The 230,686-nt window shown below is 44.6% G+C and carries 181 protein-coding genes, 2 pseudogenes and 1 riboswitch (2 of these 184 running past the window's edge); of the genes and pseudogenes, 156 read left to right on the top strand and 27 right to left on the bottom strand.

Annotation, left to right across the window (positions count from 1 at the left end; all coding sequences use genetic code 11):
- The 7 genes from QFZ81_RS23170 to QFZ81_RS23140 all read left to right on the top strand — a co-directional run.
- Positions 1–2,161, top strand: the 3' portion of a protein-coding gene (locus QFZ81_RS23170) for a DUF5107 domain-containing protein (RefSeq protein ID WP_307604939.1). The gene continues 1,205 nt to the left of window position 1, outside the view; the window shows 2,161 of its 3,366 coding nt (coding positions 1,206–3,366); its start codon lies beyond the left edge, outside the window; the stop codon is at positions 2,159–2,161.
- Between the two features lie 117 nt (positions 2,162–2,278).
- Positions 2,279–3,217: an aldose epimerase family protein gene (locus tag QFZ81_RS23165; protein WP_307604936.1), complete on the top strand. Its 939-nt coding sequence runs from the start codon at positions 2,279–2,281 to the stop codon at positions 3,215–3,217.
- 103 nt (positions 3,218–3,320) lie between these two features.
- On the top strand, positions 3,321–4,226 hold the full coding sequence (locus tag QFZ81_RS23160; RefSeq protein ID WP_307441104.1) for an aldo/keto reductase: 906 nt from the start codon (positions 3,321–3,323) through the stop codon (positions 4,224–4,226).
- A 16-nt stretch (positions 4,227–4,242) separates the two neighbouring features.
- Complete coding sequence (locus QFZ81_RS23155) at positions 4,243–5,388, top strand: glycoside hydrolase family 88 protein (RefSeq protein ID WP_307441106.1); 1,146 nt, start codon at positions 4,243–4,245, stop codon at positions 5,386–5,388.
- A gap of 14 nt (positions 5,389–5,402) precedes the next feature.
- Positions 5,403–7,337 carry a DUF8034 domain-containing protein gene (locus QFZ81_RS23150; RefSeq protein ID WP_307604934.1) on the top strand — a complete coding sequence of 645 codons (1,935 nt, stop codon included), beginning with the start codon at positions 5,403–5,405 and terminating at the stop codon, positions 7,335–7,337.
- 29 nt (positions 7,338–7,366) lie between these two features.
- Positions 7,367–8,245, top strand: coding sequence for an amidohydrolase family protein (locus tag QFZ81_RS23145; protein WP_307441108.1), 879 nt, complete (start codon positions 7,367–7,369; stop codon positions 8,243–8,245).
- Entirely contained in the window at positions 8,242–8,913 is a 672-nt protein-coding gene (locus QFZ81_RS23140; protein WP_307604933.1) for a hypothetical protein, read from the top strand. Before QFZ81_RS23145 ends, QFZ81_RS23140 begins: the two co-directional genes overlap by 4 nt.
- Positions 8,914–9,548: 635 nt before the next feature.
- On the opposite strand, the gene QFZ81_RS23135 is transcribed toward QFZ81_RS23140, so the two are convergent.
- Positions 9,549–11,126, bottom strand: coding sequence for a HEAT repeat domain-containing protein (locus tag QFZ81_RS23135; protein WP_307441110.1), 1,578 nt, complete (start codon positions 11,124–11,126; stop codon positions 9,549–9,551).
- 144 nt (positions 11,127–11,270) lie between these two features.
- Between QFZ81_RS23135 and QFZ81_RS23130 the strand changes: the two genes are divergently transcribed.
- On the top strand, positions 11,271–12,143 hold the full coding sequence (locus QFZ81_RS23130) for an AraC family transcriptional regulator (RefSeq protein ID WP_307604931.1): 873 nt from the start codon (positions 11,271–11,273) through the stop codon (positions 12,141–12,143).
- 122 nt (positions 12,144–12,265) lie between these two features.
- Here QFZ81_RS23130 and QFZ81_RS23125 read toward each other — a convergent pair whose 3' ends face one another.
- From QFZ81_RS23125 to QFZ81_RS23115, 3 genes are read right to left on the bottom strand one after another with little or no spacing between them, the layout of a single operon-like run.
- The gene (locus QFZ81_RS23125) at positions 12,266–14,071 is read right to left on the bottom strand and encodes a sensor histidine kinase (RefSeq protein WP_307604929.1); all 1,806 of its coding nucleotides are present in this window, start codon (positions 14,069–14,071) and stop codon (positions 12,266–12,268) included.
- Positions 14,055–14,549: a helix-turn-helix transcriptional regulator gene (locus QFZ81_RS23120; protein ID WP_307604927.1), complete on the bottom strand. Its 495-nt coding sequence runs from the start codon at positions 14,547–14,549 to the stop codon at positions 14,055–14,057. The genes QFZ81_RS23125 and QFZ81_RS23120 overlap by 17 nt, the downstream gene beginning before the upstream one ends.
- Positions 14,530–15,657 (bottom strand): response regulator, encoded by a 1,128-nt coding sequence (locus QFZ81_RS23115; RefSeq protein WP_307604925.1) that lies wholly within the window; start codon positions 15,655–15,657, stop codon positions 14,530–14,532. Before QFZ81_RS23115 ends, QFZ81_RS23120 begins: the two co-directional genes overlap by 20 nt.
- 228 nt (positions 15,658–15,885) lie before the next feature.
- On the opposite strand from QFZ81_RS23115, the gene QFZ81_RS23110 reads away from it, so the two are divergent.
- The 16 genes and pseudogenes from QFZ81_RS23110 (at position 15,886) to solA (ending at position 41,427) form a co-directional block, all read left to right on the top strand.
- Entirely contained in the window at positions 15,886–16,857 is a 972-nt protein-coding gene (locus tag QFZ81_RS23110; RefSeq protein ID WP_307441117.1) for an ABC transporter permease, read from the top strand.
- Positions 16,858–16,893: 36 nt separating this feature from the next.
- Positions 16,894–17,790, top strand: a complete 897-nt coding sequence (locus tag QFZ81_RS23105; protein WP_307604923.1) for a carbohydrate ABC transporter permease — start codon at positions 16,894–16,896, stop codon at positions 17,788–17,790.
- 90 nt (positions 17,791–17,880) lie between these two features.
- Positions 17,881–19,482, top strand: coding sequence for an ABC transporter substrate-binding protein (locus tag QFZ81_RS23100; RefSeq protein WP_307604921.1), 1,602 nt, complete (start codon positions 17,881–17,883; stop codon positions 19,480–19,482).
- Between the two features lie 201 nt (positions 19,483–19,683).
- Complete coding sequence (locus tag QFZ81_RS23095; RefSeq protein WP_307604919.1) at positions 19,684–22,149, top strand: right-handed parallel beta-helix repeat-containing protein; 2,466 nt, start codon at positions 19,684–19,686, stop codon at positions 22,147–22,149.
- A complete protein-coding gene (locus QFZ81_RS23090; RefSeq protein WP_307604917.1) occupies positions 22,116–24,383 on the top strand; it encodes an OmpL47-type beta-barrel domain-containing protein in 2,268 nt (755 codons plus the stop codon). The genes QFZ81_RS23095 and QFZ81_RS23090 overlap by 34 nt, the downstream gene beginning before the upstream one ends.
- Positions 24,384–24,639: 256 nt before the next feature.
- Positions 24,640–27,804, top strand: a complete 3,165-nt coding sequence (locus tag QFZ81_RS23085; protein ID WP_307604915.1) for a right-handed parallel beta-helix repeat-containing protein — start codon at positions 24,640–24,642, stop codon at positions 27,802–27,804.
- A 616-nt stretch (positions 27,805–28,420) separates the two neighbouring features.
- The gene (locus QFZ81_RS23080) at positions 28,421–29,752 is read left to right on the top strand and encodes an MFS transporter (protein ID WP_307604913.1); all 1,332 of its coding nucleotides are present in this window, start codon (positions 28,421–28,423) and stop codon (positions 29,750–29,752) included.
- A 98-nt stretch (positions 29,753–29,850) separates the two neighbouring features.
- Positions 29,851–31,410 carry a histidine ammonia-lyase gene (gene hutH, locus QFZ81_RS23075; RefSeq protein ID WP_307441129.1) on the top strand — a complete coding sequence of 520 codons (1,560 nt, stop codon included), beginning with the start codon at positions 29,851–29,853 and terminating at the stop codon, positions 31,408–31,410.
- A gap of 78 nt (positions 31,411–31,488) precedes the next feature.
- A complete protein-coding gene (locus QFZ81_RS23070; RefSeq protein ID WP_307441130.1) occupies positions 31,489–32,682 on the top strand; it encodes a helix-turn-helix domain-containing protein in 1,194 nt (397 codons plus the stop codon).
- Positions 32,683–32,887: 205 nt separating this feature from the next.
- A complete protein-coding gene (locus QFZ81_RS23065; protein WP_307441131.1) occupies positions 32,888–33,856 on the top strand; it encodes an agmatinase family protein in 969 nt (322 codons plus the stop codon).
- 30 nt (positions 33,857–33,886) lie between these two features.
- Positions 33,887–35,551, top strand: coding sequence for a urocanate hydratase (hutU, locus tag QFZ81_RS23060; RefSeq protein WP_307441132.1), 1,665 nt, complete (start codon positions 33,887–33,889; stop codon positions 35,549–35,551).
- Positions 35,552–35,632: 81 nt separating this feature from the next.
- A pseudogene (hutI, locus tag QFZ81_RS23055) lies at positions 35,633–36,917 on the top strand (imidazolonepropionase).
- 38 nt (positions 36,918–36,955) lie between these two features.
- Positions 36,956–38,236, top strand: coding sequence for a Glu/Leu/Phe/Val family dehydrogenase (locus QFZ81_RS23050; protein ID WP_307441135.1), 1,281 nt, complete (start codon positions 36,956–36,958; stop codon positions 38,234–38,236).
- Positions 38,237–38,275: 39 nt separating this feature from the next.
- A pseudogene (locus tag QFZ81_RS23045) lies at positions 38,276–39,559 on the top strand (NAD(P)-dependent malic enzyme).
- A gap of 87 nt (positions 39,560–39,646) precedes the next feature.
- Positions 39,647–40,270, top strand: a complete 624-nt coding sequence (locus tag QFZ81_RS23040; RefSeq protein ID WP_307441138.1) for a HutD/Ves family protein — start codon at positions 39,647–39,649, stop codon at positions 40,268–40,270.
- Between the two features lie 23 nt (positions 40,271–40,293).
- Positions 40,294–41,427 carry an N-methyl-L-tryptophan oxidase gene (solA, locus tag QFZ81_RS23035; protein ID WP_307441139.1) on the top strand — a complete coding sequence of 378 codons (1,134 nt, stop codon included), beginning with the start codon at positions 40,294–40,296 and terminating at the stop codon, positions 41,425–41,427.
- A 50-nt stretch (positions 41,428–41,477) separates the two neighbouring features.
- Here the strand turns inward: solA and QFZ81_RS23030 are convergent, their stop codons facing one another.
- From QFZ81_RS23030 to QFZ81_RS23020, 3 genes are all read right to left on the bottom strand, one after another.
- Positions 41,478–42,593, bottom strand: a complete 1,116-nt coding sequence (locus tag QFZ81_RS23030) for a GerAB/ArcD/ProY family transporter (RefSeq protein WP_307441140.1) — start codon at positions 42,591–42,593, stop codon at positions 41,478–41,480.
- 245 nt (positions 42,594–42,838) lie between these two features.
- On the bottom strand, positions 42,839–43,996 hold the full coding sequence (locus tag QFZ81_RS23025; protein WP_307441142.1) for a Ger(x)C family spore germination protein: 1,158 nt from the start codon (positions 43,994–43,996) through the stop codon (positions 42,839–42,841).
- Positions 43,983–45,497, bottom strand: a complete 1,515-nt coding sequence (locus QFZ81_RS23020) for a spore germination protein (protein WP_307441143.1) — start codon at positions 45,495–45,497, stop codon at positions 43,983–43,985. Before QFZ81_RS23020 ends, QFZ81_RS23025 begins: the two co-directional genes overlap by 14 nt.
- Before the next feature lie 217 nt (positions 45,498–45,714).
- Between QFZ81_RS23020 and QFZ81_RS23015 the strand changes: the two genes are divergently transcribed.
- From QFZ81_RS23015 to QFZ81_RS22910, 22 genes are all read left to right on the top strand, one after another.
- A complete protein-coding gene (locus QFZ81_RS23015) occupies positions 45,715–47,520 on the top strand; it encodes a sensor histidine kinase (protein ID WP_307604911.1) in 1,806 nt (601 codons plus the stop codon).
- The gene (locus QFZ81_RS23010; RefSeq protein WP_307441145.1) at positions 47,513–49,123 is read left to right on the top strand and encodes a response regulator; all 1,611 of its coding nucleotides are present in this window, start codon (positions 47,513–47,515) and stop codon (positions 49,121–49,123) included. The genes QFZ81_RS23015 and QFZ81_RS23010 overlap by 8 nt, the downstream gene beginning before the upstream one ends.
- A gap of 88 nt (positions 49,124–49,211) precedes the next feature.
- Positions 49,212–50,129, top strand: coding sequence for a carbohydrate ABC transporter permease (locus QFZ81_RS23005; RefSeq protein ID WP_307441147.1), 918 nt, complete (start codon positions 49,212–49,214; stop codon positions 50,127–50,129).
- Positions 50,116–50,973, top strand: a complete 858-nt coding sequence (locus QFZ81_RS23000) for a carbohydrate ABC transporter permease (protein WP_307441149.1) — start codon at positions 50,116–50,118, stop codon at positions 50,971–50,973. Before QFZ81_RS23005 ends, QFZ81_RS23000 begins: the two co-directional genes overlap by 14 nt.
- 112 nt (positions 50,974–51,085) lie before the next feature.
- Positions 51,086–52,423, top strand: coding sequence for an ABC transporter substrate-binding protein (locus QFZ81_RS22995; RefSeq protein WP_307604909.1), 1,338 nt, complete (start codon positions 51,086–51,088; stop codon positions 52,421–52,423).
- 102 nt (positions 52,424–52,525) lie between these two features.
- On the top strand, positions 52,526–54,181 hold the full coding sequence (locus QFZ81_RS22990; protein ID WP_307604907.1) for an MGH1-like glycoside hydrolase domain-containing protein: 1,656 nt from the start codon (positions 52,526–52,528) through the stop codon (positions 54,179–54,181).
- Between the two features lie 6 nt (positions 54,182–54,187).
- Positions 54,188–55,120, top strand: a complete 933-nt coding sequence (locus tag QFZ81_RS22985) for a glycoside hydrolase family 43 protein (protein WP_373463703.1) — start codon at positions 54,188–54,190, stop codon at positions 55,118–55,120.
- 290 nt (positions 55,121–55,410) lie between these two features.
- The gene (locus QFZ81_RS22980; protein WP_307441158.1) at positions 55,411–56,268 is read left to right on the top strand and encodes a MurR/RpiR family transcriptional regulator; all 858 of its coding nucleotides are present in this window, start codon (positions 55,411–55,413) and stop codon (positions 56,266–56,268) included.
- Positions 56,261–57,283 (top strand): serine hydrolase domain-containing protein, encoded by a 1,023-nt coding sequence (locus QFZ81_RS22975; protein ID WP_307604905.1) that lies wholly within the window; start codon positions 56,261–56,263, stop codon positions 57,281–57,283. Before QFZ81_RS22980 ends, QFZ81_RS22975 begins: the two co-directional genes overlap by 8 nt.
- Before the next feature lie 40 nt (positions 57,284–57,323).
- Positions 57,324–58,625, top strand: a complete 1,302-nt coding sequence (locus QFZ81_RS22970) for an ABC transporter substrate-binding protein (RefSeq protein WP_307604904.1) — start codon at positions 57,324–57,326, stop codon at positions 58,623–58,625.
- Positions 58,626–58,653: 28 nt separating this feature from the next.
- The gene (locus QFZ81_RS22965) at positions 58,654–59,580 is read left to right on the top strand and encodes a carbohydrate ABC transporter permease (RefSeq protein WP_307441163.1); all 927 of its coding nucleotides are present in this window, start codon (positions 58,654–58,656) and stop codon (positions 59,578–59,580) included.
- Between the two features lie 123 nt (positions 59,581–59,703).
- Positions 59,704–60,528, top strand: coding sequence for a carbohydrate ABC transporter permease (locus QFZ81_RS22960; protein ID WP_307441164.1), 825 nt, complete (start codon positions 59,704–59,706; stop codon positions 60,526–60,528).
- Between the two features lies 1 nt (position 60,529).
- Entirely contained in the window at positions 60,530–61,549 is a 1,020-nt protein-coding gene (locus QFZ81_RS22955; RefSeq protein WP_307604902.1) for an N-acetylglucosamine kinase, read from the top strand.
- A 39-nt stretch (positions 61,550–61,588) separates the two neighbouring features.
- Positions 61,589–62,500: an N-acetylmuramic acid 6-phosphate etherase gene (gene murQ, locus QFZ81_RS22950; protein ID WP_307604900.1), complete on the top strand. Its 912-nt coding sequence runs from the start codon at positions 61,589–61,591 to the stop codon at positions 62,498–62,500.
- 686 nt (positions 62,501–63,186) lie between these two features.
- A complete protein-coding gene (locus tag QFZ81_RS22945) occupies positions 63,187–65,010 on the top strand; it encodes a sensor histidine kinase (RefSeq protein ID WP_307604898.1) in 1,824 nt (607 codons plus the stop codon).
- Positions 65,000–66,523, top strand: coding sequence for a response regulator transcription factor (locus tag QFZ81_RS22940; protein ID WP_307604895.1), 1,524 nt, complete (start codon positions 65,000–65,002; stop codon positions 66,521–66,523). Before QFZ81_RS22945 ends, QFZ81_RS22940 begins: the two co-directional genes overlap by 11 nt.
- Positions 66,524–66,697: 174 nt before the next feature.
- Complete coding sequence (locus QFZ81_RS22935; protein WP_307604893.1) at positions 66,698–68,167, top strand: ABC transporter substrate-binding protein; 1,470 nt, start codon at positions 66,698–66,700, stop codon at positions 68,165–68,167.
- A 75-nt stretch (positions 68,168–68,242) separates the two neighbouring features.
- The gene (locus tag QFZ81_RS22930; RefSeq protein WP_029199042.1) at positions 68,243–69,181 is read left to right on the top strand and encodes an ABC transporter permease; all 939 of its coding nucleotides are present in this window, start codon (positions 68,243–68,245) and stop codon (positions 69,179–69,181) included.
- 29 nt (positions 69,182–69,210) lie between these two features.
- Positions 69,211–70,128, top strand: coding sequence for a carbohydrate ABC transporter permease (locus QFZ81_RS22925; protein ID WP_307604891.1), 918 nt, complete (start codon positions 69,211–69,213; stop codon positions 70,126–70,128).
- A gap of 46 nt (positions 70,129–70,174) precedes the next feature.
- A complete protein-coding gene (locus QFZ81_RS22920; protein WP_307604889.1) occupies positions 70,175–71,494 on the top strand; it encodes a glycoside hydrolase family 125 protein in 1,320 nt (439 codons plus the stop codon).
- Positions 71,491–74,622 carry a beta-galactosidase gene (locus QFZ81_RS22915; protein WP_307604887.1) on the top strand — a complete coding sequence of 1,044 codons (3,132 nt, stop codon included), beginning with the start codon at positions 71,491–71,493 and terminating at the stop codon, positions 74,620–74,622. Before QFZ81_RS22920 ends, QFZ81_RS22915 begins: the two co-directional genes overlap by 4 nt.
- 3 nt (positions 74,623–74,625) lie before the next feature.
- Positions 74,626–77,355 (top strand): alpha-mannosidase, encoded by a 2,730-nt coding sequence (locus tag QFZ81_RS22910; protein WP_307604885.1) that lies wholly within the window; start codon positions 74,626–74,628, stop codon positions 77,353–77,355.
- 378 nt (positions 77,356–77,733) lie between these two features.
- Here QFZ81_RS22910 and QFZ81_RS22905 read toward each other — a convergent pair whose 3' ends face one another.
- The gene (locus tag QFZ81_RS22905) at positions 77,734–78,342 is read right to left on the bottom strand and encodes a DUF2238 domain-containing protein (RefSeq protein WP_307441178.1); all 609 of its coding nucleotides are present in this window, start codon (positions 78,340–78,342) and stop codon (positions 77,734–77,736) included.
- Between the two features lie 288 nt (positions 78,343–78,630).
- On the opposite strand from QFZ81_RS22905, the gene QFZ81_RS22900 reads away from it, so the two are divergent.
- From QFZ81_RS22900 to QFZ81_RS22875, 6 genes are all read left to right on the top strand, one after another.
- The gene (locus QFZ81_RS22900) at positions 78,631–78,876 is read left to right on the top strand and encodes a hypothetical protein (protein WP_307441180.1); all 246 of its coding nucleotides are present in this window, start codon (positions 78,631–78,633) and stop codon (positions 78,874–78,876) included.
- Positions 78,877–79,082: 206 nt separating this feature from the next.
- A complete protein-coding gene (gene gap, locus QFZ81_RS22895) occupies positions 79,083–80,138 on the top strand; it encodes a type I glyceraldehyde-3-phosphate dehydrogenase (protein ID WP_307441182.1) in 1,056 nt (351 codons plus the stop codon).
- Complete coding sequence (locus tag QFZ81_RS22890; protein ID WP_171689955.1) at positions 80,117–80,293, top strand: GapA-binding peptide SR1P; 177 nt, start codon at positions 80,117–80,119, stop codon at positions 80,291–80,293. The genes gap and QFZ81_RS22890 overlap by 22 nt, the downstream gene beginning before the upstream one ends.
- Entirely contained in the window at positions 80,293–82,974 is a 2,682-nt protein-coding gene (gene ppdK / locus QFZ81_RS22885) for a pyruvate, phosphate dikinase (RefSeq protein WP_307441184.1), read from the top strand. Before QFZ81_RS22890 ends, ppdK begins: the two co-directional genes overlap by 1 nt.
- A gap of 80 nt (positions 82,975–83,054) precedes the next feature.
- Complete coding sequence (locus tag QFZ81_RS22880; RefSeq protein WP_307604883.1) at positions 83,055–83,663, top strand: helix-turn-helix transcriptional regulator; 609 nt, start codon at positions 83,055–83,057, stop codon at positions 83,661–83,663.
- A gap of 13 nt (positions 83,664–83,676) precedes the next feature.
- Positions 83,677–84,477 (top strand): pyruvate, water dikinase regulatory protein, encoded by an 801-nt coding sequence (locus tag QFZ81_RS22875; protein WP_307441186.1) that lies wholly within the window; start codon positions 83,677–83,679, stop codon positions 84,475–84,477.
- Positions 84,478–84,533: 56 nt separating this feature from the next.
- Here QFZ81_RS22875 and QFZ81_RS22870 read toward each other — a convergent pair whose 3' ends face one another.
- Positions 84,534–84,725 carry a hypothetical protein gene (locus QFZ81_RS22870; protein ID WP_307441188.1) on the bottom strand — a complete coding sequence of 64 codons (192 nt, stop codon included), beginning with the start codon at positions 84,723–84,725 and terminating at the stop codon, positions 84,534–84,536.
- 232 nt (positions 84,726–84,957) lie between these two features.
- Between QFZ81_RS22870 and QFZ81_RS22865 the strand changes: the two genes are divergently transcribed.
- The 5 genes from QFZ81_RS22865 to QFZ81_RS22845 all read left to right on the top strand — a co-directional run bounded on the left by QFZ81_RS22865 (position 84,958) and on the right by QFZ81_RS22845 (position 90,160).
- Positions 84,958–86,781 (top strand): assimilatory sulfite reductase (NADPH) flavoprotein subunit, encoded by a 1,824-nt coding sequence (locus QFZ81_RS22865; protein ID WP_307604880.1) that lies wholly within the window; start codon positions 84,958–84,960, stop codon positions 86,779–86,781.
- A 38-nt stretch (positions 86,782–86,819) separates the two neighbouring features.
- On the top strand, positions 86,820–88,541 hold the full coding sequence (gene cysI / locus QFZ81_RS22860; protein ID WP_307441191.1) for an assimilatory sulfite reductase (NADPH) hemoprotein subunit: 1,722 nt from the start codon (positions 86,820–86,822) through the stop codon (positions 88,539–88,541).
- A 252-nt stretch (positions 88,542–88,793) separates the two neighbouring features.
- Positions 88,794–89,123: an ArsR/SmtB family transcription factor gene (locus QFZ81_RS22855; RefSeq protein ID WP_307604878.1), complete on the top strand. Its 330-nt coding sequence runs from the start codon at positions 88,794–88,796 to the stop codon at positions 89,121–89,123.
- An 18-nt stretch (positions 89,124–89,141) separates the two neighbouring features.
- Positions 89,142–89,651, top strand: a complete 510-nt coding sequence (locus QFZ81_RS22850) for an SRPBCC domain-containing protein (protein ID WP_307604875.1) — start codon at positions 89,142–89,144, stop codon at positions 89,649–89,651.
- Between the two features lie 359 nt (positions 89,652–90,010).
- A complete protein-coding gene (locus tag QFZ81_RS22845) occupies positions 90,011–90,160 on the top strand; it encodes an aspartyl-phosphate phosphatase Spo0E family protein (protein WP_307441196.1) in 150 nt (49 codons plus the stop codon).
- Positions 90,161–90,227: 67 nt separating this feature from the next.
- Here the strand turns inward: QFZ81_RS22845 and cydS are convergent, their stop codons facing one another.
- The 7 genes from cydS to QFZ81_RS22815 all read right to left on the bottom strand — a co-directional run bounded on the left by cydS (position 90,228) and on the right by QFZ81_RS22815 (position 98,178).
- Positions 90,228–90,326 (bottom strand): cytochrome bd oxidase small subunit CydS family protein, encoded by a 99-nt coding sequence (gene cydS, locus QFZ81_RS37450; RefSeq protein WP_373463701.1) that lies wholly within the window; start codon positions 90,324–90,326, stop codon positions 90,228–90,230.
- A 5-nt stretch (positions 90,327–90,331) separates the two neighbouring features.
- Positions 90,332–91,363 carry a cytochrome d ubiquinol oxidase subunit II gene (locus QFZ81_RS22840; RefSeq protein WP_307604873.1) on the bottom strand — a complete coding sequence of 344 codons (1,032 nt, stop codon included), beginning with the start codon at positions 91,361–91,363 and terminating at the stop codon, positions 90,332–90,334.
- Positions 91,360–92,703: a cytochrome ubiquinol oxidase subunit I gene (locus QFZ81_RS22835; protein WP_307441199.1), complete on the bottom strand. Its 1,344-nt coding sequence runs from the start codon at positions 92,701–92,703 to the stop codon at positions 91,360–91,362. Before QFZ81_RS22835 ends, QFZ81_RS22840 begins: the two co-directional genes overlap by 4 nt.
- A gap of 384 nt (positions 92,704–93,087) precedes the next feature.
- Positions 93,088–94,464 (bottom strand): MFS transporter, encoded by a 1,377-nt coding sequence (locus QFZ81_RS22830; protein ID WP_307604871.1) that lies wholly within the window; start codon positions 94,462–94,464, stop codon positions 93,088–93,090.
- 59 nt (positions 94,465–94,523) lie between these two features.
- Positions 94,524–95,093: a TetR/AcrR family transcriptional regulator gene (locus QFZ81_RS22825; protein WP_307441203.1), complete on the bottom strand. Its 570-nt coding sequence runs from the start codon at positions 95,091–95,093 to the stop codon at positions 94,524–94,526.
- A 183-nt stretch (positions 95,094–95,276) separates the two neighbouring features.
- Positions 95,277–96,719, bottom strand: a complete 1,443-nt coding sequence (gene pdxR / locus QFZ81_RS22820) for a MocR-like pyridoxine biosynthesis transcription factor PdxR (protein ID WP_307604869.1) — start codon at positions 96,717–96,719, stop codon at positions 95,277–95,279.
- A gap of 226 nt (positions 96,720–96,945) precedes the next feature.
- Positions 96,946–98,178 (bottom strand): cysteine desulfurase, encoded by a 1,233-nt coding sequence (locus QFZ81_RS22815; RefSeq protein WP_307604867.1) that lies wholly within the window; start codon positions 98,176–98,178, stop codon positions 96,946–96,948.
- A 115-nt stretch (positions 98,179–98,293) separates the two neighbouring features.
- Here QFZ81_RS22815 and QFZ81_RS22810 point away from each other — a divergent pair, with 115 nt between their 5' ends.
- The 10 genes from QFZ81_RS22810 to QFZ81_RS22765 all read left to right on the top strand — a co-directional run bounded on the left by QFZ81_RS22810 (position 98,294) and on the right by QFZ81_RS22765 (position 106,959).
- Positions 98,294–99,121 carry a LysR family transcriptional regulator gene (locus QFZ81_RS22810; RefSeq protein WP_307604865.1) on the top strand — a complete coding sequence of 276 codons (828 nt, stop codon included), beginning with the start codon at positions 98,294–98,296 and terminating at the stop codon, positions 99,119–99,121.
- A 139-nt stretch (positions 99,122–99,260) separates the two neighbouring features.
- On the top strand, positions 99,261–99,836 hold the full coding sequence (locus QFZ81_RS22805) for a benzoate/H(+) symporter BenE family transporter (RefSeq protein WP_307604863.1): 576 nt from the start codon (positions 99,261–99,263) through the stop codon (positions 99,834–99,836).
- 206 nt (positions 99,837–100,042) lie between these two features.
- Positions 100,043–100,900: an amino acid ABC transporter substrate-binding protein gene (locus QFZ81_RS22800; RefSeq protein WP_307441209.1), complete on the top strand. Its 858-nt coding sequence runs from the start codon at positions 100,043–100,045 to the stop codon at positions 100,898–100,900.
- A gap of 11 nt (positions 100,901–100,911) precedes the next feature.
- Entirely contained in the window at positions 100,912–101,580 is a 669-nt protein-coding gene (locus QFZ81_RS22795) for an amino acid ABC transporter permease (protein WP_307604861.1), read from the top strand.
- A gap of 10 nt (positions 101,581–101,590) precedes the next feature.
- Entirely contained in the window at positions 101,591–102,343 is a 753-nt protein-coding gene (locus QFZ81_RS22790) for an amino acid ABC transporter ATP-binding protein (RefSeq protein ID WP_307604859.1), read from the top strand.
- A 195-nt stretch (positions 102,344–102,538) separates the two neighbouring features.
- Entirely contained in the window at positions 102,539–103,051 is a 513-nt protein-coding gene (locus QFZ81_RS22785) for a Gfo/Idh/MocA family protein (protein WP_307604857.1), read from the top strand.
- The gene (locus QFZ81_RS22780; protein WP_307604855.1) at positions 103,044–103,613 is read left to right on the top strand and encodes a hypothetical protein; all 570 of its coding nucleotides are present in this window, start codon (positions 103,044–103,046) and stop codon (positions 103,611–103,613) included. The genes QFZ81_RS22785 and QFZ81_RS22780 overlap by 8 nt, the downstream gene beginning before the upstream one ends.
- A 147-nt stretch (positions 103,614–103,760) precedes the next feature.
- Positions 103,761–103,958 (top strand): hypothetical protein, encoded by a 198-nt coding sequence (locus tag QFZ81_RS22775; protein WP_307441213.1) that lies wholly within the window; start codon positions 103,761–103,763, stop codon positions 103,956–103,958.
- A gap of 91 nt (positions 103,959–104,049) precedes the next feature.
- On the top strand, positions 104,050–105,756 hold the full coding sequence (locus QFZ81_RS22770) for a PAS domain S-box protein (protein ID WP_307604853.1): 1,707 nt from the start codon (positions 104,050–104,052) through the stop codon (positions 105,754–105,756).
- Positions 105,757–106,959: a metallophosphoesterase family protein gene (locus QFZ81_RS22765; protein WP_307604851.1), complete on the top strand. Its 1,203-nt coding sequence runs from the start codon at positions 105,757–105,759 to the stop codon at positions 106,957–106,959.
- Positions 106,960–107,295: 336 nt separating this feature from the next.
- Here QFZ81_RS22765 and QFZ81_RS22760 read toward each other — a convergent pair whose 3' ends face one another.
- Positions 107,296–107,757, bottom strand: coding sequence for an Lrp/AsnC family transcriptional regulator (locus QFZ81_RS22760; protein ID WP_307604849.1), 462 nt, complete (start codon positions 107,755–107,757; stop codon positions 107,296–107,298).
- A gap of 171 nt (positions 107,758–107,928) precedes the next feature.
- Here QFZ81_RS22760 and QFZ81_RS22755 point away from each other — a divergent pair, with 171 nt between their 5' ends.
- The 4 genes from QFZ81_RS22755 to QFZ81_RS22740 all read left to right on the top strand — a co-directional run bounded on the left by QFZ81_RS22755 (position 107,929) and on the right by QFZ81_RS22740 (position 113,166).
- Positions 107,929–109,107 (top strand): serine hydrolase domain-containing protein, encoded by a 1,179-nt coding sequence (locus QFZ81_RS22755; protein ID WP_307441219.1) that lies wholly within the window; start codon positions 107,929–107,931, stop codon positions 109,105–109,107.
- Positions 109,104–110,297, top strand: a complete 1,194-nt coding sequence (locus QFZ81_RS22750) for an MFS transporter (RefSeq protein WP_307604847.1) — start codon at positions 109,104–109,106, stop codon at positions 110,295–110,297. The genes QFZ81_RS22755 and QFZ81_RS22750 overlap by 4 nt, the downstream gene beginning before the upstream one ends.
- 226 nt (positions 110,298–110,523) lie before the next feature.
- A complete protein-coding gene (locus QFZ81_RS22745) occupies positions 110,524–111,429 on the top strand; it encodes an AraC family transcriptional regulator (RefSeq protein ID WP_307604845.1) in 906 nt (301 codons plus the stop codon).
- Between the two features lie 87 nt (positions 111,430–111,516).
- The gene (locus tag QFZ81_RS22740) at positions 111,517–113,166 is read left to right on the top strand and encodes an alpha-amylase family glycosyl hydrolase (RefSeq protein WP_307604843.1); all 1,650 of its coding nucleotides are present in this window, start codon (positions 111,517–111,519) and stop codon (positions 113,164–113,166) included.
- Between the two features lie 60 nt (positions 113,167–113,226).
- On the opposite strand, the gene QFZ81_RS22735 is transcribed toward QFZ81_RS22740, so the two are convergent.
- Complete coding sequence (locus QFZ81_RS22735) at positions 113,227–114,231, bottom strand: DUF3231 family protein (RefSeq protein ID WP_307441223.1); 1,005 nt, start codon at positions 114,229–114,231, stop codon at positions 113,227–113,229.
- A gap of 97 nt (positions 114,232–114,328) precedes the next feature.
- Positions 114,329–115,660, bottom strand: a complete 1,332-nt coding sequence (locus tag QFZ81_RS22730; protein WP_307441224.1) for an MFS transporter — start codon at positions 115,658–115,660, stop codon at positions 114,329–114,331.
- A 195-nt stretch (positions 115,661–115,855) separates the two neighbouring features.
- Here QFZ81_RS22730 and QFZ81_RS22725 point away from each other — a divergent pair, with 195 nt between their 5' ends.
- From QFZ81_RS22725 to QFZ81_RS22710, 4 genes are all read left to right on the top strand, one after another.
- Positions 115,856–116,431: a CBO0543 family protein gene (locus QFZ81_RS22725; protein ID WP_307441226.1), complete on the top strand. Its 576-nt coding sequence runs from the start codon at positions 115,856–115,858 to the stop codon at positions 116,429–116,431.
- A gap of 79 nt (positions 116,432–116,510) precedes the next feature.
- Positions 116,511–116,879: a hypothetical protein gene (locus QFZ81_RS22720; RefSeq protein WP_307441228.1), complete on the top strand. Its 369-nt coding sequence runs from the start codon at positions 116,511–116,513 to the stop codon at positions 116,877–116,879.
- Between the two features lie 189 nt (positions 116,880–117,068).
- The gene (locus QFZ81_RS22715) at positions 117,069–117,620 is read left to right on the top strand and encodes a hypothetical protein (protein WP_307604841.1); all 552 of its coding nucleotides are present in this window, start codon (positions 117,069–117,071) and stop codon (positions 117,618–117,620) included.
- Between the two features lie 117 nt (positions 117,621–117,737).
- Positions 117,738–117,884: riboswitch (FMN riboswitch) on the top strand.
- 160 nt (positions 117,885–118,044) lie between these two features.
- Positions 118,045–119,013: a DMT family transporter gene (locus QFZ81_RS22710; protein WP_373463699.1), complete on the top strand. Its 969-nt coding sequence runs from the start codon at positions 118,045–118,047 to the stop codon at positions 119,011–119,013.
- Positions 119,014–119,091: 78 nt separating this feature from the next.
- Here QFZ81_RS22710 and QFZ81_RS22705 read toward each other — a convergent pair whose 3' ends face one another.
- Positions 119,092–119,727 (bottom strand): FMN-dependent NADH-azoreductase, encoded by a 636-nt coding sequence (locus tag QFZ81_RS22705; protein ID WP_307441232.1) that lies wholly within the window; start codon positions 119,725–119,727, stop codon positions 119,092–119,094.
- Positions 119,728–119,955: 228 nt separating this feature from the next.
- Between QFZ81_RS22705 and QFZ81_RS22700 the strand changes: the two genes are divergently transcribed.
- The 11 genes from QFZ81_RS22700 (at position 119,956) to QFZ81_RS22650 (ending at position 129,812) form a co-directional block, all read left to right on the top strand.
- Positions 119,956–120,609, top strand: a complete 654-nt coding sequence (locus QFZ81_RS22700; RefSeq protein ID WP_307604839.1) for a DUF4183 domain-containing protein — start codon at positions 119,956–119,958, stop codon at positions 120,607–120,609.
- Between the two features lie 83 nt (positions 120,610–120,692).
- Positions 120,693–120,977, top strand: coding sequence for a DUF4183 domain-containing protein (locus QFZ81_RS22695; protein ID WP_307441235.1), 285 nt, complete (start codon positions 120,693–120,695; stop codon positions 120,975–120,977).
- Between the two features lie 348 nt (positions 120,978–121,325).
- A complete protein-coding gene (locus QFZ81_RS22690; RefSeq protein ID WP_307441237.1) occupies positions 121,326–122,333 on the top strand; it encodes a LacI family DNA-binding transcriptional regulator in 1,008 nt (335 codons plus the stop codon).
- Between the two features lie 29 nt (positions 122,334–122,362).
- Positions 122,363–123,187, top strand: coding sequence for an ABC transporter permease (locus QFZ81_RS22685; RefSeq protein ID WP_029199106.1), 825 nt, complete (start codon positions 122,363–122,365; stop codon positions 123,185–123,187).
- Between the two features lie 97 nt (positions 123,188–123,284).
- Positions 123,285–124,316, top strand: coding sequence for an ABC transporter ATP-binding protein (locus QFZ81_RS22680; RefSeq protein ID WP_307441240.1), 1,032 nt, complete (start codon positions 123,285–123,287; stop codon positions 124,314–124,316).
- A 25-nt stretch (positions 124,317–124,341) separates the two neighbouring features.
- Entirely contained in the window at positions 124,342–125,520 is a 1,179-nt protein-coding gene (locus QFZ81_RS22675) for an extracellular solute-binding protein (protein WP_307604837.1), read from the top strand.
- Complete coding sequence (locus QFZ81_RS22670) at positions 125,517–126,362, top strand: ABC transporter permease (RefSeq protein ID WP_307441243.1); 846 nt, start codon at positions 125,517–125,519, stop codon at positions 126,360–126,362. Before QFZ81_RS22675 ends, QFZ81_RS22670 begins: the two co-directional genes overlap by 4 nt.
- The gene (locus tag QFZ81_RS22665; RefSeq protein ID WP_307441244.1) at positions 126,359–126,823 is read left to right on the top strand and encodes a hypothetical protein; all 465 of its coding nucleotides are present in this window, start codon (positions 126,359–126,361) and stop codon (positions 126,821–126,823) included. The genes QFZ81_RS22670 and QFZ81_RS22665 overlap by 4 nt, the downstream gene beginning before the upstream one ends.
- A 4-nt stretch (positions 126,824–126,827) precedes the next feature.
- Positions 126,828–127,820 (top strand): CehA/McbA family metallohydrolase, encoded by a 993-nt coding sequence (locus QFZ81_RS22660; protein WP_307441246.1) that lies wholly within the window; start codon positions 126,828–126,830, stop codon positions 127,818–127,820.
- Positions 127,821–127,837: 17 nt separating this feature from the next.
- The gene (locus QFZ81_RS22655; RefSeq protein ID WP_307604835.1) at positions 127,838–128,602 is read left to right on the top strand and encodes a glycerophosphodiester phosphodiesterase; all 765 of its coding nucleotides are present in this window, start codon (positions 127,838–127,840) and stop codon (positions 128,600–128,602) included.
- A gap of 109 nt (positions 128,603–128,711) precedes the next feature.
- Entirely contained in the window at positions 128,712–129,812 is a 1,101-nt protein-coding gene (locus QFZ81_RS22650; protein WP_307604833.1) for an NAD(P)H-dependent flavin oxidoreductase, read from the top strand.
- A 64-nt stretch (positions 129,813–129,876) separates the two neighbouring features.
- Here QFZ81_RS22650 and QFZ81_RS22645 read toward each other — a convergent pair whose 3' ends face one another.
- Positions 129,877–132,237, bottom strand: coding sequence for an immune inhibitor A domain-containing protein (locus QFZ81_RS22645; protein ID WP_307604831.1), 2,361 nt, complete (start codon positions 132,235–132,237; stop codon positions 129,877–129,879).
- 331 nt (positions 132,238–132,568) lie between these two features.
- Between QFZ81_RS22645 and QFZ81_RS22640 the strand changes: the two genes are divergently transcribed.
- From QFZ81_RS22640 to QFZ81_RS22595, 10 genes are all read left to right on the top strand, one after another.
- Complete coding sequence (locus QFZ81_RS22640; RefSeq protein WP_307604829.1) at positions 132,569–134,290, top strand: hypothetical protein; 1,722 nt, start codon at positions 132,569–132,571, stop codon at positions 134,288–134,290.
- A gap of 854 nt (positions 134,291–135,144) precedes the next feature.
- Complete coding sequence (locus QFZ81_RS22635) at positions 135,145–136,497, top strand: ABC transporter substrate-binding protein (RefSeq protein ID WP_307604827.1); 1,353 nt, start codon at positions 135,145–135,147, stop codon at positions 136,495–136,497.
- Positions 136,498–136,605: 108 nt separating this feature from the next.
- Complete coding sequence (locus QFZ81_RS22630) at positions 136,606–137,559, top strand: carbohydrate ABC transporter permease (protein WP_307441257.1); 954 nt, start codon at positions 136,606–136,608, stop codon at positions 137,557–137,559.
- Positions 137,556–138,437: a carbohydrate ABC transporter permease gene (locus tag QFZ81_RS22625; RefSeq protein WP_307441258.1), complete on the top strand. Its 882-nt coding sequence runs from the start codon at positions 137,556–137,558 to the stop codon at positions 138,435–138,437. The genes QFZ81_RS22630 and QFZ81_RS22625 overlap by 4 nt, the downstream gene beginning before the upstream one ends.
- 13 nt (positions 138,438–138,450) lie before the next feature.
- Positions 138,451–141,171 carry an alpha-mannosidase gene (locus QFZ81_RS22620; RefSeq protein ID WP_307604825.1) on the top strand — a complete coding sequence of 907 codons (2,721 nt, stop codon included), beginning with the start codon at positions 138,451–138,453 and terminating at the stop codon, positions 141,169–141,171.
- Positions 141,172–141,192: 21 nt separating this feature from the next.
- Entirely contained in the window at positions 141,193–142,110 is a 918-nt protein-coding gene (locus QFZ81_RS22615; RefSeq protein ID WP_307604823.1) for a class II fructose-bisphosphate aldolase, read from the top strand.
- A 540-nt stretch (positions 142,111–142,650) separates the two neighbouring features.
- On the top strand, positions 142,651–143,376 hold the full coding sequence (locus tag QFZ81_RS22610; protein WP_307604820.1) for an MBL fold metallo-hydrolase: 726 nt from the start codon (positions 142,651–142,653) through the stop codon (positions 143,374–143,376).
- A gap of 35 nt (positions 143,377–143,411) precedes the next feature.
- Positions 143,412–145,847 (top strand): alpha-mannosidase, encoded by a 2,436-nt coding sequence (locus tag QFZ81_RS22605; RefSeq protein WP_307604818.1) that lies wholly within the window; start codon positions 143,412–143,414, stop codon positions 145,845–145,847.
- A gap of 13 nt (positions 145,848–145,860) precedes the next feature.
- Positions 145,861–148,455, top strand: a complete 2,595-nt coding sequence (locus QFZ81_RS22600; RefSeq protein WP_307604816.1) for a glycoside hydrolase family 2 protein — start codon at positions 145,861–145,863, stop codon at positions 148,453–148,455.
- Positions 148,456–148,635: 180 nt separating this feature from the next.
- The gene (locus QFZ81_RS22595; RefSeq protein WP_307604814.1) at positions 148,636–149,442 is read left to right on the top strand and encodes a DeoR/GlpR family DNA-binding transcription regulator; all 807 of its coding nucleotides are present in this window, start codon (positions 148,636–148,638) and stop codon (positions 149,440–149,442) included.
- 204 nt (positions 149,443–149,646) lie between these two features.
- On the opposite strand, the gene QFZ81_RS22590 is transcribed toward QFZ81_RS22595, so the two are convergent.
- The gene (locus QFZ81_RS22590) at positions 149,647–150,078 is read right to left on the bottom strand and encodes an Lrp/AsnC family transcriptional regulator (protein ID WP_307604812.1); all 432 of its coding nucleotides are present in this window, start codon (positions 150,076–150,078) and stop codon (positions 149,647–149,649) included.
- A 125-nt stretch (positions 150,079–150,203) separates the two neighbouring features.
- Here QFZ81_RS22590 and QFZ81_RS22585 point away from each other — a divergent pair, with 125 nt between their 5' ends.
- Positions 150,204–150,950 (top strand): MBL fold metallo-hydrolase, encoded by a 747-nt coding sequence (locus QFZ81_RS22585; protein ID WP_307441272.1) that lies wholly within the window; start codon positions 150,204–150,206, stop codon positions 150,948–150,950.
- 618 nt (positions 150,951–151,568) lie between these two features.
- Here the strand turns inward: QFZ81_RS22585 and QFZ81_RS22580 are convergent.
- Positions 151,569–152,264 carry a metal-dependent hydrolase gene (locus QFZ81_RS22580; RefSeq protein WP_307604810.1) on the bottom strand — a complete coding sequence of 232 codons (696 nt, stop codon included), beginning with the start codon at positions 152,262–152,264 and terminating at the stop codon, positions 151,569–151,571.
- Positions 152,265–152,391: 127 nt separating this feature from the next.
- On the opposite strand from QFZ81_RS22580, the gene QFZ81_RS22575 reads away from it, so the two are divergent.
- The 17 genes from QFZ81_RS22575 to QFZ81_RS22495 all read left to right on the top strand — a co-directional run bounded on the left by QFZ81_RS22575 (position 152,392) and on the right by QFZ81_RS22495 (position 173,779).
- Positions 152,392–153,183 (top strand): PaaX family transcriptional regulator C-terminal domain-containing protein, encoded by a 792-nt coding sequence (locus tag QFZ81_RS22575; RefSeq protein WP_307604808.1) that lies wholly within the window; start codon positions 152,392–152,394, stop codon positions 153,181–153,183.
- 528 nt (positions 153,184–153,711) lie between these two features.
- Positions 153,712–154,710: a LacI family DNA-binding transcriptional regulator gene (locus tag QFZ81_RS22570; RefSeq protein ID WP_307441275.1), complete on the top strand. Its 999-nt coding sequence runs from the start codon at positions 153,712–153,714 to the stop codon at positions 154,708–154,710.
- Between the two features lie 16 nt (positions 154,711–154,726).
- Positions 154,727–155,599, top strand: coding sequence for a carbohydrate ABC transporter permease (locus tag QFZ81_RS22565; protein WP_307441276.1), 873 nt, complete (start codon positions 154,727–154,729; stop codon positions 155,597–155,599).
- Positions 155,600–155,612: 13 nt separating this feature from the next.
- Positions 155,613–156,455, top strand: coding sequence for a carbohydrate ABC transporter permease (locus QFZ81_RS22560; protein WP_307441278.1), 843 nt, complete (start codon positions 155,613–155,615; stop codon positions 156,453–156,455).
- 103 nt (positions 156,456–156,558) lie between these two features.
- Complete coding sequence (locus QFZ81_RS22555) at positions 156,559–157,863, top strand: ABC transporter substrate-binding protein (protein WP_307441280.1); 1,305 nt, start codon at positions 156,559–156,561, stop codon at positions 157,861–157,863.
- A gap of 67 nt (positions 157,864–157,930) precedes the next feature.
- The gene (locus tag QFZ81_RS22550) at positions 157,931–159,196 is read left to right on the top strand and encodes an amidohydrolase family protein (protein ID WP_307441281.1); all 1,266 of its coding nucleotides are present in this window, start codon (positions 157,931–157,933) and stop codon (positions 159,194–159,196) included.
- A gap of 2 nt (positions 159,197–159,198) precedes the next feature.
- The gene (locus tag QFZ81_RS22545) at positions 159,199–161,238 is read left to right on the top strand and encodes an AGE family epimerase/isomerase (protein WP_307441282.1); all 2,040 of its coding nucleotides are present in this window, start codon (positions 159,199–159,201) and stop codon (positions 161,236–161,238) included.
- Positions 161,239–161,344: 106 nt separating this feature from the next.
- Complete coding sequence (locus tag QFZ81_RS22540; RefSeq protein WP_307441284.1) at positions 161,345–162,007, top strand: aspartate/glutamate racemase family protein; 663 nt, start codon at positions 161,345–161,347, stop codon at positions 162,005–162,007.
- A gap of 45 nt (positions 162,008–162,052) precedes the next feature.
- The gene (locus QFZ81_RS22535; RefSeq protein WP_307604805.1) at positions 162,053–162,973 is read left to right on the top strand and encodes a class II fructose-bisphosphate aldolase; all 921 of its coding nucleotides are present in this window, start codon (positions 162,053–162,055) and stop codon (positions 162,971–162,973) included.
- 17 nt (positions 162,974–162,990) lie between these two features.
- Entirely contained in the window at positions 162,991–165,423 is a 2,433-nt protein-coding gene (locus tag QFZ81_RS22530) for an alpha-mannosidase (RefSeq protein ID WP_307441287.1), read from the top strand.
- The gene (locus QFZ81_RS22525; RefSeq protein ID WP_307441290.1) at positions 165,424–166,086 is read left to right on the top strand and encodes a class II aldolase/adducin family protein; all 663 of its coding nucleotides are present in this window, start codon (positions 165,424–165,426) and stop codon (positions 166,084–166,086) included.
- Positions 166,083–167,375 (top strand): four-carbon acid sugar kinase family protein, encoded by a 1,293-nt coding sequence (locus QFZ81_RS22520; protein WP_307604802.1) that lies wholly within the window; start codon positions 166,083–166,085, stop codon positions 167,373–167,375. The genes QFZ81_RS22525 and QFZ81_RS22520 overlap by 4 nt, the downstream gene beginning before the upstream one ends.
- A gap of 24 nt (positions 167,376–167,399) precedes the next feature.
- Positions 167,400–168,032, top strand: coding sequence for a D-sedoheptulose-7-phosphate isomerase (locus tag QFZ81_RS22515; RefSeq protein ID WP_307604800.1), 633 nt, complete (start codon positions 167,400–167,402; stop codon positions 168,030–168,032).
- A complete protein-coding gene (locus QFZ81_RS22510; RefSeq protein ID WP_307441296.1) occupies positions 168,029–169,009 on the top strand; it encodes an ROK family protein in 981 nt (326 codons plus the stop codon). The genes QFZ81_RS22515 and QFZ81_RS22510 overlap by 4 nt, the downstream gene beginning before the upstream one ends.
- Before the next feature lie 11 nt (positions 169,010–169,020).
- Positions 169,021–171,168: a Sip1-related alpha-galactosidase gene (locus QFZ81_RS22505; RefSeq protein ID WP_307604798.1), complete on the top strand. Its 2,148-nt coding sequence runs from the start codon at positions 169,021–169,023 to the stop codon at positions 171,166–171,168.
- A 288-nt stretch (positions 171,169–171,456) separates the two neighbouring features.
- The gene (locus QFZ81_RS22500; RefSeq protein WP_307604796.1) at positions 171,457–172,101 is read left to right on the top strand and encodes a hypothetical protein; all 645 of its coding nucleotides are present in this window, start codon (positions 171,457–171,459) and stop codon (positions 172,099–172,101) included.
- Between the two features lie 166 nt (positions 172,102–172,267).
- Positions 172,268–173,779 carry an FGGY-family carbohydrate kinase gene (locus QFZ81_RS22495; RefSeq protein WP_307604794.1) on the top strand — a complete coding sequence of 504 codons (1,512 nt, stop codon included), beginning with the start codon at positions 172,268–172,270 and terminating at the stop codon, positions 173,777–173,779.
- A 57-nt stretch (positions 173,780–173,836) separates the two neighbouring features.
- Here QFZ81_RS22495 and QFZ81_RS22490 read toward each other — a convergent pair whose 3' ends face one another.
- Genes QFZ81_RS22490 through QFZ81_RS22480 form a run of 3 tightly spaced genes read right to left on the bottom strand, consistent with a single transcriptional unit; the run spans position 173,837 to position 177,600 of the window.
- Positions 173,837–174,964 (bottom strand): GerAB/ArcD/ProY family transporter, encoded by a 1,128-nt coding sequence (locus QFZ81_RS22490; RefSeq protein WP_307604792.1) that lies wholly within the window; start codon positions 174,962–174,964, stop codon positions 173,837–173,839.
- Between the two features lie 32 nt (positions 174,965–174,996).
- Positions 174,997–176,106, bottom strand: a complete 1,110-nt coding sequence (locus QFZ81_RS22485) for a Ger(x)C family spore germination protein (RefSeq protein WP_307604791.1) — start codon at positions 176,104–176,106, stop codon at positions 174,997–174,999.
- 6 nt (positions 176,107–176,112) lie between these two features.
- Positions 176,113–177,600 carry a spore germination protein gene (locus QFZ81_RS22480; protein WP_307604789.1) on the bottom strand — a complete coding sequence of 496 codons (1,488 nt, stop codon included), beginning with the start codon at positions 177,598–177,600 and terminating at the stop codon, positions 176,113–176,115.
- 386 nt (positions 177,601–177,986) lie between these two features.
- Here QFZ81_RS22480 and QFZ81_RS22475 point away from each other — a divergent pair, with 386 nt between their 5' ends.
- The 14 genes from QFZ81_RS22475 to QFZ81_RS22410 all read left to right on the top strand — a co-directional run bounded on the left by QFZ81_RS22475 (position 177,987) and on the right by QFZ81_RS22410 (position 196,775).
- The gene (locus QFZ81_RS22475) at positions 177,987–179,573 is read left to right on the top strand and encodes a type 2 periplasmic-binding domain-containing protein (RefSeq protein WP_307441308.1); all 1,587 of its coding nucleotides are present in this window, start codon (positions 177,987–177,989) and stop codon (positions 179,571–179,573) included.
- Between the two features lie 86 nt (positions 179,574–179,659).
- Entirely contained in the window at positions 179,660–180,619 is a 960-nt protein-coding gene (locus QFZ81_RS22470) for an ABC transporter permease (RefSeq protein WP_307441309.1), read from the top strand.
- A gap of 30 nt (positions 180,620–180,649) precedes the next feature.
- Positions 180,650–181,537, top strand: coding sequence for a carbohydrate ABC transporter permease (locus QFZ81_RS22465; protein ID WP_307604787.1), 888 nt, complete (start codon positions 180,650–180,652; stop codon positions 181,535–181,537).
- Positions 181,538–181,672: 135 nt separating this feature from the next.
- A complete protein-coding gene (locus QFZ81_RS22460) occupies positions 181,673–183,400 on the top strand; it encodes a cache domain-containing sensor histidine kinase (protein WP_307441314.1) in 1,728 nt (575 codons plus the stop codon).
- Between the two features lie 23 nt (positions 183,401–183,423).
- On the top strand, positions 183,424–185,037 hold the full coding sequence (locus tag QFZ81_RS22455) for a response regulator (protein WP_307604785.1): 1,614 nt from the start codon (positions 183,424–183,426) through the stop codon (positions 185,035–185,037).
- A 1,351-nt stretch (positions 185,038–186,388) separates the two neighbouring features.
- Positions 186,389–188,179: a glycoside hydrolase family 2 protein gene (locus tag QFZ81_RS22450; RefSeq protein WP_307604783.1), complete on the top strand. Its 1,791-nt coding sequence runs from the start codon at positions 186,389–186,391 to the stop codon at positions 188,177–188,179.
- Positions 188,149–189,243: a galactose-binding domain-containing protein gene (locus tag QFZ81_RS22445; RefSeq protein ID WP_307604780.1), complete on the top strand. Its 1,095-nt coding sequence runs from the start codon at positions 188,149–188,151 to the stop codon at positions 189,241–189,243. The genes QFZ81_RS22450 and QFZ81_RS22445 overlap by 31 nt, the downstream gene beginning before the upstream one ends.
- Before the next feature lie 326 nt (positions 189,244–189,569).
- Positions 189,570–190,877, top strand: coding sequence for a GTP cyclohydrolase IIa (locus QFZ81_RS22440; protein WP_307604778.1), 1,308 nt, complete (start codon positions 189,570–189,572; stop codon positions 190,875–190,877).
- Positions 190,878–190,999: 122 nt separating this feature from the next.
- On the top strand, positions 191,000–192,016 hold the full coding sequence (locus QFZ81_RS22435) for an NAD-dependent epimerase/dehydratase family protein (protein ID WP_307604776.1): 1,017 nt from the start codon (positions 191,000–191,002) through the stop codon (positions 192,014–192,016).
- A gap of 57 nt (positions 192,017–192,073) precedes the next feature.
- Positions 192,074–193,090: a dihydrodipicolinate synthase family protein gene (locus QFZ81_RS22430; RefSeq protein WP_307604774.1), complete on the top strand. Its 1,017-nt coding sequence runs from the start codon at positions 192,074–192,076 to the stop codon at positions 193,088–193,090.
- 22 nt (positions 193,091–193,112) lie between these two features.
- On the top strand, positions 193,113–194,024 hold the full coding sequence (locus tag QFZ81_RS22425) for a Gfo/Idh/MocA family protein (RefSeq protein ID WP_307604772.1): 912 nt from the start codon (positions 193,113–193,115) through the stop codon (positions 194,022–194,024).
- 23 nt (positions 194,025–194,047) lie between these two features.
- Positions 194,048–195,049: a Gfo/Idh/MocA family protein gene (locus tag QFZ81_RS22420; RefSeq protein WP_307604770.1), complete on the top strand. Its 1,002-nt coding sequence runs from the start codon at positions 194,048–194,050 to the stop codon at positions 195,047–195,049.
- Between the two features lie 350 nt (positions 195,050–195,399).
- Positions 195,400–196,152, top strand: a complete 753-nt coding sequence (locus tag QFZ81_RS22415; RefSeq protein WP_307604768.1) for a carbohydrate binding domain-containing protein — start codon at positions 195,400–195,402, stop codon at positions 196,150–196,152.
- Positions 196,153–196,328: 176 nt separating this feature from the next.
- A complete protein-coding gene (locus QFZ81_RS22410; RefSeq protein WP_307604766.1) occupies positions 196,329–196,775 on the top strand; it encodes a GNAT family N-acetyltransferase in 447 nt (148 codons plus the stop codon).
- Between the two features lie 57 nt (positions 196,776–196,832).
- Here QFZ81_RS22410 and QFZ81_RS22405 read toward each other — a convergent pair whose 3' ends face one another.
- On the bottom strand, positions 196,833–197,612 hold the full coding sequence (locus QFZ81_RS22405) for a helix-turn-helix domain-containing protein (RefSeq protein WP_307441334.1): 780 nt from the start codon (positions 197,610–197,612) through the stop codon (positions 196,833–196,835).
- Positions 197,613–197,763: 151 nt separating this feature from the next.
- Between QFZ81_RS22405 and QFZ81_RS22400 the strand changes: the two genes are divergently transcribed.
- The 28 genes from QFZ81_RS22400 to QFZ81_RS22265 form a co-directional block, all read left to right on the top strand.
- Entirely contained in the window at positions 197,764–198,537 is a 774-nt protein-coding gene (locus QFZ81_RS22400) for a phytanoyl-CoA dioxygenase family protein (RefSeq protein ID WP_307441335.1), read from the top strand.
- Between the two features lie 1,256 nt (positions 198,538–199,793).
- On the top strand, positions 199,794–200,330 hold the full coding sequence (locus QFZ81_RS22395) for a PDDEXK family nuclease (RefSeq protein ID WP_307441336.1): 537 nt from the start codon (positions 199,794–199,796) through the stop codon (positions 200,328–200,330).
- Positions 200,331–200,505: 175 nt separating this feature from the next.
- Positions 200,506–201,288 (top strand): amino acid ABC transporter substrate-binding protein, encoded by a 783-nt coding sequence (locus tag QFZ81_RS22390; protein ID WP_307441337.1) that lies wholly within the window; start codon positions 200,506–200,508, stop codon positions 201,286–201,288.
- 12 nt (positions 201,289–201,300) lie between these two features.
- Positions 201,301–201,981 (top strand): amino acid ABC transporter permease, encoded by a 681-nt coding sequence (locus QFZ81_RS22385; RefSeq protein WP_307441339.1) that lies wholly within the window; start codon positions 201,301–201,303, stop codon positions 201,979–201,981.
- A gap of 11 nt (positions 201,982–201,992) precedes the next feature.
- Positions 201,993–202,745, top strand: coding sequence for an amino acid ABC transporter ATP-binding protein (locus QFZ81_RS22380; RefSeq protein ID WP_307441341.1), 753 nt, complete (start codon positions 201,993–201,995; stop codon positions 202,743–202,745).
- Positions 202,746–202,902: 157 nt separating this feature from the next.
- A complete protein-coding gene (locus QFZ81_RS22375; protein ID WP_307604764.1) occupies positions 202,903–204,543 on the top strand; it encodes a putative bifunctional diguanylate cyclase/phosphodiesterase in 1,641 nt (546 codons plus the stop codon).
- A 537-nt stretch (positions 204,544–205,080) separates the two neighbouring features.
- On the top strand, positions 205,081–206,145 hold the full coding sequence (locus QFZ81_RS22370) for a Gfo/Idh/MocA family protein (RefSeq protein WP_373462615.1): 1,065 nt from the start codon (positions 205,081–205,083) through the stop codon (positions 206,143–206,145).
- 29 nt (positions 206,146–206,174) lie between these two features.
- Positions 206,175–207,035 carry a sugar phosphate isomerase/epimerase family protein gene (locus tag QFZ81_RS22365; protein ID WP_307604763.1) on the top strand — a complete coding sequence of 287 codons (861 nt, stop codon included), beginning with the start codon at positions 206,175–206,177 and terminating at the stop codon, positions 207,033–207,035.
- A gap of 40 nt (positions 207,036–207,075) precedes the next feature.
- Positions 207,076–207,945, top strand: a complete 870-nt coding sequence (locus QFZ81_RS22360; RefSeq protein WP_307441347.1) for a sugar phosphate isomerase/epimerase family protein — start codon at positions 207,076–207,078, stop codon at positions 207,943–207,945.
- Positions 207,946–208,429: 484 nt separating this feature from the next.
- A complete protein-coding gene (locus tag QFZ81_RS22355) occupies positions 208,430–210,091 on the top strand; it encodes a sensor histidine kinase (RefSeq protein ID WP_307441350.1) in 1,662 nt (553 codons plus the stop codon).
- A gap of 8 nt (positions 210,092–210,099) precedes the next feature.
- Positions 210,100–210,759, top strand: a complete 660-nt coding sequence (locus tag QFZ81_RS22350; protein WP_307441352.1) for a response regulator — start codon at positions 210,100–210,102, stop codon at positions 210,757–210,759.
- Between the two features lie 392 nt (positions 210,760–211,151).
- Positions 211,152–211,895, top strand: a complete 744-nt coding sequence (locus QFZ81_RS22345; protein ID WP_307441353.1) for a YveK family protein — start codon at positions 211,152–211,154, stop codon at positions 211,893–211,895.
- On the top strand, positions 211,879–212,514 hold the full coding sequence (locus QFZ81_RS22340) for a CpsD/CapB family tyrosine-protein kinase (protein ID WP_307441354.1): 636 nt from the start codon (positions 211,879–211,881) through the stop codon (positions 212,512–212,514). Before QFZ81_RS22345 ends, QFZ81_RS22340 begins: the two co-directional genes overlap by 17 nt.
- Positions 212,515–212,564: 50 nt before the next feature.
- Positions 212,565–213,503, top strand: a complete 939-nt coding sequence (gene galU / locus QFZ81_RS22335) for a UTP--glucose-1-phosphate uridylyltransferase GalU (protein ID WP_307441355.1) — start codon at positions 212,565–212,567, stop codon at positions 213,501–213,503.
- Positions 213,472–214,188: a sugar transferase gene (locus tag QFZ81_RS22330; protein WP_307441356.1), complete on the top strand. Its 717-nt coding sequence runs from the start codon at positions 213,472–213,474 to the stop codon at positions 214,186–214,188. Before galU ends, QFZ81_RS22330 begins: the two co-directional genes overlap by 32 nt.
- 29 nt (positions 214,189–214,217) lie before the next feature.
- Positions 214,218–215,150 carry a glycosyltransferase gene (locus QFZ81_RS22325; RefSeq protein WP_307441357.1) on the top strand — a complete coding sequence of 311 codons (933 nt, stop codon included), beginning with the start codon at positions 214,218–214,220 and terminating at the stop codon, positions 215,148–215,150.
- Positions 215,151–215,158: 8 nt separating this feature from the next.
- Positions 215,159–216,499 carry an O-antigen ligase family protein gene (locus QFZ81_RS22320; protein ID WP_307441359.1) on the top strand — a complete coding sequence of 447 codons (1,341 nt, stop codon included), beginning with the start codon at positions 215,159–215,161 and terminating at the stop codon, positions 216,497–216,499.
- Positions 216,499–217,284 (top strand): WecB/TagA/CpsF family glycosyltransferase, encoded by a 786-nt coding sequence (locus QFZ81_RS22315; protein ID WP_307441360.1) that lies wholly within the window; start codon positions 216,499–216,501, stop codon positions 217,282–217,284. The genes QFZ81_RS22320 and QFZ81_RS22315 overlap by 1 nt, the downstream gene beginning before the upstream one ends.
- Positions 217,277–218,788, top strand: a complete 1,512-nt coding sequence (locus tag QFZ81_RS22310) for an O-antigen ligase family protein (RefSeq protein WP_307441362.1) — start codon at positions 217,277–217,279, stop codon at positions 218,786–218,788. Before QFZ81_RS22315 ends, QFZ81_RS22310 begins: the two co-directional genes overlap by 8 nt.
- A complete protein-coding gene (locus tag QFZ81_RS22305; protein ID WP_307604760.1) occupies positions 218,730–220,097 on the top strand; it encodes a lipopolysaccharide biosynthesis protein in 1,368 nt (455 codons plus the stop codon). Before QFZ81_RS22310 ends, QFZ81_RS22305 begins: the two co-directional genes overlap by 59 nt.
- A 31-nt stretch (positions 220,098–220,128) precedes the next feature.
- The gene (locus tag QFZ81_RS22300) at positions 220,129–220,965 is read left to right on the top strand and encodes a glycosyltransferase family 2 protein (RefSeq protein ID WP_307441365.1); all 837 of its coding nucleotides are present in this window, start codon (positions 220,129–220,131) and stop codon (positions 220,963–220,965) included.
- Entirely contained in the window at positions 220,949–222,211 is a 1,263-nt protein-coding gene (locus QFZ81_RS22295; RefSeq protein WP_307441367.1) for a glycosyltransferase family 4 protein, read from the top strand. The genes QFZ81_RS22300 and QFZ81_RS22295 overlap by 17 nt, the downstream gene beginning before the upstream one ends.
- Positions 222,180–223,322: a glycosyltransferase family 4 protein gene (locus tag QFZ81_RS22290; protein WP_307441370.1), complete on the top strand. Its 1,143-nt coding sequence runs from the start codon at positions 222,180–222,182 to the stop codon at positions 223,320–223,322. Before QFZ81_RS22295 ends, QFZ81_RS22290 begins: the two co-directional genes overlap by 32 nt.
- A 30-nt stretch (positions 223,323–223,352) precedes the next feature.
- Positions 223,353–224,453, top strand: coding sequence for a glycosyltransferase (locus QFZ81_RS22285; RefSeq protein ID WP_307441371.1), 1,101 nt, complete (start codon positions 223,353–223,355; stop codon positions 224,451–224,453).
- 4 nt (positions 224,454–224,457) lie between these two features.
- Positions 224,458–225,789: a UDP-glucose dehydrogenase family protein gene (locus tag QFZ81_RS22280; RefSeq protein ID WP_307441372.1), complete on the top strand. Its 1,332-nt coding sequence runs from the start codon at positions 224,458–224,460 to the stop codon at positions 225,787–225,789.
- Positions 225,790–225,821: 32 nt separating this feature from the next.
- Positions 225,822–227,192 carry a sugar phosphate nucleotidyltransferase gene (locus tag QFZ81_RS22275; protein WP_307604757.1) on the top strand — a complete coding sequence of 457 codons (1,371 nt, stop codon included), beginning with the start codon at positions 225,822–225,824 and terminating at the stop codon, positions 227,190–227,192.
- A gap of 223 nt (positions 227,193–227,415) precedes the next feature.
- Entirely contained in the window at positions 227,416–228,924 is a 1,509-nt protein-coding gene (locus tag QFZ81_RS22270) for a glycosyl hydrolase (protein WP_307604755.1), read from the top strand.
- Between the two features lie 19 nt (positions 228,925–228,943).
- Positions 228,944–230,686, top strand: the 5' portion of a protein-coding gene (locus QFZ81_RS22265) for a discoidin domain-containing protein (protein WP_307604753.1). 879 nt of this gene lie beyond the right edge of the window; the window shows 1,743 of its 2,622 coding nt (coding positions 1–1,743); its start codon is at positions 228,944–228,946; its stop codon lies off the right edge, out of view.

Here is a 230,686-nt window from a genome sequence, read left to right as displayed (position 1 = left end):
CCGTCAGCGCACCTATTTAAAGGAAAAGCTTGAATTATCACCAGTCTCAACCTATAAATCAGTGATTTTGCTTGATGAAGCAGATAAACCGTATGATTTGTTTGTGCAAGTTTGGGATCATAAAGGCAATTTGCTCGTATCCTATCGTCCAATCAAACCCTCGATTGAGGAGGCGCCAGATGCGGCCAAGCCGCTTCCAGAACCTCAGGAACTGATTTCGAACGAGCAGCTATATTTGGCCGGACTGCACCTGGAACAATACCGCCATGCAACGTTCGAGCCGGACGATTATTATTTGGAGGGGCTCAAGCGCGATCCGAACGATATCCGAATCAATGTCGTGTATGGAACACTGCTGCTCCGCCGCTGTTTGTTCCGCGAGGCCGAAGGACATTTCCGCACAGCGGTGAAGTCGCTTACGTGGCGCAACCCGAATCCATACGACAGCGAAGCCTACTATCAGTTGGGTGTATCTCTGAAAATGCAGAGTCGCCTGGATGAAGCGTTCGCCGCCTTCTATAAAGCAGTCTGGTCTGCAGCTTGGCAGGACAGCGGCTACTTTTCGCTCGCTCAGATCGCCTGCGAAAAAGGAAACTATGAAGAAGCGCTTGAATTGGCTGAGCGTTCGCTCATCCGCAACGCTCATAACTATAAGGCGCGCCATTTGAAAACAGTATTGCTGCGCAAATTAGGATTCAACGAGGACGCGCTCGCTTTTGCCCAAGAAACACTTAAGCTTGATATTGCCGATTTTGCAGCATATAACGAATGCTATCTAGTGAATTTAGCCCAAGGTGATCAAGAAAACGCCAATCGTGTGCTTGGAGAGTTAATACTGCTTATGCGCGGCGATGCTCATAATTACTTGAACCTCGTATCGGACTATGCCGGGAGTGGTTTATATGCCGAGGCGATTGAAGTGCTGAATCGAATCGTTCAGAAGGATAGTACGGATGCATATCCGCTACTGCACTACACACTTGGTTACTTGCATGAGAAAGCGGGCTACCCGGACGTCGCAGCGAAACATCGGCAACACGGAAATGCAGCGGCGCCGGATTACTGCTTCCCGAACAGTTGGTTCGACTTGCTTATTTTGGAAAGTGCCATTGCCTCCAATGACAATGATGATAAAGCGCATTACTATCTTGGTAACTTGCTGTATGACAAAAGACGCTACGAGGACGCAATCTGCCATTGGGAATCTTCCCAGGATATTCACGGCGATTTCGCAACCGTTCACCGTAATTTAGCACTGGCCTATTTCAATAAACGCGGCGACGCTCAGGCGGCGATTGTGTCATTGGAAACAGCGTTTGAATGCCAGCAGAGTGACGCGAGAGTATTTTATGAGCTTGATCAGCTTTACAAAAAGCTGGGTTACTCGCCGGAGAGTCGTTTTGAAAAACTTGAAATGCACATGGCTTTAGTCGTTCAGCGTGACGATCTCTATTTGGAATACGTTACACTGCTCAATTCTCAAGGTAAACACGAGCAGGCTGCAGAGGCTCTGGCTTCTCGGAAGTTTCATCCCTGGGAAGGCGGTGAGGGGAAGGTAACAGGCCAGTACATGTATTCACATGTAGAGTTGGCTAAGCGCGCATTAGATGAAGCTAAGTATGAGCAAGCGCTTGAACTTTTGCATAAAGCACTTCATCTTCCTGAAAACCTCGGTGAAGGAAAGCTTACCGGCGCGCAAGAAAACCAAATCTTTTACTATTTAGGCTGTGCTTTTGAAGGTCTGAACATGAAGGACAACGCGACAGCGTTTTTCGAGAAGGCGTCAATAGGTATGGAGGAGCCTGCCGGTGCGATGTACTACAACGATCAGCCGCCGGATATGATTTTTTATCAAGGCTTGGCATGGTTGAAGCTGCTAAATGAAAAAGAGGCTAAGCGCCGATTCAACAAGCTCATTGACTATTCCGAAAAGCATATTTTTGATCAAGTAAAATTCGATTATTTCGCAGTCTCGCTCCCGGATTTCCTTGTGTTCGAGGATGATCTTAACAAGCGCAACGAAATCCATTGCAATTATATGATGGCACTCGGCTTCATTGGAATCGGCAAGCTTGAACAAGCCAAATTGCAATTGGAAGAAGTGCTTCGTTTAGATAAAATTCATCAAGGGGCAAGTACTCACCTCCGTTTATGCGAGTAAAGCAATTGAAAGTAAGTGAGTCAAGTAATAAATAGGTACGAATTAAGCTGCCAATTCGAAAAATTGGCGCTTTTTCTATTTGCAGGGTTTTAAAAAAGATTGAAATGAGGGATAGACTTGGGAAGTTGGACACAAATCGAAAGTAAAGGCTATTTAACTTGGGTTGGGCAAACAAACAGCATCTCGTTAACCGTGATTCCGAGTCTCGGCAGTAAAGTGGCGTCGCTATTGAATCGAAAGACGAACCGGGAGTGGCTCTGGCGAAGCGGTAAACCGCTGGGAAACACTGGTTTTGGTTCATCCTTTGCTACTGGAGACGAGAGTGGATGGGATGAAATGTTTCCAAGCATTAACAAGTGTTTCTACCCGGAAAAACCATGGCAGAACCAGATGATTCCAGACCATGGGGAAGTATGGTCCACCGAATGGAGCAGTCAGTGTAGGGGAGATGAGCTACATTGCCGAGTGAATGGTGTTCATTTTCCGTATACGTTGGAGAAGGTGTATTCTTTTGCTGCTGAAGATACCTTGCGTATCGATTATAATTTGAAGAATCATTCCTTATCGCCATTTTCCTTTCTTTGGGCAGCACATCCTTTATTTCAAGTCCGAGAAGGTATGATATTGAATGTTCCGAACGACATGATAGAAATTGAGATCTCTTATTCTGAACGGCAACGTCTTGGCGTCTTTCAGGACAGGAAATCTTGGCCTCTCATTCAAACGGAAATCGGTCGTGTAGATCTTAGCATGATCGAACCAGCAGAGGGGAAATATGCGGAAAAATACTATTTTACAAATAAGGTTAAGCATGGCTGGGCACAACTTAGTGATCCTGCGACAGGCGAAGCGGTTACGCTCCGGTTTCCTCCGGAACAAGTGCCTTATCTAGCAATTTGGGCTAATTATGGTGGCTATGGCGGCCATTATCATTTTGCAATCGAGCCTGCGACAGGAAAGATGGATGATCTTGCTCATGCAATACGGCAAAACGAAGCAGCCATTGTCGAAGCTAACGGGGAGTACAGATGGTTTATAGAAGTATCCATAAATTAGTGCAAGAAAACAACAATTCGGTGTATTTCTGCAAAACTTGAAGGAGGCTAATTGAAGTATAATAACAGCATCAGTTAATAGAGACATTGAGGATGTGATCAAAGTGGAGTATACCACATTTGGCAAAACGGGAATTCGAGTTTCGAAGCTTGGACTTGGGGGTGCCCCACTTGGCGGGGATTACGGTCCGGTCACGGATGAGCAAGTAACAGAGGTGATCGATCGCGCTTTGGAACTCGGGATCAACTTTATCGATACAGCACCGTTATATGGAAGAGGAGAAAGCGAACGGCGAATTGGGAAGGCGCTGCAGGGCAAAAGAGAGAAGGTAGTCCTTGCGAGTAAAGCCGTGATGCGCGGTGTGCCGTATACTTACGACAATACGATTCGTTCTGTGGAGGACAGTCTTACACGCCTTGGGACTGATTATCTGGATCTTATCCAAATGCACGAACTTGATCAGACGAACATGGAAATGGGAATGAACGAAACGATTCCCGCCCTTCTCAAGCTGAAGGAGCAGGGTAAGGTTCGAGCCATTGGGGTCAACGCCTTTGATCCATCTTTACTGCTGCCCTTTATTCGGTCAGGACATATTGACTCCGTGCAAACGTTTTGTCGTTATATGCTTATTGACTATTCTGCCATGGATGAGTTGCTGCCGACTGCCCGAGAGCATGGCGTTTCTGTTATTAATGGGAGCGTTCTCGGAATGGGTCTTCTTGCAGATGCTCCAGCGCCATTTATGAAGCAGGATTCGCTCCTGTTTCAAGAAGCGCAGCGTCGAATCCAAGAGTTAGCCTTCCTTCGTAAGTCGGAGCCCAAAGGGTTGATTGAGCCTGCCATGCGGTTTAGCCTATCTAGCCCAGACATTACGGTGACCTTAACGGGAACGACTTCATTACGCTCGTTAGGCCTTAATGCCAGTTATTGCGATGGAGTTGGTTTGCCTCAAGATGAATTGGATCGGCTGCTTTCTTTATTTCCAGGTCAGCCATTAACATGGTAAAAGGGGATGTTGAACAATGTCTAGCGTAGAAGCAATTGTTGGAGCGGATGCATCGCGTGCACCGTGGGTAGAAGAGATTTGGCAACAAATTATAGGCAAAGTAGGACGAATGAGCGAGACCATTGGCGCTGATTTCCCATATATCTCATATAACAGAAAATATAATAGTGAAGAAGCCGATTGGTGGACGAATGGGTTCTGGCCAGGCCTGATGTGGCTGGTTTATCGCGAGTCCAAGGAAGTGGAGCTTAAAGAGACAGCAGATCAGATCGAAGCCTTGATGGACCCTGTACTTACCGACTTTTACCCGCTGCATCATGACGTAGGTTTTATGTGGAGCTTATCTTCCGTGGCGCAGTACAAGCTGCTTGGCAGTGAAATTTCGAAACGGCGTGCAATGACGGCAGCCAGTCATCTTCTTGGGCGTTTTAATGTGAAGGGCCAGTTCATTCGCGCCTGGAACCAGCCGGAGCGGGTTGGTTGGGCTATTATTGACTGCATGATGAATCTGCCGCTGCTTTATTGGGCAAGTGAGGAGTCGGGCGACCCTCGTTTCCGGCATGTGGCAGCTCTTCATGCGGACACGACTTTGCGTGAATTTCTTCGTCCGGATGGCTCGTCACACCATATTGTGTGCTTCGATCCTGAGACTGGAGAGAGACAAGAAGCGCTTGGCGGACAAGGCTATTCACCGGATTCAGCATGGTCTCGCGGAACCGCATGGGCGCTATACGGCATGGCACTTAGCGCTCGCTATACAGGAGATCAACGATATATCGATGCAGCCAAACGTGCCGCGCATTTTTTCCTAGCAAATGTTCCTGACGATGGTTTGCCTCCTTGGGATTTCCGAGCTCCTTGGGAAGAAGGAATGGCTATGGACTCTAGCGCTTCAGCCTGTGCAGCAAGCGGAATGCTGGAGTTGAGTTTGTTGGTACCTAAGGACGAGTCTGAGCTATATCGTAGTGCAGCCGAGAAACTGATTTTTAAATTAAATGAACGATATACGGCTTGGGATGATCCAAACGAGGAAGCAATTCTTAGGATGGGAACTGCCAATCGTCCTAAGAAAACGCACGTTAACGTACCGATGATCTATGGTGACTATTTCTTCGCTGAAGCGGTCTGCAAGCTGCGCGGCGTACATGATACATTCTGGTAGGAGGAATCACACCAATGAGACAAACAAACAGATCCAATTCCACAACCGGTACCATCTATTCGCGTGATTCGTGGACAGCACCAACTTGGGCGCTCATGGAGCGGGAGTTAATAGATACATTGAACGAGGCAGCGGTTGAGTATGTACGTCGCTATACACGGGAAGACGGGACGATCGTTTGGCGAAGCGATTGGCCGGGGATGGACGGATCGGACGATCCATACGAAGCTTTCATGAATTTATCTTTGCTGTATGTGCTGGGAGGGAACGAAGAAATTCAGCGCTTGTCCCGTCTCATGTTTGATGCCATTACTTGGCAATGGACGGAATACGGTCAAATTCATAATGAATTCGATGCTTACTATGACTGGATGCATCATGGCGAAGGCTATTTATATTTCTATTTCCTTGGTTTGTCTGATCCGCAATCGCTGAAGAATCATCAGCGTGCCGTTAAGTTTGCTGAGCTCTACACGGGTAATAATCCAGAGGTGCCAAATTATGATGCGAATCTTAAGTTGATGCGTTCGCCTATTACCGGCAGCAAGGGACCGCGCTTCCAGATGACAGAAGAGGATTGGGTAACACATCGAGGGGTGCTGGACGATTACTTGGCTCCGTTCGAGGATGTTCCTGGTGTGGACTTTGCAAGCGGTAAGTGCAAGTGGTCAGACGATGCCATTTACAGTGAAATTATAAGCAGAATGAATGAGAGGAAAGCGAAGGGAGACGTACCCCTTAATTTGAATGCCACCGGGCTAATGACCAATGCTTACATGTACACGGGCGATGAAACTTATCGCCAGTGGGTTTTGGACTATTTGGACGCCTGGGCAGAGCGGACACAGCGGAACGGGGGGCTTATTCCCGACAACGTTGGATTAAGCGATACCATTGGTGAGTACAACGATGGTAAATGGTGGGGCGGTTACTACGGCTATCGTTGGCCGCATGGATTCATGTCCATTATTGAACCTCTGACGAATGCATGCATGAACGCTGTACTCCTGTCGGGCGATCGAAGTAAGCTGGATTTAGCACGCTCGCAATTGGACCGCAATTGGGAGCTCGGTAAGGAAGTGAATGGGAAGTGGCTTGTTCCGAATAAGCATTTTGACTCGGGTTGGACCGACTATCGTATCCAGGTTCCTACATATCCAATCTATTTATGGTCGGTATCGATGGCTGAGGAAGATGCGGCGCGTGTGGATCGGATTCCCTATGAAGACCACTTCCGATCTATCGATATGCCCACCATTTCTGGCAGAAATGGTGTAACCCGCAAGGAAACAAAGCATTATATTGCTAATACAGTACCATGGTACTTATATATGCGAGGGCAGTTCCCTGACTACCCAGAGCGCATTCTGCAGCAAAATCTAGAGCTAATCTCTATCCAATTAGAGAAGCTTCGATCTCCTGAAGGTGATCCAACCAGCTGGGATTGGGATCATCCCTACAGCATCCATCAGTGGCAGGAATTTTCCCCTGTTTATTTTGAAGGATTGCTGCAAATGATGTTAGGTGCTCCCATGCACATTTCCCACGGAGGACTTCAGCATGCTAGAGTACGCTATTACGATGCGGTCCGTAAGCGTTGTGGTCTTCCTGAGGATGTTAGCGCTTTAGTTGAGGCTATCGGCGACGAGTTTGTTACATTAACGCTTGTGAACCTTTCCGCGTTCGAGGAGCGCGAGCTGATCGTACAAGCGGGCAGCTTCGGTGAACATCAGTTTATTTATATGGAGAGTTTTAATCAAAGTGGTCGGAAAGTTGGAGAGAGAGAGCTCGATGGTAAATGGCTGCCAGTCACCCTTGCATCTGGGGCAGGAATTCAGTTGAAACTGCATATGAAACGCTATGTGAATCAGCCGACCTATGAAACGCCTTGGAGTATGGAAGCGGAAGGTGCGACTGCGAAGCTTATTCGAGGCCGTAACCAAGCATAGCGAGTCATAATGAGGAGAGAATGTAATCCATGACATCTAATCGTCAATCTTCTACTGGAGATGGAGTTTCCTATCTCGACAGCCATGTCCACTTCTGGAAGCTGGAGCGTGGAGATTATCATTGGCTTAAGCCCAGTAATCCGGTTCTGTACCAGAATTATTTGCCATCTGAATTGCTTGCAATTGAGGCTGCTGATGCTGTGCATGGGTTTATCGCCGTACAGGCGGCACCGACAGTAGCTGAGACGGAATTTCTGCTTGAGCTGGCAGGTAAAGATAAGCGAATCCTCGGTGTCGTAGGTTGGCTTAATCCGTTCGCGGATTCATTCGTTGACGACTATAAACGTTTACGTAACAACCAGCAATTCGTTGGGATTAGGTTGGACCGTTCCGTCTTCGAGCCGAGTACAGAAGTTCCGGATCGTTTGCTAGAGCATCTTCGTCTGTTAGAGGAGGATGGTTTTCCAATCGATCTGCTTATCGGTCCGGATAATATGCCAACTGTACTTCAATGTCTTAGGTGCGTACCTCACTTGAAGGCCGTTATTAACCATCTAGGCGGCCCGCCTATTCGTACGGGTGAATTAGAGCTTTGGTCGGCATACATTACCGAGTTTTCTGCATTCCCTAACGTGTATTGCAAATGGTCAGGCATGATCACACCGGCTGGTGGTATGAATCCCCAACTATTAAGACCGTATATTCGTCACACTGCTGAACGATTTGGTCCGAACCGTATCATGTTCGGCAGTGATTGGCCTGTAGCCTTAATGGCGGGCTCATATTACGATGTTGTTCAATTATTCGAGCAGCTGCTGCCTGAGCAGTGGAACGTCAAGGAGCGTGCATGCGTGCGCTTTCACAATGCTAGGGCATTTTATTTTGGGGCGGGGGATATCGAAGCATGATACATAGGCTCCTCTTCTACTCCCAACTTCGCAAAGTAATGGTAAGCGGATTCCAGCAAATTGTTAAAGAAGATGCAAATGCACTGCGTGAAGAATGGGCAGCAATAGGTCTAACGAATGTTTCTGTTTTCTCTTGCGTTCAGTATGTTTGCGTATATGCCGAAGTATTAGGCGGTCCGAATGTTCCAGTCTGGGATTGGCCGATGTCTTTCGACCAATACCTAGAGAGGTGGCCAACTGAACCTAATGATGGCGACAGTTCTAGTGAGACGTTATACAGACTGGCGATCCCAATGATAGACGTTTTTCACGACGGGGTGCTGGAAGACACGGATTCTTGGTACGGCAGCCGGTCAGTCGAGAAGCGAGTTGGCTCAATTGCCAGATTGAAACCGGATATGACATCGAGCTATATCTATTATCATTATCAAAAGCAAGAAGAGTCCCCTGACAGCTTTAATCAAACCTATATGATCGGTTCTTTTGGTAGGTTATTATTTTCCTATCATGAATTACCTGCTAGGGTCAGCACTATAAAACGTCAAGGCTTGTTGACCACGAAGCAGTCTCCGGACAATTGGCACGAGGTCATGTTTCCTCATTTTGAGCCATGGGAAGAAGCCCGGGAAGGGCAGCAGCTGTGGCGTAAAATGGAGCGAATGATGTGATTTTAGCTTGGGGGATGGATAGGGGGCTTTTCCAAAAAGCCCTATTGGGAATATTCAGCCCCCAGTTTGAGAATTTCGAGGGCTGAATGCTACTTCCATTGGATTAAATCCAGTGAAAGTAGGGAATTGACAGCCTGAAAGCTGTTAATATTGGAATATTGAGACTGTCGATTGATTCAATATGTCTCTCACAACTGGTATTCAAATCTCCAAAATTTGATTTTAGAGTCATTCAGCTTCCGTGAGGGCAAATGGGCTATAGTGGCTGCCAATGTTGCATTTTATACAATAATTTCCGCACCCAAAGGCTATTTTGCAACTTGAAGTTGCAGTTTGCTCCAACATTTTGAGCCCTTTTGTTGCGAAATGGCCTGTATAGAACCAAATTGTTGTATATTCTACAACAAAAAAGGGAAAAAGGCGAGATTTAGGTAGCAATTGTTGCACTTAATACAACATCATTCAACGGCGAATAGGGATTCATTCATCAATTCTATTGGAAAATTTCCAATGGAAGTATTTATTTCATGCTGAAACGATTCGAATGTTCCATAATGTCAAAGGGCTGTCCTCAAGTAGATTTTACCTACTTATAGGACAGCCCTGCTTTCATTTTTGAATTAGTAATCGTGTCCTTAAAAAGTACTGACTTTACTTGTATCCGGACACCAGCGGGAAGTGCGGTAATATCGAATCAAGATATCAACAGCTTCGTCCGTTCTCAGATGGGTGAGAGCTTCCGCTGCATAAGCTCTAACGTAACGGTCCTTGCTGTAAAGCGCTTGCTCTAAGGAGTGGACAGCATCTTTCACGTCACCAGTCTTACCTGTGCGCAGCAGTGAAAGTGCCGCAGTATATCCGACCTTATTGGTAATGTATGGCTGATTGCTTACATACGACTTTTTCGAATCCGTATAATTAGATTCTGTAGCATCTTCAGTTTCACAAAGTAGAGAATCCTTTAATACTTTTGCTAATGCCGAAACAACCTGTTCACCAGCATTCTTGAGCATACCTAATGATTCAACCGCATTTCGGCGAACCCATTCGCTCTGATCCTGCAAGCTTGTGATAAGTGAGGGCACAACTTCACCTTCGGAAGATCCTATCATCCCGAGTACGAAAACCGCCAACGCTCTGCGCTTCTCATCCTCATGCTTCATAACACGGAGAAGCTCGGGAATCGCCTCAATGCCAGCACCTTGCAATCCGTATGCGGCCCGTTCCGCTGTCAGGTTCGACCCCTCCGTTATTTGCTTGATCAGCATTTCGATCCCTTGAGTTCCAAGTTGTCCAAGCGCATAGGCTGCATTCAAAGCGGTCGTTTCCACCGGATCGTTTAATAGAAGCGCTAGCGAGGGAGCGCAAGAAGCCGCTTCTGCTCCGATGCATCCCAATTCGTCAGCCGCCCGCCCGCGATCGACCGCACTCTCAGGCTCAAGCTCTTGCCGTAATGCCAACAATCGCTCCTTGGTCGTTGTCGTGCCAACCTGCTTTGCCTTAGGTTCTCCGCGGAGCCAATCCCATACGTCTTGCCATAAATTCATATGGATAGCGGGCGTTCCTGCCGGTACAATCATCTCCCTACTTTGATGATTCCAGCTCGGAAACTCCGGTGCGCTCAATCTGAGAAATTGAAACTTAAGCATATAACGATCTAGTTCTGATACATTTAGCGAAGCTCTATGCCACAAGTCGAAATGCACGAGTACCATAGTACCCGCCCTGCCTGTGGGCAGCAGCGTCTCACATTGGTCGCCGAGAAATTTTTCGTAGTATTGAGTGCCTGGCATGATCGCAGTAGGTCCTAAATCTTCAGTTATATCATGGGTGTAATAGAAAATCATCGCCCACCACGGTCGATGACTGCGCATGGAAGACCAATAGCCGTCTTTGTGCCATTTTCCGCCACCCGGCGTCTGATTTCCCGGTTGGTTGTAATGACAGTGGCGATGTGGATGCATGTAATAGTCTGAACCAAGTACACTGCTTAAGGCTCCCTTGACGATCGACGTATCGAACAGCTGCTGAATGTCCGGAACACGGGGCAGAATGTTGTTGCCGGGGTTGCCTTCATTATGCATAACATGATTGATCTGGTTCATGATGCTCAAATGAAGTTGATGAGGCATGTCGTTCTGAAGTACAAGATATCCTTTGGTAATAAATTGCATCATTTGCTCATCTGTCAACAAATACTTGGTATCTAACATGTTAAATCCTCCTTAGAAATCTTCGTCCTTACTTAGAAATACTACAGTATTCGGTTTATTTTGTATTTGCAAAATCGTCAATTATTTGTACAATCGTCATATCAATTACAATTTAATTTTTTTTGAATAAGGTGGTGATCATGGATGGATTTCGCCGACTTACATCCTTATGTGTACTATGCAACCCGGTACCCATTCTCCAAAGGACAGGCTAGCAACAATCGGATCTGTTATGCCGCCTCCCTATATTTGATCAGTGAGGGAAGAGGTGTCATTCACACCAATGGTCGCACGTATGAAACGGTAGCCGGTTCTCTCGTGTACATACCAGCAGGGCAGCCCCATCATTGGGTTGCCGACAGCCAAGACCCGATGGTCCACATCTGCTGTTATTTCGATTGGTCGTACATAGATCGTCGGGCCGAGTTCACCCACCCGAGCATGATCTGCTATGATGCAGCCACTCTGGTTCCTACCCTGATCGGACCTGCATTTCCTTATTCATTACCCGAGCATGTGAAAGTGGAGAAGCTGCGGCTATGGATGGATTTCTTCGAGAAGTTTTATACCGAAAATCACTATACTAACCAGCGGACGTACGTTCGCAGCCTAAAGGTCCAGAGCAGCTTCCAGCAGTTTATCGAGTTTTTTCTAACTTTTGCCCTGAAAGAAGAGCATATCCCCAATCTCCGCATGTCTAAGCTGCTCGAACGATTGGATCAGGATCTGGTACAAGGCAACCTGCAGCCTTTGGAAATTTATTACAAAGAGTTACGCATAAGTCGGGGTTACTTCTTTGATTTGTTCAAAGATGCAACCGGATTGCCACCAACTCAGTATGTCATCCAATTCAGGATCAATCGGGCGAAGGACGACCTCCTCTTTACGAATCTGAACATCACCGAGATCGCGGACAAGCACGGATTTTCTTCTTTGCATTATTTTTCGAAGCTATTCCGCAAGATAAACGGTCTATCACCTCGGGAGTTCCGAGAAGAGAACAGAGACGGTCTATGAAGAAAGAAGACGAAAAAAAGCACGAGAAGAGCAGCAGCTGTGGCGTAAAATGGAGTGAATAATGTGACAACAGCCGATAATGAGTCATGCGACTCTTTATCGGCTGTTGCCATTTCTGCGACTTACACAATTTCGTGTAGGTCTTTTTTTTCAGGAATAACAATGAACACCGCCGTGCCCCTGTGCAGATTTCTTGTAATGAATACCCCGAATTCATCGCCAAATATTAATTTGATACGTTGGTTTAAGTTTTTTAACCCAATATGCTTTTCCTCTAAATTAACCCCGCTAGCCATGCTTTGTTGAAGCTTCTTAAGCTGAGCGTCAGGCATCCCTATGCCATTATCGGAAACGGTGATCACAATGCCATCCGATGTGCGCAGCCCCGTAATGATAATCTGTCCTGGGTTTCTAGTGGGAATAATTCCGTGCTGGAAAGCATTTTCCAATAAGGGCTGAATGGAAATCTTTAAGATGTGGCAAGTAAGAAGACTTTCTTGGATTTGCCATACAACATCGAATTTGTTCGGATACCTGGCCTGCATGATCTCCACATATTGTTTGGCATGCTGCACTTCATCCCGAATATCGGTTAAAGGATTGTCTGTATCTAGACTGCGGCGTAATAGATCAGAGAGCGCTGTAACCATATGAGACACGGGATTGTGTCCTTTCGTTAACTCGATCGCCAGATATTTAATGGTTTCCAAGGTGTTGTATAAGAAATGTGGTGTAGTCTGATTCTGTAAGGCGATTGTTTGCGCTTTTCGTAAGGAGTGCATACGCAGCTGCAGCTCTTGTTCTAAACCTTTCTTCGCATCAAGGGTTCGGAAGATCGAATTGGTGATCGTTCTTACCTCATTCCATTTGCTCTTCTCGCTGGAGATCATCAAAGGCTCTAGTTTTTCCTGGTCTTCAATCATGGACATAATCTGATTAACTGGTGAGAACGTCTTAATGGAGATCAATAGGGATACAATTAAGACAATGATCGTACCAACGCCAAAAAACACATACAAAAATGCACGGAGATCTTTCATTTTTTGCTCGTAATTGATTAACGGTAATAGCGAAATATAAGTTAGCCCTTTATCCCCTGAGGGGAGCACAGAATGAATGTATTTTTGTCCATGAATGGTTTTAATAGAAGAATGAGGCTCCTTGTTATCTGCAAGAACATCTGCACCATTCAGAAGGTCAATGTCTTGTATATTGGACATGAACTCATTGCGATTAAGGCTGTACAAAACTACGTCGCCGTTGACGATGTACGTATTTTCGAATTGTTCACTTGTTTGATTTAAAAATTTACTAAGCTCTTCGAGATCAATATTTGCTGTAACTGCACCAATTTTATCCTCGTAGAGATAGGCTGGGCGCGTAATGGAGATATAGAACGGATAAGTATCGTTCCGTTTACGAAGATCAAGGTAGGATAAATTACTATCCATTTTTTGATAAACAGAGCTGTACCAGCTCTTGTCATCGAACTCTTCTAAAGAAGAGTTTGATCGATTAGAAAGCATGTAATTATTTTTATCGGAAAAGACATATAGGGAATCTATATACTTAAAGGAACGTGTATACATCGAGATTTTATCGCGAATAGTTTGCATTTTAGCAGGGTTGGAATTGATGAAATCAGATAACATGAATGATCCGACATCATCTTGATAAATCATCTCTAGCGAAACACGGTCCATTTGTTTGAAAATATTATCGATACTATCCTTCACGCGGTAAAGGGAGTTCATATTAATGCTGCTAACCTCAGTTTCAATGGCTTTGTTCATCTGAAGATACATAACGACACTTAACCCTGTGAAAGGAACGATAACCAGCAGGAAAATCAGGATTAAGCTCTTGATAAAGAGACTCTGAAACTTGTACAACCGGACGGCTTGAATTAAATTACGGTTTGTTTTCATGTTCAGCACCTTTGGGAAGCAGGCTTTGTTGACGAATATAATCCTTAGGACTGACGCCTGTCGTTTGTTTAAACAATCGGGTAAAGTACTTGCTATTGAGATAACCTACTTTTTCTGTAATCTCATGAATTTTATATTGGCGAGATTCCAATAATTCAATCGCTTTCTGAATGCGCAATTGGGTTAAATAATCAATATAATTGATTCCCAAGGCTTGTTTGAAAATTCGACTAAAGTAAATGTGATTTAAGAAAACATGATTAGCAACCTCTTCCAGCGATAAATCCCGATGATAGTTAGATAGGATATACTTCTGCGCAGCTTCGACGATCAGCTTTGCATTGGTCTCTTTGGAAGTCATATTGAGAACCATAAGATCGCTAATGTACTGCTTGGCCCACTTACGTATATCCTCCAACTCATTAATCTCAATGACAGCATGGTAATTGTGTGCGGTTTCATGAGGTGCTTTTTCCAACCAAGCCCCGATCAGAGTAATTGCGAAATACCATGGCAAATAGGTCCATAATCAACCGATGAACAAAAGAAACAGGCAAATCACGAAACTCGTCAAGGAATCGATCAAGTAAACTCATCGTTTCTTCCGTTTGACCGTCTGTTACATTCGCTATAAATATCTTGTACTTCTCGAGAAGCTTCTCATATTCCATTGGCTCCAGTCGATCTTTACCACGGGTCTCTTCATAAACCAGCTTCAAGGGTACGCTAAACCGGGCTAATTCAATAAGGCTATCGAATGTCGCTGTCAAGTGATACCGAATCGCGATATCAAAGTTATTTCGAATTTGGGAAATAATTTCATTTAACTCCACATTTAACTGCTCGCGAAGCGCGTCTTGGTTTAATGAATGGTTGGGAAAGGCAATTAGTTTCAGACCATGATAATCATTAAACACAGCTTTATATAGGAAATTGGCGTTCTCAGCATGGAAAATACTTTTTAAAGAATAGATTAGTTTTTCTCGTTTAATGGAAAGCTTCACTGGCTCATACAGCTCCAATTCAAACAAAGCGCAGGGGCAATAGGTTGGATCTAAAGAAAGGGATAACAAGTTTATTCGTTTATGAAGCTCTTCCGAATTCCTCAATGCCCCCATAACCAGGTCTGTATAAAATTGCTCTTTCAATAAAGGAAGAATTTCATGAAAGCGAACAGATTGCTGGTGTTGAATCATATGATTACTTTTCTGTTTGTCCAGCTTTTGTTTCAAGCCTTGGAAGACTTCCGTTATTTCATCATATTTGGTCGGCTTTAACAAGTAATTCTCCACATTATAAGTAATGGCTTGTTGGGCATATTCGAAATCTTTATATCCACTAATGATAATGACACGAATGTGGGGGAATTGCTCGTAAATGTGCTTGGCCAACATGAGACCATTGATTTCGGCCATTCGAATATCGGTTAACACGATGTCAACCTCATGGGTTTGTAAGTAGGCAATGGCTTCTTTCCCATCCTCGAAATCAGCGACGATTTGAAATCCAAGTGATTCCCAATCAAGGAAGTACTTCAGTCCCCTTCGCACAATCTCTTCGTCGTCAACCAGAACTAGCTTGTACATGGAACTCCATCCTCTCGATGTTCTCACCCAATTATAGCTCAAAGCTATAGGATTATTGGAGCCTTTCTTAAGTGGGATAGCATTATTGGTTGAAAAAAGTTACTTTAATTGCTTTTAGTGTCCTCAATTTGTCGAATTACACAACTTTGTATCCGTATCTTTAATTTGGCTACCTATTCAATTATTCCCTTGTTTCGTAAAATTAAATTAAGCAAAGGGGGAAGCAGTATGAGAGAAGTAGTTATTAAAAATCCAGAAAAAACAAAATTGTTCTCTAAGTCTTTTGGAAAAAATTCAATTAAAAGAGCATTTAAAGAGAATATAGCATTATTAGCCCTAACCTTACCGGCTATCCTATATTTCATCATCTTTCACTATACGCCGATGTTTGGTGTCATTCTTGCATTTAAAGACTATAAGTATAGCGAAGGCATACTGGGAAGCCAATGGATCGGGTTTAAAAATTTCGAATACTTCTTTACATCTTTGGATGCTTGGAGAATTACAAGAAATACAGTAAGTTATGGTGCTGTCTTTATCGTATTGGGTAATATAGCAGCCGTCACAATTGCACTCTTACTGTTTGAAGTTCGTGGGAAATTGGCATTGAAATTCTATCAAACCTCGATGATAATGCCGCGCTTTCTATCATGGGTTCTTGTTGGGTATATGACTTATGCGATATTTAGTCCCACATTAGGTTATTTTAATCAATTGCTCGGATTCTTCGGCTTTGAGTCTATAAACGTGTACTCCAATTCTAAGTACTGGCCTTACATTATCGTCTGTGTCGAAATTTGGAAGCATATTGGATTAAGCTCCATCATCTATTACGCAGCCCTAATGAGCGTTGATCCGGAATTGTTTGAAGCTGCTAAAATTGATGGTGCAGGAAAATTGAGACAAATATTCGCTATTTCACTTCCATCGCTTACACCTGTACTTACTATCATTATTATTCTGGCTATTGGTAATATTTTCAGAGGAGATTTTGGCTTATTTTATCAAATACCAAGAGATATCGGCGTGTTGTATCCAACAACGGATGTTATCGACACTTACGTATATCGTGGATTACGTGCAGGAGACTTTGGCATTTCAGCTGCTGTTGGATTATTTCAATCAGTGGTCGGACTTATACTGATCCTCATCAGTAATTGGATAGTAACCAAAGTTAGACCGGAAAATGCTTTATTCTAATTTTGCAAAAAAGAGTAAGAAGGAGGCGGTTGAAGAATGCGTAAGTTCTTCACTACTAATATAGGCAATAAGTTAATTCATTTGTTTTTGATACTATTCAGTTTAGCGTTTATCATTCCCTTTCTTCTAGTCATAGCAGTGTCATTTTCCAATGAGGAAGCGGTGTTGCAGTACGGCTTTAAGTTAATTCCTATAAAGTGGGATCTTACGGCTTATGGTCTAATATTCGGAAAACCTGAGCAAATCCTGTATGCCTACCTAACCACATCTGTTCAGGCAGTAGGAGGCATGGTTTGTGGATTGATTGTCATGTCCACTTGCGCTTATGCGCTGTCACGTAGGAATTTTAAGCTTCGCAGGCCGATTGTCATGTTTATTTTCTTCACTTTGTTATTCGGTGGCGGACTTATTCCAAGCTATATTCTCATAACACAGTATCTTCATATAAATAATACGATTTTAGTGTATATTCTCCCGACTCTTGCCAATGCTTTCTATATCATTATTTTACGTACATTTTTTCAAGGCTTACCAGATGCGCTAATTGAATCGGCCAAAATGGATGGTGCCAGTGAATTCCGAGTCTATTGGCAAATTATTCTTCCGCTGTCTAAACCAGCACTTGCAACCATCGGTTTGTTCGTTCTGCTCGACAGATGGAATGATTGGTTTACTTCCTTAATTTATATTCGCGATGCTAGGCTGTACACGCTGCAGTTTCTGTTGCAAAGAATCTTACTGGAAATAGATTTTCTTAAAAATGCTTATACGTACAACTTGCCTGCTGATATGGATGTAAATCTATATAAGCTGCCTTCTGAAACTCTTCGGTTTGCTATGGCGATCGTCGCGGCAGGACCTCTTCTTATTGTTTTTCCGTTCTTCCAAAAATATTTTTCAAAAGGACTTACGGTTGGTGCAGTAAAAGGATAATTACCTGTTTATACCAGTTTCGGAACTATTGCCTAGTTCCGAAACTGTATAATATAATATTCAAGCAGATTGAAAGGGGAAAAAAGAAAAATGAAAACGCTTAAAAGTGTGTTCAGCAAAACGATTATTCTAAGTATGGCTACAGCGTTAATCTTATCCGCTTGTGGTAAAACAGAATCACCCAAACCAAGCACAAGCACTGATGTAAAAGCTACAGCAACAACGGAAACAGCAAAGCCAGTTACACTGAAGTTTGTAACGATGGGTCCAGGAAAGCAAGCAGATTCTCAAGAAGTTTGGGATGAGTTTAATAAGAAATTGGCAACGTTATTACCTAATACAAAGGTAGAATTCGAAGCAGTACTGAGTACTGAATTTGCTAACAAGTGGAAATTAATGGCAGCATCTTCAGAGCCGATTGACATTGCATGGACAGGCTACTTATTGGATTATCCAGGTGAAGTCAACAAAGGATCTTATGTAGAGTTGGATGCATTAGTTGATAAATACGCGCCTGAAATCAAGAAAGAAGTTCCAGCTTGGGTATTGGATCGCGCTCGCGTTAACGGAAAATTGTATGCGATTCCAGGCTATCAACAAGCTGTAGATAGCCGTCCAACCATGCGTGTACCAAAAGAGTTTATTGATAAAGGATACATTGATCCGAAAGTAGCGCAAGATACCTTCTACAAGTATGGCCCAGTATCCAAGGAGTCATTTGCTGTTATCGAAGGCTACCTGGAGAAATTGAAGGCGAACAACCAATTACGCAAAGGGTTTAGTCCGAATGTACTTTGGTCTATGTATAACCACAATTTTATTACTACATTGCCTAACTATATTTTAACTGGTGATTATAAAGACCCGAAAAGCTTAAAGGTTGTCAATCAGTTCGAAACTGACAAAGAGCAATTGTTTATCAAAACAATGACGGATTGGTATGCCAAAGGTTACATCCGCAAAGATATTTTGAGCTTGCAAAATCAACGTCAAGATGAAGGCAAGCCGGACGGAAACATTGCTTGGTTCCACTCCATGATTGGTAGCATTGAAGATCAATCGAAGGCGGAAAGCACAAGATGGGGATTCCCAGTTCAGGTAATTCCAATGGAAGAGAAGTATGTCATTTCCGCGTTATCTGATGCTACTAACCTTGCCATTAGCAGAACATCCAAAAATCCAGAACGCGCTATGCAGCTTCTTAATTTATTAAATACTGCGAAGGGCAAAGATTTGTATAACCTGCTTGTTTGGGGGATCGAAGGCAAGCATTATAAGAAAATTTCCGACAATAAAATTGAAACAATCGGTTACCAAGGTTCAGGTACTGCGGACGCTAAATATGGCGCATTTAAATATGCTCTAGGGAATACGGCAAATAGTTTCGAAACTCAGGCCGATCCAACCAATTTCACGCAAATTTGGAAGGATACAAATGCTGGCGCAGTCGTTTCTCCATTACTTGGTTTTAAACCTAATCTTGATCCAATTAAAACAGATCTTGCACAGGTTCAGGCAGTTGTTAAAGAGTACGCAGGTGCTCCTTCAGCGCTTATCCTAGAATCAGGAGCAGTTCCTGACTCAGATGCCAAGTATAAGGAATTTATGGACAAAATGAAAAAAGCAGGTTCAGACAAAGTAACAGCTGAACTTCAAAAACAAGTTGATGAATTCTTGAAAACTAAAAAATAATTCGAAGTAAAGTCTTTTAAAGAAAGAAGCCATTGCTTGCTATCAAAACAAGCAATGACTTCTTTTTATATATGTCTATTAAATAAATTATTCCCCCAAATATACTGATTAAATGATGGATATAGGGAATTAAGCACGGCAGGATCGTGATTTTTTTAAGAATATGATAACGCTTACAAAGTGCTAACAGGAGGTAAAACTATGCTTAAGGCAAGTGAAACTAAGACTTACAAGTGGATTGCACTGGTATTAGCGTTGCTAATGATTTGCACACCAGTTTTATCGATACCGTCAAAAACTTTTGCATCGACGGCTACAAACATCTATGTTGATGGTACACACGGAAACGACTCTAACGATGGGAAGTCCGCATTGACAGCTTTTAAGACGATCCAAAAAGCTGCCGATATTGCGGTTTCTGGCGACATAGTCAAAATTATGGCCGGTGTTTACCATGAAACAGTCATACCTAAAAGTGATGGGGTGACGTTTCAGAACTACAATGGTAACAAAGTTACCTTGTCCGGAGGTGATTTGGTCACTGGATGGACGCCCACAGCAACAAATGCTGCCATCTATTCGGCACCTATGGGTTGGGATTACAATAACGGTTATGGCAATATTGTCTATTATACGGATGCCAGTGGGAATACCACATCGTTGAGTCCGGCAAGATGGCCTAACATCCCGGACAGTAAGATGTTTGACAAGACAAAGTACGCAAAATATACATCAAATCCTAGCAGTCCTGTTGCAACAAACGGAGGAGCTAATTTACAATTTAACAGCGTTGCGGTTAGTAGCTCGTACACCGTGCCAACTACAATAGCAAATGATTTGCAAGGGGCTTTGCTTGTTTCCTCGGTAAATAATGGATTCGCGGTATACACCGGAAAGATTACGGGTAACACCGGAAATACCTTGCAGGTTGAGTGGCCTTACACTGCTTCCGGTTACTATCCACAAAGCGGCAATCCAGGTTTTGGTTTTTATATCACTAACTCTTATAATGCATTGATTCATGATGTGGCAAATCCGGTAAGTGACGTACCTACAGCAGTATGGTACAAGGATGTTGAAAACCAAACTTTGTATGTATCTGTACCAGGTGGAGCGGATCCAAATACTGGGACTATTGAGGCGAAGAGCAGAGAGTATGTTTTTAACTTATCCGGTCGTACAGGTATTACCATCAGTGGAATTAATGTACGTGCTGCCGGTATCAACTTTGCGAATTCCAGCTCCAACACATTCAAGGGCGCTACCATTGAAATGGTCGATTCCACTAATCAACCTTTTGCTGCTAATACAACTTTGGGTGGTTTTGTTTCTGGCTTTACATTGGATGGCGACCACAACACTGTTCGCGATTGTGAAATTAAAAATATGTATGGATTTGGGATCATTGTCAAAGGCCATGATAACAATGTGATTAATAATGACATTCACGATTTTAATCGTTATGGACTTTATGCCGACGGTATAAACGTTAATGGCTACAATCATCTGATTAGTCATAACAGTGTGTACAACGGAGGACGTGCTGCCATTGGCGGTTTTTTCAGAAGTTCAATATTCGAGTACAATGACATACATGATTGTATGAAGATTTCCTATGACGGCGGTGTGTTTTACGTCTCAAACAGCGATTTTGGTAGCTCGGAGATCCACCACAATACCGTGCATGATACTGCAGGTGAAGGCATTTATTTCGATAATGTGTCCTTCAATGCCGCGGTTTATAACAACATCGTTTATAACGTTAGCGTGGGTTTCCTAATCAACACCCCCAATGAACGTATGATATTGTTAAATAATACGGTATACAATTGCCCTACTAGTCTTAGCAGCTGGGGTGCTGCCTACGATGGAACAGGCTCTTTCGGAACCACGGTCGTCGGCAATATTTTTGCGGCAAATACTTACAACTCTCAGACCTCAGGTGGCTCCTTTGAACAATTTAATACCATAGGTACTAGTGCAGCTCTTGCTCCTATATTTGTAAATGCTGCTGGCAACAATTTTGCTTTGCAGAACCCGAACAACTACCGTAGTGTTGCGTTACCCGGTGTTACTGACGGATTCACTTCCACTTACCCTGTCATGGGCGCTATTCAGCCCGGAGTGACATGGAAAGCTGGAAGCGACTTAGCCAATGCTGCCAATATCAATCCAACTTTCCAGCTTCATAATATTCCTTACAAGCAATTGCTTGTAAATGGCGGTTTCCCTACTGGTGATATGAGTGGTTGGACTACCACCGGCTCTCCTCAAATCGTAACACAAAACGGATGGGATTTTAGAACCAGCGGTTTAATAAGAGATGGTTCTTATGGTGTTGTCCTGAACGATGGCGATAAGATTTCCCAGACGGTTACAGGGCTGAAACCAAACACCACTTATAACGTTAGTGTTTGGGGTAAGGTAATGGGACAACAGGTTGTGGCAAGCACCATGGATACCGCCGCAAGCACACCTGTTACTAATACGAAATACCGTTCAATGAATAGTTACATCATTCCGGGAACGACGACTACCCTAAAATTCAATCAAATTAATTTTTTGGGTCTCCTGCGCTGTACAACTCAGTGTACTTTGGTACAGTCGCTAATTCCAGTACCGGTACAATTAAAATGTATATTGATAGCCCTACTACGGGTACTCTAGTTGCCACGGACGCAATGAACTTAGACACAGCGCAAAATGGTCAATGGTTCTATAGAAAAAGTATACCGCTTTCTTCGGTAGCAGGGACGCATGACGTTTATTTGGTATTTTCTAACACCAATCCAGCGACGGCTATCACTTGTTATTTCGGTGACTTTACATTATTTAATTCTAACCCTAATCCTGCTACGGACAGCCTTGTATTGGGAGCTAGCGGATTTGATGATAGTGGTACTCCAAAGACATTAAGTAAAAGTACCATAAATGCTGGCAATAACGTTGTCGGTGCAGGAAGTCGTCCTGACAATTTTTCCTTTACAACAGGGCAAAACAGTACCAGTGCTACCATATATGCAACTAAAACAGGTGGCGGCGGATTGAGAGGTTATGTGGATGAGTTTGGTTTGGCAGAGAATACGACCCCTGCTCCTGTTTATCAATCCTTAAACGCATTTGAGGGCTTTGAAAACGGATTGGATAACTGGGTAGCATCAGGAGGTTCTAAATCGACCTCTACAGCAGTTAAGCATTCTGACAGCAACAGCTATATCGTCAATGAAGATGTTGATAACATGACTCAAATTTTCAATACTAGCTATAATAAAGTGGTTACGATGTGGTTTTATGACAATCTCAACAAGACGAACATGCAAACGGCAGCGTTTGTAGATGATGGTGTAACGAATCGGGCGATCATGGTCAATACCCCAACTTCGACAACGAAATATTCATTGCGACTTGGTGGTGCAATTACGGCCACAACCGTAAATAGAAGTCTAGGCTGGCATGAGTTCAAGTGGGACTATACCTCAGGTACGAAACTTGATATGTATATCGATGGCATATTAATAACACCGCAGGCAGGCGTAACTGGTCTGACTAGTTTCAACAAGATAAGGATTGGAGATTTTTGGTCTGGAAATCCGAACACCGTGTATTTTGATGATATCAGTATCAAAGATGCCAATATTAAGCCTGTAGGCGTAAACTCGGAATTGACGACTCCGCAAAATAGTGCTATTAGCGGCACTTTATCTGCAAGCGATGCAAATGGAGATCCGTTGACTTACAGCATCGTAAGCAATGGCACACTAGGAACGGCAGTGATTACGAATCCGTCAACTGGAGCGTTTACGTATACGCCAAACGCTGGTGTGATCGGCACTGATACATTTAGTTTTATCGCAAACGATGGTTTTGTTAATTCAGATGTCGCCACAGTGACAGTTCGCATTTTGGATATTATTCCTCCTGTGACGACGGATGACGGGCAGAGCGGTTGGCATCATGATGCACAAACGATCCTGTTATCGGCAGCGGATGAAGGTAGTGGGGTTGCGAAAACCTTGTACAGCCTAAACGGTAGTCCGTTTGCAGAAGGAAATACAGTTCAAATTGATGAAGAAGGCGTGAATGAGCTCAAATACTATAGCATCGATGCTGCAGGCAATCCGGAACCTGAGAAAACAACAATAATTAAAATCGATAGGAGTGGACCTGTCATTACAGCAGCAGTGACAGCGGCACAACCTGACGGTGAAAACGGGTGGTATGTACACGAGGTGACAGTAAGCATCGCAGCGGAAGATCATTTGTCAGGCGTAGCCAAAACGGAATACAGCGTTGACGGAGGGGCTAACTGGCAAACTTACCAGTCACCGGTAACCATAAATCAAGACGGCAGCTTTAACTTTATGTATCGATCAGTTGACAGCGTGGGGAACATGGAAACAGCACTGAACATCGCGATCAACTTAGATACACATTCGCCGAATATTACCATTTCTTCACCTGCTAATGGCAACAGCTACAGCGATTCTGGTGATCTAACGCTGCAATATAACGTTACCGATGAATTGTCTGGCGTGGATAACAGTAAGACAATCTTTACGCTGGATGGCCAGACTGTGCAAGCGACAACGATTCCACTTTATTCGTTAGCGCTTGGCACACATACGATTACACTAACGTCGGATGACCTGGCTGGGAATACGCAAAGTGTGATGTTGACATTCGAGAACGTCACCAATGTAGATTCCTTAAAAGCATTGGTAACTCGCTTCAGCGGTAACAACTGGATCGATAATGGAGGAATTACCAATAGCTTACTGAAAAAATTGGAAAAAGGTAACTTGAACAGCTTCATAAATGAAGTAGAGGCGCAAAATGGCATTCATATTTCAAATGAAGCGGCAGCCTATTTGCTTAGAGATGCAAATTTTCTGCTAAAATAGTAACTCAATAGCTTTCAGTAGCAGAAGCCTATGGCTTTTGCTTTTTCTAGTTTTTGTTGGTGTCATATTTATTGTCGAGAAAATCAATTTAATGTCCATATCTTTATTTTGTCTCCCTATTCATATAGACCACTGTTTCATAAAATTAAAGATATATATGAAGCGATAGGAGGGAACTTAAGCACGGCTGTATTTGAAACTAAGCAAAAAAGGAATTGCTACTATTTAGTTTGTTAGTAACTAAGGAGGATTGACAATGACATCCACGTTAGTACAAAACTTTCGGCTCAAAAAGAAAGCGGTTACAAGAATGGTGGGATTGGTTAGTTTAATTTGTTTGATCATCTGTTCCTTGTTCGTCGGTTTAGCTCCGATTCAAACAGCACACGCTGCTGTGCAAGATACGTTCTATGTTTCAACAATAGGCAACGACATAACAGGTGACGGATCATCTGGGAACCCTTGGGCAACTATTGAGAAAGCCCGAGATTATATCCGCACAAACAGTCTGAATACGAACATGACGGGCGATATTGTCGTGAACGTAGCTGCAGGGGACTATTATGTCTCCAGTACGATTCAATTCACAGATGCAGATTCCGGTTCAAACGGGTTCAACATCATCTACAAAAATAAAGATGCGGTAGGCAGCGCCCAGTTCATCGGAGGTCAACCTATAACAGGCTGGTCGCAGCATTCAGGCAACATCTATAAAGCCTATGTGGGAACAGGCTGGAGGTTCGACACCCTATACGAGAATGGCACAAGAGCAATAAAAGCACGTTACCCCAATTACACCCCCGATGCTAACTATATCACTGCGAAAGCACCATATCTTTATAGTGAAAATAGCAATTCCTTTACGGTTCTACAGTATAAAGCAGGAGACCTTGATCCAACAGGCTGGGATTTGACAGATGCACAGTTGTTCGTCTGGTCACTTGGTCCTGCTGCATGGTTCACAGACGCGGTTCCAATCAGTTCCATCAACACCTCGACTAGACAAATTTCATTATCTCAATCCACTCGCTATTTGAATAGAGCCAACTCGAGATATGTGATCCAGGGAGCTCTGGCTCTTCTTGATCAGCCCGGTGAGTTCCATCTGGATACGACGTCCGGTTATTTATACTATTGGTCAAAAGACGGATCCATCACGCAGCAAACCATCATCGCACCTAAAGTAAAGAGCATCATTTCCCTTCAAGGCGCTTCGGAAAGCAGTCGTGTTCATCACGTTCAATTGGATGGCCTAAGCTTCCAGGACACCGATTTTACGGACTGGTACAGACATGCTTGGCCACATGACGGCGATTCTGGAGAAGGCCACACGTTTCCGCAGTATGACAGGCAGATGACGATGCCGCAACACCGTACAGGGATGCTGCTATTGCAAAATACCGACCATATCGCGATTACCAACTCGCACTTCTCTAATTCCGGTTATTCGGCTGTATACATGCTGTTTTACAACCAGAATAACACCGTCAGTGGAAACTTAATCGAGCATGCCGGTCATTCGGGCGTTATTCTTGAAGGTAAGTACCCGGGTGAAGGCGATGTAAGCAAAAATAACCTTATAACGAACAATGTCATTCATGATGTAGGTGAATTGGTCGGTAATGGTAGTGGCGTATATTTGATGAACAGCGGAAGTAACGAGGTTTCTTACAGTGAAATCTACAATTCTCCCCGTTATGCAGTTGCCTTTGACACTTATGTGGGCATCGCCACAACAAATATTTATTTAAAAAACAATGTGATGAAATATTTAAAGATTTCTAACACAAATCAAGACAGTGGAGACACGGCTTCCATCTATTCCTGGGGTCGTAGTGCAGCTGCTAACACAGTGAATCAAGTGATCATTGATCATGTGTATGCTCATCCATCCATGCAAGATATTGCCCCGAACGGCATCTTTATGGACAATGAAACTTCAGGTCAAGTATTCAGTAATATTAAAATAAGCAATACCCAGGGAGCGCCTTACCGTTTGAACTCCTCAAGCGGTCATACGCTTACCAATGTAAGCTGGCAAGCAGGATTTAATGATTCTCTAATGGATTATGCGAATATTGGCATTAAAGCAGACTTCCCTTATCCAGTCACACCTGTCGGTTTGACGACTTCATTCTCAGGATCCCAAGTTAACTTGTCCTGGCAAAATGTGATTAATGCCGCGAATTACGATGTATGGCGTTCAACTGTGCAAGGCGGTCCATACACAACGGCTGTGTGTAGCGCAGTAACATCGACCACCTGCAGTGACACAACAGGTACTCCGGGAACCACTTATTATTACGTGGTGAAGTCCAGAACTTCGGCTAGTTTGATCAGTGGGAATTCGAATGAAGCTGCTCAGTTGTACAACGACTTAATCTTTGACGGATTTGAAAGTGGATTAACGAATTGGAATACGAATAAAGGAACAGCGTCTATTAGTACCGCACAAGCTCATGCCGGCAGCTACAGCTATGTTATCAATGAAGACACAGATGTGATTTCGCATTCGTTCAGCACTACCAATAACAAAATCGTATCGCTGTGGGTTTATGATGATGCCAGTGACACGTCCATGCAAACGATGGCCAAGGTGGATAACACTATTTGGAGCGACGGTACGGGGTGGAGAGGTTTAGGCGTGAATACACCAACTTCCACAACCAAATATGTAACACGAGTGGGCGGTACGTATACCGCAACGTCTGTTACTAGATCTACTGGGTGGCATGAACTCAAGTGGGATTACACGTCGGGAACGAAAGTGGATATGTATGTCGATGGCGTACTTGTTTCATCACCTACTGGAGTGACTAACTTCAATCAAATCTCCATGGGTGACTGGTGGTCTAGCAACACAGGTACGGTTTATTTTGACGATATTAGCATCACCAATCCATTTGTTGAAGGGTTTGAAAGTGGTTTTGGAAACTGGTCGAGTGCCAAAGGAACGGGCTCGGCAAGCACAACCCAGGCTCATTCCGGAAGTAATAGCTATGTAATTAATCAAGACGAGGATGTCATATCGCATACCTTTAGTACAAGTGATAATAAAGTCATATCCCTTTGGTTCAATGATGCTGCTGCTGATATGTCCATGCAAACAATGGCCAAAGTGGATAATACGATTTGGAGTGATGGCACGCAGTGGAGGGGTCTAGGAGTCAATACCCCAACATCGACCACCAAATACGTGACGCGTGTTGGCAGCACTTATACGGCGACTTCCGTAACTCGAACAACAGGATGGCATGAATTGAAATGGGACTACACTTCGGGAACGAAAGTAGATATGTTCGTCGATGGCGTACTTGTTTCATCACCTACTGGAGTGACTAATTTCAATCAAATCTCCATGGGTGATTGGTGGTCAGGTAATACAGGAACAGTTTATTTTGATGATGTGAACGTGCAGTAATTCATGCTTTCATCCCGATGAATAAGAGAATAATCTGAATTTGACAATAAAAATAACCATTCAGCTACTGCTGAATGGTTATTTTTATTGTCAAATTGGGTATGCTGAATGAATTATGGCTGCACTTCTTTCAAGCAATATTGTGCTAGTGATCCGAATTATTATCTAGAGCGTAATCCATAATGAGCGATTATAATTTGTTTACAGCAGCGTATCTCAAAGGAATATTTGAAATTTGAAAACGCTTTAAAGTGCTTTGAAACTAAGAAAAGGAATGGAATGTATCACTTTATTAGTAACATTCAAAAATGATCGGATCAATCTGATTCTAAATTGGAAAGCAAAATCGTGCTAGTGTTTGGCAATATTGTTTAGTTTCATCAATCTGTTTTGAAGGTATTCTTATGTTAATAAACTTAACATAGATATTCAATTTGATGATTCGATTCATTTATTGTTAAGTTAATTGACATTGTGGAGGGGGCGCATGGACTCTTAACCTGATAAAATAGCAGGAAAAGATGCAGCATTTATTCATGTTTATAAGAGGTTACTTACCTCCTTGGGACTTAGTCAAGAAATTTAAAATCGATTTTCATAAACGGGGGTTACTGCTATGTCCGTACAACTATCCATGAAACCTTATAAGATTGATGACGCTCCACTCAATAAGTTTCATCTAAAAATTACAGCACTTACGTTTGGATCTAATTTTTCTGATGGGTATGCACTTGGTATTATAGGTATGGCTCTGACTTTGATTGGTCCTCAAATGAACCTTAGCCCGATTTGGAGTGGATTAATAGGGAGTTCAGCGTTGATCGGACTCTTTTTCGGCAGTCTACTTCTCGGGGGATTATCCGACCGTATAGGTAGACAGAAAATCTTCCTTGCCAACTTCGTAGTCATTGCAATAGCATCGTTCTTGCAATTTTTTGTACAAGATCCCACAATTCTTTTCATCTTGCGTATATTGATTGGGTTTGCTCTAGGTGGGGATTATGCAATTGGATCGACTTTTCTTGCTGAGTTCGCACCTAGAAAACATCGAGGTTTTTTACTTTCTTTCTTAAATGTCATGTGGACCGTCGGATATGTCGTATCCAACCTTGTCGGTTATTATCTGCTAAAGACCGGCCCAGATTCCTGGCGGTGGATGCTTGCAAGTGCAGCCATTCCAGCGGTTATCGTCCTCCTGCTTCGGATTGGAACACCTGAATCACCTAGATGGCTCATCAGCAAGGGGCGTGTAGAGGAAGCTAGGGAAATCGTTAAGAAGCACATCGGTCCCCAAGTGGAAATTGAAGAACCAATTTTGGATCCTACAAAAAAAATATACAGCTTTCAAGATCTTTTCAAAAAACAGCTTTGGAAGCGTACGGCATTTGGCGGTCTCTTTTATGTATGTCAAGTGATTCCCTACTTCGCAATTTATACGTTCCTACCGGATATTTTAGCTAAAATGGGATTTGAAGAGACGTTCTTTATGGACACCATCCTGAATCTATTCCTGCTTGTCGGTTCGATCGCCGGTCTGTGGTTGACAGAGAAATATTCACGTAGAAGCTATACGATTAGCACGTTTATAGTTCTTACAGTCTCCTTGCTTGCGCTTACTCTTTTACCAGCAGGTTCACATATCGTGGCAATTTCGATATTTTGCTTATTTACCTTTGTCATGTCAGCCGCTTCAAATCTTACCTTAGTATATCCAGCCGAGCTCTTTCCCACCGAAATCCGGGGTTCTGGTGTTGGTGTTGTTACCGCAATAAGCCGAATCGGTTCGGCAATCGGAACTTTTCTTTTACCGGTAAGTGTTAGTTCTATGGGATTGACCCCATCTATGATTGGTATGAGCGCAGTTCTGCTAATCGGAACAATCGTTTCTATCGCTTGGGCGCCGGAGACGAAATCACTTGCTTTAGATGATTCCAACCATTATCATTAATCAAACTTTACAAGAGATGTCTTTCAGACATCTCTTGTATGCATATTTAACCGACAACTATTGCATAGTAGGTATTGGTTTTAAAGGAGATGTTTTTCATGAAAATTTCTGATGCTCCCATTCATCCCAAAGACATAAATAAAGTGATTCTTGGCGAACATCCGATCTCTATTTCCGAATTTGTAGCAGTGGCCCGTTATGGGGCAAAAGTGTCATTTTCTCAAAGCTATTGCGATCGCGTCAAACAATCCAGACATCTTATCGAGAAGTTTTTAAACGAAAACCGTATCATTTATGGCGTAACGACTGGCTTCGGAAGCAATGTGACAGAGATCATATCAACCGAAGATGCCGAAACCCTGCAGCGCAACATTGTTAGATCGCACGCCGTTTCCGTAGGGGAACCTCTGGAGAAAGAAGTTGTAAGAGCCATTCAACTGATGATTCTCATTCATTTGGGTCATGGTTATTCCGGGGTTCGCTTGGAGCTGCTAGAGCTTGTAGCATCGCTTTTGAATCAAGGAATCACCCCCTTTGCTCCAGGCGATGGATCCGTTGGTTATCTTTCTCCGGAAGCTCATATGGCTTTGGTGCTTATTGGGGAGGGCAAAGCATGGTACAACGAAGAACTCATCTCTGGCAGTGAGGCGCTTGAAAGAGCAGGATTAAAACCGACCACTTTTAGCTGTAAAGAAGGATTGGCCCTGACCAGCGGGACGTCCTCTGTTACTGCAATGGCCATTCTAACCCTATATAATGCTATTCAAGCGGCAAAAACAGCGGATATTGCTGGCGCAATGTCACTTGAAGCTTTGAAAGGAACGATTCACGCCTTCGATCCAAGACTCCATTCCTTAAAAAAACATGAGGAACAGGCTAAGACGGCCCAAAATATAATCCGAATCCTAAAAGGCAGTGAAATTGCCGAAACCTATAAAAACTATCGTTTGCAGGATGCGTTAAGCTTACGATGCATTCCTCAAGTACATGGAGCTTCCAAGAAAAATCTGAAAGATGCTGCCTTTACAATCAATAATGAGCTTAATTCTGTAAGCGATAATCCGGTTATTTATCCCGATGACAATGACGGAATTGCCCTAATGGGTGGCAATTTTGACGGTACCTATGTCGGTATCCAGGCAGATATCATGTGTATAGCTATGGCTAATCTGGCAAAAATAGCTGAGAGAAGAATTGACCGATTAGTGAATTATCACCTAAGTGAACTGCCTAGTTTTTTAGTGAAGAATCCAGGATTAAACAGTGGATATATGATCCCGCAATATACGGCTGTAGGACTGCTAGGAGAGATAAGGATTCTTTCTCATCCAGCCTCCGTAGATAATGTTCCCACTTGTGCCAATCAAGAGGATGTTGTCAGTTTCGCATATGTGGCCTCAAGGAAAGCCTATCAAATTTCGAAGAAACTAACGTATATTTTGGCGATTGAATTGATGACGGCCGTACAAGCTCTTGATTTTCATCGTCCGTTGAATCCTTCTCCGGTTATTGCGGAAGTATATAATCTGATCCGATCGAAAGTGCCGACGGTGGAGGAAGACCGATTTCTCTATCCGGACATCGTAACGATCTATCTTCAAATTCATGAAGGCGACATCGTAAAGGTTGTTGAAGACATGATAGGTGAGATAGAATAAAATAACATGGAAGCAGTTTTCTCTGAAGTTTAGGAGCGAAACGGCTTCCTTTTTTAAAATAGGGGGAGGTGATTAGCAATGAAATTGGATACGGCCCAAGCTGCCTTTTCGCAACTTCTCATTTCCGGGACGTTAATCCATGAAGCGGATTTTGAAGAAATGCGTGAGCGGCTTGGCATCAAACCGCGGCCCCAAGTCGTTATCGTTTTGTCCATAGACCGTTATACCGATTTGGCTTTGGACAAGTCATTGCAATGGAGTATTGAGATCGGGCAGGTGCTGGTGGAAGCCATTTTTGAGAGTATCACCTTGCCATTCCTATGGGTATGGGTAGGAGAAGGCGTACTAGCCGTATTATTGGAACTCCAATCTGTTCAACCCATCGAGCCGTCCTATAAGCAAGTTACGTATGGGATGGTCCGGAAAATTCAAAACTTCGTAGATGCGAAGGACTTTTCCGTTTCAGCCGGGATAGGCACCTATTACGAAGATCCTTACAAGCTTCATCTTTCCTACAGCGAAGCCAAAGAATCATTGATCGACCGTTTCTTTCAAGGAAACCGGATGATTTTTCAATATGAAGGACAAAGAAGCATTCAGGAAGAACGGGCAAAGCCGGTGACCCACGAAGAGAAAATCGAATTGCTGTCACGTGTCCGGATCGGGGATGAAGAAGGCTCGATTGTTTATTTAGTCGAGTTATTAGAAAGTCTTTCCCGATCGTATAAGCATAATATTGATCTATTTAAGTCAGAAGCCTATGATCTAGTACTCTCTTTGTCAAGAATGGTTGTCGATTTGGGCGGTAATGCTTCTGAAATTTTATCTGAAAATGCGAGAATGCTTCAAGACTTGTACAGTACCATTCGATATGACAAATTTGTTAAAAAGCTGTGCGCATACTGGAGGAAGCTAGCCAAGCAAGTATCGGACGATCATGCCTTAGAGGTATCTCCCATTGTTCGATCCGCCATTGTATATATAAGAGAGCATCATCAAGACAAAATGTTATTAAAAGAAATTGCCCAGCATTGTTACTTGAGTACCCATTATTTTGCCCATGTATTTAAAAAAGAAGCGGGTGTAAGCTTTGTCGACTTTCTAAATAAAGTTCGTATTGAGAAGGCTGTTTATTTGTTAGAGAAAACGGAATTAACCATGCAGGAGATTGCCGCGCGAGTCGGTTTTCAGGATGCGAACTATTTTGCAAGGAAATTTAAAATGATTATGGGGTGTAGCCCGACGGACTATCGGTCATCAGCCCAGTGCTAGTGTTATAGCAATAAATTCTTTAAGCCAATCCGCTCAGGGGTTGGCTTTTAAGCGTTTTCATCGGAGTGTTCAGTTCCTGGTTAAACCGTAATATCGTGCTACCTTTCCGCAAATTCGGCTAGATTCAGATGCCGTTTTTTTCAGTATGATGTAGTCATAGAAACAAACAAACTTTGTTTCATCAACCTACAGGAGGGAAGCAGATTTGAGACAAATTGAACTGCTGAATCCGCCAGAATTCGTACGAAACTCCAATTGGCGGGATCGATTCGAGACCAAGGTATCTCAGTGGTTGACCCCTTGGGAAGGCGAGGAAGAAGTCCAAGTCGGTTTCATCGGCGTTCCGCTTTCTAAGACGTCAATCAGTATTTCAGGCGCTTCGATGACACCGAATGCCTTGCGGGAATTATTTGCAAATGTCACGACGTACAGTATCGACCACGGTGTCGATTTGCAGGATTTGCAGGCGCATGATCTTGGTGATATTCAGATGCATGTGACGGATCTGCTGCGCTGTCATGCCAATATCGAACAAGGGCTGAAGAACATTTATGCAGCCATGCCTCATCTGTTCCCGATTATTGCAGGCGGCGATCATTCCATTACGTGCCCCTCTGTGAAAGCCTTTAAGCATCATGTCGGTGGAAAGGTGGGGATCGTTCAGCTTGACTCCCACATGGATGTCCGGAATCTGGAGGATGGAGGTCCTTCCAACGGAACGCCAATCCGCGGGTTGATCGAATCGGGCACGGTTGAAGGCCGCCATATTGCGCAGATCGGACTTCACAGCTTCGCCAATTCAAGAGCGTATCATGAATACGCCTTGACGCAAGGAATTACCCAGTATACGGCGCGTCAGGTAGCCAAAGAAGGAATCGAAGCTTTGGTGGAAAAGGCGCTGGAGGTTGCCGGTGACGGGACGGATGCTATTTATGTAACCGTTGACATGGATGTACTGGATCAAGCATATGCGCCAGGTGTGCCAGCGCTCGTTCCAGCAGGAATGACCTCGTGGCAGTTGTTGGAAGCGGTATTCTTATTAGGACAGCATCCTAAGGTACGAGGCTTTGATATTGTTTGTGTGGATCCCATGCAAGATCCCCGCAGAGCGACGGTCAGGACCGCCTTGCATGTCATCTTGACTTTCTTGACGGGATATATGAAAAGAAACTAATTCGAACACAACATAGAGGAGTGACTATTCATGGAACAAACAGTCAAACGTACGATTCGAGCAGCACACGGAACGAAGCTAACGGCAAAAGGTTGGCAGCAGGAAGCTGTCCTGCGTATGTTGATGAACAATCTGGACCCTGACGTAGCCGAACGTCCGGAAGATCTCGTCGTCTATGGCGGAATCGGCAAGGCTGCGCGGAACTGGGAGTCTTATGACAAGATCGTAGAATGTCTAACGAACCTGGAAGCGGATGAAACGCTGCTTGTACAATCCGGGAAACCGGTTGGCGTATTCAGAACGCATGCGCATGCGCCGCGGGTTCTCATCTCCAACTCGGTCATTGTTCCGGCCTATGCCAACTGGGAGACGTTCCATGAACTCGATAAACAGGGTCTTATGATGTACGGCCAAATGACGGCTGGCAGCTGGATTTATATCGGTACGCAAGGCATTTTGCAAGGAACCTATGAGACTTTCGCTGAGGCAGCTAGGCAGCATTCGGGAGGTACTTTAAGAGGTACCCTGACATTAACGGCAGGACTTGGCGGTATGGGCGGCGCTCAACCTCTGGCTGTAACAATGAACGATGGCGTGGTCATCGGTGTAGACGTAGATCCGACCCGTATTCAACGCAGAATCGACACTCGTTATTGTGATGTCATGGTTTACAATCTGGATGACGCGCTGAAGCTTGCGAACGATGCGAAAGCTGAGGGGAAAGCGCTCGCTATTGGGCTAGTAGGAAACGCTGCAGAGGTTTTCGCAGAATTTGTGAAACGGGGAATTGTACCTGATTTCGTAACCGATCAAACCTCGGCCCACGATCCGCTTAACGGCTATGTGCCGGTCGGTTATTCATTGGAAGCCGCGGCTGACTTGCGTAAAAACGATCCGAAGCAGTATGTGAAGCTATCCAAGAAATCGATGGCTGCCCATGTTCAGGCGATGCTTGATCTTCAAAAATTGGGGTCAACCGTATTTGATTACGGCAACAACATCCGCCAAGTGGCTCTTGATGAAGGAGTTAAGGATGCCTTTAACTTCCCTGGATTTGTTCCGGCTTACATTCGTCCGCTCTTCTGCGAAGGGAAAGGACCGTTCCGTTGGGCGGCATTGTCCGGTAATCCGGAGGATATCTATAAAACCGATGAACTTGCCTTGAAACTGTTCCCAGAAAATGCGCATCTGCGTAAATGGATCGAATTGGCAAGAGAAAAAGTCGCGTTCCAAGGTTTGCCTGCTCGTATTTGCTGGTTGGGGTACGGGGAACGGGCTAAGATGGGGCTGGCTATTAACGAAATGGTGCGCAATGGAGAATTATCCGCGCCGATCGTTATCGGACGTGATCACCTGGATTGCGGTTCCGTGGCTTCGCCTAACCGTGAGACCGAGTCCATGAAGGACGGCAGCGATGTTGTTGGCGACTGGGCCATCTTGAACGCCCTTGTGAATACGGCATCCGGCGCGAGCTGGGTTTCCGTCCATCATGGCGGCGGCGTAGGCATGGGCTACTCCCTGCACGCAGGTATGGTTGTAGTTGCGGACGGTTCCAAAGAAGCGGACGAAAGATTAGCCCGCGTCTTGAACACGGACCCTGGCATGGGCGTCATCCGTCACGCTGATGCCGGGTATGACATTGCCATTGAAACGGCGAAGGAACGCGGCGTTCGCGTACCGATGATGGGCATCTAATTGTTTCTGAATATATAAAAGAATGACTGATAACTCGCAGCAAGCCCGAACGGGCTTGCTGTATTTCGAGGGGGAGAAACGATGGACAACAATCGAATTGACCTGCTGATCCATAACATTGGTACGCTAATTACGATGCAAGGAACTCTGGAAGCGCGCAGAGGCGGTGAAATGTCTGAGGTCGCGGCAGCTCGAATGGGAGCTGTGGCAATCAGAGACGGTATCATTGTTGCAGCGGGGTCGGAAGAAGAAGTTTTGGCTCAAATCGGTGAAATGCCGGTAACACATAAGCACGATGCGGAGGGTAGGCTTGTTACCCCTGGACTTATTGATCCTCATACCCATTTGGTACATGGCGGCTCTCGCGAGAATGAACTAGCCTTAAAGCTGCAAGGCGCTTCCTATTTAGAAATTTTAGCTCAAGGCGGCGGTATTCTCAGCACAGTTCGTTCAACCCGTCAGGCTTCGGAAGAAGAGTTGTACGTAAAGGCTAAAAAAAAGCTTGGATACGATGCTTTCTTATGGGGTTACCACAGCAGAAGCTAAGAGCGGATATGGTCTAACTCTGGAGGATGAGCTTAAGCAGCTCAGGGTTACTCGCAAACTCAATCAGGAACATCCAGTTGATTTGGTGTCTACATTCATGGGTGCTCATATGGTGCCAGAAGAATATAAGGGGCGCTCTCAAGAATTCGTTCAGCTTATCATTGAAGAAATGCTCCCCGAAGTGAAACGTCAGGGACTTGCTGAATTTTGCGATGTGTTTTGCGAGCATGGCGTATTTTCCGTGGAAGAATCGGAGCAAATCCTGCTGGCCGCAAAAGCGATGGGCTTCGGCTTGAAGATCCATGCGGACGAAATTGAGCCGATGGGCGGCGCGCAGCTTGCCGGCAAACTGGGCTGCATCTCTGCCGAACATTTGATTGCAGCATCAGATGAAGGATTGGAAGCGATGCAGCTGGCTGGCGTCATTGCCGTCTGTTTGCCGGCTACTTCTTTTAATTTAAGGCTGAAGCATCACGCCCGTGCGCGTAGGATGATTGAAATAGGACTCCCCGTAGCTTTATCCACGGATTATAATCCGGGAAGTTCGCCAACGGAATCTATGCAGCTCGTTATGACGCTGGCCTGCCTGAATTTAGGGATGACACCGGAGGAAGTTCTTACGGCTGTGACCATCAATGCGGCACACGCGATCGGAAAAGCGGATATAATAGGCAGTTTGGAAGCGGGCAAACAGGCAGATCTGGTTATTTTCAACGCTGATAACTTAGCCTATCTGCCTTATCACTTTGGGATCAACCATGTTCATTCCGTATTCAAGCAAGGAAAAATGGTAGTCTCAGACGGAAAACGGATTCATTAAATGGTTACAGTCTGTACGAAGACTCGAGGGGGATCATCATGGAAGCTCCGACGGAAGTAAAAGAGAAGCCTATGCAAGCGGAAAGCTTGAATGTTTTGAGCAGAACGCAGTTTGTTATCCAAGCTGCTCTCGATAAAATGGGATGCGCGGAATCCTTATACGAATTGCTAAAGGAACCGCTTCGATTGCTAACCGTACGCATTCCTGTGAAAATGGACGACGGGTCCGTGAAGGTATTCACAGGGTACCGTGCGCAGCATAATGATGCGGTCGGACCGACCAAGGGCGGGATTCGCTTCCATCCCGGGGTCACCGAAGATGAAGTAAAGGCTCTTTCCATGTGGATGACCATTAAATGCGGCATTGCCGATCTGCCTTATGGCGGAGGCAAAGGCGGGATCCAGTGCGACCCGCGTACGCTGTCCTTCGGCGAGCTGGAACGGTTAAGCCGTGGTTACGTACGGGCAATCAGCCAGCTTGTCGGGCCGACCAAGGATATTCCAGCGCCGGACGTGTTCACGAATTCACAAATCATGGCGTGGATGATGGATGAATACAGCCGGATCCGGGAATTCGATTCGCCAGGTTTTATTACCGGCAAGCCGCTCGTCTTGGGCGGATCGATTGGAAGAGAATCGTCTACCGCCATGGGCGTGGTGCTTTTGCTTAGAGAAGCAGCTCATGTCGCAGGGATTCCGATTGAGGGCGCGCGAGTCATTATCCAAGGCTTTGGCAATGCAGGCAGCTTTCTTGCTCAGTTCCTTCACGAGGCTGGAGCCAAAGTGGTAGGCATTTCGGATGCTCAAGGGGCTCTTTACGATCCTGAAGGCTTGGACGTGCAGTATTTATTAGATCGACGTGATTCTTTCGGAACGGTGACGAATTTGTTCCCGAATGCCATCTCGAACCAAGAGCTGTTAATCCAAGACTGTGATATCTTAGTACCGGCAGCGATTGAAAACCAGATCACAGAAGAGAATGCGCCCGACATTAAGGCAAAGATTTTGGTGGAAGCGGCCAACGGACCGACGACCTTGAAGGCGACTGAAATTTTGACGGATAAAGGCGTTTTGATCGTTCCAGACGTGCTTGCCAGCTCGGGCGGGGTGATCGTTTCTTACTTTGAATGGGTCCAAAACAATCAAGGATATTATTGGAATGAAGAAGAAGTGAATGAAAAGCTTCAACAAATATTGAAAAAATCGTTTTATAACGTCTATCAGTTATCCTTGCAAAAGCAAGTAGACATGAGATTGGCGGCCTATATCGTTGGTTTAAAGCGAATGGTCGAAGCGATAAAATGGCGTGGGTGGATCTAATCTATGCTCGGATCAAAATGCCTTGGAAGGTGATGAATCATGAACAATTTACGTGAAGATGCTCTTCACATGCATAAAAAGTATACCGGAAAGCTGGAGGTTCTTGCCAAGGTTCCGGTAGGCACTGTCCGTGATTTGAGCCTTGCCTACTCCCCGGGAGTTGCAGAGCCTTGTAAAGAGATTTTTATTGAAAAAGATAAAGTATACGATTATACGATGAAAGGAAACCTGGTTGCCGTCGTTACCAATGGAACGGCTGTGCTCGGTTTAGGAAATATCGGTCCGCATGCGGCTATGCCTGTGATGGAGGGAAAGGCTTTGCTTTTCAAGGTATTTGCCGGTGTCGATGCGATTCCGATCTGTTTAGATACCATGGATAAAGAGAAAGTGATTGAGACGGTCAAGCAGCTTTCACCTTCGTTCGGCGGAATTAATTTTGAAGACATCGCAGCCCCGGATTGTTTTGAAATTGAAGAGAGGTTGAAAAAGGAATGTGCCATTCCTGTTTTCCATGATGATCAGCATGGTACGGCTATTGTCATTGCGGCAGGATTAATCAATGCTCTCCAGTTAGTCGACAAAACGATGGACCAAATTCGTGTGGTTATTAATGGGGCAGGCGCAGCCGGTATAGCGGCCATGAAGCTTTTGGTACATATGGGTGCTAAGGATATCATCGTATGCGATACGAAGGGCATTATTCATGAAGAAAGATAAGAAGGCATGAATCCATTCAAGCAGGAAATCGCACGGATGACGAATAAAGATAAGCTAACAGGTAAGCTCGCCGATGCAGTGAGAGGAGCCGATGTTTTCATTGGTGTTTCTGCAGCAGGGGCTCTTATGAAAGAAATGGTCAGCTCCATGAACCGTGATTCCATCATATTTGCAATGGCTAATCCGGTACCGGAAATTATGCCGGAGGAAGCGAAAGCCGCCGGAGCTGCGATCGTTGGGACGGGTCGCTCTGATTTTCCCAACCAAATCAACAATGTGTTGGCGTTTCCGGGCATTTTTCGCGGCGTACTGGATGTGCGTGCTAGAGAGATTAATGAGGCAATGAAACTAGCCGCTGTATACGCCATTGCCGGTCTGGTTCCAGCGCATAAGTTGAACCGGGATTATGTGATTCCGCATCCGTTTGAACCGATGATTGCTTCCAATGTGGCTGCTGCCGTTGCTCAAGCAGCCATGGATACGGGGTGCGCACGCTTATACATCAATGCGGAAGAGGTTAAGGATAGAACAAAGAAACTGATCCGCAAAAACGATGCGGTAGGTTCGTATTTTTCTTGGTACGCAGACATGACAAAGGAAGAGTAGGCATTGTTTGGACTAGTTATGTGGGACTTGGTATTTCCAGGTCCTTTTTTCCATTCGTTTATGGCATACATTCAAGGAGATGCTTACATGTCTTATTCGATCAAACTCATTAAAAAGCATATGCAAATAACGGCCGCTTGGTCTGGCGGAACGACAACGCAGCTAGCTATATATCCTGAACACGCGGAGTATAATAAGCGGAATTTTTTATGGAGAATCAGCACGGCCAGCATTCAAGATGAGCAGTCTTTGTTTACCTGCCTTCCTGATTTTTGGAGAAAGCTTATGATCATAGAGGGAGAGGTGATTCTAGAATATGAAGGATCACAACAGGTGGGGTTAAAGCCCTACGAGCAGGAGAGCTTCAGCGGAGGATGGGTAACCCGGAGTATGGGGAAGGTAACAGACTTCAATCTCATCACAGCGGCGGGATGCCGGGGAGAATTAGAAGCTTTATTTATCAAAGATGGAACTTCTTTTGAAATCAAATGTCACACGGATGATGTGGAATTTTCACTAGTAACGGAAGCTTTTTATTGTACCGAGGGCCGAGTGAGATTTAATATAAATGAAGATCAGTCTCTTTGGTTAGAGAAAGGCGACTTCTGCGTATTATCATGGAGAGCTTTATTGGATAAGGTGAATGTTAGGATAAGCCATTTTGGCAATGAATCTGCAGCATTTGTCATTCGTGCCCGTATTGTAAGTTGAATTTTTTCGGAGGAAGTGATGGAATGATGAACTATGACGTAATTATTGTTGGCGCAGGTTCGATGGGGATGGCTGCAGGTTACTACTTGACTCTTGCAGGGAAAAACGTTTTGCTGCTGGATTCATTTAACCCTCCGCACGATCGCGGGGCACATCATGGCGATACCCGTATCATCAGGCATGCCTATGGGGAAGGGACGAGCTATGTCCCGTTAGCCCTCAGAGCCCAAAAGCTTTGGTTCGATCTAGAGCGAGAGTCGGGAAGAAAACTGTTCCACCAAACCGGGGTACTAAATGTAGGCACTCGTGATTCAACCTTTATACAACAAGTTGTTTCTAGCTCCGAAGCCTATTCTCTTCCGCTACAAACAGTTGATTCCAGTAACATTCATACCGTATGGCCTGGGATTTCGCTTCCAGAGGGCTACGTGGGCTGCTTCGAATCGGAATCAGGTGTGCTTAAAAGCGAGGAATGTATTCGTGCTTATCGGGAACTGTTGGAACTTCATCACGTTACCATCGTAACGAATACATCTGTACAGGAATTATCTATCGATTCAGCCGGGGTGACGATTCAAACAGCCGATGAAAGTTATAAAGGACACGCCCTAATCGTTACAGCAGGGGCTTGGTCTTCTAAGCTGCTTCCTCTTATGAATATCCATCCACCGCTTGTTACCAAAAGAAAGACGTTTGCTTGGTTTGAAGCGGATGACTTTTTATTCGGTGAGGGACGCTTTCCGGCGTTTACGTTTGAAACCTCCTTGGGACATTATTATGGTTTTCCCAGTATGGGGGGAGCTGGTCTTAAGGTAGGACGTCATGATGGGGGACTTCGGATCAATCCGGATGAAGCCATTTCTGAGTTTGGGGCACTGCAGGAGGATGAAGAAGACTTACGAATGTTTTTAAGCCGGTTTATGCCTCTTGCCAATATGGAATTGCGCAAGGGAAAAACCTGCACGTACACCCTCACTCCCGATGAAAATTTCATTATTGACACGCATCCAGAGTATCCACATATCGCCTTTGCTGCTGGATTTTCTGGACACGGGTTTAAGTTCAGCAGTGTTGTCGGTGAAATTTTATGCCAGTTAATTACGACAGGCAGAAGTGAGCATGACATTTCGTTATTTTCAATGAACCGGTTTAATTAAAAGGATGAGTCTTCGCTAGTTTTGCGCTAGTGAAGGCTCATTTTTAAGCACTATATTCGACTAACCTGATCTTGCATGGTACGCTGCCGCTTTCTTGCCCAAGTTATAATGGCTAACAGGATAGGGATGATTGCGGTTGGGAGGAGTGACGAGAAGGGAAGTATTTTAAAGTTGTATTGGGCTAAATCGCTCATCCTTGTATAACTAATCTGGGCTAAAGCATAGAACAATAATCCAGTTGGTAAAATAAAAGGTTTCGTCTCTTTGATCTTGAAAATTTGTTTGATCACGAGTATAAAAACATAATGAAGCACAATAAGTTCAAATAAAGTGAATATGGTCCAGATCGCGATGATAAGAATTTCTATCCTTTCCATATATTCTCCGAACTTAACTAATTGAATGGTTGTGAAAAAGGGGAACGCAGACAATTTGGTTAAATGTATGCCAAGCGCACCGAACGTCAAATAACTTGCCATTAATAAATAAATGCCTGATAAAACTACTGCTGCTGCTAAATTTACGAATGTTTTTTTTGTGTTTTTCACCCTTGATAGAAGAAAACCGAAAACAACAGCTTTTCCAAATGGAAAACCGAAAGAGAGCACCCCTCCATAAATGATTACGGAAAGTTTGCTTTGTAACATGGGTAGGAAAGGATTAATCTCCACTTCACGCAGAATAAACAAACTAACGATGCAGATACACACAATGAAAAATGGAAGAATTAATTGAACCGTGCGGACTAAAGTACCTAAACCTAAATAAATGGAATAGGAACTAACCAACACGATGAGTATAATTAAGACGTTAGGCGCAGTGTTTGGAAGGATAGCCGTCGTATAGAACCAAGAAATAGCACGATAAGCCAACACACCATTTTCAAGGAAATAGATAAGATAGATGACAAGTGCGAGTTTGGCAAACCATTTCCCCAACAATTTTTCGCACGCCTCCGCCATACTTAATTGAGGATGCTGCGTTTGAACAAAAGTTAAAAGCCATAAGACCCCTATTGAAATTACAATAGCCAGAAGATTTGACATCCACACATCCTGCTTGACCAGCTTCGCTTCGATTAAAAACAAAGTTGAGAATCCGGACAAGAAACTAAAACAGAGAAATCCTAACTGACCATGATTGATTTTTTCCGGATCGGTCATCATTAATCCTCCATTCGAATTTTTAAAATGTTTATCATGTAATCGGAGATTGGACCATAAATAAACTTGCCTAAGGACTCTATGGTTAGTTTGGAAGAACTCATGAAGGGATTTAAATAAACGATAATAACGAGATAAAACAACAGAAGGACAATGGCATCCGTTTTAGCTTGTTGTTTCCATACCCGTATAAATCCCTTGAACCCTAAACAAATAGCAAGTAAGAGGAGCGCGTTATTAAGAAGCATTTACTGGTCACCTATGATTTGGGTCATGCCCAGTTTTTCAATTTTGACATCGACATGAACAGGAATGGACATTGTCGGATATACATGAACCCATTCATTTTTCAACTTTTTCCATTCTTTTGGGTGATGCTGGATGAAATGGTCGGAAATCCCGAGAAGGTCTACTTTCAGATCTTGTTGAAAATGTGTTAAGCAATCATGAATGATTTTCTCCAAATGCTTGGAGGTAACTTGTTCCAGTTGAGCAAATATAACCGGATCGCTGAGTGCAAGATGTTGATTTATTTCACCCAAGGTTGCTTTGAAATTCAACTGAACATCTAATTTAGGCTTGCCCTTGATGAAATCGCTTTGAATTTCTCTTTTTGAGATTCGAAGAAAACAGGTCACTTTCGTGGATTTGTAATCCAAGGTTTCTGTAAATTCATAGTTTTTCCATTTACTTTTCTCAGATAACCAATGGACAACCCGCACTTCATTTCCATCCAGCCAGTCAACGAATTTCCCTTTGTTAATAACAGCTCCGCCATTTAAAAGCAGAGATGATGGAGAAGTATTAGATTTTTGTGACGCAAATATTCTGCCTAAAACAAAGCCCCTGTATGGATTAGTGTAGCGGTCGGCCACTTTATGTATCATCAGACTGTAGCTCTTGCCCCACTCTTTTTCATTTCGGACGATCCCCAGCAGCACATTCGAAGTCAGTTCGCTAATATTGGTTTTTCTTTTCAGTAAATCCTCCGCTTTTCCCTCACTAACAAGTAGGTGACCTGTTATGCGAATTTGACGGTTTCTTGTTAGGAAATCTACGACATCATAAAGGGAATGACGTGCTGCAGCTTCACCTACAATAAAGAATTTATTATGCTGCCATACCAAGGATTTACCTACACGGTTACGCAAATTTCTTGCCGCATCCACTATCGAATCTCCAACTGCACTATCCACCAACTCCGTTGGTTTACCTGTTTTCTCCGTACTTGTCGTTGCGGGTAAAATACAATAGATCGTAAATACATATTTATTACTTTCCTTGTCATAATCAATACCAGTTGCCATAACTAAATCAATATCGCTGATTTCCTTAATATCAGGTGAACAGCCAACTAATAATGAAAGGATTGAACACATAGCCAGGAACCTTTTAACGTTCTTCATACCCCTCGCCTTCAATTCCAAAAATAAATTTCCCCTTCACCTTTGCCGTACGATCTGATTTCTTCTTATACGATGAGTCACTTCGATATCGGGCCGGCAGGAGGATAAATTTCTTAAATGTATTTTTTAAGCTTTCAGAATCGACCGGTTCTAAGAATGGTACTCCACAGAACCGTAAGGAACATAGATGCAAAAGGATTGCGAACAATCCCAGAGAGAGCCCAAAGACACCGGTAGAAGCTGCAAGAAGCATAAGAGGAAACCGTAACATTCGCAAAGCAATGGCTGTACTAAATGATGGAATTGTAAAGGATGCAATTCCAGTCATGGCAACTACGATCACAACTGGACGGGAAACGATTCCCGATTGTACCGCTGCTTCTCCAATGATGAGAGCACCTACGATACTGACAGATTGACCGACAGCGCGAGGCAGCCGCAAGCTGGCTTCACGCAGCACCTCGAACGCCACCTCCATGATGAAAGCCTCGATAAAACTCGGAAAAGGGATCCCCGCTTTGGCAGAAAGGAAGGCCATCATTAGCGGAGTAGGGACCATTTCCAGATGGAACGTAGTCAAGGCGATATATAAGGAAGGCCCAAACAAGGAAGTAAACAGAGTGATCAACCGTATTAAGCGCAAAAAATTAGCAAAATAGAATCTTTCGTAAAGATCTTCACTGGGATGCATCATCTCGAAAAATGAGCTGGGGGCAATTAAAGCGATCGGAGTCCCATCCGTTATGATCACGATTTTCCCTCTGTTCAGGGCGGTAACAATTCGATCGGGGCGTTCCGTATTTAGAATCTGAGGGAAAGGCGAAAACGTACTGTCCTGAATCCATTCCTCTATTTGTGCACTATCTACTAGAATATTCAAGTCTATCGCTTCGAGTTTTCTCTTCAATTTTTCTAATATGGTATGATCAACCTGATTATCGAGATACAAGACGGATACTTTTGTTTGACTTCGTCGTCCAATGATATAGGATTTCGATTTCAAATCCGATGTCTTCAGTCTTCTATAAACCATCCCCAAATTAATTTGCAAATCTTCGGTGAACCCCTCACGTGGCCCACGTACGTTGACTTCAAGCTTTGGTTCGTCTATCGCGCGTGTCTCATATCCGGGCAGCATCATTCCGTATGACTCAGAGCGACCTTCAATAAAAATAACGAAGCCAGCATCCGTAACCATGCTCACGACCGCATCTAAATTCGGCAATAGTCTAACTGCGCCTAGCGAGTATAACGATCCTGTAATCGCCTCATCCACTTGTCCCTTCCAGTAAAGAAGATCTTCCGACATTTTACGGATGATTTGTTGATTCAATATGTTTTCATCAACAAGGATATTTAAGTAAATGATAGACGCTAACGATTGACCGTCATTTTTGGTGATGTTTCTGACAACTAGATATTCATTTTGACTAAAATATTGCAATAATTTCTCAAGATTTTGGGAAACGGAAGTACTGATGGGTTCCTGTTTTAGTTCCATTTTCCAATCCCCTCAAAGTGAAATGATCTTAGGTCAAATCGGAAACATTTCATAATAAAGAAATTATTCACTTTACTTCCTAGAATTATGCAAAAACAATTTGAACAATAACTCCGACACCTCATTGGATGTGTTTTTTTGTTGACAAACCCCAGCTGCTAGGCGTTATATGGATGTAATTAACTAGCGATGGTTGAGCAGACTGAGGGGGTTTACGATGTTCTATTCGCTCAAAAACCGATTGATCGTTTTTTTCGTGGTTTTGTTGTTCGTTTCGTTCGGGACGATGTCCTATCTTTTTTTCACGGAGTCCCGCTCCATTATTCGCTCCTATATCGAGTCGTCAGCCTATGAAAAGATGGACGAATATGGGTCGTTCGTCAATATGGCGCTTGTGCAAATCTACGATGTTTCCTCGATTGTGTTTAATAGCAGCACAACGAATAGTTGGGATACTGCGCTCTCTGATCCGGCTTTGCCCGCAGGCGAGAAGATGCTCGCGAACATTAATTTAAGCAAGTTTTTGACACAGACGACGAACAATTATTCGATTGTATCGTCGGTCACCGTGTATCAGCAAGAGGGGATGTGGATCTCCTCGGATAATCAGATCACCAATGATACATCGTTCAAGAGTGAGCAGTGGTATGATCATTTTAAAACAAGAGGAATCCAATGGGTATCCGCTCATCAAGACCCGGTTGAGGTAAGACGCTCGAAACCATTTGACGTGCTGAGTTTATTGCTTCCTATCGGCACTTTTGAGCCCTCTCAATCCAAAAATATGATGAAAATCAATGTAAAATCCGAATTCTTTCTCGAACCGCTAAGTCGGATTCATCTTGGAGAGAAAGGCACGATATTCCTGTTGGATGGGCAGGGAGATTCTGTTTTAGGCCAACAGGAATATGCTTCCTCCCATCCGGAGGCAGCGAAACAAATGGAGGCAATCCGCGCGAACCATCTCCAGAATGGGGTTGTCTACTTAAAGAATGAGCATGGCACTAAAGACATTCTCGTCTATAAAAAGCTGAAGCTTAATAATTGGCTGCTGGTCGGCATTGTGCCTGAAGCTGATCTATACGGCAAGCTTTACAAGCTTCGAACGAGCATCCTGATCTTCGCATCATTATTGCTTGTTGCAGCCATTGCTACTGCGATATGGCTTTCGCATGGGATTTCCAAACCGCTCTCTCGGCTCGCCTCCGCGATGCGTTATGTGCAGATGGGCGATTTCCACGCCGCAGAGAATCGGATTCCGGCCGAGGCAAGAGTTCGGAATGAAGTCGGCTATGTGACGACAACGTTCAGGAACATGGTGAGTCAGTTAAGACACCATATTACGACGGAATTTGAGCTAAAGCTGCTTAGGCAGCAAGCAGAGTATAAAGCGTTATTGATGCAAATTAATCCTCACTTTCTATTTAACACGTTAGAACTGCTAAGCAGTCTGGCGATGCAGCATCGCACACAAGATACTGTGAGAGTGATTGAATCTCTTGGGAAAATGATGCGCTTCTCTCTAAGAATCAGCGATGATCTGATACCGCTGGAAGAAGAACTGAAATATGTACGTCATTATGTGTCTATCTTGCAAATCCGATTTGCCGAACGACTTCAAATTATTATTGAGGAAGACGAAAATATGCGTCAATGCGTCATACCTAAATTCATTTTGCAGCCTTTAATTGAAAATGCCGTGAAGTACAGCTTTAGGGAACAAGCAGAGGCTAACGTGATTATAAGAGTACGACATGAACATAACCGACTCATCCTTTCCGTTACGGATAACGGTCCCGGGATTCCAGAGGAACTGGCACAGCAACTGAGAACGGAATCGTTAACCTCGCAGTTTGAGCAAATATTGAACAGCCGATCACAGCAGATCGGATTACGCAATGTCTTAGCTAGATGCCAACTTTATTATGGGCCGTTGTTTGCTTTTGAGATCGTTTCCACAAAGGAGCATGGGACCTATATAGCACTTACTTTGCCGCTGCAAGGAGGAACGATAGATGTATAGTGTACTCATCGTTGATGATGAACCCGAAATTCGGCAAGGACTGAGGCTCAAAGTTGACTGGGAAAGCCTCGGGTTGTCTATCGTAGGAGAGGCGGGAAACGGGGCCGAGGCTGTAGCATGGTTGACGAATCATCCAGTTGACATTGTGATTACAGATATGAACATGCCTATGATGGATGGGGTATCCTTTTTGGAAGCATGCCATGAGCACTATCCTTCTTTACGGCTGATCGTCATTACAGGCTATGAAGATTTTCATTATGCCAAGGCAGCTATTCGTCATCAGGCGAGGGATTATTTGCTGAAGCCGGTCACGCAAGATGAACTCAGAGAGGCTATGCTAAAGGTTATCTATGAGCTCGATGCGCAGCGAAACGAGCGCGATCAGCAAGTTATGATGGCGTGGCGGCTTTCGCAATATTATAAAGAAATGAAAGAGCATTTTATCGTTCACCTAGTTAAAGAGGAATTGGCACGGGAAGCAACGATTAAGGAGAAGGCCAAGTTGTTTCAATTGGATACCTGGGAGGAATGCCGTGTTTGTTTCCTTACAGCAGGTTTCATGGAACGCACGGGTGGCGAGGGGCGATTAGAACGTTCGCCGGACAAGCTGCGGCTGCCGTTTGAAATGGTTTGCAGGGAAGTTGCAGAGATCATCCCAGGTCAAATTCAAGTCTTCCGCGATGCGAACTATGCAGGATTAATGCATTTTATAGCTGTGGCGTCCCATACAAACCTAGATCACTTGGTCGATACGCTTCGCATTGCCGTGACCGATCATTTGGGATACCAGCCAGTGATTAGCATTGGCAAGACGGTTATTGGGCTTAATCAGTGGAAGGATGGTTATCTGTCTTCACTATTGGAGTGGAACTTGAAGGGCAATAAAGATTCACAAACCCTGCACAATCTATCAACGCCGGAGGCCGTACTCTCAGAGGAAACGAATAAGGTCATGCAGCGTTATTTGGCTCGTGGCGAGCTTGCTGCTTTCGAACAGGCGATTCACAAAGAATTGAATGAAGCTTTCGCAGCTTCACAAGCCAGATTCGTTAAACTCATTTTTCAGCTGTATCTAATGCTGGACACGCTCGCCTATACGGCCCGCATTGCCTTGGATAACGGCGAACAACTGTGGATTCGTCCCGAGCAAGTATGGGGATTCGATACGGCAGCTAAAGCACAGCAATTTCTATATAACCTGGCACATAAAATTGTCAGCTCGGGCAATGATCCTGTCGGAGATGATTTTTCCATGATACAAGCCGCTGAGCAATTCATTCATGATAACTATATGTACGATATTAATTTGACTATGCTGGCCGAACGTTTTAATTATAATTCTTCGTATTTCTCCGAAATGTTCAAAGCCAAAGCCGGAAAAACGTTCATTCAATACATCACTGATGTGCGTATGGCAAAAGCTGTACAGCTGCTTGAAGAAACGATGCTGAGCTTATGGGATATCGCTGAACTGACAGGCTTTTCGAATGCCAGTTACTTCAGTTCTAAATTTAAACGCATGTATGGGATGCCGCCATCTGATTATCGTCTTCGTCTCACAGTACCTGAAAAAATTGATAATCAAGAGCCGAAGAAATAGCATTCAAAGGAGCACCTATAATCCTTATGATGATCTTACAAGTGATGAGTATTCATCGCTATCGATCACGAAGGAGGAGGGCGCTCTCATGTCATCATTAAGTAAAACCGCCCTTTCGCGGCAAAATCGCACAGCTTATTTATTTTTATTACCTTGGTTAGTTGGTTTTTTCTGCTTAACATTGGGCCCTATGCTGGGGTCGCTGTATCTTTCCTTTACGAAGTTTAATTTATTGAATGCCCCCAGATGGCTAGGACTAGATAATTATGTGCAAATCTTTAACGAAGATGACTCCTTTTATCACTCAATGGGGATAACCTTTCAATATGCCCTATTATCAGTGCCCCTAAGACTTATTTTTGCTTTAATAGTGGCCCTGGCGCTAAATAAAGGGATTCGTGCACTTGGGGTTTATCGGACGGTTTATTACATCCCATCCCTACTTGGGGGTAGCGTTGCGATCGCTATCGTTTGGAGGAAAATATTCGATGGGGATGGATTATTCAATCAATTCCTAAGTTGGTTTGGTATTCAGGGCCCAGCTTGGGTGGCGCACCCTGATTACATCATGTCCACGATCATCACCTTGTCTGTATGGCAGTTTGGATCGGCCATGGTCATCTTTCTGGCAGGACTTAAGCAGGTACCAGCTGATCTTTATGAAGCGTCACAAGTAGATGGAGCAGGGAAAGTACGACAGTTTTTTCAAATTACACTTCCACTGTTATCACCGGTTATTTTTTTCAACCTTGTGATGAGCATTATTAATTCGTTTCAAGTATTTACACCCGGTTATGTCATCGGAGATGGACGTGGAGGACCGGTAAACTCGACTTTATTTTATACCTTGTATTTATATTTGAAAGGGTTTTCCTTTTTCGATATGGGATACGCATCAGCGCTTGCTTGGATTATGCTTGTTGTAATCGGTGTGCTAACGGCGATTGTATTTGTGACATCGAAGTATTGGGTATTCTATGGGGACGGCAAGGATGAAGGGAGATGACCAGATGATTTTGAACACGAATTACACCAAACTGCTGAAGCATCTGTTGATTATCGCCTTTGGCTTGTTGATGCTCTATCCAGTCTTATGGCTGCTTAGCAGTTCCTTTAAGCCGAATCAATTGATTTTCTCAGATACAAGTCTTTGGCCTAAGAAAGTGACGTTTGACAATTATATGAATGGTTGGAAAGGGCTGCAGGGCACAACGTTTGGTCGTTTCTTCCTTAATTCAGCTCACATCTCGGTGCTCTCCGTCCTAGGCAACATTATCACATGCTCCTTTGCCGCCTATGCGTTTGCACGGCTAGAATTTAGATTCAAAAAGTTTTGGTTTAGCCTTATGCTGGTCACCATTATGCTTCCGTACCATGTCACTTTGGTTCCTCAATACATTATTTATAACAAGATTGAATGGATCAACACGTATTTACCGCTAATTGTACCGAAATGGTTAGCACATGATTCGTTCTTCATCTTACTCATGGTTCAGTTCATTCGAGGAATTCCGAAGGAATTGGACGAAAGCGCAACCATTGATGGCTGCGGGCAAGGCCAAATTTATTTTCGCATCATTTTGCCGCTTCTTGTACCAGCTTTAATCACAACCGCTATTTTCACGTTCATCTGGACATGGGACGACTTTTTCTCGCAAATGATTTACCTCAACAATATCAAGCTGTTTACCGTTCAGCTCGGTATTCGCTCGTTATTTGATCCATCGGGAGAATCCGATTGGGGAGCGCTGCTCGCAATGTCCGTTCTTTCGCTAGTTCCGATCATGACGATATTCCTCACTTTCCAGAAGTACTTTCTAGAAGGCATTGCGACTACCGGACTGAAATAACCCGAAAAAATGACGTATCAACACCCGAAGAAATGACATTCTATTGGTTTTCAAAATGGATTACGATCAGGTTGTAAACGGTTCCTAATATTTGTTCAGGGGGAGATTTCATATGAAAAAACGATTTGCGATAATGACACTTGCCATGTTGATGGCCGTTACAACGGCTTGTTCTACAGGGACAGGCACGGGAAACAGCAGCGCTCCAAACGCAACAGCTGCAGGTACAGCTAAAGAAGTAGCAAAGGCAGAACCGGTAGAGCTAAGAATTATGTGGTGGGGTGACCAAAAGCGGGCAGATCGTACCAATGAGGCACTTCGTAAGTTCGAGGAGAAAAACCCGAATATCAAAATTGTCGGTGAATTTGCCCCGAGTTCAGGTTATTTCGATAAGCTAAACACGCAGTTGGCTTCCGGTACTGCGCCAGATGCGTTTTTCCTCGGAGGGAACGTAGTCGATTATGCGAATAAAAACGTGCTGCTTGAACTGGATCCATTCGTGGGGAAAGAGCTTGATTTAAACGATATGGACAAATCGATGATCCAATACGGTACATTCAAAGGAAAGCTGCTTCACGTCTCCGCCGGAGCTAACGCACGTGGTATCGTCGTTAATACGGAGTTGTTCAAAAAAGCAGGCATTCCTGTTCCGCAAGATGGTTGGTCATGGGCAGATTATGGACGAATAAGCAAAGAGATTACAGATAAACTCGGTAAGGATGTATTCGGGACATACAATTTCACGGTTGACGGTATGGATATTTACATGAAACAAAGAGGCAAACAGCTCTACGATATGGATAACGCTAAGCTAGGCTTTGAACAGAAGGATGCGGAAGAGTGGTTCACTTTATGGGATACGATGACAAAAACAGGCGGCGTTGTAACACCAGCTTTGCAAGTATCCAATCCGCCGTCAGATACAAGTAAATCGCTTGTTGTAACCGGTAAAGTGGCTATGAGCTTGCTCGCATCCAATCAACTGGGCGCTCATCAAAACCTGATTCCAGACCAATTGGCACTTGTTCAACTGCCTCGCGGACCAAAAGGGACCGGTGTTGTCTTCGAGTCGAGTCAAGGGTTATCTGGTTATGCGAAAACAAAACATCCAAAGGAAGTTGCGATGCTCATGAACTATTGGATCAATGATCCGGACGCGGCGAAAATTCTTGGTAATGATCGTGGTGTTCCTGTAACTTCCAAAATGCGGGATCTTCTGAAAAAGAATGCCAACCCGGTTGAGCAGGTCATCTATGATTACACAAGCCGCGTTTCGGCAGCGACAAATAAAGAGCCGTTTGCGATCAGTTATAACCCTCCAGGCAATACGGAATATACGAAACTAATTGAGACAACTGTGCAAGAAATTGGCTTTGGTAAAAAAGATGTGAAAAAAGGCGTAGAGGATTTCTATAACGGAACCGTAAAAATTTTCAACAATAACAAATAACGAAAGCCGCTTGTCGGGAGAAATAGGCTGCCAATGGCAGTCTATTTCTTTTCTATTGGATGTCATAGGACGTATTCCTAACTAGAGAGAAGAGGCGGATATATGAAAGAAGCATTGTTGAGTAAGCTGCGAGGGATTCATACGGAGGAGCGGATTGGCACTTTAAAAAAGGAATCCGATAGCCCCGTTCTTGCGGAATGGAACCAATCGGGAGTGAAGTTTGCGGCATCTTCCGATAAATTGGAGGGTGTGTACTACGAAGCTCTGCGTAAACTATTGGACTGTGTCGTACCGACGGGTGGAGAGAAGCCTATATTGCATGAAGGTGGTATTTATCTAGGGTGCTGGTTGGAAAGCACGGGGACGATTAACGCTGAATTGTTATCGCGTTTCATTCCTTCTGTTTCGCAATCCACTTATGAATTGTTTGCTGATTATCAACGTGAAGATGGTCTAATGCCTTATAAACTCACGGAGTCGGGTCCTTCTTACAGACAAATTCAATTAGTGACACCGCTTGCTAGAAGTGTATGGAATCATTATCAGTTGAATGGGCAGGATAAGACGTTTTTACGAAAAATGTATACAGCTATGCAGAAGTATGATGATTGGCTGCATACCTATCGCAATACGCGCGGAACGAATGGGGTGGAAGCCTTTTGCACATTTGATACGGGACATGATTTATCCCCCCGCTTTTGGCATGTTCCGGATACGCCCCATGGTAATGACGCAAGAATTTGTAATCCGGACTCCCCAATCTTGCCATTCGTTGCGCCTGATTTAACGGCCAATGTATACTGTCAGCGACTCTACCTAGCGAGAATTGCGGAAGAACTCGAGGAGAGTGGCGAGCCTTGGCGGGAAAAGGCGGAAATGAGCTTAAACAGCTTGTTCCAGTTTTGTTTTGATGAGACAGATCAGTTCTTTTATGATCTGGATAAAAATGATGAGCATGTTCGTGTACAGTCCGATGTCCTTCTGCGTGTGCTCGCATGTGAAGTGGGTGATCGAGCCTTCTTTGATCAAGCTTTGCACAAATACTTGTTGAATACGCGAAAGTTTTTTGCCAAATATCCATTTACGTCGATCGCTATGGACGATCCGAGATTTGACCCTTTTTCCAGTTATAACAGCTGGGCAGGGCCATCCAATTTCCTTAGCTTGATCCGTGCACCGCATGCATTTGAGCATCATGGAAGGTTTGTAGAACTCACCTATGTGTTATATCCGTTAATGGCTGCATTTCATAAAATGACACGATTCGCTCAAGCGCTAAGTCCATGGACAGGCGAGGAGGGTTTTACGGAGACTTATTCACCGGCGATTTTGTGTATGTTGGACTATGTTGAACGTTTGAGCGGTATCATGCCTAGACCAGAAGATGAACTTTGGTTTACAGGATTGCTTCCTTATGCAATTGATCACGGGGAAGTGATTGCGAATGGGACTGCTTACAGTCGGGTTATAAATGGTGTTACATTTGAGCTGGTTAATACAATGGCTGAATCCGTGGTTTATCGAGACGGTGTGGTCACTCTACAATTTCCAAATGGCTTAAGAGCCGTAACCGACCGTCAAGGAAAATTGAAGTCGTTTATCGGTATGACTGTTCGAACGGTAGAAGGAGTTATCTCGTATGAAGGGCGCGAATGGCATGTTGCTGTGAAAGGAAATGAACGGATCGATTTGGTAAACGGTTTTGAGTTGAAAAAGCGACCAGCTGATTTAGGCGTTATTGCACCAACTTATGGATAGTCAGCAATGAAAGAAAGTGAGGAAATGGCGATGGTTGCAAAAAAAGATTTACAGATTCGCGATCCGTTCGTTCTCCCAGTGGCGGAAGAAGGAAAGTATTATTTATTTGGCAGTACAGATAAGAATATTTGGGGGAAAGGAACTGGCTTTGACGTGTATGTTGGCGACGATTTAGAGCATTGGGAAGGACCCTATCCGGCGTTCAGGCCAGATGCGGATTTCTATGCGGAAAAGAATTTCTGGGCTCCTGAAGTTTACGCATACAAAGATCGCTATTATATGTTTGCGACGTTTAGACGCAAAGACAATCAATTGCTGGGCACCGCGGTGCTGGTAGCGGACCATTTGTTAGGTCCTTTTGTCCCTCATAGCGATGGGCCCGTAACGCCGAAAGATTGGAGCTCACTTGACGGCACGTTGTTTATTGATAAAGAAGACGCGCCGTGGATGGTCTTTTGCCACGAATGGCAGCAAGTCGCCGATGGGGAGATGTGCGCAGTCAGGTTAGCGGAAGATTTGAGTAGCGCTGTAGGTGCTCCTGTCTTACTGTTCCGAGCTTCGGAGGCACCGTGGACGACCTCTTTTATCGCGGAAAAGTATCAAAATCAGGAAAACTATGTGACGGATGGTCCCTATTTGTTTCATGCTTCCAACGGGGAGCTGCTGATGCTTTGGGCTAGCTTTATCGATAATAAATATGCGCTTGGTATTGTGAAATCACGAAATGGCAGCGTTTTGGGCCCTTGGAGTCACGAATCCCAAGCCCTTTATCGGAATGATGGTGGACATGCCATGGTTTTTCGAGCGTTGGATGAACGATTGATGCTTGCCATTCATACACCCAATCAAACGCCACATGAGAGACCCATTTTTCTGGAGATCACGGAAAAGTTTGCTGTGCTCGAGCTTGCGTTGAATCGGATGAATGAGCTGGGTTAGCTCTCGAGCTTTCACAAAACGATAAGGTCACCTTGGCATGCCCTATAATTCGAAAAAAATCTATTCGTCATGTATTCGGAATGATTAACTGATAAAGATAAGATCAAGCCCTCAATCAAATGAGAGGATTTGATCTTTTTTTATTAAAAATAAGTTTGATTGATCTCTATCTAAACCTGATGTAAAATTTGAAATAATATTTCAGAAATATATAGACAAAGTGAAATAAAACTCTATAATAAGGGTATGCAAGTTCAAAGTTACACATGAAACCGTAGAGGGTGACTCCCATGTTAAAAGGTGGATTAGTAAGTATAGAAGCGGCTATGGGGAGCTTAAAGCCCATGGAGCGTAGGGCTGCACAATATATTATGGAACACCCGGAACAGGTAGTCAGCCTTTCCGTGCAGAAGCTGGCAGAGTTTGCTGACGTAAGTGAAGCAACGATTGTAAGACTTTCACGCTCCCTTCACTGTAAAGGATTTCAAGAGTTGAAGCTGAGGATCGCTGGTGATTTATCACAATCGTCGCTGCCTACAGAATCGTACCAAGAAATCCGTACCGACGGATCTATCGTAGATCTCATCAAATCAGTATCCAATAACAATATTGTTTCTATCCAAGATACTTTAACGGTACTATCTCCGGAAAGTGTGGAAAAAGCCATAAATTCACTGAGCAGCGCAAGAAAAGTCGGCGTGTTCGGTGTAGGCGCATCGGCGGTTATCGCGAAGGATTTCATGCAAAAGCTAACGCGTATTAATCGCTGGTGTGAAATTGGTACCGGGTTTGATGCTCAGGCAACCATTGCGGCCAATCTAATTCCCGGTGACGTAGTCTTCGGTATTTCCTATTCAGGCCAAACCGAAGACATGATTCGTGCGTTGGCCGTAGCCAAAAATAACGGTGCCTCAGTCATAACGCTGACCCGGTTCGGAGCCAATCCAGTAGCGGAGCTTGCGGATATACAGTTGTTTATAAGCACCTTAGAGAAGAGTATCCGCAGCGGGGCAATGGCCTCAAGGATTTCCCAACTGAACGTTATCGATATTTTGTACGCGGGAATCGCTGGCCGTCATTATGAGGAAAGCATCAAATCTCTGGAAAAGACGCGACAAGCCGTCATGGCGGGGAAACGCAATGGATAAAGTCGATCGCTTGGTAGAAGGATGGGTGCGCGATGGGCACTTGCCCGGCGCTGTGCTCGACATTACTGTATCGAACCGCTTTCGATTTCAAAAATCATATGGATCATACTCCGACGGGACAAGGGAACATCCGATTCATCTGAACACTATGTTCGACATCGCATCCCTTACGAAGGTAACCGTTACGCTTCCAGCTATTCTCGTTCTGGTGGCCAAAGGGAAGCTATCGCTGGATAGCTCCGTGCAGGCTTACTTGCCTGCATTCCGCCATCCGCAAGTAACACTTCGTCATCTATTGATACATGCGTCCGGGCTGCCGCCGGATTTACCTTATCTTCCGCGCAAAGCAGCCAGGCCTAGCCTAATCGACGAAATTCTGGCGCAAGAGCTTTTATTTCAGCCAGGTAAGGATAAGCTGTATAGTGATCTTGGTATGATCCTCCTTGGGATCATTGTAGAACGTGTGTCTGGGGAGCCGCTGGATCGCTTTGTTAAGCAGCATGTATTCGATCCACTTGTGATGCGGCATACGGTTTTTAACCCTGGCTCCGAACTTCGAGATCGTATTGCCGCAACCGAACAGGTAGATAGAGCATATGTCATCGGCGAAGTTCATGATGAGAAGAGCTTCCACCTCGGCGGTGTTACAGGCAGCGCGGGATTATTCGCAACAGCGGACGACCTAGCACGCTATGCGGCATGGTGGTTGCAGCCGGAACATTGGGATATTGTTCCCCCATCGCTAATGCGAGAAACCACGGCGGCTCCTATACGTGGCCGCGGACTTGGCTGGGAGGTCAAGCATGATCCTACAAACGTCCCGAGCTGCGGAGAAAGCTGGCCTACGGGTAGTTTCGGTCATACAGGTTTTACCGGAACGAGCTTATGGATTGAGCCCGAACAGGGCATCAGCGTCGTATTTCTTACCAATGCGGTTCATTTGGGGCGAAATAACAAGATCCGTGAGCTGCGTCCAATTTTACATGAAACGGTTTTGTCCTCGTATCTATCATGAGGTTAAACATATAAGTAAACATTAAAGGGAGGCTTTCTAAATGAAACGTTTATTCAGTGGGGCATTATTAACTATGGTCGCTGCTTCTTCTATGCTTGTCGCTTGCAGCAGCAATACCGCAACTCCTAGCACGACACCTGGTGGAGCAAGTACGGCACCATCGGCAGCACCTCAGGAAAAAGTGAAGTTGACAATGGGCAGCTGGCGTACTGAAGATGTGGAAGCTTACGCTAAAATCATTGCTGAATTCAAGAAAAGCAACCCGAACATTGATATTGATTTCAAGCCGATTAAAAATACGGAATACAACACAGCCCTTAACACAGGTCTGCAAAGTGGAAATGGCCCTGATATTATTCATCTTCGTCCTTATGCTGCAGGTGCTGTGTTGGCAGATGCCGGTTACTTAGAGCCGTTGACAAGCATCAAAGGAATGGACGTATTCTCGAAGGACACCTTGCTGGCCGCTACAGGAACAGATGGTAAAGTATACGGCGTACCAACAGTATTCAGTTCCACGCAAGTTTTTTATAACAAGAAAATCTTCCAAAAATATAATCTTACAGAGCCTAAAACGTGGGATGAGCTGTTGAAAACGGCTGATACTTTGAAGAAAAATAAAGTAACTCCGTTTGCTTTCGGCTCTAAGGAAGGTTGGATTCTTTCCCTGACTCAAGGAACACTTGCACCTTCCGTTTACGGTACAGATTTCATTAAGAAGATACTTGCTGGCGAAGCGAATTTCAAAAACCCGGAATATGTAAGTTCGATTAAAATGCTCAAAGATATGACCCCGTACTTCCCAGATAACTATGTAGGGATCGGTATGGACGATATGAGAAACATGTTTGTTTCCGAGCAAGCAGCCATGATGGTAATGGGCGATTGGGAATATGCCGTCATGAAGAAAACGAATCCAGATCTACAAATGGATGTGTTCCCAGTTCCTCCGATGAAAGCGGATGGCAAAGCAACGGTTACGACTTGGGTAGACGGCTCTTTTTCAGTGAATGCAAAATCAGCTCATAAGGCGGAAGCTCTGAAATTTATGGAGTTCTTGACAACGAAAGAGTTCGGAGCGCTTGCTGTAAATGAACTTCAAAAACCAAGCACAATCCCAGGTGTGGCGGCAAAAGATCCGCTTGTAGCCAAAATTGCTAAGAATGCAGATACGATATCTACACCTTACGCATCAGTTGTCTATTTCAATGCAGGCAACCCTACGACCAAATCTACTTTAGAAAACGCAATTCAAGGGATGTATTTAAACAAATTGACTCCGGAGCAAGTGACGGAAGAAGTTCAAAAGAGCGCTGATACATGGTTCAAGCCTAAGAAATAAATTAGTTTAAAAAGAGGGGTGGGGGCACATGAATAACTTTGCAAAATCGTCTTGGTGGAAAAAGGGAGCAGTTCATCTGTTCCCGGTTCCTGCCCTCGCTGTTTACATTCTCTTCGTGATCTATCCGATCCTTTCGGCTTTCGGTTACAGTTTTTATGACTGGAAAGGTCACACCCGCGGGGAGTTTGTGGGGCTAGGCAACTTTGTGAGCCTGTTTACGAAAGAACCGTTCAACCATTTATTTTGGAATGCGTTCGGTCATAATCTTTATTATTTTGCTGTTGAAATGGCTGTTCAGAACGTGATTGCGTTCGTACTTGCCTATCTTGTTTACAGCAAACTTAAGGGTTCGAACTTTCTGAAAATGGCTTACTTTTTACCGAGGCTGCTTTCTGTCATCGTTGTAGGCTTTTTGTGGAAACTCATGTTGAACCCGAACAACGGTATTGTCAATGTGCTGCTCAAAAAGATCGGTCTTGTTTCGTGGGCTAAGCCTTGGCTCGGGGATCCGGCTTATGCGTTAACATCAATTACAATAGTCAACAGTTGGTTTGGCGTAGGTTTCTCCATGTTGATATTTCTCGCAGGTTTGCACGCAATTTCGACAGAAGTCATTGAAGCGGCGAGACTGGACGGAGTAAAAGGTTTTCGTCTGATCCGTTCCATTATCCTGCCGATGATGAGTCAGTCATTAATCATTATTACTGTGTTTACCTTTATTCATGCTTTCGAAGCGTTCGAACTCATCTATGCCATGGAAGGTTCACAAGGAGAACCTTACAACTCCACCGATACGCTTGCTGTGTTCTTTTATCGGATTGCGTTTGGCGGCTCATCTGGCGGCGATTCGGTCGCATTAGGCCTAGGCTCGGCACTGGCAGTGGTACTATTTTTCATTATCGCAACCATTTCCGCTTTGTTCCTGTACTTCACTAGGAACCAATCGGCGCAGTGATAATGAGAGACTTTGAACTACGTCCAAAGATCCCAGAGCGGAGAGACTTTGAACTACGTCCAAAGATCCCAGAGCGGAGAGACTTTGAACTACGTCCAAAGATCCCTATATTAGGAGGCACACATGAAAACCAACAAATCCGTTCGGGGGCTCCAATACGCTGCGGCGTACTTGGGTGCACTGGTCAGTTTGTATCCGATCTTTCTGATGCTGACCTCCTCTTTCAAGACGAATATCCAAATTTTGAAAAACCCGATGTCGCTTCCGACTTCTATATCGTTTACGGCATATAGTAAGCTAATCCATCAAATTCCGTTCGGAACTTATTTTTGGAACAGTGTCGTGGTTAGTGTCGTTTCCGTAGCTTTGATCTTGCTGTTTGGCGTTTTGGCGTCATTTTATATCGCAAGATATCCGTTCCGTTGGAATGGTGCGCTGTTCTTCTTTTTCCTCTTAGGCATGATGATTCCAATTAAGCTTGGGATCGTACCCTTGTTCCTATTAATGAAGAAGCTATCCCTTTTGAATAGCGTTTGGTCTCTAGTCAGCGTGTATACGGCGATTGGATTGCCGCTTGCTGTCTTGATCTTAACTGGTTTTTTTAGAACGCTGCCGAAGGAGCTAGAGGAAGCAGCGCGCATCGATGGTTCTTCGGATTTCGGTGTCATGTGGCATGTCTTGCTGCCGCTTATTCGCCCTGCACTGGGAACGGTCATGATTATGAATTTTATTATGGCGTGGAACGATTTCTTTTTCCCGCTGATTTTTATCCAAGACGATATGAAAAAGACGATACCGGTTGGCATGCTGTCACTTTTCGGACAGTACTCTACGGATTTAAGTATGCTATTTGCCGGGCTCACGTTGGCTTCCGTGCCAATGATTGTCATGTTTTTCCTAGCGTCGAAACAGTTTATGGAAGGCATGACGGCAGGAGCGGTGAAATAATATGGCTGAAACTAGATATATTGGGATTGACGGCGGAGGGACCAAAACGGTATGTATTCTCGGCGATGCGGAAGGCAACATTTTGGCTGAAAGCCGTGGGGAATCCAGCAGCGTGAAGTCTCGTCCATGGGAGGATGTTCAGCGAGTTCTGCTCACACTTATCCGGGACGTTTTAGACCAATCGGATACGGACATGTCCCGGTTAGGTGGGATCTTCCTCGGCTTAGCAGGGAGTGACCGCCCCGAAGACCGGAAACGGATCGGCGACTGGCTGCAAACCGAATTGCCGGAAGGTGTTCCGATTACCGTGCACAATGATGCAGTGACCGCTTTGGCCGCCGGTACTTGGGGACAGAAGGGCATAGCTCTCATTTCAGGCACAGGTTCGATCGCATATGGATTCGATCCTGAGACGGGCGGTTTTGTAAGAGTCGGAGGCTGGGGTTATTTACTCGGCGATGAAGGAAGCGGGTTTGATCTTGGGCGGAAAGCGCTGGTGGCCGTTATGCGAGCGTATGACGGTCGAGGAGAGCCTACAGCTTTAACAGGGTTAGTTCTTGAACGTTGGTCCTTGCAGCACCCTGGGCAATTGATCAATACCATTTATGGCCATGACAATGTACGGACCGCGATTGCGGATGGATCCAAGCTTGTCATGCGGGCTGCAGCAGATGGGGATCCGATTGCTGTTAAGCTCGTGGAAGAAGCGATTCAGGAGCTAGAAGAACTCGTAAAGACTGTTATAACTTCCATGGAGAAACAACAGCCAATAAAGGTAAGTGACAACTATAACTTGGCGAAGAATACAATCCCTCTTGTGATAACAGGCGGCTTATTTTCAGATCAAATGTTCGAGCATCGCTTTTTGCAAACACCGTTGATGCGGTCCGGCAAGTTCGATGTTCGGTTGCTCGAACGCCCACCTGTGATTGGAGCATATCTACTTGCCTTAAAGGAACGGGGCTTCGAATTAACGGAAGCAATGAAACAACGGATAGCAGCATTTGTCTTTCATATATAGTGGCAATGTAACGCATCCATAAAAAGGAGGCAAGGTAACGTGGTACAACAAGTGAATCAAACGGTTACCGAGCAGAGAAACGCAAAGTCAAGTCACCTTGACCGACTAACTGTTCGGGAGATCGTGACTCTTATGAATGAAGAAGACCAAACGGTAGCTCTCTCCGTAAACGGAGCTTTACCGCAAATCACTGATGCAGCTGAAGCGGTGGTCGAAGCCATGACTCGCGGAGGCCGACTTTTCTATATTGGAGCTGGAACCAGTGGCCGTCTCGGCGTTCTAGATGCATCCGAATGCCCGCCTACGTTCGGTGTTGAGCCGGAGCTTGTGAACGGCATTATTGCTGGAGGAGAAATAGCCATTCGTGCAGCAGTAGAGAACGCTGAAGATGATGAAGAAGCTGGTGTACGTGCGATAGCGGATGTTGTTCGAGCTGGTGATGTAGTCGTCGGCATTACAGCAAGCGGAACCGCTCCCTATGTTATTGGCGCTATACGAGAGGCTAACCGGTTGGGTCTATCGACGATCGGCATAAGCTGTAACCGGGATACACAGCTAAGTGCAGTTGTGAAATATCCGATCGAGGTGCCTGTCGGGCCTGAGATTATTACGGGGTCGACAAGGTTAAAGGCGGGAACGGCGCAAAAAATGGTTCTCAACATGATCTCCACGACCGTGATGATTCAGATGGGTAAAGTTTATGGAAATCTGATGGTAAATGTTCAGGCGACGAATAAAAAGCTTAGGGATCGTACCGTGCGGATTATTCAAGAGGCGACTGGCACAGATGATGAAACGGCCCGCCGCGTCGGAGTGGAAGCTAAGGGAGATGCCAGAGTTGCGATTCTGATGCTGATGTTCAACGTAAGCCGGGAGAAAGCTTTGGATGCGCTTGTTCAAGAAAATGATCATTTCGGTAATGCTGTAAAGCAGCTCGAACAAACTCAATAAGAAATCATTCTATTTAAACCTTATATGCCTAGCTGATAGTATCAGTTTAGGCATTTTTATTTTGTGTGGGAAATTAAGGAAATCATGAAAGATGCCGATCTGTGGATATGTGTGGGTTTTACGTCCTGAGAAGGCAGAAAAGGCTGTCTCGGAGGCTCGAATGCAGCGAAAGAGGTGCGAGACGTCAGATAAGGACCTCTCAGCTGCTGAAAGCAGGCGAGTTAGCGGGTTTTGCGTCCTGAGAAAGCAGAAAAAGCTGTCTCGGAGGCTCGTATGGAGCGAAGTTGGTGCGAGACGTTAGAAAAGAACTTCTCAGCTGCTGAAAGCAGGCGAGTTAGCGGGTTTTGCATCCTGAGAAGGCAGAAAAGGCCGTCTCGGAGGCTCGAGTGCAGCGAAAGAGGCGCGAGACGTCAGAAAAGGACCTCTCAACCGCTGAGAGCAGGCAAGTTAGCGGGTTTTACGTCCTGAGAAGGCAGAAAAAGCTGTCTCAGAGGCTCGAATGCAGCGAAAGAGGTGAGAGACGTCAGAAAAGAACTTCTCAGCTGCTGAGAGCAGGCGAATTAGCGGGTTTATGCTACAAGAGGTTATGTTGTTTTGGAGAAGTTAACGCATAAAAGGATGCGAATTCATGTGCGATCTCTGATATGCTATAATGTACCCGATTAACAGCAGGAGTTGATGGCAGGATGGGGTTCCGTAAGATGTACCGAAATTACTTAAAAAATAACTTATTTATGAAGCTGCTTCTCCTGTTCTCATTGATAACCGTCATTACGATTATTTCGTTTTCTTATTTCATGTATCATTCGATGTCGCAAGCGGCGATTAATCGTGAGCTGGATATACAGAAGAAGGCAATGACGAATGTGAACAATTATTTGGGGGGGAAATACGATTCAGCGCAGTCTATCGTGTTCGGCTTATATCGGGATAGTTCGCTTGCCGCGGGCATCTCTTTCATGCTGCAGCACCCTTTCCAAGAATATGTGCAGCATGGCCTGGAGCAATACAATTTAGGCGGCAACAGCACGTGGAATGCCGGCCTGCAATATTTTAAAAATCGGGTGGAAGATGACGAAGATATTCGCAGTCTGATGCTGTACAGCGTGGATCAACAGACCTTATACGTGCTGGATCATAACCGGCAATTGAAGATCGTTCCTACGAATGCAGCCCACTCCTACATTCCTGAAGTCATGGCGCTTGATAATAAAAGCGTTACCTTGCCGAATGTATGGGTACGTGAAGCCGCTAGTCAATGGGATAACCATCTGTACTCGATTAGGACGCCAATCAACGACAAGCAAACTTTGAAAAATATAGGGCAACAGATCGTGTACTTCAGTGCGGATGGCATTTGGAAGATTCTGCCCAATGATAAGGAAGAGTTAAAGGGGACGATTCTCGTTCTATCACCAGATGGAGGCATCCTGTTTGATTCTTCGGATCAGTATTATGGCAAGCCCTATCCTTTCATGAATCAGGTCAGTTCGTTATACGAGAATAGTGGTTCGAATCAAAGTGGTTATGTGACGAAGCTGACGCAGAGCAAAGGGGATTTTATTGTCGTCGGGATCATTCCGAAGAATGAACTTGAAGCATCCTCAAGGCGAATCGGGAGCATGATCTTTATGATTAGCGCGATATGTATCTTTTTCGCCATTCTGATTCCATCTCTGGTTGTGATGAATGTCTCTAAACGCACCAACCAGATCATTCGCTTTACGCGGAAGGTCAAACAAGGCGATCTGAATGCGCGGATTCCGGATGTGCGAGAGGACGAGCTGGGACAAATATCTCGCAGCTTCAATGAGATGATCGAGGAGTTGAATCAATATATCGATAGGGTGTATAAGGCGGATATTAAGCAGAAGCATACAGAATTAACGGCTCTGCAGGCTCGCGTCAATCCACACTTTTTATATAATACTCTCGAAGTCATTCGGATGCGGGCTATCTCTCACGGGGCTCATGACGTTGGCGAAATGATTTACAGCTTATCGGCGTTATTCCGAAGCCTGGTACAGCAGAAAAAGATTTACACACTGAAGGATGAGCTGGAAGCCTGCCGCTTATACCTCGAGCTGTTCCAGATTCGCTATAAGGACAAGTTCACGTACTCGATCGAGTGGGATCGGAAGCTGGCACCTACACGTGTAATGAAAATGTCGCTGCAGCCTGTAATTGAGAATTACATCGTACATGGCTTGCGAAGCGAATGCACCGATAATGAGCTTCATATTCGTGTGAAACAAACGGAAGAGTTCCTTCATGTGCAAGTGGAAGACAACGGAAACGGTATTACGCCAGAGCGTTTGAGCGAGCTGGAGTCATTCTTACAAGCAGAGGAAACCGAAGGCGAATCCTTCGGCTTGCGGAGCATCAATCAACGCCTCAAGTTGCTCTACGGCAGCAAGTTTGGCGTGAAATTATGTAGTGAACCAGGTAAAGGCACGGTAGTAGACATATGGCTGCCTATGGACGACGGAAAAGAGGGTTATGATGTTTAGGGTTTTTCTTGTGGACGACGAGCCTTTCATAATAGAAGGGTTATATGACATTATTGATTGGGCCGAAGCGGGTTTGGAAATTGTCGGACATGCCAGCAATGGTCAGAAGGCTTTGGATGCCCTGCAGGAAACGTCGGTGGATATTTTGTTGACGGATATTTCCATGCCGGTGATGACCGGTTTGGATCTGATTCGCCATGCCCGAACGGTTCATCCCGATTTGAAAGTCATCGTACTCAGCGGCTTCGATGAGTTTACCTATTTAAAAGAAGGCATGCAGCTCGGCATCGAAAATTACCTGCTGAAGCCCATCAATATCCAAGAGCTAAAGGCAACGCTTCACAACACCGTCGAGAAGCTGAATACGTTCGAAGAGACTCGGCAGGTTCAGGCCTACAGCAAACAAATATTAAAAGATAACACGCTTCATCGTTGGTTAACCCATCAGATTGCGCCTTTGGAATTTTACGAACGCGCGGACCTTCTGGGCATGAACCTTGATCGTGCTTATATGATAGCTTCTGTACTCCGAGCGACATCTGATGCTGCCGAGGTTTTCGAGTTTATCTCCGATCGGGTGCAGTCCTATGATTGGATCACCTCATTCTTCGATATGGATGGCGATGTCGTCCTGCTTGCAGCTATGGATGATGCTGACTGCGGCAGAACGGATATGACCGCTTTGCTTCAGCAGCTTCAGGCTGATCTTAAGGATCGTCCTCTCCGCATATCTATCGGCAGTGTAGAGCTTCTGCCTGAACAGGCCGGACAAAGCTATGCAGCCGCGAAGAAAGCGCAGGAGTATTTCTGGGTATATACGGAACTGAATATGATTGATTATACAGAGCTTGCGATGAATCAAGACAATCGAAAGGTCGACTTCTCCATTATTGATTGGCCGGTCTATGCGAAACTAATTATTGCCAAAGATCAAGAAAATTTGCGTGAGCAAATTCAAAACGATTTCAAACGGATTAGGGCGCTTCCGGGAATTACGCCGCACGATTTTCAGAATATCGCCTTTGAGATGATCATTCATTTCAAGCTGGAGATCAAAGCGATTCGCCATACCGAGGAACTCGATGCCTATAATCACGCTTTTCACCAAATCAGGAGCGCGGTTACGCTGGAAGAGCTGGAAACGGCCATCCTCGAAATTGCCCATACGACAATCGGTTTCTTAATTTCAGACGTTCGAAGTCCGATTGTGCAGCAGGTTTTAAAATATATCCATCAATCCTATGCGGAAGAGCTATCGCTCAAAATGCTGGGGGCGCACTATCATATTCACCCCGTTTATTTGGGACAATTGTTCCATAAGGAAATCAATGAGACGTTTACGGAGTATATCAATCGGTACCGAATCGAGAAAGCAAAGGAACAGTTAAAGACAACGAATTTGAAGGTTCATGTTATTGCCAAAGATGTGGGCTATTCGGAATTAGGCTACTTTTATAAACAATTTAAAAAGTATGTGGGAATCTCCCCAACGGATTACAGAGGATTGCTCTAGGGAAAACTGAGGAGCAGTCCTTTTTTTTGCCGGAAAGGATAAATAGCCGCTTTTTTCTTAACTTTAGACAGGGTTCATTTAGTTTATCGTCTATTTGTAACTGCTTTCATGCGGTACTGTAAAGGTAGCCCAACGGGGCGTAAATAATAGAGCACTTAACAGGGAGGATACAAAATGAAAAAACGTTTGGTCACCACACTAGGATTGACGCTAGCAGTTTCACTGGCTCTTAGCGCGTGCGGCAACAAAGAAGCCGGCGGTGCGAAAGGGAATGAAACGACAAATAAACCGGTAGAGTTAATCTGGTACACAATCGGAACACCGCAGAAAGACGTGGACCGCGTCATGGCTGAAGTTAGCAAATATACCGCGGAAAAAATCGGCGTTACCGTGAAAATGAATATGGCGGACTGGGGCGACTACGCACAAAAAATGCAAGTCATGACAGCATCCGGTACACCAATGGACATTATGTTTACGTCTTCATGGGCTTTTGATTACGTGCAAAACGTGCGTAAAGGCGCATTTAAGCCGATTGACGAGCTTCTTCAAAAAAATGGACAAGGTATCGTGAAAGCATTAGATCCTGCATTTCTTAACGGCTCCAAAGTGGACGGGCACAATTACGGCGTACCTGCCAATAAAGAACTGCCAGCTCAAGACGTATGGCGTTTCAACAAAAACCTGGCTGACAAATACAACCTTAGCCTAGATAATGTGAACACGCTTGAAAGCTTGGAGCCACTGCTCAAAACGATCAAAGAAAAAGAACCGAACGTTTACGGATTAGCCGTTGATAAAAATTACATGCCGTATGTGCCTTATGATTACATTATTGAGAAAATGCCGATGGCCGTGAAAGTAGAGAATTCGGATTTCAAAGTGGTTAACATTTTTGACACGCCAGAAATGAAGCAAGCACTTAAAACCATGAACAAATACTACAAAGCGGGATATGTTCCTACGGAAGCATCGACGCTTTCCTCGCTTAACGATGTACAAGTAACTGGGAAATGGTTCGCGGATAAAGCGACGAATCAACCTTTTGCGGACAACCTTTGGTCAGCTAGTTATGGCTATCCGGTTGTTTCCAAGGCAGCAAGTCCTGCTTTGATCTACAACTGGTCCGTTATGGGCTCCATGCAGGCGATCTCAGCTAATTCCAAATATCCGGAAAAAGCTATGGAATTCCTAAACTTGCTGAATACCGATCCTGTGCTGCGTAATATGGTCGATTCCGGTATTGAAGGCGTTCACTACAAAAAAGTCGATAACGACAAAATGGAAAACTTACCAGAATCCAAAAACTACGACATGCCGACTTTCTCCCTCGGAAACGTTCTGCTGACGTATAAAGATGTCAAAGATCCTGCGAACAAATGGGAAGAGTTCAAGAAATTTAACGATACAGGTGTACCTGCACCTCTACTTGGTTTCAACTTCGATCCATCGAAAGTGATCAATGAAATCGCAGCAGTTCAAAACGTAAAAGAAGAATTCTGGGCAACGCTCATGACTGGTACGGTAGATCCAGATAAATACATTCCGCTAGCCAACGAAAAATTCAAAAAGGCTGGTTTGGATAAAATCATGGCTGAAGCACAAAGTCAGATTGATGCTTGGAAAGCAGCGAACAAAAAATAATTCAGCATAGTTGATTAGGCGAATGTTCAACATTCGCCTGATCTTTTTACTACAATGATCTTGAGGGGTGATTTTATGAAAGGAATAGGAGCATTTTTTAAAGATGTTAAACAAAGTAGAGTTCTACTGCTGATGGCATTGCCGGCGACGCTTTGGTTCCTGTTCTTCTCTTATTTGCCGATGGCCGGTATGGTAATTGCTTTTAAGCAGTACCGCTATAGCCGCGATGGTTTTTGGGCAAGTATTATGGAAAGCAAATGGGTAGGGCTGCAAAATTTCAAATTTTTATTCAGCACCAATGATGCCTATATCATTACGCGGAACACACTGCTCTACAATATTGTGTTTATTATTGCAGGGCTTGTGCTATCCGTTGGGTTAGCCATTGTGTTATCGGAAATCGTGAATAAAAAACTGGCGAAGTTGTATCAAACAGGGATGTTCCTGCCTTACTTCCTATCGTGGGTAATCGTCGGATACTTCGTGTTCAGTTTTCTTAGTGTAGATAAAGGCATGCTGAATCACATTCTCTCCGGGTTCGGAATTGATCCGATCCGTTGGTATAACGACAAGACGTATTGGCCTCTTATTATCATTTTTGTTTACCTGTGGAAATCGGTCGGTTACAGCAGTGTTGTGTATTTGGCCGCGATCATGGGGATCGATAAATCGCTGTATGAAGCCGCGATGATTGACGGAGCAAGCAAATGGCAGCAAATCAAACACATTACCTTCCCTATGCTGAAGCCGCTCATGACGATTCTGACATTGCTGGCAATCGGACGCATTTTCTATGCAGACTTCGGATTGTTCCTGCAAGTGCCAAGAGATTCAGGAACGCTGTATTCAGTGACGAATGTTATTGATACGTATGTATATCGTGGTCTCAAATCTACGGGAGAAATCGGTATGAGTACCGCAGCCGGTCTATACCAATCGGTTATCGGCTTCATTCTGGTTATGACTTCGAACTATATCGTTAGAAAATTCGATAAGGACAATGCGTTGTTCTAAACTATTTTCATGGAAAGGAGGACATCTAAATGATTGCTAAACCAATTAAAAGCCGTGACTTTCATAAATTGCCGCCTGCTTTGAATATACTTTTTAATCTTGTCGCGGGACTCTTTGCGCTCGCTTGTATCTTCCCTTTTCTGTTTGTAACGATCATTTCATTTACGGATGAGAAGACGTTAAGTGCGAATGGATACCGCATTATTCCGGAAAAATGGAGCCTCGATGCCTATCGTTATCTCTTCAAAGCGGGTGATCAGCTGCTGCTTTCCTATGGAGTTACCATTCTTGTAACTGTGGTAGGGACGCTTGTAAGCTTACTTATAACAGCTACGTTTGCCTATGCGATTTCACGTAAAAGCTTTAAATTCCGCAATTTCTTCGGTTTTTTTGCTTTCTTCACGATGCTGTTTAACGGTGGACTCGTACCGACATATATCGTTGTTACACAATTGATGGGACTTAAAGATTCGGTCTGGGCTTTGATTTTACCGCTGGCCGGAAATGCATTTTATATTATGATTATGCGTACTTTCTTCATCACATCTGTTCCTGACGCCATTATTGAATCTGGGAAAATCGACGGGGCCGGCGAATTTGGGATTTTCGTCAAACTGGTGCTGCCGCTCTCGCTTCCGGGACTGGCCACTATAGGTTTATTCAGTACTCTGGGATACTGGAACGATTGGTTTAATGCGCTGCTCTATATCGATACGCCGAATCTGGTGCCTTTGCAATCGATGCTGATGCGGATCGAGAACAGCATGCAGTTCCTGCTCCAGAATACAAGCAACCCTTCTGTTGGCGTAAGCTTACTGCAATCGCTGCCGCAGGATACATCCCGTATGGCGATGGTTGTTCTGGCAACCGGGCCGATTATTTTTGCATATCCGTTCTTCCAACGGTACTTTATCCAAGGCTTGACGATTGGTGCCGTGAAAGAGTAACGTAAAAGTGCATTCTTCGAAACTAGAAAAATTTGGAGGACTTACCGTGGAACAATTCAGACTGCCGAAAATTCCGATGCCGAAACTGGAGCTGCCAAAGGCTATCCAAGAAGTATTGCTGGAAGCCGAAGAGAAGCTGGCGCATCGTCCGAAGCTGCTGCAGCTATTTAAAAATTGTTTTCCTAATACATTAGAGACGACGACCAAATTGATGGAGGATGGCACGACCTTCGTCATCACCGGAGATATCCCTGCGTCGTGGCTGCGCGATTCTGTGGAACAAGTCATGCACTATGTGCCATTTGCCAAACAGGATTCCGATCTGCAGCGCATCATTAGCGGCTTAATCAAGCGTCATATCCAATATATTCATATCGATCCGTATGCCAATGCGTTTAACGAATCAGCGAACGACTGGCACTGGAACAAGGCGGATCAAACGGAAATGTCGCCATGGGTATGGGAACGTAAATTTGAACTGGATTCGTTATGCTTCTCGATGCGGCTGGCTTATGCGTATTGGAAGGAAACGGAGTTAACGGATATTTTCGATGCGGGATTTAAAGCTGCGATGTTTAAAATCTACGAATTGTTTAAGACGGAGCAATACCACTTTGAAAAGTCGCCATATCGTTTCACTCGCAATAACGGAATTCCGACGGATTCACTGCGCAATAACGGGATGGGGATGCCGGTGAATTACACGGGCATGGTATGGTCAGGCTTTCGTTCAAGTGACGATGCCTGCGACTTTCATTACAATATTCCAGCGAATATGTTCGCGGTTGTGGCCCTTCGCCATATGCAAGAATTTGCAGAATGGGTGTTCAGGGATATGGACTTCCTCCATGACCTGAAAGCCCTTGAAGCGGATATTGACCATGGAATCCAGCTGTATGGTATCTATCGTCATCCCGCGTTTGGGCCGATTTATGCCTATGAGACAGACGGCTTCGGCAACTACTGCTTAATGGATGATGCGGGCACGCCAGGGCTGATGTCAATTCCGTATCTGGGTTATGTATCGGCGGATGATCCGATCTATCAGAACACAAGACGATTCGCGTTAAGCAAAGAGAATCCGTTTTATTTCGAAGGCAAAGTTGCCAGAGGCATCGGCAGTCCGCATACGCCGGACGATTACATTTGGCATATGGCCTTGTCCATGCAAGGCTTGACGGCTTCCACAGATGAAGAGAAGCTGGCGATGATCGCGATGCTTGAAGCAACGGATGCAGACACCGGGTTTATGCACGAGGGCTTTCATGTCGATGATCCAACGATTTTTACGCGGAAATGGTTCGCCTGGTCGAACAGCTTATTCTCCCAGTTGGTGTATAAAGCGATGAAGGATGGTTTACTATGAGTCGACCGGTCATTATTTTCTATGATGCCACATTTCCGATCAGTAATTCTAGTGAAGTGAATACCGATCTACTCACGGCGCTAGGTGCTGTTGTTGTAGGCGCCGATGCACTTGGAGAAGCTCTCAGGTCGGCGGTTGGTGGATGCTTTGTTAATCTGCATGCCCCGTATTTCCCTAAGTCCGCATGGCCGGAGATCCTTGCATTCTTGCAACGCGGCGGCGGGCTGCTTAGTATTGGCGGCGCAGCCTTCAAGCGTCCGGTGCGCCGGGAAGTGGATGGCTGGCATATAGAGTCGGAGCAGACCGCCTATCATCAGCAGTTGTACATTCATGAAATACTTCGTGTTGAAGCCGTTCCAATGCGCTCCTATACAGCGTTAGAAACCTTGCCGCTGCTTCAAGGGCAGGAATCGATGTTCGCGCTTGCAGATACGTGGAATCTGGTTCCACATACGACACGCAACAGCGATCTGCCCGATCAAATGGGCGCTGCGGGTACCATGAGCACACAGATTTATCCGCTTTTGAAAAGCATCAGTAAAGAAGGCCGTGAAATAGCTGCGCCTGTTGTTCTTTGGGAAAACTCGCGCGGCGCGTTTATCGGTTCGCGTTGGATGTTTGTCAACGTACCGCTTAGTCCTTCGTTTTGGAGCGAAGGCGGTGCCCAAGCCTTGATGGGGTGGGCCGCATTTTGCGCCAATGGTGTTACGGAGCTGTGGATCAAGCCGAATTATGCCAGCTTCGAGCCGGGAGAGCATGCCATGCTGGCGCTCCAAACTCAGCTTATCGGAGGGATCGAAGCTGGAGCTGTCTCTAAGCAATGGACACTTGATCTTCGTGTAGCGCATGAGAGTGGCGAACAGAACGTGTGGACCCATCGTTTGACAGCCGAAGTGAATAAAGAATTCAACGTGGTGCGCATTCCGGTACCACTTGATATACAACGTGGTTTATATCATGTGACATGCATGGCAACGTCTGAGGATGGAGAGCTTCGCGTGCTTCGCCAAGGCTTCTGGGGGCACGACCCTTTGCTGCTCGCGGAGGGACAACCGATTACCTGTGATCGCGATTATTTCATCAAGGACGGACGTCCACTGCCGATCGTCGGCATGACGTATATGACCTCTGATGTCGCTCGCAAATTCTTGTTCCTGCCCAATAGCGATGTCTGGGATCGAGATATGGCCCAAATGGCCAAAGCGGGCATTAATTGGATCCGAACAGGGATTTGGACGGCTTACCGCAATATCATGCAGGTGGATGGACATGCTTCCGAAGAAGTTCTGCGAGCTATTGATGCTTTCTTCTTAACGGCTAAGAAGCACAATCTCCAGGTAACGTTCACCTTCTTCTCCTTTACGCCAGAAACTTGGGAAGGGGTTAACCCTTATCTCGATCCGCAAAGCGTAGAGGCGCAGAAGCGGTTTATCCGCTCCATTGTTTCGCGTCACCGTGCAACGACGCATGTGGATTGGGATTTGATTAACGAGCCTTCTATGTTTGATCCTGCTCTAATTTTTTCCGAGGGACCGCGTTCCACCCGGGATATCTACGAACGGCAGGCTTTTGTAGAGTGGCTTAAGCTGCGTCATGGCCGTATCGAATTGCTTCAGGAACGGTGGAATATGTCGCCTGAACAGCTTCCGACTTTTGAAGCGGCAGCTATTCCCGAGGCTGGAGAAATCAATTTCGATGTGCAGGATATGCATAAGGGCAAGAAAGGAACGCGTTGGCTGGATTACTGCTTGTTCTCAATGGAGATGCATAACCGCTGGGCCAAAGAGCTCTACAATACGATTAAAGAGATTAGTCCGAATCATCTCGTGGTGGTTGGTCAAGATGAAGCGCTTGGCGCGCAGCGGCCTTCTCCTTTGTTTTATGAGGAGGCGGTGGACTATACAACCGTGCACTCTTGGTGGCTGAACGATAACCTCGTTTGGGACGGCATTTTTGCCAAAACAGCGAATAAGCCGAATGTCATTCAAGAAACAGGCATCATGTATGTGGAGACACCGGATGGACGCGCTAAACGTTCCGAGAACGAACTGCGCTGCCTGTTGGAGCGCAAATATGCTTATGCATTTGCCACCGGAGGCGCCGGTGCTATTCATTGGATTTGGAATACTAATTTTTATATGGATAATGCGAACGAGTCGCATATCGGTGCGCTTCGGGCTGACGGCACAGAGAAGCCGGAGGCTGATGTGTCTTACGATTTCGGGCGGTTTATGGATGAAATCAGAGATTTGTTCCAGGATCGGGCGTTGGAGGATATCGTCGCGATTTTCCCTTATTCGAACGATTTTTCCAACCGGAAATTGGCGTTTGATGCGACGACTAGAATGACGCGCGTTCTGTCGTATCAAATGAAGATGCCGTTCCGTTCGGCATCGGAATATCATTTGGCTGCGCTGGAGGAACAACCGGCGAAGCTGATCCTTCTGCCGAGCGCGCATAATGTTGATGACCAAGCTTGGACGAAGCTTGTAGATATCATACAGCGTACGGGTGCGACGCTGCTTGCGACAGGTCCGATCAGCATTGATGCGTATTGGAAACAAACGCCGCGTCTAATCGATGAGCTAGGTGCTGCCGAGCTTCACAATGTACGCCGCGAAGAAATGCTTCAACTGCAAGGTGCAGCGCTCCCGGTATCCTTTGACAAGCGTCGTATAGCTGAAGTCGTAAAAGAAGTGCGGACTGGACATTCAGGCGCGGGAACAGAGTCTGCTAGCGCAAGCGATGCGGTTGTCGATATTCCGCTGGGCAAAGGCAGACTCATTTGGAGTCCGCTGCCCGTTGAATTAAACGAACGACTGGACACGGTCGCCCGCCTGTATCGTTATGCCATCGATGCCGCGGGCTGTGAAAGCGGATTGCATTGGCTGCAAGGCGGCGACATTGCAGGTGTCTACGGGAGGAAGTTAAGCTTTAAGAAAGGCTTCCTGTATGTATTCGTATCTGAATTTGCATGGAACGTGGATGTCGAAGTGAAGGATACGGATAGCGAGGTAACTTATGCATTTACGCTAGAGAAAGAGCGTTCCGTTCTCTTTGCTGCAGATGCGCACGGCAATCTCATCTCTGTATATCGTCCGGAGGAAGTCCATATTGAAAGGAGTTAAACGATGAGCACCAAGAGAACCGCTCATATCATTTCCCATACCCATTGGGATCGGGAATGGTATTTACCATATGAGAAACATCATGTTCGTCTCGTAAAGCTAGTAGATACACTGATGGATAAAATGGATCAGGATCCGAATTATCGCAGCTTCTTTTTGGACGGACAAACGATCATTCTGGAGGACTATCTCCAAGTCCGACCGGATCAAAAGGATCGATTGACCAAATTTATTCAGGACGGCCGTATTTTAATAGGTCCGTGGTATATTTTGCAGGATGCGTTTCTGACCAGCGGCGAAGCCAATGTACGAAATATGCAGATCGGGCATCAAGATGCGAAGAAATATGGCGATGTATCGAAGATCGGTTATTTTCCCGATACGTTCGGACTGGTAGGCCAAACGCCGCAATTGATGCAGCAGTCCGGGATCACGAATGCATTATTTGGCCGCGGCGTGAAGCCGACTGGCTTTAATAATACTGTTTCTGACGGTGATTATGAATCGTCATTCTCGGAACTGCTTTGGGAAGGACCTGATGGTTCCCAAGTGCTCGGTATTCTGTTTGCCAACTGGTATTCGAACGGCAATGAAATCCCTGTAGACCGGGAAGAAGCGAAAGCATTCTGGGAGCGGAAGCTAGCAGACGCGGAGAAATACGCATCGACTGGCGAGCTGCTCTTTATGAATGGCTGTGACCATCAGCCGGTTCAGTTGGATTTGCCTGAAGCGATTCAAGCTGCGCGTGAGCTGTATCCGGATACGACCTTTGTTCACTCGAATTTTATCGATTACTTACAGGCTGTTCAGCGTTCCTTGAAGCATGAGCTTTCTACGGTAAAAGGTGAGCTGCGCAGTCAACGGACAGACGGTTGGTCTACGCTCGTGAACACCGCTTCAGCTCGTGTTTACTTGAAGCAAATGAATCAGCTGGGGCAAGCGATGCTGGAAAAAGTGGCTGAACCGCTGGCCGCTTTCACACATGTCCTCGAAGTTGGGGAGAAATACCCGCATCATCTGTTCACGTATGCTTGGAAAACATTAATGCAGAATCATCCGCACGATAGCATTTGCGGCTGCTCCGTGGACGAAGTACACCGGGAAATGGTGACACGATTCGAGAAAAGCCGGCATGTGGCGGAAGCGATCGTTGATGACAGCAAACGAGCGATTGCTGAAGCGATCGATACGTCGAGCTTTGCGCAAGCGGGCGAAAGCGCCCTGCCGGTCGTTGTTTTTAATACCTCCGGTTGGGAGCGTACCGGCGTCGTGAGTATCGAGGTAGATGCCTTGCGTTTGTATTTCCGTGATGGATACACGCTTGAAGAAGCAAGCAGTTTTGCGAAGGCGGCGGATCTTTCGGGCCGTACGCTCGTGGACGAGCTGGGGAATGTCGCAGCATGCACGTTTGAAGATCTCGGGCTGCAATTCGGTTACGATTTGCCGGACGACAAGTTCCGTCAGCCATATATGTGCCGTAAAGTGAAGCTGACTTTTGAAGCGGAGAAGGTTCCTGCTTTAGGGCTGAAGACGTACGCATGGGTTAAAAGGGAAGATGTAATTTCGGCTTCTTCGCTGTTAGTGGGAGACCGGGTACTGGAGAATGAATCGCTTAAGATCGAAATTGCGGATAACGGTTCATTCACGTTGACAGATAAGAAGAATGGCCGATCTTACCGGGATTTAGGTGTGTGTGAGAATACTGGGGATATTGGCAACGAATATATGTACAAACAACCGGATGGCGAGACGCCGCTTACAACATATGGTTTAGCTGCACAAATCCGTGTGTTAAAAGATACGCCCTATCAGGCATCTATTGAAATTGTACACGACTGGGAAATCCCTGCGTCAGCGGACGAATTACTGGAAGAAGAGCAGCGCGATTTGATTTACTATCCGCACAGAAAAGCGCAGCGATCAGCTCGCATGGTACCTATGCAGATCCGTACGATTGTCAGTCTGAGCCGCGGCGGCAAAGGGGTAGAGATCGAGGCATCCTTCAACAATCAGGCCAAAGATCACCGTTTACGGATGTTGTTCCCATCGGATCTGAATACACAGGTTCACCGCGTCGACTCTATGTTTGAAATCCCGCAGCGCGACAACACGCCGACTGCTGAATGGGAAAATCCAAGCAATACGCAGCATCAACAGGCATTCATTGATGTAAGTGAGGCGGAGGCTGGTCTTGTTGTTGCTAACCTCGGATTGAACGAATACGAAGTTCTGCGCGACGGACGCAATACGATTGCCGTGACGCTGCTTCGCGCAGTTGGCGAGCTGGGCGACTGGGGCTTGTTCCCGACGCCGGAAGCGCAGTGTCTGGGCGAGCACACCGTCCGAATGACCATCATTCCGTATAGCGGCGAAGGCGAACAATACGGCGCTTACGAGCAAGCCTACCAGTTCCAAATTCCGTGGACGTTATGTCAAACTGGCATTCACTCTGGGCGCATCGCACCTACGTATGCACCATTCCGTTGGGAAGGCGATAAGATGGCCTTTTCCTCCATGAAAATGAATGAAGGAACTGGCGATCTGCTGCTCCGTTGGTACAACATGAGTTCCCAAAACACTGAGCTCAAGCTAAGTTCCAACATACCTCTATACTCCTTCTATAAGAGTACGATTATGGAAGTACATGGCACAAGTATTGAAGCTGACGCGGGAAGCCAAATGTCTTTGCCGACAGGTCCTTGTGAAATTGTGACCATCGGGATTCAACGATAAGATTAGCTGGAACATTTGAATTCAGCATGAAATTAATACCTCCATTGGAAATTTCCAATGGAATCGGGTGTCAGACTTCAAAAATCGCAATTTTATTGGAATAGTTCCAATGAAATTGGTTTCTAGGCTGTCTAATCCCTACTTCCGTTGGAGTTAATCCAATGGAAGTAGCATTCAGGCTTCGAACTCACAAAGCGGGAGCAGAATTCAAGAACTTTGGCGAGTAGGGACTCCAAAGAAGTAGCACAAGCTGGCTTATTTGCAGGTACGTCTAACGAATTGAGCACGAGCTTTGAGGAATAACGCCAAATAGACCAATCTAAGTCAATCAGACTTTAGATTGGTCTATTTTTGTTAGCACATATACCCCGTTCACGGTCAGGATTGCACGTCAATCAGTGGCATTTTTCTCCGCTTCGCCTTGAAAGCTAGATAAATACTGGTCAATACGGCGCCTATGGTTCCGCAAATGATATCCGTCATCGTGTCGACCAAGCTTCCGTTTTGCGAATGGAGGCCGAATAGACCGTCTGTCGTGAACTCGTATATTTCCCAAACGCCGGCCATGGCGATGGAAAAGAAAAGGCAAAACCACACGGCAACTTGCGCACTCGGCACGGCCTTTTTCTCGCCGTTACTTGCTTTCATATAAATCAATAAACCAACGAAGCAAAGGATCAAGCCCGAAAAGAGATGCTCGATTTTATCCAGGTAAGGGATTACTTTGTAAAATCCAAACTCGTTTGCCATAAACATTGTGACAAAAATGAACAATAAGACGGAAAAGCGCAACGCGGCAAACATTGTGGTTTTTGTGACTTTGACCACGATTCGGATGATCAGCAGCACAGCAACAATCAAAACGGCCTGAAGCATCTTTGCTTGGTTGCCTTTCACCAAAAAATAAACAATGCAGACTGCGGCAGTCACATACATGGCCAGTTCGAACAGGTCGTTCCATTTGTCTTTACGTTTTCCCATTTGCATCGCTTTCACTCGCCTCGAATTCCGAAATTAGTCTTTTAAGTAAATATTAAACAATATATTTTACTCTTAAACAAGACAGCACAATCATTGAGTGCTAAAAATGTATGTTGTCTCTTACAAAAATTGCCCGGGAAATAGCTAAACCAAGTCCCGTCTCTCCATTGTTACCCTTTATCCATATCCCATATTCCGGATGATACTGTTTGATCAAGTCTTTTTGGAGAGAGGCATATCTTGACGTATCTTCAATCATTTTAGATATATTAAGTCTATAATCAAGGTAAGATTATGAAATTATCAAAAACAACCAATTATGCTTTGCATACGGTGCTAATGGTTGTTGCCGCCTCCCATGACCAAGCCGGTAGGCGTTCAGCAATTAGCAGAGGCGGCTCAGGACCGTCCGTTAAGCGTCGAAAAAGTGCTTACAGCCTGTCGCGCTGCGCGAAGCCGGCCGTTAAGCGCCGAAAAGGCGCTTACAATGTAAGACGATTTCAAGAATTGGTTGGAACCCCATCCCAGCTCTCTTCATGAGCCAAAAGTATAAGTTACACAAAAGGACCTGAGGCGGAGCCTTAGGTCCTTTTGTGTATCAAATATGACATTATATATGACGTCATATATAAAATTTATCCCTTTAATAGTGATAAATAATGATATTTTTGTGAACTTAAAAATATATATTGTACATTATATAACCTTATGATACATTTATGACATACTAAATAACGAATTGGAGGATGGAGATGCGAGTTGGAATTAGTGGTACAGGTAGAATCGGAAGGCTTTGTTTAAGAAAAGCATTGGCCGAGAAACAGCAGGAGTTTGAAGTCAACGTGATTAACTCAACAAGCCCCATTCATGTATTGGCCCATTTGTTGAAATATGATTCGGTTCATGGCACATGGGACGCGAAAATTGATGTGTTAAATGACAACTTAATGAGGATTAACGGAAAGCTGATTTCCGTCATTTGTGAAAGAGAACCGGATTTATTGCCGTGGGAGGATTATGGTGTTGAATTGGTTGTGGATGCAACCGGAAAATTCAATCATCGGCATGGTGTTGAACGACATTTATTTGCTGGAGCCAAGAAAGTTTTGATTACTGCACCTGGAACGAACATGGACCTCACAGTTGTCATGGGTGTGAATGAAGAGAAGTATGATCCTAAGCAGCATCGCTTGGTATCTGCAGCTTCCTGTACAACCAACTGTATCGCACCAGTTCTACATATCCTAGACGAAGCTTTTTCTGTTAAACAGGGTTGGATGACAACGGTTCATGCTTTTACGAATGATCAAAATCATATGGATAACCCGCATAAAGATCTTCGACGCGCGAGGGCATGCACCAATTCTATTATTCCGACTTCAACTGGCGTGGGGAAAGCACTAATCGATGTGATTCCTCATCTCGCATCCCAAATTCAAGGCGTGTCCGTTCGCGTGCCAACACAAGATGTTTCTCTGTTAGATCTTCAAGTGGTGGTTGGCCGTAAAGTTAGCGTTGATGATGTGAAGTTCGCCATTAAAAAGGCGATTGCTGGGCAAATAGGAACCTTTGTTGACTATAATGAATTGCCGCTTGTTTCTGCGGATTATATAGGTAATGAGAAATCTGCCATCATCGACGGTCTTAGCATTATGACGCACGAAAACCAAATTAAGCTCCTGGCCTGGTATGACAACGAATGGGGTTACACAAACCGAGTCATTGATTTAGTAGCTCATATGTCACGTGCTGAAAGCACACAACTAAAGGGGGAAACGAAATGTCTAACACAAACCATGTAACATTGGCGGCCATTCATCGGTATGATCTGGGTGTTATCATTTGTAAATCATGTAATGAAGTGATTGCAACGTTACCTACGGACGGATATAAAAAATTCTATGGTTTGTGCAATTCAACCCTATGTATCGATAAAAATAAGGAGGCTAACAAATAATGATTCAGAAACAAGTGGTACCCTTTCAGGAGGGAAATGCTTCAATGAAAGCTTTACTGGGAGGAAAGGGGGCTAATCTCGCTGAGATGACACGTGCCGGCCTTCCCGTACCACCGGGTTTCACCATTACGACCGAGGCCTGCTTAGCTTTTTTTAAGGTTGGCAATCGGATCTCAGAGGAACTGCTTGAACAAATTGCAGCAGCTCTCAAGCAGTTAGAGAAACAGAAGGGACAAACGTTCGGGGATGCGAACAACCCACTTCTTGTTTCCGTACGATCCGGTTCTGTCTCTTCGATGCCGGGTATGATGGATACTATTTTGAATCTCGGTCTCAACGACGTAACGGTTCAAGGGTTGGCTGCTCTTACGAACAATGAAAAGTTCGCTTATGATTGCTACCGTCGCTTGATGCAGATGTTTGGAAACGTGGTGCTTGGCATTGAAGCCTATCATTTCGAGCAGCTGCTGCACCGTTTGAAAGAGAAAGAGGGCGCCCAGCAAGATCAGGATGTTACAGCTGACGGTTGGAAGGGTCTTATCGAAGATTACAAAAAGTGTATTATGGCTAAAACAGGCCTAGCTTTTCCACAGCATGTCTACGAGCAGCTGCGAATGGCCGTCGAGGCTGTATTCAAGTCATGGAACAATCAAAGAGCTCAGATTTACCGCAAAATAAATCGGATTCCAGATGAACAGGGGACAGCCGTTAACATTCAGAGCATGGTATTTGGCAATATGGGCAGCAGCTGCGGCACAGGCGTTGTCTTTACGAGAAACCCATCCACGGGTGAGAATACATTTTTCGGTGAATACCTGATTAATGCACAAGGGGAAGATGTGGTTGCAGGCATCAGAACACCGCTTGCGATTGCCGCGCTGAAAAGCGAAATGCCCCTGATTTATGAGCAGCTGTTTGGGGCATCCAAGCAGTTAGAGAAGCATTACAAAGATATGCAGGATATTGAGTTTACGGTTGAAAATAATAAGCTTTACCTGCTGCAAACACGAAACGGGAAACGAAACGCCCAAGCTGCGCTCAAAATTGCCGTCGATTTAGTCCATGAAGGTTTATTGACTAAGCAGGAAGCCGTTGAACGCATCGAAGTGTCACATCTTGATCAACTGCTGCACAGAGGTATTGATGAAGAGGCTGTAAAGGATGTGTTGGCCAAAGGACTTCCTGCTTCGCCAGGAGCAGCGGTTGGGCAGCTTGTCTTTGACGCAGACACGGCTGCAGAATGGAGCCGTGCCGGCAAGACGGTCATTCTTGCAAGAAACGAAACAACACCCGAAGATATTCATGGCGTGATCGCATCGGAAGGCGTGCTCACGAGCCGCGGAGGGATGACGAGCCATGCCGCTGTTGTGGCAAGGGGAATGGGTAAACCTTGCGTATGCGGCTGCGAAGAAGTCCGAATTGTGCTTGATGAGAAGCGGATGTTTGCGGGAAGCAGGATCGTAGAAGAAGGAGATTGGATTACACTAGATGGTGCAAGCGGGCGCGTCATTATCGGTGCCATGCCTTTACATGAAGCGAGAATGACGGATGAACTTCTTGTTATGCTGAAGTGGGCGGATGATATTCGTTCACTGAAAGTATTCGCCAATGCGGATAATCCGCACGATGCGAGAATCGCGAGACAATTAGGAGCCGAAGGGATCGGTTTATGCCGTACTGAGCATATGTTTTTCTCGCCAACTCGTCTGCCTGTTGTTCAACGAATGATCCTCGCGGATGACAAAGAGGATCGCTTGCAGGCTCTTGTACAGCTGCTCCCTATGCAGCAGTCGGATTTTGATGGTATGTTCGAGGAAATGGATGGCCTTCCGGTAACGATCCGGTTGCTGGATCCGCCTTTGCATGAGTTTTTACCGAACCTCGAAGATCTGCAAAAAAGACATACCCAATTAACTTATGATAAAGGTGCGTCAGACTTAGAAAGAGAAGAGATCGCACACCTTCTCCGCAAAGTGCAATCGCTCCATGAGTCTAACCCTATGCTCGGTCAGCGGGGCTGCAGATTGGGAATTGTATATCCGGAGATTTATGATATGCAGATAGAAGCCATCTTCCGTGCAGCTTCAAGCTGTATCGACAGAGGCATCCGAGTTCTTCCGGAAATCATGATTCCACTCGTGGGCCATGCCAATGAACTGAAAATTTTGAGGGAGCTTGTTGACTTTGTTGCGGAACAGGTGCTGGGCAAAGACAAACTTCGTGATTGTCCTTACAAGGTCGGGACCATGATAGAGGTACCACGAGCGGCTCTTACTGCACGCCAAATTGTGGCTTATGCCGATTTCTTCTCTTTTGGCACCAATGACTTGACTCAAATGACGTATGGTTATAGCCGTGACGATGCGGAGGGTAAATTTCTAACCCACTATGTCGATCAGAAGCTTCTTCCGCATAATCCGTTTCAAGTGCTTGACACAGAAGGAGTCGGACAATTGATTGACTTAGCTGTGAATGCGGGTAGGCTCGTTAAGCCGTCGCTCAAAACTGGCATATGCGGGGAGCATGGCGGAGATAAAGAGTCGATTTTCTTTTGCCACTTGACCGGATTGGATTATGTCAGCTGTTCCCCTTACCGAATTCCTTTGGCTCGAATAGCTGCAGCACAAGCGTTCATCTTGCATGGTATTATCGGTGAACAAAAGGTAGCTCAAGCCATTTGATATAGCGAGAAAATCGGTTAAAATGGGGATGAACATGAAAGTTCGGGGAGGGAAATACGATAGAACTTACATCCCGTCAAATGGAAATCATTGAACGCGTAAAAAAACATGCTCCGATTACCGGAGAAAACCTAGCGGAAATGCTCGGAATCGCTCGTCCTACCATTCGTTCCGACCTTGCCCTGCTTGTTATGCTAGGTTATTTGGATGCGAAGCCAAAGGTTGGTTATTTTCTCGGAAAAACGCTGGAACGTGAAGAATCATCGTACAAAAAGCTGGATGGCATTTATGTTAAAGATGTTATGGGTTTACCTGTCGTTCTTCAAGAAACAGCTACGGTGAATGATGCCGTCGTCTCTCTGTTTCTTGAGAATGTGGGTACTCTGATGATTGTGAGCAGTAATCGTGCATTAGTTGGTATTGTCTCTAGAAAAGATTTGTTAAAGGTAACGTTAGGCAATGCGGGTGCTCCTACCATGCCGATTAGTCTTGTGATGACGAGACACCCGAACATCGTTACGGTAAGTCCGGAGGACCATGTCATTGATGCTGCGCGAAAAATGATTCATCATCAAGTTGACAGTCTGCCAGTCGTGAGTTTGGACTCAGAACAAGACAAAGATGGCGTTATCGGACGAATAACGAAAACAACCATGACCAAATTAATGTTGGAACTAGCTGCGAATTAGGAGGTATTCACGGGTGGAGGAGAAAGTCCATACGATATTCGTTTGTTCGGACTCGGTTGGGGAAACGGCAAACACGGTTGTTCAAGCTACAATTCGTCAATTTAACGCCAGTCAAGTTCATGTAAGGCGTTTTGGAACTATGCGTACGGAGGAAGAAATCCGAAGTATGATGGAGGAAGCTTCCCGACTTGGCAGTTTTGTTGTTTATACGCTCGTTCTTCCGGAATTAAGAGAGATGATGCGTCAAGAAGCGATTCGCTTAAACGTGACTAGCATTGACGTCCTAGGTCCTGTCATGCAAGCTTTTATTGATACTTTTAATGATTCTCCCAAAAGGAAAGCAGGGTTACTGCACCAAATGGATGAAGATTATTATAAGCGGGTCGAAGCGATCGAATTTGCTGTTAAAAGCGATGACGGAAAAGACACAAGCGCTCTAAAACAAGCCCATATTGTTCTATTGGGCGTTTCAAGGACGTCGAAAACACCGCTAAGTATTTATTTGGCGCATAAAGGTTATAAAGTAGCTAACTATCCATTAGTGCCGGAAGTAAAGCCGCCACAAGGGTTGTTTACGCTTAACAAAAGCAAATTGATCGGATTGACGATGAGTGCTGAACAGCTTGTGAAGATCCGTACGGAACGGCTGAAAGCAGTTGGGCTGCCATTTGGCGCTAAATATTCAGCATTAGAAAGAGTGGCGGAAGAGCTGGAGTATGCATTCGGATTGTATAAGCAGCTTGGATGTACCGTGATCGATGTCACCGAAAAAGCAATTGAGGAAACGGCTGGCATCATACTGGAAGCCATGTAGTACGTCAAAATTTTCAACGAGCGCTCTGCAGCCGCGGGTCGCTTTTTTTTGCTATTTTATTTCTGGCCGTTTGGCCGTCGCTTCAAGCCGCTTAAACTAATCGGTTTTTCAATTTCCGCATAGTTATCATCGATATCACTACGAATCGAGTTCAGCAGATGAAGAGCGTGGCTTCTTTCATCATATTCAGGAATCAGTTGGATCAATTCTTCCAATCGTTTTAATCTCGTTTCTGTAACAAATCTCATTGGTGAAGCTCCTCTGCTTAAATCCTGTATCCTATAGTATTCGTATAAGAGTGGTAATATCGGTCTATACTTTTCCAGGGTTTTATCCCTTTATCAATATTACTGATAGATCACATAAGATCATTCTAATTGACCTATTTCGACATACATGATAGTTTCAAGAGAGTGAAAATAATGAGAAAAATGTATAATAGGAAATAATATCATTGCAGGCTATGAGAGGTGGATATTCTTGGTACTTCAAGTAACAAACAGTCCTTTTAATCAGGAACAAGTAGAATTGCTTAATCGATTACTTCCTACACTAACGGAATCACAACGAATCTGGCTAAACGGTTATCTTGCGGCACTTCAGGGATCGGCTGTCGTGACGGCTTCTGGTGCAGCTCCTGTAGCTCCCCTAGCGACGAATGCACCTGTAATCTCCAAAGAAGTAACTGTACTTTTCGGATCACAGACGGGTAAGTCTCAAGGGTTAGCGAAGAAAATGTCCAAAAAGCTAGAAGAGCTAGGCTTTCAGGTAACGCTCTCCTCGATGGCAGACTTTAAGTCGAATAACTTGAAAAAGATTCAAAACTTGCTTGTTCTAGTGAGTACCCACGGAGAAGGAGATCCACCGGATAACGCTATTTCTTTCCATGAGTTCCTTCATAGCAAGAGAGCTCCTAAATTGGAGGATCTGCGGTTTTCCGTGCTTTCACTTGGAGATACATCTTACGAGCTTTTCTGCCAAACAGGTAAGGATTTCGACAAACGTCTGGAAGAGCTTGGCGGCAAACGCCTTGCGCCGCGTGTCGACTGCGACGTGGATTTCGATGAGCCAGCTGCAGAGTGGATGAGTTCCGTTTTAAGCTCTTTAAGTGAAGCATCATCGGGCTCGACTGTTGTAAGTGGTGCCCAAGCGGCTGTTGAAAGTGGAACTGAATCGGAATATTCGAGAACAAATCCATTTCAAGCCGAGGTTCTTGAGAATTTGAATCTGAATGGTCGTGGATCGGACCGCGAAACCCGCCACATTGAGATATCCCTTGAGGGATCTAATCTTCAGTATGAACCGGGTGATTGCTTAGGCATCTATCCGGAGAACCACCCTCGCCTTGTGGACGAATTGATCGAAGCCATGGGTTGGAAAGCCGAGGAACTCGTTACTATTAATAAAAATGGCGACAAGCGTTCATTACGCGAGGCGTTACTTCATAATTATGAAATTACTGTATTGACGAAGCCGTTGCTGGAACAAGTTGCAAAGCTTACCTCAAGCAATGGGCTGCAGGAGCTGTTGGCTGCAGGACGCGAGCAAGATCTTAAAACGTATATCAATGGGCGGGATTTATTAGATTTGGTGCAGGATTACTCTCTTAAGGGAGTATCCGCGGGCGAGTTCGTAGCGATCCTTCGTAAGATGCCTGCTCGACTTTACTCGATCGCAAGCAGTTCCAAAGCTTTCCCAGATGAGGTACACGTTACCGTCCGTACGGTGCGTTACGAGACTCAAGGCAGAGAACGTTACGGCGTGTGCTCCGTGCAGCTCGCTGAACGAATCAAGTCTGGCGAAACGCTGCCGGTTTACATTCAAAACAATCCGAATTTCAAGCTTCCCGAGAACTCGGAAACACCTATCATTATGATCGGACCAGGCACGGGCGTCGCTCCATTCAGAGCCTTTCTAGGAGAAAGAGAAGAGACTGGGGCCGAAGGCAAATCATGGCTCTTCTACGGAGATCAGCACTTCTCCACCGATTTCCTTTATCAGATTGAATGGCAGAAGTGGCTTAAGGATGGCGTGTTGACGCGCATGGATGTTGCATTCTCCCGCGATACCGACCAGAAAGTATATGTGCAGCATCGGATGCTTGAGAAGAGCGCCGAGCTCTATAAATGGCTTCAAGAAGGGGCAATCGTGTACGTATGTGGTGACGAGAAGAAAATGGCACACGACGTCCATGCGACCCTGGCAACAATTATTGAACAAGAGGGCGGCTTCAGCTCGGAGGAAGCAGCGGAGTATTTGACCCGTATGCAACAGCAAAAACGTTATCAGAGGGATGTTTATTAAGTTCAGATCCCAAAGATCGCGAGAGGAGAAAGGCCAATATGTCAGAAAACAATTTACTTTCAAAGAACAGTGCGCCGCACAGTGAAGTAGAACACATAAAAATGAGAACCAATTACTTGCGGGGGAGTCTCGAAGAGACGCTGAAAGGCACAATTACGGGGTCCATCCCAGAGGATGATAACCGTTTGATGAAGTTTCATGGAAGCTATATGCAGGATGACAGGGATCTGCGCAACGAACGGCAGAAGCAGAAGCTGGAGCCGGCCTATCAGTTCATGCTGCGTGTGCGTGCTGCTGGCGGTGTCGTTACGCCAGAGCAATGGTTGATGATGGACGGGGTTGCACAGAAGTATGCTAACGGTACGATCCGTCTGACGACTCGTCAATCTTTCCAGCTTCACGGCGTGCTGAAGTGGAATTTGAAGAAGACAATCCGTGAAGTGAATGATTCGTTGTTAAGTACGCTAGCCGCGTGCGGTGACGTTAACCGGAACGTCATGTGTAATCCGAATCCTTACCAGTCGGATGTTCATGCTGAAGTATACGAATGGGCCTGCCGCGTGAGCAACCATCTTGATCCACAAACCAAAGCCTATCACGAGATCTGGCTTGATGGCGAAAAGGTAGTGGACAGCCAAGATGGCATAGTGCAAGAGCCGATCTATGGACAAGTGTATTTGCCGCGTAAGTTTAAAATCGGTATTGCAGTGCCGCCTTCCAATGATGTGGATGTATTCTCGCAGGATCTGGGTTTCATTGCTATCGTTGAAGATGGGCGTCTAAAAGGCTTTAACGTATCCGTAGGCGGCGGTATGGGGATGAGCCATGGTGATACGTTGACTTACCCGCAAGTAGCCCAAGTAATCGGATTCATCACGCCTGATCAACTAATTGATTTGGCGGAGAAGACGGTTACGATTCAACGGGATTATGGCGATCGCTCTGTGCGGAAGCATGCACGTTTTAAATATACCATTGATGACCGCGGCATTGATTGGTTCGTTGGTGAACTAACCGCTCGTTTAGGTTGGAAGCTCGAAGCGGCGCGTCCATACCATTTTGATCATAACGGGGATCGCTATGGCTGGGTTAAGGGAAGTAACGGGAAATGGCATTTCAACCTGTTTATTCAAAACGGCCGTGTAAAAGACGAGGATAATTACCTGCTGATGACCGGACTTCGTGAAATTGCCAAAGTGCACAACGGGGACTTCAGACTTACGGCGAACCAGAATCTGGTGATCGGTAATGTGAGCACTCAGAAGAAGAAAAAGATCGAAGAGCTGATCAAAGAATACGGTCTTACGGATGGACTTCAGTACTCCGCATTGCGCAGAAGCTCTATGGCTTGCGTGTCTCTGCCGACTTGTGGTATGGCGATGGCTGAAGCTGAGCGCTATCTGCCCGACTTAATCGATAAAATCGAGCCGATGTTGGAAGAAGCAGGTTTGGGTGACAAAGAGATCGTCATTCGCATGACCGGTTGTCCGAATGGATGCGCTCGCCCAATGCTGGCAGAAATCGCGTTCATTGGCAAGGCACCAGGCAAATACAACATGTATTTGGGCGGTGGGCATTCCGGAAACCGACTAAACAAGCTGTATAAGGAAAACATCGGCGAAGTGGAGATTCTGGAGTCGCTGCGACCGCTTGTTAATCAATATGCGAAGGAACGGCAAGAAAACGAGCATTTCGGCGATTTTGTTATTCGAGCTGGCTATGTCAAAGAAGTTCGTTCCGGACAAGACTTTCATTCGTAAAATATGGTTAACTAATTTCAATAGCTTCCCGGAAATAATCGGAAATAGAAAGAAGTGCGTTCACTTAGACGCACTTCTTTTTTTTTGACTCTGTTTTGATTTTATTGTTGATTTTACGCCAAACACTCACAAATTAATTTTATAATATTCCTTGACAGGAATATTCCGATAGAGGTATATTGTAAATAGAAATAAGGTAACTTGCTAACGAAACGAGGTGGCCTGACTTGACTAGAACTGGAAAACATCATCATGGATAACACAACATTTAACGCACTGGCCGAACCCAACCGTTTACGCATTGTTGAACACCTGTTAGAAGGTCCCTTGACAGTAGGGGATATCGCCGATGGCCTTGGGCTTCGCCAACCTCAAGCCTCGAAGCATCTGCATGTCCTGCTTGAGGCCGGACTAGTCGAGGTAGAGGCTGTCGCCAATCGCCGGAACTACAAGCTCCGATTGGAGCCGTTCCAAGAACTGGACGCTTGGCTTGAAACCTACCGCAGTGTCTGGGATGAACGATTTGACGCTCTGGAGAATTACCTGCAGAAGCTGAAAAACAAACAAAACAAACAAAACTAAATTTTAGGAGGATTTTCAATGTCAAACAAAATGATTTCCAAGGTAGAGGGTCAGGAACTAATTTTGGAGCGTGTTTTTAACGCGCCACGCGAGTTTGTCTTCAAAGCATTCTCAGAGGCTGAGCATCTAAAGCATTGGTGGGGACCTCGTGGCTGGACGCTTACAGTTTGCAACGTCGACTTTCGTCCGGGCGGTATCTGGCATTACTGCATGAAGTGTATCGATCAGAACCAAGGGGATTTTTACGGTTACGAATCTTGGGGCAAAGCAGTCTATGATGAAATCGTTGAGGCTGAGAAAGTCGTTTACGTCGATTACTTCTCGGATGCCGAAGGGAATGAAACGGAGGGTATGCCGTCGTCTCACATAACGATGACTTTTGTAGAATATGAAGGCAAGACGAAGCTTGTCAGCCGCTCAAAATACGCTTCACCTGAAGCACTCAAAACCGTCATGGAAATGGGAATGGAACAAGGAATTACAGAAACTTGGGATCGTCTCGACGAGCATCTGCAATCCATTCAATAATTTCTTAACACAAGGCCGTCCTCTACAAAAATTTAGCCTTATTATAAGGTTATAGAGCTATTTTAGGCTGGAATTGTTGTATTTTTTACAATATTCTCGTGGATAAACACGGATTAGCTTGCATATTGTTGTATAAAATACAACTTTGTCGTTCCATCCAACTAAGTTCGATCATGTTAGTTACCCATCACCAGCAAATGACATGGAGGTGCAAAAAAACAGAAATATTATTTAATATTGAAATAATATTTCACAAATTTGTCATAAAGTTTATCCACCCAATCATTACCTTTTACAGCGTCCTGTTTTATAATAGGTGTACAAACCATTATTGAACAGAATTGGTGTGAATAAGCGATATGGAACTACTATTATTAGAAAAAATTGAAGCATTACGCATTGAAATGATAGAAGAGGCGTATATACGCGGAAGTTTAACGCATGAGAAGGTAGTTGATCTTAGTCAACAGTTAGATGAATATATTGTTAATTTTCAAGAGTTAAAATGATATTACTTTCATAGAGTGGCTCAGGGGATATGCAGCTGTATATCCTCTTTTTGTTAGTTAAGATCGATTAAAACTTATCCTGCCCTCTTGAGAACATCATGAATAAGATCCCGAGTGAAAACGCCACAAGTAAAAAAGGCGCAATCATAAGCAGAAAGAAATCCATATACATCACCCTTTCTTGGAGGGATTCCCTCGTACATATTCAGCGTCGAATAGGAACAGTCGCATCAGTAGAACAAGTGATGGAATAAGCAGACATAATCCAGCAAGGAAAACGATGATTAGGGAGATAGCCATAGCATCGTTCGTGAAATTTTGGTGAATGGTAATGAACGGATAAAGGATATACGGCAAGTGGGAAGCTCCATATCCAAAAAAGGCGAAGGCGAATTGCAGCATAACAAGAATAAATGCCCAGCCAAAGCTTTTACGTTTAAAAATCAGATAGACGGCAGCAATGAAGCATAGTAGCGAAGCAATGAACATCCAAGACAGATCAAGCATAGCCTGAAAATGCTCCGGATTGTGCCAGCGAATAGCGAAAAAAACAAATATACTGCACACGATTGTTGGTGGACTCCAGCCTAGTGCGTAACTCCGGACGATCTCAAGTGCTTCATAATCCTGCGCTTTGTTGGCATAGTAGGAAAGAAACATCGCAGAAATGTACAGAACGCTAACAAGTGCAAGCAGCACGACCGCCCAGGAATAGGAGCTTGTGAAGAGTTTGCCAAAGTGTAAAATAACCTTGCCATTCTCCTCTGTCATGTAACCTCCCTCTGATATCGTCAGGACGGTTGATAAGGAAGCGGGAATGAGGAGTCCGGTTGCTCCATACAAAAATGTATACAAGTGGCTTTGTTTTTGCATTTGTCCATAAATACTAAAAGCATAGTAAGAACCGCGTATCGCAAGTAGAACAATCGCAATGCTGCCAGGCACCAAAAGGGCTGTTCCAAAGTAATACGAGCTATCCGGAAAGAAGCCGACTATGCCGACAAAGAAGAAAACTAGGAAAACATTCGTTACTTCCCATACGGGTGATAGGTAACGTTTGATGATGTTTTCAACGAGATGTTTTTTCCCAGTAGCGTAGGAGTAATAACTAAAGAAGCCTGCCCCGAAATCAATGGAAGCAACAATCAGATAGCCGTACAGAAATATCCATAGGACCGTAATGCCGATTAACTCGTACCTCATTTTGTAGGTTCCCCCTCAATACCTCTGCTCTTGAGTTCTTCTTGTACATCGCTGTTCGTGAACATTTTCCTAAGCACTTTGACCAAAGTTAAACCAATCGCTACATATAAGATGCAGAACAAAAGGAGCATCAGATCCACATGTGTGGAGGTTGTCGCTCCATGAGAGGTCTTCATATAACCTCGAAGTATCCAAGGCTGTCGGCCTACCTCAGCGTAAATCCAACCTAATTCAATCCCCAAAATGGCAAGGGGGCCTGAAAGGACGATCAACCTCAACAGCCAACTCGGATATTGGACACTCTTTAATTTGTAAACCATCCAAACAGATACCATAGAAAGTACCGTAAGGAAGATGCCTATCGTGACCATCGAATCAAAGTAATAATGAACAATAAGGGGAGGACGCTCAGCAACTGGTGTTTCATTTAAGCCCTGAACTTCGGAATTCGGGTTATCGTGAGCTAGAATGCTTAGGGCGAATGGGATTTTTAACCCATATTTAATCTGATGATCTTCTGTTAATATCCCCCCTAGAACAAGCGGGACCTGTCTGGCCGTCTCAAAATGCCATTCAGCGGCAGCGAGTTTCTCGGGTTGGTATTTAGCCAAAAATTTCCCGGAAAGATCTCCAATAAGTGCAGTTGTTATTGAAAAAATAAGAGCAGCGATCATCGTTAGCTTGAGTGCTTTACGGTGATAGAGCGAATCGCGCTTCTTAAGCAAAGCAGCGCCGGCAATCGCCGCAAGGACGAAGGCGCTAGTCATATAGGCAGAAGAAAGCACATGTGCGACCTTCGTTGGTGTAGCGGGATTGAACATGGCTATAAGCGGCTTAATGTCTGTAATGGAGCCGTTGTTCAGCTGAAAGCCCTGCGGGGTATTCATAAACGCATTAACGGTTGTGATAAAAAAAGCAGACGCTGAAGATCCTAGCATGACCGGAATACTGAGCAAGAAATGAGTGATGGGTTTGCGGAATCGATCCCAAGTGTATAGATAGATTCCTAAGAATATAGCTTCAAAGAAAAATGCGAAGGTCTCCATAAACAAGGGTAAGGCAATAGCTTGACCGGCAACGCGCATAAAACTCGGCCACAGCAGGCTGAGCTGGAGACCTATCGCTGTTCCAGTGACAACGCCAACAGCAACAGTTATAACGAAACCGCGGGCCCAGCGCCGCGCAAGAAGCAGGTAGTAAGGATCGTTTCGCTTAATGCCAGACCACTCTGCGAAGGCGATCATGACCGGTATACCGACACCTATGGTAGCGAAGATAATATGGAAAGCGAATGTGAGCTCAGTGAGCATTCGGCTGTAAAGCACGGGATCATAAGTCATATGTGATGAACTCCTTTTCAGCTTGAAAAAATGCTTGGGAAAGCATGTATTACGAATTTACGAACATCTGTCGGAGCCAGGAAAAAAGCATGAGAGAAGCGACAATCATACAGAGCCATATTAACCATTTTTCTTGCTTTTTGTACTTATCTATATTTGATCACCTACAGTACGGGTCAGAATGAATGGTTACATCATCCTATTAGAATGCCAATATTATGAAATTTTACTCCACGTACTTGATTGCCAATCCGATTTTTTAGAGTATAGTAAATTCTATTGATATTCATACATACTGGAAAACCCTCAGGCATCATGCCTGAGGGTTCTCCATCGAATACCAAACGAAAATATCTGGAGGCTGATATCAAATCACTGATTTGTTCAATGTTCTATTGCAACGCTTGGTTTCTTGGTACGGAATTGCAAGTGGTAGAAGAACAAGATCCCTACATGTAATGCAGCAAGAACGAGATAAAAATTGCTGAATAGGTAACTGTTCGGATCGACATTTAACGGATTCCAATGAACGGAGGAACCCTGTGCAACCACAATACCGTAAACGCCCGCAGCTATTCCTTGGGCTATAAAACTGACCATCGAGAAAAGACCCATGCCCACTCCAACCTGATCTTTGGGTAATGATCTTGAAATGGAATTGGACATTGCAATCTGCAAGAAAGATTGGCCTACGTTACCGAACATCAAAAAGAATGAAATCCATAGCGGCGAGATTCCTGTAAAGACGGACATCAAGACAAAACAAGTAATTAAAGAACCGGAAGCAACAGAGAACAGATAGGAATTGCCTTTCAGATCCGCCAGTTTCCCGCCTTTTCTCCCCAGAAGGGCGGAGGCTGCCGCCGCAGGGACCATAGCGAAACCAATCCAATTGGAACCAAGATGATAAACTTGCGAAAACAGAATCGGAGTTAAGAAATACAAGGAAGTGCCAATGCCACTGATGAGAAACGCCAGCGTTATTGCGATGGTATACTTCCTGTTACGAAACAACCTAGGTTGGATAAAAGGTTCTTCGGCGGTACGAATTCGAACGATGAAGAGGATTAAGGTTGCTAATCCGATTACCAAATACCACCAGGTACGATTCGTGACCCCAAGCAGAAGCAGCGCAATGGATGCGGCGAGTAAGCTTCCGCCAAGCCAATCAAATTTACGCGGAGCTTGTTTCACTTCATGCTCGAGATATTTTCGATACAGCGGCAACAATAATAAAATCAATAGGGAAGGCAGAAACAGCCATCTCCAATTCGCAAAGCTGACGATAGTAGCGGAAATAACAGGCGCAAGAGCACTTCCGAGAGCGATCCCGACGGCTGTCATGCTTAATGCGGAGCCTCTTTTTTCAGGCGAAAAATACCGTACAGGGATAATCAATGCAATTGCCGGAATAGCCGCGGCACCCGCAGATTGCAGGCACCTTCCGAGCAGCGCGAACCAGAATGTTTGGGAAACGAGCCCCATTAGAGAACCCGCCGCAAACAACGTCAGACCGAACGTCAATAGGCTCTTCAGTTGGAATCTGTCTGCCAGTTTCCCATAAGTCACGGTTCCGAACGCGTAGATTAGCGTATAGGCGGATGACAGCCAACTCACCTGAGCAAGGGTAAGATGAAACTCCACGCTGATTTGCGGAAGCACAACGTTAAACATAAGGGCGCTCATTGATGACATCATAACGGTAAACATCAATAATCGCATTAAGATAGGGCCTTTTTGCAGCATTGTTTCAGAATTCATGGTTCATCGCTCCTTTGTATGAATGCAAGCGCATACTTGCATTATGGTTTATAAAAAAGCTAGGGAGTTAATGCCCTAGCGAATAACCGCACGCCTTCCTCGATAAATTCATCCAAATCTATGGGGGATAAGTTGCTATTGAATGCACCATGATTCATCAACATGAAAGCATATGCCTGTATGTCAGGTTTTGAAGTGATCACTTTACCTTGCTCAGACATGGAAACCAAATAATTCGTTAAAAGCTTCCTAAGTTCCTGAGGATGACGGTGGGCCTCCTGATATACTTCTGGAGGGAGACTGCTGCTTCCTTTTTGAATGATCTGAAACAGTTTTCTATTCCTATTCATGAGATAATGATATTTTTGGCTAATTAAAAGAAGGTCTTCATGCAGCTCGCCCGTCAGAGATTCGTTAAAAAGCTTAGTCATCTCTAAGGCATAGTGATAACGGCTGAAGGCAGCCGCTAGCAGCTTCTCTTTCGTTCCGAAATGACGAAATAACGTGACTTCGTTCACTCCGGCAACAGCAGCGATTTCCTTAGTAGTCGTACCATCATACCCTTTTTCTGCCATGAGATCGATTGTTGCTAACAGAAGTTTATCACTCGTACTTGGATTGTTGCTCATTGATCTACCCTTCTTTAATGCAAGTACTTACTTACATTTGTTATTGTATTAGGGTTAAGCTGCAATGTCAAGGGCTGGAAGAACAAGTTTTTAAGCCGTTATTTGCTTTTGTGTTGTACCCCGCAGATCAATAATAAGCTGCCCTTCCTATGTAAATAGCGAAGGGCAGCTTTCACAATCCTATTAACATTTCTGTGTTAGTGCATGAAAAGCCTGAGCTAGTTTGGATATGCCAGGAGCGATCTCATCCATAGAGGGACGAGCAAAGCTTAATCTCAGATGTCCGGGCTCAGAGCCAAATACGGTTCCGGGCATAAACACAACCCCTCGTTTTATCGCTTCCTCCAATAGCTTCTGATCGTCAAGCTTATCCTTGATGGTACACCATATATTTAGACCTCCTCGAGCGGGAGTAAAGCTGATTTGATCGGGTAACTCTTGCTGAAGGGATCGAATCATAAGATGCTGCTTCAGAGAAAGGGAGTCTCTTAGGAAGTTTGTATGTTTATCAAACAATTCCGATCCCAGAAATTTATTAGCAAGCCACTGTGGGACAATGCTTAGGCCAAAGTCCATTTGCTGGCGAGCATCAGCTAATCGTTGTACGACTGCCTGGGGAGCAACCAACCAACCGATCCGTAATCCTGAAGCTGCAACTTTGGATAAGGAACCGACGTAGAGTATGGAACCGTGAGTATCGATGGATTTCAACGTATCAGGAGGACGATGGTCAAAGGAAGTAAGGCTGAAAGGATCATCTTCTACGATGGGTATACCGAGATCAGCAGCGATCTTCAGCAAGGCTTCTCTTTTAGATGCATGAAGGATCGTCCCTGTTGGGTTCTGATAGTTCGGATTCAAAAAAATCATGCGAATGCGATGTTGGCGGTACAACGCCATAATGTTTTCGGGTTCGATGCCATCTTCTTTTACGGGTAAGCGAAAAATGCGGAGCCCGGCAGATTCGAACATGGACAAAGAATAGTAATAAGACGGATCTTCAATAGCAACCGCATCCCCAGGAGCTAACAAACATTGCATAATCAAATACAGAGATTGCTGTGAGCCCGAGGTGATAAGGATGGAAGCTTCTGTCGCTCGAATACGTAATCTTTCCTCCAGAAAACCTACAAGTGTCTCTCTAAGCGGCAAATACCCACTCGGATCGTCATATCCTAAGTAGGCATCGAAAGGAATGTCCCTCATTAATTGCTTTATCGCATCATTGGGGAATAAGTCGGCAGATAACTCGCCACTAGCAAAGTCAATGATCGATTCTCGCTCACGTAGAACCTCACGGACCCGGCGGATATACGGAAGATTGGGAGCAAATGTACCTCCTTCTACATATTGGCGCCAATTGGGTGTTAAATTGGGCCTAATACCCCAAATATGGTTGCTGACCATGGTACCGCTTCCGCTGATACTTTCGACAATTCCCCTTGCACGTAATTCCTCATAGGCTTGTACGACGGTGCTTCGGTTTACTTCCAGTCGTTCGGCAAGCTTACGTTCAGAAGGCAAGAAACTTCCGGGCGGATATTCGCCATGTATGATACTCCTCTCCATCTCATCTGAGATCTGTTGATAGAGAGGTTTTTTACTCGTTCGGTCAGGTTTGCGCATGTATACCACCATCTTTTAGAAATATCAATTTATTCCATAGTATAATACAGTTCACGAATTCGTTGTTTAACTCTCGAGTAGAATATTTGACAAACTCGCTAATCTTTTGATAATGGCTGGGATAAAATGTGAAAGAATGGAGAAAGGGTCTGATTATTATTCGCGTAATAATTGGAAAACATTCCATGGAATTGGCTGTGCAATAACCCTTTATTCCATCACAGTGTCATTGAGATACATATTTGAAATAAGAAATTGCCCGCTTTAAGCCCTTCACGAGAGCATCAATATCTTCTTCCGTATTGTAAATATAAAAGCTTGCACGCGCTGTGGATGACACGTTTAGCCATCTCATCAAAGGCTGACAGCAGTGATGGCCCGCTCGAATGGCAATTCCTTCCGAATCCAGAACGGTTGCGAGATCATGGGGATGAACGTCGGCCACATTAAAGGTGACTAAGCCACTTCTTAGTTCAGGCTGCCTAGGGCCATAGATCGAAATTTCTTCAATCAATGAAAGCTGTTCCAATGCATAGCTGACTAGTTGATTCTCATGCTGACGAATGTTAGTTAACCCGATTTGTTGCAGGAAATCGATTGCGGCACCTAGTCCGATAGCGCCTGCAATATTCGGCGTTCCTCCTTCAAACTTCCAAGGAAGCTCCTTCCAAGTGGATTCGTATAAGTCCACATGATCAATCATTTCTCCGCCATATTCGTAAGGCGTCATTTTTTCCAAGAGGGCTTTCTTGCCATACAGAACACCTATGCCGGTAGGGCCCGCCATCTTATGACCGGAAATGGCCATAAAGTCACAATCCAAATCTTGAACATCCAATTGAAGATGTGGTGCGCTTTGAGCCGCATCAACGCAAATCACGGCCCCATGCCGGTGGGCAATTGCTGCAATTTGTTTTAACGGATGAATAGTTCCCATGACGTTGGAAACATGGGTTATGGATACGAATTTGGTTTTCGAAGTGATAGCTTCCTCCACATCCTCTAAGCGAATAGTGCCATCAGGTTGGATGGGAATATAGCGAAGTGTTGCGCCCGTTTTTTTAGCCACCTGCTGCCAAGGGATGAGATTGCTGTGGTGCTCCATTAAGGTAATCAAGATTTCATCGCCTTCTTTAAGAAACTCTCTCACATAACATTGGGCTACTAGATTTAATGAAGCGGTAGTTCCGCGAGTAAATACGATCTCTGCCGACTCCTTGGCATGGATAAACGATTTGACTTTATCTCTGGCATTCTCAAATGCATCCGTAGCTAATGAACCTAGCGTATGTGCACCGCGATGAACGTTGGAATTGTAATTCGTATAATAATCCCGTAGCGCTTCAATGACAGCATAGGGCTTCTGGGATGTGGCCGAACTATCTAAATAGACCAGAGGATGTCCATTAACTTGCTGTTTTAAAATCGGGAATTGGTCTCTTATTTCTTGGATATTCATGGCGAAAACACTTCCCTTCAAAGAATGACTATAGAATGACATGATTTGATCTATAATACAAATACCATTAAAATTATATAATCATAACATTTTAGTTATATATTTGGGGGCGCTCATGAATACTAAACACTTGTCCTTGTTCATTCAGGTTATTAAAAAGGGGAGTATTACTCAAGTTGCAAAGGAAACCTATGTGAGCCAACCTGCGATTTCCATGCAGCTAAAGCGTTTGGAGCAGGAAGTAGGAGTTCCCCTGTTTACGGTTGTTGGCCGGGATATCGCTGTGACGGATGCAGGACTTACTCTGATGGAGTATGCAGAGTCCATGCTGTCCTTGGAAGGACAGATTTATCGGGCAATGGAGGAATATCGGCGAGGGAATCGAGGCAAGATCATTGTAGCTGCTTCCCATGTAGTCGCGGCATATTTGTTACCGAAAATCATGTATTCGTTTACTCAAACTTATTCCGATATCATCATAGAACTGCAAACAAGAACGGATGAGGAAATTGCGAGATTAGTCAGAATGGGCAGCATTGATATCGGAATGACGCTGCAGCCACCAGACGACCATTTTTCATTTCGAGTCACACCATTCGCTCAGGAGCGATTGATAGGTATTCAACCTTCGTTGTCATTCCATAGCCGAAAGATGATCGTTCCTCGAGATGTTGTATCCTTACCCATAAACGATATATGGGATATGGAGATCATGCATCTTGATTCCACCGAGACTGTAAAACAATTTGTTATGCAGGGAATGGGGTACGGAGTGATCTTGGAGTCAGCAGCTAGTTTAGAGCTATCTTATGGGAAGTTGCTGCCTTGGACAACGTTCACACCAATACCTGTGGTAGCGAGTGTTATTACACGGCCTGCCGAGCGTCTGTCCAAGAGTGTTTGGTATTTCTTGAATCATCTAAGGAATGGAGAGGACGGATGAGATGCGAAGAAATGGCAGGATTGGTTGGGAAAGAAATCTCGAAATTGGGTGGTTACTTACCCATGAGGCTAAGCTACTATTATGTAAATGAGTAGTCACCTTTTCATAGAAAAAAACAATAGGATAGATTGGGGAGTATATGTCAGCTCTGAATACACAAAACCTATCGACCGGCGTTATGTCTGCGTTGACGGTTATCGATCAATTTACTCTGAATGAATTGGCAGGCGGCTTCATTATTCCGGCGTTTATGGAATCACCTCTTATTGGCGGGATGGCCATTTTAGGTTTTTTTATCGCACCCAAAATTTCGAAATCAATCCCTCCGTTACTAGGGGTGATACTCTTTGGCGTCTTGGGACTTTTCATCGGGTATGATTTTCCGGCAGTACCAGAGGCTGCAGAGTTTGCCATACCTCAAATCATTATTCCTTCATTCACCGTTCACAGTTTCTTCTCGATTGCGATTCCGATTGCCGTTCTGATTTTGACAACTGATATTGCAGTGGCTTTAGCTGCTTTGAAGAAAAATGACTATCAGCCCCCAGTTAACCAGACGCTTGTGCTTTCAGGGATTGGCACGCTTATTGCCGGTTTTTTTGGAGGTCATGCCGTGAACATTGGGGGGATGATGACTGCGCTATGCAGCAGTAAGGAAGCAGGTCCGAAAGAAAATCGGATAGGTGCGGCACTAGTACGGGGAGAGCAGACTTAAGTGGGCGTCACATGTATTGGCGGGAATGAGAGTAGAAAAAGGGGCTGTCTCACAATAGTATTAATTCGGAATCCCCTATACTCTGAAACTTCAGAGACATTAGTACAGCAATTAATCCAACTGAAATAGTAGGAATATTTCTTGACTGAATAAAGTTAGTAGTGATAAGATGACAAAAGTTCAAATAACAACATGGAGGTCTTCAAATGAAAAAACAATATCTATCGGCGGGCATGATACTTCTAGCGAGCTCTCTTATATTTACTGCATGCGGAACAAAAGAAACGGCTAATAAACCATCTCCAACTGCGGCAGCAACCAAAGAAGCTGCGGCGAAAGAAACACCCGGACAAGCAACTCAAACCTTGTTGGATACGGTCAAAGCAAATGGGAAAATTCGCGTAGGAACGGAAGGGACTTATGCACCTTTCACGTACCATGACAAGGATGGGAAATTAACAGGGTTCGATGTAGAAATTGCTCAAGAAATCGCTAAGAAAATTGGTGTTCAAGCCGAATTCATCGAAACCAAATGGGATGGCATGTTTGCTGGGCTGGATTCCAAACGATTTGATATTGTCGTGAACGAAGTTACCATTAAAGAAGATCGTAAAGTGAAATACGATTTCTCAGATCCTTATATCGTGTCTAAAGCCGTTTTGATTGTACACAAAGACAATAAAGATATTAAAAAAATAACGGATTTGAAAGGTAAAAAAGCAGGGCAATCATTAACAAGCAACTTAACCGAAATTGCTAAATCCAACGGTGCAGAGATTGTACAAACCGACGGATTTAATCAAGCCATCGATCTGCTGCTGTCCAAACGTATTGATGCCACCATTAATGATGGGCTGTCTTACCTGGATTTGAAAAAACAAAAACCGGATGTAGCTATTCAAGTCGTCGATGAGACCAAGGAAGCATCGCAAAGTGCCGTTTTGTTAAACAAGGGCAATCAAGAGCTCGTTGATGCGATCAATATAGCATTGGCTGATTTGAAGAAAGATGGAACTTATCTCAAAATTTCTGAAAAATACTTTGGCCAAGACGTATCGAAGTAGGGTTATCTAACATGGACGATAGAAAATGGCAAATCTTCATAGACTCATTTCTTCCCCTGCTTAAGGCAGGGGTTGCTTTTACTGTACCTTTGACTTTAATCTCATTTACACTGGGGCTTTGTCTTGCCTTGGTAACCGCATTAATCCGTATTTCCGATATTAAACCTCTTGTTCAGGCAGCACGTTTTTACGTGTGGATTATTCGGGGCACGCCTTTGCTGGTGCAGTTGTTTATTATTTTTTATGGACTGCCAAGTATCGGGATTACACTGGATGCTTTCCCATCAGCTGTTATAGGATTTACCTTAAGTGTTGGCGCCTATGGATCTGAGATTATTCGTGGAGCTCTGCTCTCGACACCAAAAGGACAATGGGAAGCATCCTATTCGCTCGGAATGACTAAGCTTCAAGCGCTGCGGGTCATCATATTGCCCCAAGCAATTCGTATTTCGATTCCATCACTTTTTAACTCGTTCATAAGTTTGGTGAAAGACACCTCACTCGCAGCTACTGTCACGGTGACGGAAATGTTTCAAAAAGCTCAGCAAATTACGGCTACCGTTTATGAACCCTTATTGCTTTATTGTGAAGCTGCACTCATTTATCTGGTGCTTAGTACAATTCTTTCAAATATTCAAGGTCGTTTGGAGAAAAAGTTTGACCTTCATACGGCTAGATAGTGGTGGATGTATGATTACAATCAACAATCTATTCAAAACCTTCGGTTCACAGCAGGTGTTAAAAGGTATCAATATTGCCTTAGAGAGAGGCAAAGTGATGGTTGTCATCGGTCCCTCGGGCTCCGGGAAATCTACCTTGCTTCGTTCTATTAACGCTCTAGAAATTCCTGATAAAGGCACGATTGAGGTAGGGAACGCTCAGCTTACATTTACTGAAATAGATAAGCCAAAACAGAGTGAGATCCTCGCTTTAAGGAAAAAGACAGGGATGGTTTTTCAGTCCTATCATTTATTTCCTCATTTAACGGTATTACAAAATGTCACGGCAGCTCAGGTCGTTGTGAAGAAAAGAAGCAGACAAGAGGCTAAAAGCAAAGCGGTTGAACTGCTCAGGAAAGTCGGTTTAGAGGACAAGGCTAGCTTTTATCCGCATCAGCTATCCGGAGGACAACAGCAGCGGGTAGGTATAGCCCGAGCATTGGCCATAGATCCTGAAGTGCTCTTATTTGATGAGCCAACTTCCGCCTTAGACCCTGAGCTTGTGGGGGAAGTGCTTAAAGTCATGAAGGACTTGGCCGTGGAAGGTATGACTATGATGATTGTTACGCATGAAATGCAATTCGCTAAGGAAGTAGCGGATACTGTTGTCTTTATGAACGATGGCAGTATTATTGAGCAGGGTGCTCCCGATTCTTTGTTTAATCATCCTGCACAAGATAGAACAAGATTGTTTTTAGCTAGACTTAGCGGGGCAAACAGCTAATAATAGCTGTTTGCCATAAGGCTAGTATGAACGATACTAGGACTGCCGAATCTTTCGGCAGTCTATTCTTTATTTTTCAAGATACTGCAGAAAGGCGTGTAAATAACAAGGCAGCATAAACAATTACATGCCACTACTTGTATTTATGTCATACAATAGTTGTGGAATGTTTCATTTAAATGGGGAGGAATCAGTGTGGCTATCATATTCGGTATAGTCGGCGGCGGTTGGCGTGCAGAGTTTTTTATGCGCATCGTACGAGCGCTTCCGGATCAGTTTACAGTTAGCGGTGTTGTCGTACGCAATGAAGAGAAAGGGCGTGCGTTTGAGGAACAATGGGGAGTGGCGACGTTCCGCTCAACCGAGGATTTATTGAAGCAAACAACACCTTCGTTTGTTGTCCTTTCGGTTCCTGTCTCACAGACTCCGGAATTGATCAAACAACTCGTACGTGAAGGAGTTCCCGTTCTTTCCGAAACACCTCCTGCGGCTGATCTGGAGCAATTGAATCTGCTTTATCAAGACATTGGACCGGACGCCAAGGTACAGGTGGCGGAGCAATATGCCTTCCAGCCGCTGCATGCAGCACGAATTGCCATCGTACAGTCCGGCTTGCTGGGTACTGTAAGCCAAGCGCAAGTCTCAGCTGCCCATGGCTACCATGGGATCAGCATCATGCGCAGTCTCTTGGGTATTCGATTTGAATAATGCGCAAATTCGAGGCTTCGGGTTCTCATCTCCGATTATTAGCGGACCTAACCGCGAGGGTAATCCAGCCCAGGAGCAGACCGCGATCTCTAATCAAGTGATCGCACACCTCGAGTTCGGGGACAAGTTAGGTGTATTTGATTTTACCGGTGATCAGTACTTCTCATGGATTCGTTCTGAGAGAGTGCTTGTACGAGGAAATAAGGGAGAAATTAATAATACGAGAATTGCTTATTTGCAGGACTTCCGCACGCCTATTCAACTTGAGCTAAGACGGTTGAATGCCGGGGAGAACGGCAACCTCGAAGGGTATTATCACAAGGGTATTTTGGCTGGCGATAAATGGGCTTATCGAAATCCCTTCCAGCCAGGCCGTCTGTCGGACGATGAAATCGCAATTGCTACTTGTTTGCAAAAGATGGGTGAATACGTGCAAGGTGGACCCAGTTTTTATAGCCTCGCGGAAGCGGCTCAAGACCACTACCTGGGCATGATGATCACCCAAGCGGTTAAATCGGGTGAAACCGTCCAAACGATCAAGCAATCTTGGGCAACGTTTTAACTAGCAAATCAGACTAGTCTTGGCCGTATAAAAAAGGACTTTCCTTTGTCTTTTCAGACAATTGAGAAGGTCCTTTTTGATAGGACCTGCAATCGGATCCTTATTTATGCAATAATGTAATAACATATATCTTAAAAGGAGAAAAACATGCCAAAACAACGCAAACTGATAGAACCTTCAGACTTTGAAAGAATGCGGGTATTTCGACAGCCGATCTCGATCTTTTTACACGGTGAACAAATAGGTGAAAATGTCATCATTCAATCCCATGATAACGATATTGTTGTAAGTACTACTGGAGAACAATACGTGAAGGCAAATTGTGAATTTCTAAGTAAAAGATAATGACAATCTCAGTTCATTATAAAAGTCATGTTATATTTAAATAGCATTTATAGTAGAAATAGGGGGTACATTGACGACTAGAGGTTTTCAAATGCCTAAGGTAGATTTCGATCGCGACTCTGTTTATCAACAAGTATATACCTTTGCTCCAAATGCTATAGCGTTGGTGTCCCTAGATGGAACTATCAGGAGGGTCAATCCATCCTTCTATCCAACCCTGGGTTATACGGAGCAAGAAGCAATTGGACTTACACTTAAGGAAATAACCCATCCTGATGATTTGAATAAAATTAATGCACTAATCGAAGAGGTATTGAATGGAAATTCACTACTCTATGAGTTAGAAAAGCGTTGTATTCAGAAAAACGGTAACCTTATTCGGGCGTCTGTAAGGCTCTCTTTGGTTCGTGACGAAAAACAAGGAACACCACTATACTTTATTGTTCATATCATCGATATTTCAGATAAAATAGCTACTGAACAAAAGCTTTTAAAGATTGAAGAATTGTATGAACTTATCTTAGAAAATGCTCAAGATATTATTACTTTAGTGAATCCAGATGGTAAGATCGAGTATTTATCACCGTCCGTGCATGATTTATTGGGTTATGAGCCAGAAGAATTGATCGGAAAAGATAGTTCTGAATTAAATCATCCTGAAGACTTAGAAAAAATAAGATCTGAACCTTTTTCAGATAATGAGGTAATTACCTATCGTTCACGCCATAAGAATGGTACGTATATTTGGTTTGAGACTGCGATTAAACTCATCAGAGATGATCAAGGAAATCTACAGAAGGTATTAGGGATAGGGCGGGATATTACAGAGCGAAAGAAATACCAGGATAATCTTGCAGAGGCCCAGCATATTGCGATGCTTGGCAGTTGGGAATTGGATATTCTTCATAATAAGATCACATTCTCAGAAGAATTTTACCAAATTTATAACTTGTTCAAAAATAATTTGCCATCCGATCCGACGGATCTAGCATTCTTAATTCATCCAGATGATCGACAACGATTTCATGAATTCATTGATCAAGCCATACAAGGTACAACGATTAGCTCGGAATTTCGCAATCTGCAGCTCGATGGAACTATTAAGTATATGCAAGTTCGTGTTTCAGTAACATTTGACGAGAATGGAAAGCCTGTCAAAATGAATGGAACTACACAGGACATTACGGAACGCAAAAAAGTAGAGTTGAAGCAATTGGATAGTTTCATGACGCGACAATCCGAAGGAACAGGATTAGGCTTAGCTATTAGTAAAAAAATTGTTGGGTTGATGGGTGGAGATATTTGGTTTGAAGAAACGGACGAACCTGGTGCGACTTTTGTATTTACTGTTTGGTTTAAAGAAGAGGTATCGTATCTAGAAGACTCTTCTATCCAAGAGATTGCATTTGTTCAAAAACCTTTGAAAATTTTAATAGCCGAAGATAATCAAATTAATCAGATCGTATTAAAAAAAATGATTGAAAAGATGGGGCATTTCACTAGTATTGCCGAAAATGGCAATCAGGTTATTCGAGCGCTTGCTTACGAAACATACGATATCATTTTTATGGATGTCCAGATGCCTGTCCTGAATGGTCTGGAAACCACCAAACAGATCAAAGAAACAATACCGCAAGAGAAAGTCCCTTACATAATTGCTGTGACAGCTAACGCTTTAAAAGGCGATCGTGAAAAATGTCTTGAAGCAGGAATGGATGATTACATCAGCAAACCCATCAAAAGTGAGGTCATATTCGATAGGATCGAAAAGCACCAAAAACTCAAAGGCGGGAAATAAATGGCGGAGTATTTAAATGAGGGTCAAGACGAAAAGCCGAGAGTCAAATTCATCGTCATTACAGATACACATGTTGAAGATGATATAGAAGGTGTACATTCGCAAAATTTGATTCAGGCCTTACAGGATATCAGGGCAACTTCGCCCGATAGTCTAGGAATTATGCATATTGGTGATGTGACTAACAATGGCAAGCAAAAAGAGTTTGAGACGATGACTCAAATTTTTAATGATCATATTGAGGGGCTGCCCCCCATCTATTTTACTTATGGCAACCATGATGTCCGTTGGGCGGACTTTGATAGTCAAATGTCTTATTTTACAACAAGTACGGGGATTGATAAAAAGTATTACGATTTTTGGATGAACGACTATCTTTTTATTTTCCTAGGGACAGAGAAAGGGTTAAAAGACTCTTCATATTTATCAGAGACGCAGCTTAAGTGGTTAGATCTAAAGCTATCGGAGCACGATGAGGCTCATAAACCGTCCTTTATTTTCGTTCATCAACCTTTGAAAAATACAGTTTCAGGGTCACAAAACAAGTTCGGTTGGCATGGTATTCGACAGGACAAGGAGCTTAAGACAATACTAGCTAAACATCCGCAAACGATTGTATTTACGGGTCATACCCATTGGGAACTGGGCTCGGCAGATACCATGTACAACTCAAAGTATGCAACGATGTTTAATGCAGCCTCCACAGCCTACTTATGGACGGATGAGGATGTGGAGAAGGCGGGCTCCCAGGGATATTTCGTAGAGGTTTATGATCATAAAGTAGTTGTAAAAGGAAGGGACTTTCTCGCTAAAACGTGGATTGAAGATGCCACTTTCTCAATAACACTTCCTTCGTTAATTCCGAAAGTGGACCCTGAAGTCGATCCTGATCTGACGCTTGGTAACCCGACAATGCAGATAGACAAGACCGTTTATCGGACTCGCGATTTGATTGAAGTTACTTACACGGGGTCATTGAGAGAAGATGCGTTCGGTATTTTCCCGAAAGGTGCTTTACCGAGTGAGACGCAGCCTATTACTCCCATAGCGCATATTAAAAGCAATTTGGCTAGTCAGCCGGATGGGGAAATCATATTCACTGATCTGAATCTTCCAGTGGGATCTTACGATATTATCTATTTGGGGGAAACGATGAATACTGAGCTGAGTCGAATATCTTTTGAGGTTATTTCTGAAGATTAGATGATGATTAAGTTGCATGCTGAACAATTTAAATGCTAGGAGCTGTCCCGAAAGTAAATAATTTCACTTAAGGGCACAGAAAAAAATGAGGTGGCAGGGTTATTCTTGCCTCCTCATTTTTTTTGTTTTCTGTCGACTGCAAGGGAAGGTCACCCGACCTCTAGTAAGCGGAACGTCGATCCGTTATTTCAGGAAATCTGCTTATGAAATTGAATAAGGGGAACGTGAGTACTCTATTTGATCAAAAAGAACGATCCGGAGGCACGAAAACGCGAAATAACGCATCGTCGTTCCTCTTCCTCATGATTTCGGGTGTTTTTCGTCTAAATAACGCTTCTACGTTCCCTCCGCAAGTAAATTTGCTTCTTCAAGCGATGGGATAAGAAATTTAGGCTCGATTGGTGATGACATCACGATTAGAATCGTATACGTCCCATATTTATCACATTGGTTGCCGAACTCTTCGAGAGACCGTGTGGAGTCGGTCATTACTTTCAATAAGTAGTTGTGTTCTCCGCTTATGCGGTTGCATTCGACGACATCGGAGGATGAGCGGCAAAAATCAAGGAATGCATGACAATCCCTAGTACGAAATAGGATGTAGGCGGAAGCTTGTTTCCCGATTTTCTCCGGGGAAATCATGGTGCGATACTCCTTGATGATCCCTTTTTCCTCCATACGTCTTACTCTCTCCGTTACTGCGGGTTGTGATAACCCGACACACTTGCCAAGTTCCGTCATTGATATTCTTGCTTGGTTTTGAAGATAGTAAAGGATTTGTTTATCAACATGGTCCATCGAAATCGGCTCCTTTAAATTTAAGGTTTTCTTTAAAAACTAACTCGTTTTTATTTGTTAAAGGGGAGACATAACTTGAATACCTTATGTAAAGCAAGTCGCTTAATTAATATAATAAACTAACAATAGTGAAGTGATCAAATCTTTACTATTCAGAGAGGATGAATATCAATGAATAAGTTGAATGCAAACAAAATGAATCCTGATCGATTACAAGCACGCATGGATGAAGTAATCGATCGTACCCTTGCCGATAAACGGTTGGTTGGCGCTGTCATTAAAGTGGCGATAGACGGGGTACTAGTTTATAACCGCGCTGCCGGTTTTGCAGACCGTGAAAAGAACCAGACGATACATGAAAATGCCTTATTTAGGCTTGCTTCTGTGTCCAAACCTATCGTTTCAACAGCTGCGATGGTACTAGTTTCACAAGGCAGCTTACGACTTGACGACCCCGTTGATCGTTGGCTTCCAGAGTTTCGCCCACGTTTGGAGAGCGGTGAATTCGCGACATTGACGATTCGGCATTTGATGACGCATACGGCGGGGCTAACTTACCGCTTTTTCCAGGAAGAGAATGGTCCCTATCATCGCGCTTGGGTATCGGATGGCATGGATCAGGCAGGTATCACGTTAGAAGAGAACCTGCGCCGTATTGCCTCTGTTCCGCTCCTCTACACGCCAGGCACCCAGTGGAAATATTCAATCGCGACTGATGTTCTAGGCGCCGTGATTGCGAAGGTTACAGATTCACCTCTTGGCGAAGCCATTCGTATGCTAGTGACAGCGCCGCTTGGCATGGACGACACAGGATTTACAGCAGTCGATCCAGATCGACTTGCGACGGCCTATGCCAATGCTGTGCCTGAGCCACGGCCTATGCGTGATCACGATAGCATTGATTTTATAGAAGGCACGGCTGGCTTCCGGCTTGCCCCTGGTCGGGCACTTGACGATACGGCCTATCACTCCGGAGGAGCCGGCATGGTCGGGAGCGCCGGCGACTTATTCCTGCTGCTGGAAGCTTTACGCAAGGGCGGAGCACCCCTGCTGCCGGAGAATCTGGTTCGTGAGATGACTACCAACCAGATTGGTGATCTGCCAATGGCCTTTTGGCCAGGGCGAGGCTTTGGCCTAGGATTTACGCTGCTCAAGGATCCAATTGCCGCAGACACTCCAGAATCACCGGGCACCTGGCGCATGGGTGGTACCTATGGGCATTCCTGGTTCGTTGATCCTGAGAAGCAGCTAAGTGTCATAGCGTTTACTAATACAGCACTGGAAGGCATGTCAGGCCAGTTTACCGTTGATCTTTGTGAAGCCGTTTATGACGGGATCAGGAAGGAATGAATGAACTGAAGATAAACCCAATATTCTTTATCGCTATGGGCTTATTCGGCGTGTATACCATTGAGTTTGGTGTTGTCGGAATATTACCAGCTATTACGGAGCGTTACAATGTCAGTACGTCTCAGGCCGGCATGCTAGTTGGGGTGTTTGCGCTTGTTATAGCACTATGTGGTCCCTTTATGGTACTGCTTCTTTCTAAATATAATCATAAAAAAGTAATGATAGTGTCTTTACTCATTTTTGCTGGAAGTAGTTTATTATCAGCTTATGCTCCTAATTTTTATGTTTTGCTGGCGCTTCGGATTATCCCGGCATTGTTCCATCCCGTATATTTTTCCTTGGCCTTTGCAGCTGCAGTTTCGCTCTATCCAAAGGAAAAATCCACTCAGGCTTCTGCGAAAGCATTTGTTGGTACTAGTATGGGTATGGTACTTGGAATTCCGATAACAACCTATCTCGTAGATCAATTCTCATTCGAGGCCGCTTTTATATTTTGTGCCGTTGTAAACACCGCTGCTAGTGTGGGGATCGCCATCATGCTTCCGAAATCGTCCAAATTCGAGAAAGTTTCTTACGGGGAACAGCTCGGTATATTGCGTAAAGTCCCCCTTTGGATCAATATTGGAGCTGCAACGTTCATATTTGCCGCTATGTTTTCGGTCTATAGCTATGCTGCCGAATACTTGGAACAAGTGATGGGGTTGAGTGGGGAAATCATTAGCGTCATGCTTGTCATTTTCGGTGTTGGGGGAGTGGCCGGCAACTTGCTGGCAGGGAGACTGATTGGTAAAAACAAGGTCAGAACGACTGTTTTCCATCCGATCGTATTAGCCATCTCTTTCTTATTGCTTTATATGGGGGGAAAATCCATTGTGCCTATCATTGTCGTTATGGTTTTGTGGGGAGCAGCTCATACCAGTGGACTCATCGTAACCCAGATATGGTTAACTTCGGAAGCTCCGGAAGCTCCTGAATTTGCCACTGGGCTGTATATTTCCTTCATCAATCTGGGTGTGTCCATCGGTTCGTTAGCAGGTGGGTGGTTTATTACCACTACAGGCATGAAAGGGACTATATGGAGCGGCTTATTATTTATTATGTTGGCACTTGTGTGTATTGGATTTAAAATCTTTTACTTTAACCGAAAAGGATTACAGGTAAATCGGGTTTCAAAACGGGGCGCTGTATAAACAGTTTTCATCTCTAGTAGATTCTAGCGGAAATAAGAAATACAAATCCAATAAAAAGACTTAGTTTGTGGCTGCCGCGCGCAGCCTTATTTTGCTATCAGATAGTGGAATAATAATAAATATTTTTTAACACCTACACCCCCGTCTATTAATTTGATACAATTCTATTCTATTAGAAACGAAGCAGAAAGCCTTTTTAACATACATTCTGTTCTGGAGAAACGATATGAACTTATTTAAAGAGCCGATTCATTATAATGACCCTCTCCTTCGTATTCAAGTGCGCTGCTTTAATAGCATGGAAATATGCCAGCATGGATGGCATGTCCATCCTCAAGTAGAGATTATTGCTGTTCGATCCGGTAGAATGGAAATCCATATGCCGGCAGAGGTATGCCATTTGCGAGCGGGAGATGTACTGATTTTGGGTTCTTGTCAGCCCCATCTCGATCTGAGAAGACAGAACGAGGTGGTTGATTATGTCGTGCTACAATTAGAGCCTGAAGCATTCTTTGATTCCAATATGCTGCCATACCTATATTTGTTTCAGGAGGCGATGCTGCCTTCAGTCAAACTAAACACATTGTTTAAGGAGAATTCGGAATTGCGGCAGCAATTCTACAGCACGGTAATTGAATTGCAGCAAGAACATCAGCAGAGGCAGAGGGGCTATGAGCTCGCAATGAACTATTTGGTAAAGAAATGTATTTTTTTATTATTACGTCATGACAACATGGGATTGTTAGGACCAAGCCGATCGATAAACGACTCCAACTTAAAGTCAGTGTTCGATTATGTGGAAGCCCATTTATCCGATAAAATAACCGCCCAGCAAGCATGTCACCTCGTTAATTTCAGCTATACCTATTTCCTTAAATATTTCAAACAGATCATGGGCATTTCCTTCACAGACTATGTGATTCATCGCAGAATCAAATATGCCGAACGTCTCCTTTTGACCGAAGATCTTAGCATTGCTCAGATTGCTGAACAGGTCGGCTTACCGAACATTTCCCACTTCTACAAACTATTTAAACGACTCCATCAATGTTCCCCTAAAAGCTTTAAAGACACCATGATAGCCCGAACTCATGAAACTACTGCCTTGGGCCCAATGATCACAACAGAATAGCATCATAATTGAGTGGAATCGGATATGGGCAGCCTGTTTCGTTACAGCTACTATAGGAGTAGAGAATAATAGGAAGGAGCTCATACAATGTTACCTGACTTTCCGACAAAAGGATCACATGGCGTACGATTTGTTTATTACACAGATATTGAAGTTGATAGTGTCGCCTTGGCAGGGACCTTTAATAACTGGAACGGCGATAGAAACTACATGAACAAAATGGAGAAAGGTAAAGGTTGGGAGATTGAATTAGCGATACCTAAGGGAAGACATCTTTATAAATATGTAGTGAATGGGGAAGTGTGGATACTAGACCCATTGAATCCGAGTGTGTCGGAAGATGGGCAAAATAACTCGGCTATTACGGTTACTGAGCAAGGAGAAGTATTGATCAGAACCCATGAGATTTCCAAAGAACAACCTGGATATATGCATGAAAATTTTATGGCTATCCAAAGTCCCGAATGGATTAAAAAATCGGTGATTTATGAACTTCATATCAGGGCGTTTACCGAAAATGGTTTTAATGGACTCACAGATAAAATCGACTATTTCAAAAAAATGGGAATAAATACGCTGTGGTTGATGCCATTCAACGAAGTTGGATTTGAAGGAAGATTAGGTAAATATGGCGACCCCTATGCGGTAAAAGATTTTTATTCCATTAATCCCAGCTTCGGAACCAAAGAAGATCTACTCTCATTTATTCGTAAAGCTCATGAGAATGGGATCAAAGTCATTATGGATTGGGTGTTGAACCGCGCAAGTGTGGATCACATTATGACAAGAAGCCATCCGGAATATTTTACACGAAATGAACAAGATGAGATCTATTATGATGTGCCTAATCGGGCGTATTTCGCCGGGCTAGAATTTAGTAACCGTGAGATGTGGAAATATGTCATTGAGGCTATGAAATACTGGATAGTCGAGTTTGATTTTGACGGTATTCGTTTGGACGATTCGGACCTTACTCCCTTTGATTTTCTCTCTGAAATCAAGCATGCGCTGCAAGAAGTAAAAGCGGATCTCATCCTGATCTCACAGTCCTACGATGAGTATCATCATATTGAATCTTGTGACTTGACCTACGACGGCAGTCCCCGCATTCTGATACGTGATATGATTGATGGGACAATCACACAGAGCGATTTTATAACCATTTACAACTCTTATAAATACAGCTTTCCAAGAAATGCGCTAAGAATGATTTGGCTGGAGGAAAAAGAAACATCGAGAGCATGTGACTATTTTGGCGAAAAGCTTGCAAAAGCGGCAGCTTCTATCTTGCTGACGCTTGAAGGTGTTCCATTCATTATGATGGGGCAGGAATTTAATGAGAGTACGTTAGAAACGTGGACATCTTTATTTGATGAATACAAGCTAAACTGGGATCAATTTGATAGGGATATGTTCGAGCACTATGAATTTCTGATTCATCTTCGGACGAATAATCCAGCTTTTTGGATGGGAGAATTAATGTTCATTCGCAACTCTGAAGAGCAGGTTTTATCTTACATGAGGCAATACGAGGATAGTGAGTATTTGATCATAGTTAACTTGTCAAAGGATGCTTTGTTTGTTCAATTTGATAATGACGCGTTAGCAGGCGATGTTATTAAGGACAGTAAAAATGTGATCTATCGAACCGGAAGAGACGACCGTCGCTCTGGGAAAGATTCATCCAGTCTATGGATCGATAGCTATGAAACAATGATATATATAAAATATAAATAAAAAATAAACACCGTAAAGCCCTCTTGGAACACCAACAAAGAGGGCTTTATTAAGTGGATATTATTGGTCTTTAGCAATTTCTTTTCTGTTTGGTGCAATGGGAGGTTGTTCTAACCATTTATGTTTTATCATGAGATCAAACCAATTTTTTGCTACAGTTAGATCTTTAAGAATGATTCGTTCATAATCAAGAATTAGATCAGACCTCATGGAACCCGCTAGTCCTAATCCGTGATAGGATTGAGAAGTCAGAAACAAAAAACCAGTGTGAAACATGATAAGTTTATCTGAAAACGGTGAATCTGTAGATTCGGTTATTTCAGTTTCCCATGACATCGGAACAGGTAAATTATCATCTTTTAGTTTTTTACTTAGCAATTGAATGTGGTCATTTGACGTTTGAACGGCATCTGTTAGAAATTTCCTTATTTCTTTGGATCCGGCAATTTGACTAAATGCAATTCCAAGTGTTTTTGCCATAATACTTTTCTTTAAGTTAAGGGAAATATTACCTATTTCTATGGCTGAAAGAGGACGTTTATCTCCCCAAAAGCCATCGAGATATTTTTTGCTATCAATAAACTCTGGGTTTGCACGGGGGAAGAAATACGGGTCTCTTTGAAAATGTCCCTTTTCAAGTAATAAATCAACGGTACGTTGGTACATATTTTTTCCATCCGTTAAACAGGAATCAAAAAAATCCCTTAAATCTTTTCTAACTGATGTAGTAAGCGAATATATATGACCGTTTAAACCATGTATGGTCATGAGATACAAATAATCCAAACAGAAAATATCGGAAAATAACCTTCCAATATTGGGATTGAGATCTGCTTCTGTAAACCCTATGGGTAATGGAAATCCATCATTAAGAATAAAAGTCGAAACCTGCTGCATTTGATTCTCAGATATTTTTATTGCATCGTCAAAAACCTCTCTAATGGACGTATCTTCTATAATTGAAAGCATATATTTATTTACTTGATGTACCATAGATTCATTTACATATTGCCCCCACAAAGCTCCGATTTCCGTTGAAGTTAGTTTTAATTGAGTTATGTTCATATCTCTATCACCTCTAAAAATTAGATTGTCCAATTAGAAAAGGATTTATCAAGTCTGATTTTCTTATGGTATAGGTAGATTATGGAATTATAAACTATCATTTATCTCCGTTTGAAACTACAACAGGTGCAGTAAGCTTGTACCACAGCAACATGCCCAGTGAACTCAGACCTACCAAAAATAAAAGGCCATAAACGTGTTTGAAGGAATAAGGAAGTGGCGTATTCTTTTGAATTTCGAGTAATATTCCACAAACCGCTACCGAAATTGAACCGCCAAAAAATTGGATAAGCTGCATAAGTCCCATACCAGAGCCTATTAATGATTTTGGAAGAATACGTGAGGTCTCGTTGTTCAAAGATGCAATCGTTGCTGAAAAAGCAGGCGAAAAACAAAGATATCCCAAAAGTATAACAAGTGGCGAAGCGCCAAGAGTGGCATAAAAGGCAATCATCACTAAAGCTAAAATACAATGCCCTATAAACATAAAGCGTAGATTGCCGTATCGATCTATCCATCTACCGACGAATCGTGTCAAGAAGGCCGACAGAATGGCCCCTGGCGCAATGGTTAAGCCAATCATCATAGCCGATTGATCGAACACCTTGGCTAACACCAACGGCATTAGAAATAAATTACCAAGGTTCAACACTAAGATGCAAAACCCGATCGTAACCAATTTACGATAAGTTGGATTTCTCAATAGTTCAGGGTTAATGAACGTATTGTTCATTCGTTTCAAGTGCCAAGCATGTACAAGCAACGAAAGACAACTGGCGACAAGCCAGGCGGCTGAAACTTGCGTCACAGCTAACAGCAGCGTAGTTGCATTCACGATGGTTAAGAGAGCACCCAATATGTCGAATCGAAAGGATGTCGCATTTTCTTTGGGAAGTAAACGTACAAGTATCGGAAGAATGACCAAAACCAGACAAGTGATTGCGAACAACCCGTTCCAACCAAAGTATTCGCTAATCAAACCGCCAACGATCGGACCGAGCCCGAAAGCCATAGCACTCCCCGCGGAAATCATGGCGATAGCTGACCCGCGTCTTTCAATTGGAATATATCGACTTGCCAGAACCAAACCAAGGCCAGCCATCACCCCTGCACCTGCAGACTGAAGTATACGAGCCATGAGTAAAGCATGAAATTCCCTGGCAAATAATCCGAAAATCGATGAAAGTCCTAACACCAATAGCCCCACGATCAGCAGTTTACGAATCGGTAAGACATCTGAGAGCCTACTGTAAATAACGGTCGATAAGGCATATCCGATGGAGTAACTTGAAATCACCCATGATCCGAGATCTGCCGTGATGCCAAGATCTTGAATAATACTAGGGATTGAAACATTGAACATCGTCGTATTCATAACAACGATGAACAAGCCAATCGTCCATACCGGCATTACAATTTTATCGTTCATCCATTACCATCCTGTCTAACTAGAGGTGTATTTTATCTATCCCCTATTATACAAATGTCACTCAAACATAAAAAGAGCTGCCCGCGGCAGCTCTTTATTTTCTTTGGTTCGCTGACTATTCCTTTCATGAATAATAGGCTGTTATTTTATCCACACTACAGGTAAAGGAAGAAGCAATTAAAGGGGGAAAATTGTATGGAAAAGATATTATTGCGGATTTTATTTGCCTCATCATTAGCAGCAGCCCCATTCGTTTTGAAACGTAATAACCTGCTCATGTATCTGACTGTATTCTTCACGAAGTGCGTTTTATCAAGTTCGATAGATTCTTTCTTTATTAAAAAAGGAAAGATATCGTACCCCGTTCGTCCTTTCGCCAAAGTATTTGATACCAATATTTTGTACGATCTGTTATTTTATCCGCTTTTAACTGTAGTTTGGGTAAGATCGTCTTATCAAAGCAAACCGCTTGAACTCATCACGAGAAGTCTATTTTTTAGTGTACCAATGACTTTGCTTCAATGGTTTTTAGAGAGGAAAACCGATTTGTTTAGATGGAAATCTTGGTCTGTTTTTCATACATTTGCATCAATTAACTTTACTTTGTTTACGATCAGAGGGTTTGTAGGTTTATTAAAAAGGATTACGCCTGAAGTAAGAGGAGGAAATTTTGTAGAGGAACGATCCCATAGCAAGGTGCCTTCACCTGAGTTCATTGCAAGTACGGCAAATCACCGACTGCTAAATAACAACTATGCACAAATCCACTAAAATTGAGAAATTATTATGGAGCATCGCACTCCCTGGGTTTGGTCAGTTTTTAAACGGGAAATATATAAAAGGAATTACGTTGATTATATTGGAATTTATCGTGAATTATATGTCAGATCTCAATCAAATTATTATCGACAGTTTCAAAGGAAACATTCAAGAGGCCATCCAGCAAGCCGATTATCATTGGCTAATGTTTTACCCTTGTCTCTACATGTTTGGTATTTGGGATGCTTATAAAGACGCAGGAGATACTGCAGAGTATGCGTATATTCCTTTTGTATTAGGGGCTTTTCTGGGGACGGTAGGTATCATTTACTCGGATGTCTTTCAACCTTTCGGTATCTTATGGGGTCCAGTTTGGCTGCCTATGCTGTTTTCGTTCGTTGGAATTGTAATAGGCGTTGTTATATTTCTTTTTTTAAAACGACGTCATTCGACACTTTAAAGGGTATCCCTGTCAGATATATAAGACAGCTGGAGACCCTTTTTCTTTTTGTATCTACTACTTGTGTGTTTGTATATATGGTTTGTTTGACTATTAGGTTTATATATCATGCGTGTCGGTATATACCCAATCGTCATTTCTCTCATAAGCATAAGATATAGTATGGGGGAAATGGGGGGGGGGAAAGTAATGCCGAAAAAAGTAGCAGTGAACAAAGAGCCAGTGAAGAAAGAAGCAGTGAAGAAAGAAGTAGTGAAGAAAGAAGCAGTGAAGAAAGAAGCAGTGAAGAAAGCACCAGTGAAGAAAGAACCAACTAAGAAAGAACAAGTGAAGAAAGAAACAGCGAAGAAAGAGCCAGTGAAGAAAGAAATAGTGAAGAAAGAAGCAGTGAAAAAAGAAATAGCAAAGAAAGAAAAAGCGAGTAAAGATACAATGGAAAAAGAAATAGTGAGGAAAGAAGATCCTAGGAATTTATTTGAAATTCAGGAAACAGAAGTAGTGAATAATAGATATATGAGAAGCCCGAGCGCAAGGGAGGGAAGAAATGGTATGACGAGAGTCTCAAGAGAAGAAATTAGTGACAAAATTAACGAAGCGATAGATGTACTGGGAGCCTCTAAGCGTAGTGTCTCGGTAGACAAACTGAGACGAGCAGAGGATGAAATTGATAAGGCCTTACGTATTCTTTTAAGAGCGCAGCGTGAAATAAATTCGAGAAGAACTTGGTATATATCTGAGTGAAAAATATATGATTGGAGCGAAGCAGAGATGAAAATCCTTGCTTTTTTTATTTTTCGGTGTTAACATCACTTTCAACGTTAAGCGTTATTTGGACCAAATAAACAAACAAAATAAGATTTGAACCTTCGGGGCAGGGTGAAATTCCCTACCGGCGGTGAGGATATGTACGTGTATCTAAGCCCGCGACTCCCAGTCTGTATAGACGGGGACTGACTTGGTGAAATTCCAAGGCCGACGGTATAGTCCGGATGAGAGAAGGTGAAGGACAACTTGTTAAAAATTCAATTTTTAATAGGTCTGTTTGTCAATGCCGCTGTTGCTTGTAAACAGGGGCATTGTCTCTTTCAGAAGGTTCAATTCAAAACATCATCTAGGGACCTTTGAGCTAATCTCTCAAAGTCTCTCCTATTGGGAGGTTTTTGAATTGGAAAATGTATTTAAGCTAGGTAGTAAGCGCGCAAGTTTGTATTCATCAAGTAGCAGGGGCATCAATGGGATCTGGTATGTAGCACTCGGAGCTACACTTTGGGGGTTGGACCCTCTCTTTCGAATCTTATTGTTGAAGAGTTTTACCTCTGCACAAATTGTGTTCATTGAGCATCTGCTGCTGGCCTGCTATGCGCTTCCTGTGCTGATAAAGTACCGCAAGTCCTTAGCCGGCAAACTAACACTAAGCGTTATTGGTGCTCTTCTATTTATTTCTTGGGGTGGATCGGCGATAGCCACCATACTCTTCACTTCAGCTTTCGCTCACGGAAGTGCAAACTCCGTCCTGCTTTTGCAGAAGTTGCAGCCCTTGTTCGCCATCGTATTGGCTCGTTTACTGCTTAAAGAGACACTGCCTTCGAAATTTTCTGCCTATATCGTAATGGCGCTGCTAGGCACGTACTTGCTGACGTTTGGTTTTGATTCCCCGAAGATGGGCTTGAAGGATTTAGGTACGTTAAGCTGTTTATTTTCAATTCTGGCGGCTGTCTTATGGGGTGGATCAACCGTCATGGGTAAGTTCCTGCTTCAAAAAAACTTGGATTTCCCTGTTGTCACATCACTGCGCTTCCTAATGGCGATTCCGCTGCTAACGGTAGTTCTTTTGGTAAGTGGCGATGCTTGGCATGTAGGCGGTTCTAGTGGTGATCTAACACTTATCGCAGTCAACCTGTTGTTCCAGGCCTTTTTCCCAGGGTTGATCAGCATGCTCCTCTATTATAAGGGGCTGTCATCGACAAAGGCATTCTTTGCAACGCTTGCCGAGCTAGCTTTCCCAGCTGTAGGTGTATGCATAAACTGGGTTGTATTTGGACAAAAGCTGACCGTAGGACAACTAGTAGGCTTTGTATTTATTTGGTTAACCCTATGGTTAATGAGCCGCAGTAAAGGGAATGTTTCTATTTGAAAAATGGACTGATTACATCAATTTCAATCATTGAATGCAAAAAGAACCCGCTAGATTTAGCGGGTTCTTACTATTTTCTTAGAAACTAGCTGCAACTTCTTTTGCTTGAGCAATAGCTTTTTCTTTAATGGATTGAGCTTTATCCGGCGTTACAGCCATGCCTTCAACAAAAATGCCTTCGAAGGACGGGATACCGTAGAATTGTGCAATTTTTTTCAGGTAGCTGAAGCCACTTTCAAATGCTGCAGCAGGGCCTTCGGAATAAATGCCGCCACTCGCTTGAATATGCAGGCCTTTTTTGTTTGTTAACAAACCAACTGGACCACTTTCCGTATATTTGAAAGTTTTACCTGCAACGGAAATTGCATCAATGTAAGCTTTCAATACTGGAGGGAATGAGAAGTTCCACATTGGAGAAACAAAAACATACTTGTCTGCAGCCACGAATTGGTCAACGATTGCGCCTAAACGTGCTACTTTTGCTTTTTCTGCATCAGACAGCTGGTCAAAAGCTGTTCCTGATTGAAGTTTTCCCCAACCGCTGAATACATCAGCATCAATTTGAGGAATATCTTGTTTGAACAGATCCACAGAAATAACCTCATCTGATGGATTCGCTTCACGGTAAGCCTCGATGAATTCTTTACCTACCGCTAGGCTGAATGATGTTTGGTGGTCATGCGGGTGTGCAGTGATATAAAGTACTGTTGCCATAATTAAAACTTCCCTTCTATACTTAAAATAATTACAGTTGTATTATAACTTATTTTCAGTAAATATCAAACAATAAATTAGTTACTTATAATAAGAGCTGAAAAGCGAGAAGTCCAACACCTTTTTTATAGAAATAGATTATTGTCTATTCGTTATTAGTTCAATGTCCATACCTCCAATAGATCAATATCATAATATATACAATTGGTTTAAATGGAGGTGTCTAGTTTGTGGTGTAACAATACCCATAAAAAAAATCGAATGACTCCTGCTACAAGAAAACATATACGTAAAAAGAAATGTATCATCAAAAAAAAGAACATATGTGTAACATCTGAAAAAAAAATGAGGGAATCTAATACCGGTCGAAAAAAAGACTGTAAAAAGAAAAAAATGATAGTTAGCCCTCTTAGAAGGAAAAAACGGAAACGTGCAGCTTGTCCAAAACCAGAAATTAATATAACTGTTCCGCAAGGACCACAAGGCACACAAGGCATACAAGGACCACAAGGGCCACAAGGGCCACAAGGGCCTAGAGGCATACAGGGAGCTCCAGGTCCCACGGGACCAATCATTATCCCTAATTTCAGCACTTTGCTAACTGCTAACAGATATTTATTTATTGCGAACACAGATGTTACTCTGCCAGCAGTTATTCCTGCAAATCAATTCACAAACGATGACTTTGAATCAATAGCCGAATTTTCAAATCTCGATCAAAATAGTTATGCTAATCTCTACATTAACGGAATCATGCAAGTTGGTGCCTCTTATAGTGTGAGTATAAATGCCTTGGCCATTATAAATGGCAATGACACCATTTTTGCAGGGACCCCAATCATACTTGAGATCGTTCGATTATCGATTCAAATCATTTCTTGAAATGTTCCCTTGTACGCATTTGATCAGCCCTTCCCTTTTACTATCACTAGCATAATCTAGTTGAGAGAAGTGAGGTGATATAAATGCCAATTACAAAACCCTTTATGGCTTCCCGAAGATTTAGTGCTACAATTGCGGACGGAACAGGTGTAGGCGCTGCATATAATATTCTTGCTACAGCTACCACCAATGACGCCGGAGCTGCTGCTACAGCTTTTCCAACCGCACCTGCGTATTATAATCTTTATATTAATGCTCAGATTCAAACAGCTGACACTTCAACAGCTACCACTACGGCGATTACCATTCCAGGCGGAGATGTACTCGATCCTGCGACTCCAATTGTGATCGAATTTATTGTAAACTAATTTTCTTTATTGACGATATGCCGACAATTCTTATTGTTTTTAAGATTGCCGGCATTTTCCAAATACACGTCAATTGGGATATATTGTTTTCGTACATATCTACTAAATATAAATGCATCGGTAATTATCAAAAAAACAAGTTAGTTTCAAATGAGGATCGCCCAGGGAGCATGTTTAGCTCGCTTATGGGCGGTCTTTTTTTATGAAAAGAAGCATAAGAAAGTAATCAAGGTATTTGATTGGTTTGAAGATTTACAATTTATTATCTTGTGGTTGACACAGGAAAAACAAAAATACGTTATTTTTGATATGTGGGAACGGTCTCACACGAAGAAATGGGGTTGCAGGATGGAGCTTACGATTAAGGAAATTGCCCTGCGTGCCGGTGTATCCAAATCTACTGTGTCGCGGGTGATTTCTGGCAAGGGCTATACCAGCTTGGAGGTGCGCGATAAGGTGCTCCAGCTGATTGAAGAATTACAATACAAGCCCAATGCAGTGGCAAGGGCTATGGTTTCACAGAGAACGCACAACATTGGCGTACTCATTTATCGCCAGCATCATCCCATTGCGTCTCATCCTTTTTACGGCAAAATTCTTGATGCTATTTTGATGACAGCCGCAAGCTTGAATTATTCCGTTTTCGTTACGACAGATCATGATATGTCGCTGCGTTCTGCTGATTTTATGATGGAGAAAAGGGTGGACGGATTGATCCTGATCAGCCGTTTGCAACAAAACGTCATTGATTACATCGCTAACTTCGGAGTTCCGTACGTGATGGTCAATGGCTCCACGGATGTCGACGGGGTCATGCATATTGTCAATCAAGACGAGGAAGGCGGACGGAAGGTCGCTGAGTATCTAACGGATTTAGGGCATCGTCAGATTTTCGTGATTGCTGGACCGCAGACGCATCGCAGCCATAATTTGAGGCTGACAGGTTTTAAGAAGTACATGGCAGGAATTGGTGTTCCGATCCCAGCATCATCGATCTTACAGGCATCGACCTCCACCTTCGGGGAAGGGTATGAGTTAATGCGCAGCCATTGGGAGCAGTTTCGTGCAGGCGGGTTTACTTCGCTTTTTGCCACCAACGATATGATAGCGCTGGGTGCCATGAAGTTTATGTTGGAGCAATCGATACGCATTCCTGAACAGGTAGCGGTTGTAGGCTTTGATGATATCGATTTTGCCGCAATGTTCTCACCCTCTTTAACAACCGTCAGGGTCAATACAGAGGAGATGGGGATTCAGGCATTTAGCTTGTTAGACAAGCTCATCCGTCAGGAAGTGAACATTGAGAATCCCAAGCAGCTTGTACCCAAATTAATTGTCCGGCAATCGACCAAATAGTTTTCATAGGAGAGGAGTGGTTAGTCCGCATGCGCTGGTATCTAAAAGCGATAGGTCCACGTAAAATCGTGGAATTTATCATACTTGTTGTGTTCGTCATCTTTTTCTTGGGCCCGCTGCTCAACCTAGCCATACTTGCTTTTACTGGCAAATGGACCTACCCAGATATCTTGCCGCATGAGTGGTCACTGAAATGGTGGACATTTGTGTTACAGCAGGAGGATATCGCGAAGTCGATCGGTTTGTCGTTTATGATCGCATCCATCGTGACCGCTCTATCCATTGTGCTTTGTATCCCGGCAGCCTATGCGTTTGCTCGCATACGTTTTCCGCTTAGCCGATTTTTCTTGTTCTCGTTTCTGCTGACACATGCTTTTCCGAAAATGGGACTTTATGTTTCGATCGCTGTGCTCTTTTACAAACTAGGACTGATGAACACTTTAATAGGCGTTGTCTTGATCCATATGATCAATGTACTCATGTTCATGACTTGGATTCCCACGGCTGCTTTCCGCAATGTGCATACAGCTCAGGAGGAGTCAGCCAGGGATGTGGGGGCGAGCCCGTTCCGCGTATTCCGCAGTATTACGCTGCCGATGGCGATGCCGGGTATTATCGTGGCTTCGATCTTTACGTTCCTTAACTCGCTTGATGAGGCTCAGGGCACTTTCCTGGTGGGCATCCCCAATTATAAAACGATGCCGATCGTCATGTACTCTATCATCAGTGATTATCCTGCTTACGCTGGCGCTGTGTTTTCTATAATTCTGACAGCGCCGACGATCATCCTACTGCTGGCAGCACAGCGCTTTGTGAGTGCAGATATTATGTCCAGCGGTTTTCAACTCAAATGACGATAGACCAATTTGCAAAGCGTATGCTTCCGATGCGAGTTTTGTTTCGAAGTAATCGCTTAGAAGCAATGCTCAACAAAACTTTTAGGGGGCACATATGGACATTCAGCTTTCCGTACAACAATTGACGAAACGCTATAAAACAGGAGAAGGCGTAACAGGAATCTCCCTCGATGTTCGCAAAGGCGAGTTAATCACACTGCTGGGCCCTTCAGGCTGCGGTAAAACAACAGTGCTTCGCAGCATCGGCGGGTTTCTCGACCCAGATTCAGGCGACATTCTCATTGAGGGTAAAAGCGTGCTAAAAGCACCTCCGGAAAAACGTCCGACTTCCATGGTGTTTCAAGGTTATAATCTATGGCCGCATATGACGGTGTTTGACAATCTGGCATTCGGTCTCAAAATACGCAAGATGAAAAAGGCAGACATCGATAAGGCTGTGAACGAAGTGCTTCAGCTGGTCCGCTTACCTGGAGCAGAGCTCAAATATCCGGGTGAACTCTCCGGCGGTCAGCAGCAGCGCATAGCAGTTGCGAGATCCTTGCTCCTTAAGCCTGCTGTTCTTTTGCTGGATGAACCCTTTTCCGCACTTGATGCGAAGCTTCGGCACGAGATGAGAGAAGAGCTGCGAGAAATTCAATCCAAGACAGGCCTAACGATGGTATTTGTCACTCATGATCAAGAAGAAGCGTTATCGATTTCAGATCGCATTGTCGTTATGAACCAAGGCAATATTGAGCAAATCGCTACTCCGCAAGAAATTTACGATGAACCGAATACGCTGTTTGTTTCCCAATTTATCGGCAAAATGAACTTTTTGAAAGGGGTGATCACAGCCAGCGGTTTGGCCGTAGGGCATCTAAGTTTTCCAAACACAAAAAATCTGTCTGGGCAAGTAAATCTGGCCGTTCGACCTGAAGACGTGATGATAGAAGGTGAAGAGGGGCAAGGCCTTCCCGGCGTGATCAAACAGGTTATGGTACTTGGGCATTATGCCGAAGTGTCCATCGATTTGCCAGAGTATGGCACTATCCGGGCGTTTCAACCACGGGATTTCGTCAAGGATCTTCATACAGGGCAACAAGTGAAAGCAAGCTTTGCTAAAGTTTTAGCCTATCCGGAAAATTAGACCCATACCCAAGGAGGAATTATCTATGTTTCGCAAGAAATCCGCTGTTATGTTAGTGACGTTAATGACGGCTACCGCCGCTTTTGTATCCGGGTGCGGCAGCTCTGCAACAAATGCAGGTTCCGCAGCTCAAAGCAACAGTCCGGCCAAAGAAACAGCTAGCAGTAAACAGCCTGTCGAGTTTAACTTCTATTTTACCGGTTCACAAAATGTTAAGGAGCTGTGGGATACGCTGATTCCTATGTTCGAGAAACAAAATACGGATGTTAAAGTGAAACCGGTCTACATTCCATCGGGAACAGGTGCACAACCAACCTATGACCGCATTACGGCTGCAAAGCAAGCTAACAAAGGCTCAGGCGATATCGATTTATATGAGGATGGCTTGTCTTACGTAACTCGGGGGCAAAAAGATGGCCTGTGGGACACTCTACCAGGTGACAAAATTAAAAACTTGGCAAATGTCGATGAGAAAACGTTAAAAGATATCTCCAATCTCGCTATTCCTTATCGTTCATCTGCGGTCGTATTGGCATATAACAGTGATAAAGTAAAGACGCCTCCAACTAATTTGGATGAGCTGTATGATTGGATCAAGAAAAATCCAGCCAAATTTGCTTACAATGATCCATCTACAGGGGGTTCCGGTAATTCTTTTGTAGCGACAACTCTGTATAAATTCCTGCCAGAAGAAGCCATCCATAATTCCGATCCAAGTGTTGAAAAAGGGTGGGATCAAGGCTTTGCGCTGCTTAAGGAACTAGGCAAATCCGTTTACGGCAAAGGTATTTATCCAAAGAAAAACCAAGGGACTTTAGATTTACTGACGAGCGGTGAAGTTGATATGATACCTGCATGGTCAGATATGGTTCTTGAGCAATTGGCAAAAGGACAGCTTCCAAAAACAACGAAAATGGCGCAAATCAAGCCAGGATTTAACGGCGGACCAACCTACTTAATGGTACCTAAGCTATCGGAAAAGAAGGATGCGGTCTACAAATTCCTGAACTTCGTTCTTTCTTCTGAGGCACAAGCCGTGGTTGTAGACAAAATGCATGGTTTCCCAGGGATCAAGCTTTCAAATATGTCCAAAGAAATTCAAGACTCATTCAAAGGTGCATCCGAAGGATTCCGCTCCTTCAATATCGGCGAACTGGACAAAGATATGACCAAACGCTGGCAAAGTGAAGTTGCTGCACAATGAGTAAACAAATGAAAATGGGGATACTAGGATTGCTTCTGGTCATCCCCTCTTTTTTATTGCTCTTTGTCACTGTCGTCATTCCGATCATCATTTCCTTTAAAGAAAGCTTGACCAATAAATCTGGCGGTTATGATCTGTCCAATTATACGTATTTATTTACCGATAAGTTGATGCGCTCCAACATCATTTTTACACTGGAAGTGACGATTATTTCGGTCATTCTTGTGCTAATTATCAGCTACGCCCTGGCCGCTTATATGAGGTTCAATAACGGGACGATGGTGAAATGGATTCGCAACATGTACATGATTCCAATCTTCATTCCATCTGTCATCGCTACGTACGGTTTAATTCAATTGCTTGGCAACCACGGATGGGTCTCCCGCATGTTACTTCTGGTCAACGGAGGGGAAATGCCGCGTATTATTTTCGACATGAAGGGGATTATTATCGCTAATTTGTGGTTTAACATTCCGTTCACGACGATGCTGCTTGGGTCAGCCTTATCCGCAGTCCCCAATTCAGTCATTGAAAGCGCGAAGGATGTAGGGGCACGCAGATTGCAAATCTTCGTCCGTTTCATTTTGCCGCTTACCTATAAGACTTTGCTCGTTGCTGTTACTTTTGTATTCATGGGCGTGATCGGTTCGTTTACGGCTCCATTTCTGATTGGACCCAACGCTCCACAAATGCTAGGGGTATCCATGGAACAAGTTTTCGGCGTTTTCCAAGAAAAACAACTAGCTGCGGCTATCGCTTTCTTTACGTTCCTGCTATGTTCAGTAATGGGATACTTTTATATCCGCAGTATGATCACAGAAGAGAGCGCGAGGTCACGATGAATCAACTTATTCTGGATGTACAAGGAATTGTACATCCCAATTCCTCCAAAACGCATATTTCGTATCGGTTTCACTTAGGAAAGCAGGGTGGCAAGTTAAAGATCCATTTTGCTTATGAACCCAAAAATCTAGAAGATCAGGAACAATCGAAAACGATGATTTTCGAGAGTATAAACAAGTACACGGAACCTAATCAGCGTACGCGGATTCAAACGAAATGGGAATCCTTCTTGCCGCTGAAAAACTTGATAACCGTGTCCGTTGACGACCCTGAACGGCACCGCGGTGCGGGGCATCGGCATGATCCTGAGCAGCTGTTAGTTATCAGTGAGCTGGAAGCCTCCCCAGGCTTTGTCAGTGGTAAAATGCTAGAAGGCATGTGGCACGTTACGTTAAGTTTGCATGCGATTGTTACAGAAAGCTGCCGTTACACATTGCAAATTCATCAAGAGGAGGAATAGCGGCATGCCTTGGATTGCTTGCGAATTACACAGTCATACCTTTCACAGCGACGGAAGACAAACGCTAATTGAGCTGGCTAATGGTGCAAAAGCACTTGGTTTCGATTGTGTTGCGTTGACCGACCACAATACCATGACGGGTTTACATGATAAAGATGCCGTGGAGCAATTAACCGGAATTTCGATCATTTCGGGGATGGAATGGACGACCTTTTATGGACATATGGTTACGATAGGGCTGACCGATTTTGTTGACTGGCGTCCGGCGGGCCCAGATGATATCCATAAAGGGATTGCCAATGTTCATAGGAGCGGAGGGATTGTCGGAATGGCACATCCTTATCGCATAGGAAGTCCAATTTGTACGGGCTGCTTCTGGGAATTCAACATCGAGGATTGGAATGATATTGATTATATCGAGGTTTGGTCAGGTACGTTCCCTTCGATTAAAACGGACAATGACCGCGCCTACCGATTGTGGAGCGACAAGCTGAACGAAGGCTGCCGGATTGCGGCCACGTCAGGGCGAGATTGGCACGCTCAAGACCAAACGGATGAACCGGTATCTGTGACGTATCTCGACATCGATGACGGGGAAGAGACGGTGACGAACCGAGCTGTGCGTGCACTCGCTGCTGGTAGAGTATCGGTAACTATAGGACCTTTGTTAATGCTAGAAATACGGACCGATACTGCGTGCTACGGTGTCGGGGACGTCGTTCCTCGGCAGGATCGCAGCCACAGTTATAAGGTCGATGTAAGCATAGATTTTCATGTGCGTAAAGAGATTTGGGATTTTCAGGAACCCCATTATACGCTAAACTTGATAGGGAATACCGGTGTTTTAAGCGAGCAATTCGTTACTATGGATCAGCCGAATTACGAGATCGAAATTCTTGGCGATGAACTTCTATGGATTCGGGCTGAGCTAAAAGGTATCGTCCGTGGAGTTCGTACATTAATCGCCTTTACGAATGCTATATATGTGGATCGATGAAAGGGAGTGTTTGTAGCATGGGTTATCGATTTCCGCTCATAACTGCTCACTGCGGCAGCATGAACACGATTGATCATACGCTCGATTCCGTTCAAACGGGGCTAAGACTCGGTGCAGACGTGGTCGAGGAAGACGTTAGAGTGACGAAGGACGGTATCCCGATTTTGGCTCATGATGATGAGTGGGTTACCGTGGATGGCTTGAAATTGTCCATTTCGCAAATGACCTTTGAAGAATTAAGAGAGCTTCAGTACGAGGTCACTCATGGGGAACAACGTGAAACGATTCAAATCTGCAGATTGGAAGACATGCTGCCGCTTATCCAAGCTTCGGGTAAAGTCGTGAATTTGGATTTGAAAGTGCATGAGAGTATCGAACCTGTCGCTGCTTTAGTGAAGAAATATGGTATGTTGGAGCAAGTTTTTCTTTCAGGATGTGAGATGGATCGTGCGATGCTAGCAGAGCAATTGAATCCAGAAATGCGCAAACTGCTGAATACCGACCACAACCTGTTTAGAACACTTCCGTATAGAGATGCAATGGTAAAAACCTGCGAGGATGCACTTGGAGCCTCCTGTTTTGGCATCAACATCCATTACAGCATCGTGAGCCAAGAGTTAATGGATTATATAACATCCTTAGGGCTGCCGGTCTATGTATGGACTGTGAATGAAGAAGAGTTAATGCGACAGTATGCAGATTTAGGCGTTGCATCTATAACCACACGAAATGTTACAGATTTGGTGCAATTGAAGCAAAAGATGCGGGGTGAGTGTTCGTAATTGAAATGCTATTATATATAGAGAGGGGCTGCTGTTCAATTTCCATCCGAAAATAGAATGGCCGCAACCTTTCAACGCCTCTAAGTTCAGATCTCGATGGGAGAATACGATGAGAATTCAACTTGAAACAGACCTTTGTCAACTTTTTAATATTCGTTATCCGATCTTCCTCGCGGGAATGGCGGGAGGCCCTGGAACTGTTGAGTTGGTGGCAGCTGTCTCTAACGCAGGCGGACTTGGGACGCTGGGGGCTGCCTATATTTCGCCTAGTGCAATCCGCAAGGCAATTCGAGAGATCCGTCAGCTAACGGATGCGCCATTTGGGGTAAATTTATTTTCAATTCAAATGACTGACAAGAATGAAAGAACGAAGGAAGTTCAGCGAGAGCTAAACCAGGTAAGAGACGTTCTTGGCATAACGCAATCAACGGAGGAGCTCGTGGTAACTCCTGACCATTTTGAGGAACAGTTTGCAGTAGTGTTAGAAGAAAAAGTGCCTGTCATTAGTACGGCTTTTGGTGTTCTTCCTGAACCCCTAATGCGACAAGCTAAATCGGCTGGCATGCGCATAGTCACTATGGTGACTACGGTTAATGAAGCTATCTTGGCTGAGCAGTCCGGTTGTGATGCCATAGTTGCACAAGGAAGCGAAGCGGGCGGGCATCGGGGAACATTCGACATTTCTAATCATCCTATGGGTGCAAACATTGGCACGTTTGCGCTGGTACCGCAAATTGTTGATTGTGTTCAGATACCAGTCGTTGCCGCTGGTGGCATAATGGATGGTCGTGGGCTTGTCGCCGCCCTCGTTCTTGGAGCGCAAGGTGTACAGATGGGGACGCGCTTTTTGACTGCGATTGAGTCCGGCGCTCACGTCTCCTACCAGGATGCACTATTGAATAGCACCGAAGAGAGTACAGTCATTACCAAGGTGTTCTCAGGTCGACCGGCTAGAGGGGTACTCAATGAGTTCATCAAACAATGGGATGAGAGCGGTGTAGAGCCACTTCCTTTTCCTACGCAAAATACCGCTACACGGGACATTAGGAATGCTGCCGCTAGTCAAAGCAATGCCGACTATATGTCCTTGTGGGCAGGACAAGGTACAAGAATGCTTTCTTCAGGACAAAAAGCGGAGCAAATCGTTGCTGAAACGATCCAACAGGCCGTGTCCCTATTATCGAACGAAAGTGAAGGGAATACCAAATAGTAGGTTGAAATTGTATAGAAAAACGGAGCCACGCATAATTGCGGGCTCCGTTTATTAATTATCCTTATTTATGAATCCAAACTAATCCAGCAGAATTATCTTTCGCTTCACCGACAACTCGGAACTTTAATCCATAATTTGGCACAAGGCGCCCAGCGTCTGGAATTAATGTGTTCATATAGCTCTTGGAATCTGAGAATTCTTCTACACCTTGCAAGGATTTATAATTGTACTCGCCTCTTGTTGGGTTGTTAATGTACCATGAAGGCGTCTTGTCCAAGGAGAAGGCAGCATCCGCAACTTGATAACGTGTTGTTTGCGCGACGGAATCCTGTCCATCTTTTTTGAATACTAAAGCGTCAGAGTGAGAATCAACTACGCCAAGGAATCCTTGACCTGGATGGATACCGACCCAGTTGTCTAGATAACTGTCATCTGCATACCAAACGACAAGTCCAGTATTATATTTGACACCACGGCTGTAGGCAAGAGCTTTATCGGCTCCAGCGTAGTTTCTCCATTCCAGATAGTAATAGTGCTTCTTAAGTTCCATACCATTCGATACAACAAAGCCATCCAAGTTAAATTTAGAAGCGCCTTCGGCATCGTCTGAGAATACGACTTGACCATTTACGGTTAATTTCGCATTATCCATTGCAAAACCATCCAATGCTAGTCCACCATCCGTGACGTAGTCAAAGTGGAGGGTAACTTTTTTGCCGGCGAATTGGCTTAAATCGTAGGACTTGTCTACCCAAGCTCCGTTTGTAGATTCTGCCCGTGCGTCGCCATTCGTATCATTGTCACCAATGATATCAAGGGTAACTTGTTCATTATAAGTTGATGCTGTAACCGTTAAGTAGTCATACTCAAACTCGACATCATATAAGGTTTTAAAATCAAAGGTAGCGGTTTGTGCTTGGGTTAAATCAAACTCAGGAGTTGAAAGTGTGGTATGAAGGTTATCGCCTTTTGTACTGTAATAATAACGTGCACCGAATGCGGGTTGAATACCAGGAACTGCTTTATCCGGCAAATTGACTTTAACAATACCTGGGTTTTTCGATTTCGTTACACTTTGATCAATGATGGCAGCTGTACCTAATTTCGTAATGTCTGTGGCATCAATTTCACTCACATTTGCCCAATTTCCGCCCATTGTTTTCTGGAAAAACTCTTTATTTTGAGGTGAAAAAGAGCTAGGTGATGTACCCGCAATTTTACCGTTCCAACTACCGCCGCTCATGATCGACCAAGAAGCAACAGGTTCACCTTGTCCTGTATACTGGGTATCGTACTCATCTGGAAGTCCTAAGTCATGACCGAATTCGTGAGCAAAAACACCTACTGCACCATCTTCAGGCTGAATGGTATAGTCATAAGCAGCCATGCGGCCACCCCAATAGTCGACTCCCGCAGTTGTGCCTGCTATAGGATACACACCATTTAAAGTCCAACGGTGAGACCAAATGGCATTATCACCTAATTGTCCGCCGCCAGCTTCTTGGCCCGTTCCTGCATGAATAATCATCAAGTGGTCAACTAAACCATCGGGTTCGTTTTGGTTGCCATCCCCATCCAAATCGTATAAGTCAAACTTGTCATAATCCGCTAAATTAAGACCGGTTGCTACTGCCGCATTTAGAGCATCTTTCACTAGATCACGAGGCCCTTTAGGGCTTAAGTTATCATGACCGCCAGCAGGGTTATCATCTCCGTACTGGGCAGCTTGACCAGGAACGGTTAACCAATTGGATACATATCCATTTACGGTATAACTGCCGCCGGACTGCTCTTCATAGTACTGTTTAAAGGTTTGGATTTTAGAACCATCAAATAAGGTGAAATCTGTATTTCCAAACATGAGCTTCTGATAATGATCACGGTTGAAATCATTTGCGTACATGTAACCAGGCTCTTGTGTTACGTTGTTATGTTTAAAGTCAGAAAATTCAGTTAAAAGTACGAGTACTTTATCTTCACGAACGGGACCGTTGTATGTATCCTGTTTAGCTTCTGGAACGGGTAAGCCATTTGGATTACCTTTTTTGAAGTTCTCTTGGCCTTTGTTCAGTTGGGATAACAGCTTGGTTTTCTGCTTCGCAATAAAATCTTTTGACTTTTTGTCTATTTCATCATGATTTGAGTCTTCTTTTGATTTAACACTTTTATTGTTTTTAGCTGATACGTATGATTTGACGGCTTTGGCAATCTGCTCAGGCGTAGCATTTTTGCTTAACAGCCCTCTGTCCATTAACCCTTTTGCCAAACGCTCATCGTCTAAAATATTAAAATCTACCGGCGGTGCTTCAAGTGCCTCTGAGTAGTCGGATTCTGCTGCAAATGCAGATGATGTTGTGAAAAGTCCTGCTGTTAAACTCGTTGCTAGTAATAATCTAGTGATTTTCAAGGTGCTTTTTTTCAAAATGAAACCTCCCATAATAGAGTATGAAACCAACCTATTAATTTAACCATTGGTATATTAAAATTTATAATAGTTTGACTATTCTAGTAAGTGCTTTTAGTCCTGCGTAGTTCGACCCATATATTTCCTATTTCGACTATTTACTTGATTTTTCGAGGATTATTCGCATGACATTAGAGCGCAACCCGACATGATAATAGTGTGTGTGTGACAGTTTCTATTTTCACCTTCCATAGATTCCATAATATGCTAGACTTTCCTCCTACATCTGAGATACTATCTTCATATCATGTCTGTCATTATGGATGAAAGTTTGAAAGGGGAAGTAACGTTGGAACACGTGGAAATAGGTTCTTCAAGTCGTAGATCTTTAAAAGGAATCCTGCACCGTATCTGGAAGTACAAACTGCATTATGTAATTGTCATTCCCGCTCTTCTTTTGATTACCTTATTTAAGATTTTTCCATTAATCACAGGCATAGTGATGTCGTTTAAGAATTATGTTGTTTTTCGAGGATTATGGGGGAGTCCATGGGTCGGCTTTGATAATTTTTTTCAATTGTTCAGGAATGCTGAGTTTCAAAACGCATTTACGAATACCCTGATTATCAAATTGGCGGTTATGACGATTTGTGGAATGATTGCTTTCGTGGTTGCCTTAGCTGTGAGCGGTGTAAGGTCTAGCAAATTGAGGAATCTTACTACAACATTAATTCTAATGCCATACTTTATCCCTTCGGTTGTTGTGGCCTATGTGATATCTCATATGTTGGCACCTGTCCAACTAGAGAAGCTTAATCTTCACTTATTTATACTAGGAGATCCCAAGTTTTTTCTACCGATGCTAGTCATTGTTGAGGCGCTGAAAACTTGCGGCATACCGATTTTGTTGGCATTGGCTGCTATTGAATCTAAGCGTGCTGTGCTGCTTACTCAAAACATAGCTAGTGAAAGCTATATAAGCACGTATGTTATCCCAGCAATCCGGGCGATTCTTGCGTTTACGGTGTTTCAACTATCAACCATTCTTTCCACGGACTTCGAGCTTGTTTCGAATTTATATAATCCGTTAGTTTACGATGTTGCAGATACCATAGATACATTTTCGTTTCGATCGGGACTAATTAGCGGTAAATATAACGTAGCAAGTACGATAGGGATGATTCAATTCGTCGTCCAGTTGCTAGGAACGTTTGCTGCTTATTTGTTAGTAAGAAGACTGTTTTTTCATGATCTTTTCAATAAATCAAAAGGTATTGAGACTATTCAATTGAATAGTAAACGGAGACACACAATCGGTATCGTTGTTTCAACTTTGTATGCTATTGGGATCATAGTGCTGATTTATTATATATGTATTCAGCCATTCACTGTCCGAAGTGCTTCCGGTTTAAATCTATGGCAAGCATTACCTGTTAGTCGATATGTAGATTATTTTGTGATTAACTTTGCTGCGGTAATTGTGAATCTATTCATCACTGCAACGTTAGCTTATCCGTTAACAGTCAAAGATTTGCCAGGAAGAAACATATACAAACTAGTATTACTTTTTGTCTTAGCAGCCGGTTCAGGAACGATCTCTGAATACGTGACTATCAAAAGCTTAGGTATGATCAATACGATATACCCACAGATGATATTTGGGTTTTTTGCGATTTTGAATGTATTTGTAGTAAAAAGTATGTTTAACAGTAAATATGCAAGTCTTAAAGAACAAAACGCTGCACAGGGTCGAGGGGAGCTATATACCTTTTTCACCTTATTTATTCCAAAGGTTTGGAAGATCCTGATCGCACTTGGTGTTCTGCAGTTTGTATCTTTGTGCAATTCGTACTTCGTTTCGTCCTTGTATATGTCGAATTCGAATACTTTTTCACCGATTATGGTCTTTAGAACAATGACAACCGGTTTAAATAAAATGGGAGTCGAGCCTGGAGACCCGATTGTTATGCAGATAGCGGCTATAATAACTTTACCTTCACTTGTGCTGCTGCTTGTGTTTCGTAAATGGTTAACTTCTGAAGTTCTGATTAGTCAAGCAAGGAAGATGTAGCAGCTTCTATAGATGGGAAGAGCAAAGATGCTCGCAACACAAATACATAGTCTTGTTGGATGACTAATTCCAAGTTGTATGGACGATGATCGGTGGCAGGATTTATAGCCAGACGGGCTAGCAAGTCTATAAAGCGAAACATGAAATCTCCCCGATGCGGGAGATTTTTCTTAGGTATTTGATTTGTAGGGTTTGGGGGTAAGCGATGCTTACCCCTTTTTAGTTTAGTTTGCTTAGTTTAATTAGTTGATTCAGTTGATTGAGATTGAGATGAGTAGTGAGTAACTTTGTATCCGGTTTTTGGTCTCTGGTTTCGGTTTCTGGTCTCTGGTCTCTGGTTTCGGTTTCTGACTTTCGGTTACTGGTTTTTTGAGGAAGAAGAGGGAAATAAAGAGAGAATTTGTTCGTCCTTACTCGGCATTATCTGAGCTGAGTTGTAAAAGCCGTATTCTCATTCTATGGAGCTGTTTTATGAGAAATTGTTGTATTTATTGCAACAATCGCGGGGGAAAAGCGAATTTACTTGCGAAATGTTGTACAAATTACAACAATGCTATCCTTGGATCAAACATTGCTTTGAGCGAGTGAATGTTGGTTGATATAAGTAACAAAAGCCCAAAAAATAGCGATTATATCAGTTAGTGGGAATGGATGTGGTTTCTCGTGGGTTTTAACAAAAAAATTACACAAATTCACTGAAAGCGCTTATAAAATTGTTGACAATGCAGCTTTTGTTGGTATTATAAATACATAGGCTTCAAAAAGCCACATTGCAAGCGCTTTATATTGTGGGATTTTCGATATACAATGTGGCATTGGTTGTCTAACCATTTAACTAGGGGGAATGAAACCGTATGAAGAGAGCAAATAAATCCATGTTGGTTCTACTCAGCACAGCGCTCAGCACCGGATTAGTGTTGACTGCATGCAGCACGGATAAAACGGCAAGTCCAAGTGCAAGTGCTGGTACTGGTGCAAGTCCAGCTGCAAGTGCCGCGGTAGAGAAGCCGAAGGGGAAAGTTACACTGGATTTTTGGACTCATTGGGGTTCTACAACACGTCGTCCTATTATTGAGAAAATTATTAGTGATTTTAATGCTTCTCAGGACCGCATTACCGTTAAACATACGTTCTTGCCTTATGGAGATGGTTGGACGAAGGAACTGGCAGCCATTGCTGCAGGTAATCCGCCCGATGTCATCATTCACGATATTAGCCAGGTTGCCCAACGTGCCAGCAAGAAGCAAGTAACGAATCTTACGCCTTACTTGGCGAAGGATAACATTAAAGATCGATTCTTCCCGCACTTATACAATGCGATGCAGTATAAAAACGAAGTGTATGCGCTGCCATTTGTAACAGATACTCGCGTTTTATTCTACAACAAAGCCGTTTTTAAAGAAGCAGGACTTGATCCAGAGAAACCGCCAAAAACATGGGCTGAGTTGGAAGAGTATTCCAAGAAAATCGATAAAATCAACAACGGTAAAATTGAGCGCTTAGGCTACCATCCTCGTTTGGCAGGAGGGCAAGATGTTTTCCTGAACAATGCCGATGGCGGAAGACCATGGCTTGATGACAAAGGTATTTATATCAATTCACCAGCCCGGATTGCTGCACTCGAATGGTATAACAGCTGGGATGCCCGTTTAGGCAAAAAGGAAGTTGATGCATTCAAGGCTAGCTTTGGCAGTAAGACGAACGATCCGCTTATCGCTGGGAAATTAGCTATGAAAATTGATGCGGGCACATTCTGGACGCAAATCCGTGACTTTGCCGCTAAGAAAGAAGACTTTGGTATTGCTGCAGTGCCTGAATACAAAGCAGGCAGCGGAAACTGGAGCGTTGGTGGAGGCTTTACCATTGAAATTCCGTTTGGCGCTAAACATCCGGATGAAAGCTGGGAGTTCTTGAAATATATGACGGATGTTGATGCACAGAAATATTGGGCACAGTTCAACTTCGATAATGTATCCAATATTAAAGCATCTAATGATCCAGAGCTGATCAAGGATCCAATCTACAAATTTACAGTAGATAACTTGAAAAATACGGTGCTTGCGCCAGTGCCTGTAGCAGCACCTGATTTTGCTAACCTGCTTAATCCACAAATTGATGAGGCGATTCTAGGGAAGCAAAGCCCGAAAGAAGCCTTGGATAAAGCTCAGAAAGCGATTGAAGATTTGGTTAAGCAAAATACAAAGTAAGCTTTAGATCATAAGGGTGGAGTCGTAGTGTATTACTGCTCCACCCTTTTTTCATAAGCAGAAGCTTTCAATGTCAGTCTTCTAAAGAAATGTTAAGGAGGGACACATGTGAATCCCCAAGTGAATAAGGTTATCCATCCGAAAAAGAGAAGAAAGTGGTCTTTGGACAAGAAAGAAGCGCTAGAAGGCTATGGTTTCGTTGCTCCGTGGTTTATTGGTTTTCTGATATTTACAGCCGGTCCTCTTTTGTTCTCTTTATACGCTAGCTTTACGAACTATGACATCACTTCACGTATGGACTTTATTGGTTTCGACAACTATAAACGCATGTTTACGGAAGATCCTTTATTCTGGAAATCACTCCGAAATACCCTTTACTATGTTGCACTTGCCGTTCCGTTAACCACGATGGGCTCTGTGATTCTTGCCGTTTTACTGAATGTGAAAATTCCCGGCATGCGATGGTTTCGGACGATTTACTATCTGCCAACTGTCTTGTCCGGTGTAGCTGTTTATATGCTTTGGATGATGCTTCTTAACCCAGATTCAGGTCTCATTAATACGGTGCTCGGCTGGATTGGAATTGAAGGACCTGCTTGGCTAACGGATCCGGCTTGGACGAAAAATGCGATTGTCATGATGAAAATGTGGGCAGTCGGCGGAGGGATGCTGCTGTTTCTAGCGGCGCTGCAAGGAGTATCCGATCATTTGTATGAAGCAGCCGAGATTGATGGCGCATCCAGTATTCGTAAGCTTTGGCATATCACTGTGCCGATGATTACGCCAGTTATCTTCTTTGATGTTGTCACAAGTTTAATCGGCGGCTTCCAAATTTTCCAGGAGGGTTATGTCATGGCCGATGACCCTGGAGCTCCGGGATCTCCGGCGAACTCCCTCTTATTTTTCAATCTTCATATGTTCTTGAAAGCTTTCAAAATATTCGATATGGGATACGCCATGGCAATGGCTTGGTTCCTATTCATTATCGCAATTATCGTTACTATCATTAATATGGTGATGTCGAAATATTGGGTTCACTACGAAGGAGGAGATTCGCGATGACTGTCGCTGCAGCCGCATCTAAGAAATCGTACCATCAAAGCCGCAAGACCAAGCAAAGGATCTCCAAATGGGTCGTAACCCTTATTCTCATTGTCGGCAGTTTATCGTTTCTCATGCCGTTCTGGTGGATGATTCAAACATCTTTGAAATCATTGACAGAAGTGGTGACCTATCCACCGACCTGGTTTCCTAAAAAATTCGTTTGGGCTAACTATAAAGAGGCTTGGGAAGCAGGGAATTTCGCGAGATATTCGGCCAATTCGCTGCTAATCGCTTTAACCGCGGTTTTCGCGCATGTAATCTCAAACTCATTCATCGCTTATGGATTTGCGAAGATTCGTTTTCCTGGAAAAGGGCTGTTGTTTTCCATTATTCTTGGAACGATGATTATTCCGGGATTCGTGACACTCATTCCACAGTACATTTTATTTTCAAAATTGCATTGGGTGGGTACTTACTTGCCCTTAGTCATTCCAGGTTTTTTCGGAAGTGCATTTCATATCTTCCTTATACGTCAATTCTATTTGGGAATTCCCAATGATTTAGTTGAAGCAGCAAAAATTGACGGCGCAAGCCACTTGTATATTTGGCGTTCGATTATGCTTCCGCTGGCTAAACCAGCACTCGCTACGGTGGCAATCGGTACTTTTACTGGAGCCTGGAACGATTTCCTTGGACCGCTGCTTTATGTAAATGATGAATCAAAATATACGCTGCAGCTTGGTTTACAGGCTTTCAAGGTCAGTTCGGGCGTTAGCCAATGGCACTTGCTGATGGCAGGTTCGGTGATGGTGATGATTCCGGTCATCGCAATATTCTTCATTTTCCAAAGATACTTTATCGAGGGAATGAACATCAGTGCTGGTACGAAAGGGTAAGGAGGACAAAAACTTGGATCGCAAATATCGTGTGTTTATTTACCATCATACCCATTGGGATCGGGAGTGGTGGGCGACGATGCAGGATTTCCGTATCCGCTTGGTAGAGCTTATCGATGAACTGTTGGATACGATGGATAACGATCCGGAGTTCCGCTGCTTTTTGCTCGATGGTCAAACGATCGTCTTGAAGGATTATCTGGAGATTCGGCCTGAAAATCAAGAACGTCTTCTGCGATATATCCATGAAAACAGGATTCAATGCGGTCCATGGTACATCTTGCCGGACGAGTTTCTAGTCAGCGGTGAGGCACATGTGCGCAATTTGATGCTAGGTGCACGTATGGCTGAGAAGCTCGGCTATACAAACTTAGATGTCGGTTATATCCCGGATACATTTGGTCATATCTCGCAGATGCCGCAGATTCTCCAAGGCTTCGGGATAGACAACGCGATGGTTTGGCGAGGGCTAGGCGGTGCTTCACCCGATTTTAAACAAGAGTTTCTGTGGGAAGCTCCAGATGGTACGCAAGTGTTCACGTACTGGTTCCCAGATGGCTATTATATGGTGGATTTTCTCCATTTTGACAATCCGAACAAGACGTATGACGAAACGTACGGCAGAGTTCGTAAATCCTTGGAACGCTGGGCACCACGGGCAACGACGCATTGCCTGCTAATGCCCTACGGCGGTGATCACAGGCTGATTGATGCGCGTTTACCGCGATTGCTGAAGCAGGTAGGCGAAGATTTGAAAGAAATCGCGGAGCTGCATTGGGGGACAACGAAGGATTTCATCGAAGCCGTTCGCAGTCAGAATCCTTCATTGGAAGTTATTCATGGCGAGCTTCGTCACTTTGGCGCAGATTTGCCTCATGTATTACCCGGTGTATTGTCCGCACGCCTATATTTAAAACGACATAATTTCATCGGACAGTTGGCTTTGGAACGCTTTGCAGAACCTTTCTCAGCACTTGCCTGGCTAAGTGGCCGTAAGTACGAATCCACAATGCTATGGACGGCATGGGAGCTTCTTGTTCAGAATCATCCACATGACAGTATTTGTGGTTGCAGTATTGACGAAGTACATCGGGAGATGCTGCCAAGGTTCGCGCAATCCAAACAAATAGCTGACATTTTGACTGAGAAGAGCATTCAACACATCAACAATCAAATTGATACAAGCGATTTGGAAGATGGTGCGTTGGCGATTGTTATCCATAACTCACTCAGCTGGACGCGTGACGACACGGCTTTCGTCTGGACGGATCGAAAGTTAATGGTTCATCCAAGAACCTATATGCTGGAGGATTCGGAAGGAAATGAGGTTCCTTTTCAGGTGAAGGAAGTCAGCGGCATGAAGCCTATGACGGATAAGCATTTTTATACGGAAATAAGTTTTTCGGCTACAGACCTTCCCGGTTTTGGCTATAAGACCTATTCTTTGCGTAAAAGGGAAGCGGTTTGCGACCCCAAACAGGTGTTTTTCAACGCACTGCTGCCATCTGCCAAGATGAAGGGCAGCGAAGCCGTAACTGATTTGCAAATCGGATCCAATATCTTGGAAAATACTTTACTGCGAGTTGAAATTAATCAGCATAACGGCACGCTGCGCATTACCGACAAACAAAGCGGCCTTATTTATGAAGGTTTAGGCGCTTTTGAAAGCGGAGGGGATGCTGGGGATACCTATAATTATGCAGCCCCATTAGTTGATCGAGTGCTCCGCACGACGGAAACTCCCGTCAGAGTACACGTTTCCGCAGCTGAGGTTGGTTATGCGAGAGGAACGCTTCAAGTGGATATCGATTGGTCCTTGCCGAAGAAGCTTAGCGGTGACCTATTAAGCAGAGAAGCCGTCTACACAGATTATCGGATTAAGAATTATGTGACGCTTGCAGCAGGATCCGCAAGAGTGGATGTGCGCACAGCGTGGAACAATCAAGCGGATGACCATCGACTACGGGTGTTGTTTCCACTTGGTGAGAAGTTCAAGGTCTCGCATGCCGAAGGGCATTTCGATGTTGTGGAAAGAGAAGCATTTGTTAATGATCACGGTGATGGATGGCCAGAAACGTATGTGCAGCAGAAGCCTCAGCAAGGTTTTGTCAGTGTGAATGGCTGTGATAAAGGAATGACAGTAGCCAATAAAGGGCTGACCGAGTATGACATGCTGGATGATAAGCAGAGTACGCTGGCTATCACTTTATTAAGGGCTGTAGGCTGGTTGTCTCGGGAGGATACGCTGATTAGGGTCGGCGGCGCAGGTCCTGAAACACCTGTACCCGATGCGCAGAGTCTTGGGTTCAATGAAGCGGAGTATGCGATATTTGTTCATCAAGGAGATTGGCTGGATTCTAATATTTCTCCAAGGGTTCATGAGTATTTAACAGCTAGCTATGGATCGATAACGGGGAAACATGAGGGTGTTTTGGCAAAAAAAGATGGTTGGCTGGATATAGAGGGAAATCATACCCTCATGCTCAGCGCCTGCAAAAAAGCGGAGAAGTCCGATGCCCTTATATTGCGCTTCTGGAATACAGCTAAAAAAGCTACCTCAGCAAAAGTAAGAATGAAGATAAAGCCTGATCAGGTACGCTACGTGAAATTGAATGAGCAGTCAATGGATACGAAAGATCTCAACATGGATGCCGACGGAGCATTCACGGTTCATGCGAAAGGTGCTGAAATCATTACGCTCGAAATCAGTTTTCCATCTGTAAAAACCAAATAGATAAAACGAGGAGAGATTACCATGAATACTGAATTAAGACCCAAAAACGTCATTACGCTCAAACAAGCCTTAGAGGTAGCTGAAAAATATGGGTTCGCTATTGGCTCGTTTTCCCCTCGATATACACCGATGATTACGCCCGTTTTGAGGGCTGCCGAGAAGATGAAATCTCCAGCCATTGTTCAGATTTCTCACAAAGAACTAATTCGATATGGGATTACACCAAAGGAATTTGCCGATGAATTTTATGAAAAAGTGGTGTCGGAAGGAATAACCGTGCCCTTAGTCCTGCATCTTGATCATACCAAGGAATTGGAAACCATCGCTCTTGCGATTGACGCCGGCTTCACCTCGGTCATGATTGATGCCTCTGAGAAAAATTTAGAGGACAATATTAGCACATCCAAAGAGGTCGCGGATTATGCCCATGCGAAGGGTGTTTCCGTTGAAGCGGAGCTCGGCATGATCGGAACGACGGATTTCGTGGAAACGGATAAAGATGAGGAGCTGTATACCGATCCTCAGGAAGCGAAAAGATTCGTTAATGAAACGAATATTGATGCATTGGCGGTTTCCTGCGGGACAGCCCATGGCGTTTATATGGTTAGACAGCCTAAAATCGATGTCGCTCGATTGCAAGAAATTCGTTCACTTACCCCCGTACATCTTGTTCTGCATGGCGGTTCCGGTGTACCTGCCGAAATGATGGAAGGAGCTATTCGCCTTCCGAGCGGCGGTGTGAGTAAAGTGAATATCGCAACGGACTTGGAGCTATCTTTCTTGGGGGCATTGGGACGGGAAGAGAGACTGACAAATGAAGAATGCAAAGCATTGGAACCTTCTCTTTTGGGAAAGGGGAGAGCCGCTGTTGAAAGCGCGGTCATTGATAAAATGATTCATTTCTTAGGAAGCAAAGCGCAGGCAGATCATTTTGTTTAAAGGGATAAAGGGATAAATGGCTAGGGAATGGGAGCTTATATGGAAAAAAAGGTGAACCCCCTCTGTGAGGACTGGTGGGCGTGATAGCATAACTCCAATATTCGATTTTGAGTGAGTCGTTCAGCAGACTCGTGAGGGATGATTGGGCTATCGTGGTTACCAGTGTTGTATCTTTTACAACAATTCACACGCCAAAAGGCTGTTTTGCATGTTGAAGTTGCAGTTTGTACAACATTTCGAGCCCATTTCTTGCGATATGGCCTGATTTGGTTTCATTCATCCGGCAACCTCAAGTGAGCCTATATGACAATGGATTCCGATTTAAGCCACCTCCTTTGCCAGATTTATATGGGTTGGGTTCCGTTTCGCTTGCCTAATAGCGACTCTCTAGGTAAATAACGCATCGACGTTCCCCTTCATGTGGGTTCTGGACGTTATGTTCCCATTCATGAGGGTATGGTTAGTACCGCGCATGAAGTAGAACAGCACGATACCTGAGACCTAGTCTCTGGTTATTTTTAATAATAGGAGGAATCTCCAATGTCTAAAGCTGTTAAACTCGCAGAAGACTTCTACGTTGTGTCTGGCGACAAGCTGACTCATCCGTGGGATGCGAGTGCTTATTTGATTACTGGCAAAGAGCCTGTGCTAATAGATTGTGGAGGTGTAGATGGCTATCCGGCGTTAAAGCGCAACTTAGGAGAGCTTGGAGTGCGTCCGCAAGATATTACGAAAGTAATAGCCACTCCTGGTCATTGGGACCATGTATCCGGCTTCGCGCAGTTGGCGCAAGAAAGCAGCGCTGAGTTGTGGATTCACGAAGAAGATCGGGAGCAAGTGGAGCAAGGCGATTACGATCGAACGGGTGCTTTTCTCTATGGCAAGCCTTTTCCTGCTTTGCAAGTACATCGGACGCTAAATGACGGGGAGACGCTGCACGTAGGCAGGTTCTCGCTGGAAATTATTCATACGCCAGGTCATACTCCTGGGAGTGTATCGCTGCGGCTAACGGATGGCATTCACAAAATTCTGATCGCCGGTGATACCCTATGGGGAGGTTACCATACTAAAGTCGGATCTGATATTGATGCTTGGGGCCATTCATTGGATAAGCTGTTGACCTATGATTTTGACTTGATGACCTTCGGTCATTTGCCTCCGACGTTGGTCTATGACGCCAAAACGAAAGTAGCCGAGGCACGGAAACAGCTGGGTGCATATTTTAACCCATGGTTCAAGCCCATGTATGAGACTTTTCAGTATTAAATTCGCTCCAATATCCAATAAAGGTAGGGGAAATTATGAAACAGAAGAAACTTTACATGATCGGGAATGCCCATTTGGATCCAGTTTGGCTTTGGCAGTGGCAGGAAGGCTTTCAAGAAACGAAAGCAACCTTCCGGTCAGCTCTCGATCGCATGAAAGAATATGATGATTTTATTTTCACCTCGAGCTCCGCTGCAAACTATGAATGGGTTGAAAATAACGACAAAAAAATGTTTGAAGAAATTAAGGAACGTGTACGTGAAGGCCGCTGGCAAATCGTTGGCGGATGGTGGATACAACCGGATTGCAACATTCCCGGAGGGGAATCGTTTGTCCGTCAAGGCTTATATGGCCAGCGTTATTTCAAGGAGAAATTAGGTGTAACCGCGAAGGTGGGTTATAACGTCGACAGCTTTGGACATCACGGCATGCTGCCGCAAATTTTGCTCAAAAGCGGTATGCCTTATTATATTTTTATGCGTCCTATGCCGAATGAGAAAGGCTTGCCGGGGCGTCTATTTCACTGGGAATCGGATGATGGCAGCCGTGTGCTGACCTACCGGATTCCATTTGAGTACTGCACATGGGGCAAGGACCTCGAGAAGCATGTTCGTCGTTGTATGGAGGAGTTGAAGGATCCTTTTGGCAACTTGATGGTCTTCTATGGGGTTGGCAACCATGGGGGAGGTCCAACGAAAGAAAATATCGACAGCATCAAGCGGATGAATGGGCTGCCTGAATTTCCGACGATGGAGATGGCTGCACCGAATGAATTTTTCGCCGATATGGAAGCTATGCAGCTGCCGATTCCAGTCGTCCACGATGATCTTCAGCACCATGCCAGTGGTTGTTATGCCGTTCATTCGGGCATTAAGCATTGGAATCGTCAAGCTGAGAATAAGCTCATTGCAGCTGAAAAATGGTCCTCATGGGCTGAATTAAGAACAGGGCAAGCCTATCCAACAGATTTTCATCGTGCATGGAAAAATGTGTTGTTTAACCAATTCCATGATATCCTTGCCGGAACTAGTCTTGAATCGGCATATGAGGATGCACGCAATATGCACGGTGAAGCGATGACGATTGCCGAACGTGGCTTGAACTATGCGATACAATCAATTTCCTGGCATATCGGCATCGAACAGGAAGATGGCATGAAGCCAATCGTTGTATTTAATCCTCATTCTTGGGAAAGCACCGTTAATATCGAGTTGGAAATTGGCGGCATCAAGGATACGACGACGTTAGTCGATGAGAACGGCAAGCAAGTTCCCTTCCAATTGGTACAATCTCAGGCAACGGCTGGCGGCAGATACCGTCTTAGCTTTATTGCCCAGCTGCCGTCTATGGGGTATCGGGTGTATAAGGTGCTCACAGCTACGCAGGAACCTAAATTGGCATCACATTCTATTAAAGCAAACGACTACGCGTTGGAAAATGATAGATTCCGCTTGGAATTTGATCCGAAGACAGGCTTCATCTCCAGCTTATTTGATAAAAAAGTAAATTATGAAGTATTCCGCGGGCCCGCAGCGAGACCTGTCGTTATCGAAGACAAGTCAGATACTTGGAGTCATAATGTTTTTCATTTCAACAATAAGATTGGCGAATTCATAGCGACAAGCGTTCAGCGCGTCGAGCATGGTCCGGTTAAATCAGTCATCCGAGTCACAAGTGAATATGGCAGCTCTAAGATCGTGCAGGATTTCACCTTATATAAACAATTGGACTATATCGATGTCAAAGTGACAGTGGACTGGCGTGAGCAGTTTAAAATGTTGAAATTGGTATTCCCAATCAACTTGGTATTTACGAAACAGACGTATGAAATCCCTTATGGATTCAAAGAGCGGGAGCATAATGGGGAAGAAGAGCCGGGGCAAAGCTGGGTAGATTATGGCGGTATTTTGCGTGACATTGGTGAGCACGGAGGGACTTCCTATGGTGTTTCCCTCATGAACGATGCAAAATACAGCTACAGCATTATGAATAAAGAGCTGGCGATGACGGTGATTCGCAGCCCGATTTATGCCCATCATGATCCTGTAGTTCCCGAGCCTCAGGGGCATTATTCCTTCATTGATCAAGGCATTCAGACGTTTAATTACAGACTGCTGCCGCATCAAGGCAGTTGGGAGCAGGCCGGCACGATCAAGCAAGCACTGGAGCTAAATCAGCGTCCGATCACGATCATCGAAACCTATCATGAGGGAGAGCTTCCTCAAAAGGATTCCTATTTAAACGTAAATAAGGATAATATCATTGTCAGTGTAGTGAAAAAAGCCGAAGAAGGCAGTGATCTGATTATTCGTGCTTATGAAACAACGCGAGAAACGACTGAGGCGACCATTCGTTTACCTCGCTTGGAACGGGAAATTACAGCACAATTCGGTCCTTGCGAAATTAAAACTTTCCGTGTTCCTGCCGATCCGAGCCTCTCGGTTACAGAGACGGATCTAATCGAGTGGTAAGGCGGTGAGAGAGATGGCAGTAAAGCAAATAAGTTTGAACGGAAACGATTGGCTTTTCAAAGACTTCTTGGGTGAAGACTGGATATGGCGAAATGCCGAAAAAGCCGACTCCAAAGATAGTCGTTGGTGGAGGAAAGGGGCGGTTCCTGGAACGGTCCTCTATGACCTTTGGCAAAATGGTGAGGTTTCGGACCCCTACTTTGAGCGTAATAGTCTTTTGGCGGAATGGGTGCCTGAACGAACGTGGATTTATAAAAAATCGTTCGACATCGATGCTTCATTGTTTGGTCAGCGCGTTCAGCTTCATTTTAAGGGTGTTGATTTTGAGGCGCAGTTTTTCCTGAATGGAACCCAAATTGGTCATCACAAAGGCATGTTTACGGCAGCCGTATTTGATGTCACGGATACCCTTCACTATGGCGGGTCCAACCTATTGTCTGTTGTGATAGAAAAAGCACCGGACGAACAGCCGCAAGTTAGCAAAACAAGTTACGTTCGCGAACATAAAAGCCGGATGACTTATTGGTGGGATTTCTGTCCGCGGATGATTCATCAAGGGATATGGGACGATGTGTATTTGGATGTCACAGGTCCGATTCGTATCGAGGATATTTATGTGAGATCAACGCTTTCCAATGATTTTGAACTAGCAAATCTTACAATAGATTCGACGCTTTCCTCTGCGAAACAGGCGGAAGTACGTGTGGAGACCTGCATTTTTTCAGGTGAAGAGCAAGTTAGTTCTGTCGTATCCGATCACTTCATAAGTGAGGGAGAAACCAAGCTTAGCTCCACTTTGCAGCTTAACTATCCACGTCTATGGCAGCCGAATGGTTCGGGAGAAGCCCATTTGTATCGAGTTCGAATTAACGTGTTTGAAAAGATAAATGAGCCTGGGGGACGTGCTGACAGCCTACTTAGTTCTGTTAAAGAAACAACGTTCGGCATTCGAACAGTGGCATGGCATCGGAATGAAACACCTGATCAAACGGCAAGGCCTTATGTGCTAGTGGTGAATGGGCATAAAACGTACATCAAAGGCTGGAACTGGGTACCTATGGATGTCATGTATGGTAGAGAGCAGCCGGTTAAGCTAGAAAGACTGTTAACGTTAGCCAAGCAGGCGGGAGTTAATATGCTGCGCGTATGGGGTGGAGGGCTGATTGAGAAGGATGCCTTCTATGAGCTGTGTAATCGTTACGGCATCATGGTTTGGCAGGAATTCATTCAATCCAGCTCTGGGATTGCGAACAAACCAAGTGAAGATGAGGCTTTTATCACGATGATGGTGCAGGAAGCTGGACAAATCATTCCGAGAAAGAGAAATCATCCTTCCCTCGTATTGTGGTGTGGGGGTAACGAGCTGCAGGATAGCGATGATCGGCCGCTTGACGATACGGAGCCCGTATTGGGAGCCCTTAAACAAGTGGTTGAAACACTACATCCTGATGCACTTTGGCTGCCGACATCGCCTACCGGTCGATGCTTTTCGAATACGCTGGACAACATCGAGCAGGATCCTACTGGGCAGCATGACGTGCATGGGCCTTGGGAGTTCCAGGGATTGTCACAACAATATGAGCTCTATAACAAAGGAACCTCGCTGCTTCACAGTGAGTTCGGCGTAGAGGGAATGACGCATTTAAAGACGCTGAACCTTACGATATCTGAGTCCAACCAGTGGCCAGCGACCCGGGATAATCCTATTTATTTTCACCGAGGTTCCTGGTGGATTAATGAACCAATGATTCAGTCCTCCTTCGGAAATGAGCTTCATAATCCGGAAGAGCTGATAAGAGCTAGTCAGTTTCTACAAGCAGAAGGACTTCGGTATGCTGTTGAATCTAATCTTCGCCGGATGTGGCAAAATAGCGGAACACTTCCATGGCAGTTCAATGAGCCATTTCCAAATGCCTATTGCACTTCCGCGCTTGATTACTTTACGAACCCTAAGCCGGTTTACTACGCAATGGCTAGAGCTTATCAAACTATACAAGTTTCAGCCAGCTTTGCTATGATTGCATGGGAAGGCCAGGGAACTTTTAAAGCGGATGTATGGGGTGTTCAGTCAGATAGAATCGAACTGGGGGAGTTAACCTCACAATGGTGTTTAGTTGGAGCAAGCGGACACCTATATTCGGAAGCCGAGTGGCAAGGAAAAGTGGTGTCCAATGCGGCCATCAGACTTGGGACATTTGAACTGCCTCTCCAGCAGCTGCAAGAGGATGTGTTTTTCTTCCGCATCAATCTGGTAAACGCCGCGAAGGAAGTCATTAGCAGTAATTGCTACCCTTTTAGCGTGACAGCTAATTTGGTGCCGATGTTAGTACTACCTCAAACCAGCATACAGGTGGAGAAAACGATTTCAGAGGAAGGGGCAATCTGGCAGCTTCAACTTACGAATGTTGGCACACAGGCTGCTTTTCTTGTTCATCTGGAGGATGCCCGTCCGGTTACGGCAGAAGGCTATGTTTATTATACGGATAATGATTTCTCATTACTCCCAGGCGAAAGTAAGTCAATTAACGTCCGATGGAGCTCCATTCCTGAAGCTGACCAGGAACTGAACATATCTGCTTGGAACAGCTCGGTTCAGTATATTTTATGATAGATAGAGCTTAATAGCCTCTTCAACTAGGGGTTTTAACGGGGATCGCTCTTGACAACCCTACTCAGAAAAGCGATATTAGAATTTACATATCTTCATTGAGAAATCCCCAATCAGAAATCCCTTTCTGATTCGGAAACTAATAGTGTAAAGGATTCGAGGATTAGAGGGGGATTGACTATGATTGCCATACATCGCAGAACCAAAATAAAAGAAATTCTCTTCCAAGAACGCAGTGTTAAAGTAGCGGATTTGGTAAAGGAATTCAATGTCTCCGAAGAAACCATTCGTCGCGATCTGAACCAATTGGAGCAGGAAGGCATCATTCAAAAAAATTACGGCGGCGCTATTTTGATAGAAGAATTGCAAAATAATTCACAAAATATCCCGCCAGTCGAGCAGCGGAGATTCCAATTTCACGAGGAGAAAGATGCGATCGGGAAAATGGCCGCTTCGCTGGTGGAAGGCAATCAAATCGTTATATTAGACGCTGGCTCAACAACATGGTGCGTGGCTCGTCACCTACGAAATGTACCAAAGTTGATGGTGGTTACGAACGGAACAGATGTAGCGGAGGAAAGCAGTCAAAATGAAGATGCTTCAGTATTCGTCATTGGCGGAAAGCTCATTAAGAAATCGATGAGTCTTGTTGGACCCCAGGCAGAACTAGAACTGCAAAAATATAATGCGGACTTCTCCTTTTTAGGTGCATCGGGGATATCCATGCGTAAAGGATTTACAAGCTCTGATCTCTATGAAGCTGAAGTTAAACGTGCCATGATATCAGCAGGACAAAAGATTGTCATTGTTGCCGATCATAGCAAATTCGAGCGGCAGGGATTGGTCTCCTTTTCCAGCTTTCAAGATGTTGATATTTTGGTTACTAGCGACCTAGTAGAACCGAGTATTCTTGATGATATCCGCCAGTGTGGTGTGCAGGTGATTGTTTGTCCTGTAAAGGAATTGATCCTAAACGAAGACGAATGAGAGTTGAAGTAACGGGTTGAGATAGTGGGTGGTCCGATAGAAGCCTTAAGGCTTCTAGGACCCCCGCTTTTTTTTACCACATAAGAAAGTATAAGTTTTTTCTAAAAGAAAACCTGACTTTCTTATTGGCGCGGTCGCTCATCTTCGAAAGGCCTCGATAGAGGTTTTCTCATTGAATTGCTACCTTGTGGGTGGGGAATTCAGCTATTTGATTTGGCCAATCGATAGGCTTACCTTGTAGTTGCCATACTTCAAGAGTTCGTCAAGGAAAACATTCAGTTCTATTGGCGTGCCGACGCGTACCCGCATCCAGTAGCATCCTTCGCCACTTACGCGATGCGTTTCAGCGACCTTATCATTTTGTTGAACAAACGTTTGAAACAAATGATGGGCGGTGTTCGATTTCATGAAAACGGTAACAAAGGCGTGCACGACTTGCCCTATTTTGTCCGGATTCCAGCGTAAAGTATAACCTTCAATGACACCCAGATCCTGCAGCTTTCGCACGCGAGCTCCAACCGCTTGCCCGGTCAAGTGAATAAGCTGACCAATTGCCTTGTGGGATTGGGTAGCGTCCTTTAGCAAATAATTCAATATACGAAGATCGACTTCATCGATCGTATGGTTGCTCAACATTAGGAAATTCCTTTCAATGTGAAAATGAAAGCCGATTTTTCGTTTCACCATGTCGTATTCGCTTATTCCGGCTTATCCTATAATTGTAACAGAACCATAAACTAAAAGATAAGAGGTATACGACAATGAAACTTCAATTGATCCGCCACGCAACGCTATGGCTGGAATATGCAGGAGTGCAATTCTTAATTGATCCGATGTTCTCCGACGAAAGGGTGAACCCACCGATCCCTAATTCAACGGACGATAGACGGAATCCTCTTGTTCCGTTGCCTTTTGCAATTCATGATGGATTTCGCCCAGATGCCGTACTCGTGACGCATTTGCACCGGGATCACTGGGATGATGCGGCTGCAGCGGCACTCTCCAAATCGACACCGATATTATGCCAACCGGACGATGATGCAGCGATCGCTTCCTTTGGTTTCACTTCGGTGACTGCGATCAATGAGACCTTAACTTTCAAAGGCATGACGATCATTCGAACAAGCGGGCAGCACGGTACAGGTGATATCGGGAAGAAAATGGGGCAAGTATCAGGCTTTGTCCTCAAAGCGGACGGCCAGCCGGCGCTGTACATCGCGGGGGACACAATTTGGTGTGACGATGTGAAGCAGGCACTAGATGCTCATCGGCCTAATATGACTGTCGTTAATGCTGGCGGCGCGAGATTCGCGGTGGGTGACTCGATCACGATGGATGCGGACGATGTGGTAGGCTTATGCCAGTACGCTCCGTATACAAAGGTTGTTGCAGTGCATATGGATACGATAAACCATTGTCTCGTCACGAGAGCGGATTTGCACACTCGTTTGACGGCTGAAGGGCTGCTTGATCAAGTCGCGATCCCGGGGGACGGCGATTGGGTATAACATAGACAAGAAGTACTTGTGATGTACATGTTTCGTGCGACCTCGGCTTGCTGGATGAGACGTATGTTTATCAATATTTGCACGAGAACATGTAGAGCGAAGTCGCTGGAGTTTCAAGCATTTAAGCGGTAACTTCAGTCTAATGTAGTGTAGTGCTTACGAAAACAAAATAAGCCCATACCCGTATTTTGGAAGCAAATTGATTTTCCAATTCATAAGGATATGGGCTTCTTTGATCTTAAATAAGGCAGTGTAGGGTCTCGTCACTTATAAAACATCATCGTCTGCTAATAAAGTTTGCCGAAGTTCATCCAAAGTTGCCTTGGCCATTTCTTGTGCAGTAGGATACTTCAGTGCCAGTTATTCCAACATAAAGGGGTAAAAAGCTCTGGAGTTATCTTGGCCTTCGTTAGTGCTCGTATCCGTAAGCAAAAAATTATTCAACTTATGATCACCTATTCGCATCAATTGCACCAGATTAACCAAGTTTTCTTAAGAGCTCCGCAATGGGCCCAATGTAGCATGTCAGGTTTTAGAACCGGTGCATTACCCAAAATAAACTGAGAGGTCGAGGATCCGCCTCAATAACTTTAAAGGGCTTCGGCGTTGACACCCACTTTATTTTACAAGTGTAAGCTGTTCTCCTGGCTGGAGAGCGAAGCCTTCGATTCCTTGCTCCTTCAGCTGTGCGGTGAAGGCTGCAGTATCTTGCACGATGCCTGGGAATGTGCTGTGATGAATCGGGATCACGTTCTTTGCTTGCAGCCACTTTGCTGCAATCAGAGCATCCTTAGGTCCCATTGTGTAAAAATCCCCGATCGGCAGTACCGCGTAATCAATATCGTGAAGCTCGCCGATCATTTTCATATCTCCGAACAAGGAGGTGTCGCCGGCATGATAAAGCGTAACTCCGTTCCAATCCATGACAAATCCGCCCGGCATGCCTGCATAGACGATGCTTTGGGAATCGTCCGCTATAATAGAAGAGCTGTGGAATGCGTGAACAAGCTTTGCTCTGGCAAATCCCAAGTCCACAGTTCCTCCGATGTTCATTCCGATCGTCTTCAGGCCCTTCCAAGAGTAATAGGTAGCGAGCTCAAAGGTGGCGACAATGGTCGCATCGTTAGCTCTGGCGATAGCTTCCGCATCAGCGGTGTGATCCGTGTGTCCGTGTGTAAGCAAGATGTATTGAACTTGAATGTCCTCGGCTTTCGCTTTGGCGACGGGATTGCCGCTCAGGAACGGATCGATGATGATCGAGCGCTCTCCGTCCGAGATCTGAATGCAAGAGTGTCCGTGAAAAATAAGGTTCATTTTTTTCTCCTCCGTATACTATTTATTATTCGTTTGACGACAATGCGAGTATATTCTTTATTTCTTTTTTTGTCAAATTACTGTAATATGATGATAGTAAGTATTCTGGAAGGGGATCAAAAACCGAATGCTGTCAATTGAGAAGCAGATACTTTTCCTGCTGACAAAAAAGCGTTGCATGCATGCTAAAGAATTAGTACAAATTTATACGAAACGCGGCTATAAGGAGCAGTCGATCAGGAACGTTCTATCACGAATGAAGAAAGAAAAGTATATTCATGCGGAAGAGCGTTCCCTGTATTCCATAATGGACAAAGGGGAGCAGTTTTTATCCTTCGTGAACAGGAAACCGTGGCAATACGATGTGGACTGGAACCGCAAATGGTATTTCGTGCACTTCGAGGTACCGGAGTCAGAGAGGCAAAGAAGGGATCAATTCCGTTTGCAGCTGCTGCAGCTTGGCTTCGGTCAACTGTATAAAGGCGTTTATGTCTCTCCTTGGGATTACAGTAAGCAGCTTTTGTCCTGGATTCATGCGGCCTCCATGGATGAATACGTCACTATCTCGGAAGCGTCGATTTTGTTTCGGGATATTACCCCCGAGCGGGCAGCCGACATTTGGCCTCTAGCCGGCATCCATCGCCTGCATCAGGAGAAATGGCAATGGTATCAAGACGAATTTGTGCCGGCGTTGAATAAGGAAATCAGAGGCAGGATGGATCCCTTAGAGCTGTTTGTCCTTTATTTGCATGTCGGAGAGGTTATCAGCGAGATTAGCCTTAGGGATCCCATGCTTCCGGTGTCTCTGCTTCCATACGATTGGATGGGGCACCGCGTAATCGCCGAGTTGTATCGTTCGTTTCAGTCGTTCGCCACCCTCATCCCCAGCTCTTCAAATTATCATCAATTTCTCGTGTAAACACATGAGTATCCGGACAATGCTGCCCGTAATGTGAGCAAAGGCTGTCGTTCATGCCGGCAGCCTTTCAAGGTGGCAACAACGAAATGGAGGTCAGCTTATTGTAAATCAGCATATTGAAAATATAGATGAAGTGGTTGAAACGTAGCCTGTGTGGAATGTTTATATATCACTTTTGAAGTTGTTTTTATACCACAAAGTGCAGTTTGAAACAAATGAATACGAACAACAACTAGGTTTGTTTATTTGTTAAATTAAGTATTGACAATCTTATGTGTAAGCGATAACATGTAACTATAGAAATCGGTAAATAAACGAATCGCCATTATCCAAATTGGGAACGATCCCAAACAAGCGTGGGGAAACTTAATAAGCAAGCCCCTTTTTTTGAAAACAAAATGGGAACGTTCTCAAAAAGTGAGACGCCTATCGAAGTAAACAAAAAAACGATCTTTTATCCTTAAAATGGGAACGTTCCCGAAAATAAAAATTTAATCGCTTTTGTTCGAGTATAGAGGAGGGCAGCCAATGAATCCAACGATTCATGACGTCGCAAGAGTGGCGAATACATCCAAAAGTACAGTATCACGTTATTTAAATGGTCAGAAGGTAAAGAAAGCAACAGAAGAGGCCTTAGAGAGGGCGATTATAACTCTTAATTACCATCGGAATGAAAATGCTCGTAGGTTAGTCATGAGTCGGACGAATACGATTGGTATCGTGGTCGACAACATTTCGAACATCTTCTATTCGGGCATAATTAAAGGGATTGAAGCCGTAGCTAATAAGAAAGGCTATAACTGTATATTCTATAGCGGAACTTCAAATGCCAAACAAGAGGCGTCCTTTCTCCATCTACTTTTCGAAGGACAGGTTGACGGCATTATTCTTCTTAGCTTCCAGAAGCGGGATCCACTTGAACTGGAGCGAATGATGGATGTTCCGTATCCGCTTGCATTAATTGGCGATCATGGGGAAATGGACGGTTTATTCTCAGTTGATATCGACAACGCTTCAGGAGTTGCTGATCTGGTTACCTATCTGCATGAATTAGGGCATCGTCGAGTGGCCTATATTTCGGGTCCTGCTCACATGGGACCTATCAAGTACAGATTGAAAGGCTTGCAGCAGAAGATGCACGAATTGCAAATGGAATTCCGGCCTGAGTGGGTCGTCGCGTCGGATTGGACGAATCAAGGCGGATACGAGGCCATGAAAGAACTGCTTAAAGAAGAAGGCTATACGGCAGTCATTGCCTCCAGTGATGAAACAGCGATCGGTGCACTTCGCGCGTTACAGGAGCAAGGGATTCAAGTGCCTAACCAAATGTCAATCGTCGGATTTGATGATATCACCTTGTCAAGTTGGGTTTCCCCGCCATTGACTACGGTTCGCCAGCCGCTACAGCAGGTAGGGATGAAGGCAGCGGAAGGCTTGTTTGCTCAAATAGAAGGAGAAGATGTAGAGAGAACGTCTCATTTATTTAAACCGACACTGATTACTCGTCAATCTTGTACCAAACTTTAGAAAAGAGTTGAGACCGATGATTTCAAAAATCAATAAGTCGAATTACGGATATCTATTTGTAGCTCCATTTTTTATAGGATTTAGCATCTTTGGTTTGATTCCGATTTTATATACGTTTTATTTAAGCTTTACAAAATGGGATGGATTTACGGATCCCGTTTATGTCGGCTTGGCCAACTATTCACGCCTTTTGCATGATACGTTCTTCTATCAAACGATAGGGAACACCTTGATTATTTGGGTCATGTCGATTGTTCCACAACTGGTCATTGCCCTTGTTCTTGCGATTATTTTGAATGAGAAATTCATTCGCGGCAAGCATTTTTTTCGGGCTGTGTACTATTTTCCTCATATCATTACACCGATTACGCTTGGCGTCATGTTCAGCTTAATGTTCGACTGGCAAACGGGTTCGGTCAATAAAGTGCTGATGGATTTAGGAATCGTTAGCGAGCCAGTGAACTGGTTCAGCAGTCCTTGGTGGTCGCGCACGATTGTAGCGGGAGTCATTTGCTGGCAATATTTTGGATTTAATCTGATCGTGTTTGTCGCGGGACTGCAATCCATTTCAGAAGAAGTGTACGAAGCTGCGAAGATGGATGGCGCGAATAAATGGAAAAGCACCCTATATATTACGCTCCCCATGCTGCGACCTGTCTTTCTGTTCACCTTCATTACCTCAGTAATTGGGGGTCTACAATTATTTGATGCGCCACTGATGCTCGGAGATGGTCCTAATAATACGACCCGAACAATGGTTATGTACCTCTATCAAACCGCATTCAAAAATTTCGATTACAGCTACGGAGCAACAGTCGCGTATGGTATTTTCGTTGTTGTCATGATCTTGACGGCGATTACAGCGAAAGCTTCAAAGCTCAATGAGTAGGAGGTGACGACCCTTGATTAAGAAAGCGTTTCAATTCGATTGGTTTATTTTGAAAATCATCATCTATGTGGTGTTAATTGCTATAGCTTTAACTTGCTTACTGCCTTTTTACAGCATGATCATTACTTCAACGCACAACAACTCAGACATTGCTCGGAAGCTGCTCATCGTGCCTGGCGACCAGTTCTTAGTGAACTATCATAGGCTGATTGAAACCGTTAACATCTGGCGTGGTTTAGGTAATACGTTATTCATCACCATAACGGCGACGCTCATTAATGTTTATTTTGCTGCGTTAGCTGGTTATGGATTCTCGAAATACAACTTTCGTTACAAAGGCGTATTATTCATGATTACCCTAGGGACAATGATGATTCCTGGACAATTGGGGATTATCGGGTTTTATAAATTAATGGATGTATTCCATATGTTGAACACTTATTATCCGCTCTTGCTCACCTCCGTCTACAACGCGTTTGGTATTTTTCTAGTCAAACAGTTCGCGGACACATCGGTACCAACCGAAATTATCGAATCTGGAAGAATAGACGGTTATGGTGAAATGCAGCTTTTCCATCGCATCATTTTACCGTTAATGAGCCCTGCACTTGCCACGTTAGCGATCTTTGCTTTCATTGGGAAATGGAATGACTTTTTAGTTCCGATGATTATTTTGTTCGATGCTGACATGCAAACCTTGCCCGTCATGATTGCGAGTGTCAAATCACAGTTTTCATCCGACTTTGGGGCTCAATACGTAGGAATTGTGATATCGGTCGTCCCGATCCTGGTGTTCTTTTCTTTTATGTCCAAGCGGATTATTAACGGGGTTGCAGCTGGGGCTGTAAAGGGCTGATGCGTAGACATCGAGAGGAGTGATGCGCGCCAATATATATCGTCATCTTAGCCAGCAAAACATCACTTATACATTTAAATTTACTCCGAAGGGGAGCTATGTCTTGAAAGCACAAAAATGGGCTTCTATTTTAATGACAACAGTACTTGCGACAGGTGTTCTAACGGCTTGCGGCTCTAAATCAAATAACAATAGTTCAGCGACGAATAGTCCGGCAGCATCGGCCGCTCCGGTTGATCCAGCTAAGCTTTCCGGTACTCTTTCCTTATGGACTTTCTTTGATGGAACAAAGGGCATTGCGTCAGCATTTGAGAAGAAATATCCGAATGTCAAAGTTGACGTTAAGGTGTTCCCTGGCGATCAATATCAAATCAAACTTTTGTCAGCACTGCAATCTGGCAAAGATGTGCCTGACGTACTTGACCTAGAAAGAAGTTATGTTGGCAAATTCATTGAATCTCCATTTTTGATGGATCTAGCACCGATTGGCGCTGCTGATTTAGTGAAAAACTACATTCCATATGTCTCTGAGCTTGGTAAATCGTCGGACGGCAAAATCAAAGCGATTTCCGACCAATCCTCTCCAGGCGGCTTCTGGTATTTGAAGGAAAATGCGAAAAAGTTCCTCGGTACGGATGATTCGAACCAAATCAGCGAAATGGTGAACAGCTACGATAAGATCATTGAGCTCGGTAAAAAAGTTGCGAAGCAAAGCGATGGCAAGGTTCATTTAATTGCGAATACAGGGGACTTGAATGACATTGCCAGCTACAATACACAGCCTTTCTATGTGAATGGCAAATTAAATGTCGATCCGAAATGGGAAAAAGTATATAACAGTCAAAAAGAAATTCGTGCGAATAACGTAGATGCGAAATTACCATTCATGTCAGCGGGCTGGGGTAATGCACTTAATGACGGAAGTGTTGTATTGGTAGCGATGCCTGCTTGGGCAACATTCATGATCGGTAACAAAGATAACAAAGCCGTTGGTAAGTTTGGCGTTGCCAAAACACCAGAAGGTTTCTACAACGGTGGAACATTCCGTGCTATTTATAATAAAACGGCCAATAAAGACATCGCTGCTGAGTTTATCAAATTCTCTGCAAGCGCTGAATGGCAGAACGCAGATCTGATTGCAAGAGGGAACATGCCAGCACTTCAAAGTGTTTATGATGCAAATGTAGATAAGTATACAGCCCCGTTAACTGGCGATCAAAAAGTACTGCAGCCTTACTACGCAATGATGAAGTCAATGCCAGTGATTAAGTCTGATAAATACAGTGATTCGATTCTAGGTCTCTGGAGAAAAGTAGCAAGTCAAGGACTTACAGACAATAAAAGCTATGCGGATGTTGTAGCAGCCTTCCAAAAAGAAGTGAAAGCAGCGTTCCCAGAGCTTCAGTAATTGTAAAAAAGAAAAGCGGCTGCTTCGTAAGAAGCAGCCGCATATTTAGAAGGAGAGAGACCAGCTAATGAGCATCCTTCATGATTATGTTAACCGAATCCGCATCATTGACGGTCATGAACACCTGGCAACACCGCAAATTCGAAAAAGAGAAGATCATGATTTGTTTTCCCTGCTGCATTACTTGGACTCTGACTTTTATAGCGCAGGCATGAAAATGGGTGCGTTAGGAAGACAAAGTTCATTAGATGTAGAACAAAAGGCTACCTTGTTTATGGACTTTTGGCATAAAACGAAAAATACAACGTATGCCCGGATGTTTCGTACAGCAATGGAAGATTTATATGAGCTCAACGAGTGGAACGTGAATGGCCTACTAGAGGCGAATGTAAAAGTGTCCCAAGCAACGCACAATCCTAACTGGTATGAGCATGTGATGGCCCAAAAGTCCGGAATTGATCTTGCCTTTACACTGATCCAGACGACGAAACTTGCGTACGTGCGTTTTCGTCCCATCATGTTTATGGATTTTACTTTCAAACTACGAACATTGAAGGATATCACTACTGTCGAGAGAATGTCTGGCGTTACGGTCTATCATCTGCGCCAATATTTGGAGGCAGTGGATACCTTATTGCATAAATATGTCCAGGAGGGCATGGTCGCAACAAAGTTTGGGCATGCCTACTGGCGCTCCCTATCCTGCGGTAAACCGACATTACATGAAGCGGAGTTAGCTTTCAATCGTCTGCTGGGTTGTACCTTGGAGGAATCGCTCTCCCAAGCTGAAACGCAAGCGCTGCAGGATTATTTGATCCATTTTATCATCCAACGTTCGATTGCTTATGATCTACCGATTCAAATTCATACAGGTCATCATGAAGTAAGTGTTTCTTCCAACGGCAACTCATTAACGAATTCGAATGTGGAGTTGCTGATTCCACTGCTGCTGGAATACACGGAAGCAAGGTTTGTTCTGCTCCACAGCGGATACCCCTATTACTTGCCTTATTTAAGTATTGTAAAAAATTTCCCGAATGTCTACGCAGATTTTACTTGGGTATATATTATTTCACCTACAGCAGCTAAACAAATATTGCATCAGGTTATTGAAATGGTGCCGATGACGAAAATTCAAGGCTTTGGCGGCGATTATAACTATATCGAAGGGACATATGCCCACCAGAAGCTGGCCCGCAAAGTGGTGGCAGATGTCTTGACGGAAAAGGTGGCAGATGGCGCACTTGACGAATCAGATGCCATGACCTTTGCTGATCGGATTTTCCGAACGAATTTAATCGAATTATATAAGCTGAAAGGTTTGGAGGAATAGCGATGCAGTGGAAGATATCGGATAACGGCTTAGAGCATGCAGTGAAGGCATTTGAGATTACTACGGCTGACTCCAAGCAGCAAGCAAGTCTTCGGTTTTCCAAATTGTTATCGGCAAGTGGCATGAACGGGGAGCAGGAAATCGTACCCGTCGATGAAATAACGTCAACATCTGAGGGGCTGAAGGCTTCGGGGGAATCGGAAAGCTTTAAAGTACGATCAAGCTGGAAGCAGATGAGCGATATTTGCGACTATTTCGAAGTACACATGGAAGTTCAATACGAGGGCAAGCAAGCCTCTGCTTACAATTTGCAGTTTGGCTGCAGCCTTGAAGGAACGGGCAAACCGGACTGGATGATTCCCGGCGCTTTTTATAAAGAAAACCGTTTCGAAAAAAATCTGCGCCCCTACCCTCGCTATGACTTTAAAGGGGGCGAAGCTCAACAAATGGTATCTGATTATTGGTCATTTCGTGCAGATCGTGCAGCTCTTCCCGCTGTATTCGCATGGAATGACGGGATGTGCGGGGCTCTTTGTACGGATGAAATGTCCCCGCTTGGACTTAGTGGTCTAGGCTTTCGAGGCAATGCAGCAGGGACGGAAATTTGGCTTAACTTTCCCTACAAGGAGGAGCCTGTTACGTTCATTGGGAATGCCGTGCCAGCACCAGCGGATTTGCATATGCATACGTTCCAACCGGGAGAGAAAGTAGAACTTCACTTCTATGTTTACGCAGGCACTTCTGACGCGCACAGCTACAATCCTTTCGTTCGTCAAATGTATGCCATACATCGTCAAGTAAATGGGCTTAATCCATGGATGGGCTTGGAGCAAGCAGCAGAACTAACGGCGCACGGCTTGTACGAATGGCACTATGATAAAGAGAACGACATTCTTAGAGAAACGGCTGCTTTCGACCGCGAGTTTAACAACAATGTCAAAGGAATGGGCGATCGACCGCACATGCATGTCAGTTGGGTAAGCGGTGTGCCTTATGCCTACGCCTTGTTGACTTATGGCAGGAAAAAAGAGACTTCATCTTATATCGAAGCAGGCATCAGAGTCATAGATAAAATCGCGACAGGGCTTGCACCGAGCGGAACGTTCTGGGCTTCATGGGAGCTCGGAAGAGGCTGGACGGCGGGCTGGAATCCGAAAAAGACGTGGCTGCAGGCTAGAACCATATCTGAAGCAACGTTGTTCCTTGTTCGGGCGCTTGCTTTTGAGAGAGAAGCAGGTGTCATGCATCCTGAATGGGAGCATGCTGTCCTCTCCAATCTTCGCTTCGCGGTGGAACATCAGCGCTCCGATGGGAACTTCGGCTCCTACTATGATTGTGAGACTGGCGAAGTACAGGAGTGGGATGGCGCAGGCGGTATGCTGTGGATTGCCGCTCTTCTGGAGGGAGCCGCTTACTTTGAAGACGAAGGCTTCGCAGCCGCTGCGGTTCGGGGAGGAAGCTATTATGAACGTTTCATTCGTGACGAATATATGTATGGCGCTCCCGAGGACGTCCACTTAACACCGACTTCGGAGGATGCATACAACGCGGTCGTGTCCTACGTTCTGTTGTATGAATTCAATCGACAGCCGCTCTGGCTGGAGCTTGCTTCTAGTGCTGCGGATTGGATGATGACTTTCCGTTGGACTTACAATTTACAATTTCCTAAGCATTCTCTTCTCGCACAGTACGATTACTGTTCGCGCGGGGCGGATCAGGCATCAACATCCAATCAACATTTACACAATTATGGACTTTTTGCTGTACCAGAGATGCTTCGGCTATGGACTTATACAGGAGACCGATATTATCTAGATCGTACACGAGATCATATTTCTTGCTTCCTGCAGTTTATCGCGCGCGAAGATGGCGACTTCAATGCTTACAAAGGTATGGTAACGGAACGTTTCTACAATACGAATTGCTTCCAGCCGAAGGGAATGATGCTGACGCTTTCCCATTCTTGGTGCATTGGACTCATTTTATATGCGGCTCAGGTATCTCTACCTTATGAAAATGACTTAGATTTATTCGATCGTTAATTGAAGTGGAGCGAGTAAAGTAGGCTGCGTTGCAGCCTATGTAACTTTTGGGAACGTACCCAAAATGCCAGATAACGTGTTGCAAACACGCAAAGGAGCGATTTCGATGACAAAAAAACTAGCCATTATCCATACAACGCCTGTAACGGTGGAAAGTTTAAAAGCATTAGCCTCAGAGCTTCTGCCTGGGGTTGAAGTGATGAACTGGGTGGATGATTCCATTTTGCCGCAGCTCGCAGCGAATGGCGGGCAAATCAATGAGATAGAAGAGCGGTTCCTTCAGTACGCTCAAATTGCCGAGAAAGCAGGTGCTTCTTGCATTTTGAGCGCTTGTTCGTCTATTGGTGAACTGGTTGCCCGCGTACAACCTAAGCTCCGTATTCCCATCATTCGTATCGACGACCCGATGGCAGAGTTGGCGGTGAATTCAGCACTCAAGATTGGTGTTGCGGCAACGCTCGAAACGACATTGCAGCCGACGAAACGAATGCTCATCAGCAAAGCGGAGCAAGCTGGCAAAGCGGTACAAATTGATACAGTCGTCGCAAAATCTGCTTATCAGAAGCTCCTCGCTGGAGATAAGAAGGGACATGATGAAGAACTCGCATCTGTACTCCGCAACCTTGCAGCCAATACGGATGTCGTTTTGCTTGCGCAGGCTTCTATGGCCCGCGTGATTTCGCAATTTGCTCCAGAGGAACAAGCTCGTTTTCTCAGCAGCCCGCGTTTAGGTATGCTGCGGGTTAAACAAGTCATGGATCAACTATAGCGTTACCTCATTACTAGAAGCTTTATTAAAAGGAGAATTACAACGATGACAAACACAACACCAACTTCACCGGTAATCACATTAAAACAAGCACTTGAGATTTCTGAAGCGAACCATTTTGCGATTGGCTCTTTCTCGCCGCGTTATACCCCCATGATTGCAGCCGTTCTGAAAGCGGGCCAAATCGCGAACTCACCTTTGATTGTTCAAATTTCACATAAAGAATTGATTCGTTATGGGATCACGGCAGCCGAATTTGGAGAAGAATTTTACCGCCAGGTAAAGGAGCAGCAAATCACAGTTCCTGTCGTACTGCATTTGGATCACACGAAGGAATTAGAAACCATTAAAGAAGCAATCGCAGCGGGCTTTACGTCGGTCATGATTGATGCATCGGAGAAACCTTTTGCCGAAAATGCGGAGATTAGCAAGGAAGTTGTGGCATATGCCCATACGAAAGGTGTTTCCGTAGAAGCCGAGCTGGGAATGATTGGCACAACAGACTTCGTAGAAACGGATAAAGATGAAGAATTATATACGAATCCACAGGAAGCGGCTGAGTTTGTCGCGATTACCGGTGTTGATGCGCTTGCTGTGTCTTGCGGTACCGCACATGGCGTGTATGTCGTGAAGCAGCCCAAAATCGATTATGACCGCCTGATGGAAATTCGCAGATTGACCCCTGTTCATCTTGTCCTGCATGGCGGTTCGGGCGTACCACCTGAAATGATGCGCAGAGCCTACCAATTGCCAGGCGGCGGTGTTAGCAAAGTGAATATCGCAACAGATTTGGAGCTTTCGCTGCTTAAAGCACTTGGACGCGAAGAACGGATGACCAATCAAGAATGTAAAAAATTAGCGCCAGATATGCTGCAAGTCGGACGTGATGCCGTTACTCAAACGGTGATGGAAAAAATGAAGCACTTTTTGAACAGCGCTGGTAAAGCGGATGTTTTTAACAAATAGATCGGGGGATTCTCTCAATGAAAGATAACAAACTCTATATGATTGGTAACGCACATCTGGATCCGGTTTGGTTATGGCAATGGCAGGAAGGATTCCAAGAAGCGAAGGCTACATTCCGTTCTGCTCTAGACCGGATGACAGAGTCCGAAGATTTTATTTTCACTTCCAGCTCTGCTGCGATGTACGAGTGGATTGAAAATAACGAGCCTAAGATGTTCGCGGAGATCAAAAAGCGCGTGCAGGAAGGACGCTGGAATATTGTCGGCGGTTGGTGGATTCAACCTGACTGCAACATTCCGAATGGGGAATCCTTCGTCCGTCAAGGGCTGTACGGTCAACATTACTTCAAAGAGAAGTTCGGGGTAACAGCTAAAGTTGGCTATAACGTAGACAGCTTTGGGCATAACGGTATGCTGCCGCAAATTCTGAAGAAGAGCGGGATGGATTATTACGTGATGATGCGTCCGATGCCGAATGAAAAAGGGCTGCCAAGCCGTCTGTTCATGTGGGAATCGGATGATGGCTCACAAGTCATGACATTCCGCATCATGTATGAATATTTGTCTTGGGGCAAGGATTTGGAAAACCATGTTCGCCGCTGCCTGGGCGAATTCAAAGAGCCGCTTAACGAGTTGATGCTGTTCTATGGCGTTGGCAATCATGGGGGCGGCCCAACGAAGGAAAATATCGAGAGTATTCGCCGCATGAACGAGGATCCATCGCTGCCTAAGCTGGAGTTTGCAACGCCGGATGCGTATTTCAAAGAGATGGAGAGCAAGAACTTAAAGCTGCCGGTCGTTCATGATGATTTGCAGCACCATGCTAGCGGCTGCTACGCTGCGCATTCTGGTATTAAGCATTGGAATCGTAAAGCAGAGAATCGCTTAATGGCCGCAGAGAAGTACTCGGCGCTCGCTTCATGGATCACTGGTCAACCTTATCCCGCAGAATTCAAGCAAGCTTGGAAAAATGTGCTCTTTAATCAGTTCCATGACATATTGGCAGGAACCAGCTTGGAGTCTGCTTATGAAGACGCGATGTATTTGTACGGGGAAGCCATGGCTATCGCGGATCGTTCCCTTAATTATGCGGTTCAATCTTTGTCATGGAACATAAACATTGAGCAAGATGTAACCATGAAGCCGATTGTTGTTTTTAACCCTCATACGTGGGAAAGCCGTGTAAACGTTGAGCTTGAAGTAGGAGGCATCAAACCCACTACTGTATTGCTTGATGACAAAGGGAACCCGGTGCCATTCCAGACGGTACAATCGCAAGCGTCTGCAAACGGCCGTTTCCGTCTTAGCTTTATGGCTGATCTGCCTTCCATGGGATATCGGGTATATAAATTGGTGGCTGAGTCAGCCTCGCACAAATCGGTTGGTGAACCGATCCAAGCTAGTGATTTGGTCATGGAAAATAAACGTTTCCGCTTGGAGTTCGATAAAGAAACAGGCTACATCAAGAGCCTGCATGATAAAGTGGTCGATCATGAAGTGTTTAAAGGAGATGGAGCCAAGCCCATCGTCTTGGATGATAAATCGGATACTTGGAGCCATGATGTCCTGCATTTTAACCAGAAGGCAGGTACGTTCAAAGCGAAAAAGGTGTTCCGTGTCGAGCACGGCCCCGTTAAATCGGTCATCCGTGTTGTGAGTGAGTATGGCAGCTCAAAGCTAGTTCAAGATTTCGCCATGTATGCGGATCGCGATCAAATTGATGTGCAGGTGATGGTGGATTGGCGCGAGTCCTTCAAAATGTTGAAGCTGGTTTTCCCAGTGAATGTCATCTTTAGTAAGCAAACCTATGAAATACCTTACGGTACGATTGAACGTGAACATAACGGCGAAGAAGAACCAGGATTAACGTGGATTGATTACTCGGGTGTGACTCGAAAAGGCAACATCATGTACGGCCTCAGCCTAATGAATGATGCGAAATACAGCTATAGCATTCATAACCAAGACATGGCGTTGACTGTACTGAGAAGTCCTATTTACGCACACCATGTGCCTTATGAACCAGATCCGAACGGTGAGTATTCCTTTATCGATCAGGGTATTCAGCGTTTCTCTTACTCCTTGCTGCCTCATGAAGGTACGTGGGAGCATGCAGGTACGGTGAAGCGTGCAGCAGAACTTAACTGCAAGCCGATTGCGGTTATTGAATCGTTCCATGAAGGGGAGCTTGCGCAAACCGATTCCTATGTAAAAGTAAACCGCGACAATATCGTTGTTAGTGCGATCAAGAAAGCCGAAGATAACGAGGACCTCATTGTTCGTGTCTATGAAACGAATAAATCCGCTACGTCAGCCGAGATCGAGCTGCCTAGATGGAAGCGTGTCATTAAGGCAGATTTTAAACCATGCGAGATCAAAACCTTCCGCGTGCCGAAGAATCCGGAATTGCCGATCAAAGAAACCAATATGCTGGAATGGGATGTGGAGTAGATGAAGGCATCGGTTTGGCAGCAGCTGCAGGAAGCCGGGCGTTACATGCTGAATAACGGCTTGGCTTGGGGAAACGCAGGCAATATCAGTGCGCGGACCAAAGCTGACCACTATTTGATTACAGCAAGCGGTACAGACCTAGGGGAACTCAGCGAAGACGACTTCGTTGAGTGCTCTTTATCTGAGGGAGGCTCATCGTCCTCAGCAGCAGGGAAGAAGCCATCCAAAGAAGTGCCCATGCACCAAGCCATTTATGAATCTCGTCCTGATGTAGGTGCCGTGCTTCATGCTTCACCCTTTTACAGCACGATGCTAGCCTGTTCGGCAGAACATTTGCCATCCGAATGGTTTGTTGAAACGATGTATTATTTGGAACGCATAGAACGCGTTCCTTATTTTCATCCAGGTTCACGTGAGCTTGGTGATGCAGTGCGTGAGAAGGCTTGCAAAGCAAATGTGCTTTTCCTCGAAAATCACGGTGTGCTTGTTTATGACAAGAATGTGAAGGAAGCACGCATGGCCATGCACACACTTGAAATGGCTTGCAAGATGTATGTGATGGCGAAGAGTTCGGGGATTTCCCTGCGCAAGCTGCCAGAAGACGTGGTTCAAAGCTTCTTGAACGAGTCGGGCTATAGGCCAAGAAGGAGGTTCTCCGATTGATTGGTATTATCGCAGACGATATTACAGGGGCTAATGACATCGGCATCATGTACGCTAAGGCAAGCATCAGCACGCATGTTTACCCGATGGAGGCGTGGACTGGGAGAGAACAGAGCAGTGGCGCCGATCCGGAAGTGCTTGTTCTCGACACGCACTCCCGATTAGATACGCCGGATGATGCTTACACGAAGGTGTACCAGATGACGAAGCGGCTGCAGGAAGCTGGGTGCGCACGTTTTATCAATAAAACGTGCTCTGTTTTCCGAGGCAATATCGGGACAGAATTTGATGCCATGCTTGATGCACTTGAGGCATCTTTTGGCATAGTAGTGCTTGGTTTTCCGAAAAATGGACGTACTACCTTGAATGGCATTCATTATGTGCATGGTAAAAAACTGGAAGAATCCGAATTTCGAAACGATCCTGTGCATCCGATGCTCAGTTCTAATTTAGTCGATATTTTACAATCACAAACAGACCGCAGAGTAGGACTTATTCCCATTCATATTGTAGAACAGGGTGCTTCTATCTTAGAGGAGCAAATTGCAGTGATGAAGCAATCAGGCTTCACCTATGTCATCCTCGATGTCCGTGATCAGCAGTCACTGAAAATTATTGCGCAAGCGCTTCAGGATGAGCCGATTATTTGCGGAAGCTCAGCTTTGGCCGAGGAGCTGGCGTTGTTAGAAAAGGCGAATGCCGTACAAATGGGTGTTAAGAATAAGCTGCCAGCGCTTGGACGCCCAGCTGTATTATGCGCCGCAGGCAGCTTAATGCCGCAAACGGCTGCACAAATTACCTATGCAAAAAAGCATGGCCTGACAGCGTTAGAGCTTGAATCACTGCTCTTATTTAACCCTGTTGAAAAGCAGGCACATTGCAAGCAATTGGTCGAACAAGCGTCGAGATTTCTGAAGGACGGTCAGGACGTACTCATTCACGCCTCGAATAGTCCGCACAAGGTGGCGGCGACGAAAGTAAAGGGTGTTGAACTCGGTTACGGCAATACGGAAGTGTCCGTTATCGTTTCGAAGGCGCTATCCGACGTCATACAATCGGTCGTCGATGAGACAGGGCAGCAACGTCTGCTCATCGCTGGAGGGGAAACGTCCGCTGCCGTATGCGATAAGCTGGGCATTGGCGGACTTAGCATCTGGCGAGAAATTGAGCCAGGATTGCCATCCTGTTTAACGATCCAAACGCCGCAGCGCTTTTTGGTGTTGAAATCAGGCAGCTTTGGCAGCGAACCCTTTTTCATAGAAGCTATTGAACACTTGAAACAAACATAACCTGTATTAGGAGGAGATTGACGTATGAGTCAAACGTTGAAGCAGCTTTTCGTGAAATATCCAGACTTGGAACCGTGTCGTTCATCGATCCAAGAGGCATTTGAAGCTATGAGGATGTCGTTTGAAAAGGGAGGCAAAATGCTGCTTGCCGGTAACGGAGGAAGTGCAGCTGATTGTGAACACGTTGTGGGCGAGTTGATGAAAGGATTTATGTCACCGCGCAAGCTGCCCAAGGAGCAAAGTGACAAAATGATGCTTCATGGCGAAGATCAGGGAACGTATTTGGCTGATCAATTGCAAGGTGCGCTGCCGGCCATTTCACTTGTCAGCCATACAGCGTTTGCAACAGCTTTCAATAATGATGTGGCGGCTGACATGGTATTCGCGCAGCAGGTATACGGCTACGGTAAGCCAGAGGATACACTCGTTGTATTCAGTACATCGGGTAACTCGGCTAATATTGTACACGCGGTGCAAGTTGCCAAAGCACTTGGTGTCTATACCATTGGTTTGACGGGTGAAGGCGGTGGTCGCTTAAAAGAACTTTGCGATGTAACGATCCGCGTGCCTTATCGTTCAACACCAGACATTCAGGAACGCCATCTTCCCATCTACCATGTGCTATGCATGATGCTGGAGGAGGCATTTTTCGTATGAATCTTCTGCTGGGTGGCATTGATATCGGAGGTACGAAGTGTGCAGCGGTACTTGGCATAACGGCTGGAGAGACCGTTAACATCTTAGATAAAATAAGCTTTCCCACTCCGGCAACGCCGGAAGAAGCACTTATGCAGCTTGGTGACGCGCTAGAGCAGCTGCAGAAACGCAACCCTGAAGGTAATCTGCAAGCCATCGGCATTAGCTGTGGCGGTCCATTAAGCAGTAAGGATGGCCTCGTGCTATCGCCGCCCAATTTACCTGGCTGGGACCATATTGATGTGCTAACCCCTTTTCGAGAACGTTTCCATGTAGCTGTCGGATTGCAAAATGACGCTAACGCCTGTGCGTTAGCTGAATGGAAATGGGGAGCCGGACGAGGTTCCCAGAATATGATCTTCTTGACCTTTGGTACCGGAATGGGTGCGGGTCTTATCCTAAATGGCCGCTTATATGCGGGTGCGAACGATATGGCCGGCGAGGTTGGGCATATCCGTTTAGCTGAGGAGGGTCCTCAAGGCTATGGGAAACCAGGTTCTTTCGAAGGCTTTTGCAGCGGTGGCGGTATTGCCCGGCTGGCTCAAAAGATGGCGGAAGACTGGTTCACAGCAGGAAACTCGTCGATTCTTCCAAATGCAAAGGATCAGCTCCAAGAGCTCACCGCGAAAGATGTATTTGAAGCCGCGCACGCTGGCGATGAGCTGGCGATGTTGGTCATCCGAAAGGTAAGTGGGCAGCTAGGCAGAGGTCTTGCGATCCTAATTGATATCCTCAATCCGGATACCATCGTCATCGGCAGTATTTATGAACGGCAGGAGTCCATGCTTGCCCCTTTTGTTATGGAGGAGCTAAAACGCGAGGCGCTGTCGATTTCACTAGGTGTTTGCGGAATTGTTCCTTCGGGTTTAAAGGATAATGTCGGAGATGCCGCCAGCTTATCCGTAGCACTTCACGAATTTGAACAACAACGGTTATAAGGAGGCCCCCTATGTTTCAACTAAATGAATTCGAACTTCAACATCTAAGTTCAAGCGGCTTGCAGGATGTTCTGGGCCGTATTGGTATTACCGTGACGCCAGATTCGGGTCCGGCATGGCCACTTCTGCGCGGAGCAAGCGAAAAGACTGCGGGAACGGATCATCTCGGTGATTACTCAGAAACGAAAGTAACCTATTCGAATGAAGCGGACACTGCTGTTGTTCATTTACAGTTCCGCTGTTATGAATCCTTTGTACTGACATCGGTGCAGGGAGAAATGAAAAACGCCAACGATTTTGGCAAACAGCTCTGTTTTGCCGCTCAGAATGGCATCATCATTCATACGCAAGGAATGACGAATATAGATGGTTTAATGGCCAATTATCAGCATAAAGACTGGTGGACACGACCTCATTTTGACCCAAACTGGTCGACGCTACCTGAACGGACACAATCGCTGCTTTGGCGTAAGGAATCGGCATTCTATCATTTGTTACCTGTATGCGGTCCTGTGTTTCGAACGGATGTGTGCGGTACAGAGGAAGGCTTGCAAATTCGTGTTTCATCGCATCAAGGCGGGAGAACGAAGTGTGAGTCATTATCGTTTGTATTAGGTGCGGGTGCTGATCCTTACCAGCTTGTAGAGCGACATGTGGAAGCTGCGCTGCATACCCTTGATTACCCGACGCTGCCTCGTTCACGAAAACCCTATCCCGAAATTCTGGACTCTCTTGGCTGGTGCAGCTGGGATGCGTTCTACCATCAGGTCAATGAAGAAGGTCTGTTGGTAAAAGCCGAAGAGATGCAGGCTGCTAGCTTGCCGGTACAATGGGTAATGATTGACGATGGATGGTCACAGACGTTAGACAAAAAGTTGTCCTCCTTTGAGGCAGATGTAGAGAAATTTCCTCAAGGACTCGCGGAAACCGTTCGTCAGCTCAAAGAAACGTATGGCATTCGTTGGGTCGGAGTCTGGCATACGATTGCCGGCTATTGGGGCGGCATTCATCCGGATAGCCCACTCGCGAAACAATTCAGCGATTATCTATACAGCAATGCCAAAGGGAGCCTAATTCCTTATCCGGATGCGGGCCGTGGCTTTGGTTTCTGGCATGCTTGGCATTCCTTCTTGGAGCGTCAAGGTATTGATTTTGTGAAGGTAGACAGCCAAAGCGCCGTCTTGAACTTTACGAAGCATGAGTGGTCGATCGGTGAGGCTGCAGCAGCTGCGCATGAAGCGCTGGAAGCATCTGCGGCACTACATTTTAACAATACAATTATTAACTGCATGGGGATGGCTGCGGAAAATATGTGGCACCGTCCTAAGTCCTCTGTGTCACGCAACAGTGATGATTTCGTTCCCCAAGATCAATTTGGCTTCGCTGAACATGCCTTGCAAAATGCTTATAATTCCTATTATCACGGTGCTTTTTATTATGGTGACTGGGATATGTACTGGACTAAGAATCATGATGATATTCAAAATGCCGTACTCCGCTCGGTCAGCGGTGGCCCGATCTATTTCAGTGATGCCCTCGGCAGCACCGATGCTTCGAAAATATGGCCATTAATTTATAACAATGGAAAAATTATTCGCTGTGAGCAAACGCCGAACCCAACGGCTGATTGCTTGTTCCTTGATCCTACGAAGGAAACCGTACCGCTCAAGCTATGGAATATCGCCAAGTCATCCGGTGTCGTTGCTGCATTCCATATTGGTAAATATACGGATTCAGTCAAAGGCACGGTAGGCCCGTCCGACGTTCCAGGATTGGAAGGTGATGCGTTTGTTCTCTATGAACACTTCTCTGGTGAGATGAAGATCATGCGTCGGGGCGAACAGCATGCTTTCGAGTTGCAGCCTGGTCAATGTGCGATTTACCTGATTATTCCTTCAGAGGGTGCTGTGACACCAATTGGTTTGACGAACAAATATATCGCAATGGATGCGGTTAGCTATGTGCAATCGGTAGATTATACACTAGCGCTTCAACTCAAAGAAGGCGGTGCTTTCCGGTTCGTGTCGGAACACAGCCGTGTTTCTGCTCAGATGAACGGCAAGGCGCTTCCAGTCTTACTTATCAGCGAGCATTTGTATGAAGTAGACGTTCCGATGTTGGAAGAAAAGCTGAACATTGTTCTTTCCGTATCGGAATAATACCTGCATGTGGAGGAGAGATGACATGGACAAGACGACCCAATGGGAAGCGGGTATTCCCGTATTAGCTAACAAAGACGTTGTTATCATAACGCTGGTGATATCCGCGATACCAGTGATATTTTGTTAGTTGGCAGTGAGAAAACATACACGTTTATCCGCCATTTAATTGAGGCGGCGGCGGCTCCGTTTCGCAGTAAAAACATTCATATTGGGATGGATGAAGCCCATCAGCTTGGACTTGGACGCTATCTGGAGTAGAACGGCTACCGCAAACGTTTTGATATCATGAATGAACACTTGAAGCATGTTGTCGATATCTGTGGTGAGTTCGGACTTTCACCGATGATTTGGAGTGACATGTATTTCCGCCTAGGCTCAATAACAGGCAATTATTACGATTTAAACGGCCATATTTCACCGGATGTTATAGCAGATATGCCAAAGAATGTGCAGTACGTCTATTGGGATTATTACCATGATAACGAAGCCTTTTACCGTACGTTTATTGAGAAACACAGAGCTTTCGGCTCAGATCCTGTTTTTGCCGGTGGCATTTGGACTTGGGGCAGTGTTGCTCCCAATTACGGCAAGACGATGGCTACTACTTTAGCCGCATTGAACGCTTGCAAATCGGAAGGAGTTCGAGATGTCATTGCTACCATGTGGGGTGATAATGGCGCAGAGACAAGTGTGTTTACCGGTTTAGCCGGCATGCAGCTTTTTGCGGAGCATGGCTATTCGGAGAAGGTGGATGAGGCGAAGCTGGCTGAACGCTTTGCATTCTGTACCGGAGGAAATTGGGACGATTTTATAGCACTCAACGCCTTTGATGAAACGCCTGGTATATGGTTAGCCGAGAACACACCATTCGGTTGGGAAGTTATTGACATCAGATACGGAGGCGTATTATCCCGACTGGAGACGGCCTAACAGCGAATTCAAGACTTTCTATCTGGAAGCGTTAACCATTTGGCGGAATTGGATGAGCAGCGGCTCTTTTTCGATGCTCCGTGGGTCATGAGGGAAGGTACGCTGGGACGCGGCTCCTACCATCGGATTGTGACTGCGGGAACTTTCTCAGGATGAGGTGGCTACTTTGTTTTTAGCTCTGGATATAGGAACAACGAACATTAAAGCAGGAGTAGCTGACGAAAATGGAAATCTGCTGGCTACGGCAATTAGGGCTAACCGGAAGCACGAGCATGTAGAGGGTTATGTTTATTATAATCCGCAGTATCTGTGGAACACAGTGGTTGATCTTATCAACGAAGTGGTAATTGGAGCGGGCATTCCCTCTATTCGTTCAGTGGGCATAACCAGTATGGCTGAAAGCGGGCTGCTTGTGGATCGCCAAACGGGCGCAGCCAAGACGATGATTATTCCTTGGTTTGAGACGTGTGCCGTACCGTATGAGGCGCGGATAAAAAGTGAAATTGATACTTACGAGCAGTTTTGCCAAAGCGGACTTCATCCGTCGTTTAAGCAAGGGCTGTCGAAGCTGCTTTGGATACAGGAAACGCAACCCGAGGCGCTTGAAGGCAGCGTTTGGTTATCCGTTTCCTCCTTTGTCGCATACTTACTTACAGGAAAATTTGCGGAAGAGGAAACACTCGCTGCCCGAACATTCGTGTATCGCATGGATAAGTGGGTATGGAATCTGCCGCTAATCCAGCATTTTGGACTTGAGGAAAGTCATTTTCCACCTGTTGTTGCAACGGGAACTTCTATAGGAACCGTACTGCCTGAAGTAAGCCTGGGGCTTGGTTTAAGACCTGAAACATCCGTTTGTCTTGCCGGGCACGATCATGTATGTGCATCCTTGACCATTGGTCAGCCAGAGGTTGGTCGTGTCTATAATTCCATGGGCACTGCGGAAACGTTGGTGGGGCATTTCGGCATAAGGGCGCTTGGGAAAGCCGATTACTGTTCCGGACTTGCCTTTGGACGCCATCCTTTGCCGGATCACATGTTTTGGATGGGCGGTCACTCGGCTTCCGGTGGCTCCATCGAATGGCTGCGGGATCTATTGGATAAAGGAGATTTATCTTATTCGGAGATTCTGGGCATGTTGGATCAGGTTGCTCCTGCTCCGACCGGTATCCTGTACTATCCTTATTTGTCAGGCTGCGGTGCGCCTTCTCCGAATGCCTTGGCAAAGGCGGGCTGGATTGGACTTACTACGCGTCATAGTCGAGGCGAGATGTTCAAGGCCATATTGGAAGGAAACGCTTACCAGATGGAATGGCTGCGGCAGGAAGCCGAAAAAGTAGGGAGAGAGCCCATCAACAAATTGATTGTTGTAGGTGGGGGCGCCAAGAATAGACACTGGCTGCAAATAAAAGCAGACGTCTCCGGCATCGAGCTGCAGCATTCGAATTTACCGGAAGCAACACTGCTTGGCGCAGCCTTAATGGCGGGTGTCGGTTCTGGAGTGTACGCTTCTTTCGAGGAAGCTATAGATGCTTTACCAGCCCAAGAGTCACAAGTTTACGTGCCTGATCCTTTAAGAAACGCGCAATATCGGTCCTTGTTCGAGAATGGGTTCTCGCGCTTTCGTCCGATGCTTCTAGAATACGACATGTGGCTAAGTCAGCAGTCAAAAAGCTAACCTTAACAGGCTAGCTTTTTTTGCATTTGATTGTATTCAGCCTAGTTAATAAGTTCATCATCGGCTAGAAGTAGGCTGCCCTTGCTTTGTCACTTTGCGTTTTTTCCTAACCAAAGTCATGATAAACACAATCGGAACATAGATGTAGATGAAATAAAACCCTACATTCGCATACATTGTAGTTACCACTCTAATATTGTTTCGATCTTTGACGAACAACTGTATGATCACGAATAACACCAGAAAAATAATCAAACTGGTACGAGGCTTCGTCCGCAAAGAAAGTTTCAAACTGTGACAAGCAGCCCACAAACTTATTGAAATATTGCCAAGCATTTTGATAAACCAAATAGAGATAACGAGATATTCCAATCTTTGCATAAGCGGAAATTGAAGTATTGAGACCATATTAAGTGTTGGCCATATCGTTTTATAGATCTGACCTTGGCTGAAATACATGAATGCAACCACCAAGATCAAAAGATACAACATGGTCGAGGTTAGCACAGCTAACTGCGCCCACTTTTGCGACTTAGCCTGTAACTGTATAAAAGGGTACACGACTAGTAAAACCTCGACTCCTAAATATTGATGTACCATCGTTTTTGAAGATTCAAGGATTTGCGCGGCTGAATGGTTAAATAATGGTAATAAGTTTTGAGGATGCATATATGGTGCGATCAGGAGAGCTAACGGTGCAATAAATAAAAATATACTGATGCCCCCCCAGAAGCAGATCCCTGTAACGGTTCGGAAGCCTCCAGACACCGTATAATAAATGATAACAAGAATAAGCAGACTGAGGGGTAACATTTGCATCGTGGGAAATATCCAAACATTAATGACTTCAATGTACGTTCTATACGTAACGAATGCACCGAGGATGAAATAGAGAATGATCACAAGATTCAACCCGTTTCCGATCATTTTGCCGAAACAGGCACAGTTCATGGAGAGAATACTTGCATTCGTTTGATTTTGGTTGGAAAAAATCTTGTACATCATCCAGACAATGATATGAATGCTAATTCCCGTAATAAGGACAGAGATCCAAGCATCGTATCCTGCATCATTCACTAATTCGCGTTGAAAACTCATCATGCCGACATCTACTATACTCACGTAGAGCAGAAAGTAGAGCAGAAAAGGAGAAACGGTAAATTTGTCATTTACTGCACTACTCATGGACTAGTCCTCCCTGTATATGCAAACTTTGCTTATAACTGACCGACACCGCTTTGAACAATGGCAAGGTCAATCTTTATCTTCGTTTTTAACAAAGGATAAGAGGATTGAAAGTCCTTTTCGTTCCAAGACTTGGACCTGCTTCTGATAAAGTCACCAAAGCCGATCGGATCCACCTTCTTCGACTTACAAAGCGAAATGAAGTCGTCAACTTCCTCCTTTATGTATTCCCCCAGCTGCTGTTCAAAAAGTGAAAATTCTTCTTTCGATGACAAGTGCAACCAATCTGGGATATCTTTGACAGCTACCTTTAACTTAAGCTGTATGAATATGGAGGGGACTGGTTCCATAGAAATGAATTTATAGTTAACTTTCGAAGTTACGCTTTTCATTAGCACATAATCATGAGGCCTTGATTTTGACCCTTTCAGTGGCATCAGTAAGCTTCCGTTTCGAGAGTTTTCGGTTAGCAGTTTCAGAATAAAAGCTTCCCGATTCCCCACCTTGGTTACAAATTTATCATCTTTAAACAAGGCTAACCCATCAATCTTAATGTCGTCACGCTCGAATATGAAGTAAGGCAAGAAAAAGTCCCGTCCTTCACCATAAAAATTAAACAGATGTGTCTTAAAGTTCATTTGTGGCAAGTTGCCTGATTTCATATTCTGTTCGATCATATTCATTAAATACAAAGTTTCCTGTGACTTGTTTGCGACAGCGAGCATTTCCGAAGCATCCATCTCGGATACTCCCAGCTGGACTCGGCCTGAAATCCTGGCGTCTCGATAGAAACTTTCTAAGACGGGGCCGAGACCTTGCTCCGCAAAGTTTTTCCCATATAACACCATCCCCATCTGACCGTATTGAATAGCTTTATTCGTCTTCGTGTTTAATCTTGGTATCATATCAAAGTCAGAATCGGACTCCGTTTCTATGAGTTGTAAATTCGTTTTACCTTTCTCTTTGTAATTTGCGAAAATTATCGAACATTTTACACGCTCGCCCGCCATATCATAACCAGCGGTTTGCACCATCTTAATCTTATTTATGACTTGCTGGCTGCCGCAGGAAGTTACAATAAAACAGGAGGTCAGAGCTATAACGGCTTTATAGAAACTATAACCAGAAGATCCTCCTCTCATGCAAACTCACTCCTCATCAAAATCACTTTTCTTTTTGGCAGTTTTAGGCTTGTATCTTAAAATGTTTTCCGGTTTCAGATATTTCGGCCTTTTATTGGTAATTTCGTAAGAGGATCTTATGAAACTGTCATTCAGGTCTTTTACCTGCAAAGGATATAAAGGTACTGTATAAGGATTTCCTAGGGACTTAAGCCGAGTGATATGAACGAGTATAAAACAGATTCCGATAAACAAGCCTAAGCCTCCCCATAAAGCGGCCAGGATAATCACGGGAAACCGAAGAAATCGTATGGTGTTAGACATCTTGTAGATAGGGGTTGCGAAGGAGGCTAAAGCAGATAAAGAGACTATAATAATGAGAATATTACTGGTTAAAGCCGCTTCTACGGCAGCTTGTCCAACGATAATGCCACCAACAATGCCAAGCGTTTGACCGATCTTGCTCGGCAATCGAGCCCCAGCTTCTCGAAGAAACTCTATCGTTATCTCCAAGAAAAGAACCTCCATAATGGGAGGAAACGGTACAAATTGTCTTGAGAAAATAAGAGGAGCAAGCAGATCCCTCGGAACCACCTCGTAATGAAAAGTGGTAATGGCCACATATAGCGCTGATGCAAAGAGCGAGAATACGACGCCAAGGATTCGGATCACCCTGAAAAAAGAACCAAGCATCCATGGTAAATAATAATCTTCTGGAGAGATGAAGAAATCATACAACGTCGAAGGTCCGGTAATAAAATAGGGAGATCCATCGCTTATCACCGCTACCTGGCCTGAAATCAAGGAATAGATTACCCGGTCTCTGCGTTCCGTGGAGATAAATAAGGGGAAAGGGGATAGTGAATTGTCGGAAATGATCTGATCCAATTGCGCCGTATCGAACACCACTTCAAAGTCGATACCCCCTAACCTCTGCTCTATCGTAGCAATATTTTCTTTATTCGTAATGCCATCTATATAGATAATGGCTACTTTGGATTTGGACAAGCTCCCGATCGTCATTATCTTCACAATCAGATTTGGTATATTAAGCTGGGTTCTGATCAGATGAAGGTTCGTGTCCAGATCCTCGACAAAACCTACTTTCGGTCCGACAACACTGAATTCATTCTCTGTATCATTGTTCTTGCGCATACCTTCTTTACTTGTTAACGGAACTAACGCACATATCGGGTCATTCTCATTCAGTTGGATAATGGCATGCCCTTTAAGCAGCTTAGATTGGATTTCATCGATTTGTTCTGTAATTTGGATGCCGTCAATGGGGAGGTACGTTTTGATTTCTTCTAGATGTTTAAGTTCAAAACTACTAGCTTTCTGAGATTCCAACGCATGGAACACATGCTGTTGGAGTATTTTCTCATCGATTAATGTCTGATAATAACAAATCTTCAGCGGAGGATGGGTGAACGTAATCGTACTTATCATGAAGTCACTGGACCGTTTAGAGAGCGAGATTAATTCCTCAATGTCCTTGGCATCCGTAATCAGCATTGCGTGTTTCACCCATTCCTTTTTTATTGGTATTTTCTGTTATATGCCATTTTTTATGCAGTAGGCTAGCAAATTTATGTCGAAAAAACAGAAAAAACACCTTTTAGAAACGAATAACTCGGAATCATGGAATTGCATGATGGCAATAAATGACAAAGCGTATTACAATTTATCAGGAACGTTAAATCAGACTGCGGTCCATAGGGCTGCATTTTTATTGTGTAAATTAAAGAGTCATTTCTGTATTATGACCACTATTTCTTGAAATAGTCTGCTAGTTTCGCTAGTTGGGCGGACCTATAATGAAGTCAAGTAAACGTCATCATTTAGCTTTTACAGGGGGTAAATGTTTACGGCCAGTATATAAACAGGAGGGTGTATATCAAATGAAAAAATTGGTAGTGCTAGGACTAGCTACAATGTTTGCGCTTACAGCATGCTCGGACAACAAAGCAACTACAGAAACTCCAAAGGCAACAGGAAACGCTAAACCAGCCAAGCTGTCGCTTAACTGGTCCGTCATGAATGGAAATTTGGGGAATGTGACACTGCCTTCCGCAGACAAAGATTTCGTCAAAAAAGCGATTGAAGAGAAATTTAACGTGGATTTGAAAATCGATTATATGGTGACAGGTAAAGAATATCATGACAAGTTGAATGCTACTTTGGCGGGCGGAAGCGCTCCTGATCTATTCATCGCCGGTGGTGCCGAGTCCCAAAAGTACATTAACGACGGTATAACCGCTAACCTGAGCACATTCATTACGAAAGAAACGATGCCTAATTATTTCAAGTGGGTAACGAAAGAAGAAGTAGATGCTTATCAACTCAAACAGGGTGAGTTCACTCGCGGTATGGTGCCTTTTTCACGTAACACCTATGCTTCCTGGTATATTCGCCAAGACTGGCTCGATAAGCTGGGGTTGAAGTCTCCCAAAAATTACGAGGAACTGACCAACGTATTAACCCAGTTCACAAAAGCTGATCCGGATGGCAATGGCAAGCAGGATACTTATGGCTTTACAGCAGCAGGCAGCGGACAAAATCTTCCTTTCGACTTCCCGCAATGGTTGAACAACGGTTTTGTGGCTGACTTCATGATCGTCGACAACAGCTATGTAGACAATCGTACGGATCTTAAAGTACAAGGTGTTATCGATCAAGTGGTGGAATGGAACAAAGCTGGAATCGTAGATCCCGACTGGTTCCTGAACAAGCCGCCAGCTCATATGGATAAAGCTTCTCAAGGCAGAGTCGGAATGTTCTTCACGCCAGGCGACAAAACAGTGGCGCTGGACAGTGTTGCAACAAGTGTACAAAACCGTGCGAAAGCTCTTGATCCAAAAGCCAATTGGCAGCCTATTTACCCGCTAGACAAACCGATCATGTGGAAATACAACGTTCCTACAGACACGTTATTGATAAGTAAAGCTACAGCAGATAAGAGTCCGGACAAAGTGAAGCGTTCCTTGGAAATCGTCAACTGGCTTGCTGGTGAAGAAGGCTTCTTATTGAGCCACTTCGGGCAAGAAGGTAAGCACTACACGAAATCTGGCAACAAGATAACTTTAAATGTTGCAGCTTTCGAAGCGGATATCGCTAAAGCAGGTAACTGGCTGAATGTGTATGCTGCATTTACACCGGAAGATCCTAATGTACTTGGATTTGAACTGATTGATTCCCGTGTTTCCGAGCATGACCGTGCGATTCTGAAAACAGTTGAAGGATTCCCGAAACATAACGCATTGCCTCCAGTAAGCTTAGTTCCTCCTGCAGGCATCAATATTGGGGATTTCCGCAAAGAAATGAGCAAATTCCATGCCAAAGCAGTTCTTGAAGACAAGAGCGGTAAAAATTGGCCGCAATACCGTGAAGAACTGATGACCAAGTTCAAAGGAAGAGAAATTTTCACAGAGTATACCAAACAGTTGAACTCTGTTCTGAAAGATAAGAAACTGAACGATTTTAAATAAACATGTCAAGGCATCGAGGGGAACCCTGGGTTGTTCATGGGTTTCCTTCTGCCTTCCAACAGAGATACGGCTAGGAGGATATGGCGATGGCGGAAACCACAACTGCATTTAAAGAGAAACCTACAGCTAAACGCCCTGTGAGGCAAGGTAAACTACGAAGCATTTACCACAGCAGATGGTTCTACCTCATGATGATACCTGGACTGGTCTATTATATTCTGTTCCATTATGCTCCTATGGTGGGAACCTTGATTGCATTTCAGAACTACAACTTGATGAAGGGCATCTGGGGAAGTCCCTGGGTCGGCTTCGATAATTTTCGAGTTATTTTCGATAATCCTGAATTTTTGCAAATTATGAGAAACACGCTGTTAATCAGTGTTTACAAAATTGTGGGCAACATGGTGCCTGATGTTATTCTGGCTCTTATGCTGAATGAAGTGAGGGTGCTTTGGTTCAAACGAGCGGTACAAACCATTACTTACGGGCCTTATTTTCTATCCTGGGTTATTGTGTATGGATTAGCTTTTTCTTTCCTTGCTCCAGGCTCCGGATTGATCAGTACGTTTGTACGCGATATGGGTTGGGGACAAATTGATTTATTGACGAACAAGGATTTCTTTAGACCGATGTTGGTACTTTCAGAAATTTGGAAAAATACCGGATTCGGAGCCATCATCTATTTGGCGGCTTTGGCATCCATCAACCAGGAACTTTATGAAGCTGCCGTCGTGGATGGTGCAGGACGTTGGCGTCAGCTCTGGCATATTACGCTGCCTGGTATCCGTGATGTATTCGTGCTCCTGCTGATTATTAGAATCGGCGGCATACTGGATGCAGGCTTCGATCAGGTTTTCATATTCTTGAATGCCCGGGTGTATGATGTCGGGGATATTGTGGATACATGGGTTTACCGATATGGCTTCGAGCGTCTGGAGTTTGGCGTTGCGGCAGCTATGGGTGTTTTCAAATCCTTGGTAGGACTCATTTTGGTTATAGGTGCAAACAAACTGGCTAAGAAAGTCGGGGGTTCCGGCATATGGTAGATTGCATTTTGGAAAGGGAGGGGTATTACGATGTCATTCGTACTTCAAAAGTCAAAAGGGGATAAGGTTGCTGATGCGGCTATTAATACCGTTCTGACCCTGTTTGCCCTCGTCACGTTGTTTCCGCTGTACTATGTCGTTGTTGTTTCGTTGACTCCTTATATTGAAGTTATGAAGAATGGTGGTTTCGTTATTTGGCCCGAACATTTAACTTTTCAGGCTTATAAAGAAATATTCGGAAGCGCACGTATTCCACAGGCGTTGAAAATTACCGTATTCATCACGGTTGTAGGCACGACTTTGAATCTTGTGGTCACCACACTGCTGGCATACCCGCTATCCAAGAAGTCTGTTCCAGGCCGTAATTTTATCCTGATGGCGCTCGTATTCACAATGATTTTTAGCGGCGGTATTATTCCACTTTACATTATGGTTCGCAGTCTTGGATTGTACGATTCGGTCTGGGCACTCGTTATTCCAGGAATGGTCTCCACTTTTAACTTATTGATTGTCAAAACGTACTTTGAAAACCTCCCGGCGGAAGTAGAGGAGGCAGCCAAAGTAGACGGTTGCAGTGATATACAGACACTATTTCGCATTGTCCTTCCCTTATCGGCACCCATCATGGCTACGATTGGTTTGTTCTATGGAGTTACACATTGGAACGAATATTTCAAAGGTATCTTTTATATTTCCGACAAAACGCTTATGCCTATGCAGGTAGTGCTAAGAAGCATGATTCAAGCGCCGAATGTCAGCTCTGAGCTGTCGATTAATTCATTAGCCCTCGACGCGCTGCCTCCTGAAACGATCAAGATGGCTGTAGTTGTTGTAGCGACATTACCACTTCTGATCATTTATCCGTTCCTGCAAAAATATTTTGTCAAAGGTGCATTGCTAGGTTCCGTCAAGGGGTAATGGTAAGCGCATATGATTGAATATGAAAGATTATGGTACAAAGAAGTATTGGCCATGCTATACTATTTGAAAGTCACAAGCCCTCGATCATCGGGGGCTTTGCTGTATCCTCATAGGATAGGGGAGTGATCTTGCATGATTCGTCGGATAACAGGAAAAAGCTTCACTTCCAGTGTCAGCACCAAGCTGTTTATCCTTACTTTTTTATCCGTAATCGTACTTTTTCTGGTGATCGGCATTTTCGGATACCAGCGGCTTTTCGAGCCCATCAGGCAAAATAACGAAGAAGTGCTGCAAGGCTCCGTCGTGCAGGTTGAAAATTATATCAAAACATTAATGAATTCCATACAAAGTCAACTGATCTTTCTCTCTAATCCGGTTCTATACAATAAAATGGACGAAGCCGACTATATGGAGCTGATCGATAATATCATGACTTACCATCAAGAACAGATTCATAGTATTTATCTGATCGAATATGACAAAGTGAAGATTAGCTCTCCCTATGGATATCGATTTTATATCACTCCCGAGCGAATCGAGGAAATTAAAACGCAGACAAGCAAAACTGGCTTCTGGTGGAGTCCCCCACATTCAATCAACGAGCGTTCAGTTATTACGGTTTCTAAGCAAATCGACAGTAACCTCGTCGTTGCGCTGGATTTGAATTTGAATGCGCTAACCGGTCCGCAGATTATTCAAGGCGAGCAGCGGCGAATTTATCTGTTTACGGGCCAAGGCGATTATCTCTCGACGAACACGTATCTCGCATATCCGAAGACGTTTCAGGATCATTTGGAAATGAAGGATGCCTTGCAAGCCTTAACCTTGACGAGCGGGACGGCTTACAACACCGTTCACACTTCTTTTGGAAACTATACAGTGCTTAGCAGTAATCAAAATCGCTGGGACTGGTTTGTTTTCTCCGTCATCGAGGAATCGCAGGCGTTTCCTTTGCTGGACTCGCTCAAGAAACAGCTGGTGTTAGTGCTGCTAATCGCCATTATTCTGGCAGTTATCGTATCCGTGTGGATTACGAACTACATCCGCAAGCCCGTGACAGCCATAACCCGACAATTCAAGGCAGCTGCGCGCGGCGAATTGGAAGCTCGGATCAAACTGAAGCGCAATGATGAGTTCACGCATATTGCCGACGGTTTCAACAGCATGATGGGCAATATCAAGTCCTTGTTTGATGACTTGCGGGTAGCGGAGGAGAAGAAGCGGCATCATGAGCTGAAGGTGCTCCAATCGCAGATTCACCCCCATTTTCTTAATAATACACTTAATGCGATATACTGCTTGGGGGAAACCGGACAAACGGATGAAATGTGTGAAATGATTCGCTCGCTAATGGGGCTTCTGCAATATTCAACGGACAAGGTCGGAGATATTGTGACGGTTGAGGATGAACTTCGGCAATTGGAAAACTATGTTCAGATTATGAACCTCAGGTACGGGGATGTATTCGAGATGGACATTGCCGTCCCGGAGATCTACTTTAACACGGCTATCCCGAAGCTAACGCTGATTACATTGGTGGAGAACAGTATTTTCTATGGGCTCACGAAAAAAGAGGTTAATCATATCATTGTCTCGGGGAAAAATACGGAGACCGATAGTGTAGTGCTTGAGGTTTCGGATACAGGACCAGGGATTGCTCCGGAGAAGCTTGCCTTGCTGACGGAAGATACGGGGACGCCGAATCCTTATAAAGGATTGAACAATCTGGGGCTGCGCAATGTGCAAGAACGGCTTAGCATGACTTTCGGTTATCCATATGGTCTGCATTTTCATAATGAGCCGGATGAGGGGCTAACGGTGACGATTCGTCTTCCGATAGGAGAACTTCGAGAGAAATAAATGTAGCGGAAGGGGAAAGTGCCATGCTGAAGCTGCTGATGGTGGATGACGAACAATGGGTACGTGAACGCTTTTCCGAACGGATTCCTTGGTCGGATGCGGGGTTTACGTTTATGGGAGCCGCATCGGGAGCCGAAGAAGCGATCCGAATGATAGAACGGGATATGCCGCATCTACTGCTGACGGATATTACGATGCCGAATATGAGCGGATTAGAGCTAGCTGCCTATGTGCGCAAGAGGTGGCCGCGAATCCGGATTGTGATCCTGACGGCTTATGGCGAGTTCGAATACGCGCGCCAAGCGATCGAGTTAGGTGTGGATAACTATTTGATCAAGCTGGCGCAGACTCCCGAGCAAATTCTGGACGCTTGCCGCAAGGTGGCTGAAGAGATTGAGCAGGAGATGGATGTGGATCAAAAGCTGGAGATGCGTCGTAAGCTGGAATGGGAAAAGGAATGGACCAGGAAGCGCCAGTGGACGGAGCGGTTGGTGGACGAAGATGGAAGTATCCAAGCTCGAACGATTCCTGAAGAGTGGTTCGAAGGGGTGGCCCAAGCCAGTTATTTGGCGGGATTGACCATAGGCTGGAGTGTCCCTGCGGGATCCGAGCAAGCTGAGCTAACGGAGGAGGAGCTTGTTCAGCTCCAAAAACAAGTAGGCGAAGTATTGGAGGAGAGACTGGACCCGCGCATGCTCGGTGAAGGCAACCGGATGGTGATGCTGCCGATACGGCAAAGCCGGTTGTGCCTGCTGATCGGATCCAGACAGCTTCTGGAAAGCTTCAAGATGAACCAGCTAGCGTTGGCAGCACTGGAGGCTTTAAGGGAATTTGCTCCCGTGAAGAGCTTTATTCATGTCGGTCCGATACGGGAACTTGGCAAGCAACCTTTGACCATAAAGCAGATTGCCGACGGGTTACGCGAAGGACTTGATGGGCTAGCTGCTTACTTTTATAAGCCGAGTTCGGCTGTTGTAGGCAAACATGCGTCGACATTCCGGCGATTCGATGAGGAGCAGATCCGTGAGTGGATTGCTGCTGTGGTAAAAGCGATGCTGCGGGAGGACGCTGAAGCGTTCCAAGAAAGTGTGTCTGTCATAACCAAGCTTTATAGTCCCCCGATTCATCCAGAGGATCTGCTGCGTATGACACGACAAATGTTTCACCCCGGGTTTGTAAAACTTCCAGCCTCGGTTGTCGAGCGATTAAGTGGGATCGATCGATTAGAAACGTGGACGGATTACTGCGCATGGTGGGAAAAAATGCTTCAAGCCGTAAACGAATGGTTGAACACTCGGATTCTTCCGTCAGCATCGATGCGCAAGGAAGTTCAACTGATGATTCGCTATATTCGCGAGCATTACAAGGAGGATGTGCAGGTGGCAGAGCTTGCTAAGCTTGTTCAACTGCACCCCTCTTACGCAGGTCAGATGTTCAAACAGGAGGTCGGCGAGAACTTCTCAGATTATTTGAGCCGCGTACGAATGGAAAAGGCGAGCGAATTGTTGGAACGGACGACGATGAAAATTTACGAGGTATCCGGGGCAGTAGGCATTTCCGACTACCGTTATTTCTGCAAATTGTTTAAGAGCCACACCGGATTTACGCCTACGCAATATAAAAATAAACAAGTGTAAATGTTACGAGCCGTCATGTTTACATGACGGTTTACTGCAATCAATGATGAAAGTCCTGCTTCCAATTTCCTTTAGAGCGGGAATTTTTCTTCATATGAATTTATATGTTATTGGGTTTGGGGTAAGCAAAGCTTTCCCCTTTTTTTATTGCGCCTATTTACTCGGTGGCGTCGGAATAAGCGCGTTTTCCGCGCTTATTCCGCACAGACGCGCAAAACCATCTACTGAGAAGTCGATTTCCGCCTTCTCAGGTTCTTCCAACTAGCTTCGGCTCGGCAATCTCTCGCTGAAAGCGCGGTTTTCGCGCCTATTTACTCGGTGGCGTCGGAATAAGCGCTTATTCCGCGCTTATTCCGCACAGACGCGCAAAACCATCTACTGAGAAGTCGATTTCCGCCTTCTCAAGCTCTACCAACTAGCTTCGGCTCACGGAGCTCTCGCTGAAAGCGCGGTTTTCGCGCCTATTTACTCGGTGGCGTCGGAATAAGCGCGCGTTTTCCGCGCTTATTCCGCACAGACGCGCAAAACCATCTACTGAGAAGTCGATTTCCGCCTTCTCAGGTTCTACCAACTAGCTTCGGCTCACGGAGCTCTCGCTGAAAGCGCGGTTTTCGCGCCTATTTACTCGGTGGCGTCGGAATAAGCGCGTTTTCCGCGCTTATTCCGCACAGACGTGCAAAACCATCTATTGAGAAGTCGCTTTCCGCTTCTCAGGTTCTACCAACTAGCTTCGGCTCACGGAGCTCTCGCTGTAAGCGCGGTTTTCGCGCCTATTTACTCGGTTGCGTCGGAATAAGCGCGTTTTCCGCGCTTGTTCCGCACAGACGCGCAAAACCATCTATTGAGAAGTCGATTTCCGCCTTCTCAGGCTCTACCAACTAGCTTCGGCTCACGGAGCTCTCGCTGTAAGCGCGGTTTTCGCGCCTATTTACTCGGTGGCGTTGGAATAAGCGCGTTTTCCGCGCTTATTCCGCACAGACGCGCAAAACCATCTATTGAGAAGTCGATTTCCGCCTTCTCAGGCTCTACCAACTAGCTTCGGCTCGCCTATCCCTTGCTGAAAGCGCGGTTTTCGCGCCTATTTACTCGGTTGCGTCGGAATAAGCGCGTTTTCCGCGCTTATTCCGCACAGACGCGCAAAACCATCTGTTGAGAAGTCGATTTCCGCCTTCTCAGGCTCTACCAACTAGCTTCGGCTCACGGAGCTCTCGCTGTAAGCGCGGTTTTCGCGCTTACTTGTCATGGATTCGAATGCATCCTCAACTCATATAAGGACTTTTTAAAGACTTGTCTTTAATACGACTACTCTTTAAAATTAACTTATAGACATATGAGTTGAGAGGAGTATGGCATGAATACACTAGATGAATTGGGTATCTTCCAAGAACTTGAAAAAGATCTTCATCGCAATAAATTAAGTTTTAATCAGGATTGGCGTTTTTTTCGGGGGGATATACAAGGTTCAGAAGCGGATGATTTTGATGACTCCGCTTGGGAGATTGTTCACCTTCCTCACACAGTGAGGGTAGAACCTGCACACTGCAGTGGAGGCTTGAACTATCTGGGAATCGCCTGGTATCGGAGACATTTTTATGTGGATAAGGCCTATAAGGATCAAAAAATATTTGTAGAATTCGAAGGTGCGAAGCATACGGCAGATGTATGGATTGACGGGAAACATCTTTCGACACATTACGGCGGTTATCTGCCTTTCACTTTAGATATTACGGATCACGTAACGGCTGATGGAGAAACAGATCATGTGATTGTGGTGAAGCTAGACAACTCTGATATGCCGGATGTTCCACCAGGTAAACCTCAAGGTGAATTGGATTTTTGCTATTATGGAGGACTTTATCGGAATGTATGGCTGCATACGATGGATAAATTGCATATCACAGATGCCATTTATGCGAATCAACAAGTTGGCGGCGGTCTATTCATCACGTACTCGGATGTAAGTTCACTTAAAGCTCAAGTAAATATACAATCGCATATACGTAATGAATATGATATCCCTAAAGCTTGCTCAGTGACCCATTATATTGTAAATGATAATAAAGAAATTGTTAGTAAGGTATCATCCGGTTTACACAATATTGATCAACAGAAGGATCATACGTTTACTCAGATTGTTACGTTATCAGAACCCAAGCTTTGGCACCCGGATCATCCCTACCTATATACTGTATACACGGTTGTTTATGATAGCGAGGTGGTTGTAGATTCCTATGAAACAAAAATAGGTATTCGGCACATCCGATTTGATGGTGAAGGCTTTCATATAAACGGGACATTAATGAAATTAATTGGTGCCAACCGACATCAGGAATATGTATATGTGGGAGATGGCCTATCTGATTCCCTTCATAGAAGAGATGCAATCAAGCTTAGAGAAGGTGGATTTACGATCATTCGTACAGGACACTATCCGCAATCTCCGGCTTTCATGGACGCCTGTGACGAATTAGGCCTGATGTGTATTGTGCCGACACCTGGATGGCAGTGGTTCAGGGATAACGATACTTTTAAAGAAAGATCCTATCAAGATATACGTGAGATGATTCGTTATCATCGGAATCGCCCTAGTATCGTATTGTGGGAGCCTATCTTGAACGAAACCGATTATAGTGAACAATATACACGAACAGCCTTAGAGGTCACACATGCCGAATATCCGGGTGATCAATGCTATGCAGCCTGTGACAATTACAGAATTGCAGCCATTGACTATGATGTCGTTTATGGAGCAGCACTTCGTGATCATCAGGGATCGTTCATCAGGGAATGGGGAGACCATTATCTGGAGCAGGCGGGTCCGAGGCATACTCATCTCAGATGTTCAAGAGGGACAAGAGATTTCTATCCAGGCGGCGAGTCTGGCATGCTGCAGTCTTCGAAAGAGCGCACCGACATTTTAAATAATATTCTAGCTACAAAAGGACTTAGCGGCGGAGCGCTATGGACCGGGATTGATACGAACAGGGGCTATTACGATAATATAGCTGTTGTGGTGCACTGGATTTATTTCGTTTACCCAAATATAGCTATTATTTATTTCAAAGCCAAAGTGAACCTACTTTACAAATATCGGGTATTCGTACAACGCCAATGGTATTCATTGCTAATGATTGGACACTGACTTCAACAAGGGATATTACGATTTATTGCAACTGTGAACGAATTAGGCTCTATCTAAACGGAAGGCTTCTCGGTGTTAAGAAACCAAACGCAAGCTATGGAAGTATGCCGCATGCACCTTTCACATTCGAAGGGGTAGAATGGGAGCCGGGAACATTAATGGCTGAAGCTATTGTTGATGATGTTATCGTAGCAACGCATGCCGTCATGACGCCGGGGACTCCGGATCATTTAACATTATCTGTAGATGATTGCGGTGTTGATCTTACAGCGGATGGTTCTGATTTAATCATGGTCCATGTTTATGTGAGAGATGCCAATGGAACTGTTGTTCCGGATGCCTACAATAAGATTGCATTCCAGTTGACTGGACCGGCAGAAATTGTCGGTGATGGAGACAGTAGAGTGGGGTCAAACCCAATAGAGGCGGAAGCGGGAGCCATCGGGGTTCTAATTCGTGCGAAGAAGGAACCAGGCCTAATCACACTGCTTGCGGAGTCAGATGGATTGAAATCGGCGACTGTAGAAATCATATCGCAGCCCATTTCTAAGCCATTTGTACCAGGAAAATCACAAGTACCATCTGATCAAAAACCGGAATATGAGGTAGATCAGATTACCTTCTTTTCGCCACCGTCATCTAGATATTGGGAACACTGGACGGATGTTGCGGTCAATAAACCGGCGAAAGCCAGCTCAGAGCTTCCTGGATGCAGCGCTAGTCAAGCAACGAGCAATATCATTGCTGATCGGTGGAGCGAGCGTTGGAGTGCTGGAAATAATGTCCTGCCGGGGTGGTGGAAGGTAGATCTTGACGGGTTCTACGAGTTGGATGGCTGTAAGATCTATTGGAAAAGTGATAATACGGAGTATGAATATCAAGTCGAAGTATCATCCGATGATATCCATTGGAAAGCGGTGGCTTCTCAAAGACAAACGGGACAAGAAATGGGCATGGATGAATTTCATGAATCAGGGATCAGGTATTTACGCATTATTGTGACCGATGTATCCAAAGGGCTGCCCAGCTTCTATGTTGTGAAAGTCTTCGGAAAAGAGATGTAATCTGCCTAACTCATACGGAAGCGTTACCTTGCTTGAAGGCAGAGGCCTATCTGCGTTATATTTAAGTTGAGTTTGCGCAGTATTCTGATAATTACTGTGATGTGGATCCGCTCTTGCTTTGGCAATCCGATTCAGATCATCCTTCGGCCTTGCGCACAGAGCTTTCGCGCAAGGTTGTTTTGGGTTAAAGTCGGGTGTTTGAATTCAAGCTATGTTGAAATAAATGAAAATAAAGCGAGGGATCTCCCATTGATACTTTAGGAAAAATAATAGGTCACAGCAGTGCTAGTGCTGGGGTTAAGATTGGCATTGTCGGACCCAAGGATATGGTGTCAAGGATCGTCAAAGTCATCAAAAACTTCCCCACCTTTGAACCCGTTGTCAGGTATTCTAAGAATGAATTGGAAACTCCAAATTTATCGGATGAAATAAAGAATGAAGTGGAAGTCTTGTTATTATGCGGTCCAGTTCCATACCGAAAAGTTCTGGAGAAAGTGAAATCGGTAGTACCTGTTCATTATGTCCGATATAACGAAACTGGATTATATAAGGCTTTTTACAACATTCAAAAAAAACTTGCAAATGTAAATGCTAATTTGAAAATGGTTGGTAATGCCATAAGTGTAGATACGGTAACTCCAGTCATGGTAAAACGATTTTTGGAAGAAATCGATGAACAAGATTTGAAAATCATTTGCTATGATGAGGCAAGCAACCCCACAAGAGAACAACTGTTGGAATTCCATAAAGATTGTTTTAACAAGGGTTTGGTGTCAGGAGCGCTTACTGGAATCAATTCAATATCAGCTGAATTAAATGATTTAGGAATACCTAATGAATGGATGGTGCCAACCACACAGGACATCATTGTTGCTCTGGAAAGAGCGCTTCTATCGACAGATGCGAGGAAAAGCAAGGAATCTCAGATCGTAGTGGGTCTGATTAATGTGGATGGTTTTGGCAAAATCGTCGCTCGCCATAACTCGGAGCATGAAATTCAAAAGCTGAAGCTCAATATTCACCGAATTTTACTGGATTATGTGGATTCTTTACGAGGTCATCTTACGCACCTAGGAGGCGATGAATATTTATTTTTTACAACCAGGGGGATATTTGAACAAGAAACGGCAGGATACAAAAGAGTTCCTCTAGCATCAGAAATCTATAGATCCTATCAGTTAACGCTAAGTATCGGTGTTGGATTCGGCAGAACGGCCAATGAAGCGGGTTCGAATGCAAGATCGGCTTTGCGGAAATCAAAGGAGGCGAGCGGCAACTCATGCTTTATTGTTAGAGAGGACAGAGGCATACTTGGACCTTTGGAGATGGTGGATGCCCAGGTGAAAGATTTGGAATTGGTTAATCCTGACTTTATTAAAAAAGCAGAGAACGCCAATATGACCTCCCACTACTTAAGCAGGTTACTTGTAACCTATGCCCGTACCGGCAAGAAAGAGTATAACGTTCAAGAATTAGCTTTGCTGTTCAACATTACGGTTAGAAGCACTCATCGATTGCTGTTGGAATGGTCGGATACAGGTTTAGTCCGGACTAGCGGTATGGAGAAAATGCCGAAAGGCCGTCCACGGCAAATTTTCGAGTTTGCGTTCCTGGATGAAAGTATGAGGAGCTAAGGTGAGATGGAAGGGATTCGTCCTATCCTTCTGTTTATATATAGACATTTTAAAGACTTGTCTTTTAATGTGTCGGCTCATTAAAATAGGGATGTAGACTTGAAAATCGAGAGGAGAACGACATGAAAACAATCCATGAATTAGAAACAAGGCTAGCTCAGCCTTCGGCCGGTTTAATCAATGATATTGCTGCACTCGATGGGGATATTCTGTTACTTGGTATTGGCGGTAAGATGGGACCTAGTTTGGCTAGGTTAGCCATGAACGCTATCAAAGAAGCCGGTGTAAATAAAAAGGTGTTTGGCGCTTCGCGGTTCTCTTCCGAAGGATTAAAACAGGAGCTGGAAGCAGACGGTGTTGAAACGATCTCCGTTGATTTATTGAACGATCAACAGCTTCAGCAGCTGCCTGATGTGAAGAATGTTATTTATATGGCGGGAAATAAATTTGGCACGATGGGAAATGAACATTTTACATGGGCAATGAATGCCTACCTCCCAGGACGTGTTGCGGAAAAATATAAAAACTCTCGTATTGTCGCTTTTTCTACAGGGAATGTGTACCCATTCACACCAGTGGCTCATGGAGGAGCTACAGAAGATACGGCGACAGGACCGATCGGAGAATATGGCCAATCTTGTTTGGGACGCGAGCGGATTTTTGAACATTTTTCCAGTAAATATAATACGCCATTGACCATTTTCAGACTGAATTATGCGGTGGATTTACGCTATGGCGTGCTTTTGGAAATAGCTAAATCGGTTAAAGCAGGAAAACCTATCAACATCACCATGGGAAATGTGAACTGTATCTGGCAAGGGGATGCTAATGAAATGGCTATTCGTTCCTTGAATATATCCAGTTCCCCACCTACATTCTTGAATGTATCCGGTCCTGAAACTTTATCGATGCGTTGGGCGGCAACTATGTTTGGCCAAAGATTTGGTGTGGAACCTATTTTTGTTGGAGAAGAATCGCCAACTGCTTTATTGAGCAATTCTGCAAAAGCCCATCAATTGTTCGGTTATCCTCAAGTTTCCCTGCAGCAAATGATTGAATGGACCGCGGAGTGGTGTTTGGCCGATGGTCATACGTGGAATAAACCAACCCATTTCCAAGAGAGGGAGGGGAAATATTAAAGATGAGCAGTTTTAAACCGCTTAGTTTAGAAAAAAAACAAGGTTCTGCACGAGGGATTGGTTATTCCCGCACATCCGCTGGCTTTAAACGCTGCCAGGGAGATGGATGAACGCAGACAAAGTGCGCTGACACGTTATTACATGTCTTCTGGTGCTGGCGGCATCGCAGTTGCTGTGCATACGACACAGTTTGAGATCAGGGACAAGGAGCATAATCTTTTCGAAAAGGTGCTAAGATTAGCATCCGAAGAAGTAAATAATGCCAAGGTAAACAGACCGTTCCTTCAAATAGCTGGTATTTGCGGTCCAACAGAACAAGCCGTTTACGAAGCAGAAACGGCAGCGGGTCTCGGATATGATCTCGGTTTAGTCAGCATGGGAGGACTTCAGAGTTGGACAGAGAAGGACTTACTGAAGCGAATTGCCAAAATCGCGGAGATCATTCCGGTATTCGGCTTTTATCTACAGCCTTCTGTCGGTGGAAGAGTATTGAGCTACGATTTCTGGAAAGAGTTTGCGAACATCTCTGGCGTGGCTGGTATCAAAATGGCACCGTTTAACCGTTATCAAACGATCGATGTCGTGCGTGCCGTATGTAATTCCAAGCGGAGAGATGAAATCGCTTTGTATACAGGCAATGACGATAATATTGTGAATGATTTGCTGACTACTTACCATTTTGTCGTTAATGGAACCAAGGTTGAGAAAAAAATAGTGGGCGGTTTATTGGGTCATTGGTCTGTTTGGACGCAAAAGGCAGTTGAACTCTTGGAGGCCATTAAACTTGTGCGAAATGATGAAAGTCTAAATTCCCACTGGTTGACTCGCAATATAGAAGTTACGGACTCCAATGCGGCATTTTTTGATACAGCGAATGGGTTTGCAGGCTGTATAGCCGGGATTCATGAGGTGCTTAGGAGACAAGGTCTTCTGGAAGGGCGTTGGTGTTTGAATCCTGAAGAAGAGCTGTCTAACGGACAAATGGAGGAAATTGACCGTGTCTATCGGGATTATCCGAAATTGAACGACGATGAATTTGTTAAGAAGCATTTGTCCGAATGGTTAGCAGATTGATTGTTGAATGGAGGATTTACAGATGATGTCTGGTAAACCGATTCGAATTGGTATTATAGGACTCGATTCATCGCATGCTCCCGCATTTACGCAATTGCTAAACGATAAGAACCATGCTTATTATGTGCCTGGCGGGGAAGTGACGGTTGCATTTCCAAGTGGTTCAGACGACTTTGAGATGAGTTATTCGCGCGTGGTGGGGTTTACGGAGCAAGTTCGCGACAAGTATGGTGTGAAAATCGTTGATTCGCCGGAGGAAGTGGCTGATGCTTGCGATGCCATTCTAATGGTGTCGGTCGACGCTCGAGTTCATCTCGAACAGTTTCGTCGCATCGCTGCTTATCGCAAACCGATTTTCATCGATAAGCCAATGGCTCTTTCTTCTTCCGATGCGAAGGCAATTGTGGAACTAGCACAGCTGAACGGCATAACGATGATGAGCTGTTCATCGCTTCGTTATGCCGAAGAATTGACGGAGACGCTCCTGAAATCTGAAAGCGGCAGCATTATCGGCATGGATTGTTATGGTCCGCTGACTATGCAACCCACACAGCTGGGGCTATACTGGTATGGCGTACATACGGCTGAGATGCTTTTTAAAACGCTGGGTAAAGGTTGTGTGAAGGTTTCGGCCATTACAAATGAAGAGTATGATCTCATTACCGGCGTCTGGGAAAATGGTATCATCGGTACGATTCGCGGTAATCGCAAAGGCAACTCAGAATTTGGCGCCCTGCTGCATAGGGAAACCAAAACGCAGTTTATCGATGTATATCGACATCCGAAACCGTATTATGCCAGCTTAATGGAGAAAATTATGAGCATGTTTGTAACAGGAACACCTGATATCGACATGGAAGAGACACTGCAGATCATGCGATTCTTGGAAGCCGCAAATGAAAGTCGTGAAACCGGTTTAGAGGTATATTTGTAGAATCGGGAAAGGATGAAACGGCCATGCAAAAAGCAAAATTAAGGGTAGCGGTGCTTGGTGCGGGTATTATAGCCAAAGAACATTTTGATGCTATCCGAGCAACGACAGGATTTGCAGCTTACGCGGTTGTAGATATCAATCTTGATAAAGCGAATGAAATTGCCCAGCTCTATGAAATAATGGCCTATAACGATTATCGGGAAATGATCAAACAGGAAAGACCGGATGTGGTGGTCATCGCATTGCCTCATTATTTGCATAAAGAGACAGCCGTGTTTGCAGCGGAACATGGTTGTCATTTGATGCTGGAGAAACCGATGGCTTTGTCCGTAGCAGAATGCGATGAGATTATCCAAGCTGGACGTAAAGCGGATATTCGCATCTTGGTAGGACATACACAGCACTATATTGCTGAAAATATACAGGCCAAAAGGATCATTCAAAGTGAGGAATTAGGAAAGCTCGTCATGATTCAAGATGTCAGACATACGAATTACTTCCAAGACTCGCGTCCGCAGTGGTTTCTTGAAAAAGAAAAATCAGGCGGAGGCATTCTGGCCAATTTGGGTACGCATTCTATCGATAAAATTCAGTGGCTGACGAATCGTACAGTCCATAAATTAAAATCATCGGTGAGCTATCATGGTAGCAGGGGTAATGTAGAAGGCAGCGGCATGATTTATCTGGAACTTACTTCAGGCATTCCTGCGACGATTGTTCAATCGGGTTACTTAGGGGCATCACGCAATGAAACGGAGATCATGTTTACGGGCGGTATGCTGAAACTAGTAACCGGTGAAAGCTTATGGATGAGTCGGGGCGGTGAGTATGAGAAGCTGGAAACATTAAACACGGCTTCTCCATTCGAATTGCAGTATTCCGACTTGCTCACGGCCATACGAGACCATTCGGAAACAAGCTGCTCTCCAGCGTATGCGCGAGGCGTCATAGCTGCTCTGGAGGCTGTATATCGTTCTGCAGAAACAGGTTTGGAACAGCTTATTGAACGGGAGATCGGATCATGATTGCGATGACTTTCCAGTTAAATTCGCATGATGGCGTATTTATTTTTAGATCAGTGGCTGAAGAAGGACTAAGAGCATGTTAAATTGCAAATACGCGTATGCGAAATGATGACGAGATGAAGGTCACGCTCATGAATGAATGTTAAGGGGACTGCTGTGGCAGCCCTTTTTTTGATTTAATCAGAAAGTATAGAATGACTTTTAGATCCATATTGAATTTGTAGACAATTTGTTGAAACGAATGCATATCTTTGTCCCTCCACAGACTTTATAATGAACGAAGTCATAAAATGAAAGCGCTTTATAAGATAATGATTATTCCAATTTTAGTTAGAAAGGAATGGTAATTAATGTATCGATTTAGAGGATCGCAGTTTCTATCTGTTTTCCTGTCTTTTCTAATGGTGCTTTCGGTAATTACGGTATTTCCCGGAAAAGCAAAAGCGGACCCGCTGCCGATTCTTCCTAACAGTGGATTCGAGCAGGTTTCCGGTGGAAAGCCTCTTAACTGGTCCGTTATGAGCGGGACGGTGACATCTTCAACGTACACCGTACACAGCGCAGTTTACAGCGTACAGTTAACGGATAATAGCAGTACGGCATCCGTTGGTCTGCGCAGTCAGAAGATTTCGGTTACACCTGGAAAAGATTATGAGGCTTCCGTGTATTCTTACAATGCACAGGGCAGCTCATCCCTTTATCTGGAGTTTTGGGACGCGAGTAACACACTCATCCTTTTCCCAACAGCCACTAATAATACCTTAAATCAATGGAAGCAGCTCGGAATCAGTCAAACTGCTCCGACAGGAGCTGTTTACGCAAGCCTGAGAGTCTATTCAGGGCAAGGGAACATCGGAACATCCTATTTTGACGATGCGGATTTCCGGGAGTTGGTGAAGGATCCGAATACGCCACTAAGGAACGGAGGAATGGAGAGTACGATTGATGGAATGCCTCGCTACTGGGATTCTATCTTCGGCGGAAATATTACATCCTCCCTAGAGAGGAAGCGTTCGGGAGATCGCAACGTTAAAATGGTGGATACGAGCGCAACCGCTGGCATAGGAGTCCGAAGTCAGAAAATGATAGTATTCCAAATGTGAAAAGGACGTGCTACTAACAGGTTCATCCTATATGGAATCAAAGTTTTGGTGGAGAAGCGCGCTATCGTGGCGGCTTCTCTTTTTTATTTTGAATAACGGCAATACAAAATTTATCATTGAATATTAATTCATATATTTGTATAATTATGCAATATCGAAAATGGAGGGAATTATTAATGCCACTTATCGTGAGAGACGCAGAACCTGATGATGAAAACAGCTTGACCGAATTAATGTATGAATACATCGTTGGATTTTATCAGAAACCTAGGCCAGTCGATGGAAAAATACATAAGTTGATTCAAACCCTTTTAGAGAAACAATCAGGTATACAGTTTGTCGCAGAACAAGATGGAAAGCTAGTCGGCTTTGCTACCTTATACTTCGCATTTAGTACGATGAAAGCGGACAAAATTGCCATCATGAACGACCTTTATGTCATTGAGCCATTTAGAGGAACAGAAGTGGAATCAGAACTGTTTTTAGAATGTCAAGGTTACTCAAAGGATCAAGGATATGCGTATATGTCTTGGATAACGGCTCCTGATAATAAACGAGCTCAACATTTTTTTGAGAAAATGGGTGGGGTTCAAGGGGATTGGATTAACTATTCCATTATCTAAGGAATAGTGATTAATTTGGTCGCTGATCCGCTCGAACTAACGATCAGCGGCCCTGTTTCATACACGGAATGTCCTTCGATAGGCGGAAGGGCTTATTTGCATTTGCTGCGAGAAGACACGGCTGAAGTAGAAAGCATTCTGAAAGCCGCACTGCTCAGCAATGGCATCGAGTGTGTCTGGCGTTTCGGCCAGCAGCAAGCGTGCTCTGGATAGTCGAACCTTTGTTGCATACCGAATAGGTGACATACCATACGCAGCTTGAAATCGCCGAGTAAGTTGAGATGCGCCAATACCAAGAGTGACAGCTAGCCCCTGCAAGGACAGTTCATGTTCGAAAGCCTGCATTTCTATATAAGCAGCCGCTTGATTCATCAAGGGATCAGACGTTCCGGATCGCTTACGCTGCGCTGTGAGCTGCTCCCGATTTGCCATGAAAAGAAGGTCTTCAATGAGATGATGAACGACCTCCCAATGAAGATCACCATGATCCGCTTCTTCCTGCCATTCTTGCAAATATTGAAAGGTGGAGCTGAGCCTACCTACATCCTTGATGCGGATTTTACCTGGCAGCGTCCAACTACTATCTAACGTGAATTCAGCGAAATGAAAAGAGATTGGTTCAAGAGCAAGGCGCCTGAGCGTTTGGCCTGGCTGGCAAAAAACAAGTTCCCCGAATTCGGCAATCCGTTCCCCTTGTTCAGCGCCCTCTAAAGTGTAGGAGAATCGACCGGATTGGGCAGCGAGCATCCCCCAGCCATCATAAGTGTCTTCGGATAGAGAAAATTGCTCTCTTTGTTTACCAAAATAGTACCGATTAATTTGGAGCTTTCCAAACATGTACTCACCCTCCAATTTCATGCAAAAAAGTATATGAATTAGTATAACCTAGTGCATGGATTAAGGGAATGCATGGCTGTAATATAAGGTTATAAGAAAGTCGATCACACAATGTGAGAGGCAAAAAAACAAATGAGAGGTGGAGATTTCAATGAGAAAGAAATCTTTGAGTATTTTAACAGAAGAGCAGCTTCAAACGTATAACGAGCAGGGGTACTTGGTACTGCGGGGCGTATTTACAGAACATGAAGCGAAAGTCATCCAAACGGAATGCGATCAATTGCTTACATTAGGCGATTATACCGATAAGTTTAACATTCGTGCAGGTCACAAGGTCTATGCGGATGGCCGAGTTGCGATCGAACGTCTGGACCCCGTTCATGACATTTCCGCGGTATTTGCTGATTTAGTGAAGGATGAGCGCATTTTATCACCACTGCGTGATATTTATTTGGACGAACCGCTTCTTTTCAAGGATAAACTCATCTTTAAGCTCCCAGGCGGGAATGGCTACTCGATGCATCAGGATGCTTCTTGGTGGCAAGGCTTCCCGATTGAAGGTCTGATCTCGGTGATGGTGGCAATTGATGGGGCGACAACGGCAAATGGCGGGTTGGAATTGTTCCCAGGCTATCACGAAAGATTGCGTTCCACGCCAAGTGAGCTGCGCAACATGAATGCGGAAGAAATTGCTGAGATTGATCCTACAAAAGGTGTTATCGTAGAAACAAATCCAGGTGATGTGATCATCTTCCATTCGTTTACACCTCATCAAAGTGGGGCCAATTTGTCCGACGTAAGCCGCAAACAGTTGTATTTGACATACACGCCTAGTAAGAATGGGAATCTATATAAAGCGCATTACCAACACTACCAACGCTATAATTTAAAAGGTAAGGACGCATCCAGCTATCATTTTATGTAGGTAAATAAAAGAGATCTGCCTTTGGCGGTAGGTCTCTTTCATCCTTCTAGCATAAATACCGCCGGAAATCGACTTCTCAGCAATCAGTCCCACGCGTCAGTGCAGAATAAGCTCGGAAAACGCGCTTAATCGATGCGGATCCGAACAAATAGGCGCGGAAGCCGCGCTTAATCGTGCGCCCCCAAACAAATAGGCGCAGAAACCGCGCCTACAGCGAGAGTTCCGCGAGCCGAAGCTCGCCGGTAGAGCCTGAGAAGTCGAAAATCGACTTCTCAGCAGTCCATCCCGCGCCGTCCGTGCAGAATAAGCGCGGAAAACGCGCTTATTCAGGCGCCCCAGAACAATTAGGCGCGGATACCGCGCTTACAGCGAGAGCTCCGCGAGCCGAAGCTCACCGCCAGAGTCTGAGAAGTCGAAAATCGACTACTCAGCAGCCCGTCCCGCGCCGTCCGTGCAGAATAAGCGCGGAAAACGCGCTTAATCAGGCGCCCCAGAACAATTAGGCGCGGATACCGCGCTTACAGCGAGAGCTCCGCGAGCCGAAGCTCACCGCCAGAGTCTGAGAAGTCGAAAATCGACTACTCAGCAGACCAACCCGCGTCGTTCGTTCAGAATAAGCGCGGAAAACGCGCTTAATCAGGAGCCCCAGAATAAATAGGAGCGGATACCGCGCTTACAGCGAGAGCTCCGCGAGCCGAAGCACACCGGTAGAACCTGAGAAGTCGAAAATCGACTTCTCAGCAGTCCATCCCGCGCCGTCCGTTCAGAATAAGCGCGGAAAATGCGCTTATTCAGGCGCCCCAGAACAAATAGGCGCGGATACCGCGCTTACAGCGAGAGCTCCGCGAGCCGAAGCTCACCGCCAGAGTCTGAGAAGCCGAAAATCGACTTCTCAGCAGTCCATCCCGCGCGTTCGTGCTGAATAAGCGCGGAAAACGCGCTTTTAGCTGAACGTGAAATAGCCCCTATAGTTTAATTGTTAAATTTTGTATGATATGCTATCATTGAATAAAAATAATATCAAACGGTTGTGAAGCACACGCCGCTTTTCTAGATCAGCATCAGCTGTTCGGAGGAGCGGTTTATTTATTTTCTGGAGGTGGGCTATACATTTATGAATGAATTTGAAAGAGCACATGAAGCCTTTTTAGCTAAACAATTCGATGAGGGACGGGGAGCGTTTAAAGCGACTTAAAGAGGGTCATGGACATGCGGAGAAGTAGATTTGGTGGAACGCATTTGGACATTTTCAAGACTTGCATCCGGAATATGAGATCAAAGATTTTCGCGACGGTACGCGCTTTTTGGATTTCGCCTTTCTTCGCCACTCACTCAGACTAGCTATTGAAATTGATGGCTTTGGTCCTCATTTCACTGATATCAGTCGTTCCCAATTCTCAGACCAATTAATCCGACAAAACCACCTTATTTTAGATGGTTGGAAAATTTTTCGTTTCTCTTATGATGATGTAAAAAACCGACCTCGCATGTGTGAGCAATTAATCCAGCAATGCATTGGCAGACACTTTGGAGATGTATTTAACCACGTAATAGAGCTTAATTATATTGAAAAAGAAATCATTCGTTTTGCCCATGCATTAGGAAGAGCAATCAAACCTGCTGATGTTCAAAAACAATTTCAGTTCCGACAAAGAAAAGCACAAGAAACTCTTAAAGGAATGTATCAGAAATCACTCCTTGAACCTGCTGGAGAAGGTCATGCTCGTGTGCGATGCTATAGAGTAGCACAGCACGTGCTTTCAAGTTGGGAAGGTTTGGCGGGTTGGGACTGAGAAGCCGATTTCCGGCCTTCAGACTCTACTGATTCGTTCGTCTCTTTCGTCACCTTCGTCTTGCACTTATCTCTGGCGCATATTTTCTCACACTACATTTTTTTTCTTAAAATTCCTTCACATGGGGAATAATACCTTTAACTCAAAAAGGGTTATTTCACAGGGGGTTATTAAAATGAAAAAATTTCTTGCAACAACTGCAGTTACTGTAGTAATCCTGACTTCGATAGGCTGTAGTTCGACTAAACCAAACGCAACACCGTCAGCATCCTCGCCGAGTAAGGCCGAAATTACGATTGGCACAGAAGGTACGTATGCACCTTTCACTTTTCATGATAAGGCTGGCAAGCTGACCGGGTTTGATGTCGAGACGGCAGAAGAGGTATGTAAACGGATTGGCATGACGCCGCGGTTTGTTGAAACCAAGTGGGATGGCATGATTGCGGGACTCGATGCGAAGCGGTATGACATGGTGGCCAACGAAGTGGCTGTTCGCCCGGATCGTTTGGAAAAGTACGACATGTCGACGCCTTATATTGTTTCCCGCGCTGTTCTTGTGGTGCATGCCAATAATACGAATATCAAGACGTTGGATGACCTTAAAGGCAAGAAGGTTGGACAATCCCTCGATAGTAATTACCGGAAAATTGCAGAAGAGCACGGAGCCGCAATTACCGCTGTGGAGGGTTTTAATCAAGCGATTGATCTACTGACTTCGGGCAGGATCGATGCGACGCTTAACGATAGTTTGTCCTTTTTGGATTTGAAAAAGCAGCGTCCTGAACTCCCGATCAAAACGGTTTATGAGGAGCCGTCAGCGACGAGCAACGCCTTTTTGTTCCGCAAGGGAAGTACGGATTTAGTTAGCAAAGTAAATAAAGCGATAGCAGACATGAAATCGGACGGTACATTGGTTCAAATTTCGCAAAAATGGTTCAATGCCGACGTAACGAAGTAAGGACCTAGCCTAATGACAAATGAACGTCTTGATCGAATCATAGGGATCCTGTCCGATTCCTTCTTTCCTATTATAAAGGCGGGGCTTACATACACAGTTCCGCTTACTTTAATCACATTTGCACTAGGACTTAGCTTGGCATTCATCACGGCGCTTGCTCGCTTATCGGACTTTGCCATGCTCCGGGCGATAGCGAGATTTTATGTTTGGGTTTTCCGCGGCACGCCATTACTTGTCCAGTTGTTTATTCTATTTTATGGTTTTCCGAGTTTGGGAATAACGCTGGATCCTTTTCCGACAGCCATTATCGGGTTTACGTTAAATAAAGGAGCGTACAGCTCCGAAATCATTCGCGCCGCGATATTGTCGATTCCAAAAGGCCAAAGTGAGGCAGCTTATTCGATCAATATGACGAAATGGCAGGCGATGAGGCGCATTATTTTACCCCAGGCCGTGCGAGTCGCTATTCCTCCATTAGGAAATTCCTTCATAAGTTTAATCAAAGACACTTCATTGGCGGCCACGATTACGGTCACGGAAATGTTTCAGAAAGGGCAGCAGATTGCAGCTGTTACTTATGAGCCATTATGGCTTTATATCGAGGTGGCCTTCGTTTATTTAGTTTTCAGTACCGTTCTTTCCTATTTCCAATCCAAGCTTGAGATCCATTATGAACGAAACATTGCCAAGTAAGGGGGCCCAGCATGATTCGAATGGAAGGGATACATAAACATTTTCATGACCTCCACGTCTTGAACGATATTGATTTGGATGTTGAAAAAGGGAGCACGACCGTCGTTATCGGACCTTCCGGTTCCGGCAAAACGACCCTATTAAGATGTCTGAAATTATTGGACTTTCCAGATCAGGGGACCCTCTCGATAGCCAAAGCGACAATGACATTTTCAGGTGAAGTCAAATTGAATAAGACTGACATCCGGTCCATCCGTAAACAAACCGGTATGGTGTTCCAGAACTATAACTTATTTCCCCATTTAACCGTTTTGCAAAATATTATGGAAGGCCCTGTTATTGTCCTTAAACAATCCTCGAAAACCGCGAAGGATAAGGCTTTATCCATCTTAGATAAGGTCGGACTTAGTGATCGTGCCGATCATTATCCACATCAACTGTCTGGTGGACAACAACAACGGGTAGGAATTGCCCGAGCAATGGCGATGAACCCAGAGGTACTATTATTCGATGAACCAACGTCTGCGCTTGACCCGGAATTGGTAGGCGAAGTGCTAAAGGTGATGAAGGATCTAGCTTTTGAAGGAATGACGATGGTCATTGTGACTCATGAAATGGGCTTCGCCAAAGAAGTGGCGGACCAAGTTGTCTTTATGGATCGAGGCGCGATTGTGGAGAGAGGAACGCCAACCGATATTTTTGACGCTTCAACGAATGAGCGGACCTTGCAATTTTTGAGAAAAGTGAATCGGAAAACAGTTTAAGAAGCCTTTTGGACTGATATCCCCAAATAGAGAAAGGCATGCTTTAAAAGAAAGGATGGAAGGAAAAAGAAGGAAAATGAAGTTTTCTGTCGAATGCTATATCCAGTCAACTTAGAGACAGTTATAGGGTTGTTGTGAGTATAGAGGAGTCGTTTATATGATAAATCCTGCGAATAAATTACTTGATGTTAAGACACTCCTAAGCATGATGGATAATATGGAAGACTCGATTTACATCATGAGTGTTGATGGATCGGATATCAAATACTTTTATGTAAATCATGCCGCTACAAAATTCAGTGGAATTACAATGGATGCTGTCGGTCTATCGTTTTTTGATATAAACACAAGCCAGATGGCGAACTATTTACATAAGAAATATACGAGAGTGGTTACCGAACGACGAACCATTAAGTATGAGGATGGCGTTGTTCTACCCAATGGTATGTTAAGCGGAGAAAGTATACTTACGCCTATTTTCAATGAAAGCGGTGACATGGAGTTCATCGTCACGGTTACTCGAGATATTACCGAGCGTAAAAAACACGAAAATTTGCTTTATCATTATGCCTATCATGACGATCTTAGTAAGCTTTATAATCGAAGATTCTTGCTTGAGCATGTGCACAATCCATCGATCATTTATTTACTTGATCTGGATTATTTCAAAAACATTAATGATATTTTCGGACATGATGTAGGTGATACCGTACTCGTAGAGGTCGCAAATCGTCTTGTTGAGAAATTTGGTGCGGATTATATACTTGTACGATTAGGTGGAGATGAATTTGTCGTCGTAGCAATGGGTGCACTTGGACAAGCTGAGGAAACTGCCGACCAAATTAGTCAACTTTTTGTGGCTCCCTTTACGGTAAATGATCATCCAATGAAGTTAAGCGTAAGTATTGGTGTGGCTCAAAGTGTGAATAGTGAAACCATTCAAACGCTTTTAAAACAAGCGGATATTGCCTTGTATAAAGCCAAAGGGGCGGGAAGAAAAAGATTTCATATCTTCGAAGCTTCATCTAAATACGACCATGTTGAGAATTTCATTCATGAGCTTGCACTCTCAGTAGCGGTTGAGAAAGAAGAATTGCATTTGCATTATCAGCTTATTTATAATCCGGTTCGGGAGGAAGTCATTGGAGCCGAGGCTCTACTTAGATGGAACTCTGCCAACATGGGAATGATCCAACCCAATGACTTTATTCCGGTTGCCGAGGAAACGGGATTGATAATTCCGATTGGATACTGGGTCATCCGGCAAGCTTGTAAGGATTGGCATCTTTTAAAAGCAGAATATGGTCCACTATTTAAAATTTCCGTCAACATTTCGAGGATTCAATTAAATGAACAACTTTTCGTTGATCAAATGCTTCAAATATTGGAAGATGAGCATGTGGACCCACGTGTAATGGAATTAGAAATAACGGAAAGCACGACGATTCACTCGATGGAAGATGTCCAACAAACGTTGCGTAGATTGCGTGCTGAAGGATTTACCATTGCTTTAGATGATTTCGGAACCGGCTATTCCTCGTTAAGCATGTTAACCTTACTTCCTATAGATAAGTTGAAGATTGACAGGTCTTTCATTTGCGAAATGAATGTGTCTCTAATTTCAGCCATTTTAGCCATGGCCAATGCACTGAACCTGCAAGTAATCGCAGAGGGCATCGAGACGTATGAACAATATAGGATGTTAAAGGAAATGAATTGTTGGGGAGTACAAGGTTACTATATCAACAAGCCAGCCGAGTATGCCTTATTACCCAAACAGGTGGTTGTTAGAAAGTAGATGCGAGGTCAACGTCCAGTGTGCATGCTGATGACGTTGATCTTTTTTTGTTTTACATGAGGAGCGTTCACACGAACTAGTTGATTAAACAGCCATAATATACCCAAGCCTACATAAAGAAAGTCCATATACAAACCTTGTTGTATCTTGTATCTTGTTAAAATTGACACATCGCATCGTACAAGGAATTTGGGATTTGTGGTGGGGCCAATATTTGGCGTTTTTAATGGGTTTTCATTTTCAATATGTCAGTATAACAGCTTTGGTTTTAATAGTTTTGCTTTATCCATCGGCGCTATGATTGGCAATTTGTATGACTTGGGGAGCATGCTCGGTTGGTGCGCTCTACCTTGGTTTAGCTTCTTCATCGTTGGGCTAGTTAATATTTGCTTTATGCTCAAAGAGCAAAGGACTCCTTCAAAATGAAAGCCTTTTTTTGACCATATAATCCATGGATATGCTCATCCTATGCATTCTACCTCAGCAAAAATCATGCTATCCTGATTGCATATGACACGAAGGAGGCAAGTATTTGAAATGAGCATAAACAAATTGAAAATTGGTGTAATCGGAGCAGGCTCGATATCTGATATGCACTTTGAGTCCTATGTTAAGCAAGCAGACGCAGAATTGGTTGCCGTATGTGATTTGAATCGTCAAAGAGCGGAGGATAAAGCCGCCAAGTATAATGTTGAGCATATTTACACAGATTATCGGGAGCTTCTGGCCAATCCAGAGGTGGAAGCTGTAAGTATTTGTACATGGAATAATACACATGCTGAGATTAGCATTGCAGCTTTGCGTGCTGGCAAGCATGTTCTTGTAGAGAAACCACTTTGCAAAACCGTGGAAGAGGCTGAGCGCATTCAAGACGCCGTTCGTGAAACAGGGAAAATTCTGCAGGTCGGTTTTGTACGCAGATATGATACCAATGCACAGCTCGTTAAGCGCTTTATCGATAATGGCGATTTGGGAGAATTGTACTATGCCAAAGCTTCGTGTCTTCGTCGATTAGGTAATCCAGGGGGCTGGTTTGCTGACTCGGAACGATCTGGCGGAGGACCTTTAATTGATATTGGTGTACATGTGATTGACTTATGCTGGTATTTAATGGGGAGACCTAAACCTGTTTCGGTCAGTGGTCATACGTATAACAAGCTCGGGAATCGGGCAAATGTACGCAATCTTTCCTTTTACAAAGCAGCCGATTATAATGTGGATTTGAATACCGTTGAAGATATGGCCAATGCCTTAATTCGGTTTGAAAATGGGGCTTCCCTCATGGTTGATGTTAGCTTTACCCTTCATGCCAAAAAGGATGAAATCGCGGTCAAGCTGTACGGAGATAAGGGCGGAGTGGAATTGGAGCCGGAGCTTGTTCTCGTCACGGAAATGCTGGATACCATTTTAAATGTAACGCCGCAGACAGATAGCAAATCTATTAACATAACAGAAGCTTTTAATCAGGAGATCAGTCATTTTCTAAGCTGTTGTCGAACTGGGAATTCACCGATTAGTCCTGTTGAAGATGGACTTACTATGATGAAAATCCTTTGTGGTATTTATGAATCAGCTGCCAAAGGCCAGGAAATCAGATTATAGCAACTAGGGATAGATAGGGAGGAACGGATATGAAAGTTGGCGTTAGTACGTATAGTTTATTTCAAGCTCTGAAGTCTGGAGAAATGGACATTATTGGTGTTATTGACTGGATTGTCGATCAGGGTGGCGAACATGTTGAGATTGTGCCCCTTGGCTATGAATTAACTGGTAATTTGAAGCTTGCAGATGAGATTCGAGTTAAGGCGCAGTCACGCGGCATCGAAATATCTAATTATGCGATTGGAGCAAACTTTCTAACTGATTCTCAAGAGGCCTATGAACAGGAAATTAAACGGGTCAAAGGGGAAGTCGATATTGCTGCAAGGCTTGGTGTACAAAGAATGCGCCATGATGTCGCACAAAGTGAGGATCGTTCTATTGCGAACTTTAACAAAGAACTTGAACGTATGGCGGAGGCCTGTCGGCAAATTGCTGACTATGCTTCGCAATATGGCATCATAACGAGCGTTGAGAATCACGGATACTTTGTGCAGCATAGTGACCGCGTTCAAACGTTAATTCAAGCCGTAGACCGTGCCAATTTCCGCACAACGTTAGATGTAGGCAATTTCATGTGTGTAGATGAAGATCCCGTTGCTGCGGTGAAAAATAATCTGCCTTTCGCTTCGATGGTCCATGTGAAAGATTTTTACCTTCGTCCTTCATATCAAAATCCAGGCAAGGGTTGGTTTCAGACCCTGCAAGGCAATCATTTGCGCGGCGCTATTGTGGGTAATGGTGATATTGATATGAAAGAAGTATTGCGCGTTATTAAAAGCTCCGGCTATGACGGATTCATTTCCTTGGAATTCGAAGGTATGGAGGAATGCAAAATGGGTACGATGATTGGATTGCAAAATATTAGAAGGTTATGGGAAGATGTGGAATAGGCAATATAATTCAGCGATACGAAAGGTGTGTTGATGACATATGGGGAATCCGATTGGCATTATGGTTGACAGTCTGCGTCTAGGCTTGCGCGATGGTTTGAAGAAAGCCAAAGAGCTCGGTGCAGACGGAGTACAAATATATGCAGTTTCAGGTGAGATGGACCCAGCGAACTTATCACCTCAAGCGCGTAAGGAATTAAAAGCTTACATCGAGTCATTGGGGCTTAGCATCTCTGCTTTGTGTGGGGATTTAGGCGGTCATGGCTTCCAAGATCAGTCGGTGAATGCAGACAAAATTGAAAAATCAAAGCGTATTCTCGACCTTGCGGTTGAGCTGGGAACAAAGGTCGTAACCACTCACATCGGTGTCGTGCCTGAGCAGGCCAATGGCCCTATCTATGAAACGATGCTGCATGCGTGTGAGGAATTAGGCGTGTATGCAAGCAGCTTAGGTGCTTATTTTGCCGTGGAAACTGGTCCGGAAATAGCCGCTCATTTGAAAAGCTTTCTAGATGCGTTGTCCACCAAAGGCGTTTCGGTTAACTTTGATCCGGCGAATATGGTGATGGTGACTGGCGATGATCCTGTTCAAGGGGTTATCACGTTGAAGGATTATATTGTCCACACGCATGTGAAGGACGGTATCCGGCTGCGCCAGGCAGACCCTCGCGAAGTCTACGGTTCACTCGGTTATCAACCGATGAGTCACGAGCTTATCGCCGAGGCAGCGACATCAGGACCTTACTATCGAGAGCTTGCTCTAGGTGAAGGTCATGTCGATTTCGAGCGATACTTTCAGGCGCTTCGTGACATTGGTTATACGGGCTATTTGACCATTGAGCGTGAAGTTGGGGAGAAGCCTGAGGTAGACATTGCGAACGCGATTGCGTTTATTCGGAAATATCAGTAAATGATGGAGAATCTTCAGAGGATTATCAGAACATCATCAGAAATGACAAGAACTCGCAATTTTGCGGGTTCTTTTTTTATATGGTCAGGTTGAGAGGTCGAAAATAGACCGCTCAGTGTCGAAGCGGGGGGGGGGGAAGTGCTCTGAGAGGTCCGAAAAGGACCCAAAACGACCTAAAAAGCGTTAATAAATGAAAATTCCGCAGGAAATTCATGGTACAAAAGGATGAATTTTTTTATAGCAATGAAATCCTTTTCAGTTTTTTATTCGTCAAATGGTTAGGTCTATGTAATCAAAACATCTAGACCTTTACTCCTGAAAATTGCTATTTTCCATTTAATGAGACACAAAACTACAATTAATACGAAGTATATAGTCATATACAGGCCTTTTGACTGTAAAAATTTAACTGTTATGATAAAGGTAAACTTGGGTATTGTTTAAGGAACCAAATACAAATATCGGTTAAAGGATGATTACACAAATGAGAAAGCTGTTCTCTGGTGAAAGTAAAGTCTTTTACTTGTACCGGTATATTTCGCTCGCAGGGACTTCGTTAGTGTATGCCATCGAGGATCGTGGCCCCCCATTAGTTATCAAAATTGGCATCATACTGGTGCTATTCATCTTTGCCAAGTGGATTACGGATATGTATACCCAAAGTGGCCAAGCCTCTCGCACAATTAAAATAACCGTAGGCTTGGAAATGACCGGGATGATGATCCTGCATCTTCTAAGCGGCGGTATGGACAGTCCGTTTCTGTGGTGCGTATTCAATCCCGCCTGGATGGCTGCCAGCTATCTTTCCTCGGTTTATTGCTGGTTTATGATGCTGAGTTACTTCTTATTCGTCACCGCATTTTCCTACTTTTTTGCCAATGACCAAACGCAAACGCTAGCCACTATTTTGCTTAATGAAAATCGATTTTACCTGATGTTATTGTTCATGACGCTCTCCATTCAACTATTAGCTGGTGTCAAAAGTAGGCTTGAGATTGCGAACGCTCGAACCACGGAGACGATGGAGCATATGAAGTCGCTGTATCAAATCGTGGAAGCAGCCACGCATAGCGAATCAGAGAATTTGAAAATCATTTTTGCTGAGTTTGCTCTAAAACTGACCAAACTCAAGATGTCCTTCTTCTGGGATGTCAATGGGAATGGCGGACACGATCCCCTTATTACCCAGGGTATCACGCCAGTTGGTGTAGAAGCTTCCCTGTCTGCAGCTATTGAAATGCATGCGGCCGAACTCAGACAGCTAGATAGTTGTATGGTGATGAGTCTTCCTGAGCATGGTGATTTTCTCGTGATTCCTATCAAGTCATCGACTCGATTCTGGGGAGTGATGGGGGTGAAGATTGAGCGCTCCAGCTATGAGGAAGGTAGACATTGGTTCGTCAAACAGTTGTATTTTCTTTCTGAGCTTTGCGCCGTCATTTTGGAGAGGCACCAGCTCGAGCGTATCGAGAACCAGCTGATGATTATCGAGGAGCAGAATCGGATTGCCGATGAGATGCACGACAGCGTTTCGCAGTACATTTTCGGAATTGTGTATGCCGTCCATTCACTCAGTCGCAAATGGAAAGACATTTCAACAGATCAGATCAAGGAGCAGCTCCAAATCATCCAAGAGTCATCTGTCGCAGCTTCTCAAGAGCTTCGTTCAACCATTTATAGTCTTAGCTCTAGGAAAAATGGCGGTGCTTTTTGGATCACTACCGTCAAATCTCATCTAGACAGTTTGTCCAAGCTGCACGCTGTGAAAGTAACCTTAAATGTGACTGGAGATGATCATGGTCTACAGGTCAATTATCAAAAGGCTTTGTTCAGAATCATATCGGAAGCAACTGGAAACGCCATTCGTCATGGCCGAAGCAGTCACATTAAGGTAGATCTCAGTATGAAGTCAGATGAGGTGAAGCTGTCGGTCTTAGATAACGGAAGTGGATTCAGTGTAACAGAACGTCTGTCTGATCCTAAGGTATCCGGGCTTGGCGTAAACAACATGGAGCTGCTTGTTCATTCTTTTGGCGGAACGATTAACATTCAGAGCACGAAAGGAAAAGGTACACATATTCAAGTGACCCTCCCATCCGGGCATCAGGATAAAAAGGAACTAAATGAACTTCAAATGATGGGCTAAACAAGGTCATGAAGGCTATTCCCATTCTAACGAAAGCAGGTGGTACTGTGAAAGTTGTTATCGTAGATGATCATCCGTTGGTGCGAAAAGGGTTGTCAGCTGTGCTAAAGCTTGAAGCTAACATCGAAATTTCTGGCGAATCGGAAACGGTGGAGCACGCGTTGGAGTTAATCAAGGAAACGAAACCGGATCTGGCTATCGTGGATCTTAAGCTGGGGAATCGTTCTGGACTCGAAGTGGTTGAGATGATTAAAGATTCGCCATGCCGAAGTATCATTCTGACGTCATCGACCTCGGAGCAGGATGTAAGAAGGGCAGAGGCTGTGGGTGCGGATGGTTATGTACTCAAAGAAGCACTGCCAGAAGAATTGCTGCTTGCAATTAAATTGATTTTCAAAGGTAAAAAGTATTACGATCCAGGTTTAATGGAAATGTTGTTCAAGAAAGAGGAAGAAGACAGCTTCAGTAAGCTTACGCCGAAGGAGCGGGAAGTGTTAATTGGTCTTGGAGAGGGTTTGTCCAATCAAGGAATGGCCAAGAAACTGATGGTCACCGAGTTCACAGTCAAGAAGCACGTTAGCCAAATTTTAAACAAACTATGTGTCAACGATCGTACGCAAGCGGCTTTGTTAGCGCAATCCAAGGGACTAGTCAGCAGTTTTCAGTAAGCCATTTAAGCATTCATGGTCCGAAAGTATACCATTGCTTTATTACATATAGCCATTGGTGGATACACGAAATAGACCCGAAAAATTATAATATCGGGTAATATCATAATTCTGGGAATTCATATAGTATTTGTGTATAACCAACTAACTGACAAAAAGCGGCATTCTTCATTCCTTTTGATCGTAGAGTGCTTCACCTAGGCTACTAGCTAGCTAACTCTGTCGAAAAGAGATTGTTGAATGCTCTGGCTAAAGGAGTGATTGAATGTCGGTTCGATAGTGGGGGTACAGGCTAATAAAACGCTTTCATTGCAAATATCATAGCTCAATTTATTGGGAAAAGCAAGACTGTTTTCATCGATTTTTTAACTATTTTTTTTCGGGAGGGTACCATGGAGAAATCGATCTTGGATTACTTTGTACTCATTCGCAAAAAGCTGTGGATGATTGCGCTGTTCGTTCTTCTCTCGTGTCTGACAACGTTCTATGTCAGCAAGACATTCGTCGAGCCTGTTTACAAGGCGAACACACAAGTGCTGGTTAGCAGCACGTTCAAGAGTGAAGAGGCGATAGATCTTAACGATGTGTCGATGAACTTGAATTTAATTGAGAGCTACAAGGAAATCATGAAGTCAGATCATATCATTCAATTGATGTTGCAGAGTCACCCCGAATTCGGAATGACCCAGAAGCAGCTGGTGAAGAATCTGAAAGTGAGCTCCACGGATAAAACACAAATTATCAAAATTGAGCTTGAGGATCATAGCTATGAAAAAGCGGTTGTGATTACCAAGACACTTGCTGATACGTTCATTAGTGAAGTACCAAGCTTGATGAATATGAATAATGTCAAGATTCTTTCTAGTTCTGATGCTGCTGTGAAGCCATTACCAGTCAATTCCAGCGTAGTCATCAATCTTGCTTTGAGCTTCATTTTATCGGCGATGGCAGCCATTGGTGTTTTCTTCTTCTTTGAAAATATGAATGATACCATTCGTTCTGAAAAAGAAGCCGAGCATATCGTTGGACTGCCGGTACTTTCTTCCATCGGAACGATTAAAAAGGGTAAAGCATCTAAACCTTCGCGTGCACGAAGCAGAGAGGTAGGGGAAAAGGCATATGTCGCAGCTAAGTAATGTTCTTGTGGCTGAACTGGATCCGATTTCGTCGGTCTCCGAAGCTTATCGTTCCTTGCGGACAGCGGTACGCTATAAAAAGGTTGTACCAGCAGGTCAAGGAATGGTGCTCATGGTTGCATCTCCCAAGGCGCAAGAAGGCAAGACGACGACCCTTGCTAATCTGGCTATTACCTATGCTCAGGAAGGCAAGTCTGTCGTGATCCTTGATTGTAATTTACGGCAACCAGCCCTGCATGAGATGTTTGGTGCCAAGAATTCGAAAGGCCTGATCCACTTTTTAAATAAGGGGATAACCGCCCAAGAAGTCATTACACCGACAGGAATTATCGGGCTTGATCTGATCGCTAGCGGTGGTCAACCGCTGAATCCATCCGAGCTGTTAGGCTCCGCCCAAATGAATGCCTTGATGAACGGGCTCAGGCAGCGATATGAAGTCATTCTCATCGATTCGCCATCAACACTTGACTATACAGATGCTTGTTTACTTTCTGAGTATTGTGATGGCGTGATGCTAGTTGCCAAAAATGGCAAGACAAAGCGAGATTGGGCTAAGCAAGCAAGAACACAGTTAGAGCAGTCTGGAGCCAGAATGCTTGGCATTGTTTTCAACCAATAATTGAATAATTGAAGGCTAGACTTTCCATAATCGATAGGAGGATGAGAGAGATGAAAAAGGTGAAAAAAGCAATTATTCCGGCTGCGGGATTAGGAACGAGATTCCTGCCTGCTACGAAAGCGATGCCCAAAGAGATGCTCCCAATCATCAACAAACCGACTATTCAATACATCGTGGAAGAAGCCATCGAATCCGGAATCGAAGATATTATTATTGTTACCGGTAAAGGGAAGAGGGCAATCGAAGATCACTTCGATAATGCTTTCGAGCTAGAAAGCAAGCTGCTGGAAACAGGGAAGCTGGAGCTTCTCAAGGAAGTTCAGCGTTCATCCAAGGTAGAGATTCATTACATTCGTCAAAAAGAACCCAAAGGTCTTGGGCATGCGGTCTGGTGTGCAAGAAGGTTCATTGGGAATGAACCATTCGCTGTGCTGCTGGGCGATGATATTGTCACAGGGAAGGTGCCCTGCCTAAAACAACTCATTCAGCAATATGAATTATCAGAAAATTCAGTTATTGGCGTACAAACCGTACCGCCAGAGCTTACCAATCGTTATGGCGTCATTGATCCAGGTGAGCAAAATAACCGCCTGTATCAAGTGAAAGACTTGGTTGAGAAACCAAAATTAGGCACAGCCCCTTCCAATCTTGCCATTATGGGTAGATATGTGTTCTCCCCTAAAATCTTTGAATTTTTGGAGCTTCAGGAGAAAGGCGCTGGCGGAGAAATTCAGCTAACAGACGCGATTCAGAAGCTTAATCAAATAGAACGAGTGCTAGCGTATCATTTTGACGGTATCCGTTATGATGTGGGTGAACGTCTCGGTTACATTCTCACGACAATGGCGTTCGCCTTGGAGAGTAAAGATCTTCGGCCCGATGTACTTGAAGCGATGGCTGCCATCCTTATCAAGGAGCAATATGAACCAATTCTAGAGCATCTGGGAGGTGGAGACCATGAGCTTGCGCGAACTGCAGGAGGATTATGAGTACCTGGGACCTCAGAAAATTTCCCAGAAGAGCTACTACACGGCTGCTACTCCTAGACCGCAAGAAGGGAAAAGCGCTGCTTCCTATTTGTTTGTAAAACGGATGCTCGATATTATGCTATCCCTCATGGGCATTCTCTTCCTGACACCGTTATTTATCGTCATTGCTATCTGGATTAAGGTGGAAGATCCTAAAGGCTCCGTTTTCTTCAAACAAAATCGAGTAGGTAAAGACGAAAACCTGTTTCCGATGTATAAGTTTCGCTCGATGGTGTCCAATGCGGAAGAGCTGAAGCAGCAGTTAATGAGTCAGAATGAAGTTGAAGGCGCAATGTTTAAAATGAAGAATGATCCTCGCGTTACACGCGTCGGACGATTACTTCGCAAAACAAGTATAGATGAGTTGCCACAATTGTGGAACGTACTCGTCGGTGATATGAGCTTGGTCGGACCAAGACCGGCTTTGCCGAATGAAGTTAGCGAGTATACACCATACGAGAAGAAGCGTTTGGCCGTTACACCTGGTTGCACGGGTTTATGGCAAGTAAGCGGACGAAGTAATTTAAGCTTCGGGCAAATGGTTGAACTCGATTTGACTTACATCAGAGAACGAAGCATTTTTTATGATTTGAAAATCATCTTGAAAACAGTTTCGGTCCTTCTTGGCTCCAAAGATGCCTTTTAGAGAACAGAAGGGAAAGGAGTAACACCATCGTGCTTATTCAGCCAAAACCAAGGGTATCCATTGTCATCTGTACCTATAATCGTGCGGATTTGCTTCAAATCACTTTGAACTCGTTACCTGCTTTAAAGGCTATAGACAAAGCTGAGATTCTCATTGTGGATAACAATTCCACTGATCATACGCGCGAGATCTCACAATCGTTTATTCAGCGTCAAGCAGGGGGGACGGACATTCATTATCTATTTGAACAAACCCAAGGGCTTTCGGCTGCGCGAAATAGAGGTATTCAAGAAGCTAAGGGTGATATTGTTGCCTTTCTCGATGATGATGCAGTTCCTTGCATGGAATGGATTCGCACCATCATAGACACCTTGGATAGTCGGCAGGATGTCTATGCGATGGGAGGTGTGATTCGACCTCGTTTCGAAAGTGAACGGCCGAAATGGTTGATCGAAGCACTAGAGCTGCCTTATACGATTGTTGATATGGGAGCAACTGTGCACGAGTATCCGATGAACAGGCATCCATTTGGCGCGAATATGGCGATTCGCAAATCCTTTCATGACAAATATTTGTTCCCAACCGACCTAGGTAGGAAGGGAACACTGCTATTGTCTGGTGAGGAATCCTGGATATTTGAACAGATGAAGAAAGAAGGGAAGGCTATTCTTTATCAGCCTTCCATGGTGGTTGATCACTTCATCCCGGATAGCCGCTTGTCGAAAGATTGGATCAAACAGCGTTATTATTATCAAGGTGTTACGAATGGCTCGATGCATAAGAGTTATATCAGCAAGCTTGTTCTTCTAGGTAAGGTTGCCAGCAAGGTGCTCTACATTGCCGTAGATGCCTTGTTCGCGCGTACCGAAGGAAGAAAACTGCTGATTACATGCCGATTGCAAAGCATAAGAGGCACGCTAGACACGCTCAGTAGACGTGGAAAAATGCGCTTAACAGGGTGAGGATACTGATGACGACGGATCTTCCAATTCAGCTCAAAAAACCGATGTATTATGGTGCGGTCTATGTACTTCTTGCAGTATTGCTGGGCGTAGCGGCTGCTTATCAGCCTCTGTTCAGTATCTTGGGGCTGGGCGTGCTTTTCTCATTCGTGTATGCCATCTACCAGCCGGAGAAAATGAGTTATCTAGTCCTTTTATCGACCGCCATATCGATTAACTACATCGTCGAAGCGAATGTACCTGGATTAGAGATTATTTCTCTTTATAAACTTGGGATTTTAATACTGTTAGTTCCCTGTATGCTGCAAAACGGACTTCGATTGAAGTTCATCTATCCCATAGCAGCTATCGCCAGCATGTTATTCCTTACCATCTTCTTCTCGGATTGGCATCCAAGGCTGACGTTATCACTCACCTTGAAAGCATTTATCGGACTGACGCTTCCCTTCTTTTTTCTCATGATCAAATGGAATAAAGGGACTGCGCAAAGGCACATCCGGATTATTTGTCTGCTGCCATTGGTAAGTATTGGAACTGGGGCGCTGCTTCAATTGGCTCATCTGTATTCGTTTCTCAATGTGGAGTTCACGGGAGCGGTTCGGGTACAAGGGGCGAATATCGCACCCCACTTGGCGATGCTAGCTTTTCTAGGCATTACCGTTGCCTTAATAGAGACCAAACGCAATCCACTGCAAGCCAGGTTTTATTATTGTACACTGGCTGCTAACTTTGCGATTCTGATCGCTACGGGAACTAGAGGGCCTATCCTCGCCATGCTGGCCATGGCTGCTTACTATTTCTTCGATATGGTTAAGCAGTATATCAAAGGGAAGCTAATCTTAATTATCCCGCTGCTTTGTTCCTTGGCCTTGATCGGTGGAGCCGTCTATGTGCAGTGGGACAATATGACAAAGCGTTCGTTCGAACGCCAGACAGGTACAGGTATTGACTTGTCAGGTAGAACCGAAGCATGGAGCTACTTCTTGAAAGGGGTAAAAGATTCGCCTCTGACAGGTAGAGGGCTAGGTGCGGTTACCGTTGCGAATGACGGAAGTTTATATGAAGGTTTTGTGGTTCCCCATAACGAGTACATCCGTTTTTATTACGATGCTGGTTATATCGGATGCAGCCTGTTGTTTCTATCGTTACTAATCTTATTTGGAATGATCTATCGAGTAATCCCGCAGAGAATTAAGATTTATTACGTGGCGTTCATCCTGGCGTTCTTTCTATATTCCTTGTCGGATAACACCTTATCGACTGTTCAATTCATCATTCCTTTTTGCTGGTATTTGAATAGCTTGTATATCCTGTCAACGACAAATTCGAAAAAAGAAGAAGTGATCTGATGAGTAGAGTGACTATGTTCGATGTTAATTTTGATAATTATGATTTTCTGGACTTGCTTGCCTATATGGATGAGGTCATACGTCAGAAAAGTCATTCTTACATTTTGACCTGTAATGTCGATCATTTAATCAAGCTCAGAAAGGATGCTGAGTTTCAGAAGGTGTATTCGGGTGCAGGTGCCATTGTTGCGGACGGTATGCCGATCATATGGGCATCGAGGATGCTCCGTAAACCGCTCAAGCAGAAGGTATCCGGATCCGACTTGTTCACAAAGTTAGGTGAAGCTTTCGCAAGCAGGCAATACAAGCTTTTTTTCTTAGGATCAGCTGTCGGTATTCCGGAGCAAGCGGTAAAGAATCTGAAACTCGTATTTCCAAATCTGAATATCGTTGGCTGTTATTCACCCTCCTATGGTTTCGAGAAGAAAAAAGAGGAGAATGAGCAAATTGTTCAGATGCTGATTGATACACAGCCTGACATTGTGTTTGTTGGCGTTGGCGCTCCGAAACAGGAGAAGTGGATTTACCAGAACTATCTTCAATATAAAGTCCCGATCTCTATTGGCGTTGGCGCAACGTTTGATTTCATTTCGGGCACAGTGAAGAGAGCTCCGAACATTATGCAGAAAACAGGTTTCGAATGGTTCTGGCGTCTTGCCCAAGAACCGCGAAGGTTATGGAAGCGTTACTTGGTTCACGATGCTATGTTTGCTGTCTTGCTATGGCGGGAAGTTGTTAAGCAATTCAAGATGAAACGGGAGGGGACGGGAATCAACAGTGGATGAAATAAGCAAAATGATTAAGCCCCCTTTTATCATGATGCAGGCTAGTCGGATGACAATCTTGTTGGTTGGAATGGCTTTGCTCGTCTCTTTATTCATCGGTTATTCTAGTGCAACGCTAAGTCCTGAACTTAGTATCCAAATCACGATCCTGTCGATGCTGCTGTTTCCCGCTTTTGTGATGGCCTTGCTAGACTCGCGTCGATTGATTCCTTATATTCTTCTCGTTTGGGTCATTTGCCCGGAGATCCGAAGAATTCAAGATTGGATGGAAGGTACGTACCATTCTGTCTCCTTATTAAGCATTGCCCCACTGTTAACGAGTGCGGTGCTTATCATTCCAATCCTTGCCAAGTTTCACCAAATGGAATCTCGGATATACAAGCTGCTCATTTATGTAGGTATTGTGCTGCTGTATGGAAGTCTGATTGGTGTAACTAAGAATGGGAGCGGAGCCTTCTATGACTTAGCTAACTATTTGATTCCATTACTGTTAATCCCTTATGCTGCCTTATCTCATTTCGATAATAAAGCGCTGGATCGCTTAATTGTCGCATTCTCTAACACCGCCATCTTGGTTGCTGTTTATGGCATTATCCAATATGTGATGGTACCGCCCTGGGATGCTTTCTGGATGAACCATGTGGAAATGACCTCAATTGGTCACCCGCTACCCTTGGAGATCCGGGTGTTCTCTACGTTGAATTCCCCAGGACCAGCAGGGATGTATATGGGAACTGCGCTTGCACCGATGATTCTGGAAAAAAGGTGGCGGGGACCGCTGGGCTGGATCGGTATTATTCTGGTAACGGTGGGACTACTCATCACATTAGTCCGTTCGGCTTGGGTTATGCTTTTCATTGACATCGCTATTTATACGGCTGTATCAGCGGGTAGACAAAAATGGAAATTGATTGCTCAATTAACAGCCGTTATTGCAGCCATGTATCTCATTATTCCAAAGCTGCCGGGTGCACAGGGGCTGATCGCCCGATTGGATACAATGACAGCTATTCAGGATGATCATTCCTACAATGAAAGACTAGATTTCTTTCATACCGTTTTCCCTATGTTGTTTGCTAAACCGCAAGGGTTAGGTCTTGGCAGTATTGGTGTCGGCACCAAGCTAAGTAACGGAGGGGCACTTGGTGAATATGGCATTTTCGATAATGGGTTCGTTGCCATTTTCCTTACCTTTGGCATTCTCGGAGGCTTGCTGTTTCTATGGGCCTTATGGCTCGTCACCCGTTATCTGTTATCCCAAAAAAAACAACCAGGCGGTATAACAGCTTACGGAAAACTGGGGCTCTCGGCTTTGCAAGGAAGTATCGTTTGTCTCGTGTTTGAAAATGGTTATACGGGTTTGAAAGGCTTTCTACTATGGATGGTCGTAGGAATTGGGATCATGGCGCATCAAACGATCGTTCAAGAGAGGAGGCAAATTCAGGATGCAGCAACCAGTCAACTTGAAAATAGTCCGCATAAAGCCTCTATTCGGCTTCATTAAAGCTTTCTTTTCAAGCAAGAGTCATATCTCGGCTTCCATTAGAACGATGTTTTTCAGTGTACTAATCTTAGTGATTAATATGCTTACAGGTATTTTGACAGCACGTTTTCTAGGACCATCCGGCCGAGGCGAGCAAGCGGCTATGGTCTTATGGTCACAGTTTCTAGCCTTTAGTTTCACTTTCGGTTTGCCTTCCGCCATTATTTACAACGTGAAAAAGAACATGAAGGATTCCGCCAAGCTTTATTCGACCGCTGTTCTCATGGGTTTGACAGCAGGCATGCTTGCAATGAGCTTGGGGATATTGGTTTTACCCTATTGGCTCCGTACGTATTCAGACAGCGTGGTCCTTTTTTCCCAATGGTCCATGGTACTCGTGCCTCTCATCGTATTGTCCCAGATTAATAATGCGATGATGCAGGTGAGAGGCGAATATAAGCTGTTCAACCGTCTGCGCTTTCTTGTTCCGCTTAGTACGCTCATCGGTTTAGGGCTGCTAATCCTAACAAGAACAATGAATCCTTACACGTCAGCCGTGGCCTATCTCGCTCCGGCGGTTCCCTTTTACATATGGACAACAGTGCGCTTACTTAATCAGTACAAATTCGTGATAAAGGATGCATTTCAATCCTTCAAGACATTAATCCGGTATGGTATTGGATCTTACGGTAACGATTTAATGGGCAATGTCTCCTATTATATCGATCAAATTGTAATTATCGGTCTCCTTAATCCAACGGAGCTTGGACTGTATGCGGTGGCGGTAAGCCTTTCTCGTGTAGTCAATATTTTCTCTACATCCATTATTGTGGTGTTGTTCCCGAAAGCATCGGGTTTACCTAAGGATAAAGTCGTTGAGATGACATTCCGTGTATACAGGATCAGCACTTGTGTCGCTTTATTTTGCTCCATGATGATTATGCTGGTTGCACCTTTCGTAATGCCTCTACTGTATGGCCCTGATTTTAAGGAAGCGATCAGTGTTTTTCGAATGCTGCTGCTCGAAGTTTCCATATCCGGTGGAACCATGGTTTTGGCTCAAGCGTTCATGGCTTTAGGCAAGCCCAAGATTGTTACGATTCTGCAAGGGATAGGGCTGCTAATCGTCATCCCGTTACTAACGGTACTGATTCCGAAGTTCGGATTGTTCGGTGCGGGAATGGCCATATTATCATCGGGTTTACTGCGATTCGTCTTTATTCTACTAAATGTCAAATTCACCTTGAAGACGAAACTTCCTAAATTATTGATTAATAAAGATGATGTACGTTGGTTACTTTCAGCAATATCAGCATATAAAGCCAAATAATTTGTTTGAAACTGGGGGAGGGGCGAACGAAATGAGTCACTATAGTGACGCTGTGGGAGAGAATCGGATTTCTGTTGTCATCATTGCGCAAGACGATGAAACGAGAATAGCGGGTGCGATTGCCTCCTGCATGCCTTTTGCAGACGAAATTGTTGTCATTGATGGCGGGAGCAAGGACGGAACAGTCCGTGTATCTGAGCAGTTGGGCTGCAAGGTATATGTGAACGCTTGGCCTGGTTATGCAAAGCAGCGTATTTATGGCAGTGATCAAGCTACCTATGATTGGATTTTCGTTATTGATACCGATGAGGTTGTTAGTGAACCTCTAGCAGCATCGATTCAGAAGTTAAAAAATGACTTGTCTGATCCGAGCAAAGCTTATGCTGTCTTGCGTATAGGTGACTTTCTAGGACGCTGGATGGGCAAGGGCGAGAAGCTTGTCCGTCTCTATAACCGTACCGAAATTCAGTACCGGGAAAGTCTGGTGCATGAAACACCGGATGTCTCAAGTGAGAATATCGCGTATGTGCCAGGTGTTCTGTGGCATTATGGTTTCCGCAGCATTCATGATCACATTCAGCGGTTTAATAAGTATACCGATCTGGAAGCGGAAGGCGCTGTAGTTGCAGGGAAACAATTTAGTCTGCTGCGAATGTTCGTCCGTCCTCCCTTGCGATTTGTACAGAAATATATCGTTCATGGCTTGTATAAGAAGGGTATTCCAGGACTTGCAGTATCCCTCTTTTGGGGAATATACGAATTCCTAGTATGTATGAAACAGTATGAGCTTGGGCTTGCTCGGAAAAGAGTGAAACAGGCTCAGGAAGAGCCAATTAAGGAGGGGAAAGCTTATGCTACACTGCAATAGTTTGCGGATCCTGTGTACCGGAATGGGTTGGCCATCTGCACAGCCTGGAGGTTTAAACACTTATTTCAAACATATTTGCGCAAGCTTAGCTACCCGTCATGAGCTGGAGGCGCTGGTATGCAGTGCGAATAAGCCGGTCGTTCAAGATGACCTCCGCGTCACGAACGTAGCCGTCACCGATTTGAAGTTAAGTAAAAGACGTGATGCCTTTCGGAAGCACGCTGCTGATCTGATGAACGGGCAGGACATCGATATCGTTTATTCCCATTTTGCTCCCTATAGTATAGGAGTTGCCATGGAGGCTAAGGCGCGAAATATTCCGGTGGTGATGACGTTTCATGGTCCTTGGAGTGAGGAAATTAGGCTCGAAGGCAAGGGATTGAAGCATCGAATCAAAACAATGATCGCGAAGAGCTGGGAGATGAAGGCTTATCGGCTGGCGGATGCTTTCATTGTATTAAGTGAAACCTTCCGTGATATTCTTCATCACAAGTACGGTGTCCCGCTTTCTAAGATTCACATCATACCAGGCGGAGCTGATGTTACCCGGTTCAAGCCGGCTGCGAATCGCACAGCGATAAGAAGGAAGTTGCAGCTGGAGGAAGGGACGACAGCGGTGTTGACCTTAAGAAGATTAGTCAACCGAATGGGTCTTCTTCAATTACTGGAAGCTTGGAAAGAGGTTGCGAGAACGATTCCGGATGCCGTGCTGTTCATAGGTGGCAAAGGGCCGCTGCGAGATGAGCTGGAAAGCCGAATTGCTGAATATGGTCTCCAAGCTCGCGTTCGAATGCTGGGCTACATCCCCGACGACGACCTTGCTGATTATTATCAGGCTGCTGATCTGTTCGTTGTACCTTCGCAAGCGTTAGAAGGCTTCGGATTAATTACCGTTGAAGCAATGGCCGCCGGGGTTCCAGTTATGGCAACACCGATTGGAGGCAATCGTGAGATTCTTCAGAAATACCGACCAGATATGCTGTTTGCAGGTAAAAGCAGCCAAGATATGGCTTCTGGTTTAATTCGCTTATTGCGGCACCGTGAAATGTGGCCCACCGCAGAGCAATGCAGAAGCCATGTGTTGGAGAATTACACCTGGGATCGTGTATCCAAACAGGTAGATAGTGTATTTAATCACGTAATCGATCAACATATGATTGCTTATGGCGGCAATCGTCGGGTAACCGCTGGGAAGAAAGGAGGACGTGAACAGGATGAGGGTAGCTTATTTGGATCATACCGCTAGATGGAGCGGGGGAGAAGTCGCACTTTATAACATTATTACCCATCTCGGAAACGAAGTAGACCCACTAGTCATTGTGGCCGAAGAGGGTGTGCTCGTAGAGCGGTTAAGAGATAAAGGTATCGACGTTCGCGTCTTGCCTTTAAGTGATAAGGTACGCAATCGCAACCGGAATGCGGTGAATTTGCAAGCTGTATCTGCCGCTTTTGAGCTTCTCACCTATGGGAAGAGACTCTCCAAATTATTGAAAGCAGAACAAGTCGTCTGTGTACATACCAATTCGTTGAAATCTGCTTTTTATGGAGCTGTAGCTGCTAAATTGGCAGGTATTCCTCTCATCTGGCATATTCGGGACCATATTGGAGTTCCGTACTTGAAACCGATCGTCGCTCAGGCGATACGATGGATGTCCCGCTTGCTGCCGAACGGCGTCATAGCGAATTCTAATTCGACCTTGAATGCTCTGCATTTGCCGAAATCGAAAAAAACGTTAGTTGTCTACTCGGCTTTCGCAAAAACGAAGAATTCAAGGATTGCTGTAGAGAAAAAATGGATGAAGCCCTACGTTGTTTTGCTAGTTGGCAGGCTAGCGGAGTGGAAAGGCCAACATATTTTACTCGAAGCGGCCAAGTCGTTTCTACCCGATCAACAGGTTCAGTTCTGGTTAGCCGGGGATGCCTTGTTCGGGGAAGACGCGTATAAGCAGCAGCTGCTTCAGCAAATGGCAGATGACAAGCTGTACAATGTCACCTTATTGGGTCATGTGGATGACATTCAAACATTAATGCAGCAAGCGGACCTTCTGGTACATACTTCCATAACTCCTGAGCCATTTGGTCAGGTCATCGTAGAAGGTATGGCGGCTGGATTACCCGTTATTGCATCTAACGAAGGCGGTCCGACTGAAACGGTTGTAAATGGCGAAACGGGACTTCTCATTACTCCCGGAGACCCCGCTTTGCTTGCCGATTCCATACGCTACCTGCTGGAGAATCCAGAAGTGCGGCGCAGAATGAGTGAGAATGGCATAAAACGCGTGGAACAACACTTTGTCATCGAACGAACCGTTACCCAAATCACTCATTACTATGCAGGTTTAATTGCTAACTCGTAATTATCTGCTAGTAAATAAAGGATGGATCAAATGAAAATAGCAATCGCGCATGATTATTTGGTTCAAATGGGCGGGGCCGAAAGAGTGGTTGAGGTCTTTCACCAAATGTACCCGAGTGCTCCCATCTATACGACCATGTTTAGCAATAATCGACTGCTAGATGAGCTAAGAGATGCGGATATACGGGCCTCCTGGTTGCAAAAAATGCCCGGTGGGAAAAGTCATTTTAAAGAAATGCTTCCCCTATATCCGTTTGCGATTAAGGATTTTGATTTCCGAGAATTCGATATTGTGCTTAGCTCCAGCAGCGCTTTCATGAAAAGTATTCAGGTTCCGAAGGAAACGTTTCACCTCTGTTACTGCCATACACCGATGCGATTCGCTTGGGATTATGACACGTATATGGAGCGACAAAGCAATTCAAGTGTGATGAAGCGGCTTTTGAAAATCTATATCGATAGGCTTAAGCAATGGGATCAAAAAACGTCGGCCAATGTGAATCAGTTTATCGCTAATTCCTCCGTCGTAAAAAATCGCATTCGTAATTATTACCAACGCGATTCCGATGTGATTTTTCCGCCGATTAATACGTCGCGATTCCATAGCTCATCTTCCATTGATGATTATTATTTGATTGTATCGAGACTTGTTTCGTACAAGCGAATTGATCTGGCGGTAGAAGCATTTAATCGAAATGGACTGCCGTTATACATCGTTGGAGAAGGACCCGACATGGTGAGGCTTAAGGCAATGGCCAAAGGGAATATCCGCTTCCTGGGAAGGCTGGATGACGGTTCGGTCACTCAAATGATGGCGCAGTGCCGAGCGTTAATCTTTCCTGGTGAGGAGGATTTCGGCATTACACCGCTGGAAGCGAATGCTGCCGGAAGACCCGTAGTTGCTTATCAGGCAGGAGGTGCGCTAGATACAATTGTGCCTCATGTGAATGGTGTGTTCTTCAAACGGCAAGAGGTAGAGGATCTGCTGCTTGCTATTCAGGAACTTGAAAATCACGCTTGGGATGTAAGGCAAATTGTTCAGCACGCGCAGAAATTTGATGAGAAAACATTCATGGATAAATTAAAAGACTACATGGGTAAGGCCTACCAACAATTCAGAGAGGGGCATTAATCGTATGGATATTGCAGTAATCGGGACGGGGTATGTGGGGTTAGTTTCCGGGGTATGCTTCGCTGAAGTGGGCAATAACGTAATCTGTGTGGATCACGATGAACAGAAAATTGAAAAGCTGCAAAACCTGATTTCTCCGATCTATGAACCTGGTATTGAACAACTGATGGAGAAGAATCTGAATGCCGGTCGGTTGGCCTTTACCGCTGATTTGGCACAAGCCATCAGTCAATCCGAGCTCATTATCATTGCGGTGGGCACACCATCCTTACCAAATGGAGAGGCTAATCTGGCGTATATCGAGCAGGCGGCCATGGAAATTGGGAAGGCGATGAATAGCTATAAAATCATAGCTACAAAAAGCACAGTTCCTGTTGGCACGAACGAGCATATTCAAATGATTATTGCCATGAATACGTTGCAGTCTTTCGACGTCGTATCGATTCCAGAGTTTCTGCGGGAAGGCTCGGCGATCGACGATACCCTTCATCCGGATCGGATTGTCCTCGGGATTGAAAATCCAAGCTTAGCCGCACCCCTCACTGAGCTGCACCGTTCATTTACCGATCAAATCTTCGTTACAAGTATTCGGAGTGCGGAGATGATCAAGTACGCTTCGAATGCCTTTCTGGCGACCAAAATTTCCTTTATTAATGAAATATCGAACATTTGCGAGAAAGTTGGCGCAGATGTCACTGAAGTTGCCAAAGGAATGGGGCAAGATAAGCGAATTGGCTCTTCCTTTCTGAGTGCGGGTATCGGCTACGGAGGATCTTGCTTTCCCAAGGATACCGACGCGTTGATTCAAATTGCCGGCAATGTCGACTATGAGTTTCAATTGTTAAAATCGGTTGTCGAGGTGAATAAATCGCAGCGTTATAAGGTGATTTCCAAGCTGGAGGCATCACTCGGTCCGCTTAGCGGCAAATCCGTTGGCATCTGGGGATTGTCTTTTAAACCGAACACGGATGACATTCGTTATGCACCTTCCATCGAAATCGTTGAAACACTGATTCGTGCGGGAGCGCGGCTGAAGCTGTATGATCCCATTGCGATGGAGAAATTTAAGGAACGTATCGACCATCCGGCGATTCAGTGGTGTGAGAATGCCCTGGAGGCAGCTACGGGGTCCGACGCCATTTGTTTACTTACGGATTGGGAAGAATTCAAAGCGGTCCCGTTGTCACAGCTCATATTCGTCATGGAGCAGCCGATTCTTATTGATGGTCGCAATGTGTTTAGCAAAGAGCAGGTTCAGGGAACTGGACTCAAATATTATTCCGTAGGTAGACCTGACTTGATCGGGGCATCCCGTCCAAAAGCGCTGGCTAGATAATTGTCAAATAAACCGAATGGAGCGTGGTGTTCATGAAATTGGTTCTTCTTTCCGGAGGGTCGGGTAAACGACTATGGCCATTGTCCAATGATTCCAGATCTAAGCAATTCTTAAGGGTACTTGAAGATGCTGAAGGCAGAAGTGAATCCATGGTTCAACGTGTATGGAGACAACTGCAGAATACGGGCCTCGGCGATGATGCTTACTTGGCGACGAACCGCTCCCAGGTAGAAATGATCATAAGTCAATTGGGTGGCGACGCCCCTCTTATTGTTGAGCCTGAGAGAAGAGATACCTTCCCTGCAATCGCGCTTGCTGCTGCCTATATGTATGATGTCGAAAGTTTGCCCCTGAACACAGTGATTACGGTGTTACCCGTAGATCCGTATGTCGATGAGGCTTTCTTTCAGAAAATCAAACAGCTAGAGTATGTTCTGCACGAAACGGATGCGAATTTGGCACTAATGGGCGTTGTTCCAACGGTTCCGTCTGAGAAATACGGGTATATCGTTCCCTCTGACAAACGCAGAGAAGGGTCAGAAGCACTTCACGTTAACCATTTTGCTGAAAAGCCGAATCGTGAACAAGCAGCTGCCTTGATTGAACAGAAGGCGCTTTGGAACTGCGGTGTCTTCGCTTTCCGGCTAGGCTATCTCATTGAAGTCATGGTGGAGAAGGGCATCCCGATTCAGTATGAAGAAATGCTTAAAAACTATCATAGATTAACGAAAATTAGCTTTGACTACGAAGTTGTAGAGAAGGAAGCGAGCTGTGTTGTCGTACCTTACGACGGCTATTGGAAAGATCTTGGCACCTGGAATACACTGACAGAGGAAATGAGTCAATCTCAAATCGGAACGGGCATCGTGACTGAGGATTCCGAGAATACCCATTTGATTAATGAGCTGGACATCCCAGTTACGGTGATTGGGATTAAGGACGCCGTTATCGCTGTCAGCCCTGATGGGATTCTAGTAACGAGCAAGTCGGAAAGTCCCCGGATTAAGGAAGTCATGAATAAAATTGAACACCGACCGATGTATGAGGAGCGCAGGTGGGGACGTTATCGGGTAATTGACTATGTCAAATATGCGGAAGATAATGAGGTGCTGACCAAACGGATTCTCGTCCATGCAGGTAAAAATATAAGCTATCAGCTGCATTATAAACGCAGTGAAGTGTGGACGATCGTAAGCGGCGTTGCGGATATTGTCATTAATGACAAGCTCTATCAAGTGAAGCCTGGTGATGTCGTTCGAATACCAGATGGAACCCGGCACAGCATTCGAGCCATAACGGATGTTGAATTTATCGAGGTCCAAAGCGGATCCGAATTAGTTGAAGAAGACACGGTTCGTATTTGTATGGCATGGAAGGATATCCCCCTTCACCAATTTATTTAAGATTTGTTTTGAAACAACGAACCGCCTTCTATTCGACTTTGGCGAATGGAAGGCGATTCCTTGTTTGAAAGCATAACTGAAATTGGAAAAACTTTCAAAACATTTATATAATGCTTATATAAATCTAATATATGACCTGTATGGTAGATTAAGCAGGATGAACACGCTTGTAAGGAGCGTAAATCAGGGTTCATTGTGTCAATCTACGATACTGGAGGAAAAGATGATGATCGATTTTTTTGGAAAGGTGGGTGTGCGTAAGAAGGTGGTTTCCTTATTGTTTCTACTCTCTTTGCTAGCACCGAATTTCTTGCTTCACCCTAACGTAACGAATGCGTCAGTTGTTCCTATCAACTCACAAGCAACGTACGAGGCTAAGGCAGTACTGCAGCAATTGTATGCCATTTCGGGTGTAAGCATGATTAGCGGGCAGCATGATTATTTAGAAAGCCCGGATGAATGGACGAATCAAGTCAAAAGCTGGACGGGTAAATATCCGGGTCTTCATGGTTATGAATTCGGTGCTATTAAGGATCAATCAGAAAGTCAATTGGCAGATCAAAGACAAAAGGTGGTAAATAGTGCGATTGCGTGGAATCAGTCTGGCGGTCTGGTGACGATATCATTTCATGAAAGTATTCCCGGAACATGCCTTTGCTGGTCGAATGTACAGAAGGAAATGAGCCAAGCCGATTTTGATAAGTACGTTACGCCAGGTACTCCCCAGTACACGCAATTGCTTGCAGATCTCGACAAAGCAGCCGCGTACTTAGGGAAACTTAGGGATGCAGGTGTTCCTGTCTTATGGCGCCCGTATCATGAAATGAACGGTAATTGGTTCTGGTGGGGTAAGAAGAGCAACTTCCCTGCATTATGGAATATCATGTACGACCGCTTCGTTAATGTGCATAAGTTGAACAATTTGCTGTGGGTTTGGAGTCCGAATGCACCGAATGCGAGGTCTGACTCGTATACAGCCACATATCCTGGAGAAAATAAGGTGGATGTTCTCGCCGTTGATATCTATGACAATGATTACCATCCAGATTATTACACGAAAATTGTTGAATTGGCGAATGGTAAGCCTGTTGCCGTGGGAGAAAATGGTGAGCTGCCTAGTGGCACTGTTTTGAATGAGCAGCCCAAATGGGCCTATCTGATGACATGGGGCAAAATGCTGGCCGAAAATAATAACCTTCAAGAAATTGAAACCTTCTATAAGAATTCCAAATTACTGACAAGAGAGTCTCTTCAACCTATTAAAGTACCTGTCTCACAACCTGTCTTACAACCTGTCTTACAGGATGAGAGATATGGGTTAAGAGCGGAATATTACGATAATAAGGATTTGACCGCGTTGAAGGAAATGAAGGAAGATGCCAAGATTGATTTCAATTGGTCCACAGCAGCTCCTTTTCCTTCTATGCAAGCAGATACGTTTTCCGTGAGATGGACGGGTAAACTCAAGCCCAAATATACGGAAACCTATAAGATTTCTACGCTAAGTGACGATGGCATCCGAGTTTGGGTGAATGGCGTGTTGGTTATTGATAGTTGGTTTAATCAAAGCTGGGTGGAACGATCTGGAACCATTGCACTAACCGCTGGCGTGCCTGTTGATTTGAAAGTTGAATATTATGATAATACGAATGGTGCTGTTGCCAAAGTCATGTGGACGAGTCCGTCCCAAGTGAAAGAAATTATTCCCGCGAGTGTCCTATTACTTCCTTGATGGTTGAGAGGTATCTAACATGATGAGATATGTGATTGTACCAACTGCCTTGTTGATCTTACTGATCCTGACCTCGGCTTCGAATAACTATGGTGCATCGGCAAAAACAGATTTTGCAAAAGTGATGACAGTTTCCAATCAGATTGGTAATCAAATATGGATGTTGGGCAATCAGAACGATTCCTATTTGGAATTTGGAAAAGAGAGCACAGGACAGAGCAGCTTCACCGTAACGCCTGACTTGAAGCAAACGGATGCTTGGGACACGGTGCCTCAAGGTCTTAATAAATCCTTGAATCCTACCTTTACGATCAACTTCTCGTTAGCTGAAATACCCGAATATGGTGTTCATTTCCGAGTTAGAATTCTGGATGCTCATAAAGCCATTCCTCAGATGGCGGTTTTCTCCAACAAGATGCTTTCTGGCATCATCCAGATTGCTGGAGTCGGAGGGACAACAAGCACCTACCCGTACAAGAAATTATATGAGCTTTATATTCCTAAGGAGCAGCTGCAGCTGGGAAATAACGAATTGAAGCTGTCAACCGTAGGCTGTTTGTATTGTACGGAAGATGAGAATAAATTTCTCTGGTGGAAATGGGATTACCTAGCCCTTGATGCGCTGTCTTCACCTGCCGGAGAACCGATTCATGGGAGATATGTGGAATCCGGTACGAAGGTAAGCAATCTGTCATTCTACTATGATCAGGGAGCAGTTAGGCACCTTCCTTATGTATTGAAATGGCTAGGAATCGCCTACAGCGGCAATGTGATGAGGGTAGATTGTGCGACAGATGTGAAACAGGGGTGTTCGTCGATCAAGTCTTATTACGAAACTCTGCGTGATTACAATACTGGGGCAGTAGCCCTTCATCTGCATACAGGAAATATTAAGCTGAAAGAGGATGGCACACTGCCAGCAGATGCAGAGAATAAATTATTGGACTATGTGAAGCAGTATGGGTCCATGTTTCAATACTATGAGATTGATAATGAACCAGGCTTGTTCAATCGCTCCAAAGGGGTGAATCTAGCTATTGCGAAGTGGTTAAAAACCCATCTTCCTGAGCTTGCACCTCATGTGAAAACAGTGGCTCCGGGCTGGGCATATGCACCTAAGTACAACATTAGATCATGTAGAAATCAAATCTCGTACGGCATGTTTAAATGTGGGGATCCTGACGGGTGGGAAGATGATTCGGAGCAGCGAATGGAGCTAGAAGAGTTGACGGATTTAACGAATGGACATGCTTACGGAACTTCGTATTCCGATAATAAGGACGGAAGCTTCTTAGAAAATCTGCAAACATTCGGAGGGTCAGAGGATGGCCTTAAGAAGCTAATGTTGAATACGGAGTATGGAACTTCGGATAGCCATATGGATCCTAAAGAATTTGGTGCTACGCAGCCCCATTCGGCGGTCTTCGATCGTATTATGAGGGCTCATATCGGTTATGCCGATATGTTTATGCAGCATGCAGCGTTTTATCCGCAATATGCCTTGTTTGAGTCGGGGATTGATTTGAATACACAAAACCCAGCACAAATGAAGATTCATAAGAATTTAACGGATAAAGATACACGAGTTGGGATTATGCGCAGGTTGAATCTAGCCTATGCCACGCATGGGAAACCGCTAGTTTACGAACTTACCAACAAGTCTGAGTTGGCTGATAAGCTTGTTTATTTTCGCGGTGTGGATACATCGACATTGCCTGCACTGCCAGGATCTGGAGCGAAGTCGGACAAAATTCTGCTTAAC

The sequence above is a fragment of the Paenibacillus sp. V4I9 genome (genome assembly GCF_030817295.1).
Lineage (GTDB): Bacteria > Bacillota > Bacilli > Paenibacillales > NBRC-103111 > Paenibacillus_E.
The sequence above is the reverse complement of the archived record's forward strand: the minus strand, read 5'-3'. Positions and strand labels throughout refer to the sequence as shown.

Excerpts from the sequence above, each read along its gene's own strand:
- QFZ81_RS23155 (WP_307441106.1), top strand. The coding sequence starts at position 4,243 with ATGTCTAGCGTAGAAGCAATTGTTGGAGCGGATGCATCGCGTGCACCG.
- QFZ81_RS23150 (WP_307604934.1), top strand. The coding sequence starts at position 5,403 with ATGAGACAAACAAACAGATCCAATTCCACAACCGGTACCATCTATTCG.
- QFZ81_RS23145 (WP_307441108.1), top strand. The coding sequence starts at position 7,367 with ATGACATCTAATCGTCAATCTTCTACTGGAGATGGAGTTTCCTATCTC.
- QFZ81_RS23140 (WP_307604933.1), top strand. The coding sequence starts at position 8,242 with ATGATACATAGGCTCCTCTTCTACTCCCAACTTCGCAAAGTAATGGTA.
- QFZ81_RS23135 (WP_307441110.1), bottom strand. The coding sequence starts at position 11,126 with ATGTTAGATACCAAGTATTTGTTGACAGATGAGCAAATGATGCAATTT.
- QFZ81_RS23130 (WP_307604931.1), top strand. The coding sequence starts at position 11,271 with ATGGATTTCGCCGACTTACATCCTTATGTGTACTATGCAACCCGGTAC.
- QFZ81_RS23125 (WP_307604929.1), bottom strand. The coding sequence starts at position 14,071 with ATGAAAACAAACCGTAATTTAATTCAAGCCGTCCGGTTGTACAAGTTT.
- QFZ81_RS23115 (WP_307604925.1), bottom strand. The coding sequence starts at position 15,657 with ATGTACAAGCTAGTTCTGGTTGACGACGAAGAGATTGTGCGAAGGGGA.
- QFZ81_RS23110 (WP_307441117.1), top strand. The coding sequence starts at position 15,886 with ATGAGAGAAGTAGTTATTAAAAATCCAGAAAAAACAAAATTGTTCTCT.
- QFZ81_RS23105 (WP_307604923.1), top strand. The coding sequence starts at position 16,894 with ATGCGTAAGTTCTTCACTACTAATATAGGCAATAAGTTAATTCATTTG.
- QFZ81_RS23100 (WP_307604921.1), top strand. The coding sequence starts at position 17,881 with ATGAAAACGCTTAAAAGTGTGTTCAGCAAAACGATTATTCTAAGTATG.
- QFZ81_RS23095 (WP_307604919.1), top strand. The coding sequence starts at position 19,684 with ATGCTTAAGGCAAGTGAAACTAAGACTTACAAGTGGATTGCACTGGTA.
- QFZ81_RS23090 (WP_307604917.1), top strand. The coding sequence starts at position 22,116 with ATGTATATTGATAGCCCTACTACGGGTACTCTAGTTGCCACGGACGCA.
- QFZ81_RS23085 (WP_307604915.1), top strand. The coding sequence starts at position 24,640 with ATGACATCCACGTTAGTACAAAACTTTCGGCTCAAAAAGAAAGCGGTT.
- QFZ81_RS23080 (WP_307604913.1), top strand. The coding sequence starts at position 28,421 with ATGTCCGTACAACTATCCATGAAACCTTATAAGATTGATGACGCTCCA.
- hutH (WP_307441129.1), top strand. The coding sequence starts at position 29,851 with ATGAAAATTTCTGATGCTCCCATTCATCCCAAAGACATAAATAAAGTG.
- QFZ81_RS23070 (WP_307441130.1), top strand. The coding sequence starts at position 31,489 with ATGAAATTGGATACGGCCCAAGCTGCCTTTTCGCAACTTCTCATTTCC.
- hutU (WP_307441132.1), top strand. The coding sequence starts at position 33,887 with ATGGAACAAACAGTCAAACGTACGATTCGAGCAGCACACGGAACGAAG.
- QFZ81_RS23050 (WP_307441135.1), top strand. The coding sequence starts at position 36,956 with ATGGAAGCTCCGACGGAAGTAAAAGAGAAGCCTATGCAAGCGGAAAGC.
- QFZ81_RS23040 (WP_307441138.1), top strand. The coding sequence starts at position 39,647 with ATGTCTTATTCGATCAAACTCATTAAAAAGCATATGCAAATAACGGCC.
- solA (WP_307441139.1), top strand. The coding sequence starts at position 40,294 with ATGATGAACTATGACGTAATTATTGTTGGCGCAGGTTCGATGGGGATG.
- QFZ81_RS23030 (WP_307441140.1), bottom strand. The coding sequence starts at position 42,593 with ATGATGACCGATCCGGAAAAAATCAATCATGGTCAGTTAGGATTTCTC.
- QFZ81_RS23025 (WP_307441142.1), bottom strand. The coding sequence starts at position 43,996 with ATGAAGAACGTTAAAAGGTTCCTGGCTATGTGTTCAATCCTTTCATTA.
- QFZ81_RS23020 (WP_307441143.1), bottom strand. The coding sequence starts at position 45,497 with ATGGAACTAAAACAGGAACCCATCAGTACTTCCGTTTCCCAAAATCTT.
- QFZ81_RS23015 (WP_307604911.1), top strand. The coding sequence starts at position 45,715 with ATGTTCTATTCGCTCAAAAACCGATTGATCGTTTTTTTCGTGGTTTTG.
- QFZ81_RS23010 (WP_307441145.1), top strand. The coding sequence starts at position 47,513 with ATGTATAGTGTACTCATCGTTGATGATGAACCCGAAATTCGGCAAGGA.
- QFZ81_RS23005 (WP_307441147.1), top strand. The coding sequence starts at position 49,212 with ATGTCATCATTAAGTAAAACCGCCCTTTCGCGGCAAAATCGCACAGCT.
- QFZ81_RS23000 (WP_307441149.1), top strand. The coding sequence starts at position 50,116 with ATGAAGGGAGATGACCAGATGATTTTGAACACGAATTACACCAAACTG.
- QFZ81_RS22995 (WP_307604909.1), top strand. The coding sequence starts at position 51,086 with ATGAAAAAACGATTTGCGATAATGACACTTGCCATGTTGATGGCCGTT.
- QFZ81_RS22990 (WP_307604907.1), top strand. The coding sequence starts at position 52,526 with ATGAAAGAAGCATTGTTGAGTAAGCTGCGAGGGATTCATACGGAGGAG.
- QFZ81_RS22985 (WP_373463703.1), top strand. The coding sequence starts at position 54,188 with ATGAAAGAAAGTGAGGAAATGGCGATGGTTGCAAAAAAAGATTTACAG.
- QFZ81_RS22980 (WP_307441158.1), top strand. The coding sequence starts at position 55,411 with ATGTTAAAAGGTGGATTAGTAAGTATAGAAGCGGCTATGGGGAGCTTA.
- QFZ81_RS22975 (WP_307604905.1), top strand. The coding sequence starts at position 56,261 with ATGGATAAAGTCGATCGCTTGGTAGAAGGATGGGTGCGCGATGGGCAC.
- QFZ81_RS22970 (WP_307604904.1), top strand. The coding sequence starts at position 57,324 with ATGAAACGTTTATTCAGTGGGGCATTATTAACTATGGTCGCTGCTTCT.
- QFZ81_RS22965 (WP_307441163.1), top strand. The coding sequence starts at position 58,654 with ATGAATAACTTTGCAAAATCGTCTTGGTGGAAAAAGGGAGCAGTTCAT.
- QFZ81_RS22960 (WP_307441164.1), top strand. The coding sequence starts at position 59,704 with ATGAAAACCAACAAATCCGTTCGGGGGCTCCAATACGCTGCGGCGTAC.
- QFZ81_RS22955 (WP_307604902.1), top strand. The coding sequence starts at position 60,530 with ATGGCTGAAACTAGATATATTGGGATTGACGGCGGAGGGACCAAAACG.
- QFZ81_RS22945 (WP_307604898.1), top strand. The coding sequence starts at position 63,187 with ATGGGGTTCCGTAAGATGTACCGAAATTACTTAAAAAATAACTTATTT.
- QFZ81_RS22940 (WP_307604895.1), top strand. The coding sequence starts at position 65,000 with ATGATGTTTAGGGTTTTTCTTGTGGACGACGAGCCTTTCATAATAGAA.
- QFZ81_RS22935 (WP_307604893.1), top strand. The coding sequence starts at position 66,698 with ATGAAAAAACGTTTGGTCACCACACTAGGATTGACGCTAGCAGTTTCA.
- QFZ81_RS22930 (WP_029199042.1), top strand. The coding sequence starts at position 68,243 with ATGAAAGGAATAGGAGCATTTTTTAAAGATGTTAAACAAAGTAGAGTT.
- QFZ81_RS22925 (WP_307604891.1), top strand. The coding sequence starts at position 69,211 with ATGATTGCTAAACCAATTAAAAGCCGTGACTTTCATAAATTGCCGCCT.
- QFZ81_RS22915 (WP_307604887.1), top strand. The coding sequence starts at position 71,491 with ATGAGTCGACCGGTCATTATTTTCTATGATGCCACATTTCCGATCAGT.
- QFZ81_RS22910 (WP_307604885.1), top strand. The coding sequence starts at position 74,626 with ATGAGCACCAAGAGAACCGCTCATATCATTTCCCATACCCATTGGGAT.
- QFZ81_RS22905 (WP_307441178.1), bottom strand. The coding sequence starts at position 78,342 with ATGCAAATGGGAAAACGTAAAGACAAATGGAACGACCTGTTCGAACTG.
- QFZ81_RS22900 (WP_307441180.1), top strand. The coding sequence starts at position 78,631 with ATGAAATTATCAAAAACAACCAATTATGCTTTGCATACGGTGCTAATG.
- gap (WP_307441182.1), top strand. The coding sequence starts at position 79,083 with ATGGAGATGCGAGTTGGAATTAGTGGTACAGGTAGAATCGGAAGGCTT.
- QFZ81_RS22890 (WP_171689955.1), top strand. The coding sequence starts at position 80,117 with ATGTCTAACACAAACCATGTAACATTGGCGGCCATTCATCGGTATGAT.
- ppdK (WP_307441184.1), top strand. The coding sequence starts at position 80,293 with ATGATTCAGAAACAAGTGGTACCCTTTCAGGAGGGAAATGCTTCAATG.
- QFZ81_RS22880 (WP_307604883.1), top strand. The coding sequence starts at position 83,055 with ATGGAAATCATTGAACGCGTAAAAAAACATGCTCCGATTACCGGAGAA.
- QFZ81_RS22870 (WP_307441188.1), bottom strand. The coding sequence starts at position 84,725 with ATGAGATTTGTTACAGAAACGAGATTAAAACGATTGGAAGAATTGATC.
- cysI (WP_307441191.1), top strand. The coding sequence starts at position 86,820 with ATGTCAGAAAACAATTTACTTTCAAAGAACAGTGCGCCGCACAGTGAA.
- QFZ81_RS22855 (WP_307604878.1), top strand. The coding sequence starts at position 88,794 with ATGGATAACACAACATTTAACGCACTGGCCGAACCCAACCGTTTACGC.
- QFZ81_RS22850 (WP_307604875.1), top strand. The coding sequence starts at position 89,142 with ATGTCAAACAAAATGATTTCCAAGGTAGAGGGTCAGGAACTAATTTTG.
- QFZ81_RS22845 (WP_307441196.1), top strand. The coding sequence starts at position 90,011 with ATGGAACTACTATTATTAGAAAAAATTGAAGCATTACGCATTGAAATG.
- cydS (WP_373463701.1), bottom strand. The coding sequence starts at position 90,326 with ATGGATTTCTTTCTGCTTATGATTGCGCCTTTTTTACTTGTGGCGTTT.
- QFZ81_RS22840 (WP_307604873.1), bottom strand. The coding sequence starts at position 91,363 with ATGAGGTACGAGTTAATCGGCATTACGGTCCTATGGATATTTCTGTAC.
- QFZ81_RS22835 (WP_307441199.1), bottom strand. The coding sequence starts at position 92,703 with ATGACTTATGATCCCGTGCTTTACAGCCGAATGCTCACTGAGCTCACA.
- QFZ81_RS22830 (WP_307604871.1), bottom strand. The coding sequence starts at position 94,464 with ATGAATTCTGAAACAATGCTGCAAAAAGGCCCTATCTTAATGCGATTA.
- QFZ81_RS22825 (WP_307441203.1), bottom strand. The coding sequence starts at position 95,093 with ATGAGCAACAATCCAAGTACGAGTGATAAACTTCTGTTAGCAACAATC.
- pdxR (WP_307604869.1), bottom strand. The coding sequence starts at position 96,719 with ATGCGCAAACCTGACCGAACGAGTAAAAAACCTCTCTATCAACAGATC.
- QFZ81_RS22815 (WP_307604867.1), bottom strand. The coding sequence starts at position 98,178 with ATGAATATCCAAGAAATAAGAGACCAATTCCCGATTTTAAAACAGCAA.
- QFZ81_RS22810 (WP_307604865.1), top strand. The coding sequence starts at position 98,294 with ATGAATACTAAACACTTGTCCTTGTTCATTCAGGTTATTAAAAAGGGG.
- QFZ81_RS22805 (WP_307604863.1), top strand. The coding sequence starts at position 99,261 with ATGTCAGCTCTGAATACACAAAACCTATCGACCGGCGTTATGTCTGCG.
- QFZ81_RS22800 (WP_307441209.1), top strand. The coding sequence starts at position 100,043 with ATGAAAAAACAATATCTATCGGCGGGCATGATACTTCTAGCGAGCTCT.
- QFZ81_RS22795 (WP_307604861.1), top strand. The coding sequence starts at position 100,912 with ATGGACGATAGAAAATGGCAAATCTTCATAGACTCATTTCTTCCCCTG.
- QFZ81_RS22790 (WP_307604859.1), top strand. The coding sequence starts at position 101,591 with ATGATTACAATCAACAATCTATTCAAAACCTTCGGTTCACAGCAGGTG.
- QFZ81_RS22775 (WP_307441213.1), top strand. The coding sequence starts at position 103,761 with ATGCCAAAACAACGCAAACTGATAGAACCTTCAGACTTTGAAAGAATG.
- QFZ81_RS22770 (WP_307604853.1), top strand. The coding sequence starts at position 104,050 with ATGCCTAAGGTAGATTTCGATCGCGACTCTGTTTATCAACAAGTATAT.
- QFZ81_RS22765 (WP_307604851.1), top strand. The coding sequence starts at position 105,757 with ATGGCGGAGTATTTAAATGAGGGTCAAGACGAAAAGCCGAGAGTCAAA.
- QFZ81_RS22760 (WP_307604849.1), bottom strand. The coding sequence starts at position 107,757 with ATGGACCATGTTGATAAACAAATCCTTTACTATCTTCAAAACCAAGCA.
- QFZ81_RS22755 (WP_307441219.1), top strand. The coding sequence starts at position 107,929 with ATGAATAAGTTGAATGCAAACAAAATGAATCCTGATCGATTACAAGCA.
- QFZ81_RS22750 (WP_307604847.1), top strand. The coding sequence starts at position 109,104 with ATGAATGAACTGAAGATAAACCCAATATTCTTTATCGCTATGGGCTTA.
- QFZ81_RS22745 (WP_307604845.1), top strand. The coding sequence starts at position 110,524 with ATGAACTTATTTAAAGAGCCGATTCATTATAATGACCCTCTCCTTCGT.
- QFZ81_RS22740 (WP_307604843.1), top strand. The coding sequence starts at position 111,517 with ATGTTACCTGACTTTCCGACAAAAGGATCACATGGCGTACGATTTGTT.
- QFZ81_RS22735 (WP_307441223.1), bottom strand. The coding sequence starts at position 114,231 with ATGAACATAACTCAATTAAAACTAACTTCAACGGAAATCGGAGCTTTG.
- QFZ81_RS22730 (WP_307441224.1), bottom strand. The coding sequence starts at position 115,660 with ATGAACGATAAAATTGTAATGCCGGTATGGACGATTGGCTTGTTCATC.
- QFZ81_RS22725 (WP_307441226.1), top strand. The coding sequence starts at position 115,856 with ATGGAAAAGATATTATTGCGGATTTTATTTGCCTCATCATTAGCAGCA.
- QFZ81_RS22715 (WP_307604841.1), top strand. The coding sequence starts at position 117,069 with ATGCCGAAAAAAGTAGCAGTGAACAAAGAGCCAGTGAAGAAAGAAGCA.
- QFZ81_RS22705 (WP_307441232.1), bottom strand. The coding sequence starts at position 119,727 with ATGGCAACAGTACTTTATATCACTGCACACCCGCATGACCACCAAACA.
- QFZ81_RS22695 (WP_307441235.1), top strand. The coding sequence starts at position 120,693 with ATGCCAATTACAAAACCCTTTATGGCTTCCCGAAGATTTAGTGCTACA.
- QFZ81_RS22690 (WP_307441237.1), top strand. The coding sequence starts at position 121,326 with ATGGAGCTTACGATTAAGGAAATTGCCCTGCGTGCCGGTGTATCCAAA.
- QFZ81_RS22685 (WP_029199106.1), top strand. The coding sequence starts at position 122,363 with ATGCGCTGGTATCTAAAAGCGATAGGTCCACGTAAAATCGTGGAATTT.
- QFZ81_RS22680 (WP_307441240.1), top strand. The coding sequence starts at position 123,285 with ATGGACATTCAGCTTTCCGTACAACAATTGACGAAACGCTATAAAACA.
- QFZ81_RS22675 (WP_307604837.1), top strand. The coding sequence starts at position 124,342 with ATGTTTCGCAAGAAATCCGCTGTTATGTTAGTGACGTTAATGACGGCT.
- QFZ81_RS22670 (WP_307441243.1), top strand. The coding sequence starts at position 125,517 with ATGAGTAAACAAATGAAAATGGGGATACTAGGATTGCTTCTGGTCATC.
- QFZ81_RS22665 (WP_307441244.1), top strand. The coding sequence starts at position 126,359 with ATGAATCAACTTATTCTGGATGTACAAGGAATTGTACATCCCAATTCC.
- QFZ81_RS22660 (WP_307441246.1), top strand. The coding sequence starts at position 126,828 with ATGCCTTGGATTGCTTGCGAATTACACAGTCATACCTTTCACAGCGAC.
- QFZ81_RS22655 (WP_307604835.1), top strand. The coding sequence starts at position 127,838 with ATGGGTTATCGATTTCCGCTCATAACTGCTCACTGCGGCAGCATGAAC.
- QFZ81_RS22650 (WP_307604833.1), top strand. The coding sequence starts at position 128,712 with ATGAGAATTCAACTTGAAACAGACCTTTGTCAACTTTTTAATATTCGT.
- QFZ81_RS22635 (WP_307604827.1), top strand. The coding sequence starts at position 135,145 with ATGAAGAGAGCAAATAAATCCATGTTGGTTCTACTCAGCACAGCGCTC.
- QFZ81_RS22625 (WP_307441258.1), top strand. The coding sequence starts at position 137,556 with ATGACTGTCGCTGCAGCCGCATCTAAGAAATCGTACCATCAAAGCCGC.
- QFZ81_RS22615 (WP_307604823.1), top strand. The coding sequence starts at position 141,193 with ATGAATACTGAATTAAGACCCAAAAACGTCATTACGCTCAAACAAGCC.
- QFZ81_RS22610 (WP_307604820.1), top strand. The coding sequence starts at position 142,651 with ATGTCTAAAGCTGTTAAACTCGCAGAAGACTTCTACGTTGTGTCTGGC.
- QFZ81_RS22605 (WP_307604818.1), top strand. The coding sequence starts at position 143,412 with ATGAAACAGAAGAAACTTTACATGATCGGGAATGCCCATTTGGATCCA.
- QFZ81_RS22600 (WP_307604816.1), top strand. The coding sequence starts at position 145,861 with ATGGCAGTAAAGCAAATAAGTTTGAACGGAAACGATTGGCTTTTCAAA.
- QFZ81_RS22595 (WP_307604814.1), top strand. The coding sequence starts at position 148,636 with ATGATTGCCATACATCGCAGAACCAAAATAAAAGAAATTCTCTTCCAA.
- QFZ81_RS22590 (WP_307604812.1), bottom strand. The coding sequence starts at position 150,078 with ATGTTGAGCAACCATACGATCGATGAAGTCGATCTTCGTATATTGAAT.
- QFZ81_RS22585 (WP_307441272.1), top strand. The coding sequence starts at position 150,204 with ATGAAACTTCAATTGATCCGCCACGCAACGCTATGGCTGGAATATGCA.
- QFZ81_RS22580 (WP_307604810.1), bottom strand. The coding sequence starts at position 152,264 with ATGAACCTTATTTTTCACGGACACTCTTGCATTCAGATCTCGGACGGA.
- QFZ81_RS22575 (WP_307604808.1), top strand. The coding sequence starts at position 152,392 with ATGCTGTCAATTGAGAAGCAGATACTTTTCCTGCTGACAAAAAAGCGT.
- QFZ81_RS22570 (WP_307441275.1), top strand. The coding sequence starts at position 153,712 with ATGAATCCAACGATTCATGACGTCGCAAGAGTGGCGAATACATCCAAA.
- QFZ81_RS22565 (WP_307441276.1), top strand. The coding sequence starts at position 154,727 with ATGATTTCAAAAATCAATAAGTCGAATTACGGATATCTATTTGTAGCT.
- QFZ81_RS22550 (WP_307441281.1), top strand. The coding sequence starts at position 157,931 with ATGAGCATCCTTCATGATTATGTTAACCGAATCCGCATCATTGACGGT.
- QFZ81_RS22545 (WP_307441282.1), top strand. The coding sequence starts at position 159,199 with ATGCAGTGGAAGATATCGGATAACGGCTTAGAGCATGCAGTGAAGGCA.
- QFZ81_RS22540 (WP_307441284.1), top strand. The coding sequence starts at position 161,345 with ATGACAAAAAAACTAGCCATTATCCATACAACGCCTGTAACGGTGGAA.
- QFZ81_RS22535 (WP_307604805.1), top strand. The coding sequence starts at position 162,053 with ATGACAAACACAACACCAACTTCACCGGTAATCACATTAAAACAAGCA.
- QFZ81_RS22530 (WP_307441287.1), top strand. The coding sequence starts at position 162,991 with ATGAAAGATAACAAACTCTATATGATTGGTAACGCACATCTGGATCCG.
- QFZ81_RS22525 (WP_307441290.1), top strand. The coding sequence starts at position 165,424 with ATGAAGGCATCGGTTTGGCAGCAGCTGCAGGAAGCCGGGCGTTACATG.
- QFZ81_RS22515 (WP_307604800.1), top strand. The coding sequence starts at position 167,400 with ATGAGTCAAACGTTGAAGCAGCTTTTCGTGAAATATCCAGACTTGGAA.
- QFZ81_RS22510 (WP_307441296.1), top strand. The coding sequence starts at position 168,029 with ATGAATCTTCTGCTGGGTGGCATTGATATCGGAGGTACGAAGTGTGCA.
- QFZ81_RS22505 (WP_307604798.1), top strand. The coding sequence starts at position 169,021 with ATGTTTCAACTAAATGAATTCGAACTTCAACATCTAAGTTCAAGCGGC.
- QFZ81_RS22500 (WP_307604796.1), top strand. The coding sequence starts at position 171,457 with ATGAATGAACACTTGAAGCATGTTGTCGATATCTGTGGTGAGTTCGGA.
- QFZ81_RS22490 (WP_307604792.1), bottom strand. The coding sequence starts at position 174,964 with ATGAGTAGTGCAGTAAATGACAAATTTACCGTTTCTCCTTTTCTGCTC.
- QFZ81_RS22485 (WP_307604791.1), bottom strand. The coding sequence starts at position 176,106 with ATGAGAGGAGGATCTTCTGGTTATAGTTTCTATAAAGCCGTTATAGCT.
- QFZ81_RS22480 (WP_307604789.1), bottom strand. The coding sequence starts at position 177,600 with ATGCTGATTACGGATGCCAAGGACATTGAGGAATTAATCTCGCTCTCT.
- QFZ81_RS22475 (WP_307441308.1), top strand. The coding sequence starts at position 177,987 with ATGAAAAAATTGGTAGTGCTAGGACTAGCTACAATGTTTGCGCTTACA.
- QFZ81_RS22470 (WP_307441309.1), top strand. The coding sequence starts at position 179,660 with ATGGCGGAAACCACAACTGCATTTAAAGAGAAACCTACAGCTAAACGC.
- QFZ81_RS22465 (WP_307604787.1), top strand. The coding sequence starts at position 180,650 with ATGTCATTCGTACTTCAAAAGTCAAAAGGGGATAAGGTTGCTGATGCG.
- QFZ81_RS22460 (WP_307441314.1), top strand. The coding sequence starts at position 181,673 with ATGATTCGTCGGATAACAGGAAAAAGCTTCACTTCCAGTGTCAGCACC.
- QFZ81_RS22455 (WP_307604785.1), top strand. The coding sequence starts at position 183,424 with ATGCTGAAGCTGCTGATGGTGGATGACGAACAATGGGTACGTGAACGC.
- QFZ81_RS22450 (WP_307604783.1), top strand. The coding sequence starts at position 186,389 with ATGAATACACTAGATGAATTGGGTATCTTCCAAGAACTTGAAAAAGAT.
- QFZ81_RS22445 (WP_307604780.1), top strand. The coding sequence starts at position 188,149 with ATGGTATTCATTGCTAATGATTGGACACTGACTTCAACAAGGGATATT.
- QFZ81_RS22440 (WP_307604778.1), top strand. The coding sequence starts at position 189,570 with ATGGTGTCAAGGATCGTCAAAGTCATCAAAAACTTCCCCACCTTTGAA.
- QFZ81_RS22435 (WP_307604776.1), top strand. The coding sequence starts at position 191,000 with ATGAAAACAATCCATGAATTAGAAACAAGGCTAGCTCAGCCTTCGGCC.
- QFZ81_RS22425 (WP_307604772.1), top strand. The coding sequence starts at position 193,113 with ATGATGTCTGGTAAACCGATTCGAATTGGTATTATAGGACTCGATTCA.
- QFZ81_RS22420 (WP_307604770.1), top strand. The coding sequence starts at position 194,048 with ATGCAAAAAGCAAAATTAAGGGTAGCGGTGCTTGGTGCGGGTATTATA.
- QFZ81_RS22415 (WP_307604768.1), top strand. The coding sequence starts at position 195,400 with ATGTATCGATTTAGAGGATCGCAGTTTCTATCTGTTTTCCTGTCTTTT.
- QFZ81_RS22410 (WP_307604766.1), top strand. The coding sequence starts at position 196,329 with ATGCCACTTATCGTGAGAGACGCAGAACCTGATGATGAAAACAGCTTG.
- QFZ81_RS22405 (WP_307441334.1), bottom strand. The coding sequence starts at position 197,612 with ATGTTTGGAAAGCTCCAAATTAATCGGTACTATTTTGGTAAACAAAGA.
- QFZ81_RS22400 (WP_307441335.1), top strand. The coding sequence starts at position 197,764 with ATGAGAAAGAAATCTTTGAGTATTTTAACAGAAGAGCAGCTTCAAACG.
- QFZ81_RS22390 (WP_307441337.1), top strand. The coding sequence starts at position 200,506 with ATGAAAAAATTTCTTGCAACAACTGCAGTTACTGTAGTAATCCTGACT.
- QFZ81_RS22385 (WP_307441339.1), top strand. The coding sequence starts at position 201,301 with ATGACAAATGAACGTCTTGATCGAATCATAGGGATCCTGTCCGATTCC.
- QFZ81_RS22380 (WP_307441341.1), top strand. The coding sequence starts at position 201,993 with ATGATTCGAATGGAAGGGATACATAAACATTTTCATGACCTCCACGTC.
- QFZ81_RS22375 (WP_307604764.1), top strand. The coding sequence starts at position 202,903 with ATGATAAATCCTGCGAATAAATTACTTGATGTTAAGACACTCCTAAGC.
- QFZ81_RS22370 (WP_373462615.1), top strand. The coding sequence starts at position 205,081 with ATGAGCATAAACAAATTGAAAATTGGTGTAATCGGAGCAGGCTCGATA.
- QFZ81_RS22365 (WP_307604763.1), top strand. The coding sequence starts at position 206,175 with ATGAAAGTTGGCGTTAGTACGTATAGTTTATTTCAAGCTCTGAAGTCT.
- QFZ81_RS22360 (WP_307441347.1), top strand. The coding sequence starts at position 207,076 with ATGGGGAATCCGATTGGCATTATGGTTGACAGTCTGCGTCTAGGCTTG.
- QFZ81_RS22355 (WP_307441350.1), top strand. The coding sequence starts at position 208,430 with ATGAGAAAGCTGTTCTCTGGTGAAAGTAAAGTCTTTTACTTGTACCGG.
- QFZ81_RS22350 (WP_307441352.1), top strand. The coding sequence starts at position 210,100 with ATGAAGGCTATTCCCATTCTAACGAAAGCAGGTGGTACTGTGAAAGTT.
- QFZ81_RS22345 (WP_307441353.1), top strand. The coding sequence starts at position 211,152 with ATGGAGAAATCGATCTTGGATTACTTTGTACTCATTCGCAAAAAGCTG.
- QFZ81_RS22340 (WP_307441354.1), top strand. The coding sequence starts at position 211,879 with ATGTCGCAGCTAAGTAATGTTCTTGTGGCTGAACTGGATCCGATTTCG.
- galU (WP_307441355.1), top strand. The coding sequence starts at position 212,565 with ATGAAAAAGGTGAAAAAAGCAATTATTCCGGCTGCGGGATTAGGAACG.
- QFZ81_RS22330 (WP_307441356.1), top strand. The coding sequence starts at position 213,472 with ATGAGCTTGCGCGAACTGCAGGAGGATTATGAGTACCTGGGACCTCAG.
- QFZ81_RS22320 (WP_307441359.1), top strand. The coding sequence starts at position 215,159 with ATGACGACGGATCTTCCAATTCAGCTCAAAAAACCGATGTATTATGGT.
- QFZ81_RS22315 (WP_307441360.1), top strand. The coding sequence starts at position 216,499 with ATGAGTAGAGTGACTATGTTCGATGTTAATTTTGATAATTATGATTTT.
- QFZ81_RS22305 (WP_307604760.1), top strand. The coding sequence starts at position 218,730 with ATGCAGCAACCAGTCAACTTGAAAATAGTCCGCATAAAGCCTCTATTC.
- QFZ81_RS22300 (WP_307441365.1), top strand. The coding sequence starts at position 220,129 with ATGAGTCACTATAGTGACGCTGTGGGAGAGAATCGGATTTCTGTTGTC.
- QFZ81_RS22295 (WP_307441367.1), top strand. The coding sequence starts at position 220,949 with ATGCTACACTGCAATAGTTTGCGGATCCTGTGTACCGGAATGGGTTGG.
- QFZ81_RS22290 (WP_307441370.1), top strand. The coding sequence starts at position 222,180 with ATGAGGGTAGCTTATTTGGATCATACCGCTAGATGGAGCGGGGGAGAA.
- QFZ81_RS22285 (WP_307441371.1), top strand. The coding sequence starts at position 223,353 with ATGAAAATAGCAATCGCGCATGATTATTTGGTTCAAATGGGCGGGGCC.
- QFZ81_RS22280 (WP_307441372.1), top strand. The coding sequence starts at position 224,458 with ATGGATATTGCAGTAATCGGGACGGGGTATGTGGGGTTAGTTTCCGGG.
- QFZ81_RS22275 (WP_307604757.1), top strand. The coding sequence starts at position 225,822 with ATGAAATTGGTTCTTCTTTCCGGAGGGTCGGGTAAACGACTATGGCCA.
- QFZ81_RS22270 (WP_307604755.1), top strand. The coding sequence starts at position 227,416 with ATGATGATCGATTTTTTTGGAAAGGTGGGTGTGCGTAAGAAGGTGGTT.